Source organism: Cloacibacterium sp. (genome assembly GCF_047601505.1).
Taxonomy (GTDB): domain Bacteria; phylum Bacteroidota; class Bacteroidia; order Flavobacteriales; family Weeksellaceae; genus Cloacibacterium.
Genome location: NZ_JASGJD010000001.1, coordinates 2,132,038 through 2,362,723 on the forward strand (window position 1 = coordinate 2,132,038; position 230,686 = coordinate 2,362,723).

Genomic DNA, 230,686 nt, shown 5'->3' on the forward strand with positions numbered 1-230,686 from the left:
CTGGATTTGTGGTAGAAATTTTCGCCATTTTAAAGAGAAATAAATAATTGAAATCAAAATAATTAACTTTGTCAAAGATTAAAACTTTGACAAAGTTTTTTTTATAACTATAATAAAGCTAAATGCAGATTGCAGAAAGCTGAAACCAATAAAAATATGGATTTAATACAAGCAATTATTATTGCAATAATAGAAGGACTTACAGAATATTTGCCCGTTTCATCTACGGCTCACATGATTTTTACCAGCTCAATTTTTGGTATTCAGGAAGACGAATTTGTAAAAATGTTTCAAGTGTCTATTCAGTTTGGAGCTATTCTAGCGGTGGTATTTCTGTATTGGAAAAAGTTCTTCGATTTTAAAAATTTTAATTTTTACATTAAATTAGCTTTTGCAGTACTTCCTGCATTGGTTTTAGGGAAATTATTTGATGATAAAATAGATGCAATCTTAGGAAATCCTATTCCAATTGCTATAGTTTTGGTTTTGGGCGGAGTTGTTTTATTGTTTATTGATAAGGTTTTTAAAGTTCATACTGTACACAACGAAAAAGAAATTTCTATAAAAAAAGCAATAATGATCGGGTTTTGGCAATGTTTAGCAATGATGCCAGGAACCAGTAGAAGTGCCGCTTCAATTATTGGAGGTATGCAACAAAAACTCACCAGAGAAGCTGCTGCAGAATTTTCTTTCTTTTTGGCTGTTCCTACCATGTTGGCTGTTACTGTTTATTCTATTTTCTTGAAGAAATTCAATTATCAAGGGATTGAACAAAAAGGTTATGAAATGCTAATGCAAGGCGACAATTTGAAATTGTTTTTGTTAGGAAATGTTATAGCGTTTGTAGTTGCTGTAATTGCGATTAAATTCTTTATTGGAGTGATTAAAAAATACGGCTTCAAACCTTGGGGTTGGTACAGAATAATCGTTGGTATAGCGCTTTTGGTATATTTTACTTGGTTTAAATAAATGGAAAAAAGAGTTTTTAGAAATAAGATTATTTATTGGATTTCGATAATTTATTTTTTAACAATATTATATAGTATTTTTAAATATTTAACTCAATTTTTTTTAATAATAGATAAAGAACATATCAGATATTATATTAATGTTTTTAATTTTATTATAATAATTGTAATCTTAATTTTTCTAATAGACAAAAATTCTAAATCTGTATTTTTAATTAATTTTTTAATTGGATTTATAGTGCTTTTAGCGGTTTTTAAAATTTTTAACGCTTATTTTTATTTTGGATTTTTTCAAGAACAAACTAAAGGAGAATTATTTTTAATATTCTTGAATTTGCTTTACCTTTTTTTAGTTAACTTCTTTAAAGTAAATCAGAAAGATATATTAAAATCCGAAGAAATAGACCAAATTGGAAATGAAAATATTGAATCTTAAATAAATGACAGCAGAAGATTTTTTAAACGGACAAATACTATTAGTAGACAAACCTTTGGATTGGACTAGTTTTCAGGCTGTTAATAAGTTAAAATACAAACTGAAAAGAGAATTTAATTTACCTAAAAAATTTAAAATTGGGCATGCCGGTACTTTAGACCCTAGAGCTACAGGTTTGCTGATTGTTTGTACGGGTAAATTCACCAAAAAAATTCCCGAAATTCAAGATGCTCCAAAAGAATATTGGGCAGAAATAAAAATTGGTGTTCAAACAGAATCTTACGACACAGAAAAACCCGAAATTCTACCAAAAGATTTTTCTCACATTACGGAAGATTTTATCATTGAAACTTTAGAAAAATTTGTAGGAGAAATAGAGCAAATACCGCCTGTGTTTTCTGCAATAAAAATTGACGGAGACAGAGCTTATGATTTAGCCAGAAAAGGAATAGATGTAGAAATGAAATCTAGAAAAACTACAATTCATTACCTCAATAATGTGGAAATTAATTTGCCTTTTATTAGTTTTACAGTAGGTTGTAGCAAAGGAACTTATATTAGAAGTTTGGCTCACGATATTGGACAGAGTTTAGAAGTTGGCGCCTATCTTACGCAACTCAGAAGAACAAAAATAGGAGAGTACACTGTAGAAAATGCTCAATCTAATATTTTGGAAAATGAGTTTAGATTTGAAAATATTGAATTATGAAAAAGTTTTATTTTTTATTAATTTTAGTTTCAATATTTGGGTTTTCTCAACAAAATAGAAATCAAAACCAAGGAATTTATTGGAGTACAGATGCTCAATTTGCTTATGGTTTAGGAAAAGCTGTTGCAGATATTATCAACGAAGATAATAATGTAGATTTCAATGCGAATGTAGGTTTAACTTCAGTTGTTGGTTTTCAGCCAATAAACAGAATTGGATTGGGAGCCGGTTTTAGATATAATTATATTTACGATAATATCAATAATTTTTATTTTATATTTCAACCCAAAATTTATTTTGGAGATGTTTCAGATTCTGGATTTTTGTATTTTAATGCAGGTTTTGCCCTTACAAAAAGTGATGTGAGAAATGCAAGATTATATACTTTAGGAATTGGTGATCAAAATTCTATCAACGTAAGAATGAAGTATTATTATTCACTTTTTTTGGAAAATCACAGCATGAGTTTCGGAAACGGACTTAAAAATAATTTGTACATTGGTTTAAACTTTGGGATAACATTTCATTCTAATAAAGTAAGAGAAAAATAATTATTTGTAGCTCATTACTAATTACTTAAAAAATGCAAGAAACACGTATCAATAAATATTTATCAGAAGTAGGTTTTTGTTCTAGAAGAGAAGCAGACAGACTTTTGGAGCAAGGCAGAATTACCATTAATGGCAAAAAACCAGAATTAGGAACCAAAGTTTCTGATGCTGATGAAATCTTTGTTGATGGTAAAAACATCAAAAAAACTGAAGAAAAACACGTTTACATTGCATTTAATAAACCTGTTGGCATTGTTTGTACTACCGATACGAAACGCGAAAAAAACAATATTGTAGATTACATTAATCACCCGAAAAGAATTTTCCCTATTGGAAGATTAGACAAACCGAGCGAAGGACTTATTTTATTGACTTCAGATGGTGATATTGTGAATAAAATTTTGCGCGCAAGAAACAATCACGAAAAAGAATATATTGTAAGAGTTGATAAACCTATTTCTCCAAAATTTTTAGAAAAAATGCGCAACGGAGTACCAATTTTAGATACAGTTACCCGAAAATGCGAAGTAGAACAAATTGATACGCTACAGTTCAGAATTGTTCTTACACAAGGTCTCAACAGACAAATCCGTAGAATGTGCGAATATCTTGGCTATGAAGTAAAGAAACTGAAGCGCATCAGAATTATGAACATAAAACTAGATTTGCCCATTGGAAAATGGAGAGATTTAACAGATGTAGAAATGCAACAACTAGATTTACTCCTCGAAAACTCTAGCAAAACGATTGATTAATTTTTTTCTAAAATTTCTGCCATATAATTTAGTAATTCCTTTTTCATTTTGAAATAAGAACCACTTAAAGCTTCTTTATATTTGTTTAAAGCACCGTCTAAAGCTGTTATTTCATCATTGTTGTACTTATTGTGTTCAAAATACATGTAAACAGCATCAACGTAATCGTTCAAGATTTTTTTATCTTCAATTTGCATATATTTTTCAAAATTTGAGGATAAAAGCTCTTTAATTTTTTCTTTAAAAACTTTTTCTTTTGTGAGTAAAGTATATCTGTTTTTAGAAATAGTTTCAAAATCTAAACGCTGAGACATAAATTCTAAATATGGAACAAAATTTTGAAAAGCATTAAAATATTCATCAAAATCTTTATCTGCTTTGAAGAAGTTTTCTGCCATTTCAGAAAATTTTATTTTTTCTTCTTCAGTTGCTTTTTGGTAGATGGTTTGATAGATTTTATTATCATTTTTTTTAATTTCTTCATCTACAAAAGACATTCTATTTTTTAGAAGTCTTAAAGCTTTAGGAGTTTGACTTCTGGTGTATTTTATCCCGTCATAATCAAAAATTTTAAGTTTGTAATTCCCTTTTTCAATCATTTCTAGAACATTCGAATCATTTTCTAATGCACTTTTCTCGAAAACAAGACTCACTTTTTCGTCGGAAAATAGATTTTCAGAATTTAATAAAGAATTTTCAGAATGGAGTAGTTCTGAATTTTCAAAAAGAGGATTTTTAGAATCATAATAAGAATTGAAAATTTTGTTGAATGTTTTCTCATTAATTAGACCTTTGTATTTCTCTTCAAACTCTTCATCTGTAAGGTAATTTTCGGTGTGAGAAATCATATTGTACTCAAAAAGTTTGTTGGTGAATTTTTCTGCATAGTTTTCAAATTGTTTCACAATGCTTTTTGCGAGTCTATTATCTACATTCTCAGATGGAATATTTAGTTTTTTTATTGCTTCAATTCTTTGTTTTGTAGTAGGATGAGAAGCCCATTGGTTTTCAATTTTAAGTTTAGATTTATTGTATCTATCTAATTCATTTTCATTAATATAAGGTAACTCATTTTTTACATCATGGTTGTTTTCTTTTGCCAGATAATGTAGCAAAATAGTTTGGTTTTGATAGATATTTTTGGTGTCCGAATTAATTTTTTTGTCTAAATAGAAATTTAAAGAATTGCCAAGAGCAGCATCAGAAAGGTCCAGTCTCAATAAAGAAGCAGATTTTACATCAGAACCAACAACATAAGTTGCGATAGCATCTGCATTGAATTCCATTTGTCTGCTCAAAGACATGTGTTTTAAATACAAAAAATCATAAAATTTTGCCAAAATCCATTGAATTCCATTAATAAACCAAACCGAAATTTTTGTAAATATTCCAATAATGATGTGTGTATTTGCAAAACTATCCATAGATTCATTAAAATTTTTATTGTTGTAAAGCATATCATAAATCATTTTATTTGCTTGATTTACGTAGCTTCCAACTTTCATACTTCTTTGCGAAAAGTGACCAAATTCGTGTGCAAGTATTGCTTTCAATTCGCTTACAGTAGTAGTATTGATTAATCCCATTCCTATTGTGAGATTTTTCTTTACGGGTAAAAACATGCTCCAAAATGTAGAATTGTAATTTACAAAAGCGTTTACATCATTAGATAGAAATACTTTTTTGGGTTGCTCTGTTCCAACTTCGTTTACAACTTCATCTATCAATTTGAATAATTCTGGCTCTTTATTTCTATTAATTTCTATAAATGCGCTAGTGTCATTATTTTGAAAACTAAAAATGAATTTTACCAAAAATATTAAGATAAAAGCTGCCATTCCTAATAATCCGCCACAAATAAGAATTACAAGGTAATTGAATTTTAAATTTATTATTATTTGAGTTACCAAATATCCTATTGCGGCGACTAAAGCCAAAGCTAAAGCTATTAGAATAAGATAAATTAAGAAAAATAAAAATATAAATAATATAGAATTTGTTACTTGTTTTTTGTATTCTTTAGAAATTGGAGGTAGAGTTTTCGGCATTGGTTTTAGTATTTTTCGATGAGATATTGATACGCTTTCAAATATTTATTGAGGCGTTTTAAGTCTTTTTCGGTTAAAGGTCTGTTAATTCTTCTCAAATCCATATTATCTCGCAAATCATTTAATTTAACGGCAATAGCAAGAGGAGATTTTTCTGTTCTTTTGATAAATTCGTCGTAATCTTCATTTGGCGGATTTTTGGTAAGACATTCTATAGCAAAAATTTGAGCTTCGGAGAAACCTTGTTTTCTTAGAAAATCATATGAATAATCTGGGCAATCTTCAATCAAATCGTGCAAAACGCCTACAATTTTTTCGTCTAGCGTTTTTCCGTATTCCATCACTCTCATTACGTGTTTTATATAAGGAGCGCCATATTTGTCAACTTGTTTTCTGTGTCCTTTTTCGGCAATTTTTATGGCTTTGTTTAGTAAAAGTTCTTTACTCATTTTTCGGTTTTGCAATTAGAATTTTTTCTAAATTTTCTTTAGGTTTTGCTACTAAAATTTTATACAAATCGGCGTTTCTGCTTTTTGCAATCGGTATATTATAAGGAGCTGGAGATTTTGTAGCACTAAATTTTTTATAATCTAAAACATTTGTTTTTATTGACAAATCTATTGTAGGAAGCTCTATTTTTGGCATCTCCACTTTTGGTATTTCTACATTTGGAAGAGTGAAATTTTTAATTTGAGAAAATCCTAGAAACGGTAATACAAACATTGTAAGAGTAAATAATTTTTTCATGATATTAATTTTTTTAATCTTAGGATTTTTATCAAAAATTTTCTAAGATTTCATGGTTTGTAATTTTATTATGTAAAAATAGTAAATTTTTGTACACAAAATACAGAAACAAAAAAAGACTGATGGCAAAACTTCTTTTCTTTTTCAAGTTAAGATGTTATTGTCATCAGCTCGGATTAGCCGATTCTCTGTTTTGGATAAAAGCATTTTTTGAAACTATTTCAGTTGCATTTTCCAAAAAATTTACCTTTCGGTATTATTTAGAATTTTGCTAAGTTTCGCTTATTTTCCTCACAATTAATGAGTTTCAGCTTATGTTTGTCTTTAATTTTTAGTTTCTATGAAATTACTTTGCGTTTTTCAATTTTTTGAAACTAAATTTTTCAGACTGTTTTTTTTGTCATCACCTAAGTTTAAAGTTTAATTGCTTAAACTAATAAACTTAAGTGTTTGACAGTTTTTGTCTTTGCTTATTGCTTTTTCTTAAATTTTCATTCTAAAAAAAATATAGCTACAATAAGCATTTAGACGGTTTTTGTCATTGCTTTCAGTTTTGATTCTTAGATATTTCATCCTTGAAATTGTCAACTTTCCACTTCTGACGGTTTTTTAGTCTTTCACTAAGCGTAAAATGTAAAATAAGACCATTATAATTCATTTTTTATCTTAATTAAGACTGCTTCTTGTGTCTTCCTCTTATTAGCTTAGAAAAGCCTTTCGATTTTCAAAACATTTGAATATAAGTATCAGACGGTTTTTGTCTTAACCTCTCATTCAAATTTCAGAAAAAACTTTAAATTCTTTCAAAACTTTGAAGTTGATTGTTTTTAGACAATTTTTAAGTCGCTTTTAGAAATATAAAAGATTTTTTGCTTAATAATTTTAGTTTCGGCTTAGCAATTACGCATCCACTTCAAAACAAATTTCAAGTAAAAATTTTATTTTATATCCTTGTTAAGACCTTAATCTTTGGCTCTTTCAACTTTAGACTTCGGGTTTCAACTCAAAAGCTTGACTTGATTGTTGATGTAAAGATAATATTATAAAATCCTGATTTGCAAATAATTCTATTTGTTTTTCTTCACTTGTTTTCAAATAGTTATTCACTTTTTTAAATGAGAAAAACCCTTTTGTTTTAAAGGAAAATTAAAATTACTAACAATTTATTAAATTAAGGTTAATGAGTTATTTTAGTGAAAATTCAATTATTTTTATTCTCCCATTTTTGATGATATATACAATAAAAGTGAAAAATATTTCAATTATTCGAAGTATTTTAAAATATTTATTCCATTCTTTTTATAGGTTCTAGGTTTTTTAATTCGTCTTCCGAAAATAATTTGTAGTCTATTTTGAAAGTTTTTCCTAATGGTGTTTCTAGAGAAAAGCCACCAGGTCCGAAACCATCTACTACATCTAATGTAAAGTGAGAAAATTTCCAATATTCGAATAAATCACGGTCTAGCCAAAATTCAAAACCATCTACCAAACCAATCATCACATCGTTTGTTCTTACGTAGAAGCCTCCTTTTTCGAAACATTGTGGCTGTGTTCCTTCGCAGCATCCGCCAGCTTGGTAAAACATTAGGTCACCATGTTTTTCTTTTAAAGTTTTTATTACTTCCAAAGCTTTTTGAGTTACGTCTATTCTTTTTACCATAATTTTTAATTTTAATAAAGATAAAAAAAGGAATGCTGATGAACAACATTCCTTCGGTTTTTGATAAAAACAAATTTTAGAAAAATCCTAACTTGTTTTTATTGTAAGAAATTAACATATTTTTAGTTTGTCTGTAATGGTCTAGCATCATTTTGTGGTTTTCTCTTCCAATTCCAGATTGTTTGTAGCCTCCAAATGGAGCTCCCGCAGGATATGCGTGGTATTGATTTACCCAAACTCTACCTGCTTGTATTGCTCTTGGAACTCTGTATAATTCGTGAGCATCTCTTGTCCAGACTCCCGCTCCTAAACCATACATGGTATCATTTGCTAATTCTATAGCTTCTTTGGTTGTTTTGAAAGTGGTAACAGCTAATACAGGCCCGAAAATTTCTTCTTGGAAAATTCTCATTTTATTGTGTCCTTTGAAAATAGTTGGCTGAATATAATATCCACCTTCTAAATCTCCACCAAGATGATTAACATCACCACCGCAAAGAACTTCAGCACCTTCTTCTTTTCCTAATTTAATATATGAAAGGATTTTATCTTTCTGAATTTGTGAAGCTTGAGCTCCCATCATTACAGTAGAATCTAAAGGATGTCCAGTTTTAATAGCTTTAGTTCTTTCTACCACTTTTTCTAGAAATTTGTCTGCGATAGATTCGTGAACCAGTAATCTTGAAGGACAAGTACAAATTTCACCTTGGTTAAGCGCAAAAAGTACAGCACCTTCAACAGCTTTGTCTAGAAATTCGTCATCTGCATCCATCACAGAAGGGAAGAAAACGTTTGGAGATTTACCTCCTAATTCTAAAGTTACTGGGATAATATTTTCTGTAGCGTATTGCATAACCATTCTACCTGTTGCTGTAGAACCTGTAAAAGCGGCTTTAGAAACTTTAGGATTGGTAACTAAAGTTCTACCCAATTCTGCTCCGAAACCATTCACAATATTAATAACACCAGCTGGTAATAAATCTTCTATAACTTCCATTAAAACCATAATAGAAATAGGAGTACTTTCTGCAGGTTTCAATACTACGCAGTTACCAGCAGCAAGGGCAGGAGCCAATTTCCAAACAGCCATCAATAGCGGGAAATTCCAAGGGATAATTTGTGCAATCACTCCAATAGGTTCGTGCACAATTATAGAAACGGTATCTTTGTCTAATTCTGAAATAGAACCTTCTTCTGCTCTTATTACGCTTGCAAAATATCTGAAATGATCTACCGCTAAAGGCAAATCCGCAGCCATAGTTTCTCTAATCGCTTTTCCGTTGTCTACGGTTTCTACAGCGGCAAGAAAAGGAAGATTTTCTTCAATTCTATCTGCAATTTTATTGAGGATAATACTACGTTCTGTGGCAGATGTTTCACTCCAAGTTTTAAATGCTTCTGATGCTGCATCTACAGCTGCTTCAATGTCTTGTTTAGCAGAATGTGCTGCTTTAGACATTATTTTACCATCTAACGGAGATAGTACTTCAAAATACTGCCCAGTGGAAGGAGCAGTCCATTTTCCATTAATAAAATTGTCGTATTTTTCTTTTAATACAGGACGGTTGATAATTGTTGACATATAAATAGTTTTTAAATTTTTATGTTGCCAAAGTATTCAGAATATGATAAATGTCATAGTATAATCGTCTAAATTGATAGTAAAATAATATTTGGGTACTATATGTGATGAATAGATAATATAATTCTTGGTTGGTTGAAAAAAAATGATATATTTAGACCATATACCTATTTTATTAAAAAATTACCCAATAAATATATATGAATAATGGTAAAAATTTGCTCTATACTCCTGATTTGACGGCAAATGAGCAACTCGATAGCATCATTGAAAATAAGACTACGTTTACCCTAAATAACTGTGAGTTTTCTCTCTTCGAAACTCATAAGCGAGCTGCTGATGTTAAACTACGGTTTAATGATTTAACTTTTACAGCCATGTTAAGAGGAAAAAAAACAATGAAATTAGAAGATAAAACAGATTATTTTGATTATTTCCCTGGAGAAACGGTTTTGGTTTCGCCGGGAGAGACAATGGTTATTGATTTTCCAGAAGCAGATGAAACTCCTTCGCAATGTATTGCGCTTAGCTTTAGTCCAGATTTTGTAGAAAATTCTCTCAATTATTTCAATACAAAACTTCGCAAAATAGATGATGATAGTTCTTGGCGAATTTCTAATGAACAATTTTATTTGTTCAACAGTTTGCCATTGGCTTCGGCTACTAATAACTTGATGAGAATAGCCATGGAAGATAATATGAATAAAGATATTATGGCAGATTTGGCTTTAAAAGAACTTTTAATACGATTGATGCAGACGCAAGCAAGTAAATTGATAGAAAGTGATTATAAAAAGCTAAAAAACACCAGCAGATTAGCATTTATAATTGATTATATTAAGAATAATCTTCACCAAAAATTAAGCGTAGAACACTTGGCAAGATTGGCATTGGTAAGTAAATCTAATTTTTTCAAACTTTTTAAATACGAAATAGGCATTGCTCCCAACGAATTTATTTTAATCGAAAGAATAAAACGTTCTAAAGAGCTTTTAAAAGAAGACCAAAGCATAAAAGAAGTAGCTTTTGCCACAGGTTTTTCGGATACAAATCATTTTATAAAAACCTTTAAAACTTTTGAAGGAATTACACCCAAAAACTATCAAAGAAGTCTTTTTTCAGACTATAAAATAGTTTCTTAAACCAAAAAAAAACGCTCCAACATTGGAGCGTTTTAGATTTATGATTGAACAAAATTTAGTAAGAATTTTTCTCTACAAAATGTTTCGCAATTTTTTCAGTTAACGCAATTACGTTTGGCTGATTGGTGTATTTTGTAAATCTTCTTAAGCCAGAAAGCATCATACGTTGTTCATCTCCTTCAGCAAAAGAAACAATTCCTTCTTTAGCCGCAGCAATAATTTTTTCTATTGCTTTGTAAAGATTCAGTTGAGCCATTGCAGCTTCTACAGAATCTGGAGCAAAATGTTTTTCAACTCTTAAAATAGCAGATTCTGCCATATAAATTTGATTTAAAATCTCTGAAGCATTAATCAATAAATGTTGTTGCTTCTCAATTTCCATCATATATTTTTGAAGTGCAGCACCAGAAACCATCAAGAAAACTTTCTTAAGATTAGCGATAATTGCTTTTTCTTCGCTCATAAATTCAGAATAATCTGGCGTTTCGAAACTTGGGATGCCCATTAATTCTTTACCAACTGCCATTGCAGGAGACATTAAATCTATTTCTCCTTTGAAGGCTCTCTTAATCAACATTCCTACAGAAAGAAGTCTGTTGATTTCGTTGGTTCCTTCATAAATTCTAGAAATTCTGGCATCTCTCCAAGCTGCTTCCATTGGTGTATCTTCAGAGAAGCCCATTCCTCCAAAAATTTGAATTCCTTCATCTGCTGAATTTTGAGCTGTATCAGAAACAAAAACTTTTAAGATAGAACATTCTACAGCATATTCTTCCACACCTTTTAATTCAGCTTCTTGATGATTCATTCCGCCTTCTACCAAAGCATCAATTTTATTTTGAACATCTTGAGCAGCTCTGTAAGAACCTGCTTCTGAAACGAAAGTAGCCGTAGCCATTTCTGCTAATTTTTTTCTAATTGCCCCAAAAGTTGCAATAGGAGTGTTGAATTGTTTTCTTTCGTTTGAATATTGAACAGAATGATTAAAAATTCTTCTTTGAGCATCTAAACAAGCTGCTGCTAATTTAATTCTACCAACATTCAAAGCATTTAAAGCGATTTTGAAACCATTGTTTCTTTCGCCCAAAAGACATTCAACAGGAACTTTCATATCATTGAAGAAAACCTGGCGAGTAGAAGAGGCTCTAATCCCCAATTTATGTTCTTCTTCCCCGAAAGTAAGGCTATCAGGATTTTCTAATTCACTTCTGTTGACTACGAAACCTGTGATATTTTTATCATCATCAATTTTTGCGAAGAACGTGAAGGTATCAGCAAAACCTGCGTTAGAAATCCACATTTTTTGTCCGTTGATGATGTAGTGTTTTCCGTCTTCCGAAAGTTTGGCTTTGGTTTTTCCAGAATTTGCATCAGAACCAGCATCAGGTTCAGTAAGACAATACGCTCCGAATTTAGTTCCAGCTGCTAAATCTGGTAAATATTTTTGTTTTTGAGCTTCAGTTCCGTACAATAGGATAGGAAGCGTTCCAATACCAGTGTGAGCGCCATAAGCGGTTGCTAACGAACCTGTTGCGCCAGAAAGATAATCACAAGAAATCATGGTAGAAACGAAACCAAGACCTAAACCGCCGTAATTTTCTGGAACTGCAATTCCTAAGAATCCCATTTCCCCAATTTGTTTCATACATTCTTCAGTGAATGCGTAGTCTTTTTTCTCGAAATCTTTCTTTGTTTGGAACTACAACTTTGTCTATAAATTCTTTGGCAGAGTCGCGAAGCATTTTTTGTTCCTCCGAAAAATCTTCCATAGTGAAGATATTCTTAGCTTCTATTTCTTTTATAAGGAATTCTCCTCCTTTTAGTGTGCTCATATTAATTTATTTGTATTTATGTACGATGTACAAAGTACAAAGTACTTTTTGTTAATATTTTTTTTGAAATTTTAAAAGATACATTGTACATAGTACATTGTACTTTTTATGATTTAAAGAAGTTCAATTATACTCGCAGCGCCTTGTCCTGTTCCTACACACATCGAAACCATACCATATTTTACGCCTCTTAATTTCATTTCGTCAAGAAGCTGAACGGTTAGTTTAGTTCCTGTACAACCAAGAGGATGACCAAGAGCGATTGCGCCACCGTTTACATTCAAAATTTCTGGATTTAAATCCAATTCTTTTTTAATCGCAACTGACTGAGAAGCAAATGCTTCGTTCAATTCAATTAAACCAATATCTTGAAGAGAAAGCCCAGCTTGTTTTAACGCTTTTGGAATAGCGTAAATTGGACCGACTCCCATAATTCTTGGTTCAAGACCAACAGCGGAATAAGAAACTAATCTTGCAATAGGTTCTAAATTTAGTTCTTTAACCATTTCTTCTGACATTACTACCACAAAAGCAGCTCCATCAGACATTTGAGACGAATTACCTGCAGTTACAGATCCTCCAGCTGCAAAAACAGGTCTTAGTTTTGCCAAACCTTCAATAGAAGTATCTGCTCTAGGACCTTCATCTACAGAAAAATCAAATTTTTTGGTTTGAACTTTTTGATTTTCGTCTAAGAAATTATATTCTACTGGAATCGGAACGATTTGTTTTGCAAATTTACCTTCAGAAAGTGCTTTCAAAGCTTTTTGATGAGATTCAAAAGCGAATTGATCTTGCTCTTCTCTAGAAATATTATATTGTTTTGCTACCTCTTCAGCAGTGTAGCCCATTCCCCAATAATAATCTGGGTTAGATTTTGCAATATGACTTTCAGGAACTGGTTTGTAGCCTCCCATCGGAATAAAAGACATACTTTCTGCACCTCCTGCAATGATACAATCTGCCATCCCTGCCTGAATTTTTGCAGAAGCTATAGCAATTGCTTCTGAACCTGAAGCACAATATCTGTTTACGGTAACACCAGGAACTTTATCGGTATTCATTCCCATTAAAGAAATGAGACGAGCCACGTTAAGACCTTGTTCGGCTTCTGGCATAGCATTTCCAACGATTAGGTCGTCAACTCTGTTTTTATCTAACTGTGGCAAATCTGCCATCAATTTTTCTATAACTTTTGCAGCCATTACATCTGGACGAGTAAAACGAAGAGAACCTTTCGGAGCTTTTCCTACTGCCGTTCTGTAGCCTGCTACTATATATGCTTGTTTCATAATTTTTTGTATTATGTACAATGTACAATGTACAATGTACTTTTATTAAGATTTGTAATTGTTGATTAATTTTATCAGCATATTTTGAATATGTCTCAGTTCATTGAAAACTAAATCATAATTTTCATTTGAAATGTATTCTAAATTTTTTGCAACAATTAGTTGTGTTTCAAACTCAAAAGAAGAAGCTAAAGCAATAGATAAAAACTGAACAAATTGTTTGTCGGTATCTCTACCAGCGCCTTCTGCTATATTTGAAGATATTGAAACCAAACTTCTTCGAGATTGAGAAGTTAACCCAAAGAGTTCATCTTTTGGGAAAGTTTTTGAAAATTTATAGTAAAGCGTTGTTAAATCAATCGCTTTTTTCCAAACCTCTAACTCTCTAAAATTGTGCATAATTTAAAATTAATTCAAAATACTTTTTACTTTGTACATTTTACTTTGTACAAATTAATTACGAAGCGGTTTACCATTCTGTAACATATACTGAATTCTTTCTAGAGTTTTTCTTTCTCCACACAATTGTAAGAAAGCTTCTCTTTCTAGGTTCAATAAGTATTGTTCTGTAACTTCAGTTGGTTCAGATAAACTACCACCAACCATTACATAAGCCAATTTATCAGCAATTTTCTTATCGTGGTCAGAGATGAAATTACCGGTTACCATTTGGTCGGTTCCTACGTAGAACATTCCCAAAGCACCTTGACCGAGAACTTTTACTTTTTGTTGAACAGGTTGAGTATAACCTTGTTCAGCCATCAATAATGCTACTTTTTTAGCTTCAGCAATTTGTCTGTTTTTGTTAACCACAACAATATCTTTATGTTTCTGAAGAATTCCCATATCAAAAGCTTCGTGAGCAGAAGTAGCCACTTTTGCCATTGCAATATTCATGAAGGCTTCTCTAAGGCGGTTGTTTTTAACATCATCTGCAACCACGTCATTCATGGTTCTAACAGCAAATTCTTTAGAACCACCACCACCAGGAATTACACCAACTCCGAATTCTACCAAACCGATATATGTTTCTGCTGCGGCAACCACTTTATCTGCGTGCATTGTCATTTCGCAACCACCGCCAAGAGTCATTCCGTGAGGAGCAACAACAACAGGAATAGAAGAGTAGCGAACTCTCATCATCGATTTTTGGAAATAAGCAATAGCCATGTTCAAATCGTCCCAATCTTGTTCTATTGCCATCATGAGAATCATTGCTAAATTAGCACCAACAGAGAAATTAGCACCTTGATTTCCAATTACTAAACCTTCGTATTCTTTTTCAGCTAAATCAATAGCTTTGTTGAGTCCGTCAAGAACTTCACCTCCCAAAGAATTCATTTTAGAACGAATTTCAAAATTGATAATACCGTCTCCTAAATATTGAATAGCAGAACCTGAGTTTTTCCAAAGCGTTTTGGTAGGTCTGATGTTATCAAGAATAATGAAATTATTTTGACCAGGAATTTCAGCAAATTCAGAAGCTTGTTGGTTGAAGAATGTTTTTGTTCCATCTTCTTTTACTTGATAGAAAGAATTTCCTTTTTCTGCGAAAGATTTTGCCCAATCAGAAACCGTAAAACCAGCTTCTGAAGCCAATTCAATTCCTTTTTGAACGCCTACAGCATCCCAAATTTCGAAAGGCCCATTTTCCCAACCGAAACCTGCTTTCATGGCGTCGTCTATTTTGTAGATTTCGTCAGAAATTTCAGGGACTTTATGAGAAACGTAAGCGAAAAGTGCTCCAAAAGATTTTCTGTACAATTCGCCAGCTTTGTCTTTACCACCAATTAAAACTTTGAATCTATCAAGAGGTTTATCAATAGATTTGGTTAATTCTAAAGTCGCAAAATTTGCTTTTCCTTGTAGTTCGTATTGTAAAGTATCTAAATTTAACCCTTGAATTTCAGATTTTCCGGCTGCATTTTTCACTTTTTTGTAGAAACCGCCATCTGTTTTAGAGCCTAACCATTTGTTTTCCATCATGGTATTGATATAATCTGGAAGAACAAAAGTGTCTTTAAATTGCTCGCTTTCAGCACCAGAATTATGAACGCCATTTGCAACAAGTACTAAAGTATCTAAACCAACAACATCAGCCGTTCTGAAAGTTGCAGATTTTGGTCTTCCAATTACTGGACCTGTTAATTTATCTACTTCAGTAACGTTTAAACCGATAGATTTAACATTGTGAAGTAAATTCATAATAGAAAAAACTCCAATTCTATTGGCAACAAAAGCAGGTGTATCTTTTGCCAAAACCATGGTTTTACCTAAGAATTTTTCGCCATATTCCATGTAGAATTTTATAATTTCTGGGTCTGTGTCTGGCGTTGGAATAATCTCTAAAAGAGGTAAATATCTTACAGGATTAAAGAAATGTGTCCCTGCGAAATATTTTTTAAAATCGTTGCTTCTACCTTCTGTAAGCAAATGAATAGGAATACCAGAAGTGTTAGAAGATACCAAAGTCCCTGGTTTACGATATTGTTCTATTTTTTCGTAAACAGATTTTTTGATGTCTAATCTTTCTACTACTACTTCGATAATCCAATCTGTATTTTTGATTTTTTGCAAATCGTCGTCAAAATTTCCTACAGAAATTCTGTTTGCGAATTCTTTTTTGTAAAGAAGTGCAGGACTAGATTTTACTAATTTTGCCAAGCTTTCAGTTGCAATTCTGTTGCGTACTGTTTTGTCTTCTTTTGTAAGACCTTTTTTTGTTTCAGTATCTGTAAGTTCAAAAGGAACAATGTCTAAAAGCAAAACTTCAACGCCAATGTTTGCAAAGTGCGCTGCAATGCCGCTTCCCATAATTCCCGAGCCGAGAACTGTAACGTGTTTTATTCGTCTTTTCATTTTAATATATTGAGTTTTATACTATTTTTTTGTATTGATTTCGTTTGCGATTTTCAGTATGTCAGACATTACTTCTTTAAAGATTGCAAATTTTTCTGCATCAATTCTATCCACCACTTTTTGATTGAAATTTACTACAACTTCTTTAGACAAGTTTCTAGATTTCAGTCCTTTATCTGTTAATTTTATAATAACTTCTCTTTTGTCTGTAGTTGTTTTTTCTTTATAGATGTATCCGTTATCTTCCAGAAGTTTAATAATTCTGGTAAGAGAAGTAGGTTCTATAGCCATTTTGGGACCAAGATTTGTACTTCTTGTACCTTCTTTAGGGTCAATTTTTAACAATGTTAATGCTTGTACTGCGGTAGAATTGTATAATGAAGCCTGCTCTGTGTACATTTTAGAGACTGCTAACCAAACAGACTTCAATAATAAATCTACACTTTCTACTTTTCCTTTGTTCTTAGTTTCCATTTTGTAAAAATGTTATGCGTGCATAGCAAATATAAAAAAAATACTATGCGTGCATAATATATTTTCATAAAAAATATTAATTAACTGAATTTCAATTAATTAATTACTAAGCAAAGCATAATATTGAAAATATTGAAGAAGAGTAGAATTCTAGAAAACCCCTTTATTGAAGGTGCTTTTTAATGATTTTGAGAATTTCTTCTAAAGTATGACATTTATCAGTAAAATGGAGATAATTTACCTCCCAAAATTTATCCTGAAAATTGATTTTAATACCGGATAGGTCTTTTTTAAAATTTTTCTGTAAAGCGGAGTAAAGCATCTCTTTTTCTAAAAAAGGAGCATTAATTTCTGGCGAAACAAAATTTTCGTTGATGATGAATAGTCTGGGATTGGTTAATAAATCATTATCTAAAAGAATATCTTCGGCAAGACCTTCTTGAAGTATTCCGTTGTTTACAAACCAAATTTTATCTGCAAATTCTTTGGCTAATCGCCAATCGTGAGAAGAGAAGAGTATAATTTTGTTGTGTTTTTTTGCTAAATCTCTTAATAATTTTAGAATAATTATTTTATTGTCTTCATCTAAGTGAGTGGTTGGTTCGTCTAAAATAATCATAGGAGAATTTTGTGCTAAAGCTCTTCCAATAAAGGCTTTTTGGAGATTTCCGTCTGATAATTTTTGCAGTAAAGTATTTTTGTATTCGTCTAATTTTAGTTGAGAAATAATGTGGTTGACTTCTTGTGTATCTTCTTTTTCTAACTGATAATAATAGGGAAGATGTATGAATTTACCGAGTGAAATTAAATCTTCTGTAGTATAGTTTGCAGGAATTTGAGATTTTGAAAATACAACCGCAATTTGTTCTGCAATTTCTTTATTAGAAAGTTGATTATTTTGTTTTTTATTGATTAAAATTTCACCATTTATAAGAGAAATTTGATTAAGAATGCTTTTGATTAAAGTAGTTTTACCGACACCATTGTTCCCAATCAAAAGGCAAATATCTCCAAAATCCAAAGAAGCATTAACCTCTGAAATGAGAGGTTTCTGATAACCGATTGTTGTATTTTTTATTTCTAAAAACATATTAATTTAACGCAAAGGCACAAATTTTTATTTGTAATGTTTACTTTTTTAAGGTGCAAGAAAATCAAAGATTTTCATTTTTACACCATTGAATTAATGTCATCTTTGATGACTAGCGTCTTAAATTAGATTACTATTATTTCATTAATTAGCGTCTTTTCGTTAAATTATAAATTCTTTTCTTAAATTAACCGCAAAGGCGCAATTCAATTTTTTTATAAGTGTTACATTGTTAAAGGCGCAAGAAAATCAAAGATTTTCATTTTTATAATCCATTAACAACCCTTTTTACTCCATTTTTAAAAATATCTATTCTGAAATTAAGGAGCAATCCTAATTTACAATTTGTCATTTTTAAATAGGTTAAAAGTTGAGCTTTATGAACATCATTAATAAAATCTACAGTTTTTATTTCTAAAATAAGTTTATCTTCAATAATTAAATCAATTCTAAAAGCATTTTCAATTCTTAATTCTTCATAAAGTATTGGAAGTGTTTTTTGTTTTTCTACTTTTAACCCTGCTTTTTTTAATTCATAAAATAAACATTCTTCATATACACTTTCAAATAAACCTGCTCCAAATTTTTTATGAATTTTTAAGCCTAAATCAAAAACAACTTTTGATAATTCATTTTCTGTCATATTTTTAATTAATAGTTTTTTAATAAATAATCATCTTTGATGACTTGCATCTTAAAAACATAAAGTGAATATTACTTATACTGCGCCTTTGCGTTTTATTTTATTTCTTCTTCAAAATCATCATCAGAATTACAGGCACTCCAAATAAACTGGTAATTACATTGATAGGAAATTGTGAAAGTTCTGAAATTACAGAAAAAAACTCCATAATGAAAACTCCCAATATCATATTTAAAATCCATTGTTGCCACAATTTTGCAGGCGAATAAATCATTCTACTGAAATGCGGAACAACAATTCCTATAAATAAAATTGGACCTAAAAATGCCGTAACAGAAGCAGAAAGTAGGGAAGAAGCAATGATTACGAAATATTTCAATTGCTCTAAATTTACACCTAAACTTTTGGCGTATTGATTTCCTAAACTGTTCCCAATTAATGGTTTTATGCTTCTAAAACTTAAAAATAGACCTATTAAGACGATAATGAACAAAACCAAAAGTTGATTTCTCGTCACTTGATTATTGGCTCCAAAACTCCATAAAATATAATTTTTAAGACTTTGATTTTCTGCGTACAATTGCAAAATGGAAACCACTGCTCCCGCCAATGCTGAAACCAAAAATCCGAAAATAATTAAGTAAGACTTATCTTGAAATTTTCTTGAAAAAATAAGTAAAACGCTCATCATTAATATGCTTCCTAAAATGGCAGAAATACTAATGAAACCGTTTTGTAAAAACTCTGGAAGAATAAAGTCTTGCGAAAAAAATATATAAAAAGCTACACACAAGCTCGCCACAGAAGTGATACCTAAAACAGAAGGTCCTGCCAATGGATTCTGAAAATATTCTTGCAAAAGAAAACCAGAAGTGGGCACAGAAATTCCTGCTAAAAACATCGCTAAAACACGATTTATTCTAATTGAAGCAATTTGAGAGTTCTGAGAATTTTGATAAAAAAAATCTTCAAAACCAAGTTTCATAAATCCTATATTCAAATTAATGACCACCGAAATGATTACCAAAATGACTAAGATGAGAAGAATGGTTTTGAAGCTTTTGTTTTCCACAGATTATATTTAAAAACATTACAAATTTAATTTAAAAAAATCGATGAAAAAAATATTAAAAATTAAGCGCATATTTAGTAGATTTAATTAACATTTTTTCTTAAAAATGCATAATAATCTATAAATTACATTGTTTCGGGCTGATTTATTGTTCCTACAGAATAATCGTCATCTAACTTTATGGTTTTATCTTTTTTTTAAAAAAGAATTTAATTTAGCATCCAAATCTTCTTTGCTCAGCATTCCCACCGTTTCTATTTCTTTGTCTCCTTTTTTAATTACTGTAAAAGGTATAGAACCGCCATCCCAAGTTTTGGTAATTTTAGCGAAAAAATCTGGCGAAATAGCAGAAGCATCAAATAAAACGATATTTTTCTTTAATTCGTATTCGTCTGCAAAATCGCTCACAGCGGTGTTCCAGTCGTCTTTTGCATCTACACTTACGAAGGTAAATTTCACAGGTTTTCCTTTTAATTGTTGCATTTTTTTAACAAAATGAGGAATTTCCTTCATACAAGGTCCGCACCAGGTTGCAAAAAAATTGGTAACATATACTGTGTCGTTTTTTTTAGGAGCAATTAAATTGGTGACTTCTGTAGTGTTTGCTACTTTCATGTCTGCAACCAAAGTTTCAGTGGTTTGTTTTGTAGTGGTGCTGTCTATTTTTTTGACAGTTGAATCTTCTTGAGCAAGATGCTCCGCTGTTTCATTTTTTTTACAGGAAAAAATTGCTGCTAATATAAGTGTGGAAAAGAATAGTTTTTTCATAAATTTGAAATGTTTATTTTTGTTTAATAAATGATGTTTATAAAAGTTGAAAGTATTTGTAAAAAGGCAAATTTATAGAATTTCGATTTTTAAAAATGATATAAAAGTTACATTTTAACTTATTTTTTTATTTTGAGAAGAATTAGATACATATTTAGATTTACTTTTTTAATCTTAGAAACAGTGATTTTGCTAATGATATTGGCAAATTTCTGGGTATATTCTGTTACCGAAGGAAAAACGTATTCTAGAATTTCTAAAATCCCGCCAAGAGAAGTTGCTCTGGTATTGGGAACTTCTCCTAAAATGAAATCTGGTGTTGCAAATCCGTATTTTACTTATAGAATGGATGCTACAGCATTGTTGTATCATCATGGTAAAATAAAAAAAATTATTGTAAGTGGCGAAAAAAGCAAAGGTTATGACGAACCAGAAGCCATGAAAAAATTTTTAATCTATCAAGGTGGGATTCCCGAAGATATTATCATAAAAGACCCAAAAGGTTTTAAAACAAGAGAAAGTATCTTGAGATGTAAAAACGAATTCAAACAAAAAAATGTAATTATTGTTTCGCAAGGATTTCACAATCTTAGAGCACTTTTTTTTGCCAGAAATATCGGGATGAATGCTTTAGGTTTTGATGCTCATGATGTTACCAAAAACGAAAGTTATTACCGCAATCATACCAGAGAATTTTTTGCAAGAGTACAAGCCGTAATTTATTATATTTTCGGAATTTCAAACGATTAATTCTATTCAAAAAAATTACTTAAATTTACAAAAGACAAATGTCTAATAGAAGAATTTCTATAACTTTGTAAAAAATAAAATTTAATGCTTGTAATAGGTATAGCAGGTGGCACAGGTTCTGGTAAAACCACCGTTGTTAACAACATTCTTCAGCAACTTAATGCAGAAGGAGTAAACGTTCTTTCTCAGGATAATTATTATCACGACAATCATCATCTTTCGCTTCAGGAAAGAGAAGCGCTTAATTATGACCATCCAAAATCTATAGATTTTGAATTGTTAACAAAACATGTAAAAACTCTTAAAAATGGAGAAAATATAGAGCAACCGTTATATTCTTTCGTTACGCACTCCAGAACGGGAGATTATGTAACTGTAGAGCCCAAAAATGTATTGATAGTAGAAGGAATTTTGGTGCTTACCAATCCAGAACTTTTAAAAGAATTTGATTTGAAAGTTTTTGTTCATGCAGATTCAGACGAAAGATTAATTAGAAGAATTAAAAGAGATACACAAGAAAGAGGAAGAGATTTACACGAAGTTCTTCACCGCTATCAAACTACCTTGAAGCCAATGCATCAAGAATTTATAGAGCCTTCTAAAAATGAAGCAGACCTTATTGTACCTAATATGAGAAGAAATTCTGTAGCGATAGATTTCTTGTCAACCGTAATTAATAATTCTCTTAAAAAATCTCATTAATGCAAGATTTGATTAAAGAAATAAAGAAAAAAAGTCCAACACTTCAATTCATTAGAAAATTCTTTTTGAACAAGTATTTTATTACTGTTTTTCTATTTTTGATTTGGATGATTTTCTTTGATCAGACTTCTTGGCTGGTGGTAAAAGAATTGAATAGAGACATTGCCAATTATGAAAAAGAATTAGACTACTATAAATCTGAATACGAAAAAAATGATGCTTTCTATAAAAAGCTAATGAATAATAAATCTGAAAGAGAAAAATTCGCGAGAGAAAACTATTTTATGAAAAAGAAAAATGAAGAAATCTTCATTGTTGTGGTAGATAGTTCTGCGGTTAAAAAGCCAAACGAAAAGTAAGAAGTAGAGGTAAAAGGCACAGATTACTAAACTAAATACTAAATACCAATATAAAATGTTCGCTCAAATTACCCTTCAAGATTGGGAAAACCTAGTCAAAAAACAGCTTAAAACAGATGATATTTATACCATTTTAAGCAAAGAAAATTTAGAAGGAATTTCTGTAAAACCTTATTACGAAAAGTCTTCAGAAAATTTAAAAAATCTACCAAAAGTAGAAGAATCTACTCATTTGGTTGCCAAATATCAAGAAGGATTAGAAGAAGATGCTTATGCATTTTTGCTTGATAAAAATGTAGAAAACCTTTCGGAGAAAACAATTTTTATCAACAATAGAGAATTAGCAGAGCAAATAAAAACAGACGAAAGCAATCGTTATTTTTCTTTGATTGATGTTTTTGAAAAAAATCAAATTAACCAGAAATTAGGAAAAGAACTTTTATCTAAAGGTTTTGAAAAAAACATTTGTGTTGATGCAAGTTTGTATCAAAATGCAGGAGCTTCCATTTCTCAGCAATTGGCTTTTGCTTTGGACAAAGCTAAAGATTTAGCCGAAATTTTCGGGTCAGAGATTTTATCAAAATTGGTTTTCAAATTTGCTATTGGAAGCAATTATTTTTTTGAAATTGCAAAAATTAGAGCTTTTAAACTGCTTTTTAATGAACTTTCAAAAGAATTTAGTTTAGACGAAATTCCTTATATTTTTGCAGAAACTTCACTTAGAAATAAAGCCAAAAACGACGAAGAAAATAATCTTATTCGTTCTACTTTAGAAATTGCAGCTGCCATGATTGCAGGTTCTGATGCTGTTTTTGCGAATGATTTTAAAATAGAAAACTCTACTGAACTTTCGGCAGAAATTTCATTTAAGCAACAAGTAGTTTTGGCCTACGAAAGTATTATTAATGTTTTTGATGATGCTGCCAACGGAAGTTATTACGTAGAAGATATTACTTATCAATTTGCAAAAAAAGCGTGGGAATTATTTTTAGAAATTGAAAATTCTGGAGGTTTTTTAGAAAATTTGAATTCAGGTAGAATATCAGAACTAATTTACAATCAAGCAATTGCGGAACAAAATTGGGTAGAAGAAGGTAAAATTAAATTAATTGGCGTAAATCTTTACCCAAAATTAGAAAAAACAAAATCTGTAGAACAACTTTATAATCCTCTGGAAATAAAACCAGTGAGATGGGCAGAAATGTTTGAGTAAAGGCGGAAGTCAAAAGCCGGAGGTCAGAAGTTTTGTGAAGTTATTATTTATACTTTTTGATTTTGATTTTCAATATTTGCCATAAAGTTTGTCATTCCGTAGGAATCTAAACAAGACTTATTGAATGCAAAATTGAGATTGCTAAGGAATGATAAATTTGCTTTTAAAATTTTTTGAAATTGAGAATAAATAAAGAAATACAACAATACATCAATGCAAATCTAAACACAGATTTGCATTCTTTGTTATTGAAAAAATCTCCTTTTCCAGATGTTTCTATGCAAGAATTGGTGCAACAAATTAAAGGCAGAAAAGTTGCTGAGAAAAAATTCCCTTTTTTGAATAATGATGACATTATTTTCCCACCAAATCTAAATTTAGAACAGGCTTCTTCACAAGATACAGCCGAGTATAAAGCTCAGTTTTTCCAAGGTGAAAAATTCATTGATTTAACTTGCGGTTTTGGAATTGACGCTTTTTTTCTTTCTCAAAATTTTTCAGAAATTACTTTGATAGAGCAGAATTCAGAACTTTTAGAAATTGTAAAACACAATTGGGAAGTTTTAGGGAAAGAAGCCAATTTCATCAATCAAAAATTAGAATATTTTCTTGAAAATAATACCGAAAGATTCAATTTAATTTACCTCGATCCTGCGAGAAGAGATAATCACAACAGAAAAGTCTTTCTTTTGGAAGATTTATCGCCAAATCTCATTGAAATTCAAGAACAATTGAGTGAAATTTCAGATGAAATTTTAATAAAACTTTCTCCTTTAATAGATTTGCAACATTTGGTTTCTTCGCTGCAAAATATTTCTAAGATTTGGATTATTGCAATAAAAAATGAAGTGAAAGAAGTTTTAGTTCATGTCAAAAAATCGGAAATAGAAGTAGAAATTTCTTGTGTAAATCTTCAATCTAAAGAAAGTGAATTTAACTTTAAATTAAATGATGAAAAGAATTGTAAATCAGAATTTTATGAGCCAAAAAAATATATTTACATTCCGAATAATTCGGTATTGAAATCTGGTGCATTTAATTTGATTTCAGAAAAATTTCAATTGAAAAAATTGCATCCCAATTCTCATCTTTATACTTCAGAGAATTTAATAAATGAATTTCCTGGGAGAATTTTTGAAGCTACGGAAATTAATCCTAAAGAAATAAAAAAAGGAGAAAAATACAATATTATCACTAAAAATTACCCTTTGAAACCAGAAGAAATTAAGAAAAAATACAAAATAAAAGATGGCGGAGAAAACTATCTAATTTTTTCTCAATCTCAAAGAAACAAACATATTCTCAAAGCAAAATTATTATAAAATCTTAGAAATGAGATATTTTTATAAAAATTGATAAAAAACTTTGTTACAATTTGTAATATTTCATATTTTTGAAAAAATTTAAAAAACGAAAAAATTTATATATGAAAAAAATAGTTTTTGCTATTGCAGCAGTGTCATTATTAGTTTCTTGTGAACTTCCGGCAGGTGGTAACAAAGGTGCATTGAAAAAAACTGACGATGTAGTAAGATACGATGACGAAAACGCTGAAGCGCCAACTTATAAAGAAAAAACAGATACTACTACTGCTAAAACAGTTACTCCAGTAGCCGCAAAAGTAGATAGTACTGCTCATAAATAATACAAAATCAACCAAATAATATAAATGTCTTGCAGTAGCGAGACATTTTTTATATTCACTAAAATTTATAGAAATGTCTGATACCCAAAATTACATTCAACAAAACAAAGAAAGATTTTTAGAAGAACTTAAAGATTTACTAAGAATAGCTTCTATTTCTGCCGACCCAGCTTATAAAAATGATGTACTAAATTGTGCAGATGCTGTAGCAAAGCACCTTAAAAATGCAGGTGCAGACAATGTAGAAATCTGCGAAACCAAAGGTTATCCTGTTGTTTTTGGAGAAAAAATTGTAGATAAAAATTTACCAACAGTTCTCGTTTATGGTCATTATGATGTTCAGCCAGCAGATCCTTTAGAATTGTGGGAAAGTGGACCATTTGAACCAGTGGTAAAAACTACAGAACTACATCCTGATGGTGCAATCTTCGCAAGAGGAAGTGCAGACGATAAAGGTCAGTTTTTTATGCACGTAAAAGCTTTTGAAGCCATGATGAAAACCAATTCTTTGCCTTGTAATATTAAATTCATTATTGAAGGAGAAGAAGAAGTTGGCTCTGTAAGTTTGGCAGGTTTTTTAGAAGAAAACAAAGAAAAATTAGCTTGCGATGTTATTTTAATTTCGGATACTCATATTTATTCTAACGAACAACCAACCGTAACAACTGGTTTGCGTGGTTTGAGTTATCTGGAAGTTGAAGTAGAAGGTCCGAACAGAGATTTACATTCTGGTTTATACGGAGGTGCGGTTCCTAATCCTATCAATATTTTAGCGGAAATGATTGCTAAACTTCACGATAAAGACGGGAAAATTACCATTGACGGATTTTATGATAATGTAGAAATTGTTTCAGCGGAAGATAGAGCTGAAATGAATAAATTAAAAGACAATCCAGAAGAATTTAAAAAATCTATCGGCTTGAATGGAGTAGAAGGCGAAACGGGTTATACTACTTTAGAAAGAACTTCGATAAGACCAACGTTAGATTGCAACGGAATTTGGGGCGGATACATTGGTGAAGGCGCAAAAACGGTAATCCCAAGTAAAGCTTCGGCTAAAATTTCTATGAGACTGGTGCCTTATCAAACAGATGAAGAAATTACAGAAAAATTTACTAAATATTTTGAAAAAATAGCTCCAGCTTCTGTTAAAGTAAAAGTTACGCCTCATCACGGTGGTATGCCTTACGTTTTGCCGAGCGATACTAAAGAATTTTTGGCAGCGAAAAAAGCGATGGAAAAAGCTTTTGGCAAAGAAGTTTTACCATATAGAAGTGGTGGTAGCATCCCAATTACATCTTTATTTGAGAAAATATTAGGAGCAAAATCTGTTTTGATGGGATTTGGATTAGATTCTGACGCTATACATTCTCCAAATGAACATTACGGTCTTTTCAATTTTTATAAAGGCATAGAAAGTATTCCTTATTTCTTTGAATATTATGTACAATAAAATTGAAATTATTTTAAAAGATATAAAGTCCTAGTTTTTATTAGGACTTTTTTTGTGTTTTGATTTCACTTTTTTAAAAAAATGAATTTAGATAAAAATTTTAGTGAATTATTTGTAATTAATTTTAAGATAAAACGAGTCCGAAAAACCTAATTTTTATCATGTCAGTATTAAAAAAGTCTTTATTAATGGACTTTATTTGTATATTTATGCATTGAATATAAATTGTTTTTTAATATTATGCATGCATAGTATTTTTTTATTTATATTAGCAACCAACAGATAAAAATCTCAATACTTATGAAAATATTAGTTTGTATTAGTAGTGTACCAGATACTACTTCTAAAATTAACTTTACTGCAGATAAATCTGCTTTTGACAAAAACGGAATTCAATGGGTTATAAATCCTTTAGATGAATTTGCGCTTACAAAAGCTGTTAAATTACAAGAATCTCAAGGTGCTACTGTAACCATTGTAACCGTAGGAGATGCAGCCGCTGAAGCTGTAATGAGAAAAGCATTGGCAATTGGCGCAAACGATGCTGTTAGAATTAATGCAGAACCAAAAGATAGCTTAACGGTAGCAAAAGAAATTGCAAAAGTAGCTCAAGAAGGTGGTTATGACTTAATCCTTTGTGGAAAAGAATCTTTAGATTATAATGGAGGTGCTGTTCCTGGTATGGTAGCTCAATTATTGAATCAACCTTTTGTTAATGCTTCTGTAGGATTAGAAATTAATGGTTCTGATGCTACTGTTGTAAGAGAAATAGAAGGTGGAAAAGAAACGGTTTCTGTAAAACTTCCTGCTGTAATTGCCGGACAAAAAGGTTTGGTAGAAGAAAAAGACCTTATCATCCCGAACATGAGAGGAATTATGACTGCCAGAACAAAACCTCTTACTGTGAAAGAACCTACGGAAACAGACGTAAAAGTAAAAGCTGTTTCTTTTGATAGTGTGCCAGCAAGAGCGCAAGTAAAATTGGTTTCTGCGGATAATCTAGACGAATTGGTAAGACTACTTCACGAAGAAGCAAAAGTTATTTAATCTAAAATTTAAAACTTAAAATCTCGAAATTATGTCAATTTTTGTATATACAGAAAATATAAACGGTAATTATAAGAAAGCAGCTTTCGAAGCGGTTTCTTATGCTAAAGCTATTGCTGATAAATCTGGAACAGACGTTGTAGCAGTAAGCATTAATCCTGCTGATAGTGCAGATTCTTTATATAAATATGGAGCTTCTAAAGTAATTTCTCTTAAAAGTGAAGCACTTAAAAATTTCAACGCAAAAGCGTATGCAGAAGCTTTGTCTTCGGTGGTAGAAGGAGTTGTGGTTTTGCCACATTCTACAGAAGCTAGTTCTGTTGCGCCAATGTTGGCTGTTGTAAAAAATGCAGCTTTAATTACGAATGCTGTTGCAGCTCCAGAAAGCGTATCACCATTACAAGTGAAGAGAAAAGCATTCTCTGGAAAAGCATTTATGATTGCCGAAGCTACTGGAGAAAACGTAATTATTACTGTTGCTCAAAATTCTTTTGGAGTAAAAGAAAATCCTGTCTCTGGAACCGAAGAAACCAAAGAAGTTTCTGTTTCTGCAGATGGAATTACCGTTGTAAATCAAGAAAAAGCTTCGGGGAAATTAGATTTGAAAGAAGCTGAAATTGTAGTTTCTGCGGGTAGAGGAATGAAAGGCCCAGAAAACTGGGGAATGATTGAAGATTTAGCCAATACACTTGGTGCAGCTACAGCTTGTTCTAAACCAGTTTCGGATATTGGATGGAGACCTCACAGCGAACACGTGGGGCAAACAGGTAAAGCTATTGCTCCAAATTTATATGTAGCAGTTGGTATTTCTGGTGCAATTCAGCATTTGGCTGGTGTTAATTCTTCTAAAACCATTGTTGTAATTAATAATGATGCGGAAGCGCCATTCTTCAAATCTGCAGATTATGGAGTAGTAGGAGATGCTTTCCAAATAATTCCTGCTTTAACAGAAAAGATTAAAGCATTGAAAGGACATTAGTAAATTGTTTTAAATAATTAAAAATCTGGGAACATTTTTCTCAGATTTTTTTGTTTTAAGCAGAATATTTCAAAAATTAGTTGAATTTTTCTTTTCAGAAAGTATTCATACGGAAAAATTCTTGTGAAATAAATCAATTTTAATTAAGAAAATTTCAAATTTCAAATTTCAAATATTAAATTTGATTTATATTTGTAGTCATGGATTATAAAAAATTAATCATACGCGGAATTTCTTACAGTCAGACTCAATCTGGAGCTTACGCACTGTTATTAGAACATGAAGAAACATCGGTTAAATTGCCTGTAGTAATAGGAAATTTTGAAGCACAATCTATTTCTCTTGGTTTAGAAAAAGATTTGAAACCTCCAAGACCTCTCACTCACGATTTATTTTCAAAATTTGTAACTTCTACTCATTATACTTTAGAATCTGTAATTATTTATCAGATAATTGATGGCGTTTTCTTTTCGAATATCAATTTTAAACATACAGAAAATGGCGAAGAATTAATTCTTGATGCCAGAACTTCTGATGCGGTGGCAATGGCAGTAAGATTTGATGCGCCCATTTATACAACCGAACAAGTACTAAATGAAGCTGGAATTTTATTAGAAATTGAAAATAATAATGAAACCTCTTCAACTTCTGAAGAAAATTATAGCACTGAAGAAACTTCAGATTTAAAAAAAATGACCTCCGAAGATTTGCAATCTCTTCTAAACGATGCTGTGAAAGACGAAGATTACGATTTGGCAATGGAAATTCAAGAAGAATTGAAACGTAGAAATAAAAAAATAGACTAATTTTTTTGGAATTTAGTCAAAATCAAAAAATCAAATATGAATATTAAATTAAGATTGACTGCGCTAAGCTTTTTCCAGTTTTTTGTTTGGGGAGCTTGGCTTATTACCATTGCTAATTATTGGTTCGGAACTAAACATTGGGATGGAACAAAATTTGGGGCAGTTTTTAGCACTATGGGTATTGCTTCTGTTTTTATGCCCACACTTGTAGGAATTATTGCAGATAGATGGATTAATGCAGAAAAAATTTATGGTATTTTGCATATTCTTTATGCCGCTGTACTTTTTTATTTGCCACAAGTAACAACTCCAGAAACATTTTTTGCAGTAATGTTGTTAGCAATGATTTTTTATATGCCAACTATAGCATTAGCAAATTCAATTTCATATACTTTACTCAAAGACCATCATTATGATGTAGTGAAAGATTTTCCGCCAATTAGAGTTTGGGGAACTGTAGGATTTATCGTTGCAATGTGGATTACTAATTTATCTGGTAATAAAGCTTCTGAATATCAATTTTATATCGCTGGAGCTGCTGCTGTAGTTTTAGGTTTATATTCTTTTGCTTTACCAGCTTGTAAGCCGCAGAAATTAATTTCGAAAGATGCTTCGTTGGTTGAAGTTTTAGGTTTAAATGCTTTTAAACTCTTTGGAAACTATAAAATGGCTCTTTTCTTCATTTTTTCGATGTTTTTGGGTGGAGCTTTACAGTTAACAAATGCTTATGGAGATGTTTTTTTAAGCGAATTTGAAAATTTTCCAAAATATGCAGATTCTTTCGTTGTTAAATATTCTACCATTATTATGTCTATTTCTCAGGTTTCTGAAACATTGTTCATATTGGCAATTCCTTTCTTTTTGAAAAAATACGGAATTAAACAAGTGATGTTAATGAGTATGTTTGCTTGGGTTTTAAGGTTTGGATTATTTAGTTTTGGTAATCCTACTTCTGGACTTTGGATGATTATTCTTTCATGTATAATCTATGGTATGGCATTCGATTTCTTTAATATTTCTGGTTCTCTTTTTGTAGAAACAAACACCAATTCTAAAATTAGATCATCAGCTCAAGGTTTATTTATGATGATGACGAACGGTTTTGGCGCAATTATCGGAAGTGTAACTGCAGGTTGGGCAATTGATAAATTTTTTACTCATAAATTTTCGACTACAGAAGGCTTAGCAGGATTTTTAGATACAACTACTAATAATTCTAAATTCTTAGAGTTTGTTTCAAAACAAGGAGCAACTATTGTTAATGGTAGTCTTTCACAAGAAATTGCAATGAAAGATTGGCCACAAATATGGTTAGCGTTTTCGGCTTATGCTTTAGTTATAGCAATCTTTTTTGCATTAATGTTTAAGCACAAGCACAATCCAAAAGCTATTGGAGAAGTTGGTCATTAATTCACAAAAATTATTATACAAAACACACTTTTTTCGAGTGTGTTTTTTTTGTATTTTGGCACAAGAATAATCAATTATTTTATAAAAATGATAACCGTTTGGTTATAAGTAAATAAAAATATTACCTATGAAAGAAGTATATATCGTTTCGGCTGTTAGAACACCTATCGGTAGTTTTTTGGGAAGTTTATCTTCAGTTCCTGCTCCCAAATTAGGTGCAACAGCAATAAAAGGAGCGTTAGAAAAAATTAATTTAGACCCAAAACTCGTTCAGGAAGTTTATATGGGAAATGTTTTGCAAGCAGGAGAAGGGCAAGCGCCAGCTCGTCAGGCAGCACTTTTTGCAGGATTGTCTAACGAAACATCTTCTACCACTGTAAATAAAGTCTGTGCTTCTGGAATGAAAGCAGTAATGCTAGCCGCACAATCTATAAAAGCGGGAGACCAAGAAATTATTGTAGCAGGTGGAATGGAAAATATGAGCGCTGTTCCGCATTATTATAATGCTAGAAATGCTGTGAAACTTGGAGATGTAAAAATGCAAGACGGAATGCTTGTTGATGGACTTACAGATGTTTATAACAAAGTTCACATGGGAGTTTGCGCGGAAAAATGTGCCGCAGAATATCAATTTTCAAGAGAAGACCAAGATCAATTTGCAATTCAATCTTATAAAAGAAGTGCGGAAGCTTGGGCTAATGGTAAATTTAAAGATGAAATTGTACCTGTTGAAATTCCTCAAAGAAAAGGAGAACCAATAATTTTTTCGGAAGACGAAGAATATAAAAATGTAAATTTTGATAGAATTTCTACATTACCAACAGTTTTTCAAAAAGAAAATGGAACAGTAACTGCCGCTAATGCTTCTACTCTTAATGATGGAGCATCGGCTTTGGTTCTTATGTCTAAAGAAAAAATGGAAGAGTTAGGCTTAAAACCTTTGGCGAAAATTGTTTCTTATGCAGATGCTGCTCATGAGCCAGAATGGTTTACTACAGCGCCAGCAAAAGCTTTACCAATTGCGCTTAAAAAAGCAAATTTAGATATTTCAGAAATTGATTTTTTTGAATTTAACGAAGCATTCTCAGTAGTTGGTTTAGCAAATAATAAAATTTTAGGTTTAGACGATTCTAAAGTAAATGTAAATGGTGGAGCAGTTTCTATTGGGCATCCACTGGGAAGTTCTGGCTCTAGAATTATTGTTACACTTATCAATGTATTAAAACAAAATAATGCTAAATATGGCGCAGCTGCAATTTGTAACGGAGGAGGCGGTGCAAGTGCAATTGTGATTGAAAATTTATAATTTTTTGTTTAGAGTTTCAAGTTTCAAGTTTCAAGTTTTTTTAATTTGATTTTTAAGTTGTATTATTGTCAAAAAATTAAGACTAATGGCAACAATAAAAAAATTTGAAGATTTAGAAATTTGGCAAAATGCTAGAAGTCTTTGTAAAGAAATATTCATTTTATCTAAAAAAAATAATTTTGAAAATGATTATAAATTTAAGAACCAAATATTTTCTTCTTCAGGATCTGTGATGGATAATATTGCAGAAGGATTTGAAAGAGATGGAAATAACGAATTCAAACAGTTTTTATCAATTGCTAAAGGTTCTTGTGGTGAGACGAGATCTCAATTATACAGAGCAGCAGATTTTGAATATATTTCAAAAGAAGAATCTGCCTTGTTAATTGATGAATATTCAAAACTAGGCGGTAAATTAAAAAATTTCATAAGCTATTTACAAAATTCAGATTTAAAAGGAAATAAGTTTAAATAATATTTTAAAACATGGAACATGAAACCCGAAACTTGAAAAATTCAATAAAAAACAACCCTAAAATAATGAAAGCTTGGGCTTTCTACGATTGGGCAAACTCTGTTTATTCTTTGGTAATTACTTCTACCATTTTTCCTATTTATTATTCAATTATTACTACAGCTTACGAAAAAAATGAATTTGTGGCTGAAACAGGTAAATGGATTAAAGTTCCGGTAAGAAATGTAATTAATCTGTTTGGGAAAGAATTTCAACCAGATGCAATTTATGGATATTCACTTACTATTTCATTTTTAATAGTGGTTTTATTATCGCCAATTTTATCTTCGCTAGCAGATACCATTGGGAACAAAAAATCTTTTTTACAGTTTTTCTGTTATTTGGGAGCTACTTCATGTATGGGATTGGCAATGTTTGTTAGCATGAATACTGTATTTTTAGGATTGTTATTTAGTATTACAGCAAGTGTTGGCTTCTGGGGAAGTTTAGTTTTTTATAACTCGTTTTTGCCAGATATTGCAACGCCAGATAAGCAAGATACACTTTCTGCAAAAGGATATGTTTACGGTTATATTGGTTCTGTAATTTTGGTGCTTATTTGTTTGGCGCTCATTATGTTTGTGGCTCAAACTCCGAAAGAAGCTTTAATTTTAACCAGAGTGAGCTTTTTATTAACGGGAGCTTGGTGGTTTGGATTTTCTCAATATACTTTTAAGCATTTACCAAAATTTGGTGAAGTTAAAGACCAATTACCAAAAGATTTAGTACTTTTAAATCTTAAAAATATTTTCAAAAGTCATAAATGTAATGGTGGTTTTTTTGAGGTTTTGAAAGACAATGTTATTTTTTATAAAGAGATTACGAAAGAAAGTTTTAGAGAGTTATTTAAGATTGGAAATGAATTGTTTAGGACAGATAATTTAAAGTATTTTTTAATTAGTTTTTTCTTTTACAGTGTTGGAATGCAAACTATTTTTTTAATGGCAACTTTATTTGGAAAAAGCGAAATTAATTTACCTCAAGACAAATTAATTATGACACTTCTTCTCATTCAAATTGAAGCCATAATAGGAGCAATTTTCTTTTCTAAATTATCTAAAAAAATTGGTAACAAAAACGTTATAAGTATCACAATTGTTCTTTGGATATTTGCGTGTCTTTCTGCGTATTTCTTAAAAAGCGAAAACCCGAATGTAGAGTATCAATTTTATGGAGTTGCATCTGTAATTGGGCTTGTAATGGGAGGAATACAATCTATGTCTCGTTCTACATACAGTAAATTATTGCCAAATAATTCTATGGACAACACCACTTATTTTAGTTTTTATGATGTTTTAGAAAAGCTTGCAATCATCTTAGGAACCTTCATTTTTGCAGTACTAATAGATAATTATAGTGCAATTAGAGAATTCTTTTTAAATGATTTTTCCGTAAAATTACCTACAACTTCTGGGATGAGATTTGCCTCACTTTCAATGGCAATTTTCTTTGCTCTAGGCTTAATTTTCATTAGATTTTTGAAAGAAAAAAAGATAGAATCTAAACAAGATCATTAGAATTTTTTTTCAAATTTATATAAGAGAGTTTTGTTTTGCGAGACTCTTTTTTTTATAATGAATTCATGTATTCATAAAGTTTTTCAAAGAATAATTCCGTATTTTTGTAAGTCTTGAATTTTTCACTTTGTCAAAGTTATAAATCTTTGACAAAGTTTATTTTAATTAATGAAAATGAGTACAGAAAAAGAATACATCGAAATATACGGAGCCAGAGAACACAACTTGAAAAACATAAGTGTTAAAATTCCTAGAAATGAATTGGTTACGATTACTGGTTTGTCTGGTTCGGGGAAATCTTCTCTTGCTTTTGATACTATTTTTGCAGAAGGACAAAGACGTTATATCGAAACATTTTCGGCGTATGCTCGTCAGTTTTTAGGTGGTTTAGAACGTCCCGATGTTGATAAAATTGAAGGACTTTCTCCTGTAATTGCTATCGAACAAAAAACCACCAACAAAAATCCTCGTTCTACCGTTGGTACCGTTACAGAATTATATGATTTTCTTCGTTTACTTTTTGCCAGAGTTTCAGATGCTTATTCCTTAGAAACTGGCGAAAAAATGGTAAGTTATACCGAAGAACAAATTCTGGAAACCATTAAAGAAAATTATATTGGTGAGAAAGTTTTGCTTTTAGCTCCTATTATTCGTTCTAGAAAAGGACATTATCACGAACTTTTTGTACAATTATCAAAAAAAGGTTATTCGCAAGCCAGAATTGATGGAGAATTACAAGATATTGAATACGATTTAAAACTCGACCGTTATAAAACTCACGATATAGAAGTAGTTATAGACCGTTGGATTATCGGCGAGAATGCTACCGAAAATAGAATGGCAAAATCTCTTAAAACAGCTTTGCAAATGGGAGATGGAGTAGTGATGGTGCAGAAATTAGGAGATAAAAATTATCAATATTTCTCTAAAAATTTAATGGATGCGGAAACAGGAAATGCTTTGCCAATTCCAGAGCCAAATACTTTTTCCTTCAATTCACCGAAAGGAAGTTGTCCTCTTTGTAAAGGATTGGGAACTATTAAGAAAATTAATGAAGAATATTTAGTAGATAATCCTAATTTTTCTATTAATCAAGGTGCTTTGTTGCCGTTAGAAACTTTAAAAGGAAATAAATGGTTGCTAACTCAGATTAAAAATATTTTAGAAATTTTTGGTTTGGGATTATCAACGCCTTTTAACGAAATTCCTCGAGAAGCTATTGATTATCTGTATTATGGCTGTCAAAAAGAATTTACCGCAGATTTAAAATATGCTGGAATTTCAAAGAAAATAAAAATCAATTTTGAAGGATTGGTTCCTTATTTAAGTCAGATTATCGAAGATAAAGAAAACTACGATGCAGTAGTTCTTGAAAGGCAATTTACCACAGAGGAAACTTGTCCAGAATGTAATGGAGCAAGACTTCAAAAAAGCAGTTTGGCTTTTAAAATTGATGGTAAAAATATTGCTGAAATCAATGCTTTAAGTTTGTTGGATTTAAAAGATTGGATTAAAGAAGTTAAAGAAAAATTCAGCGAAAAAAATAAAATCATTGCCAACGAAATTTTGAAAGAAATAGAAACCAGATTGCAGTTTCTATTGGATGTTGGTTTAGATTATTTGAGTTTGAGCAGAAGCTCTAAAACGCTTTCTGGTGGAGAGTCTCAGCGAATTCGTCTTGCAACTCAAATTGGTTCTCAATTGGTAAATGTGTTGTATATTTTAGACGAACCTTCTATTGGTTTGCACCAAAGAGACAACGAAAGATTGATTGCGTCTCTCAAAAATCTTCGAGATATTGGCAATTCTGTTCTCGTGGTAGAACATGATAAAGATATGATTTTAGACGCAGATTATGTTCTAGATATTGGCCCAAAAGCTGGGAAATTTGGTGGTGAAATTCTTTGGCAAGGCAAACCAAAAGATTTGGTAAAAGCCAATACCATTACCGCAGATTACATTACAGGAAAACGAAAAATTGAAATTCCGAAAGAAAGAAGAAAAGGAAATGGCAAATTTCTAAAACTGAAAGGCGCTACAGGTAATAATCTTAAAAATGTAAACCTTGAAATTCCGCTTGGAAAATTGGTAGTTGTTACAGGAATTTCAGGAAGCGGAAAATCTTCTCTAATTAACGGAACACTTTATCCTATTCTCAATAGACATTTTTACAGAGCTGTACAAGAACCTTTGCCGTACAAAAAATTTGAAGGAATAGAAAATATCGACAAAATTGTAGATGTGGACCAAGCTCCAATTGGCAGAACGCCACGTTCTAATCCTGCTACTTATACCGGAATGTTTACCGATATTAGAAATCTTTTTGCAGAATTGCCAGAATCAAAAATCCGTGGTTACAAAGCCGGAAGATTCTCTTTCAATGTAAAAGGTGGAAGATGTGAAACTTGTCAGGGTGGTGGTTTAAAAGTGATTGAGATGAACTTTTTACCAGATGTTTACGTGCATTGCGAAACCTGCAACGGAAAACGATTTAACCGTGAAACTTTGGAAGTTCGCTACAAAGGAAAATCTATTTCTGATGTTCTGGAAATGACGATTGATGAAGCCGTAGATTTCTTCCAACCGATTCCTAAAATTTATGCAAAAGTAAAAACGCTGCAAGATGTTGGTTTAGGTTATATTACATTGGGGCAACAATCTACCACTTTAAGCGGTGGTGAAGCGCAACGTATAAAATTGGCAACCGAATTGGCTAAAAGACAAACCGGAAACACGCTTTATATCTTAGACGAACCAACTACAGGTTTGCATTTTGAAGATGTAAAAATCTTAATGGATGCCATTAATCAGTTGGTAGAATTGGGCAATTCTTTTATCATTATTGAGCACAATTTAGATGTCATAAAATTGGCAGACCACATTATAGACGTAGGTTTAGAAGGCGGAAAACACGGTGGCGAAATCATTGCAACAGGAACTCCCGAAGAATTGATAAAAAATAAAAAATCTTTAACAGCGAAGTTTTTAAAGAAGGAAATGGAATAATAGCTCAATTTTTTTTTCATAAAAGTATCTATACATGAAATATTTTCCAATACATATAATTATAAAAGACTGTTCATTTTTGTTTATTTATTTTTTTATTATGAAATATAATTTAACAAATGAAACATTCTTGCCATCTATGATTAGTAATTTTCCTAGTGCTACAAAAGTTTCATTTTTTAATATGATTTTAGGAAGTCTTTTATATAGTTTACCCGCATTATTATTAAGTCTTATTATTTATTTTCCTATTTTTTGGGTTTTTAATAAAGTTATCAAAAATCAAATTATAAGATTAATTGTTACAGGTTTTGTATTAACTTTAACCACTCCTTTACTATATATTTTTTATAATGGATATGAACAAAAGTTGAATCATTTCTATAACGCTGAAATAATTTCCTGGTTAATTACCTTTTGTTTTTCTATGTATTTTTATTATACTGTAAATTTTATTAAAAATTAGCTCATGCCACATCTTTTTTCCTACGGAACATTACAATTAGAACAAGTGCAAATAGAAACTTTTGGCAGATTGCTGAAAGGTGAAAAAGACATTTTAGAAGGTTATAAATTAACTATGATAGAAATTACAGATGCTGAAGTTTTAAGGAAAAGCAATCAGCAATTTCATCCGATAATTAGTTTTTCTGGTGATAAAAATGATAAAGTAGAAGGCGTACTTTTTGAAGTTACAGAAGACGAAATTCTACAAGCAGACCGTTACGAAGTAGATGATTATAAAAGAGTAGAAGTAACTTTCAAATCTGGAAAAAAAGGATATATCTATATTGGAAAATAGAAAAGTCGGGAATAATTTTCCCGACTTTTTTAGTGATGTATTTTATCAAACTGAACTCTTTGATTGCTGTTCAGAACTTTTCTAACTTGTTGTTTATACTGAGTTTCAGATAATCCTTTTTTCTGACTTTTCATTTTTGGAAATTTTGAAATTCTTCTTTGGTGAAGTTCACTAATTTTATTTTTTTGTGAGTTTGTAAGTTGCATTCCTTTAAAATCATTCCAATAATTGTCTTCATTTTTATCTTTCTGAGAAACCGAATTTTTTTCGTACTGTTGTTCAGATTGATGTTTTTGAGGATATTTTTCCTGCGCTTCAACATTCAAAGAAAATAATGATACTAAGCTTAAAGCTAAAAATAATTTTTTCATTTTTTTAATTTTTATGGGTTAATTATATTTTATATGTTTCAATATTAGTACCATAAAAACGCCAAAATAAGTTTAATAGATGAATTACTAAATTATATAGACGAATTGAGTTTTTCTATATATTTACAATTAATTTTCACTAAATTTAATTTTTCATTTTAATATATGAATCCCTTTTTAGATATTACTTTACGTTCGCTTGCGGTCTATTTTTTTATGATTTTAGGCTTAAAACTTTTTGGAAAAAACCAATTGTCTCAATTAAATGCCGGAGATATCATATTGCTTTTATTGATTTCGAATGCTGTTCAGAATGCAATGGTAGGTCAAAATACTTCTTTACAAGGTGGTTTGTTGGCTGCTTTAGTTTTGTTTTTAGCAAATTTTGGATTGAAAAAATTGATGTTTAAAAATCCTAAAATCAAAGATTTTGTAGAATCAGAACCTGTTATTTTGATAAAAGATGGCGCAATAGACGAAATAGCACTTAAAAAGTCTGAAATTACTTTTGATGAATTAGAAGAAACGGTAAGAGAACACGGTGTGGAGAAGTCTGATGATGTGAAATTAGCGGTTTTAGAAGTTGATGGTAATATTAGTGTAATTTCCTTTGATACCAATAAACAAACGCATTTTACAAGACATAAAAAAAAGAAAAATTTCAGAAGAAAACTTTAAATGTATGAGTTACGAATTAAGAGATATGCAACCAGAAGATGGCGTTGCAGTTTTAAAAATTTTTGAAGAAGGAATTGCTGGAGGAAACGCAACGTTCGATAAAGAAATTCCTACTTGGGAATATTGGGACAAAAATCATTTTAAGGTTTGTAGATTTGTTGCCGAAGACGAAAATAATAATGTGGTAGCTTGGGCAGCGTTGAAACCAATTAGCAATAGAGATTGTTTCAGTGGAGTAGCAGAAGTAAGCATTTACCTTGCTAATTCTGCGCAAGGAAAAGGTTTGGGGAAAGTTTTGCTTCAAAAATTAATCATCGAAAGTGAAGAAAAAGGTTTTTGGATGCTACAATCTGGTATTTTTCCAGAAAATATTGCAAGTATAAAAATTCATGAAAAATTAGGATTTAGAACCGTTGGTTATCGAGAAAAAATAGGGCAAATGAACGGCGTTTGGAGAGATATTATCTTGATGGAAAGAAGAAGCAAAACGGTATAAATTTTTCTAAAAAATCGGTTAAATTAAATATTCGTATTTTTGCAAAAAATTTAAGTTATGCCTTTAAAAGCCGTATTGTTTGACATGGATGGAGTAATTGTAGATACGGAACCACTTCACCGAAAAGCATATTTCAACACTTTCAAAGATTTAAACATTGCTGTTTCAGAAGAATTTTATACTTCTCTTACAGGTACATCTACCAAAAAATCTACTCAGATGATTAAAGATGAGTTTAATTTAGATGTTTTGCCAGAAGAAATTGCTGCTTCTAAAAGAAAATATTTCAAACATTATTTTGATACAGACCCAGAATTTGATTTGCTTCCTGGTGTTAGAGAATTAATCGTTCATTATTTTGAAAACGGAATTAAATTGGTTTTGGCTTCATCTGCAAGTATGAACACTATTAATTGGGTTTTCGAAAAATTTGATTTGGAAAAATATTTCATGGGAAAAATTAGCGGTGCTGATTTGGAAGAGTCTAAACCAAACCCCGAAATTTTTATTAAAGCTTCTCAAATTGCCGATGAATCCAGAGAAAGTTGTATGGTAATAGAAGATTCTACCAACGGAATTATTGCTTCTCATAGAGCTAATATTTTCTGTGCAGCTTATAAAAGTGAGCATTCTAAATTGCAGAAATACGATTTAGCGAATATTGTGGTGAGTGATTTTTCTGATTTAGAAATTTCAAAAATTCAACAATATTTTATATAATTTTCATTTTAATTAAGAATAATTTTTTTTGGCAAACCTTTTGAATGGTTAAGTTTATTAATCAAGAAAAAAGTGTAAAATGAAAAATTTATTCAAAATATTAGGAATTGTAGGTTTAGGAATTGTTGTAGTTTCTTGTAATTCTGGCGCGAGTATATATGCAAGCACAGGAAGGGTTTACAGACCGACAAGAGTTGTGGTGGTAGAACAAAATAATCTTCCGCCAGGGCAAGCAAAGAAAATATATGGTGATAAATCTGCTAAATATTACGCTCCAGGTCATAATAAATATAAAAAACATAGACACTAAATAAAAAAAAGCCTCACAATGAGGCTTTTTCTATTTCTGTACGTTTCTATTAAGGTAATTAGAATAATCTGGTGCTTCCACTTGGTAATTAGTTCCCATAAATGGTGACGAAATTATAAAATCTGCGGTAGAAGAATCACATGCCATTACAGTATTCCAAACTACGCAAAGTCTAAGAAAAGCTTTCACATCGCTGTCATGTGGTTGCGCTTCCATAGGATCCCAGAAGAAAATAACTATGTCTATTTCGCCTTCTGCAATCATTGCTCCTAGTTGTTGGTCGCCACCCAGAGGTCCGCTCATTACTCTTTTTACTTCAACACCAAGGTGATTTTCTATTAATTTACCAGTAGTTCCGGTTGCAATTAACTTATGTTGAGAGAGTATATCTTTATGTTTTTTTACCCAAGTTATGAGTTCATCTTTTTTGTGGTCGTGTGCAACTAAAGCAATAGTTTTTGTAGTTTCTAATGTTTTTCCTTTCATAAATAAGTTTTAATCAAAAATAATAAAAAAGCAGAACTAATAAATAGCTCTGCCGTATGATTTTTGTTTGAAAACAAAAGATTAGTTCTTATTGAAATATTCTGCTACACCAGCTCTGTCTGCGTGCATTGCAGTTTTTCCTTCTTGCCAGTTTGCAGGACAAACTTCTCCGTATTTTTGTACGTGTGTGTAAGCATCTATTAATCTTAAATATTCATCTACATTTCTACCTAGAGGCATATCGTTAACACTTTCGTGGAATATTTTACCTTCTTCGTCAACTAAATATGTAGCTCTATAAGTTACATTAGAACCTGTGAAAACTTCATTTCCTTCTTCATCATATTCAAATTCTTGGTCTACAATTCCTAAGATATTAGCCAATTGTCTGTGTGTATCAGCTAAAATAGGATAAGTAACCCCTTCAATACCTCCTTGTTTTTTTGGAGTATTTAACCATGCAAAATGAACTTCGTTAGTATCACAAGATGCTCCAATTACAATAGTATTTCTCTTTTTAAATTCTTCTAATGCTGCTTGAAAAGCGTGCAATTCTGTAGGACAAACAAATGTGAAATCTTTTGGATACCAAAACAAAAGTACTTTTGCTTGTTTGTTTACTGCTTCATCTAAAATGTTAATTCTAAGGTTTTCTCCACTCTTAGAAATCGCGTCCACTGTTACGCTAGGGAATTTTTTTCCAACCAATGCCATATTTCTTTCTTTAAAATTTAACCACTGCAAAATTACAAAATTTAAGATTTTTGCTTTGTTTAATATGATTTATTCTATCTATTGCCGCAAAAAAAGAATCTTTGGAAAGCTCCAAAGATTCTATGTTTATCTTATAAATTTCAAATTAAATTATTGAAATTTTTCTAATAATTCTTTTATTCTTCTCATCGCTTCTCTCAATTCTTCTTCAGATGCAGCATAAGAGAATCTGATACAGTTTTTGTCTCCAAAACTTACACCTCCTACAGAAGCTACGTGTGCTTTTTCTAATAAAAACATAGAGAAATCATCAGAATCTTTAATTTCTACACCATCTAAAGTTTTTCCTAAGTAATAAGAAATATCTGGGAAGAAATAGAAAGCAGCTTTTGGTAAATTTACTTTAAATCCTAGTATTTCTTTTAGTAATTCATATACTAAATTTCTTCTTTTTTCGAAACTTTCTACCATATAATGATAATCTTTCGGGTCGGTTTCTAATCCTACGATAGAAGCTCTTTGTGCCACAGTATTTGCACCACTGGTAACTTGACCTTGCAATTTGTCACAAGCTGCAGCTAACCATTCTGGGCAAGCTGAGTAGCCAATTCTCCAACCTGTCATTGCAAATGCTTTAGACATTCCGTTAATTACAGCAGTTTGATTGAATACTTGCGGGAATTCTGCAATAGAAACGTGCTCTCCATCATAATTAATAAATTCGTAGATTTCATCAGAAATAATAACAACATCTGGATATTTCGCCATCACATTTGCTATTTTTTCTAATTCTTCTCTTGTATAATAACTTCCAGAAGGATTACAAGGCGAACTGTACAATACAGCTTTTGTTTTTGGAGTAATAGCAGCTTCTAATTGTTCAGCTGTCATTTTAAACTCAGTATCAATATTCGTTTCGATAAAAACAGAAACACCTCCATTTATTTTTACCATTTCATCATAAGAAACCCAATATGGAGCTGGTAAAATTACTTCGTCACCTTCGTTAACTAATGCGGCCAAAACATTAAAAATATTTTGTTTAGCTCCATTTGCTACACAGATTTGCGTTGGTTTATAGTCTAAATTGTTATCTCTTTTTAGTTTGCTAACAATTGCTTTTCTAAGTTCTAAAAAACCAGGAACAGGAGAGTAGTGGCTATAATTTTCGTTAATAGCATCAAACGCGGCCTTCTTAATATTATCTGGCACGTCAAAATCTGGTTCTCCTAATGTAAGAGAAATTACATCTATTCCTGCTGCTTTCATGTCTCTCGCTTTGTTGCTCATTACAAAAGTCTGAGAGTAGCTCAATCTGTTTAATCTGTCCGAAACTTTACTCATAATCATTATTTAATTGCTACAAATATAGACTATTTAACTAAATTTTCTAAAGAAAACAGATTAAAAATCCTTAATTTTGCAGAAATTTTGTAAAATGTCAGTTCAAATAGTAAATAAATACTTTCCAAATTTATCAGAAGAACAAAAAACTCAGTTTCAGCAACTTGAAACCTTATATAAAGAATGGAACGAAAAAATAAATGTAATTTCTAGAAAAGATATCGACGAATTCTACGAAAGACACGTTCTTCATTCTCTTGGTATTGCAAAAATTATGGAATTTGCAGAGGGTACAAAAGTATTAGATATTGGTACTGGTGGCGGTTTTCCGGGGATTCCTTTGGCGATTTTATTTCCAAATGTAGAATTTACTTTGGTAGATTCTATTGGTAAAAAAATTACTGTAGTAAAAGGAGTTTCAGAAAGTCTAGGTCTTAAAAATGTAAAAGCTTACCACGAAAGAGCCGAAAAAATTAAAGATAAATTTCATTTTGTAGTGAGCAGAGCAGTTACTCAAATGCCTGTTTTCTTAAGATGGCTGAAAGGAAAATTCGAAAAAGAACAATTTAATCCAAAACATAATGGCGTTCTTTATTTAAAAGGTGGAGATTTGGGCGAAGAATTGGCAGGAATAAAATGTGAGATTTTTGAACTTAAAAATCATTTTGAAGAAGAATTTTTTGACACTAAAAAAGTTGTATATTTATCAAAAGGAAATTTTAATAGTTAAAAGTCTTGAGACAAAAATTTTTACAGAAAGTAATATCAAATATACTCGAAAAATCTTCGGATTTATCGAGTTTTTCTTTTATTCTTCCAGGGAAAAGACCTGTAGTTTTTATCAAAGAAATTCTTAAAGAAAGAAATTATAATGGCATTTTACCTGAGTTTTTTACCATTGATGAGTACATAAAAATTATTGCTGATAAACAAGAAATAAAAGGAATTGCACTTTGGTTAATTGCATTTCAAACCTATTCTGAAATATATTCCGACGAAGATTTGTTTGGCTTTTTAAAATGGTTCCCAACGGTACAAAAAGATTGGGACGACATGAAAAAATTCCATGGAAACGACAGAGAAATCCTAGAATGGATGTTGGCTGAAGAACGCATCAAAAACTGGGGAGAAAACTTAGGAGACGAAGACGGAGCAAGAAGGAAAAACCTAAATTTTTGGCGAAAAATGAATGTTTTCTTTCCTAAATTGGAAGAAAATTTAAATCAACAAAGTTTTGCTACAGCAGGAATGCTACACCAAATTGCTGAAAAAAATCTAGAAAATTTTTGCAAAAATTCTAAAAATAGATTCGAGTTTATTGGGTTTAACGCCTTTACGCCTGTAGAAGAAAAATTGGTGAGAACACTTTTGCAGTGGGACAAAGCTGATGTTTTTTTTCAGGGAGACGAGTATTATTACAAAGACGAAAGGCAAGAAGCGGGTAAATTTCTTAGAGAGTACAAAACTTGGAAAGAATTTAACGAATCTAGAAGTTTCAACTGGATTGAAAACGAGTTTTCTGAGTCTAAAAGCATAAAAGTGTATGAAGTTTCGGGAAATATAGCTCAAACTAAAGTTTTACCTGAAATTTTAAAGGAAATTAAACTTAAAAGCCAACAAACTGACGCGATTAATTGCGTCTCTACAAAAGATACTGCCATTGTTTTATTAGACGAAAATCTTTTGCCAGCAACGTTAGATTCGCTTTCTTCTACAGATAAGTTGAATATTACAATGGGATTCCCCTTGAAAAATTTGGCTTTTTCTAATGCCATGAAGAAACTTTTTAATCTTCAAAAACAATTAGAAAAAAATGCTTCTTCATATTATTACAATGATGTTTTACCAATTTTAGAAGAATTACCCAAAAATAAAGAAGATGAAATATTAATTAAAATTTTTATTTCTACATTGGAAGAAAGAAACATGGTTTATCTTTCTAAGAAACAAATTGACGAACTTTTGGGCGGAATTTCTTTTTATAATTTGTTCAAAAAGCAGAATGCTAAAGATTTATTAGATACTTTAATTGAATTTTGTAAAGAATTAAAATACAGAGAAATAGATGATGTGCAATTTGAAAATATTTCTCACTTCGAGAAGAGTTTTGTCATCATCAAAAATCAATTAGAACCTTATCAATACGAGGTAAAAATAGAGACTTTAGAAGTTCTTATCAATCAGCTTATCAACTCTGAAAGTATAGATTTTGTAGGAGAACCTTTAGAAGGTTTACAATTGATGGGACTTTTAGAAACCCGACTTTTGAACTTCAAAAATGTTATTTTGCTTTCGGCAAATGAAGGAAAATTGCCTCTCGGAAATTCACAAAACACTTATCTTCCTTTTGATGTAAGAAAACAGTTCAATTTGCATACTTTTCTAGAAAATGATGGAATTTATGCCTATCATTTTTACAGATTTTTACAAAATTCAGAGAATATCTACTTGCTTTACAATGCTTTAGGTTCAGGAGTGAATACGGGCGAAAAAACCAGATTTATCACTCAAATTGAGATGGAATCTCAGCATAAAATTGAGCATATTATCATCGAAAATACTTCTGAACCCATCAATCAGGAACCGATGTCTATTGCAAAAACCGAAAGTGTTGTAGAAAAATTACAAGAATGGAAACAGCGGGTTTCGGCTTCTCATTTGGTAACATATCTTTATAATCCGATTGATTTTTACTTAGAAAAAGTTTTATCAGCCAAAGAAACTTCAGAAATTGAAGAGGAACTTTCGCAGAGAAATTACGGAACTTTAGTGCATTATGCTTTAGAATATTTGTATGAGAAAATTATTGGTAAAAAATTAATTATCAATGATTTAGAAAATTTACTTCAACAAATAGACGAATCTTTAAATTATGCAATTGAAAAGTTAAAACATCAACCAGAATTCTATGAAAAAGGAATGAATTTTGTGCACAAGCAAATTGCAAAAAGAGTAGTAGAGTCTATTTTGAGATATGATTTGGATTTGTTAAAATCTGGAAATTCTTTAGAAATCATTGGTTTAGAAAAGAAAATTGAGGACATTAAATTCTATCTTAATGAAGAAAAAAAAGATTTTATTACTTTTTATGGTTTTATAGATAGAGTAGATTTGCTTAACGGTAATCTTAGGATTATTGATTATAAAACGGCAAAGGCAAAAGATTTAAGAATTAGTGTAAAAGACGACAAAAAAGAGAATCTTTTCTTTAATGACAAATATAAACAAGCGCTCCAATTGTGTATTTATCAATATTGTGTAGAAAATATGCAAGAATTTAAAAACTTCGACATAGAAACTGGAATTTGGAGTTTTGCTGAAGTAAAAAACGGAGTACAAAATGTTGAAATAAAAGACGGAAATCTAGACGATGCACTTCAATCTATCCGAAATTTAATCTTAGAAATTCTCAATCCTGAAATTCCTTTTACAGAGAAAGTTCACGAAAAATTTAATTAAAACTTTGTCAAAGATTTTTAAACTTTGACAAAGTAATTATTGTTTAACCAAACGCATTAATCCCAGTAATATCCATTCCTGTGATAAGAAGATGCACATCGTGAGTTCCTTCGTAAGTGATTACAGATTCTAGGTTTGCAGCGTGTCTCATCATTGGGAAATCTCCTACAATGCCCATTCCGCCAAGGATTTGCCTAGATTCTCTGGCAATGTCAATCGCCATTTTTACGTTATTTCTTTTCGCCATAGAAATTTGAGCAGGTGTAGCTTTGTGTTCATTTTTCAGAACGCCTAATTTCCATGAAAGGAGTTGAGCTTTGGTAATTTCTGTTAAAAATTCTGTTAATTTTTTCTGTTGTAATTGAAAACTTGCAATAGGTTTACCAAACTGAATTCTTTCTTTAGAATACTGAACAGCAGTACAATAGCAATCTATAGCTGCACCAATTACACCCCAAGAAATTCCATATCTAGCTGAATTAAGGCAGGAGAGTGGCCCTTTTAATCCTTCTACATTTGGTAAAAGATTTTCTTTAGGAATTTTCACGTTATTAAATACCAATTCACCGGTTTTGGAAGCTCTCAGGCTCCATTTATTAATAGTTTCGGGAGTTGTAAAACCTTCAAAACTGCGTTCTACAATCATTCCTCTTACTTTTCCGTCTTCGCCTTTTGCCCAAACTACAGCAATATCACAAAGTGGAGCATTGGTAATCCACATTTTAGCACCATTCAGCAAAAGATAATCTCCCATGTCTTTGTAATTAGTTTCCATTGAGGCAGGATTAGAACCATGATTAGGCTCTGTAAGACCAAACGCACCAATCATCTCCCCAGAAGCTAATTTTGGTAAAAATTTATGTTTTTGTTCTTCCGAACCATATTCAAAAATAGGGAACATTACTAAAGAACTCTGTACAGATGCGGCAGAACGAACAGCAGAATCTCCACGTTCTAATTCTTGCATAATTAAGCCATAAGAAATTTGATCTAAACCAGCTCCGCCATATTCTACAGGAATATAAGGACCGAGAGCACCAATTGCTCCCAATTCTTTCATCAAATTAGGAATATCTTTATGATGTTGAGCAGCTTCATCAATTTGAGGCATTATAAAACTTTGAACCCAATCTCTAACAGATTGACGGATAAGTTTGTGCTCGTCTGAAAGCAAATCATCTATTCCAAAATAATCTGGAATGCTTTGTAATGGATAATAAGACATATTGAATTATTTGTTTTAAAAATAAGGCGAATATAATTGTCTTGCAAATTTTTATAGAATATTGATAGTTGTCTTAGATTCAATTAATTAGTTGAGTGTAAATTCAAAATTTAAATTTTTTTGGATGTAGTTTTGATACAGAGAAGATACTTTGATTTGAGTAAATATTGTATTGTAAACGATTAATCAATGCAAATGAAAGTGTCATCAATAAAACACTATTTAACATAATATAAATTATGGGATATTATTTATGAAGATTTAATATACTCTAGAATTTTTTATTAATTATCCCGAATGCTAATTCATTGTTTCGTTTCTAAAAAAACTAATGAACAAAAAAAATCTACAGTTTGAGATTTCCTCAATTGTAGATTTTATAGAAATTAAAAAATATAGCCAATTCTCAGCGATTATAATTTTACCAGAATATTGATAAGAAAAATCATCACAATATCAAGTAATTTTTCTTTTGGTAGTAATTTAACTAATTTGAATCTTCAATTTCTTTTTAGAAAATTATAATTACATCATTTTTATATTTCTCTTTTATCAATTTAACATAATATAAAGAGTGAAAATATTTTTAAATTGTTTTAGATTATCCAAAAATTGTATTAGTATATTTTTGCATCTGTTCTAAAGTTCCAATACTAATTCTAGTCCATTTTCCTTTTTCTTCGTAGGTTTTACCGCCAAGAATTTTAGCCTCTTTCAATTTTTTAAAATAATCTCCTTTATAATTATCTAAAGAAAAATAGATGAAATTTGAATTCGAAGGAATTACTTTAATCCCATTTTTTTCAAATTCACTAATTGTATGTTCTTTTGCTAACTTATTGTTATTCTTAACTTTACTAATAAAATCTACATCATCTAAAGCTACAATTCCACCAGCTAAAGTAACAATACTAATCTCTCCTCCACTCCAACTTTGTAACTTTTCTAGGTTTTTAAGCAAATCTGGATGCGCCATAGCATAGCCTAATCTTGCGCCAGCAAAACCGTAAAGTTTTGAAAACGTTCTGGTTACGATGATATTTTTATATTGATTAACTAAATTAGAAAAAGAAGGTTGATTGGTAAATTCAATATAAGCTTCGTCAATCAAAACAACTACATTTTCCGGAATTTTACTAATGAAACTTTCTACTTCTGTCCTTGATAAAAGATCGCCTGTAGGATTGTTAGGATTGCAGAGATATACCAATTTGGTATCAGATTTTATGGCTTTTAGCATTCCTTCTAAGTCTATTTTTTTGTTATCTTGTAAAGGAATAATAGTTTTTGACATCCCAAGAAACTCGGCAATTGGCGCAAAAATAGTAAACGAAGGCTCTGGAAAAACCATGTGTCCTTTATTTATAGATACATATTTTGCAATTAATTCTAAAAGAAAAGATGAGCCTGCAGAAACTAAGATATTTTCTTTGGACAACTGATTTTTTTCTGCTAATTTACTTTTCAGAACATCAGCATATTTAAAATCATATTTAGAAGCATCTACCATACTTTTTTGCATTGCTTCTATTGCTTTTGGTGAAACCCCGAAAGGATTTTCGTTGAAACAAAGTCTGATGGCTTCTCCATCATTATTCAGTTCTTTGTAGTTTGGCGTTTGTTTTGCCAAAATTTCTAAAGGAGAAAAAGCCAATGCAGCTCCTCCTAAGAAGGCTGTTTTCAGCCAATCTCTTCTGTTAATTCCCATATCAAAATCAAATTTTTTATAAATTTAATGAAATATTTACTAAATATTAAATTCAATGAAGAAAATTAAAGTTTAATTAATATTTATTGGATTTATTATAAAAAAAAGACGCTTTTTAGCGCCTTTTTAATTATTTTTTCAAACATTTTTCTAAAAATTGGTCTTGTTCCCAAAGTAAATGTAAAATATTTTCCTTGGCTACATAACCATGAGCTTCTTTAGGAAGAATTACCATTCTGGCTGGTGCTCCTAAGTTTTTCAAGGCTTGGAAATAACGTTCTGTTTGTAAAGTAAACGTTCCTGGATTATTATCTGCTTCACCATGAACTAAAAGAATTGGTTTTTTCATTTTGTTGGCATTCATAAATGGCGACATTTCGCTATATACATTCGGAACATCCCAATAATTTCTTTGCTCACTTTGGAAGCCAAAAGGAGTTAGTGTTCTGTTATAAGCTCCACTTCTAGCAATTCCACAGGCAAAATCGTTAGAATGAGTTAACAGGTTTGCCGTCATAAATGCACCATAAGAATGACCTCCAACTGCAACTTTAGTTCTATCAATATATCCTAATTTATCTACAGCATCTATTGCAGCTCTACCATTTGCCACCAATTGCGGTATAAAAGTATCATTCGGTTCTGTAGTTCCTTCACCAATTATAGGGAAACTAGCATCATCTAAAACCGCATAACCTTTGGTAACCCAATAAATAAACGAGCCATAGCTTGGGAAGGTAAATTCATTAGGATTGGCAGTGTTTTGTCCGGCAGTTGCTTTGTCTTTAAATTCTTCAGGATAAGCCCAAACTAAAAGTGGTAATTTTTGTTTTTTCTTAAAATCGTAATTTGCTGGTAAATAAAGCGTTCCTTTTAGCTCTACTCCATCGTTTCTTTTGTATTTTATAACTTCTTTATAAACATTTGCAATGCTCGCAAAAGGGTTTGCAAATTGAGTTACTGCTTCTACTTTATTCGATTTAATATTTCTTAAATAATAATTAGGATATTGATTTTTAGACTGCTGAGTTACCAAAACCATTCCTTTTACTGGATCTACAATATCTATAATATCTTCTTTAATATTAGGAGTTTTAGAGGTGTAAACTCTTTTCTTTTGTAAAGATTTAAAATCAAATTCGTCTATAAATGGAAACTGACCATCTTTGGTAAAACCATCTCCTATTAAATGAGCTTTTCCGCTTTTTATTGTAATTACATATTGTCCGAATTCATTTTTATCTGTCTGAAAATTTCCTGGGTCGTTGTAAACATCTTGAAAATTTCTATCTGAAATTTCTTTATTTTCTCCCGTTTTTGGATTTAAAATATAGGTTTTTTGAGAACGAGTATCGTACCAAGAATCCATTACCACAGCATTTTCGTCATTCCCGAATTGTATGCCCGCAAATCTTTGTTTGGTTTTCATAAGAGAAGTAGGTGCATCAGAAAAAGGAGCATCCCAAGAAAAAACTTCGTCTCTATAATCTGCTTTTTTGCTTTGGTCTCCTCCATCTAAAGCTTCTACAAAATACAAACTTGCAGGTTTATCTGCTCTCCAAGACATATTTCTTTTTCCTGTTCTGGTAGAAGAAAATCCTTTTGGCATAATTTCGTTTAGCGGAACTTCGTTTACGGTTTTTACAAGATTTCCTTTTGTATCGAAAATTTCTGTTGTCATTGGAAATCTTTGTAAAGGAACAATATAAGAAAAAGGTCTTTTAATGGTTGTAATCATTAAATAATTACCATCTGGCGAAAATTGCAATCCTGCATAGATGTCAGCAGATTTAAAAGGAGTTTCAGTTCCGTTAAGGCTCACTTTTGCCAATTCAGCTTTAGTAAGAGTTTCAAAATTAGCTTCGTCCATTGGATTTTTTAATAAATCTTGATACGTTCTGTTTTGAGAAACTTTTCCATCAGCATTAGAAACGATAGGACCTGTAGGAAGATTTTTCTTTTCATTTAACAAAGCTGGTCTATCTGCTGGAAGCTTTCTAATTAGTAAATCTTGAGAATTTCTAAACCAAACATAAGGCGAACCTAAATTGGCATTAAGATTATCTGAAGTTATTTTTTTTGCTGTTCTGGTTTCTACATCTAAAATCCAGAGTTCTAAACCTTTTTCTGTAGTATTGGTAAACGCTATTTTTTTCTCATCTGGAGACCAAGAAATGTTAGAAATTTTAGGATTGCTAGGCAAACCAATTACTTGGGTTTCTTGTTTCTCGTTAAATTTTCTAATTTTTAAATTATTAATATAAGTAGTAGTGCTAGAAATATTGGTGATAGGATTAACACGTAAACCTGCCAATTTCATTTCTTCTTGGTTAAGGTCGTCTAAAGATTTATAAGTAGGTCTGTATGAAAAAAGAAGCCAATCTTTTTTACTATTCATAGATACAGCAGGCGTTCTGGTATAATCTGCTAACTGCAAAATTTCGGCAGAAGGCTTTTGATAAGTTAAATTTTCTTGCGAAAACCCAAAAACAGATAATGCAAGAAATAAAACAGAAATTTTAATAGATCTCATATAATAAATTTTAGATTTAAAGTTGATTTTTTACTTTTTAGTTTTGAATTTACAAATTAGTGGTTTTATTTTTTTGAAAGTTACAATTTTTATAGAATTTTATTTCAATTTCTATAATTTAACCTTTGTTTTAAAAAATGAAATAAAAAAATATCGGACAATATTAAAAAATGTTCGATATTTATTTTTACGAAAAAGAACAAAAAAAAGACGCCAAAAAGCGTCTTGTATTTATTTTCTGTTAATCATTCTGTCAATAGAAATACTTCCTGGTCCTGCTACAAAAATAAGGATGTAGTGAAATAGATATAGAAGAGCCATTTCTTGCTTCGCAAAAGCATCGTTTCCATGTACAATAAATACTGCAACCAACATGGTAACAATAAGCGGAATAACGGTAAATCTGGTGAAAAGCCCCATTAAAACAAAAAGTGAACAAAGAACTTCTGCCAAAACAGCCAATATAAGAGAGGTTTTTACTCCTATACCAAAGAAACTCATAAATTCTATTTTGCCAGAAAGCAACATCATTAATTTTGGAAAACCATGAGTAAGCATACCAATTCCTACAAAAATACGAAGAGCAAGCAAAGCCCAATCTAACAGTGTTTTGTTATAACCTGTTGAATTAAAATTATTCATTCTCAAATTTTAGACTCTCAAAAATAAAAAATATATTTTAAATTTTGAGTATATAAAACTGCATTTTATCAATTTGAGATTATAATTTTTTGATTATGAATAAAAAAACTCAACATTTCGTTGAGTTTTAATCTATCTATAACCAAAATTTTTGAGGTCTCTTTCATTTTTTCGCCAATCTTTTTTCACTTTCACAAAAAGATTGATGTGTATTTTCTTATCGAAGAATTTTTCTAAATCTATTCTGGCCTCAGTTCCTACTTTTTTTATGGCTTCACCTTTATGTCCAATTAAGATTCCTTTTTGGGTATCTCTTTCTACGTAAATAATAGAATCTATAAAAATAATGCCTTCTTTTTCTTTGAAAAGTTCTGTTACTACTTCTACAGAATAAGGAATTTCTTTGTCATAATTCAATAAGATTTTTTCTCTAATGGTTTCGTTTACAAAGAAACGTTCAGACTTATCTGTAAACTGTTCTTTGTCGTAATAAGGAGGATTTTCGGGCAAAAGTGATTTTAATTTAGGTAAAATTAATTCGGTGTTAAAACCTTCTAATGCCGAAATTGGTAAAATCTCTGCTTTTTCTATTTTTTTGTGCCAATACTCTACTTTTTCTACCAAAACTTCTTGGTTAGAAACATCCATTTTATTGAGCAATAGCAGCACCGGAACCGGGATTTTATTGAGTTTATCTACCAAAAATTCATTAGGTTCTTCTTTGTCTGTAACATCTACAATAAATAGAAAAATGTCTGCATCTTGCAAAGAATCCTTTACAAAATCCATCATTTTTTCTTGTAATTCGTATTTAGGTTCTAGAACACCTGGCGTGTCAGAAAATACAATTTGTACCTCTTCTTCGTTATAAATCCCGAAAATTCTGTGGCGAGTAGTTTGTGCTTTTTGGGTAACAATTGCAAGCTTCTCTCCCATCAATTGATTAAGAAGAGTAGATTTTCCTGCATTTGGTTTTCCTACTATATTTACAAATCCTGCTTTGTGCATTATATAAAATTCAAAAAAGTTAAAATTTAAAAATCAAAATATAAAATGAGTATTATTGATTTTTTGCAAAGGTACGGAAAATAGCTTTGTGAACAGAGATTTATTATTTTTGAAATTAATAAACAATTTTATAGTAATTTGCAAATTGAAATTTTTATAAAAAATTGATTATTATAATTTTAACACGATAAACATTTTTAATATGAAAAATAAATTATTCAAGTTGCCTCATACAATTTTTATTTTAGCAATATTATCTTTTCTTAGTTTTACTTTTTCTAAAAAAATATCGGTAGATGGAGCTTGGACTATTGTAGAAGTACAAACCATTAAATCTGACGGTAGTTCTTCAAAAGTTTTCCCAATAGAAAGTCATGCTTTTTTTATGAATAAAAATTATAGCTTTTGTTGGACAACTCAAGTTTCAAAATCTAGAAATTGGGCAATGACGGACAGTTTGAAATTAGCAAGATTTAATCAATCTATTGTGAATAGCGGAACTTACGAATTGAAAGATTCTATCCTTACTACTAAAGCTAAATTTGCAATGAATCCTATGTTTACCAATGGAATAGCAACTTTCAAATGTTCTATGAAAGGAGATACTTTAATTCTGAAAGGAATGGGTGTAATGTCTTCGGATAATATTTCTCATCCTGCTTACAAAAATGGTTCTTATTTTGTGAGTAAATTGGTAAGATCTAAAAACTAATGTTGATAATGAAAAAATTTTAGAATTAGAAGAAGTTTTTAACAAAAGAGTTAATAAAATTGGTTTTTAAAATATAAAACTACTTCCTTACGACAGGCAAAATTTCATTTCTATTTAAAGCAAATTTTTTGATGTCTGCATCACTGAATTTTTGAGAATAAAAATTAGCTTCTGCATCAAAACCAACAGATTTTAATCTATCAAAATAATCCATTCCGTACCAACGAACATGGTCGTACTGTCCGAAATGTTTTTGTCTTTCTTTTGGGTCTGTAATTGTGAAATCTTCGTACGTTTTTTCGAGAGAATTTTTCATGGGAACTTGTAAAATTCCCCAACCTCCTTTTTTCATTACTCTGTAAAGTTCGCTCATTGCTTTCCTATCGTCTTCAATGTGTTCTAAAACGTGGTTGCAAATTACTACATCAAAAGTTTCATCTCCGAAAGGCAAGTCCAAAATATCTGCTTTTACATCTACAATTGGCGAAAACAAATCTGCAGAAGTATAATCTAGATTTTTCATTTTCTTGAATTTTCTCAAGAATTCTTGCTCTGGAGCAATATGGAGAACTTTATAATTTTTAGTAAAAAAATCGGTTTCGTTTTGTAGAAACAACCACATTTGACGGTGACGTTCTAAACTGAGAGTTCCTGGCGAAAGTGCGTTTTCGCGTTGTTTTCCGTAGCCGTAGGGTAGAAATTTTCGGTAAGATTTTCCGTCTATTGGGTCTGTAAAATTATTTCCTTTAAAGAATTGATAAATAAGTGGGCGAAGAAAAATGCTTAGATTGATAAGCATTGGTCTTGGTATTTTGTTGAGTAAAAATGAGGCGAGTTTCTTCATTGAATTTAAACTTCAAATTTAAAAATTTATTTTTCAATTCTTGAAATAAATTTTGCTTAAAAATCAAATAATATATTCCTAAAAAAAACGGGCAAAAGCCCGCTTATATCTATGTTTATGATTTTAAAATTTTTAAAAATCCATTGTAAAAGGATCTTCTTCATTACTTTTAATTCCTAAAGCTTCGTAGATGTATTTAAAAGTAGAAAGCAAGACTGGTTTTCCGTTGATAATGGTAACATCGTGCTCGAAATGCGCCGAAGGTTTATTGTCTAGCGTAGTTACAGTCCAGCCATCATTATGAAATTTTACTTTCTCTGTGCCTAAATTTATCATAGGTTCTATAGCCAAAACAATACCGTCTTTAAGTACTTTTCCGCTTCCTTTTCTACCATAATTAGGAACTTGAGGGTCTTCGTGCATATTTTTACCAACGCCATGTCCTACCAATTCTCTTACCACTCCGTAGCCTTCTTTTTCGCAATAATTTTGGATAGCAAAAGAGATATCTCCTACTCTTTTTCCTCTAACGCATTGTTCTATGCCTTTGTAAAGAGATTCTTTGGTGATTTTTAATAATTTTTTGGTTTCTGGAGCTACTTCGCCCACTTCAAAAGAGTAAGCGTGGTCTCCATAATAGCCGTTCATAAAAACGCCACAATCTACAGATAAAATGTCGCCTTCTTTAAGCGGTTTTTCATTCGGAATACCGTGTACAACTTCTTCGTTAGGAGAAATGCAAAGAGAATTAGGGAAACCATACATTCCTAAAAAACCAGGATAACCGCCGTGGTCTCTAATATAGTCGTGAGCTAATTTGTCTAAATAAAGCGTGGTAACTCCGGGTTTTATTTCCTTTGCCAACATTCCTAATGTTTTGGAAACCAATTGTGCACTTTCGCGCATAATGCGGAGTTCTTCTATTGTTTTTAAAATAATCATTTTAAATGTAAAAATTTATCAATGAACAATTTAAAAATTGTTACATGATTAGATTTATAATTAAGTAAATTGAAAGGTTACCAAAACAAACCTTTCTTTTTTGTTTTTTTGAGTTTAGAATAGGCTTGTACTTCACCATTGGTAATGCCAAATTCTATTTTCTGTTTTATAATTTCATACACTTCTCCCCAACCTGGGAAACCGCCAAGATTTCTATCATCTACAAATAAATCTACATCTAATTTTCTTGATTGAGATGCTGGGTCAAAATCTTCTCCTTCGTAGCTTGCATTAATTGCATAAAATTCTAATCCGTTTTTTCTGCAAAATTCTACAGCTTCTTCTAGAGATTTACCACTTCTGTAGGTCCATAAAATAAGTCTATACCCTTCAGATTGCAATTTTTTTAGAGTTTCAAAAGCGAAAGTTTTAGGCTTTCCAATTGCTGGATATGCATCCTCTACAATGGTTCCATCAAAATCTATAGCCAATTTTTTGTTAATAAGCATTTGGTTGATTAATTAATTGTGCAAATATACAAAATAAAAAAAAGCGACTGTATATCTACAGTCACTTCATATACAAATAGAATGGGAGGATAAAAAAATTAAATCCATTTATTTTTATATGCCAAATTCATGATTTGACTTCTAGAATTCAAATGAAGTTTTTTATAAATATTATTAACATGAGTTCTAACGGTGTTTGGGCTAATGAAGAGTTTTTCTGCAATTTCTTGATGGTTGTACCCTTTTACAACTTCTTTTAAAATTTCCATTTCTCTGTCGCTTAATTGGCTTTCGGTTGGATTGTTTTGAACCGGCACAACAGGTTTTGGAGCTTCTCTTAGCAATTCCATGGCTCTTCTAGCAATTGCAGGGCTCATAGGAATTCCATCAAACTCTACAACATTAGAGATGGCTTCTACAATATTTATCGCTTTGTCTTCTTTTAATAGATAACCACTTGCACCAGCTTTAATGGCTTCAAAAATTTTATCATCATCAGCATAAATGGTAAGTACAATGTGTTTTATTTCGGGATATTTAATAGATGCCGAAGAAATGGTAGCTATACCGTCTAAAACAGGCATTTCTATATCCATTAGTACTACTTGAGGCAAATCTGCTTTCGGGATATATTTTAATTTGTCAAAAAATTCTTCACCGTTACTCGCTTCGAATACTAAATGAATATCTTGATATGGCAATAATTTTTCTTTTATTGTTTTCCTATTTATTTGATTGTCATCTACTATTGCTACTTTAATCATATTTAGTTTTTTATTTTATAAAAATACTTTTAGTAAAACTAAGGTTCAATACATCAAATTACGTATTTTAAATTTCGTATAATTCTATAATTGTACCTGTATTGTCCGAATATATATTGAATTTGAAACCTACTTCTAATGCTCTTTCTTTCATGTTTTGAAGACCATATCCAAATTTCAATTCTTCTTTTTTAAATCCTTTTCCATTGTCTTTTATAAAGATGATTATCTTGTCTTTAGAGATTACATTAATTTCAACTTTAGTTGCACTAGCGTGTTTGTGTATATTTTGTAACGCTTCTTGCATTATTCTATACAAACTGCTACTTGTAGTTGGGTCTAATTTTCTATTGTTTTCTGCATTTTCTTCAAAAATAATTTTGATATTATCTGTCTGGAAGAATTTCTGCGCATAGGTTTTAAAATTATCATACAGTGCAATAATTGTAGTTTCTTTGTTTGCCAAAATAAAAATGGTTTGTCTTAAAAGTGCCAAAATATGCTCTGCATCTAGTCTTACATCGTTACAATTTTCGTCTGTTATATTATTAGCGTCAGTTTTTAGTAAATCTATTTTAGAAATTAAACGAGTAACATAAGCACCAATATTATCATGTAAATCTCTACTAATTCTGCGTCTTTCGTTTTCTACCTGATGTTTCACTCTAAGCAAGTTGAGTCTTTTTACATATTTCTTTTTGTTTTGTTCGTTTACATAATTGTAGATTAATATACTTGCAAGAATGCCAGTAAGCATAATAAACCACCATCTAATATAAAAAGGCCCTATTACTTTAAATTTTATAGGATTTTTCAAATAACCTTCATATCCATCTTCATTAATCACTTTAATTGATAAGGTATAATTACCTCGTTCTAAAGGAGAAAACTTGAGTGATCTTGGCTGATTAAAAGGTCTCCAACTATCTTTATTTATTTTATAATATAATTTTGATTGGGTAAGAATCTCTTTATCTACCGATTTGAAAATGAAATAGATATCTTTATCACTATCAGTAAAAACAATTTTGTCTTTTAAATTTAAATTTTCATTATTAGCGATTATCTTTTCTAAAACAACAGGATTTGTATGTTTATTAGGGATTACTTTATTTAATTTAATGATAGAAAACTTATTTTTTGTCACCAAAAACAATTGATTTTCTTTAACCGAATATTGTCCTTGTATTATTCGGTCTTTGTTGTCGTCTATCAATCTTAGAGAGCCTAGCGGTTTTACAGTATATCCCGATTTTTTATAGATATTTTTATCTGTAAGTATCCAAATTTGTTTTTTGTTGTCTCTAAATATACTTTTTATTGCATCGTCGTGAAAATCTTTTTTAGAAGTAAATTTTTGTATTGTTTTGTTTTTGTAATAAGTTGTTAATCCTTTTTTAGTGCCAATATAAATGGTGTCATTATCAGAAAAAGCACATGTTACAAAATTGCTTTCTAAGCCATTGTTTTTATTAAGATGTGCCATAGGTTGGAATTTTTTATCTAAAATAATTGCTCCATAATCATAAGAAGTTGCAGCATAACCAGATGTTATATTGAAAAGGTTTTCGATATTATTGAAGTAAATATTTTCAAAATTTTCTGTTTTACCATTTTCTAGTACAAAAATACCCTCGCCATAGGTCGAAAAAATTACTTTTTTGCCTTCTTTATATATTTTAGAAATACCTGTAGTGATAGGGAAAGTTTTAATAAGAACTGGTTTGGGAGTTAATTTGTAAAAATGTAATCCTTCAAAACTACCAACTAACAGTTCATCACCATAAACATTAAAGCTTAGAATGTCTTTTCTTAAAAAATATTTATTTTCAATTCTATTTTTGTTTATCACATAAAGTGAACCATCAGAAATCACATATTTTTTTTCGTTAGAACATATGATATCTCTTACATTGATGTTTTTGTTAAGAAAAGAGATTTTAGAATTGTTTTTCTTTAAAATAGAAATTCCTCCACCCAAAGTGGTAACATAAACGTCTCCATTATTTTTCTTGATGATATCACTTATGAAATTACTAGCAAGTCCATTTTCTTCAGTAAGTGTATCTACTATTTTGTTGTTTTCTTTCCTTATAATGCCAAGTGGATTTTGCTCTAAAGTGAAATTTTCAAACTCAATTTTCTCAGGATTTTCAAAAATTGATAAGTCGGAGATTATTTTACCGTTAGTAAGACTCAATAATTTTTCTTTACCATTATTGATGATTTTTAAGGGAAGTAATTTTTTGATATTGTTTCTATCAAAAGCGTAAAAAGAACTTTGGTGTCCTGTTGAAGAAATAACATGAACAATTATTAAATTTTTATCTTTTGTCGCTTTTTTTATTTTCAAACTATTCCAAGTACCAATTTCGTTATATTTTTTTAGAAGAGTTTTTGTATTGGTGTTGAAGTAATAAAGACCTTTGTCTAAAATATATACTAAGAGCCCATTTTTTTCATCAGAAACCAAACTGCTTATATAATTGCCCGGCATTCCGTTATCTATATCAAGAGTTAACCATTTTCCATCTTGATAAGTTACTAAACCTTTGTCTGTACCAAACCAAATGACATGATTATGGTCTTCTGCAGCATTGAAAATATAGTTACTGGGCAAATCTTCATTTTCTGATATGTTATCGAAATAGGAAGCTTTTTGAGAATAATAACTATTTGAAATTAGGAAACAAAAAATGCTGACTAGAAATTTAAGTCTGCTTTTATGATTGATAATATGTAAAAAAATAGCCAACATAACAATCGTTAGTTGGCTAAAGTTAAATATTTTTTTGATATAAAAATCTAAAACTTCAATATTTATAAGAAATACTGAAATTAAATTAATTTCTAAGATACTAATACATTTCCGGTCATGATTTCTGGAATTTCTACTCCCATTACTTTTAAAATAGAAGGAGCTACATCACCAAGTTTACCAGGTGTAAGATTCCAAGTATGTTCTTTGTCCATCACCACTAGCGGAACTAAATTAGTAGAGTGTTGTGTATTAGGAGTTCCGTCTGCGTTTATCATTACATCAGAGTTACCGTGGTCTGCTAAGATGAAAACGGCATAACCATGTTCATAAGCTGTAGTAGCTACCGCTTCAATACATTTATCTACTGCTTCACAAGCTTTTACAGCTGCTTCAAAAACACCTGTGTGTCCTACCATATCTGCATTTGCAAAATTTAAACAAATAAAATCTGCAGATTCTTTTTCTAATTCTGGTACAATTGCATCTCTAATATCAAAAGCAGACATTTCTGGTTTTAAATCGTAAGTTGGAACGTCTTTCGGGCTAGGGCAAAGCAATCTTCTCTCTCCTACAAATTCTTTTTCTCTACCACCAGAGAAGAAGAACGTAACGTGAGGATATTTTTCTGTTTCAGCAATTCTGATTTGAGTTTTGCCTGCGCCTTCTAATACTTCTCCCATTGTTTGAGATAAAACTTCTTTATCAAAAATTACTTTTACATTTTGGAAAGTTTCGTCATAATTAGTAAGTGTAACATAGTACAAATCTAATTTGTGCATATCAAAATCTGGGAAATCTTTTTGAGAAAGTACTTCTGTAATCTCTCTACCTCTATCTGTACGGAAATTAAAACAAAATACAACATCTCCGTTTTCTATTTTCGAAACAGGAAGATGGTTGTTTTCTGAAATAATAATAGGTTTTAAAAATTCGTCTGTAACACCACTTTCGTAAGATTTTTCAATAGCTTCAATTGGAGATTTAGTAATTTCTCCTACTCCATTTACCATTGCATCATAAGCTAGTTTTACTCTTTCCCATCTTTTATCTCTGTCCATTGCAAAATATCTTCCTACAATAGAAGCTAATTTACCAGTTGTAGATTTCATGTGATTTAATAAATCTTCCATAAAACCTTTACCAGACATTGGGTCGCAGTCTCTACCATCTGTAAAAGCGTGTACAAAAACGTTTTCGTCCAAGCCATATTCTTTAGCTGCAGTTAAAAGACCTTTTAAGTGGTTGATATGTGAGTGTACACCTCCATTAGAAACTAATCCAATAAAATGTACTTTTTTGTTGTTTTCTTTAGCATATTCGAATGCTGCTACGATACCTTTTTCGTTACCTAAGCTGCCATTTTCTACTGCCATATTTAGTTTTACCAAATTTTGATAAACTACTCTACCAGCACCCAAGTTCATGTGTCCTACTTCAGAGTTTCCCATTTGCCCAGCTGGTAAGCCTACTGCTAAGCCAGAAGCTTCTAATGTGGTATTAGGAAAGTTTTTAAGACAAGAGTCCATAAAAGGTGTATTCGCTTTATAAATAGCAGAAATATTATTGTTTGTACCCAAACCCCATCCGTCTAGAATTGCTAGAATTGCCTTTTTAGCCATTTTTGTTCATTTTTTATTACTGCAAATTTACAAAATTTATATGCTAAACATTTTTAAATGAATGAGATTTTTGTCATAATTAACAAAACATTATTCTTTAGTACTTCAACTATTTGATTTAAATTTTCTCTTTCGTGTAGGTTTATTATTTATTTCCTATGATACACAGATGATATGAATCTTATATTAACTTAACTACTCTTTAGTATACTATAACTATATATTAACTATAGTTTAGAATAAAGTAATACTATCTTTTCATTAACCTCTAAGCATCCTCATTGTACAAGGGCTATTAATGTAAATTAAGATTAAGGTAAAGGTTTGTTTGTTAATTGGATAGATAGGTTACAAAATGAAAAAATTCAAAAAATGTTTGATAGTGTAATTCTATAGGGTAAAAGTGAAGTTTCATGAATTGAAAATGGACTTTTACATGTTAAAAATACCTGATGGTGTACAAAATAATGAATGATAAAAATTTAATTGATATTTTTGCAAACTTTAATTTTTAAATTAAATTTGAACTAAATATTTAATCAAATAACATGATTCCAAAAAAAAATACAATAAATTTCATTAAATTTAATTATTCTAAATTTGTGCTAAATTGATTCAATTCAGGATAGTATTGAGGTGTAATTTTGTTAATATATATAAATAACGGTATATTTGTAAAAAACTAAGGGTAAAAACTAATGTCGACTTTTTTTCTAAAAAAAATAAAAATATTCTTTATTGTTTGTGATTATCTGAGCATCAGTCTTATATGTTATTATCTAGGCTATAAATATTTTCATTTTGATGTGATGCCATTCAAAAACCTGCATTATCTATATACGATTTTTATGATTAATGGTTTGTGGTTTTTAATTTCAAAATATAGTAATTTATATGGAAGTTTTTTTAATGAAGATTCGATAATTCATTTTAGAAACCTTTCTAAAGCTTATTTACTTTTCATAATTTCAGTAGGTGTTTTTTATAAAAGTCTTCCTATTAACAGTGTTAATTATTTTAAATTTTTAATATTCTTTTCTATAAGTTTATACTTGTACTTATTCTTAATAAGACTTGTTCTTTTTGGTATTAGGAAAAAATTCAGGAGTAAGTTTTTGAATCCTGTTAATACTATTTTAATTGGGAAAAATAATTTCACCAATTTTATATTATCAAATTCTCATATTACTGAAAGTATGGGGATAAAAGGTTATTATAATTTTGATGAAAAAGAGAATGAGAATTTTTACATAGGAAATCTCGATTTGCTTTTTGATGATTTAAAATTTAAGAAAATTGATAATATTGTATTGTGTGATGATAGTTTACATCATGATTTATATGAAGAGATTATGCGTATTGCCAATAAAAAAATGATTAGGACTTACTTAATACCAGATTTTAAACATTTTTCTTATAACGTAGATTCTTTAGATTTGAGACATGGCATTCCTATTATTAAATCTATGCCAGAACCACTTGAAAACTATGAAAACCAATTAATTAAAAGAACCTTTGATGTTGTTTTTTCTAGTTTAGTGATTATTTTCTTATTATCTTGGCTTATACCCCTATTAGGTATATTGATAAAATTAGACAGTAAAGGGCCTATTTTCTTTGCTCAGAAGAGATCTGGTTTGAAAAATGAACATTTTTATTGTTTAAAGTTTAGAAGCATGAAGGTGAACAAATTGGCGAATCAAAAAATGGCCACTAAAAATGATGATAGAATAACGAAACTTGGTTTATTTCTAAGAAAAACAAGTATTGATGAACTTCCGCAATTTTTAAATGTTTTTGTAGGTAATATGTCTATTGTAGGGCCAAGACCTCACATGGTATCTCAAACCAAAAAATATTCAAAAATATTAGACCAGTATATGGTAAGACACCTTATAAAGCCAGGTATTACCGGTTGGGCGCAAGTAATGGGTGCGAGAGGAGAAATCTATAAAGACGAGGATATGAATAAGAGAATTAAGAAAGATATATGGTACATTCAAAATTGGTCTTTGTTTTTAGATTTTAAAATCATATTTTTGACCGTTTTTAATGTAATAAAAGGAGATAAACAAGCATATTAAGATTATGGGCAGAAACAAAAATTTACAAGAAGCAGAAAATTTAGAATGGATAGATGATTCTGATTCTTTTGATTTTGTGAAATTATATTTAACTATAAAGAGACTACTTCCTTGGATAGTTCTATGTGGTATTATTGGTTTAGCAGGATCTTTTCTTTTTTTAAAATTTACTAAGCCAGTGTATCAAGTAAAAGCAAAATTGCTTATTAAAGAGAATGACTCTAAAATGGGAGGCATGGGAAAAGGTACAGATATGCTTCAAAGTTTAGGGATAATGTCTGGAGCTAATTCAGTAGATAATGAATTAGAAATTATTACTACCTATTCTGTTTTGGATAAAGTAGTGAAAGATCTTCAATTAAATATTAGCTATACTAAAAAAGATATTTTTGGAAAAACAACTGAAGCATCTATTGATATGCCATGGGAAACCGTAGTACTTAATTATAATGAAGAAGGATTTTTAAAAAATCATGAATATATTTTTGTAGCTTCAAATAAAGCACCCCAAATTATTATAGATGGAGAAACAACACTTATAGGATGGAACCAAGCGGTAAAATTACCTCTAGGTACATTTATATTTCGTCCTAAAGTTGATAGAGTTATAGGAAATAATGAATGGGAAATGATGGTTGAAAAACCTACAATAACAACTGAAAATTACACCAAAGACATTGCCGTTGAAATCCCAAATAAGAAAGCAAGTATTATTAATCTTGCCATGGAGTCTTCAAACCCTAAAATGGGAAGAAAAATCATTAATAAAGTTATAGATACTTATATTTCAGATAACTTAAAAGATAATAATAGCATTAATGATAGCACCATGATGTTTATTAATGATCGATTGGTAGAAGTGACTAAAGAATTAAATGATGTAGAAAAAGCGGTACAAAATTTTAAACAAAGAAATAATGTTACCGATATTGTAGAGCAGACAAAAGTATTGCTAGAAGCGACTAAAGAAAACAATAAAGATTTAATACAGTCTGAAATACAATTAAATGTAGTAAGTTCGTTAGAAAATTATCTTAAAAATAACAAAACACATATAATCCCCTCTAATCTTCTTACAGCAGACCCATCACTGGCTGTTTTGGTAAATCAATATAATGCATTAATTGTTCAGAAGCAAAAGCTTTCTAAAAATGCAACATCAGAAAACCCAACCGTAATAAGTGTTAATAGTCAGATTAACTCTGTAAAAGAAGAATTATTGAGTAGTATTCAAAGTGCTAAAAATTCTTATTCTATTGTTGCTAATCAATTAAGAGGGCAGTCTAACGAAAATATAGGTATGATTAAAAAAATACCTGAACAAGAAAGACAGTTTCTTGATATTAGCAGACAACAAGCTATAAAACAAGAACTCTATTTGTTTTTGCTAAAGAAAAGAGAAGAAACCGCTATAGGAAGGTCTTCTACTCTATCTAATATTAGAGTGGTAGATTATGCAAGAATTGTAGATACTCCTATTAGCCCTAAGAAGAATATGATTCGATTGGTAGGATTGCTTATTGGTATTATTATTCCTATTGCAGTATATTATATTAGAAAGATTTTCAATATTAAGATTGAAACAAGAAATGATATTACTGAAAGAACTACCATCCCCATTATTGGTGAAATAAGTCATCAAGACGAACCAAGTAATTTTGAAGTAAAAGATAACCCTAGAAGTCCGCTTGCTGAACAATTTAGAATCTTAAGAACTAACCTTCATTTCTATCAGCAAAAAGAAAGTGCATTTACCGTTATGCTAACTTCTTCTATGCCTGGAGAAGGTAAAACATTTATTTCTTTAAACTTGGCTTCTACATTAGCTGCTAATATAGGTTCTAAAATATTGATTATTGGTTTAGATTTAAGAAAACCACAAATGGCAAAAGAGCTAGGGATGCAAAGAAAGAAAGGGTTTTCGGAATGTGTTATTGGGGACGCAACATTAGATGAAGTAATTTATCCTGTTGAAGGATTTAAAAATCTTTGGGCATTGCCTAGTGGAAGTATCCCTCCAAATCCGTCAGAATTGTTGATGACAAAAGAGACAGAGGAGTTGTTTGCCGAAGTGAAGAAAAGATTTGATTATGTAATTGTTGATTGCCCTCCAATTATTGTAACAGATTCTAGTATTATTGGCAAATATGTAGATTTAACCTTATATGTATCTAGAATTGGACATACCGAAAAGAAACAAATTGAAGTAGCCAATAATTTGTATCTTGAAGAGAAAATGCCAAAAATGAATTTGGTGGTTAATGATTTTAACCCAGAAAAATATGACCATTATAATAGTAATTACTACAATCAGTATGGTTATTATGAAAATGCAGAAGAGAGAAAACCTCTTTGGAAAAGGTGGTTTAAATTATAAAATAAATCCAAAAAGAGATGGATAAAAAAACTAAAATTTACATAGCAGGACACAAAGGAATGGTGGGAGCTGCTATTTGGAGACAACTAGAGAAAGCAGGCTATACCCATTTAATTGGTAAAACCAGTAAAGAATTAGACTTAAGAAATCAAGATTCGGTACATCGTTTTTTTGAAGTAGAAAAACCAGAAGTGGTAATAGACGCCGCTGCAAGAGTTGGAGGAATTTTAGCCAATAATACCTATCCATATCAATTTTTAATGGATAACATGACGATTCAAAATAATCTTATTGATGCTGCATTGAATCATGAAGTAGAGAAATTTATTTTTCTAGGTTCTTCTTGTATTTATCCAAAATTAGCACCACAGCCTCTAAAAGAAGAATATCTATTAACAGGAACTTTAGAACCAACCAACGAATGGTATGCTGTTGCTAAAATTACAGGTATTAAAGCTTGTGAAGCGATAAGAAAGCAATATGGTAAAGACTATGTAAGCCTAATGCCTACCAATTTATACGGGACTCACGATAATTTTGATTTAAATACTTCCCATGTTTTACCAGCAATGATTCGTAAGTTTCATGAAGCTAAAGAAAATGGTAATGTATCCGTAACTCTTTGGGGAAGTGGTACTCCTTTGAGGGAGTTTCTTTTTGTAGATGATATGGCGAATTCTGTAGTTTTTGCTTTGGAAAATGTTTTGCCAGAACATCTTTATAATGTAGGAACAGGAGAAGATTTAACCATTAAAGAATTGGCTTTAATGATTCAAAAAGTTATAGGACATACAGGAGAACTCATTTGGGATTCTTCAAAACCAGATGGTACCCCAAGAAAATTGATGGATATTTCAAAAATGCATTCTTTGGGCTGGAAACATAAAGTAGAATTAGAGGAAGGCATCCAAAAAACTTATCAATGGTTTTTAGAAAATATTCATCATTTTAAAGAGGTAAAAATGGGGTAAAATGATAGGGTTGATTTTTTTTACACCCCGTCATTCCGATAAATCGGAATGACACCCCTCTTTCAAGAGGGGAATTTTGGAGATTAGAAAAAATTACATAAGTTTTACGCCTTAGCGGACTTAAAAACATTAAATAAGGAAAAAAAACTTAGCGAGCTTTTCGTGAAAAAAATAGAAATTAAAAACAAAAACGATGAAAGTTGCATTAATAACGGGAATTACAGGACAAGATGGTTCATATTTAGCTGAATTATTATTAGAAAAAGGATATATGGTACATGGTATTAAAAGAAGATCTTCTTCTTTCAATACTCAAAGAATTGACCATCTTTATATAGACCAGCACGAAAATCATGTAAATTTTAAATTGCACTATGGCGATTTAACAGATTCTACTAACTTAATTAGAATTATTCAAGAAATTCAGCCAGACGAAATTTACAATCTTGGTGCGATGTCTCATGTAAAAGTTTCTTTTGATTCTCCGGAATATGTTGCCAATGTAGATGGTATTGGAACCTTGAGAATTTTGGAAGCTGTAAGAATTTTAGGATTAGAGAAAAAGACAAGAATATACCAAGCATCCACTTCAGAATTGTATGGAGGATTAGAAGAAAACAAAAATGCTGAAGGTTTTTATGATGAAAACTCTCCCTTCTACCCTCGTTCGCCTTATGGTGTAGCAAAAATTTATGGTTTCTGGATAACAAAAAATTACAGAGAAGCTTACAATATGTATGCTTGTAACGGAATTTTATTTAATCACGAATCGCCAAGAAGAGGAGAAACATTCGTAACCCGAAAAATTACCATGGCTACAGCAGCTATAGCATTAGGAAAACAAGATTGTTTATATCTTGGAAATCTAAATGCACAAAGAGACTGGGGACATGCTAAGGATTATGTGGAAGCTATGTGGAGAATTCTACAACAAGATGTAGCCGAAGATTATGTAATCGCAACAGGTGTTACCACTTATATTCGTGATTTTGTAAAAATGTCTTTTGCCGAAGTAGGTATTGAATTATCTTTTGAAGGAGAAGCCGAAAACGAAGTGGCAAAAGTTGTAGCATGCAACAATCCTCGATATCAATTAGAACTCGGAAAAGTAGTTGTAAGAATAGACCCTAAATATTACCGTCCTACAGAAGTAGATTTATTAATTGGAGACCCTACCAAATCTAAAACACAATTAGGTTGGGAACCAAAATATGATGTAGCTGCTCTTTGCTCTGAAATGGTACAATCTGATTTGGAGTTTGTAAAGAGAAATTATAATGGACAATTAGAAAATATTATTGGATAAAAATTGAATATTCTCTTTTTGTTTTATGAAATAAATAAATTAAAAATATTTTTTAGTTATTTTTCTTTCATATGTAAATTTTAAAAACAATAATTTCAATTGAATCCTAAAAACATATTTTCTAAGATTAAAAATCATCAACATTTTGACAAAATATTAAAATGGGTTAAATTATTTAGTATAACAGGTTTTGTTCAAATTTTGATACAAGTAATTGGTTTTATTGCTGGTATTTTAATTATCAGGTTATTGTCTGTTGAAGAATATGCATTATATACATTAGCAAATACAATGTTGGGTACAATGACTGTATTAGCAAATGGTGGATTATCTACTGGTGTAATGGCATTAGGAGGAAAAAATTGGGATAACCGGGAGAAATTAAGTAAAATTATAAGTACAGGTATGATTTTACGAAAAAAATTTGGAATTTTAAGTTTATTAATTTCGTTACCGATTCTTATTTACTTATTAAGAGAACACCAAGTAAGTTGGTTTATTTCTTTATTAATTTCAGCATCAATAATTCCTGCATTTTATGCATCTTTATCAGATTCATTATTGGAGACTATTCCTAAACTTAAACAAGATATAATCCCACTTCAAAAAAACCAACTTCAAGTAGCTATATTTAGAGCTTTTCTTAATGCTATATTACTCTTTATTTTTCCTATTACATCAATTGCATTAATTGCAAATGGACTACCAAGAATTTATGGTAATATAAAACTTAAAAAACTTATTTCCAAACATGTTGATATTATTAAAAAAATATCACCAGAAGTAGAAAAGGAATTAACTATAATTGTAAAAAGAGTTATCCCAGGTGCATTTTATTTTGCTTTTTCATCACAAATAACAGTTTGGATTATATCACTTTATGGTAAGACTTCTTCAATTGCTGAAATAGGAGCATTAAGTAGATTTGGTATGTTATTCACATTTATAACAAGTTTAACTTCACTTTTAATAATACCACGTTTTGCAAGGTTAAATAACAATAAGCAAATTTTATTAAAAAAAACTATACAAGTTTTATTTTTATATTTAATACTTGGATTGTTTATTATCTTTTTAACGATTATTTTTAGTGATCAATTATTGTGGATTTTAGGAAACAATTATAAAAATTTAAATAATGAATTGTTATTAAGCATAATAGCAAGTATAATAAATCTTTTTATTGGTTTATTTGCATCTTTTACTTATTCAAAAGGTTGGATTGTAAACCCTATTTTAGAAATTAGTATAAGTATTTTAAGTATTTTTTTAGGTATTTTTCTTTTCGAGATAAATACCTTAAAAGGTGTTTTATTATTTACTATTTTTATTAATATTATAAAAGCAATTTTGTTTTTTAATTACTTATTAATAAAAATATTTCAAATTAAAAATTAAATTTTAGATGAACATTAAAATTATTTTCTCAGAACTCAGAATATATATATGTAATCATATCATATCACATATCCCAAGCCATACCATTAGGCTTCTTTTTTACAAAAAAATAATGAAATTTGAAATAGGTAAAGGAAGCACTATATTTATGAATTGTAAAATGGATTGTGCTAAAAATTTAAAATTGGGTGAAAATTCTATTATTAATTCAAATTGTAGATTAGACCCTAGAGGAAAATTAAAAATTGGAAATAATGTATCAGTTTCAGAAGAAGTTATTTTTTTAACAGCAGACCATAATGAAGATTTAATTGGTGTAAAAGGAAGAAATAAAGAAATTATTGTTGAAGATTATGTTTGGATCGGTACAAGAGCCATGATATTACCAGGTGTTCATATTGGAAAAGGTGCAGTAATTGCAGCTGGTTCAGTTGTATCAAGAGATGTAGAAGAAAGAGCGATTGTAGCTGGTGTTCCTGCAAAACAAATTAATACAAGACCCGAACTTTACAATTATAGTGCCTCATATAAAAGATTATTTCAATGAGTATATTTGCTAGAATTATTTTTAACGTAAGAATTAAGAAATTTAAATTTTTTAATTCAATTTTTCGTACCTATTATTTTAAAATCATAGGTATGCAGATTGGTAATAATACTTTTTTGCCAAAAATAATAGTCACATGGCCTCATCAAGTATCAATAGGAAGTAATTGTGTATTAGAAGATTTAATTTTTTTTAAATTTGATGGAATTTATGGAAAAGGCTCTTCAATAAAAATAGATAACAATGTATTTATAGGAAGGGGATGTGAATTTAATTCTAATTGTAATATCACAATAAGAGAATTTTCTAATATAGCATCAGGATGTAAATTTATAGACCATGATCATGGTATAAAAATAAATGAAAGAATAGGAGTACAAGAGTCCAATAAAGCAGCAATTTTAATTGAAGAAGATGTTTGGTTAGGTGTAAATGTAGTTGTTTTAAAAGGTGTAAATATAGGTAAAGGTGCTGTTGTTGGTGCTGGATCAGTTGTCACAAAAAATATACCTTCAAATGAAATATGGGCTGGTGTTCCTGCAAAAAAAATAGGTATTAGAAAATAACTTATGAAAAATATTATACATGTTTCTGAGATTGATATATCTCAAAATGGTGGAATGGCAAGAGTTGAATATTATTTAAAAAAGAGTTTTGAACAACTTGGTTATAATTTTATTCACATAGGTCCAAAAGAAGTTGGAGAGATTAAACATAAAGGATTATTTCCTTATTTAGCTTATATGCATTTTAAAAAATTAAATGTAAAACCGTATTTATTTATAGTGCATGAACCTGCAGCTGGTCAATTTATTAATAAAGGAGTCCCATGTTTTGTTGAAAGTCATGGTATAGAAAGAAGAATATGGAATATAAATAAAAAAAATGAAAGTTTTAAAACTAAAATGTTATTTCCAATTTGGAGACTTTATAATTGTGATAGAGGAATTAAAAATTCAAAAAAAATTTTAGTTTTAAACTCTACAGATAAAAAATATGTAATAGATTTTTATAAAAGAAATGAAAATGATATTTTTATTTATAAAAATGGAGTATTTTCTATTGATGAAAGTATAGAAACTTCTAAAAATGATGATTTTTTCACAATATTATTTAATGGTTCTTGGATAGAAAGGAAAGGAATTTATACTTTGATAAAAGCAGCTGATAAAATATATAATGCAGGCATTTTTGATGTTCAATATTTATTAATTGGAACAGGAAAAACTGAAGAAGAAGTAATTAATTATTGGCCATATCATTTAAAATCTTTTTTAAAAATCATTCCAAAATTTGAAAGCAACCAAGAAATAGATTTATTAAAACAATCAAATATATTTATTTTGCCCAGTATAAGTGAAGGCCAACCTTTAAGTTTGTTACAAGCAATGGCAGTAGGTAAATGTTGTATTACAACTAATGCAGATGGCCAAAAAGATATTATTACAAATGGACAAAATGGTTATTTATTTAATGTTGGAAACTACGATGAACTCTCAGAGTTAATAATTAAATGTTATAGTAATAGAAATTTATGTAATAAAATTGGGGAAAAAGCAAAAGAAAGTGTAACTAATCGTACATGGGAAAAAACATCATTAGAATTAGTAAAATATATTATAGACAACATTTAAAATTAGTTTCATGAAATTTGTATTTATATGTGGTTCTTTGGAAACTGGTAAAGATGGAGTTGGTGACTATAGTAGACGCTTGGCAGGTGAATTGATCAGAAAAGGACATCAAGCTTCAATTATTGCAATCAATGATCGAAACATCAATGTTTTTGTAAAAGAAATGCAAATGGATGAAGGGACAGCTGTAAATACCATAAGAATACCCTCAGACCTCACATGGAAAGAAAAAATAAAACATACACAAGAATGGGTTAACAATGAAAAACCCAATTGGGTTAGTTTGCAGTATGTACCACATTCTTTTGATTTAAAAGGTTTACCATTTGCTTTTATTTATGCTGTTTCTAAATTAAAAGGTAATTTTAATTGGCACATTATGTTTCATGAATTATGGGTTCAAGAAAAGAATCTTAAGAGATTTATTTTAAGAAAAAATCAACAAGCTATAATATTATTGATAAACAAATTAATTAATATAAAATTAAAACATACACATTTGCCTATATATCAAAAAAGATTAAAAAAATTAAATATCATATCATACCCTCTTCCATTATTTTCTAATATTGAATGTGTGGATGATAATTTCATACCAAATGACAAATATTTTACGATAGGATTTTTTAGTCAAATCGAAGAAAAAATTGAAATTATCAATACAATTAACAAAATACAAAATATTATTAAAGAAAAAATAAAAATTTTATTAATTGGTGGAAATCCAAGTAAAATGTCTAGTTTTAAAAATTATATTTTAAAAAACTTTAAAAATATAGAAATTGAAACTACAAGTTTTCTTTTAAACAAAGATATTTCTAAATATATTAAATTATGTAATATTGCAATAACACCCGTTGAAAAACATTTACTTGGAAAGAGCGGAACAGTTGCTGCATTTTTAACTCATAACGTACCTATAATTGCTCCGATTGAACAAAAAAAATACAATACTATAAATGGTTTTTTTAATGAAAAAATCAATGATATGATAATTGATATTTATAAAATAAGTTTAAATAATAAAAATAATAATAATTATTCAATATTGCTTAGTTCAGTTTGTGAAAAATTTATAAATGATTTAAATGAATAAAAAAATAGTCATATCCCATCCCAATGGTAATCCCAATCTTAGAGGAGTCTTAAAAGGGTTTGATAAATTAAATTCTTTGGAAAGTTTTCATACGACCGTAGCAACTTTTCCTGAGAATACTTATGATTTTCTTTCTCGTTTACCCGGATTAAAAGAATTTCAAAAAAGAGCTTATGATCAAAATATATCTACAAAAACGATATGTTATCCTTACCGAGAATTAGGAAGAATGATTGCTCAAAAATTAAATATACATTCTTTATTAAAACATGAAAAAGGATTGTTTTGCATAGATCAAGTATATCAAAGTATAGACAAACATGTTGCTCAATATTTAAAAAACAATCATACTGTTGATGCAATATACGCCTATGAAGATGGGGCATTACATTCATTTCAACAAGCAAAAAAACAAAATATAAAATGTTTGTATGATCTTCCAATCGGATATTGGAGAACTATGCACAAGTTATTGAAAGAAGAAAAAGATAAACTTCCTGAATGGGCCATTACCTTAGGAGGTTTTAATGATTCATTTGAAAAATTAGAACGAAAAGATGAAGAACTTCGTTTGGCCGATCAAATTTTTGTAGCAAGTTCTTTTACAAAAAAGACTTTAGAAGATTTTCCTCAAAAACTAGAGAATATACATGTAATTCCCTATGGTTTTTCAACACCTAATGAAAGCAGGGTTTACGAGACTTATAAAAATAGAAAAATTAAATTGCTTTTTGTTGGCGGTTTATCTCAAAGAAAAGGTATTGCCTATTTGTTTGAAGCAGTAAAAGGACTTGAGAATTATATTGAATTAACCATTGTAGGAAAAGGTAAAATTGATGAGTGTGCAATTCTTAAAAAGGAATTATCAAAGCATCATTATATTCCATCACTACCCCATGATGAAATTTTAAAATTAATGTCACATCAAGATGTCTTTGTTTTCCCTTCTCTATTTGAAGGCTTTGGATTGGTAATAACAGAAGCCATGTCACAAGGTACCCCCGTTATAACCACTGATAGAACTTGTGGAAAGGATATCATTCAAAATAATGAAAATGGTTGGATTATCAATGCAGGAGAAGCTGTATCTCTAAGAAAAAAAATCATTGAAATTATAGACCAACCCGAAATTTTAGAATATGTAGGAAAAAATGCAATGAAAACTTCAGCCAATAGACCATGGGTAAATTATAGTAATGAATTAGCCCTAGAAGTACAAAAATACATATCTCAATAAAAAAATGAACTTGAGCAATACCCAAACCTATAAAAAAGCGATTTGGCTTTATGTTATTCTTTTAATTTTTGAAGGAGCATTAAGAAAGTGGATTTTACCTTTTTTAGATACCCCATTGTTATTAGTAAGAGAACCTATTGTTTTATGGCTTTTTTGGGAAGGATTAAAAAGAGGATGGTTAAAAAATTGGTTATCCATCTCTATCATGTCCATTTCTACCTTATCTTTTTTATTATCACTCCCTGCTTTACATCAAACAATCCCAACAGCAATGTTTGGTTGGAGAATTTATTTTGTTCATATCCCATTTATTTTTATTGCAGCAAAAATATTGCAAAGAGATGATGTTTTAAAAATTGGTAGATTTTTACTATATCTTCTTATTCCAATGACTCTATTGATGGTTCTACAATTTTACTCACCACAATCTGCATGGGTTAATCGAGGTGTTGGGAATAATATTGAAGGTGCTGGATTTGATGGGTTAATGGGTTTTTTTAGACCACCTGGTACCTTTTCATTTACCTCAGGTTTAATTTTGTATTTGCAAATCTCGGGTAGTTTTTTATTCTATTTTTTAATCAATAACAAAAACTTAATAAAAAATTTACAAATAAAACCTATTTTACTATATACTATGTTAGGATGTTATGCTATAACCATTCCTACATCTATCTCTAGAACCCATTTATTTCAAACATTGATACTAATTTTGTTTTTGTTTATAGGAGTTATTTTTTCTCAAAATAAAAAAATAATTAAGCAATTTAGTGCGTTTTTACCCATTTCCTTAATATTGTTGATTGGTTTATTAGTAAGTGGTTTAGCTAATGAAAGTATTGAAGTCTTAACAACTCGATTTGAAAATGCATCAGATGCTGAAGGAGGGTTAAAGGGAACACTTGGAGAAAGGTATTTTGGAAGTTTTATAAGGGCCTTTTCTGATCCTGACATTCCATTATTTGGTAATGGTTTAGGACTAGGCACTAACATTGGGGCAAAGCTTGCAGGTGGAACAGATGGTATGTTTTCATTTTTTAATGGTGAAGAAGAATGGGTAAGAATAACTAATGAATCTGGAATTATTCTCGGGGTTTTTATTATTTTGTATAGATTGCTTGTAGCCATTAAGTTTAGTTTTGCGGGATTTAGAAAATTAATCTATCAACATGATCTATTACCATGGATGTTAATCCCTGCTTTTGCTTTAAATTTTATTAATGGCTCTTTGGGTATCCCAACGAATTTAGGTTTCATTGTCTTAGCTGCATTTCTTTATTTGGCATCATTAAAAAAATAAATATTTTCATGAAGATAAACTACTTTCATAGAAATAAAGCATTGGGTTTTTCGATACAAAAAGTATTTCGTATTGTTATCGATGAACTCAAAAAAAAGAATGAAATTACAGAATTTTATACACCAACTTTAAATTCTATGCCCTGGGATATTTTAAAAAATTCATTCTATGTTTTTAAAAATAAGAAAAAAGGAGAAATTCATCATATTACAGGACACATTCATGATAGTATTCTTGGCCTTATCGGTTGCAAATCTGTACTAACCATACACGATTTGGTATTTCTTGATCATGTGAAAAACCCTATAAAAAAATTCTATAAATGGCTATTTTGGCTTTACTTACCTATTAAAATTGCAAAAAAAGTTACCTGTATATCAGAACATACAAAAAAAAATATTCTTAAATATTTACCTACAGACAAACTTACAGTTATATATAATGCCGTAGATCCTAAATATCAGTTTAGCCCCAAAGAATTTAATGTAGAAAAACCTGTAATTCTTCATATTGGTACCGGTTGGAATAAAAATTTAGAAAGAACAATTGAAGCATTGCATGGCATTAATTGTCATTTAAGAATCGTTGGAAAAATAAAACAAGAAATGATTGATAAATTGCTTTTCTATAATATTGACTACTCACAAACTGAAGGGATAAATGATGAAGAAATAATAAAAGAATACTGTAATTGTGATATTATTAATTTCCCATCAGAATATGAAGGTTTTGGTATGCCCATCATAGAAGGGCAAGCAATAGGAAGAATTGTTTTAACATCAAATATAGACCCAATGACTGAAGTTGGTTTAGATACAGTATATTATGTAAACCCTTTTGATATTAACTCTATGCATGAAGGGTATTTGAGTATAATTTCACAACCAGAATTAAGAGAAAAATTAATTAAAAAAGGGTTAGAAAATATAAAACGATTCGGTGTTGATAAAATTGCTCAAGATTATATAAACCTCTATCAATCTATCTTATAAAAAAATGAAAATATTACATATAATACCAAGCCTTAATCCCAAATTAGGAGGTGTATGCAAAGCTGTAAGAGATATTATTTATGGCTTAGAAAAAGGTAATTCTAATTTTACTAATGAGGTTTTATGTCTAGACAATCCAAATGAAAAGTATATAAAAAATGAACAATTTAAGATACACGCATTAGGGGATTCTAAAACATCATGGAGTTATTCTAAAACCTTATTGAAATGGCTTTATAATTTCTCTGGTAATTATGATCAAATTATAATACATGGTTTATGGCAATATCAATCTTATGCTGTTTATAAAGCTTGGCAAAAATATCAATTCAAATATTATGTTATGCCTCATGGTATGCTTGATCCCTATTTTCAGAAAGCACCAGAAAGAAAATTTAAAGCAATCAGGAATATTTTTTTTTGGAAATATTTAGAAAAAAAACTCATCAATAATTCTTATGCAATCTTGTTCACTTGTAATTTAGAAAAAGAATTGGCAAGAACAACTTTTAATGGCTATAATGCCAAAAAAGAATTTGTTATAGGTTTAGGTGTTGCTCCTCCTCCTCAATATAACCAACAATCTATTATAAATTTTAATAATAAATTTAAAATAGATGATAAATATTTATTATTTCTAAGCAGAATTGATCATAAAAAAGGTATTGATATTTTATTAAAAGCATATCAAATGAATATAGATAAAATTCCTTATAAATTAATAGTTGCAGGACCATTGGATTCTTTATATGCTCAAAATTTAATAAAAACTTATCAATCAGAAAATATTATTTTTACTGGCATGCTACAAGGTGATGAAAAATGGGCAGCAATTTATGGAGCTAATTTATTTATTTTACCTAGTCACCAAGAAAATTTTGGAATCGCAATTGTAGAAGCTATGGCGTGTGGAAAACCAGTAGCTATTACAAGACAGGTAAACATATACGATGTAATTGAAAATTGTAATGCTGGATTTGTTTTTGATGACACATATGAGTCTATTTGTGAAGTCTTAAAAAAAATTAGTGATACATCTTTAGAGGATATGAATAAAAAAGGTAATAGTGCAAAAGATGCTTATTTAAAAAACTATTTACCAGAAATATTTGTTGAAAATTTAATTAAATACCTAGATCCTAATGATTGAAACACGTTTAGAAAATTTTGACTCATCAGTTTTTGATAAGGAAGCTAGTAAAATTAAAATTTTAACTTGGTTTTTTGTTAATGCTTTAATTGTAAAAGCATCATGGAATCCATTTATGAAGATTAAAATATTTTTTTTAAGATTATTTGGTGCTAAAATTGGAAAAAGTTTAATCATTAAAAATAATGTTAATATTAAATTTCCATGGAAATTAAAAATTGGTGATAATGTATGGTTGGGGGAAAACTCTTGGATTGATAATTTAGACCATGTAACAATAGGCAATAATGTTTGTATTTCGCAAGGAGCTTTGTTACTTACAGGAAATCATGATTATACACTACCTACGTTTGATTATAGAAATGCGCCAATTATTTTAGAAGATGGAGTTTGGATTGGTGCAAAAGCAATCGTCTGTCCTGGAGTCACATGTAAAACACATTCAATTCTTTGTGTAGGAAGTATTGCTTCAAAAAATTTGGAAGCATTCAAAATTTATCAAGGCAATCCAGCGATTAATCTAAGAGATAGAAAGTTAATAAAATAAGATGAAAATATCAATAATAACAATTGTATACAATAATTCAGAATGTATAGAGGATTGTATTAATTCTGTTTTGAAACAAGTGTATCCCAATGTAGAATATATAATTATAGATGGTGGATCTAAAGATAATACAGTGGAAATTATTAATAAATATAAAGATAAAATTTCTTATTTTATATCAGAAAAAGACAATGGTCTATATGATGCGTTGAATAAAGGTATTAAAGCAGCGACGGGAGATATAATAGGAATACTTCATTCAGATGATCTATTTTTTTATGATGATACTTTATCAAATATTGTTTCAGTTTTTGAAAAAAGTAACGCCGACTTAGTTTACGCAAAAGGACAATATGTAGATAGAACCAATATAAATCTTGTAAAACGTATATATCCTTCAAAGCCATTTAAAAAAATATATTTATATTTTGGATGGATTCCGTTACATACTACAATTTATGTTAAGAAAGAAATTTTTGATAATTATGGGAAATACCAAACTAATTATAAAATAGCCAGTGATTATGAAATATCTTTAAGATGGTTTTTTAATGATAAAATTAAAAAAATATTTTTAAATAATTGGGTAGTGAAAATGAGACTTGGAGGAAAAAGCACAACAATTTCTTTACAAAAATTAAAATCTAATGAAGATTTAAAAATAATTTCAAAATACAATCTTTTAGGATATTTTACGTTATTTTGTAAAATTGCAAGAAAGATTCCTCAATACCTTATACCTAAAATTTTCAGAATAAATTCTTAAATTTACAAACTAATAAAACAATCTTTTAAAATAAAAACAAAAATTTTTCAAATGAAAAATCTTATTTCAAAAACACTTTTTCTTTTTATTACTTTAATATTTATTCATTCTTGCAAGCCCAAAGCAGAGCTTAATTATATGAAAAATATAGACGAGCTTACTACAGAAGCTTCGATAGCCAATGCACATGCTTCATCTACCATACAACCAGGAGACCAATTGGGAATTTTAATTTCTGCTGATGATATGGATGTTGTTGCACCATTTAATCAAAATGCAATGCCCACAGAATCTAGTGTTAATACAGTGCCCAGTAGCAATATTCAAATGAGAGGAAGTTCTTCTAGTATGCCTGTTTATACAGTAAAAGCAGACGGAACGATAGATTTTCCTATTCTAGGTAGTTTAGACACCAAAGAAAAAACCGTTGAGCAGTTTTCAAACTACTTAAAGCAAAGAATGACGAAATATGTTATAAAACCTGTAGTAGTAAATGTAAATACTCTTAATTATAAAATTACCGTATTGGGACAAGTAAACAGACCTGGTACTTATACCATCAACGATGGTAATGCAACTTTGTTATCTGCGTTAGGTTTGGCGGGAGACCTCACCAATTATGGCATTAGAGATAATGTATTGGTGGTAAGAAACGAAAACGGACAAATTACTAAAACAAGAATAGATCTTACAAAAGCCGACTATCTCAATTTTCAGATGAAACAGAACGATGTAATCTATGTAAGTGGTAACGAAACTGTATCTAAAACCTCTAGATTAGACCCTAATGCCGGAATTTATATTTCTGTAGCGTCTATTGTTGTTACGATTTTGGCTTTGGTATTTAAAAAATAATTTCTTTTATGGATTTAAGAGACCAATTAAAAAATCTTTTCCCAGAGCATGAGGAACAAGATTTTGAAATGCCAGAAGAACAATTCGAGCAAAAGAATCCCTTAATTTGTAAATACGAAAAAAAAGGCAGAAATGGGAAACCTGTAACTCTAGTTGAAGGTTTTGAAGGAAACGATGAAGAACTGAAAAAAATCTCAAAAAAAATAAAAACCACCTTAGGAATTGGGGGTTCTGAGAAAGATGGAATAATTATTATACAAGGAGATAACCGAGATAAAATAATGCAAATTCTAAAAAATTTGGGCTACAAAACCAAAAGAGTTGGCGGATAAATTAACTCTAACTCTTTGAATTCAAAATATATAAAAAGCGAAAATTTATTTTTTCGCTTTTTCTTTTTTGTTGAAATTTATTCATTCAAAAAAAATTTCTTGTTTAGATAAAAACTTCTTAAATTTACTACCCTTTTTATAAAAATTATATATTATGCTAAATAAACTTGCAGCTTCTGAATTGGTACTTAATCCAGATGGAAGCGTTTATCATTTAAATTTAAAACCAGAAGATATCGCAGAAAAAATTCTTTTGGTGGGTGACCCAGATAGAGTACCGAAAGTATCTCAATATTTTGATAAAGTAGAGATAAAAAAGAATAAAAGAGAATTCTATACTCATACCGGTACTCTTCGCGGTGAAAGAATTACGGTAATGTCAACTGGTATTGGCACAGAAAATATTGATATTGTAATGAATGAGCTAGATGCTTTGGTAAATATCGATTTAGAAAAAAAAGAATTCAAAACAGAACATTCTGCACTACAATTGTTCCGTTTAGGAACTTGCGGAAGTGTAAATCCTGATGTGGAAGTGGATAATATGCTGGTTTCTGAAAATGTGGTAGGATTAGATGGTCTTTTGCATTTTTATGTAGATTATGAATTTGAGAATGAATTTTCTAAAAACTTTTTAGAAAAATTCCCTTACGAAAAAATAAAACCACTCCTCTATTTTGCAGATTGGACAGAATCTCAGTACGATTATTTCAAAGATGCTAAATATGTAGGAAATACGGCTACTTTCCCAGGATTTTATGCTCCACAAGGAAGACAGCTTCGTCTAAAATCTACAGACGACCAATTTTTAGAGGTTTTGAATGATTTGGGAGTTACCAACTTCGAAATGGAAACTTCTGCCATTTATGGGCTATCAAAATTGTTAGGACACAAAGCTATTACTATTAATAATGTAATTGCAAACAGAAGACGTGGCGAATTTGCTGCAGACCATCATCAATCTGAAAAAATGATGATTGAATGGGTTTTGGAAAGAGTAATAAAATAGGCTCTTAGTAGAAAAAGATTTCTCTTTATAAACAAAAAGGTGCTAGTAAAAATACTAACACCTTTTTTCATTTAGTTTAAATTAAAATGAGAAAACTTATTTGGAAAAATAAAACCAGTTAAAAATCTAACTGGCTTTGTTTTTTATCATTTGTGTTTTCCCTTTGTTTTGATGGTGCAAATATCATGATTTTTGATGTTTAAGCAAAAAAAACAAATACTCATTACCTACTCATATTTTCATCTTACTGCAAAAAAGTAGCTTACTCTATACTAAATAATGTTGAAAAATACATTAGTATCTGTTGTATTTGGAATGTTTAACTTAGAGCGTAGTCTATATTTTTTATTTTGAACGGTTCTAACAGATATAAAAGTATAATTTGCAATTTCCTTTGAAGAGAAATTGAGCTTAAGTAAAGCACAAAATTCTAATTCTGACTTTGTAAGTTTAGGAGAAATTTCTAATAACTTTTGTTCGAAGTCTGGGTATAAATCTAAAAAACGTGGATAGAATTTTTCACTATTTTCTTTTGCCAAATTCATTACTTCGTGTAACAAATCGCTTACTTTAGTTTCCAGATTTTCTAATTGTTTTTCTTTGTCTATAAGTTCTTTTTCAATTTCTTCTTTTTCCAATTGTTTTCTGCGGAAATTTCGCTGAAAATTGAGAAATAAAATGACAGATAAACTGGTTAGTATTGCGAAACTTATAATTAAATATGTTTTTTTTCTATTGTCATCAATTACATCTTGAGATTCTTTTTTAACTTCGTTTACAAGAGTATTTACCCCATTTAGTTTTTCTTCGTTTTCTTTTTGTAAATTTTCTAAATAGAGTAATTTGTATTTGCTATAACCGGTTTTATCACCTGTTTTTTTATAAGAATCTTGCATGAGTTCATAAATTGCGGTCATGTAAAAACCATCTTGAACTACATTATTAATATTTTCGGCTTTTTTTAAATATTCTATTGCTTTTTGGTGCTCTCCTTTTTTGTTATAAACTTCTCCAAGCCCTACATAATTGGAAACATTATAGTTTTTAATTTCAATAGTATCTTGTAAAGCGAGAGATTTGTTAAAATAATATGCCGCAGAATCTAAATTTAGGTCTAGATATTTTAAGCCAATATTGCCATAACCTTTTACAATTTGCTTTTTCCTCTCTTTAGGATTTTCTATTTTTTCGTATTCTGGAAGTGTTTTTTTTATATAATAAATTGCCTGATGCCTATTTTCTATATTGGAATATAAATCTGATAAAAACTGAAAATTATTGGCTTTAATCAAATTTTTATTTTCAAAATTATTTTTTTCAATATATTTTTTTGATTGAAGCAATTTATTTTCGGATTCGCTATAAGCTCCCAGAAAGTTTAGTGTAATCCCTACTCTATTCATCGCAATAGCTGTAAGCCTTATGTCTTTAGTTTTAGAAGCTTTTTTTTCTAGCTGTCTTGCATATTTATACGCTTTATCGTATTGAGCTTGTGTAAAGTAATAGAATGCTTTATTATTAAGTACTTCAAGTTTTGCTTTAATATTATTTTCTTTGTTGGCTTGTTTTTCTAAAGGTAAAAGTTCTTTATAACCTTTATCCATATCACTTTTCATAAGAGTTTGGTTGTCTCTAATTTTTTGAACCAATATATTTTCCTTTTGTCCAAAAACAAACGAATAAAATAATACCATCAATAAAAAATATCTCCTCATTAAATCCCGATTTTCATAGTCAAAGTAGCGTTTTCGGTTGCAAATTAGTAATATAAAACTAAATAAAAGAGTTTTTGCCCTATAATTTATCTATTAAATTCATTTTGTAAAGCAATCATTTACATGGTCATTCACCATTCCTGTTGCTTGCATGTGAGCATAAACCACAGTAGAACCCATGAACTTGAATCCTCTTTTCTTTAAATCTTTAGCTAATTTATCAGAAATTTCTGTGGTAGCCGGAACTTCTTTTAGAGTATTCGGTTGATTTATAATAGGTTTACCGTCAACAAAAGCCCAAATGTAATTAGAAAAACTTCCAAATTCTTTTTGTACTTCCATAAATTTTTGAGCATTGGTAATGGTGGCTAAAATCTTGAGTTTGTTTCTCACAATTCCGCTGTTTTGCATTAATTCTTCAATCTTATCATCAGAATATTTAGCTATTTTTTTATAATTAAAGTTATCGAAAGCTTTCTTAAAATTTTCTCTTTTTCTAAGAATTGTAATCCAGCTTAATCCTGCTTGGAAACTTTCTAAGATTAAAAACTCAAAAATTGTATCGTCATCATATACGGGTTTCCCCCATTCTTCATCATGATATTTTTGGTAAAGTTCGTCGTTTCCGCACCATGTGCATCTTATTTTATCCATATTATCTATTACTTTAATTATTTATTTTAATTAACTGATTTTTAAATATTTAAACTTTAATAAAACTTTATGAAATGCTTAACATTTTCTTTGCAATTCAAGGTTTAATTTTGTATTAGTTAAAAGTACAATATTTTTAACCAATGATTATTACCTTCCTAATAATAGTTATTCATAAAATCAAATTTTGTTTAGAAGAACCGAGAAATCGGTTCTTTTTTTATGCGATAAGCAATAATTATTTTAAATTTGCCAAAAATAAATTATTATGTACGGATTACTTAAAGGTAAAAAAGGAATTATTTTCGGTGCACTAAACGATCAATCTATCGCTTGGAAAGTAGCAGAACGTTGCCACGAAGAAGGTGCTGAATTTATCCTTTCTAACGCTCCTATCGCTATGAGAATGGGCGAAATAAATGCTTTAGCAGAAAAAACAGGTTCTGAAGTTATTGCTGCAGACGCTACTTCTATGGAAGATTTAGGAAATCTTTTTGATGCTGCTATTGCAAAATTCGGAAAAATTGATTTTATCTTACATTCTATCGGGATGTCTGTAAACGTAAGAAAAGGAAAACATTACACAGATATTAATTATGATTGGTTAGAAAAAGGTTGGGATGTATCTGCCGTTTCTTTCCACAAAGTAATGAAAACAGCTTGGGAAAAAGATTGTATGAATGAATGGGGTTCTATCCTTGCACTTACATATATCGCTGCACAGCGTACTTTCCCGGATTATAACGATATGGGAGATAACAAATCTTACCTAGAATCTATCGCAAGATCTTTCGGTTATTATTGGGGAGAGAAAAAAGTAAGAGTAAATACAATTTCTCAATCTCCTACCGTAACTACTGCTGGTTCTGGAGTAAAAGGTTTTGGTGGTTTTATGGGCTTTGCAGAAGATATGTCTCCTCTAGGAAACGCTTCGGCTTTGGATTGCGCCAACTATTGTATTGCTATGTTCTCAGATTTAACAAAGAAAGTTACCATGCAGAATTTATTTAACGATGGTGGTTTCAGCAATACCGGAGTTTCTCAAAAAGTGGTAGATAAATATAATGGAGAATAATTTTCCTCAAAATATATAAACCAAAAACCATTCAAGAAAATTGAATGGTTTTTTTATGTTTTTATTTGACGCTAGGAATTACGATAAGGCTTTCGTTTCCTGAGCTGTTTACCGCTTGTACTGCAAAGAAATAATTATCTTTAGAATAAGGCAGTTTTATAGCATTTTCTTGGGTGAAAAATTTTTTTTGCCAAGTAGAAGAATCTGTTTCTCTCATTAAGACATAATAACCAGCAACGCTGCCATTTTTTGGTTTTTCCCAATGAATTGTGGTGAAATTGGTTAATTCTTTTACCTCCATCTTTACATTTTCGGGTTTTGATGGCGCTTTAGCTAAATTTGCTAAAACCGAAACGTTAACTCCGACATTTTTCTTGAAATATTCAAAATCCATAAATTCTGGTAAATCTCCAAACTGCTTGCCATTTTCTTTTCGGATGTCTTGATGTTGGTGGTCGTAATTTTCATTAAATTCGGTTAATCTAACCGCCGCAAAACCTTGATTTACAAACGAAGTGTGGTCGCCACCTCGTAGAAATCTATCATTTCTATAGATTAATTTCACTTCTAAATTATCTACATATCGTTCTCCTATTTCTTTAATATATCTTGCCAATTGTCTGGCTTCGCCATCATTTTCTAAACCTAAATTTCTAATGCTTTGTGCCTTTTTGTCTAATTCAAATTGCGGTAAACCTTCGGAAAAAACTCTTAATTGATTGGCATTGATTAAATTGGTTTCACTGGTTAAATTATTCCCAATCATATCATTATTCAGCAAAGCTTCTAACTGCCAATTTTCCGTTTTTGCTTTTTCGGCAAGCATTTTTGCACCTAGTAAACTTTGTTCTTCTCCCGAAAATGCTACAAAAACAATTGTTGCAGGAAATTTTGACTTACTTAAAATTCTGGCAGATTCTATTACTGCACCTACTCCGCTTCCGTCATCATTAGCTCCAGGTGCGAAATCTTTAGCATTCATAACATCCGAAACTCTGGAATCAAGATGTCCGCCAATCATAAAAATTCTTTTATCATTAGGGTCTGTGCCTTTTAAAATAGCAATTGCATTTCCTAAATCTGTTGGATGACTGATTCTTTTTCCGTCTGGTTGAATGGTTTGATTTTGAAGAAAAACTTCCATTCTTCCATCTGCATTTTTAGCATAATTTCTAAATTTTGAAAGCACCCAATTTCTGGCAGCTCCAACTCCTTTTTTAGCATCTGTAGTAGAACTCATGGTATGACGAGTGCCAAAACTTATCAATTTATTGATGTGAGATTTTAATGAATCAGAACTTATTTCAGAAACATAATTTGCAATTTCGGCGTCTCTAGAAACGGTTTGTTGCGCAAAGAAACTCGCTGGAATTAGTAATAAGGTGAATAGTAATTTTTTCATATCAAATTTTATGTTGGTGATTTTTATTTCAATTTCAATATTTCATTACAAAAATTTTCGACTACGGCGTTGTAGGTAGCCCAAGAAGTGATGATTCTGATGGCAGATTTCTCATCATTTATTTTCTTCCAAATGTAGAAATCAAAATGTTCTGAAAGTTTCTCAATTTTAGAATTTTCAAGAATTGGAAAAATTTGATTGGTATCTGTTTCTGCAAGAAATTCGGCCTCTATTTCTTTGAAAGCTTCTTTTATTTTCATGGCTTGTGTATTGGCATGTTTAGCCAAATCCCAGTATAAATCATCTTTTAATAACTCTTGAAACTGAATTCCCAGCAATCTTCCTTTTGCTAACATTGCTCCTTTTTGCTTGAGATGAAACCCAAATTCTTCTTGCAAAACTTTATTATTAATTACGATGGCTTCACCTAATAAAGCACCGTTTTTGGTTCCGCCGAGATAATACACATCAGTTAATTTTGCAATATCTTCCCAAGTGATATTATTACTTTGTGCAGTGAGCGCGTGTCCTAATCTGGCTCCGTCCATAAAAAGGTAAAGATTTTTTTCTTTACAAAATTGAGATAATTCTTCTAGCTCCTTTTTGGTGTAAATTGTTCCAACTTCTGTAGAATTGGAGATATAAACCAACTTTTGCTTCACCTGATGCGGAATATTGGTATGAACATCTAAAATGCTTTGAATATCTTTTGGTCTTAACTTTCCGTCTAACGTTTCTACACCATGAACTTTGTGTCCTGTTGCTTCTATTGCGCCTGTTTCGTTGGTGAAAATGTGACCAGTATGCGCAGAAATTACACTTTCGTGAGGCTTTAGAATACTCGAAATTATGATTAAATTGGCTTGAGTTCCGCCATTTACAAAATGAACTTTAGAATCTGGCGAATTAGATTTTTCTTTGATAATATTTGCTGCGTTTTCAGAGTAAATATCTAATCCATAACCGTTTTGTTGGTCTAAATTATATTTTGATAAAGCTTCTAAAATTTTGGGGTGACAACCTTCGGAATAATCATTTTTAAAAGAAAATTTCATTTTTTACGTTTCAATAAAGATTTATAAAATTAGTACTAAACAAAGGTAGAAATTATTAATTAAAAAAAATATTATAGAATTTTTAAATCAATTGTAACCTTTTAATATAAAAAATCGTATAATAATATAGAACTCTAGATAGAGAGTTAGAATAGAATATGAGACAGCTTAAAATAACAAAACAAGTTACCAATAGAGAAACTGCTTCTCTAGACAAGTACTTACAAGAAATTGGTAAAGTAGAACTCATCACCGCAGATGAAGAAGTAGATTTAGCTCAAAGAATCCGAAACGGAGACAGAGCAGCTCTAGAAAAATTAATTAAAGCCAATCTGCGTTTCGTGGTTTCAGTTTCTAAACAATACCAAAATCAAGGTTTATCTCTTCCGGATTTAATTAATGAAGGAAACTTAGGACTCATGAAAGCTGCTAAAAGGTATGATGAAACCAGAGGTTTCAAATTTATTTCGTACGCAGTTTGGTGGATTAGACAATCTATTTTGCAAGCTTTGGCAGAACAATCTAGAATTGTAAGATTACCGTTGAACAAAATTGGTTCTATCAACAAAATTAACAAAGCTTATGCTCACTTAGAACAAGAAAACGAAAGACCACCTTCACCAGAAGAATTGGCAGAAGTTCTAGACATGAGCGAAGAAGACATTAAAGAATCTATGAAAAACTCTGGTCGTCATTTATCAATGGATGCACCATTAGTTGAAGGAGAAGATTCTAACTTGTACGACGTATTACGTTCTGGAGAATCACCAAGTCCAGATAAAGATTTAATGCTAGAATCTCTTCAAATTGAGATTGAAAGAGCATTGCAAACGCTTACTCCAAGAGAAGCAGATTTGGTAAGATTATATTTCGGATTAAACGGAAAACATCCTATGACTCTTGAAGAAATCGGCGAAACATTTGATTTAACAAGAGAAAGAGTAAGACAAATTAAAGAAAAAGCAATTAAGAGATTGAAACACAACTCTAGAAGCAAAATCTTGAAATCTTACCTTGGTAAATAATTCTGCTGTGGGCAATTCTGCTATCAGCAAAAAAGCAAAAAGATAGCGAAAGCTATCTTTTTTTTGTTTATATAAACTAAAGAAATTGAGATAAATAATATTGTAAAAAGTAAAAATTTTAAATGAAAACAAAACTTATTGCACCATCTGTTTTAGCTGCAGATTTTGGTAATTTACAGCGCGATATAGAAATGGTGAACAATTCTTCAGCAGATTGGTTTCACGTAGATGTAATGGATGGCAGATTTGTTCCGAATATTTCTTTCGGATTCCCGGTGATGAATGCCATTCAAAAACACGCCAAAAAATTCATCGATGTACATTTGATGATTGTAGAACCAGAAAAATATGTAGAAGAATTCATCAATTATGGCGCAGATTTGGTTTCGGTGCATTATGAAGCGTGTACACATCTTCACAGAACCGTTAATTTTATTCAAGATAAAGGAGCAAAAGCTGGCGTTGTACTTAATCCTTCTACTCCAGTTTGGGTTTTAGAAGACATCATTGCAGAAGTAGATTTGGTACTTCTAATGAGTGTAAATCCTGGTTTTGGTGGACAAAAATTTATAGAAAACACTTACAAAAAAATCAGAGAAACCAAAGAGTTAATTCTTGAAAATAATTCTACCGCTTTAATTGAAATTGATGGAGGTGTAAATACAGATAATGCAGCAAAACTTTTTGAAGCTGGTGCAGATGTTTTGGTTGCTGGGAATGCCGTTTTCGCCAGTGAAAATCCTGAAAGAACAATAGAACTTTTGAAAGTTTAAAAAAAATATAGATATTGGAAACTAATAAATCTTTTTTTGAAAGAATAATAGATGTAATTTCTTGGCTAAAAATAGTTGCTTCACCTACTCTTTTTGGCATTGCTGTAGGGTTTTTCTTAAAAATCTATTTTAAAAATGATTTAGGAGATTTTCTTTTTGGATTTTTTATTGTTTTCGGAATTATATTTGGGATATACTTAGCAAATAGAATGTCAAAAAAATATGGCGCTACAAATTTTATTTCAAAAGTAGATGCTTCACCTGATATTGACGAGTTTATCAAAGATAAAAAGTAAAAGTTCGAGAAATCTCTCGAACTTTTTTGTTATTATTTAGGAAAAATAATTAAAAAATCTCTCTTCCAGAAAAATGAAATTGAGCTTCAATAAGAGCATTTTCGTTAGAATCTGAACCATGTACAGCATTTTCTCCAACACTTCTCGCATATTTTTTTCTGATAGTGCCTTCTTCCGCATCAGCAGGATTGGTAGCACCAATTAATTTTCTAAAATCTTCTACTGCATTATCTTTTTCTAAAACAGCTGCTACAATTGGCCCTGAAGACATGAAATTTACCAATTCTCCATAAAAAGGTCTTTCGGCATGAACTTCATAAAATTTCTTAGCATCAGCTTCTGTAAGTTGAGTTAATTTAAGTGCTTTGAACTTAAAACCCGCATCAGCAATCATTTTTAAGATTGCTCCAATGTGCCCATCAGCTACAGCATCTGGCTTAATCATCGTAAATGTAATGTTACTTATCATTTTTTTTAATATTTTTTTGCAAATGTATAATATTTTTTTGTACTTTTGCAAAGGAAACTTATTCAACGAGACGCCATTTTCTTTTTTGGCACGTTATTTGCAATATCAATAACGATTCTCATGTTTAATTTGAGTTTTCATGGTTATTAGTTTTTACCTCCAATGCAAATTGGAGGTTTTTTTATTTCAATAAATAATGTTAGATTTGCCTTCATAATCTTCTAACTTATGAATTCTCTTACAGAAGAAAATTATCTTAAAGCAATTTTTCACTTAATAGATGATGAACAAAATGTCACTATAAATGAATTGAGTAAATTTCTTGGCATAAAAATGCCATCTGTGAATAGCATGATTAAAAAGTTTTCTCAAAAAAACTGGGTTATTTACGAGTCTTATAAACCAATTAAAATTACAGATAAAGGAAGAATTGAGGCTGCAAGAGTAGTAAGAAAACATAGGCTTACAGAGATGTTTTTGGTTGACAAGATGGGCTTTGGCTGGGAAAATGTACACGAAATTGCAGAGCAACTAGAGCATATACAATCTGAGATTTTTTTTGATAAAATGGATGAGATTCTCAATTATCCTAAAATTGACCCTCATGGTGAACCAATTCCTGATAAAGATGGAAATATCATTAATCAAGATTTTAGTAAATTAAGTGAATGTATCATTGGTGACAAAGTTACCTTACGCTCCGTTACCATTTCTACAGACGATTTTTTAAATTATCTCAACCAACGCGAGTTATCTTTAGGAATTGAAATAGAAATATTATCTATTGAGAAATTTGATTCTTCTTTCACTATTTTATTCAATAACAAAAAAGAATCTTTGAGCAAAATGGTTTGTGAGAAATTATTGGTTACTAAAAAATAAAAGCCCCGAAATCTCAGGGCTTTTATACAATTTTATTTTTTAAAATTATTTTCCAGCAGCATTAAGAGCAGCTTCTACCGCTTTCAATTCTTGGAATTTTGCATCGTTGTGAGAAGTTAAATAAAGCCCTTTTAACAAGCTTACCACTTCAATGTTTTTAGGTTCAAGAGCATACCATTTTTCGGCAAAAGGAAGAGCTTTAGCAAATCTTTCTCTTCTTTCGCTCAATAATCTATTGTACAATTCTGTTTTTTTAGCTTTTCTAGCAGTTTCAATAGCATCAATAGCTTTATCATCAGCGCTAATATAAACATTAAAAATTATCCCTTGTAAAGCTTCTTTATAAGCTGGGTCTATCTCTAAAGATTTTTTGAAATAACCTTCTGCTTCTGCTAATTTTGAAGGATCTTTACTTGAAAGAACTCCTAAATTATACCAACTTACTTTATCGTTAGGATCTTTTGCTACTTGTTCTTTTAAGTTATTTAAGAATTGGTCCATTTTACCAGATTTATAGTAAGTTGTTCCTTTTAATTCTGAAAGTTTAGAACTTTTTGGGAATTTAGCCAAACCTTTATCAATTAAAGAAAGCGCTTCGTCGTATTTTTTTGCATCTACATAAAGAGAAGCAGCAGTTTCATACAATTCTTGTTCTACACTTGGGGTGTTTTCCATTTTGAAATCTGTATAATCTGCAGTAGCACCCATTTTTTTGTAAAGCTCAAAAGAGTTTTTGTCTAAGTTTTCTACTTGTCCAGTTTTTTTATTTTTAGCTTTATACTCAGTTTTTACACCTGTGTAGCCTTCGTTAATTAGTTCTGAGAATAATTTTGAAGATTCATCAGATACATTTCCTTGAGCATACGCTAACGCTGAGTAATATTTGTATAATTTATCATCACTACCTGCAGCTTTCAACAGGTTATAAATTTCTAAGAAGCCTTTTCCAGCTTGTGCATAGCTTTTAGCATTGTAAGCTTTCATGGTTTCATCATTAATTTTGTTAATGATAGAATTTACTTCATTGCCAATTTTTGGAGTGGTAGTAGGCACATAAGTTTCTTCTTTAAGACCAGTTACACCAGAAGCATCAGCAGCAGCTTTTCCTACAAAATAAACTTTTTGTTTTTCAGCATTTTTACCTGTGTAGATTTTTTCTTTTCCTAGTTCGCTTATTTTTGCTAAAACTTCAGCTCCTTCAGATGTTTTACCTGCTTTAACAAGAGCAATTCCTTTTGTGTAATAATACTGTTCTAAAAGTGCAGGTTCTAACAAATAAGTCTTACCTCCTAAACTAGCTTCTGCAGCAGAAATTTGAGCATTAGCAGTAGTTAAATCTCCTGATTCAATAGCCTTAAAAGCAGAGGCAACCTCTTTCTTCTGTGCAAATGAAAAACTGAAAGCAAGTACTGCTACACTTAAAATTATTTTTTTCATAACGCTAAAATTGATTTAAAAAAAAGGACAAGCCACGACTTGTCCTTTTGTTAATATAATTATTATTCTTCTTTGTCGTTTTCTAAAGAGTTTTCTTTAGAATCTGTTTCTTCTGGATTTACAGATGGTGTTGCTTGAGATTCGCTCTCTGCGCCTTCTGTTTCCAAAGTTTCTTCAGATTCTTCTTCTACATCTTTATCCATTGTTACCTTGGCAACAGCTGCAATTTCATCATTGTTTTTAAGATTAATTAATCTAACACCTTGAGTATTTCTGCCCATAATTCTTAGTTCATCTAATCCCATTCTGATGGCAACTCCAGATTTATTAATAATCATTAATCCATCTTCGTCTGTTACAGATTGTATTGCAATAAGGTCTCCTGTTTTATAGGTAATGTTAAGTGTAATAACTCCTTTTCCGCCTCTATTGGTAATTCTGTAATCTTCTACAGCGGTTCTTTTTCCGTAACCTCTTTCAGAAACTACCAATACAGAATCTTTTTCCAAGTCATTCACAACAATCATACCAATTACTTCATCTCCTTCAGAAAGGTCTATACCACGAACTCCAATTGAAGTTCTACCTACAGATCTCACTTTTTCTTCTGGGAAACGGATACATTTACCACCTCTTGTTGCAATCATAATTTCTGAAGAACCTGTAGTAAGTTTTGCTTCTAACAATTGGTCGTCTTCTCTAATTTCGATAGCATTAATACCATTAACTCTTGGTCTAGAATACTGTTCTAAAGAAGTTTTCTTAATGATACCATTTTTAGTAACCATCACAAGATACATAGAATTAACGTAATCTGCATCTTTCAGGTCGTTGGTTCTAATGTAAGCTCTAATTTTATCGTCTGGTTCTATGTTAATTAAATTCTGAATTGCTCTACCTTTTGCGGTTTTAGAACCTTCAGGAATTTCGAAAACTCTCAACCAGAAACATTTACCTTTTTCTGTAAAGAACATCATGTATTGGTGGTTGGTAGCCGAAACGATGTATTCTAAGAAATCTGCATCTCTTGTTGTAGCCGCTTTGTTACCAACTCCTCCTCTACTTTGAACTTTATATTCAGATAGAAGCGTTCTCTTGATATAACCAGCATGAGAAATTGTAAGAACTACTTTTTCGTCTGGAATTAAATCTTCAATAGACATTTCTCCACCAGAGTAATCTATTTCCGAACGTCTTTCGTCTCCGTATTTTTCTTTAATTTCAAGAAGTTCGTCTTTAATGATTTGAAATCTTCTTGGTTCGTTTGCCAAAATATCTTCCAAATCTTTGATGAGAGCCATAATTTCTTCGTATTCTGCACGAATTTTATCAAGCTCCATACCTGTAAGACGAGCTAGTCTTAAATCTAGAATAGCTTGTGCCTGAATTTCAGAAAGTTCAAATTCTGCAATTAATCCTTCTTTTGCTTCTTGAGGATTTGCAGAGTGACGAATGATGGCAATAGCTTTATCTAAAGATTCTTGAGAGCCAATTACCTTCATAAAACCTTCAAGGATGTGGGCTCTTTCTTTAGCTTTTCTTAGTTCGTACTGCGTTCTTCTTACAATTACTTCGTGTCTGTGGTCAACAAAATGATGAATAATATCCTTCAAATTTAATTGCTCTGGTCTTCCTTTTACCAATGCAATATTGTTAACAGAGAAAGAAGTTTGTAGAGAAGTATATTTATATAATAAGTTAAGAACTACATTCGGGATGGCATCATTTTTCAGTTCATAAACTACTCTAAGTCCATTTCTGTCCGATTCATCACGAATTTCATAAATTCCAGGAATTTTATCATCTTTCACCAATTCAGCAGTTCTGGCAATCATCTCTGCTTTGTTTACTTGGTAAGGAATTTCGGTTACAATAATAGCGTTTCTATTGTGTACTTCTTCGAAGTTTACTTTAGCTCTAAGTATAATTCTGCCTCTACCTGTGTGGAAAGCGTCTCTTACACCGTCATAGCCATAGATAATACCACCGGTTGGAAAATCTGGAGCAATAATATGCTTCATTAATTCATCAATAGTAATTTCTCTATTATCTATATAGGCACAGATTGCATCTATAGATTCTGTTAAATTGTGAGGTGCCATATTGGTAGCCATCCCTACAGCGATACCCGAAGTACCATTTACCAATAAATTTGGAATTTTAGTAGGAAGAACTTTAGGCTCGGTAAGAGAGTCGTCGAAGTTGTTTTGAAAATCTACCGTTTCTTTGTCTAAATCTGAAAGAATTTCGTCTGAGATTTTTTTCAATCTAGCTTCGGTATAACGCATTGCTGCAGGTGGGTCTCCATCCATAGAACCGAAGTTACCTTGTCCGTCAACTTGTGGATAACGTAAACTCCAAGGCTGCGCCATTCTTACCATTGCATCATAAACAGAAGAATCTCCATGTGGGTGGTATTTACCCAAAACATCCCCTACAATTCTCGCAGATTTTAAATATTTTCTGTTTGAAAAAACACCTAAACCATACATACCATAAAATACCCTTCTATGTACAGGTTTTAAGCCGTCTCTTACATCTGGTAACGCTCTGGAAACAATTACCGACATAGAATAATCTATGTAAGACGTTTTCATTTCATCAACAATGTTGATAGGAATCAGTCTTTCTCCTTCTTTATGCATATTTTATTTTTTAATTAAATGAAAATCAATCTATTAATTATTTTGATTGATTTCTTAATTTTTATTTCTTAAAGAACGCACGAATATACGAAAATTACACGAAAATGCCTAAAATTTTTACAGATTTATTATCCACAAACATGATATATTTCAATTGTAGAACAATAAATTAAATTCAAGTTAATTTTTAATGAAAAGTAGAATTAAGCTAAAGGATTTCTTTCGATTTTATTTTTTGAAAACAAAGTAAACCGCTAAAATTAAACAGAAAAATGCAGCCAAATGATTCCATTTTAAAGATTCTGTTTTGAAAAAAATAATTGTAAAAACCGTAAAAACCAATAATGTAATCACTTCCTAAATTACTTTTAATTGAAACAAAGAAAAAGGTCCGCCATTTTCTTTAAATCCCATTCTATTAGCAGGAACTTGGAAAATATATTCGAACAAGGCAAATCCCCAACTTATTAAAATTACAGACCAAAGCGCCGTTTTCTTCAACCAGCCCCACTCTTGGAATTTAAGATGACCATACCAAGCAATCGTCATAAAAACATTAGAAATTACCAATAACATGATGGTGAAAAAGCCTTTTGTCATTTTTTAAGTATTTTTGCGAAATAATTTTCAAAATTAAGAAAAAAATGAGCGTTTTAAGTATAACCTTTCACACTGTAGAAAGTGAATTAAGTAATTGGGAGCAATATGTTGATACAGAATTAATAAAGTTGGTTGAAAATCTTTATGATGTAGAAAAATACATTCTTTCTGAAGTAGAAACCGAAATGCTTACAGAAGGCAAAAATACCAATCTGCTTTTGGTTTTCGAGAACGATGCCAAAAGGCAAGAATTTACAGAAACCGAACTTTTAAATATTTCCGAAAAAATCGGAAAACAATTCGGAGAAACAGTAATGATTTTTATAACGCAACTGAATACAAAAAAATCCAGATTCTAAAATCTGGATTTTTTTATGAGAGAGAATTTTTATTTTCGACTGGATAAAATCCTTAAAATATACCAAAATAAAAGCATAATAGATGCAAATAACTGCAATGAAGCCCCAACATATTGATTAGGCGTGTAAACATCATTTAATTTTTGAGTTTGATAAACAATACTCGCAGAAGCTAAGCCTACCATTGCAAAAGAGAACCATAAACCTAAATTAAAGCCAAAAATAGCTCCTACAACAATTACTCCCAGAGCAAGAAAACCTCCAATAACGATTATATTTTTTAAAAAAGAAAAATCTTTATTACCAAAAAAAGCAAGAGCTGATAAACTCAAAAACAAAACACCAGTCATTAGCCCAGCTTGTTTAATTGTTTCAATTCCGTTTGCATATATTGCGGCTATATAAATTAAAGGCAAGAAAATAACAGCTTCTAGTACAATGTAAAATAAAAGCCCTAAATATTGAACGTTTTTACTCTGAGAAAGAGTCCATTTATTAGCTAAAATTGACCCCAGCCAAAATAAACCTAAGATAAATAACCACGAAAGTCTGTTAGAAACCATCATAATTATATAATCTTCGGGAATATTAAATAATAATAAATACTCAAGTCCGGCAAATGCTAAAATAGCTAAGCCAACATGCAGATAAGTTTTTTTGTAAAATTCTGCTCTTTCAATCTCAGAAGATTGAGAAACTAATGTGTTTTCGAATTCCATAGTTAAATGTTTTTTAATTATTTTAAAGGTTAAAGTTATATCTTTTTTTTAAATCACAAAACTCTAAAAAAGTTCTACAGACCAAGCAATCTGTTTTTTGGAATTATTTTCCAGAATTTGGATGCCTTCTTTTTCTTCTATTTTACCCGAAGCATTTGCGTTATCTGCAATGCCTAACCAAGGTTCTATGCAAATAAATGGAGCATCTTTTTTTGTCCAGATTCCCAAATATGGAAAATCTGAAAAGCTTACTTTCATTACAGATTCATTGTTTTTTGCTAAGGTTAAAGACTTTGTTGCAAAATTTTTGAAAACTAACGCATCTTCTTCGTAAAGTTCATATTGTAATGGCAAAACATTTCCGTTTAGTTTTAAAATTTCAGTTTTTCCAGAAAATAAATCTTGTTCTAACTTGTACGTTTCTAAATCTTTTTCATCATCAAAAATCAAAGAAAAATCTTCAAAATTCCCATCAATATTAAATGCAGGATGTGCGCCGATAGAATAATACATCTTTTCGGAAGAACGATTTATAATTTCGTATTTTACCATTAATTTATTGCCTTCTAAAATGTAAGAAAGTTGCAATTCGAAGTGAAAAGGATATACTTTAAGCGTTTCTTCATTGCTTTTTAACGAAAAAACTACAGCGTTTTCACTATTTTCAATAACTTCAAATTCAAAATCTCTCGCAAAACCGTGTCTTGAAAGTTTGTAAACCTTTCCTTCGTGAAAATATTCGCCATTTTTTAAAGCGCCCACAATCGGGAAAAGTATAGGTGATGTTTTGTTCCAGAATTCGGAATTAATTTCCCAAATATAATTTTTACCATCTTTTTGAAGCGAACTTAATTCTGCTCCTTTTGATTTAATAACTGCTTTTATGGCTTGGTTTTGAATTGTAATTTCCATTAATTATTATTTTTTTAAACTTCTGACTTTTAACTTTTCTAAATTACTTCTAAAAATCTCATCGTATCCACATTATCTGCATACGTGTTGAGATTAGGATTTTGAGCTTCTCCGAAATAAATAGAATCCGAAATTTCTAACTCTGGCTTCGCTACAACACATTGAATATCTGTTTCGTTTTCATTTAAAAACAATTTTACATCTTCAATATTTTCGTATCTGCTAAAATTCAAAACCGAAAGTGGGGAAAATAGTACATCGTCTTCTTTTAACATTACAAAATTATTGTCCCAGAATTTTTCTTGATTCAAAAGGTAAATTGCTCTGTTGTAATCGTAATTGTTAGCATATTTGTGATGATTAACCACATCTTTAAATTCAATGAAATTTTCAAAAAGTTTACTCAATTCAAAATCTTTCGGAATAAAAAGTCGGGTAACATTTCTACAACCCAATCCAAAATATCTAAAAATATCTTCTGCTAACAGCTTTATTTCATCATCGGTTTCGTTGCCTTTTAGCACCGCAACAGAAGTTCTATTTTTTCTGATAATGGATAACGTGTCCTTAAAGTAATACTCTAAGTAACGAGCTGTATTATTGCTTCCAGTAGCAATTACTGCTTCGTAATCTGATAATTTCTCTACAAATTGATATTCTAAATTCCACTCAGAAAATTCTCCCCATTTGTTTAACAAAAAAGGTAAAATTAATCTGTCTTTAGAAGATAATTTTATAATTGGAATATGATTGCTCAAAATAACGCACATTACATCATGAAAGCCAACCAAAGGAATATTTCCTGCTAAAATAAGACCTACTTTTTTTGAAAAATGAGAAACCTGATATTCGGAAAGCCAATTTTTAATATTTTCTATTTTTAGAATATCTGCCCAATTTTTGAAACAAAATCTTTGATTTTCTATTGTAAACCAAGGGTTTTCTACCTCACTCTTTTTCATAAGAGCAAATAATTCTGCTTCTTCTAATGAATATTCTTCTTCTGAATTTTGTAAAAACTGTTGAAGAAATTCGCCCAACTTACTAAGTCCTTGTATTTTAAAATCTTGCTTCATTTCTGAATTTTTATTGTTTTATCTTTTATTTTTTATTAAAAATACCTAAAAAAAGATAAGTTTTACCACCGAAATCTTTTCTCAGTAAAATGAAAATTACTAATTTTGTGCAAATTTAAAAAAAAACGTAGCAATGGCTATTATAATAACAGACGAATGTATCAATTGCGGTGCTTGCGAACCAGAATGTCCAAATAACGCAATCTATGAAGGAGCTGTAGATTGGAAAGCTTCCGAAGGAACCGTATTAAAAGGTACAGTTACTCTAAAATCAGGTTTAACTATTGATGCTAATGCAGCTCAACAACCTGTAAGTGATGATGTTTATTACATTGTACCCGATAAGTGTACCGAATGTAAAGGCTTCCACGAAGAGCCTCAATGTGCTGCAGTATGTCCTGTAGATTGTTGTGTACCAGACGATGACCACGTAGAAACGGATACGGAATTATTAAGTAAAAAAGCATTTTTACACGGAGAATAAACCCAAAAATCCTGTTCTAAGAGCGGGATTTTTAATTATAAATCACAATTATAGAATTTAGAAAATATGAAGAAACACAATTTCAGTGCTGGACCAAGCATTTTACCACAAGAAGTTTTCGAAAAAGCATCTCAGGCAGTATTAGATTTCAACGGAATGGGATTATCCATTTTAGAAATCTCGCACAGAAGCAAAGAATTTGTTGCGGTAATGGAAGAAGCAAGAGCTTTGGTAAAGAAACTGATGAAATTAGGTGATGATTACGAAGTACTTTTCTTGCAAGGAGGTGCTAGTTTACAATTTGTAATGGCTCCTAATAATTTAATGAAAGAAGGCGGAAAAGCAGCATATTTGGATTCTGGAAGTTGGGCTGCAGCTGCCATAAAAGAAGGAAAAAAATTCGGGACGGTAGATGTAGTAGGTTCTTCTAAAGAAGAAAAATATTCTTTCATTCCAAAAGATTATACAGTAGGTGCTGAATACGATTTTTTCCACTGCACTTCTAATAATACCATTTATGGCACGCAAATGAAAGAATTTCCTAAAACGGAAGTTCCTATTGTTTGCGACATGAGTTCTGATATTTTCTCCAGAGTAATAGATTTTTCTCAATTTGGGATTATTTACGCAGGAGCTCAAAAAAATATGGGACCTTCTGGCGCTACTCTAGTTGTAATAAAAAAAGATATTTTAGGAAAAACAGGAAGAAACATCCCTTCATATTTAGATTATTCTCTTCACATTGCTAAAGAATCTATGTTTAATACACCACCAGTTTTTGCAGTGTATTGTTCTTTGCTTACTCTTCAATGGATTGAAAACAATGGAGGAATTGAAGCTGCCGAAGAAAGAAATAACGCCAAAGCAAAACTTCTTTATGATGAAATAGACCACAATCCTAATTTTGAATGTTTCTCTGTTCCAGAAGATAGAAGCACTATGAATGTTTCTTTCTACTTGACAGACGAATCTAAAAAAGAACAATTTGATGCCACTTGGAAAGCAGCAGGAATTAGTGGCTTAAACGGACACAGAAGTCTAGGAGGTTACAGAGCAAGTATTTACAACGCAATGCCAATAGAAAGCGTTCAGGTACTTGTAGATGTAATGAAATCAATATAATAAAATTGGGATATTAGGTAAAAAAAATCTAATATCCCAATTAAAATAAATACTAAAAACCAAGTTGCCTCAAAAAAGCATGAAAATATTAGCAAATGACGGAATTTCAACTTCGGGCGAGAATCTTTTAAAAGAAGCTGGACTAGAAATTTTGGACAATAGAGTTTCCCAAGAACATCTTATCAATTTTATCAATGAAAACAATGTGGACGTTTTATTGGTAAAAAATGCTACTGCAATTAATAATGAAATTATCGATTCTTGTAAAAGCCTTAAAATTATAGGAAAAGCAGGCATTACAATGGATAATATAGCCGTAGATCATGCTATAGAAAAAGGATTGTTTGTAATTTCGACGCCCAATTCTTATTCTAAAGCAATTTCTGAGATGGCATTTGCACATTTTCTAACCTTAGCAAGACACCTTCACGATTCTAACAGATTAATGCCTCTAGAAGGAGATTCTAAATTTAATTTGTTAAAAAAATCATATCAAAATGCTACCGAACTTCATGGTAAAACTCTTGGTGTGATTGGGATGGACAATAATGCTCTGGAAGTTATTAAAACGGGTATTTCTTTAGGAATGAATCTATTAGCTTATAGCAAAAATCCTAAAACCGAAAATGTAACTTTAGAGTTTTTTGATGGTCAAAAACTTGTTTTTGAAATAAAATCTGTTAAATTTGGAGAAATTTTAGAAAATTCAGACTTTATAAGTGTAATCTGTAATGAAGAAAATAGCTACATTTTAGATTCTGAACAATTCGAAATGATGAAAGATGGTGCTTATCTTGTAAATTTTGCAAAAGGCGCTGTAAACGAAGTATCTCTGGTAGAATATCTAGAAAACAAAAAAATAGCAGGCGCTGCTTTGGATGTTTTCGAATTAGAGCCAAAGCCAGACATACAGGTTCTTATGAATCCTTCGTTGTCATTATCTCCTAATGTAGCATCTGTAACTACAGACGCTCAGGAAAAAACAGGTAAAGAATTAGCAGAACAAATTATTAAAATAAGTAGAGAATATTATGCCCACATTTAAACCATTTAGAGGAGTAAGACCTCATAATGATTTTGTTGATGTTTTTCCTACACATCCTATTGAGAATTTTTCTCAGGAAGAAATTAACAAAAAAGCAGCAGAAGACTCGTCTTACATTCAAATGTTAAAACCATATCTGTGCAGCAAATCTAAAGACGTAGATCGTAACTTACGAAAAGTAAGAACCAATTACGAAGAAATGTTAGCAGAAAACAAGTTAGTACAAGATTCTTCTAGCTATTACCTTTACGAGCAAATCTTACCCAACAAAACCATTTTTAGAGGATTATTAGGATTAATCAGTATTGATGATTTCAGAGATGGCAAAATTAAAAGACACGAAGCCGCTCTTAAAAACAAATACGAAAAATTTACCCATTATCTGGAAAAAGTACATCTTCATGCAGAACCGCTTCTTCTTACCTATCAGTCTAGCCCAAAGGTAGAATTGCTGATGAACCACGAAGAAAAAAACGTTCCTATTATCAATTATACCGATGAGCGAGGTATAAGACATAAAGTGTGGAGAATAGACAACAGATTAAAACTTCAACAATTTAAAGAAGTTCTAGACCAGATTGAAACTTTCTATTTAGCAGACGGAAATCACAGAATAGATTCTTCTTCTCAATATGCTCAAAAATTAAAAGAAAAAAACAAAAGACATAATGGTAACGAACCTTATAACTTTGTTTTAAGCTATTTGGTTTCTAATCAATCTATCAAAATACACGATTATAACAGAGTTGTAAAAGGATTGAACGGACTTTCTAAAGAAGAATTTTTAGCTAAAATTTCGGAAAATTTCCTTATTCACGAAAAAGGAGAAAAACCATACTATCCTTCGCAGAAATACCACATTTCTATGTATATGGATGGTACCTTCTACTCTCTTCACGTAAAACATGACCTTCGTAATTTAGATAAAGGTTTAGATAGTGTAGATCATCATTTGTTATTCAAATACATCCTTAGTCCAATATTAGGCATCGAAAATGACAATGAAGAAAATGAAAGACTAAATTTTGTAAAAGGAAGTTCAGACATTGAAGGAATTGCTAAGCTTAAAGAAAAAGTAGATTCAGAAGAATTTACTGTAGGATTCGTGTTACACCCAGTTGGTTTTAACGATATTGTAAAATTAACCAGCGAAAACCTTCAAATGCCACCAAAATGTACTTATATTGAACCCAAATTAGTAACAGCATTACTAATGTACGATATGGATTAAAATTTCTTTGGGAAAAGTTTTAAATTTTATTTAATTTAGTACTCCCAAAAGAAAATTTGATATGAAGAAACTATTTTACGTACTTCCGCTCTTTTTGGGCGGAATTTTTTATGCCCAAAATTTTAAAGCAGATTCAACTCAATTCAAAAAAATTTCCAACGAAATTTTAGTAAAAGGAAAAGGTTATGATGATTTGAGAGAACTTACCAAAAACATTGGTAACAGACTTTGCGGAAGTGCTAATTACGAAAAAGCCACACAATGGGCAATGCAAAAACTAAAAGATGCTGGAGCAGATAAAGTTTGGTTTCAACCAGTAATGGTAAAGGTTTGGACAAGAGGTGCAGAATCTTTAAAAATAAAAACTGGCAACGGAAAGTGGGAAAATGTAAAAATGCTTTCTCTTGGCAACTCCGAAGGCACTAAAGGTAAAGATTTAAAAGGAGAAATTTTGGTAGTGAAAACTTTAGAAGAATTCTTAAAAATGCCAGACGAATTGGTAAAAAACAAAATAGTATTTTTTAATTATCCTTTTAATCAAGAGTTTTTAACAACTGGGCAAGCTTATGGAGACGCTGGCAAATACAGAAGAGTTACCGCTTCTGAAGTTGCTAAAAAAGGAGGAAAAGCAGTTATTATCCGTTCTTTGACTTCAAATTTTGATGATGTTCCGCATACAGGTTCTTTAAAATATGATGACGGAATTGCAAAAATTCCTGCCATTGCCATTGGTGCAGAAACTGCCAATAAATTAGAAAATTCATTACTAAAAAAACAACATATTGAAGCTATTTTGAATTCTAATTGCGGAATGAACGGCGAAAAACTTACCAATTCTGTGATTGGAGAAATTACAGGCAATAAAGATAAAAGTGTAATTGTAGTGAGCGGACATTTAGATTCTTGGGATGTAGGCGAAGGCGCACATGATGATGGCGCTGGCATTGTTCAAAGCATTGAAGTTCTTAGAACTTTCAAAAATTTGAATATAAAAAACAATCACACCATAAGAGTTGTGTGCTATGCAAACGAAGAGAATGGATTGAGCGGAGGAAAAACATATATGGAAAATGTGAAAAAATCTGGCGAGCCTCATATTTTCGCATTAGAAAGTGACAGTGGAGGCTTCACACCAAGAAGTTTTTCTTTGGGAATGAGTGATGAGAAAGCAAAATCTATGAAATCTTGGGAAAAACTCTTCAATCCATACGGAATTTTTGAATTTGCAGGAAATTATGGAGGGGCAGACATAACGCCGCTAAGAGAACTAAATGTTCCTGTTTCTGAATACGTTACAGATTCTCAAAGATATTTTGACATCCATCATACTCCTGAAGATACTTTCGAAAAAGTAAACAGACGAGAATTGCTTCTAGGAGCTACGGTAATGACACAATTAATTTATATGATTGACCAGAATTGGTAAAGTTTATGATTAATAGATTTGCAAAGCTTTCAATACTAATTAATTTAATTTTTGAAATTATCATTTTAAAAATTAATTATAATATTGCAGAAAAATACTTATCATCAGATAGTAAAACTCAAGCACTTGGTTTATTTAAAATACAATATTTTTACCAATATTATCTATTTATTTTTGTAATTATAGCAATTATTTTTTCAATTCTATCAAAAAGAAAAAACGAGAATCAACGTTTAATTTATATATCAATTATTTTTTCAATTATTTCAATTATTTTGATTTTTTCAAGAATTTGGAGATTGATGATACTTTAATATGAAAAAACCTCCATTTTATAAGAGTTTACTCTATTCCTTCAAAGGCTTTTTTTGGATGTTAAAATCCGAAAGAAACTTTCAGTTGGAGGTTTTGGCATTGATTGTAAATTTATTTTTAATCGTTTATTTTGAGCTTAACTCTACAGATGCCGCTCTTATTATTTTGGTTTGTTTTTTAGTTTTAATAACTGAAGCTCTTAATACCGCAGTTGAAAAAATCTGCGATTTTGTAGAACCCAATTTCAATAAAAAGATAGGTTTAATAAAAGATATTGCAGCAGGAGCAGTAATTTTGGCTACTTTTCTTTCTATTATTGTAGGAATATTAGTTTATAGCAAATATTTTTTTAATTGAATTTTTAATTTTTTTCACTTTCGAAAATGCAATCTCCAATAAAACTATATCAACAAGCTTTTACAGGTTTGCCAAAAAATATTTGGTTGCTTTCCTTTGTAATGCTTATCAACCGAAGCGGAACAATGGTGCTTGCATTTCTTACCTTATATTGCACTCAATATCTTCATCAAACGCCTAAGTTAGCAGGTTTAGCAATTGCAGTTTATGGTTTAGGTTCAATTTTAGGAGCCTATTTTGGAGGGAGATTAAGTGATAAATTTGGTTATCATTTTGTACAAGTTTCGGCTTTAATTGGTGGTGGCTTTTTCTTTATTTTAGCACCTTTTGCTCAGAATTTTCATGTTTTTTTAATTATTATTTTTCTTTTGGCGGCAGTAAATGAGAGTTTCAGACCAGCTAATACTGCGGCTATTGCAGCAAATTCTACACCTGAAATAAGAACCAGAAGTTTTGCATTGCTTAGATTAGCCATGAATTTTGGATGGAGCATTGGAACTTTTTTGGGAGGAATTTTATCTCATTACGACTACAAATATTTGTTTTTTGCAGATGGTTGTACCAGTATTTTTGCGGGATTAATTATGTTAACCTTGAAATTTAAAACTGCCGAAATTCATAAAAATCATTTAGAAGAAGCCAAACTAGATGTTTCGCCTCTTAAAAATAAACCTTTTATCTATTTTATTTTAGGAACACTACTCTACACTTTTTGTTTCTTTCAATTGTTTACCAATATCCCTTTGTTTTATAAAGTTGGTTTGAATTTAGACGAACAAATTATTGGTATTGTGATGTCTTTAAACGGAGTTCTTATTGTAATGATAGAAATGGTTTTGGTAAATGCAATAGACCATAAATACAGTAAAAAAATCATTATTGTTTCTGGTACTTTGTTGATGGTTTTCTTTTATTTGATAAACAGTGGAATGAATTTTCTGCATGCATTTTTTATAGCTTTCGGAGGAATGCTTATCATCACATTTGGCGAAATCCTTTCTTTACCATTTATGAATTCTTATTACTTAAAATTTGCAGGAAAAGTTAACACCGGGAAATATGCTTCCATTTACATGATGACTTGGAGTATTGGTCAGATTTTAGCAGGTTATATCGGCGGAATGATTATCAATTCTTATGGGTTTCCACCACTTTGGATGGTTTGTTCTGCCCTTTCTTTACTCTGTGTTTTTATTTATTTTAAAGTGATAAAATAATCTAAAAATATTGCATAATTTTGATGAATAATATTATTTAAATGAATTACAAGTTATTACTATGTCTTTTTGTTGTGCTTCTAATTTGTTGTAACAAAAAGGAAACAAAATTTATAGGTATTTGGAATGTTAAAACTAAAATTCCATATTCAGCGAAATTGACACTCAATAAAAATCTTACTTTTTCTTATAAAGGAGGTGCTTGTTTATCAAGTTTTCACTCTAATGGTGTTTGGAAAATAGTAAATGATACTCTAATTCTAAAAAGCAAATTACCTACCGAATGTTTTCACACTTCAAAATTCGGATATATATGTTATGAAATTAAAGATTCCCTAAAAATTAGAAATCAAACAACAATACCAAATTGTAAACCTAAAAATGTTGGATATAATTTTATTAATTTTCAAGATGATAAATTTATATTAAAAAATGATTCTTTAGTTTATTTGATTGATAAAGATGATAATTGTGCAGATGATAATAATAAATTTTTAATCTCTAGAAATTAAAAAAACGCTCCAGAATTTCTGTAGCGTTTATTTATGGTTATTAAATTAAAAATTTATTTTTCAGGATTTAAAATTTCAGGCTTTTCAGTTTTTACCTCTTTTGTCTCAACTGTTTTTTTCTGCAATTGCTCTAATAATTGAAGACCAAGAAGTCCACTAATTCCGCCGTTTGCTGCATCACCATTTCCTCCAATTAAAACATCTGGCATAATTTTTACATTTTGAGAAGCGATGTTTTCCATAATTTTTAATTGAGTAAAATTGCTACCACCCATTGCTTCTACAGAAAGTTTGTATGCTTCGGCATTAGATTTACCAATTGCCAAAATTTTCTCTGCTTCGGCATTACCTGTTAACGAAATTTGTTCTGCATTAGCTTTTGCCAAAAGTTCAATTTTTTCAGATTCTGCTTTTGCAAGAAGTCTTGTTTTTTCGGCTTCACCAGTTGCTAAAAGTTTTAATCTGTCTCCTTCAGCATTTGCTTGTAATCTTACAGAATTAGCATCACCAGTCGCTTTTTTCACACTTGCATCGGCAATTCTTTCGGCAATTACTACCCCTTGGTCTGCCTTTACAATCTCTTTTTGCATATCTGCAATTGCTGTTTCTTTTTCGAGACTTTGACGGGTTTCTTGCGCTAATTTTTCGGTTTCGTAAGTTATTTTTTGCTCTTCTGCCAGTTTTCTATCCGTTAAAGTTTTCATTAAACTTTCAGGAGGAACAATGTCTCCAATTAAAGTATCAACCCCGAAAACATTATATTGGTCTAAAACATTGCCAATATGTTCTCTAGCAGATTGTTGGCGTTCTTTTCTGGTTCCAAGGAAAGCAATTACATCTGAATCTTGAGCAGAATTACGGAAGTAGTTTCCAATGGTAGGTTCTAAAACCTGACTCACCAAATTCACCATATTTCCGAATCTTGCAATTACTTTTGGAGCTTCGTTAGTTGGGATGTGAATAATCTGAGAAACATCTAAATTGAAAGGGAAACCATCTTTACTTCTTACCGTAATTGTAGATAAGTTTTTATCTAATTGATGAGATTCGCTTCTTGCAGTTGCCCAGTTTAAAACCAAGTTGGTTGTTGGCACCAATTCTACTTTCATAATGTAAGGATTTACGGGATATTTACCTGGACCCAGAGGTTCTGCCCAAACTCCTTTGTAACCTTTTTCTACAATATTTCCGTGTTTAAATTCAGAACCGCTTAAATCTTTTCCTTCATCGCCTACATAAGAAATAACGACACCAACGTGTCCAATAGGGATTTCCGTCATGTGTACCATTTCAATTTTTGCAAACCAAGGATTTAAGAAATAAGAACCCGCCAAAATTACTTGTTCTTGCAAACCTTTATAACCTTCAGAATTCAAAAAGCCGTCAATATCTTGAAATTTATTGTGTCCTTCGATAATTTTACCAGCGATTTGTCCTTCTGCTAAAGGTTTTCCTTCTAAAGTTGTAACCACGCCTACTGCATTATCTGGTATTACCGTCATGTCAGTAAGTTCTATCTCAAAAAGCAAAGTATTAATTCTGTAAGAGCCAGGTGTAATAATGGCCGTTTGTCTACCTTTTCTACCTCCGTTGTTTAAAAAAGCAACAGCATCCTGAAAAGAATCGCATTCTACTTTTCTGGCTAAAATTCTACCAGTTTCTAATTCTGCTCCATCTTTTGCTAAGAGCAAACCAATTTTACCTGTAGGAATTACTGTAAAAGGCTGAAAATTAATAGAATATTGCCAAATCCATTTCCCGAAATAAACTCCTGGAGCTAGTGTTTGTCCTTGGAAACCAGCTTCACCATTGATGGCGATAATTCTACCTTCGGGAAGTGTTTGTTTCCCGAATAATACAAACTTTTTGGTTACTAAACCAATTTTGTCTTCAGGAACAATTACGAGCCCAAAGAAAACTCTCAAAACGAACTTGTAAAATACAAGACATAGGAAGATAACTCCTGCTGGAATCATCCAAGACTGAAATTCAATCATAGTTTTATTTATTAAAATTATTGTTAAATTTTGGATACGAAAAATAATCCTAACCGTAGAAAAATCTAATAAAGTTAGACAAAAAACAAATGCATGTTAAAATGATTTTTAACAGTAAAATTAGAATTTTGGAGGAGAGGTATTGAAGATAGTGAAACTAAATTCAGAGACTTCTTTAAGATAAAATTTTGTAAAATGAATTTTCATTGTCATCAGTTAAATGTAGCAATTGCACTACACTACATTATACGTATAAGGTTACAATTTGGTTACGTTTTTTTTAATTATTTATATAAATCATTGATAATCAACATTAAATTTTAAAGTTATTTGGGAAAGTTTTTTCGGCTTCTTGATAGCCAAGTGAAAAAAGTTCGTCCATTTTTGTTTTTTTGCTTTCGAACATACCATAATTTGAAAGTTCTTTTGGAGAAATAAACCAATCGCAATCTCTAAATTTATAATTCTCTACACTATGGCTTAATAATTCATAAGCTCTTGTAGCGACAGATTTTATTGAATTTAATTGATTTTTTTCAACATCTTGAAGCGGTGAAACAAATACTCCTATTAATTTATTGCACTTATCTCTAACTAAATTCGAAGGGAAATTATTGAGAATTCCGCCATCACTTAGCAACATTTCATCTTTTTTGAATGGACTTGCCAAACCTGGTACAGAGCAAGAAGCAATAATAGCGTCTAGAAGATAATCGTCTCCACTAAAAACAAAAGTATCACCTTGAATTAAATCTGTTGCACTAATTAAAAGTTCTATTCTTAAATCTTTAATTTTGATTTCTCCAATAATAGGTTTTAAATAAGTTCTAAAAATATCAGAATTGATGAATCCGGGTTTGCTAAAAGTAAAATGTTTCCAATTGAAAAAATAAACCGACTTAAAAAAGTCTAGGATTTCTTCTGGAGTTCTCCCAAAAGCATATAAACCACCAACAATAGCTCCGGCGCTTGTTCCCGCAATAATTTCGGGGAATATATTATTTTCTTCTAAAAATTTAATAGCACCTGCTTCTGCAATGCCTTTTGTACCACCTCCAGATAGAACCAAGCCAATTTTATTTTCCATCAATTTATTAGTTTTGATTTGTAAAATTAAAAAAACCACAGAAAAATCTGTGGTTAATTATTATTTATTGCATATTATATTAAATATGGATAACTTCACCGTAAGCAGCAGCTACAGCTTCCATCACTGCTTCAGACAAAGTTGGGTGTGGGTGTACAGTTTTTAAAATTTCATGCCCAGTAGTTTCTAGTTTTCTAGCAGCTACAGCTTCAGCAATCATTTCGGTAACCCCTACTCCAATCATGTGGCAACCAAGCCATTCGCCGTATTTAGCATCGAAAATAACTTTTACAAAACCATCTACATCACCGTTAGCTGTTGCTTTACCCGATGCAGAGAATGGGAATTTACCTACTTTGATTTCGTAACCTTTTTCTTTAGCTTGTTTTTCGGTAAGACCTACAGATGCAATTTCTGGTAAACAGTAAGTACAACCTGGGATATTGCCATAATCAATAGGTTCTACGTGTAAACCTTTAATTTTTTCAACACAAGTAATACCTTCAGCAGAAGCAACGTGAGCCAAAGCTTGAGTCGGAATAATATCTCCAATTGCATAATAACCAGGAACAGAAGTTTGGTACCATTCGTTTACCAAAACTCTACCTCTATCTGTTTGGATGCCTACTTCTTCTAAACCAATATTTTCTACATTAGCAGCAATACCTACAGCAGAAAGTACGATATCTGCTTCTAAAGTAACATTACCGTTAGCTGTTTTTACATTTGCTTTTACGCCTTCGCCAGAAGTATCTAAAGATTCTACAGAAGCATTTGTCATTACTTCGATACCTGCTTTTTTAAGAGATTTTTCTAAATGTTTAGAAACTTCTTCATCTTCTACAGGAACAATATTTGGCATAAATTCTACTACAGTAACTTTAGTTCCCATAGTTGCATAGAAATAAGCAAATTCAACTCCAATAGCACCAGAACCTACAACAATCATAGATTTTGGTTGAGTTGGCAAAGTAAGCGCTTGTCTGTAACCAATTACTTTTACCTCATCTTGAGGAAGATTTGGCAATTCTCTAGAACGAGCACCTGTAGCAATAATGATATTATTAGCAGAATATTCGGTAGTTTTACCGTCTTTTTCTACAGCAATTTTTTTACCTTTAAGAACTTTAGCATTACCAAAGATTACATCAATTTTGTTCTTTTTCATTAAGAATTCGATTCCTTTGCTCATTTTATTAGCAACGCCTCTACTTCTTGCTACTACATTAGGAAATTCAAAACTTGCTTCCACTTTATTTAAACCAAAATCTTCAGCATGATTGATATATTTAAAAACCTGAGCAGACTTAAGTAAAGCTTTTGTAGGAATACAACCCCAGTTCAAACAGATACCTCCTAAATTTTCTCTTTCTACAATAGCGGTTTTGAACCCTAATTGTGAAGCTCTGATAGCAGTAACGTAACCACCAGGACCACTTCCTATAACAATAATATCGTAATTCATTTTTATAAAAAATTTTTATGCGAATTTACGCATTTTTTCGCATATCTTATACTTTACATAGCTATTAAAATAGGTTTTTTGATTTTTAAAGCAACACACTCCAAATTATAACGTCCTTTTTTAGTTTTCATTAATAACATCATTAGCGAATATATATTTTATCAATATATAAGCATATTTAGATATTATTCATTGATTTATATTGTTTTAAGAGCGATTTTTGAATATTTTTAATGTATTTCAATTCAATTTCAATCATGTTAATAATTTCTTAAAATATAAGTGTTTAAATTATTGAAAAATTAACATATATTTGTTTTTGGAAACTTAAACACAAAGACAGACTACTATGATGAAGAAATATTTATTAATAAACAGAAAAAAATTCAAAATTGCGAAAAATAGTATAGATTTTGTTAATTGGATGAGGAAATGTGATTTTCAACGCTGGGAAACCAACCATGAATTTATGGATGCTTATGCTTATAGAAAACTTATATTCGAAAAAATTAAACTAAGAACAGAAAATGAAGATGTTTTTATAAAAGATTTACAAACTTTCAACATTTTAAAGATTGAAATTGAAAAACCAATTGTAATGATTATTAAAAATTTATTTCCATCAAAAAGCATATAAAAAAACTGACCATTTTGGTCAGTTTTTCTAGTCATTAATTTTCACCTCATTATCTTTGTTTAGTTTCCCGTTCCGGAAATATTATAATTTTTAGAATTGTTTTTGAGATATGTTTCTTCTTGAGAGTTCAAACCTTTAGTTGTAATCACCACAACGCCTTTTTTTGCTAAATTCCCGTAAAGTTTTTTTGCGTTTTCTCCTTCTACAATATTTAAAGATGTAATTTTTCTTTTGTTATAATTTTTTAAAAATTTAGTGTCGGCAACATAACCATCAATAATATAAAGTAGCTCTGTTGAATGTTTTTGACTAATTTTAAAATCATCATCATTAATTGCTACAAAATCTGAAAAAGCAGGAGCTTCGGCTGTTGCAGAAAATTCTTCTGAAGTTTTTTTGTTATTAAAAGCGATTTTAGAAACTTCGGCTGTTTTGTATTTTTTAGTTTCAATAATTCCTATTGAATCATCATTAGAATTGTTTTGTGCTATTGTAGGAGAAGGGGCAGATTTTGCAAGCATCATTACTTTATCATTATTTGCAGAATTTTCATCTTCTCGCTTCGAATCAATTTCTAAAATTTGTTTCTCCTTTTCGGGAGATGAATTAGCGATTACCGTTTGTGGAAATTTATGTTCAACTTGAGTAAAATTGTTATTATTTGAATTTTCTTTTACTAAATTTTGCTCAATATTTTGTTTAATACTTTGGTTTATTCTTGCAATTTTAACACTATCAAAATTATTATTATGATGAGGATTTTCACCTAAAGTTGAATTTGAATTAACCGTATTTATATTATTGTAATTCAATAAATAATTAATACCAAAAAATAATACTACTGATGCTGCAATAGTATAAGGCAACCATAATGGAATTACTTTTTTTGATGATTTTTTTTCGGTTTTATCTAAGCGGTTTTCTATTTTATCCCAAACTTTTTCAAAACCTGGGAAACTTGTATTTTCTTCAGCTTTTTTACTTTCTGAACTGAAAAATTGGTCTATATTTTTTTCAAAATTTTCCATGATTAAAAATTCGGTTTACACATTTTGAGTTTGTAATAGTTCTTGTAGTTTTTTTCTGGCAAAATTCACCTGAGATTTTGAAGTTCCTTCGGAAATAGAAAGCATTTCGGCAATTTCTCTGTGAGGATAACCTTCTATTGCAAAGAGATTAAAAATTGTTCTGCAACCTTCTGGCAAATAATTGAGTAATGTTAAAATATCTTTTTCGAAAGTAAATTCAGCATTTTCATCAGCTAAATGTTTTTCTACAAATGTTTCATCATCAATAGAAATTAACATTTCTTTCTTTTTCCTTAAAGTCTGAAGACATTGATTTACTGCAATTTTTTTTGCCCAACCTTCAAAAACATCTGGATTTTGTAATTGCTCTACTTTGGTAAAAATGATAAAAAAAGTATCTGCCAATGCTTCTTCCGCTTCTTCTTCATTTTTTAAATATCTTTTACAAATTACGTAGAGTTTCCCTGCCAACTGCTCATAAACCTTCCGCTGTACAATTCGGTCTTTTTCTTTAAGTTTTATGAGAAGTTCGTTATTCATATTAAAGCTTTAAATGTATAGATGTAAGAATTTATAATATGGTTGGAAAAGTTTTTAAATTTTCATTAAAAATACAAAAAAACCTTGCTAATGTGCCATTAACAAGGTTTTAAATTTTATAAAAATTAGATTAGTGAACTTCCTGAACTTTAATATTCGGGCAGTTTTTGTCTAACCAAGCTTTGTCGAAATCTGAAATTTCTTTTCTTTCTCCTTTATAAATATAATACTCTTTCGGAGTTGAATTCTCTCCTACTGTTGGCATTTTATTCATAATTTTCTCTTCCGGGCAATCCTGAATTTTGCCATTTTGAGCAGTACAAGAAGCTAATAAAACAAATGCAAAAACCTTAAGAAATCTCATTATAATTAAAATTTAGGAAATTTAAGAGGATTTGTTTCATGGAAAAGCATATATATTTTTTCTACCACATCATCTACAGAAGGTTTAGAAAAGTAATCTCCATCGCTTGCATAAGCTGGTCTGTGATTTTTTGCAGCAATTGAAATAGGCGTAGAATCTAAATATTTAAAAGCGCCTTGTTTTTCTACAATTTGTTGAAGCATAAAAGCAGTTGTACCGCCTTCTACATCTTCGTCTATTACTACTAATCTGTTTGTTTTCTTAACACTTTCTAGTATTTCATTATCAATATCAAAAGGAATTAACGATTGAATATCTATAATTTCTGCAGAAATACCAAGTTTTTCTAATTCTTCGGCAGCTTCGGTAACGATTCTCCAAGTTGAACCATAAGTTACCAAAGTAACATCTTTACCATCTTTAGTTACTTCAATTTTACCAATAGGAACTGTAAATTCACCAATATTATCTGGTTGTTTTTCTTTTAATCTATAACCATTTAAAGTTTCAACAACAATTGCCGGTTCATCACTTTGAAATAAAGTATTGTAAAAACCAGCAGCTTTAGTTAAATTTCTTGGAACTAAAACATTAATTCCTTTTACAAGATTAATAATTCCTGCCATTGGAGAACCCGAATGCCAAATTCCTTCTAATCTATGACCACGAGTTCTAACAATTAAAGGAGCTTTTTGTCCACCTTTTGTTCTGTAATGAACTGTAGCCAAATCATCACTTAAACCTTGCAAACAATATAAAATATAATCTAAATATTGAATTTCTGCAATTGGACGAAGACCACGCATTGCTAAGCCAATTCCTTGTCCTAAAATAGTAGCTTCTCTAATCCCTGTATCTGAAATTCTAACATCGCCATACTTAGCTTGTAGTCCTTCAAGACCTTGATTTACGTCTCCTATTTTACCTGCATCTTCACCAAAAACCAAAGCATCTGGATATTTTTCGAAAATTTTGTCAAAATTATTTCTGATAACTACTCTACCATCTACCATTTCAGATTGGTCTGAATAAACAGGTCTTACTTCTTTAATGTTAGAAGTTCTCCAGTTAGATTCAGAATATAAATGTGAAGAATAGTTGTTTTCTTCTTTTTCTGCTACATTTTCATAGATTTCTTTCAGTTTTTTTCTGTCGTTCGAATCTATATTTCTTGTCCAAAGCAAAGTTTTTCTTATTAAATGGAAGACATCTTTTTTTCCTAAAGAAATCACTCTTTTAAATTTGGCGATTTCGTTTTTAATTTCTGGAATCTCAACAGCTAAAGCTTCTATATATGGTAAAGCTTGATCTCGAATATCATCAATACTATTTCTATAGTCTTCCCAAGAACGTTTTTGACCGTCTTTTACTGTTTTTTTAGCTACTTTGTCTATTTCGTCTAATTCTTCCCAAGTTGCTAAAGTGTGAGTTTCTCCATCAATATCTATTGAATAATTAGAAATCCATTGTTTGAATTTTAAAAGACCATCATGTTCTGTTTCCCATTGTAATCTTTCTTCAGATTTGTATCTTTCGTGAGAACCAGATGTTGAGTGACCTTGTGGCTGAGTAACTTCTTCCACGTGTAATACAACAGGTACAGATTCTACTCTGGCAAAATGCTCTGCTCTGGCATAAGCTTCTAAAAGTGCAGGATAATCCCAAGCTTTCACTTTTATAATTTCGCAACCTTCTTTTTTCCCTTCTTTTCTTTGAAAACCTGATAACATTTCTACCATGTCTTCTTTAGCTCTTTGGTTGTATGTAGGAACAGAAATTCCATAACCGTCATCCCAAATAGAAAGAATCATTGGAACTTGCATAGCACAAGCCGCATTAAGCGTTTCCCAAAAATGACCTTCTGCTGTAGAAGCATCTCCTATTGTACCGAAAGCTATTTCATTACCATTATTGCTAAATTTTTCAGCACCTGGGAAATTGATTGATTTATAAACTTTTGAAGCGTGAGCCAAACCTAATAATCTAGGCATTTGACCAGCAGTAGGAGAAATATCCGAAGAAATATTTTTAATTTTTGTTAAATCTTTCCAAGTGCCGTCTTCATTTAAGCTTCTGGTTGCAAAATGCCCATTCATTTGTCTTCCTGCGGAAGCCGGTTCTCTTTCTACAGAAGTGTCTGCATATAATTGTGCAAAAAAACTTTCAATGGTTAAGGCACCAACTGCCATAGAAAAAGTTTGGTCTCTATAATATCCACTTCTGAAATCTCCATTTTTAAAAATTTTAGACATTGCAATTTGTGGTAACTCTTTACCATCTCCCACAATACCAAATTTTGCTTTACCAGTTAAAACTTCTCTTCTTGCTAAATAAGACATTTCTCTAGAGATTCTTCCTAGTTTATAATCGTCTAGAATTTGTTTTTTAAAATCTAAAAAGGTAACATTTTGGGTTTCAATGTAAGTTGTTTGCATAATAGATTAGCATTTTTACAAATATAAGAAATTTATGGAATTGATAAAATTATTTATTTTTTTTGAAAATTCTGTAAAAATAAAAAAGGTACAGTGAATTAACTAACACTGTACCAACACTTAATTAAATATGAATGTATGAATGTGGATTCTTTCTTTAATTAAAAATCCCTTCCGTTACCTATAGAAAGGTAACGAAAGAGAAAAACACAAATGATAACTATATTTCTACTTTTAATTAACGCCTAATTTCTTGGAGGTGGAGTCTTATCAATTTCTAATTCCTGAAAAGAACTAATTGTAACATCCGCTTCTTTAGCAACAATAGTTGAATCTGATATTATTTTACTTGTTTTACTTGTTGCTTCTTTTAAAACTGATAAAGATTTTAAATCTTCTGAATCCATCATTTCTTCTTGTTGTCTACAAGACAAAACCATTAATGATGAAAATGCTATTAATGCAAAAATTATTTTTTTCATATTATTATATTTTATTTATTTCTTAAATTTATAACGTCAAAAACAATTTTAATTTTTGTTGTTATTTGATATTGCAAAGCTATAGTGCTGAGCATTTTATTCCAAAAAAATAAACCGTTGTTTTACAAAAAATTACCGTTATTTCATAAAAAATATATGGTTTTTTAAAAAAAATAACAGTAATATTGTAAAAAAAAGCAAACATCTACATCAGGAAACCTTTATTTTTCCTTTATTAATAGAACATGAGACCAATTTTTAAAATTTTCTTCATTACTTTAATATTGCTGTTGAATATTGAAAAAATATTTGCACAAAACAGTTCAGAATTGAATTATTCTTATGAAGAAATTGAAAAAAAAATTGACGAATCTCACAATTCTGAAAAAGAAATGTGGAAATGGATAAATCTATATATTAAAAAATCAAAACTTAATAAGAATGATGAAACTCTTTTATACGCATATAGAGTTGCTAGTAATTCTTGTAATTATCCTAAAAATTTCATTTATGCTGATAGTACTTTGACTGTTGCAAAAAAATCAAATGATAATAAATTACTTAGTTATGCATTTATAAACAGAGGAAGTTTGTATATGAGTGTAGAAAAGTATAAAAAATCTTTAGACGATATCCTCATAGCAAACAGACTATCAGAGAAATCTGGTGATCAATATACCTTTAATAAAACAAAATATCTTATTGCACAAAATAAAATTTATCTTGGATTATATGAAGATGCTAACATTGAATTAAAATCATGTTTAGAATTTTTTGAAAAAAAGCTAAGTCTTGGTGATGAATTAGGGAAAAGTTATTCTATGTATTATTTATACTCTATGATGAGCTATCTTGATACCAACACAAAAATTGGAAAACAAAATGAAAATAAAGCCCTAATAGATGAAGTTTTAAAATATATCAAAAATAATAAGCTAGAGCAATATACTCCTTATTTTATATCTATACAAGGAACCGATGCTTTTTACAGAAAAGATTATAAAACAGCAATAGAAAAACTCACAAGGTCATTAACATCATATAATGACCAATGGCCCCACAATACAGATATCTATTACCTAGGTTTATCTTTTTGGCATACGGGTAGGAAAAAAGTTGCTATAAAGTATTTAGAAGAAATTGATAATGAGTACAATAAAACAAAAAAATTAAATCCTAATTTTAGAACGGCTTATGAAATTTTAATAAAATATAATGATTCTATTGGCAATACTACAAAACAATTAGAATATATTAATAAACTAATGGCTCTAGATAAGTCTTATGAAAAAAACTACAAATATTTATATACTAGAATCAATAAAGAATATGATAATCAAAAGCTTATAGATGAGAAAAATAAGATTGAAAAGTCTCTTAAAACTCAAAAAATCACCAATATCTTTTTATTCTTTGTTAGTATAGCCATTATTGGACTTATCGTACTAAGATACAAGAAATTACAAAAAACATATAAAGCAAGATTTGAAGAGATATTAGCTCAAAATCAGACCAAAAAAGTTGAACATAAAATTGATGAAGAGAAGGTTATTGCTATAAAAACAACGGATAAAAAAGCAGATGAAGAGATTTTAGAAAACAATGAAATCTCAGCAGAACAAACTTTCGATTACAATTTTTACAACAAAATACCTGGTTTAAATCCAATTTTTGTAGAAAATATTCTCAATCAACTCGAAGAATTCGAGAATGACAATAAATTCTTAGATACTCAAATTTCTCAAAGACTTTTAAGTGAAAATCTTAGTACTAATGCAACTTATTTATCAAAAATAATCAACATTTACAAAGGCAAGACATTCAATATTTACATTAATGATTTAAGATTAGATTATATTATAGAATTCCTTAAGAATGATGTGAAATATCTAAATATGGATGTAAAAGAGCTTGCCAGATTATCTGGATTTAATAATACCGAAAACTTTTCGGATAATTTCCAGAGAAAATTCAAAATTAAACCTTCTTACTTTATTAAAATGATGAAGGAAAATCTTAATTCTAATCCATAAAAAAACTCCAGTAACTCGTACTGAAGCATTTTTAAGACTTACTTTTTTTGAAGAATAGATAATTTTTAATGGTTATTTTTTACCTCTCTATTTGATTACAAAAATATCTAATCATGTTATACATTCCTATTTTCAGAACGGGGAATTTATGAGAATCAACCGGTATTTTGTAAAAAATCATGTTTTTAAATGAAAATTTCGTTTTAAATTTGTGGTAAATCAAACTAAAACCGAAAATGTTTTACAAAAATATAATTATCAACACTTTATATATTTACCTTCTTTTCATTCCTTTTAATTTAAACTTAAAAGCTCAAAATGTAGATTATGAGAAATTAAGTTTAGATGAATTAGACAATGGTGAATTTAGTTTTAATGACAAAAAAACTGGAGAAAATTTTTGTAAAATTTATATAAAAAAAGCTAAAAAAGAAAATAACATAGAGGCTCTTTTTCGAGCTTATAAAACTGCAGCTTATTACGTCTCACAATCTGAAAGTTTTAAATATATAGATAGTACAATTATTATAGCAAAAAAAATCAATAAACCTATATTTCTAGCTAATGCTTTTCTTGCAAGTTCAAATATAAAAGACATTAATTATAGTAGTTCCATAGGAATTAAAGACTTATTATTGGCTTATAAATATTCTCAAAAAACAGATGATAATTATCTAAAGAACAAAATTTTATATAATTTAGCATCACAAGACATTTATATTGGCAATTATATTGAAGCAAAAGAAAAATTATTAATTTCTAAAAAATATTTTGAAGAAAACTTTAATAGAAAAAAAACAGGAAAAGATTATCCGATGATGTTTTTTTATTCTACAGTGTTATTAATTGATGTTAATAATTCTTTAGGAAAACAATCAGAAAATTCTGATTTGTATCAAGATGCATATAAAAAAATTAAACTAAATAAAAATTTTCAAGTATATAAACCCTATTTTTTTTATTGTGAAGGAGTTGGTGCTTACAAAAATAGAAATTGTCATCTTGCAATTATTAAACTGAATGAAGCCTTAAAAAACAACAACGATTCATTTAATCATTTTGCGGAAGTTTATTATCTCGGTCTTACTTATTGGAAACTCAATCAAAAAGAAAAAGCAATTAATTATTTTTTAAAGCTTGATAAAGATTACTATAAAGAAAAGCGACAAGACCCGAAATTTAGACCAGCTTATGAACTTTTGATTCAGTATTATAAAGAGAAAGGAAATACGGAAAAACAATTAAAATACATTAATAAACTTTTGTTTCTAGACCATTCTTACGAGAAAAATTACAAATACCTTTTTGCAAAAATTAATAAAGAATATACTTCGGAGAAACTGATCCAAGAAAAAAAAGATATTGAAAACTCTCTGAATTTTCATAAAATATTTATAATTTTCATTATTATTCTTAGTTTTTCTATTGTTATTTTCATTTTTTACAGATATACTAAAATTCAAAAAAAATATAAACAAAGATTTAGAAAAATTTTAGTTGAGAAAAAGCAAAATAAACCTATAGAAAAAAATGTTTTTAAAGAAAACACTCAAACAAATCCAGCTCAAAATACCTTATTGTATAGCAAAATAGCAGGATTAAGCGCTTCTACAATAGCTTCTATACTCAATAAACTAGAGGTTTTTGAAAGTGAAAATCAATTTCTAAATCCAAAAATAACACAAAAAACACTAAGCGAAGAACTAAAAACTAATCCTTCCTATCTTTCTAAAATCATCAATGTTTATAAAGAAAAAAAATTCACTCAATATATCAATGATTTGAGGTTAGATTACATTCTTGAAAGACTAAAAACAGATGAAGATTTGCTACAAATTGATGTAAAAGAAATTGCAAACGAAGCTGGTTTTTCGAGTGCTGAGAGTTTTTCGGATAATTTCCAGAGAAAATTCCAAATTAAACCTTCTTACTTTATAAAAATGATGAAGGAAAATCTTAATTCTAATCCATAAAAAAAACTCCAGTAACTCGTACTGAAGCATTTTTAAGACTTACTTTTTTTGAAGAATAGATAATTTTTAATGGTTATTTTTTTACCTCTCTATTTGATTACAAAAGTATCTAATCATGTTATACATTCCTATTTTCAGAACGGGGAATTTATGAGAATCGACCGGTATTTTGTAAAAAATCATGTTTTTATATGAAAATTTCGTTATAAATTTGTGGTAAATCAAACTAAAACCGAAAATGTTTTACAAAAATATAATTATCAACACTTTATATATTTTCCTTTTTTTTATTTCTTTTAATTTAAGTTTAAAAGCTCAAAATGTAGATTATGAGAAATTAAGTTTAAATGAACTTGAAGAAAGTTTTGCCCAGATTCATGACAATCCTACTGGTGAAAAAGTATGCAATATATTTATTAGAAAAGCAAAAAAAGAAAATAATATTGAAGCACTGTTTAGAGCTTATAAACTTGCTGCTTTTTTTACTAAAAATCCTAAAAATATTAAATATGCAGATAGTACTTTAACTATAGCTAAAAAAATTAACAAACCTTATTTTCTTACGAATGCTTTTTTATGCAGTAGTAATATAAAAGACATAAATACTAATTCATCTGAAGGATTTAAAGATTTATTATTAGCATACAAGTACTCTCAAAAAACAGATGATAACTATCTAAAGAACAAAATTCTTTATAGTTTAGCATCACAAGAAGTTTATATTGGCAATTATATTGAAGCAAAAGAAAAATTATTAATTTCTAAAAATTATTTTTCTAAAAATTTTGACAAAAAGGAAGTTGGAAAAGATTATCCAATGATGTATTTTTATTCTGCGGTGTTATTAATTATTACTAATAATTCTTTAGAAAAACAATCTGAAAATTCTGATTTGTATCAAGATGCCTATAAAAAAATTAAACTAAATAAAAACTTTCAAGTATATAAACCCTATTATTTATCTTGTGAAGGAGTTGATGCTTACAAAAATAAAAATTATCAACTTGCCATTTCTAAATTAAACGAAGCCATTAATAACTACAACGACCAATTTAAACATTTTGCGGAAATTTATTATTTAGGTCTTACTTATTGGAAACTCAATCAAAAAGAAAAAGCAATAAATTATTTTTTTAAACTCGATAAAGATTACTACAAAGATAAAAATCAAGATCCTCAATACAGACCAGCTTATGAACTATTGATTCAGTATTATAAAGAAAAAGGAAATACGGAAAAACAATTAGAATACATTAATAAACTTTTGTTTCTAGACCGTTCTTACGAGAAAAATTACAAATACCTTTTTGCGAAAATTAACAAAGAATATACATCTGAGAAACTAATCCAAGAAAAAAATGACATTGAAAACTCTCTAAATTCCCATAAAATATTCATAATTTTCATTATTATTCTTAGTTTTTCTATTGTTAGTTTCGTTTTTTACCGATATACTAAAATTCAAAAAGAATATAAACAAAGATTTAGAGAAATTTTAGTTGAGAAAAATCAAAATAAAACTATTGAAAAAAATGTTTTTAAAGAAAACACTCAAACAAATCCAGCCCAAAATACCTTATTGTACAGCAAAATATCTGGATTAAGCGCTTCTACAATAGATTCTATACTCAATAAACTAGAGGTTTTTGAAAGTGAAAATCAATTTCTAAATCCAAAAATAACACAAAAAACACTAAGCGAAGAACTAAAAACTAATCCTTCCTATCTTTCTAAAATCATCAACGTATATAAAGAGAAAAATTTCACTCAATATATTAATGATTTGAGGTTAGATTACATTCTGGAAAGATTGAAAACAGATGAAGATTTACTACAAATTGATGTAAAAGAAATTGCAAACGAAGCTGGATTTTCGAGCGCTGAGAGTTTTTCGGATAATTTCCAAAGAAAATTCCAAATTAAACCGTCTTACTTTATTAAAATGATGAAGGAAAATCTTAAAACTTCCTCTCAATCACATAATCCAACATCAGATTTAGAGAATGTTTAGCCTCAGAATCTGGAAATTCAGCAAGAATATCTTTTGCTTTTTGTTGAAAATCTTTCATCACACCAATTGCATAATCTAAACCGCCAGATTTTTTCACAAATTCTATAAGTTCTTTTACTCGTTTTTGATCGTTGTTGTATCTTTTAATGGTGTTAAAAAAGTATTTTCTATCAATTTCTTTTGCTGTTTTTAAAGTATAAATCAACGGCAAAGTCATTTTTTGTTCTTTAATATCAATACCAACCGGTTTTCCGATTATATTTTTAGAAAGATAATCGAACAAATCGTCTTTTATTTGAAATGCAATTCCTGTATAAGTACCAAAATCTTGCATTTTTTTCGCTAATTTTTCGTCAGCTCCATTAGATAAAACTCCTATTTCGCAACAAGCAGCAATTAAAGTAGCGGTTTTCTGACGAATAATTTCGTAGTAAACATCTTCTGTAATATCTAATTTTCTTGCTTTCTCTAATTGTAAAAGTTCACCTTCAGACATTTCTCTGATGGTTCTTGCAATTACAGAAAGTAAGTCGTAATCTTGATGGTCTGTAGAAAGTAAAACAGATTTAGAAAGTAAATAATCTCCAACTAAAACAGCAATTTTATTCTTCCACAATGCATTGATTGAAAAAAAGTTTCGTCTTTTAAAACTTTCGTCCACTACATCGTCATGTACTAAAGTAGCTGTATGAATCAACTCAATCATAGAGGCTCCTCTATACGTTTTTTCATTAACCTCTCCTATTAATTTTGAAGTTAAAAAAACAAACATAGGACGCATTTGTTTTCCTTTTGTAGTTACGATAAAACGAGTAACCTTATCTAGCAAAGGAACTTTACTCTGCATAGATTCGTAAAACTTTTGTTCAAAAAGTTTCATCTCCTCGTTAATAGGCTTCTTAATTTCTTCTACGATGTTTGACACGCTCTAAATATGAATAAAAATGTTGTTAGATTAAAAATCTCACAAATATAATTATTTAAAATTACTCTCACCTTATCCTATGTTAGCAATAGAAAAATTATTTCAATTTTTCAAAAGGAATAAAGTATAAATTTTGTTTGGCAATAAAAATAAATTTGGCAAAGCTTTCGTTTGAAATGTAAATTCCATCATTATTTACGGCAATTCCTTCAACTTGTCCAACTGTAAAAGCCGAACCCAATTTATATTTTTTTGTAGGTTGATTAAAGAAAAGTTCTTCAGAATTTTTCTCAAAAATCATTAAAAATACTTTTGCTTTTTTGGTGTAACCTACTACGTAAAGCTTTCCATCAAAATAAGAAGCATCTGTAGCTACAAAACCTATATGAAATGTTTCTATCTTTTTAATTGATTGATTTTCAGTATAATCAACATCTAAAGTATAATGTGAAATATCTTTTGAAGCCCATTCTTTGGTAAAAATATGAATTTTACCATCCAGAAAAATCATAGATTCTGCATCGAAATTATGATTTAAATAAACTGGTGAAAAATCTTTTTGGTCAGAATAATTGAATTTTACCGCACTATCTTCCGGCGAAACCCTTTCAGAGTTCAAAACTCTGAAAGGGTTGGTTTTATAAATTACCAAATCTTTTCTTTTTCCGCCATTATTACCAAAATCGCCAATGTAAAGATGTTCGCCATCGTTCGTAATAGCTTCCCAATCTTTATTTAGAAAATTAGTTTGAATTTTTTTTAGAATTTTACCTGAATTTTTATCAATTTCGAAAATCTCGTTGGTATTTCCGCTATCATTGAAGGTGTAGAGTTTGTCTTTAAGAAAAGTAAGTCCGGAAGTTTCCTTCAAAGAATCTGAAAGTACGGCAATTTTATATTTTCTAAGAGGTAATTTTTCTGTTTTTTGAGAAAAAGAAAAAAGAGAAGTTAATAAAGAAAGAAAAATGAATAAATTTTTCATAAAGTCTCTATTCACCAGAATTTTTATTTGCCAATTGTCCACAGGCAGCATCAATATCTCCACCTCTACTTCTTCTCATCAAAGCAGTAATTCCTGCTTTTTCTAATTCGCGAACATATTTTTCTTCTGCTTCAACACTTCTATGGTCGAATTTTCCTTCACCAATCGGGTTGTATTGAATTAAATTCACTTTACAAGGAACTTGTTTACAATATTTAATTAGCGCTTTAATATCTTCATCACCATCGTTAATTCCTTTCCAAACGCAATATTCAAAAGTAATTCTATTGCCAGTTTTTTCGTACCAATATTGCATTGCATCCATAATTTCGGTTAAAGGAAATTTGGTAGAAAAAGGCATTATTTCGTTTCTTTTATGCTCAATTGCCGAATGAAGAGAAAGTGCTAATTTCACTTTAAGATTTTCATCAGCCAACATTTTCATCATTTTAGGAATACCAGAAGTAGAAACGGTAATTCTTCGTGGAGACATTCCCAAACCATCTTCTTCTGTAATTTTTTTGATAGCATCTACTACGTTTTTATAGTTCATCATAGGCTCTCCCATTCCCATAAAAACGATGTTAGACAAAGGTCTGGCAAAATATAATTTGCTTTGTTTATCAATAAGAGCAACTTGGTCTACAATTTCGGCAACTTCCAGATTTCTCATTCTTTTGAGTTTGGCAGTAGCACAAAATTCGCAGTTCAAACTACAACCAACCTGCGAAGAAACACAAGCTGTAGTTCTAGATTCTGTAGGGATAAGAACAGATTCTACCAACAATCCATCATGAAGTTTCACACCATTTTTGATAGTTCCATCTGTTGATTTTTGTAATAAATCTACAGAAATAGGATTAATGGTAAATTCTTTAGAAATTTTTTCTCTCAAATCTTTAGAAAGATTAGTCATTTCATCAATAGAATGTAGATTTTTACTCCACAACCAATCGTAAACTTGTTTCGCACGGAAAGGCTTTTCGCCAAGAGTAACGAAATATTCTTTGAGTTGTTCTAAAGTTAATGTTCTGATGTCTTTCATTAATTGTTAGATGATGGATGCTTGATGATGGAAGAAAAATTGGGTATTGAATTAAAAACTTCTAACACCCAACTTCCAGCTTCCAGCTTTATAGAATTAGCATTGCGTCTCCGTAAGAATAGAATTTGTATTCGTTTTTTACAGCTTCTTCGTAAGCGTGCATTACGAAATCTCTACCTGCAAAAGCAGCAATCATCATAATAAGAGTAGATTTTGGTGTGTGGAAATTTGTAATCATTGCATTAGCAACTCCAAAATCGTAAGGTGGATAGATAAATTTATTAGTCCATCCTTGGTACTCTGAAATTTTCTTATTAGAAGAAACCGAAGTTTCTAGTGCTCTCATTGTAGTAGTTCCTACAGCACAAATTCTTCTATTTTCTTCAGCTGCTTTATTGATGATATCAGCAGTTTTCAAGTCAATAATTGCTTCTTCGCACTCCATTTTATGCTTAGAAAGGTCTTCAACTTCAATAGGATTAAAGGTTCCTAAACCAACGTGAAGGGTAACTTCGGCAAAGTTAATTCCTTTAATTTCTAATCTTTTCATCAAATGTTTTGAGAAGTGTAAACCTGCAGTTGGTGCAGCTACAGCGCCTTCTACTTTTGCATAGATGGTTTGGTAACGTTCTGCATCTTCTGGTTCTACGTCTCTTTTGATGTATTTTGGAAGTGGAGTTTCGCCTAAATCATTTAATTTTTGACGGAATTCTTCGTAGCTGCCATCAAATAAAAATCTAAGCGTTCTGCCTCTAGAAGTAGTATTATCAATAACTTCAGCAACTAAAGATTCGTCTTCTGTAAAGAAAAGTTTGTTACCAATTCTTATTTTTCTAGCAGGGTCTACAAGTACGTCCCAAACTCTGGTTTCTCTATCAAGTTCTCTTAGAAGGAAAACTTCAATTTTAGCACCAGTTTTTTCTTTGTTACCATACAATCTTGCAGGAAAAACCTTGGTATTATTGAAGATAAATAAATCGTCTTCGTTAAAATAATCAATCACATCTTTGAAAAGCTTGTGCTCAATAGTTTGCGTTTTACGGTCTAAAACCATTAATCTAGCTTCGTCTCTGTGTTCTGATGGATGTTCTGCCAAAAGGTGATCTGGCAAGTGAAAGTTAAAATCGGATGTTTTCATTTAATAAAATTTACGGATTTTATTGTTAGTAAAATTGCGGTTGCAAATATACGATATGAAAACAGGGGTTGTCAAGTGTTTTGCGAAAGTTTTTTAAGAAATGAAGAATTAGAGCCATTAAATTACAGATAATCAATGATTATTTTCCAAGAAAAAAGCTTTTCTTCATATTTCATACTTGCATTTGCAGGACTTGTAGAAGGCAGAACAAAAATAGGCAAATAAAAATCTTTTCCTAAAATTTTCTGCAAATTTTTATAAGATTTTTGTCCGTTACAGAAAATAGCTTTCACATTGGGAAAATCTTGGAGTAAATCTTCTATTTTATTGGCTTCTTCATTTCGAATTTCAGAATCTAAACTTCCTTTTCTCTCGCAAGTATCTATTACGTCCCAAAGTGCAATATGATGTTTCTGTAAAATTTTAATTCTTTCTTGATAGTTTAAAGAAAATTCTTCATCAAAAATTTCACAAATTATTTTCCAAAATTTGTTTTGAGGATGAGCATAATATTGTTGCATTTCTAGTGATTTAATCCCAGGTATAGAACCTAAAATCAAAATTTTAGACTCACTATTGATGATGGGTAGAAATGAAGAAATTTTTTGCATTTTCAAATTTATTCAATTTTATTTTTTACGGAAATATTAAGTTTCGAAATAATCCTTTAATTTATTTTGAAATTTAAAAATAAAAATAGATTTTTGTAGAAATAAACTACTTTTTCATGAGTAAATATTCTGTTTTTACTAATTTTTTCACAATCACCCCCTCTAAAAGAAGTTGGCACATCCCATTTTTAGCAGGTCTTGCCGTAGGAATACCTTTGATTGTTGGTTACTTTCTTGGAGATATAAAACCCGCATTAGTTGGGAGTTTGGCAGGGCTCACTATTTTATACACTCCGAATAATAAAAATAGAATAGAAACCATGACGGAGATGTTTGTGCTATCTTTCGGGATGATTTTCTCTTACATTTTGGGAATAATTCTCAGTTTCAACGATTTTTGGGGTTCTATTGGATTTGGCATATTTTCTATAATAGCTTATTATATTGTTAAGTATTATTCCCTTCGTCCACCAGGAAGTTTTTTCTTTATTATGATAGCTTCTATGGCGATTGCACTTCCCCATCCAATAGAAAAAATACCTTTTCAGATTGGGATTTTCACGCTAGGCACTTTTAATGTTTGTTTCTTAGTATTGCTTTATACTTTTTTTATCAGAAGAAAAGATATTTCTAAAGAGATAAAAATTTCGACAACCATTAATCATTATACCAATTTCAAGGAAGCATTAATTATTGGCATTGCTATGGCTTTGTCTATTGCTACTGGTAAATTTTTCAAACTAGAATATCCTTATTGGATTCCTATTTCTTGTCTTGCCGTTTTACAAGGTGTTAATGTAGGACATATTTGGCAAAGAGGAATTCATAGAGTTTTAGGAACATTAATAGGATTAGGTATTGCTTGGGTAGTTTTTAGTTACGTTACAACTCCATTAGGAATTTGTATTAGCATAATTATTTTGCAAATAATAGTAGAATTGCTCATTACTCGTCATTATGGTTTGGCGGTAATTTTCCTTACACCAATGGGAATTTTATTAGCAGAAACAGGAAGTCCTATTTCACTAGAACCCACACAATTAATTATAATGAGATTAACGGAAATCATTATTGGAAGCTTATTAGGAGCCGTTTGTGGATGGTTTTTATACAACGAAAAAGTACATCAAAAAACCATAAAACATCTTAATAAGTCTAGAAAAATTTTGAAAATAAACAGATAGAATTAAAAAAGCGATAAATGATTAGTTTATCGCTTTTTTACATTTATATGTATCGTTTTATTACAAAGTCTCCTTCAACCATTCGAAGAATTCTCTTTGCCAAACCAAACCGTTCTGAGGATGCAAAACCCAGTGATTTTCGTTCGGGAAATAAAGGAATTTGGATTTCAAACCTTTTAATTTGGCTGCTTGAAAAGCTTCCTGACCTTGTTCGTAAGGTACACGGAAATCTATTCCACCTTGAATTACCATAATTGGCTTATTCCATTTATCTACAAAATTACTTGGATTGAATTCGGTATAAGCTTTTGGCTGAGGATTTTGCCAATAATTACCACCTAAATCCCAATTGGCAAACCATAATTCTTCGGTGGTTCCGTACCAAGATTTCATGTCAAATAAACCATCATGAGCGATAAATGTTTTGAATCTATTCTCGTGAATTCCAGCTAACATAAAAACGCTGTAACCACCATAACTAGCTCCTACAGCTCCCATTCTGTCTCCATCTACATAAGGTAAAGTTTTAGCAAAATCTGCTGCAGCAAGATAATCTCTCATCGGTTGTCCTCCCCAATCTTTAGAAATATCTTCGTTCCATTTTGTTCCCCAACCTGGCATTCCTCGTCTGTTTGGAGCTACTACAATGTAACCATTCGCTGCCATAAGAGCAAAATTCCAACGAGTAGAGAAAAATTGCGTCAATGCAGATTGTGGACCACCTTGACAGTATAAAAGTGTTGGATATTTTTTATTTGGGTCGAAATTTGGCGGATAATGAAACCATACTCCCATTTCTTTTCCATCGGTAGTTTTCACCATTTTTAATTCTGATTTCCCAGGAGTAATATTGGCATAATTTTCTTTATTTACCGCGGTTACTTGAAGCATCATTCCGTCTTTCAGATTCAATTTGAATAAATCTGCACTATGATTAATATCCGTTCTGGTAACGTAGGCAAAATCATTTTCTAAAGCTATAATTTCGTTTACATCAAAAGCTCCATCTGAAATTTGTTTTACTTTAGCATCTTTAGGATTTAACGAGAAAAACTGCTTGGTTCCTCTTTTGGCTGTAGTAAAATAAATCATTTTAGAATCTTTGCTCCAAGTAATATCTCCAGCAACGCTTTCGTCCCAATCTTTGGTAAGATTAGTTTTCTTTTTAGATGCCCAATCCATAATAACAACATCATTTTTATCTGCTTCATAGCCATCTCTAGCCATAGATTGCCAAAGAAGAGATTTTCCGTCTGGCGAAAACTTAGGATTTACATCATAACCCATCATTCCTTCTGTTAGATTTTCTGTTTTACCAGAAGCTAAATCGAATGCGTAAATATCTGTATTAGTACTTGTTGCATATTCTTTTCCAGATTTTTTCTTGCAAACATATAGCAGTTTAGAAGAATCTGGACTCCAAATAAAATCTTCGCTTCCTCCGCTTGGTTTTTGTGGCGAATCAAATTTTTGTCCTAGTAATACATCTTGAGCTTTAGCCACATCTTCTGAAACATTTGCTACAAAAACGTGATTGTATTTCCCTTCGTTCCAAGCGTCCCAATGTCTGTGATTGAGGTCTGTATAAATTTGCGCAGTAGAATTGGGAACATCAGCATATTTATCTTTTCCTAATAATTTTTCTACTTGAACTGCTTTACTGAAAGCTACTTTTTTACCATCAGGAGAAATCACAATATTGTCTGCATCGCCAATGGTATAAAATTCTGACCAAGACAAACCGTTGTCTTTAGAAATATAAATTTTATCTCCTTCAGAGGCATAAACTCCATTTTTATCCCATTGGAAAATAGATTTTTTACCCAATAAATCCATTTTAAGGATTTGATTTTTCTCAAAATTGAGATAAAAATTTTGTCTGTTGGTTTTCTCTGTTTTAAGGTCAACTTTTCCCACAGAATATAAAATTCCTGCGTGCGATGGTTCTACAGCAGTAACCGAAAATTTATTGAGTGTCCAAAGAATTTCTGGCGTCATTACTTGTTGTGCTTTCATAAGGAAAGGCGCTGCTAGAGCGATAATTGTATGTTTTAATTTCATTTTTAAAGAATGATTTATGAAGGAGTAAATTTATTGATAATTTTCTTTTCCACTTGTCTAAAGCGAAGAAAATTTGTTCATAATCTTTTCAATAGTATTGATATTTCTGCTTGTGAATTTATCTTTTAGTGATTTTTTGCCCAAAATTTTACCAAAATTACTGTCTAAAGTATTTCCTTTTGGGATTTTCCAATAGAAGTTTTGATTTACAATTTTTACTTCTTCGTTCTCTTGATGATTTACTTTTTTGAATTCTTCTAGCAAAATATTTTCGTCTCCATTTTCACAGATAAAGCTATAAATGTGCAAATTTTCTGCTTTTTGAAATGGAGAATTTTCAAAAATGTCCTTTACATGAGCATCTGTTTTTAAAAACAAAAACGCTTCATAATCAAAATGTTCTGAAAGTGCTTTTTCTAATATTTTTCTTAATTCTATAGGATTTTCTTCACTTTCGAATAAAATATTTCCTGTAGCTAAAACGCTGGAAACTTTTATTAATCCTTGCTTTTTAAAAACTTCTACTACATCTGCCATTTTCATAGCAGTTCCTTTTACGTTTACACCACGAAGAAAAGCACAATATTTCATAAACTTAGATTTAGGTTAAGGTTAAGACTGAGGATTTATTTCTTTTCGTAGAGGTTATAATCTGTACCCGAAGGTTTTAGTTTGTAGATTTTTTCAAGAATTTTATTGTCAGATTTTAGATAATTTTTAATCCTGAATTCTTTCAAAAGTTTGTAATTTTTTTGATAGAAAACAGAATCTTTTCCTTTGAATAAATCTTTTGGAGCCAAAAGATACTTTGGTTTCCTATGTTCTGCGGTGTTTCGCCAATAATTTGGCTTGTCTTTTTTAATTTCTTTCTGAATTTCTTTATCTACCAAACCCACTTCATCTATCGCTTTTAAGCCGGAAAAATAAGGAATATAACCCGCAGGTTCTAACAAAATATATTGATTTTTGTCTTTTTCGTAGTCTTTTAAGAACAAGCCAATGCTTCTTCTGTAATTCCATTCTCCGTTTCCTGTTGCGATAGAATGTATCGTTTGAAATGCCATCATTGGTAAAATATAGAAGATTATCAACAACGAAATCCACAGCATTTTCTGCGTTTTTTGCTCTAAAACAAATACCAAGACTACCGAAAAAAGCAATATCTGAGGAACCCAATAATACCAATCGAAATAACTTCTTTGAGAGATGAAAACCAATTGCTTAGCCCAACCAAAAAGGAAAATTATCCACAAAAAATAGTTTCTTTCTTTAGATTTTGAGACCAAATAAATGAAACAAACCATCTCAAAAATGAGTAATAAAATGGTAAAAGGATTAAAATCTCCCGGAAGTTTCAGCATTCCCCAATAGTTGCCATAATTCACTAGAAAATATTTCCATTGAAGACTAAAATTCATATTTTTGGCATAAGTAGCACTTTTGGCAACAATGGTATTATTCACCAATTCGCCGAAATAAAACCAATTGAAACTTACCACAGAAATAATTCCTAAAACGCCTCCCAAAACAAAAAACCAATTGATTTTTCTGTTATAAAAAACATCTACCAAACCAACAATTCCTAAGAAAATAACGGTATCAATTCTGGTAAAAAGTATTAAAATAGGAAAAATTATTTGAGCCCAAATTTTCTTTTCTTTCAATCCAAAATATAAAAAAGCCATTTCGAGAAAGAAGAGAATTCCGTATTCCATACCAAGAATTGAAATTTTAATAGAAGGTGGCAAAATTCCAAACAAAAAAATGAAAATTGCCTGATGAACAGGATTTTTAAGAATTAATTTAGACAAAAAATAACTCCCAAACGTAAATAATATAGAATTGAAAATGAGCAAAGGATAAATGAAATGTTCTTTGCCAAAAATCAAATTAAAAAAATAAGAAACAAAAACGTACAAATGCGTGGTAGAAGCCGAAATTTTGGTAGCTCCATTAAAACCAATTACACCATAATCTAAAAGGTTTTGGGCAACTCTCCACGTGATAAAAGCATCTTCCTGAATGTGATGCGTTAATAAAAAAAAGAGTTTTACCAAAATGGTAATTACTACAAAATATAAAGGTAATTTTCTATATTTTTCGGTGATTTCGGGCATTGTGTTTTTGTTATAATCTATGCAAATATAGTTTATAAATTTTATAGAATTAAAGATAAAAAAAACAAAAAACCGAGCTTAGGACTCGGTTTTAAAATTTATTTTGTAGCTTCAATAAGCTGCCTTTGTATCTCGGCTTGTTTTTCGTTAGAATAGGTAGAATCATAAGGTTTCATCACTTCGAAAAGATAAGAATAGAAAGGGGTTACTTTTCTTACATTTTCTATTTCATCCTGCGCTTTTTCTTTGCCCATTTCTTTTAAATCTCCTATAAATGTATTGAAACGCTTATCAATAGGAGTAATCGATTTTACTAAATAATCATACGCTTTGTCTTCTTTTCCTATTTTTTTGTAAGCGTTAGAAACAGAACTTACTACAATAGAATAGAGAATTGGCTGAGCTCCCATTTGTTTTTTTACATACTGTTGCTCGTAAGTAGAAAGTGAAAGATAATAATCATATTCTTGGAAAATATCTTTTTTCAATTGTTCTGCCAATTGTAAACCTTTTTTCTCTTGTCCTGCAACAATATATCCGTAAACCATTGAACTTAACGAACGAGGATCGTTGTATTTAGAAGACGGAATTTCTTTGCTTGCTAAATCTAAAATTTCTAAAGCTTTTGCTTTTTTACCTTCAAGAATTAATGCTTCTGCAGCTCTACTAGCCGAACTTCTGTAACTTACAATGTTAGAAGTACAAGTTTCGTCAAAATGAACTTTTAAATCTTTAAAATTACCCCATCTGTAATTTTTCACCACATTATAAAGATTATCTGCATCTACTCTACCCATTTCACCGTCTTCTGTTTCATCAGTTTTAATAGGAACTAATCTGTAACTGAAACCATCAAACTGAAGATAATTATTAAGGAAAAAGATATTTTGGTCTTCATAAATACCACCTGTAGAGAAGTTAATAGGTCTTTTCCAATCGAAATTGGCAAGAATATCCATTAACATATAATCTGCTTTAAACATATTACCTCTTTTATAATCTATTGTGATATAATCTACCGCTTTAGCTGCATCTTTAGCTGGGATAATTCCAGATTTAACCGCATTTGCTTTATTTACAGGTAATACAAATTTAGAAACTGGTAAGAAATTAAATCTATAATATTTATCTTCTCCAAAAAGAAGTTTTAAAACTTCATCTTTTTCAGGAGATTTTTTCTTTAAGAAATTCACAGCATCTTTAATGTTCATAGAATCTTGAGTCATATATTTCTTATAAGGCTCAAAAACACTTTCCGGAACGCCAGCTTCAACATTATTTTGAATAAAATATTTCCAATTTTCTGGAGACATTACTACAACTTGGTCGCTAGAGCCATCTCTATAATCTTCGTGACTAAGAATAGAAGGAATTGGCATTGCATTGTAAGTTCTGCGCTTTGCTTGGTCTATATTCCAAGGTGTTCCTAATAATGTAAAATTAACCACTTTTACATCATCTCTAAATCTTTCTGTCTCTTGAATTGCCCAAACTGGATAAGTGTCATTATCTCCGTAAACGAAAAGTATATCATTTTTGGGTAAAGATTTCAACATAGAGTAAGAATAATCATAAGCGGTATATCTATCACTTCTATCGTGTACATTATAATTTTGGAAGCCCATCATAAAAGGAATTCCTAATAAAACCACTCCTACAACCCACGTTACTGCTTTTGACTTTAATTTTTCTTGTAAAAACCAAAGAATTGCAGCAGCCCCAAAACCAATCCATATAGCAAAAGCATAGAAACTGCCTACCATTGCATAATCTCTTTCTCTTGGTTCAAAAGGTTTTACACTGGTGTAAAATATAATACCAAAACTGGTAAGTACAAATAATGAAAGAATTGCCCAAAATCTACCAAAATCTTTATTATATTGGAAAAATGCTCCCAAAAGACCTAACAATAAAGGTAAAAAGAAGAAATAAACAGTACTTTCGTTATAAAACTTAGCAGGCATATCTTTTTGGTTGCCCCATTGGAAATTATCAACCGCAGGAATACCAGAAATCCAATTTCCGTTGGTGTTTTCCATGTGACCTTCTAAATCGTTTTGTCTTCCAACAAAATTCCACATTAGGTATCTTACGAAATAATAACCTATTTGAAAAGTTACAAAATAGTCTAAATTTTGAGATAAAGTAGGTTTGTGAACTTTTATAAGGTCGTATTCTTTAGCTTGTTTATAATCGTCTAGCGTAATACTTCCGTCTTCAAATTTTTTTCTTAATTCATCAAAAACTTGTTTAGCTTGAGGATTATCTGCAACGTTTTCATTATCATAGTTTAATTCAAAATCCGGAGCTCCATACATCGAAATATAATTGCGCATCACATCATTATCTTCGTTGAACATTCTTGGCATAAAACCAACATGGGCTTTAGAATAAACATAATTGAAACGCTCACCTACGATTTCATATTTTTTAGTTTTTTCATTTTTCTCATAAACATCGCCTGTCTTTTGAGTTTTGAAACTACCATCATCATTCTTTTGAATTCCATCATTTACAAGATAAGCTGTATAATTTTGCCCATAAATGGTAGGCCAATCTCCGTATTGCTCTCTGTTGTAATAATCTAACATTCCAATTGCATTATCTGGGTCGTTAAGGTTCATTGGAGGATTCGCATTGGCTCTAATAGGGATTACCAACCAACAAGAGAAACCGATAATCATATAAACTACAGAAAGAGCAATGGTTTGAAATAATTTACTTCCAGATTTTCTGGCGTATTTCAAAGCAAAATACATCAGTAAAAACAAAATGATAAATGCTACAATAGTACCTGAATGGAAAGGTAAACCGATTCCGTTTACAAAGAAAATTTCGCACTTACCAAACAGAGACATGATAATTGGGAATATCAATTTGAAAACAATGATTAAAATAATTAAAGTTACTCCATTAGCAATAAGGAAACTTTTCCAAGAAAAATCGTAATTTCTAGCATAATATATAAGACAAACCGCTGGAATTGCTAACATCACCATCATGTGAACCCCTACAGAAAGTCCCGTCATGAAGAATATTAGAATAAGCCAACGTTCGTTATCTTTTTCATGATATTCGTTTTCCCATTTGGTAATTAACCAAACCAAAAGTGCTATAAACATAGATGCCATAGCATAAACTTCTCCTTCAACAGCAGAAAACCAAAATGTATCCGAAAAAGTAAAACTTAAAGCACCTATTACACCAGAAAATAAAATTGCAATTTCTTCGGTAAAACTTACTTCTTCAAAATCTTTATTGAGAAGTCTTCTTACCAAATGCGTAATCGTCCAGAATAAAAATAAAATAGTAAAAGCACTGAATAATGCAGACATTGCATTAATAATTACAGAATATTTTGTAGGATCACCAAATCCCAAAATTGCTGCAACAGCACCTACTAATTGAAATAAAGCAGCTCCCGGAGCGTGCGTTACCTCTAATTTAACAGCAGAAGAAATATATTCTCCGCAGTCCCAAAAACTGAAATTTGGTTCAATAGTTGAGAGATAAGTGAAAAAAGCAATAACAAATACCACCCAACCCAGTACAGTATTCCATTTTTTGAAAGTCCAATTCTTCATAATTACATTAAAAAATTACAATTCTGCGAAATTAAGTTTTTATTTTCAAATAATAGTTTTTTGTCTTTTAATTAAGAAATTTTTAATACAAATAAAAAAAAATTAAAATTTAAACACCTGTTTGGCAATGTTATTGTGAAAAAATTCATTCAAAAACAATGATAAAAGTCATTTTTAACATCAACACACAGAATTTATTAATTAAAATTTATCAAAATATATGATTTTTTTGTACTTTTGCAAATAGTTTTTATTAGAGATAAAAGAAGAAAATGAAGAACGTTTTTGATAACATTCTCGGATTAATTGGAAATACACCTTTGGTGAGACTTAATAAAGTTACCAAAGATATTCCAGCTAAAGTGTATGCTAAAATAGAATCTTACAATCCGGGACATTCTACTAAAGATAGAATAGCGCTTCACATCATAGAAGCTGCCGAAAGAAAAGGACTTCTAAAACCAGGATCTACAATCGTAGAAACAACATCTGGAAATACAGGATTTTCTATTGCAATGGTAAGCATTATAAAAGGCTATAAATGTATATTATCTGTAAGTGATAAAACAAAACCTGAAAAAATTGCTTATCTTAAAGCTTTAGGAGCTACTGTATATGTATGCCCAGCTTCTGTTCCTGCAGACGACCCTAGGTCTTACTACGAAGTAGCAAAAAGAATTGCTGCAGAAACACCTAATTCTATCTACATTAATCAATATTTCAATGAGTTGAATATTGATGCACATTACACTACAACTGGTCCCGAAATCTGGGAACAAACAGAAGGGAAAATTACACATATTTTCGCTTGTACAGGAACCGGAGGAACTCTTTCTGGCTCGGCAAAATTCTTAAAAGAACAAAATCCGAATATTAAAGTTATTGGTGTAGATGCTGATGGCTCAATCCTAAAAACTTACCACGAAACTGGCAAAATAAACAAATCTGAAATCCATTCATATCAAATTGAAGGTTTGGGCAAAAACTTAATACCTGGTGCTCTTTTGTTTGACAGAATAGATCAGTTTGTAAGAGTTAACGACGAAATGAGTGCTTATTGCACCAGAGAAATCGCAATTAAAGAAGCTATAATGGGAGGTTACACCACCGGAGCTGTTTTGCAAGCCCTAAGACAATATGCTAACGCTAATCCTTTTAAAGAAGATGATTTAGTTGTGCTTATTTTCCCAGACCATGGTTCTCGTTACATTACTAAAGTATATAGCGATAAATGGATGGAAGAGCAAGGCTTCATCAATAATTGCTTTCACAACTACGAAGAAGTTTTCAAAACTGAAATCATAAAATAAATATAGATAAATGCCTTCATTGGCATTTATTTTTTGATAAACACTAAATTAAAAAAAATTCTTAATGGATATTTTTGATAGAATTAAACAAAATCCTGGTCCACTAGGTCAATTTGCTGATTATGGTGAAGGATATTTTATTTTCCCAAGATTAGACGGTCCTATTGGCCCGAGAATGAAATTCCAAGGGAAAGACGTTATTTTTTGGAGTGCAAATGATTATTTAGGACTTTGCAACCATCCTGAAGTTTTAGAAGCAGATGCTAAAGCAGCCGCAGAATATGGCATGTTCTACCCGATGGGCGCAAGAGCAATGTCTGGCGAAACAGATAACCACTTAAAACTAGAAAAAGAATTAGCAGAATTTGTAAATAAAGAATCGGCATACCTTCTAAATTTTGGTTACCAAGGTATGGTTTCTACCATTGATGCACTGGTTTCTAGACATGATGTAATTGTGTACGACTCTAATTCTCATGCTTGTATTGTAGATGGTGTACGTTTACACATGGGAAAAAGCTTCATGTTCCGTCATAATGATATAGAAAGTTTCGAAAAAAACATTAAAAGAGCAACCAAAGTAGCACAAGAAAACGGCGGTGGTATCTTAGTAATTACAGAAGGGGTTTTCGGGATGACTGGTCAACAAGGGAAACTTAAAGAAATTACTGAATTTAAAAAACAATATAATTTCCGTTTATTAGTAGATGATGCGCATGGTTTCGGTACACTTGGTAAAACAGGTGCTGGAGCTGGCGAAGAACAAGGTTGTCAAGATTTAATAGATGTATATTTCTCAACCTTTGCAAAATCTATGGCAGGTTTTGGAGCTTTTGTAGCAGGTGATAAAGAAATAGTAAGATATTTAAAATTCAATCTTCGTTCTCAGATATTTGCAAAATCTCTTACTATGCCAATGGTAGTAGGTGGTTTAAAAAGATTAGAACTTTTAAGAACCAGACCAGAAATTAAAGCAAAACTTTGGGAAAATGTAGAAAAACTACAAAGTGGATTACTAAAAAGAGGTTTCAATCTAGGAAACTCTAATACTTGCGTTACACCTGTTTTTATGCAAGGAACACCTGTAGAAGCTACTCTTTTGGTTAAAGATTTAAGAGAGAATTTTGGCATATTTACTTCTGTTGTAGTATATCCTGTAATCCCAAAAGGAAGTATCTTGTTAAGATTAATTCCAACAGCTTCTCACACAGATGCAGAAATTAATGAAACTCTTGCCGCTTTTGAAGCGATACATGATAAGCTTGTAAATGGTATTTATAAAGAACAAGCAGAGAAATTATTAGAAGAACAAGGCTTGGAGTTCAAGCCATTGTAAAATCTATAAAAAAACCTTTGAAAACCACTATACCAAGCGGTTTTTTCATTTAAAAACAGCTTAAAAATATTAAATTCATAATTCCAAATTTTTAACATACTTTAACACAAAAACAGCGTTTTTCTTAAAAAAGGCGTTATAATCTGTTAAAAATTAGGGTTTTAGTATATTGTTGGGGTAAATTTGCAGCATAAAATTTCAAACATACAATTATGAAGAACCCAATCAGTTACGTAAGAATTGTAATTTTGAGTTTGGTATTAAGTTTTGTTTCATTACCCACTTATGCACAGAAACACAACTACATAGAAAATAACAAAACTCTAGCAGAAAACCTTTCTACAAAGTATGGAATACCAAGTTCCATTATTTTAGCGATTGCGTTTGTTGAATCCGGAGGTGGAACCAGCAAAAATTCTAAAAAATTAAATAATCATTTTGGCATTGTAGGAAAAAACAACACAGGGTCTAAGTACAAACAATTTAGCTCTTCCGAAGAAAGTTATGAAGCTTTCTGCAAACTTATTGCAAAAAAGAACTATTACAATTCTTTAAAAGGAACAAATGATTTTTCAACTTGGGTAAAAGCAATAGCATCTGCTGGCTATTCTACACAGCCCCAAGAATGGATGAGAAGAATAAATCTTATCATCAACAAATACCAACTTAAAGACTAATTAATTTTAGCAAAAAATTTTCAAAATTACATACTAAAAGCTCCAAGAATTTGGAGCTTTTTTTTGTGAAAAAATTATATTGTGCAGAATTTTAAATCTCAGTATCTTAGCATCCAAAAATCTCTCAAAAAAACTTATGAATAACAACCGAAATTGGCGAGTGGTGAGTCTTATCTCCATAAGCTTCTTTATATATCTTATCTTTTCTATTTTAAGTTTTGCTTTTGATATAAAATGGGAACCTTTTGAGAAAGTAAATTTAATTACAGATGTATTTGATAAAGAAAAAAAATCTCAATTAGCTCAAAATAATAACACCGATATAAATTCTCCTAACCAAAACGGAACTTCTCAAAATTTAGTTCAAGACTTTGAATTATATAAAAAACCTCAGTTCATTACCAATTTTTACAAAGGAGATAGCGTAAATGCTTTGGCAAAATTTGCAGAAAAATTACATCAACTAAAATCAACCAAAAAAGGAAAAATTAGAATTGCCTATTTTGGCGATAGTATGATTGAAGGCGATCTTCTTACCCAAACGCTCAGAAAATTGCTTCAAAAAGAATTTGGAGGTTATGGTGTAGGTTTTCTTCCCATTCACAGTAAAGTTGCAGGTTTTAGACAAACTGCATCTGTACAATCTTCAGGTTGGGAAACCATAAATTTTATGGATAAAGGCGCTAAAAACATGTACATTTCTGGTTTTAGCTTCTCTGGCTTCGGAAACGGCACTTTCACCGATAAAACCATCACTGCGCCACCTTCACTAGAAAAATTTTTAATTTATGGTAAAAACAATGGCGGAAGCATCGATTTTGATGGAAATTCAATTCCTTTAGAAGGCAATGAATTGGTAAATGCTCAATTGTTATCTAAAAACAATGCTACAACTTTTAAACTGAAAAGCAATTCTGGAAACATTCCTTTCTACGGAGTAAGTTTCGAATCTGAAAACGGCATTATCCTAGACAACTTCTCTTTCAGAGGAATTACAGGTGTAGAATTCAGAAAAATAGACGAAGATTTCTTAAAAGCAGTACAAAAAGCAAATCATTATGATTTAATTGTTATGCAATATGGTGTGAATTTATTATTTAGACCAAATGATACTGATTATTCTTATTACACCAAAAATATGACGCCGGTTTTAGAAAAATTTATCACTTCTTTTCCTAATACAGATATTCTTTTGGTAAGCAGTGCAGACCGAGCTTTTCGATATAACGGAGAATACCAAACTGCAAAAGGATTACCCAATTTGCTAGAAACACAGGCAAGATTAGCTTATGACCATCATTTGGCATTTTTCAATCTTTTTCAAACAATGGGTGGAGAAAATTCTATTGTAAATTGGGCAAACCAAAAACCTGCTCTTGCCAATAAAGATTATGTACATCCTAATGCCAAAGGTGCTGATATTTTAGCCGAAAAACTTTTCCATGCTATAATGAACGACTATCACAACTATAAACCTAAAACAGAAACTGCCGAATGAAACCATTAGAAGACCTTTTTTCAACTTTTGATTGGAGCGCTTTCTTTCAACAGTTTTTGTATGATAGCAAAAATCCTTTGTTGTTCAACAATGGCTTTTTTGTGTATTTTTTCACGTTTTTTATTGTTTTATTTTTTTTGCTGAGACATCATCATGCTGCTAGAAGATACGTTTTTACCTTTTTTTCTTTGTATTTTTTCTACAAAGCAAGCGGTTGGTTTGTAGGTTTGGTTATTGTTTCAGCATTGGTAAATTATTTACTTTCAAATTCAATTTATAAAACCAAAGCAAAATCTGGAAAAACTTGGATTTTGGTTTTGAGTATAATTTTCAACCTAGCACTACTCTTTTACTACAAATACACCAATTTTTTCATTACGTTATCAAATGAAATTTTCAGTACAGAATTTCATCCTTTAAATATTATTCTTCCGATTGGAATTTCGTTTTTCACTTTCGAAAACTTGAGTTATACCATAGATGTTTATCGTGGAGATTTTAAACCAGCCAATAAATTCACAGATTACTTACTATTTCTATCGTTTTTTCCAAAATTAATGATGGGACCAATTGTAAGAGCGCACGATTTTGTTCCTCAAATCAACAAACCTTACATTTTATCCGAAAGAGATTTTGCGATGGGTTTTTATTTGATTATTTCAGGTTTAATTAAAAAACTGGTGATATCAGATTACATTACACTAAATTTAGTCAATTACATTTTTGATACGCCATCGCTTCACACAGGTCTCGAAAATTTATTTGCTGTTTACGGTTATGCAATGGTAATTTATTGTGATTTTAGTGGTTACAGTGATATTGCGATTGGCATTGCTCTTTGGTTAGGTTTTAAAATTCCTGCCAATTTTATGTCGCCTTATCAAAGTAAAAACATTACAGAATTCTGGCGAAGATGGCACATTTCTCTTTCGTCTTGGTTGAAGGATTACTTGTACATTCCACTGGGTGGAAACAGAAAATTTTCCATTGCTTCCTTTATTTTCGTAATAGGATTTTTGGCAGGAGCGTTTTTAATGTCTATAAATCTATTCAAACTAAGTTATTTATATGCTGCTATCATTTCCTTAGTTTTGTTGCTTATATTCTTGCTTCCAGCTATTATTACGAGAAATTCTAAAGGAATTGCGGCAAATTTCAACTTGTTAACCACAATGCTTTTGGGAGGTTTTTGGCACGGTGCCAGTTGGAACTTCATTATTTGGGGCGCCATCCACGGAATTGGATTAGGAATTCACAAAATTTGGATGCTTCTTACAGGTAAAGCTTTTTCAGGTTTTAACAACAATAAAATTTACAGAATTTTAATGGGAATTATCACTTTCCATTTTGTTTGTTTTGGCTGGATTTTCTTTAGAGCCGAAGATTTCGATGCAGCCATAACGATGATTAATCAAATTTTCTTCAATTTTGATGCGCAAGTTTTCTGGCCATTCTACGAAAACTACAAAGAAGTTCTTTGGATGATTGCTTTGGCAATGGCAATTCACCTTATTCCAGATGATGCAGCCGAGAAATTTATTGCAAAAACCAAAACTATTCCTTTAATTGTTTATATTCTAATTTTATTTGCTTTTTTGATTTTGTATGGATATTTCAAATCTGCAGAGCAAGTTTTGCCCATCTATTTACAATTCTAAAATACAAAAAGCACTGAGAAAATCGGTGCTTTTTTGGTATATTTTCTTTAAAAATTTTCTGATATAGCTGTCCAAATTTTTTCTGCCTGAAATTCATAACCAGGTCTCAAAAAGTGAACTCCGTCTGTATTGGCTTCTTTTTTATTCAATGATTTTTTGAAATAACCACTTCCGCCAGTTGCTTCATAAAGATTGAAAAAAGCAACATTATTTAGTTGTGCAATTTCTTTAATCCAACTTACTATTTCTTTAATTTTTTGTGATTTTAAACGATTATCTGTCGGCGAGATTAACAAAATTGGAAGATTAGCATTCTTTTCTTTGAATTTTGAAACCAAATCTGATATATTTTTTTGAAAGTCTTCTTTCGTTATAGAACTCAAAAATTCGTTAGTTCCTAAAGAAACCATTACCAAATCTGGTTGTATAGAATTTAATTGCTCCATTTGAAGCGAATATTTTAAAAAATCGCCGTAAGTAGCTCCATTTACGCCAACTGTATTGAAAACTACTCCTTTTTTTACATTTTTCAGAAATTGAAAACCATAGAAAACATTACCAGAATTGGCATTAGTTTTCATTAAAAAGGTATTCTGAGGTTCAGAAAAATTAACTACAGTTCTGTTCCCAGAAAATTGATTATCTGCTATTTTTTCAATTGATTTTTCAAAATCAGGATTATAATCAAAAGAAACTTTTTCTACATTATATAGATTTCCCGCAACAGGATTTTTGATGCCAACTCCGTTCAATTGAACTAATTTTGTAGTGGTTGTATAAAATTTTGAAGCCAATTCTGGAAAGGTTTCGCCTTCATTAGCCGTATAATTTTGTCTTTCGAATTTTTTATTGACAAAACCAGAAAGTGATAGATTTTCTCTGAACAACTGAAACTTTTCGCCATTCATTTTTTCATCATTGAAAATTATTACTTTATCAAAAGTTTCTTCAGGATTTTTGAATTTAATCTCTAAAAAACTATCTTCTTGATTCCCAATTATAAACCCCGAAGCTCCCATTTGGGGAAAAACATCTTGCTCGTAAACCAATCTGAAATTCTCCCAAACTTGGTTGGTTGCAGAAGTAAAATCATCCGGACCATTAGAATTGGCAACAGAATAAGGAAAAACCAATCCTCTGCCTGCGTTCCCATATTTTTCTTGAAATTTATTTCTTAGAAAAGCGGTAATCCAATCTGCTTGAATGTGAGAATCTCCTAAAAAAAGAATTTGAGTGATTTTTTCTTGATTAAGTTTCTCTACAAAAGGCTTCAAAACTTCTTTATTTTCAATACTTTGAGATTTAAAACTTGTAAAAGACACTATAACAATGCCTGTTAAAAAGGCTTTCCAATTCATTTTCATTTTGTGAATTTATAAAAAATATTTGTAAGACATTAAGAGGCTGTTTAAATTTTACCGAAAAATAATTTTTAATCTTTAGAATTTGTCTTTGCTGAATTTTTATGTCCTTTTGAGCGTCTTTTTCACTTCCCTTTTTTGATTTAGCCCGCTAAATCTTCAAACATGATGCAAAAAATTCATCTCAAAATTCCTATAAAAATTTTAAGCAATAAAATTTAAACAGGCTCTAATAAATATTACCTTTGTAAAAATTATTCATTTGAAAGATATTCTTCTCATTACACCTCCTTTTACTCAGCTCAATACGCCCTATCCTGCCACAGCGTATCTGAAAGGTTTTTTCAATACCAAAAATATTCCAAATCATCAAATGGATTTGGGAATTGAAGTTATTTTAGAACTTTTCTCAAAAGAAGGAATGGAGAAAATTTTTCAAGTTTCAAGTTCAAAGTTTCAAAATTTAAGAACTGAAATTTCGGATAATTCGCAAAGAATTTTTGCTCTAAAAGAAGAATATATTAAAACCATTGATGACGTAATTGCTTTTCTTCAAAACAAAAAACCTACGTTGGCAAGACAGATTTGCAGCATGAATTTTTTGCCAGAAGCTTCCAGATTTTCGCAATTAGACGACATGGAATACGCTTTTGGAAATATGGGTTTACAAGACAAGGCAAAACACTTGGCAACCTTGTATTTAGAAGATTTGTCAGATTTTATAGTAGAAAATATTGATGAAAATTTTGGTTTTAGCAGATATGCCGAAAGATTGGGAAGAAGTGCTAATTCTTTTGATGAGTTATATGAAAAACTCCATTCTGAAAAGACATTTATTGATGAAATTACTTTAGAATTATTGGAGAAAAAAATTAAAGAAATTCAACCAAAATTAATAGGATTATCGGTTCCATTTCCTGGTAACTTGTATTCAGCTTTTAAGTGCGCTCAATTCATCAAGAAAAATTTCCCTGAGATTAAAACCTTTATGGGAGGAGGTTTCCCAAACACCGAATTAAGAGATTTGAAAGAAAAAAGAGTTTTTGAATTCTTTGATTTTATTACATTAGACGATGGAGAATTGCCTTTAGAACTGCTTTATGAAAAAATCTGCCATTCTGAACAAAGCGAAAAATCTCCACTAAAAAGAACTTTTTTGCTCGAAAATGGAGAAGTAATTTATAAAAATAATTCTGAAAAACAAGATTATAAACAATCTGAATTAGGAACACCAGATTATACCGATTTGCCTTTAGACAGATATATTTCCGTAATAGAAATCGCCAATCCCATGCACAGTTTATGGAGCGACGGACGCTGGAATAAACTCACAATGGCGCATGGTTGCTATTGGGGAAAATGTACTTTTTGTGATATTTCTTTAGATTATATCAAAATTTATGAACCTGTTGCTGCTAAAATTTTAGTTGATAGAATTGAAGAACTCATCGAAAAAACAGGCGAAAATGGTTTTCATTTTGTAGATGAAGCAGCACCACCAGCTTTGATGAGAGAGGTTGCATTAGAAATTATTCGTAGAAAATTGGTAGTTACTTGGTGGACGAACATCAGATTTGAGAAAAGTTTTACCAGAGATTTGTGTTTTTTATTGAAACTTTCGGGTTGTGTAGCCGTTTCAGGAGGTTTAGAAGTAGCTTCAGACAGATTGCTAAAACTCATCAACAAAGGCGTAACTGTAGAACAAGTAGCTAAAGTTTGCAGGAATTTTACAGAAGCCGGAATTATGGTACATTCTTATTTAATGCACGGTTATCCTACTCAAACCGAACAAGAAACCGTAGATTCTCTGGAAATGGTGAGACAAATGTTCGAAATGGGAATTTTGCAGAGTGGTTTTTGGCATCAATTTGCAATGACGGCGCATTCGCCAGTTGGTTTGAATCCTGAGGAATTTGGTGTAGTACCTAACCTTAAAGACATCACTTTTGCAAATAATGATATTGAATTTAAAGATAAAACCGGAATTGACCACAGTAAATTCAGTTTTGGACTAAAAAAATCTTTGTTTAATTATATGCACGGGATTTGTTTTGAAAATCCTTTGCAAGAATGGTTTGAATTTAAAATTCCGAGAACAAAAATCCATCCAGATTACATACACGATTGTCTTTTGGAGGAAGAAAATTTCAATACCAAGCCAAATGCTAAAATCGTCTGGGCAGGCACAAAACCATTGACCAACTTTTTCACTAAAACTAAAAAAGGAAATTCTTGGGAAATGGCAACTCTTACTTTCCACGAAAAAACCAATTCTTTTAGTATAAACTTAGAAAAAGAAAAAGCAAATTGGTTACTAGAAACCATTGATAAAATTACTTTAAATAACCAAAATAAAATATTGAATTTTAATGAATTAAAATCAAAATTTGAATTAGACTTTGATGATTTTGAATTATTTTGGTATTCGAAACCGATACAAACTCTTAAAGATAATGGAGTGATACTTTCTCTCTAAAATAAGACTTAAACAAAAATCATAAAAACAAAAACTCGAGCCAATTGACTCGAGTTTTCTAATTTATTGTGAAGAATTTTTAATCGCAAAGGATAATTCCTTTTTCATTGTTAAATTCTACTACACCACTGTTTATTTGGTAAGAAAAAACACTATTCTTTTCATTTTCTTTGGTAAAGAATTTTGCAAAATTTTCGTTTGCAATTTCTTTGGTATATAACCTTACTCTACCATTAACTAAAGAAGAAACAATAGCGGCGTGATTTTTCATAATATGGAAATCACCGTTTTTACCGGGAAGAAGAACAGATTCTACTTCGCCTTCAAAAACTACAAATTCCGGAGTTAATATTTTAATATTCATTATTTTCAAATTATAGATTATAGATTTTAAATTTTAAATTATTGCAATTCAATCTAAAATCTAAAATTTAACATTTAAAATTATATTAAGCATTTTCAGCAAGCAATTTTTGTCCTGCTTCAATAGCTTCTTCAATGGTACCTTTCAAGTTGAAAGCAGCTTCTGGTAAGTGGTCTAATTCACCATCAATAATCATGTTGAAACCTTTGATAGTGTCTTTAATATCAACCAAAGCACCTTTAAGACCTGTAAACTGTTCTGCTACGTGGAATGGCTGAGATAAGAATCTCTGAACTTTTCTAGCTCTATAAACAACAAGTTTATCTTCTTCTGAAAGTTCTTCCATACCAAGAATTGCAATAATATCTTGTAACGCTTTATATCTTTGAAGGATTTCTTTTACTCTTTGTGCACAGTCATAATGCTCATTTCCTAAAATTTCAGGAGTAAGGATTCTAGAAGTTGAATCTAATGGATCTACCGCTGGATAAATACCTAAAGAAGCAATTTTTCTAGAAAGTACTGTAGTAGCATCTAAGTGGGCAAATGTAGTTGCAGGAGCAGGGTCTGTTAAGTCATCCGCAGGTACATAAACCGCTTGTACAGATGTAATAGAACCATTTTTAGTAGAAGTAATTCTCTCTTGCATAGCACCCATTTCAGAAGCTAAAGTTGGTTGATAACCTACCGCAGAAGGCATACGCCCTAGAAGTGCAGAAACCTCAGAACCAGCTTGTGTAAAACGGAAAATATTATCTACGAAGAAAAGTACATCTCTTCCTTGTCCTTCACCATCACCATCTCTATAATATTCTGCAAGTGTAAGACCAGAAAGTGCTACTCTAGCTCTTGCACCTGGAGGTTCGTTCATTTGTCCGAAAACGAAAGCAGCTTTAGATTCTTTAATAAGTTTAGTATCTACTTTAGAAAGATCCCAACCACCGTTTTCCATAGAATGCATAAAATCATCACCATATTTAATGATACCAGATTCTAGCATTTCTCTTAAAAGGTCATTTCCTTCTCTTGTTCTTTCGCCTACACCAGCGAAAACAGATAAACCACCGTGACCTTTTGCAATATTATTAATTAATTCTTGAATTAATACAGTTTTACCAACACCAGCACCACCGAATAAACCAATTTTACCACCTTTTGCATAAGGCTCAATAAGGTCGATTACTTTAATACCAGTAAAAAGAACTTCGGCTGAAGTAGATAATTGATCAAATCTAGGAGCTTCTCTGTGAATTGGCAATCCGTTAGTATGTTCGATACTTTTAAGACCATCAATAGCGTCACCTACAACGTTAAAAAGTCTTCCGTTTACTTCTTCGCCAATTGGCATTGTAATTTGTCTTCCGTATCCTGTTACTTCTTGTCCTCTTTGTAAACCATCAGTAGCATCCATTGCGATACATCTAACCATATCTTCACCAATGTGCTGTTCTACTTCCAATACTAGAGACTCTCCGTTTGCTTTTTTTATCTCAAGGGCATCATAGATTTTTGGTAATTCTTCTACTTCCTGAAAAACAACGTCGATAACTGGACCGATAATTTGTGAAATTTTTCCTTTAATTTGGTTTGCCATTGCTTTATTTTTTCTTGCGTGCAAATATAATCAATCTTTATAATTTATTTACTATAAATCAATATTTTTTTTCATCTTTGCACTCACAAAATCAATGCAGTTTTGAAAATCGTAAGAGAATTTGAAAATTATACAGAAAACTCACCTAAAGTATTGTCTTTAGGAATGTTTGACGGAGTTCATCTAGGGCACCTTTCTATTATTAATTTACTAAAAAAAACGGCTCAAGAGAAACAGTTTGAAACTGCACTACTCACTTTTTGGCCACATCCAAGAAAAGTTTTTAATCCTAATGATGATATTAAACTTTTAAATACTTTAGACGAAAAATTAGACTTATTAGAAAAAGCTCATCTAGACGTTGTTTTCTTAAAATCTTTCGATGAAAACTTTAGAAATCTTACTGGTGAAGAATTTGTAAGACAAATTTTAATTGAAAAACTGAACGTAAAACACATTATTATTGGTCACGACCATGTTTTCGGGAAAAATAAATCTGGAAATTTCGAACTTTTACAAAAACTATCAAAAGAATTAAATTTTGAGGTAGAACAATTAAAAGCCGTGAAAGATGGAGATTCTAATATCAGTTCTACCAAAATTAGAAATTGCCTTAGTGACGGAAACATTATTGGCGCCAATAAAATGCTTGGCTACCACTACTCTGTTTCGGGGAAAATAATTGACGGCAAAAAATTAGGAAGAACCATTGGTTATCCTACTGCAAATATTGAAGTTGATGAGCTAAAGCTTCTCCCTAAAAAAGGTGCTTATATTGTAAAAGTTTACGTAAAAAACAAATTCTACAAAGGCATGCTAAGCATTGGCACAAACCCAACCGTAAATGGCGAAAAACTAACGGTGGAAGTCTATATTTTGGATTTTAATGAAGATATTTACAGCGAAGAAATCACTGTGAAATTTAGAGATTTCTTGCACGAAGAAATTAAATTTGAATCTTTAGAAAAACTCATCGAAAGACTAGACGAAGACAAAAAATTGACAGAAAATTTTGAGTTTTAATTCTTCAAAATTTCTTCTTTCACTCTTCTTGTCAAACTTTTAAAAACCAAATCATAAGAATGGTCTATTAATTCTAATACAAAATCTGGCTTCAATCCATCTACAGAAATGGTGTTCCAGTGCGTTTTGTTCATGTGATATGCGCCTGTAATTTGGTGATATTGCTCTCTTAAATCTTCACTCCATTCTGGGTCTGCTTTTGCTGAAAATTTTAAAGGCTGACTTTCTAAATCCATTAACAAGAACATTTTATCACCTACTTTAAAAACCAAAGTAGTTTCATTAAAAGGAAAACCTTCTGTAACTCCTTTTTTTGCTAAACAATATTCGCGGATTTCTTCTGCTAACATAATTGATAAAAGGTATTTGAAATTCACTCAAATTTAGTAATTTTAAAGATATTTAACATCAATTATCACTCATTAATTATTAATTATTAATTATTAATTATTAACAATGAAAGCTCTCGTAATAGGCGCAACTGGTGCTACAGGAAAAGATTTACTTCAAAAATTAATTGAAGACTCTTATTTCACAGAAATTAATGTTTTTCTAAGGAGAAATTTGGAAATTAATAATGCTAAAGTCTTTCAACATATTGTTGATTTTGAAAATCCAGAAGATTGGAAAAATCTTGTAAAAGGAGATGTTGCTTTTTCTTGTCTAGGAACCACTTTGAAGGCTGCAGGAAACAAAGAAGCACAGCGAAAAGTAGATTACGATTATCAATTCAATTTTGCTAAAGTCGCCAAAAAAAATAATGTAGAAGATTTTATTTTGGTTTCTGCTTATGGAGCAAATCCGAATTCTAAAATTTTCTATTCTAAAATGAAAGGCGAACTAGAAGAAGCTGTAAAAAACTTGCATTTTAATAAATTAATCATCTTTAAACCCGGAATGCTAGACCGAAAAAACACCAATAGAACTGGTGAAGTTTTTGGCATTAAATTGATAAATCTCTTGAATAAATTAGGAATTTTTAAGCACCAAAAACCTTTACCAACTCATATTTTGGCACAAGCAATGATTAATGCTTCTAAAATAAAATCTAATGGTTTTTCTGAAATTAAATTAGCTTGCATTTTTAGTTTTGCAGAGAAAAAAAAGGATTAGGAGAATTAAGCACTATTCCTAACACCTAAATCCTAATCCCTTTATACTATTTAAAATACTTCGTGATAGAATCTGAAGTTGGTTTTGTGGTACTGATAAAAGTGTCTATAATTTCACCTTTTTCATTCAATAGAAATTTGGTAAAATTCCAAAGAATAGTTGTGTTTTTTACACCATTTAGCTTTTTATCAGTTAAGAATTCGAAAATTGGAGCAATATCCTTTCCTTTCACCGAAACTTTAGCTGCCATAGGAAAAGTTACACCATAATTTTTTTGGCAAAAAGCACCAATTTCTTGGTTTGTACCAGGTTCTTGTCCACCAAAATTATTGGCCGGAAAACCTACAATTACCAATTTGTCTTTATACGTTTCGTATAATTTTTCTAAATCTTCATATTGAGGCGTAAAACCACATTGTGAAGCAGTATTAACAATCAAAATTTTCTTGCCTTTAAACTTAGAAAAATCTATATTAGAGCCATCTAAAGCTTCTACTTTAAAAGAATGAATAGACTTAGGTGTTTGTGCTTTTGAACCCAATAAACCGAATAATGAAAACATAATAATGAACAAATATTTAAAAGATTTCATAAAAATTATTTTTATCAAATGTAAGATTTATAAACACAAAAAAAAGCGCTTTAAAACGCTTTTAGATATTTTCTATAATTGTTTTGATGCTATAAGTTAGATAATGGTTGTAAGAGTTTTACAACTTCCAACACCAGTCATCAAACATCTATCATTTTAAAATTTAAAAGTATTAGCAGGAAAAGCTTTGTTGGTGTCTATCCTATTAAGAATCATCACATAATCTCCTTCTTTTTTTGGTGTAGAAGCTTCTATTCGGAATGGCATTATTAAACCATTTACTTTTTTAAATTCCGAATAAATCAAAGTTTCGTCTTTTTTAACCTCCTTCAATAAGAAGAAATTTTGAACATCAAAAAAATAAACCGTTCTGTTCACATTTTTAATAAGCTCTACTTTGAAACATTCTCTCTCGCCTACTTTTTCTTTTCCTAAAACTTGTGCCGAAAATCCTTTGTTTTCAAAATCTATAAAATCGGTATCGAAGCTTTCTGCAACATAATCTTTCTGAATCTGCAATTTATTTACCACATAATTCATAGAATAACCATTTTTGCCATCGTATCCTTCTACTACATTTTCTTTTTTCCCCACAGTAATCACCGTTTTAGTAAGATTGGGTCTTTGTTGGTAAATTTTAAGAGGATATTCTTCGCTTACACCCAAAATTACTTTCCCTTGTAAAAGGATTGAATTTAAGAGTTTCCAATTGATTAAACCGCCTGTAATTTCGATGTTTTTATCAATTATTTGTTTGGCATTTTGTGCGGAAAACAGTGTTGTAACTAGGAGTGTTGCTATTAAAAGTAGTTTTCTCATTAATTTTATTTCTGAATTTTCAAATATAGGATTTTCAAATTAATTTTCTTGCTTTTTCTAAATCTTCAGGAACATCAATGCCAACTCCCACAAAATCTGTTTCTATCATTTTGATTTTCATTCCGTGTTCCAAATAACGAATTGCTTCTATTTTTTCTGAAATTTCAAGCGGAGTCATTTCTAAATTCGCAAATTTCACCAAAGCTTCTTTTCTGAAAGCATAAACACCAATATGTTTATAATACAAATGTTCTACGGAAGTTTCGCGAGGAAAAGGAATCACAGAACGGCTGAAATACATGGCAAAATTCTGCAAATCTGTGATTACTTTTACATTATTTGGATTTTCTATTTCTTCTAGATTTGTCAATCTAATTTTAAGAGAAGCTAAAGAAATTTCTTTATTTATATCTGCTTTAAAAACTTCAATCAATTGTTTTAAAGGCTCAGTTTTCAGGAAAGGTTCATCACCTTGAACATTAATCACAATATCACAATCAATATTTTGCACAGCTTCTGCTATTCTGTCGCTTCCCGTTTCATGTTCGCCCGTCATTACAGCTTTTCCTCCATTATTAGTAATTTCATCAAACATAATTTCAGAATCTGTTGCCACAAAAACTTCATCAAAAAGTTCTGTTTCTACTACATTTTGGTATGTAGTAGCAATTACAGTTTTGTCTCCCAAAATTTGCATTAATTTCCCTGGAAATCTACTTGCAGCATAACGAGCTGGTATTACAGCGATAATTTTCATTAGTAAAATGTTATGAATTATATGTTTTTAATGACAATTATATTCGAAATTCTCGCTGATTTTGCAGATTAAAATCCATAAAATTTGAAAAATCAGCGAGAGATAAATTTATTTTAATTTAGCTAAAGCAGTTTCCAATTTAGGGAACATTTTTTGTAAATCTTCCACAGAACAAGCGCCTACTGAAGCTCTAAACCAAGGCATTTCTCTAGAATTTCCAAAAGCTGAAAATGGCACTAAAGCTACACCTGCTTTTTCAATTAAGTAAAAAACTAAATCTGTAGAATCTTTCAAAACTTTTCCTTCTTCGGTGGTTTTTCCAATATAATTTAAGTTTATTGTAAGATACAAAGCTCCCATTGGTTTGATGCTATCTACAGCAAAATTTTTAGCTTTCATCTCTTGAATTCCAGCGTGTAAAACTTCTAAACTGTGAGCAATTCTTCCTTTATATTCATCCACAAAAGTATCTACAGCTTCTGTATTGTCTAAAAATTCGGCTACAGCTTGTTGTTCTGGTTTTGGCGCCCAAGCTCCAACATGTGTAAGCAAAGCTTTCATTTTACTCATTACATATTCTGGACCAAATCCCCAACCTACTCTTACACCAGTTGCCGCGAAACATTTTGAAGTTCCGTCGATATAAATCGTGTAATCTTTCATTTCTGGGAATAGAGTTACTGGATTAAAATGCTCAGAATCTCCAAAAGTAAGCATTGCATAAATTTGGTCGTACATTAAATAAAGAGGTTTTTCTCCTTCTCCTCTTTTTTTATTTTCGGCAATAATTGCTTCGCAAATATCAGAAAGTTGTTCTTTGGTAAACATGGTTCCCGTTGGATTGAGCGGAGAACAAAGCGCCACCAAAACAGCACCTTCTAAATGAGGAATAATATCTGCTGCAGTTGGCAAAAAGTTATTTTCTGGTGAAACTTCCACTTCTACCGCATTAGCAGAGGTAAGATAAGCGTAGTGATTGTTATTCCAAGATGGAACGGCATAAACTACTTTATCTCCTTCGTCAACTATGGTTTTGAAAGTTGCATAAATTAAAGGTCTAGAACCACATGCAACCAAAATATCTTCTGGAGAATATTCTAAATTCCAACGAGATTTTAAATCTTTAGCAATAGATTTTCTAAGAGAAAGTAAGCCATTTGCTGGTGGATAATTGGTTAAATCTTCAGCATAAGCTTTTTGTACATTTTCCTTTAGAAGTGCAGGAATTGGATATATTTTTGAGTTTAAATCGCCAATTGTAAGATTAGCAATTTCAGCACCTTTTGCTTTTAATTCGTTTACTTGATTACCGATTTTGATAATTTCTGAACCAATAAGGTTTTGAGCGAGTTTTGATACCACTTTTTATAGATTTAGATTAATTCATTTTAGAAGTTTCAAATTTAAAGAATATAAAACAAAAGTCTTCAATAATATCCATAAAAAAACTCGCTGATTAAGCAGATTTTGCAGAATAAAACATCTACTAAACCTACTAAATCAACGAGTGATTAAATTTATTTTAAACTTTTAGAGTTTCAAATCTTGTTTTACAATATCGAATTTCTTTTCTAATCTTGCTACTTCTGCTTTATAATCGCTTTCGTTAGCTACAGAACCTTTTACAGAGAAATAGAACTTAATTTTCGGTTCAGTTCCAGAAGGTCTGATACAAATTTTAGTTCCGTCTTCTGTATAGTATATCAAAACATTAGATCTTGGAATATCATTCATTGCTTTTTTCTCTCCGGAAAGTACATTAAGACAAGTTTGTTCCTGGAAATCTTTAACTTCGGTAACTAAAGAACCTGCTAAAGATTTAGGCGGATTATTTCTGAAATCTACCATCATTTGTGTAATTTCTTGGGCACCTGTTCTTCCTTTTCTTACAACATTCACTAGCGCTTCCTGATAAACACCTACTTTTTTGTAAATATCTATCATATATTGATACATGGTTTTACCGTTTGCTTTGCACCAAGCTGCAATTTCGCAAGCTAGTAAAATAGAACCACAGCTGTCTTTATCTCTAACGAAATCTCCAGTCATAAATCCGAAAGATTCTTCACCTCCACAAATGAATTTTTCTTTGCCTTCAAAATCATGAATCATCTTACCAATCCATTTGAAACCTGTTAATCCTACTTTGCAGTCTACACCGTATTGTTCTGCCAAATCAAAGAAGACATCTGAAGTAACAATAGTAGAGCCAATAAATTCTTTGCCTGTAATTTTTCCCAGATTTTTCCATTGATTCAATACATAATCTGTAAGAATCATATTGGTTTGATTACCGTTCAACAATTGAATTTCACCATCAAGATTTCTTACGGCAATTCCTAATCTGTCTCCATCAGGATCACAACCGACAACAATACCTCCATTTACAACATTTGCCAAATCTACAGCCATTTGAAGCGCTTTTGGTTCTTCTGGATTTGGAGATTCTACTGTTGGGAAATTACCACTAGGAATCATTTGTTCTTTTACCAAGTCTATTTTTTTGAAGCCGGCTTTTTCTAAAGCTTTTGGGATAGTGGTATAAGTAGTTCCGTGAATAGATGTGAAAACAATATTCAAATTATCGTATCCTATTTTATTTTTTTGATATAGAGATTCTGCAATACACCTATCAATATACACATCATCCTGTTCTGCACCAACCCATTCTATTAAATCATCATTTCCGTTGAATTTTACATCTTCAAATTTTGTAGCATAAACTTCTTTAATGATATTTTCGTCGTTTGGAGGTACAATTTGAGCGCCATCATTCCAATATACTTTGTAACCATTATATTCTGGCGGATTGTGAGAAGCCGTCAATACAATTCCTGCATTACATTTTTTATCACGAACCGTAAAAGAAAGTTCTGGAGTTGGTCTGTGTTCTTTAAAAAGAAGCACTTTAATACCGTTTGCGGTAAGAACATCTGCTACAATTTTCCCGAATTCTTTAGAATTATTTCTTACGTCATACGCAATTGCAACTTTAATTTCCTGATTTGGAAATTGCAGAATTAAATAATTTGCAAGACCTTGAGTAGCTTGTCCTAAAGTATATTTATTTAATCTATTAGTTCCAACGCCCATTACTCCACGCATACCACCAGTTCCGAATTCTAATTCTCTATAAAAACTGTCTTCTAATTCTGGTGAATTGGTATCTATCCAATTTTGAACTGTAGCTTTAGTTTCAGTATCAAAAGTATCTGATAACCAAAGTTTTGCTTTTTCCAAAGTTGTCATATATTTTTATTTTTTTGTTTTGATATTATCTAAATTTTCTGTTTTCTACAGAAGCTTTATCTTTTTTTGTTAATTTATTAAGCGGTTCTCCGTAGAAAATGAGTTTTGATGTATTTTCTAAATTTCCCTTCATTTCATTATCAATATTTAATCCTGCTGAAGCATTATTTTTAGCTGAAATTTCTAAATTTTCTATTTCAAAATACGGAGCCATAATGCTTGTAGAATCCGATTGTTTCAAATTCAAAAATTTACTTTTTCCTAATAAATTTGCGTTTGCATTATTCGACATTTCTACAATTGTTTTATGAGAAGTTATAGCTCCCATAAACTTAGTATTGTCTTTCAAATATAGTGAAAATTGAGGAGAATTAATCTTTCCTGAGACATTCATTTCTACATGATTTGCCATAGAAATTTCAGAAAGTTCGTTTTTACCAAAAATGGTAATGCTGTAGAAATCTACATTTTTTGCATCTCTGTTTTCTTTTATTTCTAGAGTTCCGTTATCTACTTCTACATCAAGGTTTTTGTAAATATTAGGATAGGTTTCTACACTTACTAAATTTTGATTTCCTTTCACAAAAAACACTTTGAAATTGCCTTTCAAATCTAGTTTGGTAAAATTTTCTACCGAAACATCTTTCACTTCTATTTCACCTTTTGGTGAGATTTTGGAGCAAGAAATGAATCCTAAAAATAGAAAAATATATAAAAAATTAAATAATTTGTTCATCTGAAAATATAATTAAAGAAATAAAAACAATAACAATTAATACAGCAATTATTAATGGCTTCCTAATTTGTTTTTTAGGAAAATCTTCTTCGTTTGGAATATATTTCGGAAATAAAAAATATGATAAAATGCCACCACCAATAAATCCACATAAATAAGCAAGTGAACTTTTAGGATTTTCAGGAATTGACATTACAAAATAAGTAAGCAAAGTCAAAATAATTGAAATTACAAGTACAATATTGGCTTCTTTATATTTTTTTAAATTTCTTAAATTTATATACAATAGAATTCCTCCAAATAAAGAACTCATAAAAACTGAAAATCCAAGAATTGCTTTACTTGAATAAATTTTTGGTAAATTATTTTCCATAATCAATATTAAAGAATTTCTTCAACGTGATAATTTTTATGTCCTCTACTTTGTCTAATCACCAATTCGCCTAGAAATCCTGCTACAAAAAGCAAAGTTCCCATCAACATCATGGTTAATGCAATATAAAACCAAGGATTTTCTGCAATTAAATTCCCGTAAATATGATAATAATAAACATCTACCAATTTAGAAACCCCCAACCAAAATGCAGACAAAAACCCGAAAATAAACATTAATGTTCCTACTGCTCCGAAAAAGTGCATTGGTCTTCCACCAAATTTACTGATAAACCAAAGAGTAATTAAATCTAGAAAACCACGGATAAATCTTTCTGTCCCAAATTTTGAAGTTCCGTAAGGTCTTGCTTGGTGTTGTACTGCTTTTTCGGTAATTTTTTTGAAACCTGCATTAGCTGCCAAAACAGGAATCCAACGGTGTAAATCTCCGTAAACATCTACAGATTTTACCACTTGTTTTCTGTAAGCTTTCAAACCACAATTAAAATCGTGCAACTGAACTCCAGAAAGATTTCTAGCCGCAGAATTGAATAATTTTGAAGGAAGATTTTTCGTCATTACATTGTCGAAACGTTTTTTCTTCCAACCAGAAACAAGGTCGTATTTTTCGTCGATTATTTTATTGTATAATCCAGGAATTTCTTCGGGAAAGTCTTGTAAATCTGCATCCATGGTAATCACTACATCGCCATTTACTTTCTCAAAAGCTGCGTGCAATGCCTGAGACTTACCATAATTTCTAGAAAATTTAATCCCGTGAACATTGGGATTTTCTTGAGACAATTTATCAATAATTTGCCAAGAAGTATCTGTACTGCCATCATCTACAAACCAAATTTCGTAGGATAATTTATTTTCTTGGCATACATTATCAATTCTTGTATAGAGTTCTTGTAAAGATTCTTCTTCGTTTAACAAAGGAACTACAACGGATAGATTCATTAAAATTTATTTTATTTTTTTTGAAAATTTATATCGCAAAAACGAGCAACAAAATTAAGAAATATAAACTTGTAAAAAGACTTTTTGCAATGGTAAATATACTGATAATTTTCACGATTATTTCAGTAAGAAATTGATAATTTTTGTCATGTCATGATTTTCAAAATTTTAGAAATAATGAAAATATGAATCAAAAACTACCCACAAAAATTCTTCAAATTAAAATTATTGAATTGACTTACTTCTAAAGAAACTTCCAAAAAAAGTAGAAAGAATGGTATAAAAAACCAAAATCGCAGCAAAATAATACGCAAAATATCTAAAAGTAAACATATCTATTTTTTTTACCATTTCTGGCGAAAAACTCGTCATGCTTTTTTGGTAATCTTTATCCAAATCTTGTTTTTCTTTTTCAGTCTTCATCACAGACCTTTGCTTAGTATAAATTTCTGTAGCTTCTTTTTTGTTTCTCTCTATAAATTGGTAATTCAAAGTAGCTTTTGCATCAGCATCACCATAATTTAAGAAACCAAAAATGCTGAAAATAGACAAAAATCCTCCAACAAACATTGGTTTGAACGCGCTACCAAAAGCATCTTTAAAACCTAATTCTCTTTTTTGCTTTTTTAGTGAATTTACAGACAAATACGCACCCAAAGTATAGATAGCTGGAAGCACAAAAGCGTTTAAAATAAGGCTTGTGTTAAAATAATTGGCATTGTACGCAAAAAAATATGCTCCAAAAAAAACTAACATTGTTACGATAAACAACACAAAACCAAGAGCATAAACATTTTTAATCATTTTTCTAATTTTATTTTTTTAAATTTTTTAAGATTTGAATTTTGAATTTTAAATTAATTCAGTACTTTTGCACCGGCAAGTCCTAAACAACCAGCTCCTGAGAATCCTCCAGGGTGGGAACGCAGCAAAGGTAATTGGTCGTAGCGGTGTGATTTAGGTAGCTTGCCATTTTTTTATGCCTATACGGTAAATTCTTCGCCAACTTTTGGCAAAATCAATTCAATATTTTTTTCGTTAAACAACGCTTCTGCATCATCATGATTAATGGCAATTGGAGGAAATGTATCAAAATGACATCCTATTACTTTCTTACACTTTAACAATTCTGAAGCCGCAAAAGCAGCTTTTCTTGCACACATAGTATAATGACCACCAATTGGCAACACAGACAAACTAATTTCGCCAAATAATTGAGGAAAAAGCGCCATATCTGCCATTACGCCAGTATCTCCTGCAAAATAAATATTTTTATCTTGAAATCTGAAAACATAACCAGCTGGTTGTCCGCCATACGTTCCATCTGGAAAACTAGAAGTGTGATGCGCTGGAACCATAGAAATTTTCAAATCATCAAATTTTGCAGAACCTCCAAAATTAATATCAATTGAGTTTGCATGATTAAAATAATCACAGATTTCTGGTTGACCAATTACAGTTGCATCTGGATGATTTTCTAGCACTTCTTTCACATCTGCAATGTGGTCTCCGTGTGCATGAGTTATTAAAACATAGTCTATTTTTTGAGCTTTAACATCAAATCCAGATTGTTCTTTTTGGAAGTTGTAAAAAGGGTCTGAAAGTATATTTTTGCCTTTATAAGTAAACAAAAAACAGTTTTGCCCAAGAAATTTTATTTTCATAAATTTTTATTTTAAATTTTTATATAATTCTTTAAATTTCAATTAGTTTCTAATGCTTAATCTTGCTTTAACTTAGCTTTTAAATGGTTTTAAAAAATTAGAAACTTTACAAAAATACTTAATTTAATTTTCACGGTTGTAAAATTCTATTTTTATTGAGGTTATTTTTCTGTTAAGAGTTAAAAAGTGTTACTTTTCATCATAGAAAACAATCAAGATTGATTGCTGATAAATGGCAAATTATCCTATTTTTTAATAGCTACATCAACCGAAAAGCAGAGATTGTTATTTTATATAAAATTTTGAAAAAATAGTAGCATTATAAGTCTTTTAATCTTACTAATTTTACAAAAAAATATTATGAACGAGATCGGAGAAAGACCGTGGGGAAAGTACTATGTACTATTTGATGAACCCAATTTTAAATTGAAAAGAATAGAAGTTTTGCCTGGGCAAAGATTATCTTATCAATATCACCACCATCGCCAAGAAGCTTGGACAATTATACAAGGAACTGCCAAAATAACTTTGGACGATGTAGATAAAATTTACAATTATGGTGAAACTGCTTTAATCCCATTAACTGCAAAACATCGTGTAGAAAACGTAGGAGAAGATACTTTAATCTTTATAGAAGTTCAAACCGGAACTTATTTTGGAGAAGACGATATTGTAAGAATAGAAGACGATTATTCTAGAAGTTAAAAAAAAAGGCTGTCGAAAATGACAGCCTTTTTTATTAGTTTTTACCTTTATTGTAGAACCTAAGATATTCTCTGGTTTTTAGTCCAGATTCTTTTAAATCTTCGTCTTTCCAATTTCCTTCTGAACTGGCAGATTTTTTCAGCATAGAACATGTTTCATCTTTATCTGAAATAGACCAAACAATCCAGCTTAGACCTTTCTGTTCCATCCAATCTATGTATTCTTGCCAAGCTTTATAATCCATTTTACCATCTCCCGAAGCTTCCATCCCTGCACTTTCTGAAACAAAAATTGGTAAACCGCTTTTCAGAGCTTCATCTGTTCTATCTCTAAGCCATTTTTCGTGAGTTGCAGCATAAAAATGCATCGTGTACATTAGGTTTTTATCAATAGTAATAGGGTCTTTTGCAGGCAAGTGCACATCTTGATCCCAAGAAGGCGAACCTATCAAAATAATATTATCTGGGTCGTTTTTTCTAATCACTTTAATAATTTCTTCTGAGTAAGATTTTATTTCTGCCCAAGTTTCGTAATCTGGTTCGTTGAAAACTTCGTAAATTACATTAGGATACTTGCCATATTTCTTAGAAGTTTCGTCAAAGAATTCTTTAGCCTCTTCTAATCTGATATTATGACTGTGCCAATCTACAATTACATAAATATTATTCTTAATGGCGGCATCTATTACAGTGTAAATTTTTTCTTTTGCAAAATTTTTATCATTTACGTAATTCCCATATTCGCCCAATTCTACTCCTAAAGCAGCACGAACAACATTTGCATTAAAGTCTTTTTTGAGCCAAGAAACTGCAGATTGATTGTAAAATCTAGGCCACATACTATGCCAACCCAAACTTACCCCTCTCAACATTACATGCTTTTGGTTTTTATCTACCAATTGAGTTCCTTTTACCGAAAGTTGACCGTGAGTTGCAACAAAAGAAGTTCCGCAAGAGGTAAGTAAAGCTAACGAAATGATATACAATAAATTCCTCATTATTTAATTTTAGTAAGTTTAACTGCAATTACGTCGTGAGAAGCCAATTCTTTATCAAAAATTTTGTTGGTTTTACCTAAATCTTTATGCTCCCAAAGGTCTCTAATTGAATAATTGTGATTATTTAAATTCAAAGTCAAATTAAAATCTTTGTCTTCAATAATATGTTTTTTCCAATCGAATTTCACTTTTTGTGATTTATCTGTTCTGTTTAAAAAAACTACAGCCCAATTGTCATCAGAAAGAGGTTTTACCCAAACTTCTACTCCATTTTCAGATTGATATTTAAACCCTTGAATTCCTAATTTATCTTGGTTGATAGCAATCATTTCTTTGTTGGTAAGAATTTTTAAAGTTTCGGGTTTTACAATTCTCAAATCATTACCTGCAAAAAGCGGAGAAGCCATCAAAGACCAAAGTGTAAAGTGAGATTTGTCTTCGGTATTCGTCATTCCGTTTCCTACTTCCATCATATCAAAATCATTCCAATGGTCTGGTCCAGAAACTTTACGAATGTCTTTTCTCATTTCAAGAATTTTAAGAACACCCCAAGAAGACCAGTTTCCTTCTTCGTGTTTGTATTCGCAATCGAAACAAGGATAGATGTCTCCAGAAATTCTCCAAAGATTGCCAACTGGTGTTGCCCAATTCCAAGGCTGATTGTCTCCCCATTCACAAATTGAAAAGACAATGGGTTTACCTGCAGCTTTCAAAGCTTTGCTCATGGTAGTATAAGCTTCTGTAGCATTAATACCTGCTGTATTGCACCAATCGTATTTTAAAAAATCTATTCCTAAATTTGCATAAAATCTTGCATCTTGATATTCGTAACCTCTTGTACCAGGATAACCAGCACACGTTTGAGTACCTGCACAATTATAAAGACCAAATTTTAAACCTTTGGAGTGCACATAATCAATAAGAGCTTTCATTCCGCTTGGGAATTTAACTGGGTCTGGAATTAAATCGCCATTTTTATCTCTATGGTCTTTCACCATCCATCCATCATCTAGAACAATGTATTCGTAGCCGGCATCTTTCATACCAGACGAAACCATCATATCTGCTGTTTTTTTTACTAAATCTTCGTTGATGTTCACTTCAAAAGTATTCCAAGAATTCCATCCCATTGGCGGAGTTAAGGCTACGTTTTCGAATTTTTGAGCACTTAGTAAAGAAACTGCTGCAATTGCTGCAATGCTTAATAATTTTTTCATAACAATTTTTTTTAAAAAAAGAACCCTACAATGAGGGTTCTAGTTGAATAATTAATCCTAATAATTATTTCTGAAAAACACTTTTTATTTTTAATAGTAATAACATAAATTGTTCATATTGTAATTTAATATTTTATATTTTTATTTTTTACTTTTTACTTTAAACAAAATACGAACTATATGTTATAAATTTAATCTGTTGTGTAAGTAATATTATCGAAATAATAATTATGCTTATTTCCTGTAAATTCTTTGAATGCTAAATTCTGTAAAACAGCAGGGTTATTCAGTTGACTCCAAGTAAATTTAACTTCTTTCCAATCTTTAGAAGTTTTAAACTGTCTAACCTCAGAATCGCTCCAATCATTATTAAAAATTAATTCTAATTTACCATCATCATCAGACCTAACCGCAAATTTAATTCCTGTATATTTTTTTACAGCATCCTCTTCCCATACCCAATTAGTACTAATACTTCCCCATCCATCTATTTCTTTTTTAATGAAAACACTACCTTGAAAAGCAGCAGATGCATCATTAACAAAAGTATGATTTTGAGCAGAATCAATATTCCAAGGTGAGTAAAACTTATCATCAAACAAGGCTGTTCCTATTGCTGTTCCCCAAGTATTACTTCCAGAAAGTGTTGTTACTGTTATCTTTTTTCCTTGCGAACCTTGAGGTAGTTTAATCTTTATCTCTGTTAAACTTTCAGATATAACCTCTGCTTCCACATCCCCCACTTTAACAACAGAATTTAAAAAATAATTACCCGTGATAGTTACTTCTTCTCCATCAGCAGCATTAATAGGATTAAAACTTTTAAAGACAGGTGCTGGAGGAGCTACAGTAAAGTCATATTCTATAGTACCAAATTTTGTAACAAGCTTAAGTTTATTGTTAACATTAGCATAAGGTGTTTTCTCATTAATTGTAACAATAATTGTATTGTCTGTAACCAAATTTGGATTGAAATAAGACTCATAATCATTAAAATAAACATGTTTCAAAGTAGCAAATCCTGTTCCTTTTATAATATACACATTATTAGCATATCCTACTGTAACAGAAGATAGATCAGTTGGTTTACCACTTTCATCTACCGAAGCTGCAACAAGATCAATTGTAGGCGCAGAAGTAGAAATCTTCTCATCATCATCATTTCTACAAGCAGTCCACACAACAGTAACAGCAAGTAAAAAGATGAAATATTTAAAAGTTTTATTTATGAAATTTTTCATTTTTTTTAAATTTTTAGAATTGATATTGAACTGGTGCATCTAAAAGTTTAGGGTTTTTAGCTACGTCGTTTGCAGGATAAGGTAAGGTGAAATCTTTTTCAGCAGGCGTATAATATTCTGCTCCCCACATATTACCTCTATTTTGTGCAGCCATTATTGCAATAGCTTTGGTACGAGAAATTCTTCCCAAATCAAACCAATAATCACCTTCGAAAGCTAATTCTTTTCTTCTTTCGGTAAATAAATCATCGAAAGTAAATGAAGAAACATCACTAAGTCCTGCTCTATTTCTTACAGCATTGAAAGATTTAAGAGCAGCAGCATCAGACGTTGATGCTCCACCTGCAAGGATTGCTTCTGCATGAATTAATAAAACTTCTGAGAATCTCATAATGTAAGTATTATTATCCATCATTGCCCAAGCATCAATAGGTCCAGAATTATTTCCATTTTCGATACCTACACAATATTTTTTAATTGCAGCTCCAGAGCCTTGGCCTCCAATCTGGTCTGCTGTTGGTACTGTAAATCCAACTTGGAAGGTTTTCCCATTTTTGATTTTCATATCAGGATATACATTACCTGGGAACATAATTGTTTCATTTCTTCTAGCATCTCCTAAAGAATATAGATTTAAAATATCTTGAGAAGGGCCAAAAACACCACCATAAGTTGCATTAGATGTAGAAATTGTTCCGTTACTGATACCAAACTGTGTATTACAATTGTTACCAGAACCATAATTAGCATCTGTTTTCCATTGTAACGCAAATACAGATTCTTCATTATTATTATTAGCATACTTAAATAAATCTCCAAAAGACTTACTTTGAATAGAATATTGAGAAGTACCACCTAATAACTTAAATTCTCCACTATTAATAACTTCTTCAGACAATTGTCTTGCTTTTGTATAATCTTTTAAATAAAGATACACCTTTGCCAACATAGCTTTAGCAGAACCTTTAGATACTTTTGCATTGTCAGCATAACTAGCACCTCTAACTTTGCTATTCAAAAGACTAATTGCTTGTGTATAATCTCTTGTTACTAATTCATATACATCTTCTACTCTATTTGTATTAAGTTGAGGACTGTTTATATGATCATAATTATTTACAATAATTGGAACAGGCCCCCATAATCTAACTAAGTAGAAATACGCAGTAGCTCTCATAAAATAAGCCTCTCCCAAAGCATTGTTTATCACTGTTTGACTAACTGAAGGATCAGCCATTTTCTGAAGATTATTGATAAGATAATTAGCTTGTGCTACATTAGCCCAAAGAGATTGCCATCCTGCAAACATCTCTGCATCAGATGAAGTCATAGAAAAACTTCTCATAGCATTTACATCAGATGAATTGGTATACATATTACCAGAACCAACTTCTGAAATTGCATAGAAAAATTTATTATTAAATTGAAACCAAGTCTTATAGTACATCCCATCGGTTGCTACTCTTACTTGTTCATCATTTTTATAATAATTATTTGCACTAATAGAATCTTCTGAAGGTCTATCTGTAAAATCATTACTACAAGATGCCATAGCTCCAAGAGCGAAAATAGCAATAGTAATTTTTCTTAAATTATATATTTTTAAAGATTTCATGTCTATTATATTAAAAGTCTAGGTTAACGCCAAAAATAAATGTTCTAGGAGAAGGATATCTACCATTATCTATACCAGTAAGAAGAACGTTTTGATTAAACGAACCAATTTCTGGGTCGTACCCTGAATAATTAGTCAAAGTATAAAGATTTTGAGCAGTAAAATAAATTCTAAATTTAGATAAATTCATTTTTGATGCAAAATCTGAAGGTAATGTGTACCCTAATGTCAAATTCTGAATTCTAGCATAATCTCCTTTCTCAACATATCTATCAGAAATCATAATATTTGGATGCGAAATACTATTGATAATTCTCGGTTGACTTGCATTAGGATTGGTAGGAGACCAATAATCTAAAGCTTCTACTAATTGATTTTGATACATCATAGCATTTTGAGTACCATTTCTTTTAGTTAAATTCATCACATCATTTCCTACAGAGCCTTGTATGAAAATTGATAAATCCCAACTTTTATATCTAAATGTATTTGTAAAACCAAATGTAAAATCTGGGTGAGGATTACCAATAATAGCTTTGTCTAAATCATCAATTTTTCCATCTCCATTTACATCTGCATATTTCACATCTCCTAGCACTGGTGCTTTACCATACACAGAAGGAGCATTTGTAAGGTCAGCAGCTGTTCTATACAAACCTTCATATTTCAAGCCCCAGAATGTACCAATAGGATTACCAATTGTCGTATTTGTAGCAATCATTGGTTGGTATCCATTGATATTTACAGATTCTGTAATATTAGACATTCCATTTACAAGACTAAGTAACTCATTTTTATATCTTGTAAAAACAAAATTTGTACTCCAATTAAAATTTTCAGCTTTTGTTTCATAACCTAGGGTAATCTCGAAACCTCTGTTCACCATACTACCCAAATTAGAATAAGGAGATTCTATACCACCATACTGAGAAAATCCTCCTGTTAAATAATCTGGCAATGGTAATTTAAACAAGAAATCTGATGATGTTTTTTTATACCAATCAAAAGTTACATTTAATCTATTGAATAATGATAAATCTACACCTAAGTTAGTTTGCTTCATAGTTTCCCATTTCAAATCAGGATTACTAAGATAAGCTGGTAGATTATAGATATTAAGCTGTGAAGAGTATAAATTATTAGAAATTTGTTGATTCCCTGTCTCTCCGTAGCCAGCACGGAATTTCAGATTACTAACAATATTAGAAGGAATCCAATCCATAAAACTTTCTTTAGTAACTCTCCAAGAACCAGAAATACCAGGGAAATATCCTACCTGATTTTTTCCTTTATTACCTTGAGGATCAAATTTAGACGATTGGTCTCTTCTTATTGAAGCTGTAATGCTATATCTGCCATCAAAATCATAGATTAAACGAGAAAAATATGACAATAAAGATGCACTACCTTTGTAACTTGTTGTTTCTGTAGTATCTGCCATACTAAGAGAATATACATCATTCGATTTAAAGCCATGCCCTTCTCCTGTAATTCCTTTCCAATGACTATCTAACGCCTCTTGTCCTAATAAAATGGTAAATTTATGATTACCAAATGATTTATCATAGGTAAGTAAGTTTTTAATATTGGTAGAATACCAATCATTATTTCTTAACCAAAGGTCAGCTGTGTCATTAGACTGAGAGCCTCTATTGAATTGTGGCCAAAATTCTGTATTTTCTGCAAATTCGGTATTTGCAGACATTTCTATTCTATATTTTAAACCTTTTAATAAATCTGCTTCTGCATAAATATTTCCTAAGAAATTTTTTCTAATTAATTTATTTAATTTTGTTAAAGCTTCTGCTGCAGGATTAAAATAATTAGTATTCTGTCCAGCTGGAGGAGATGCAAAAGTTCCATCTATATTATAAACTGGTAAATCTGGAGCTTGCAATAACGTATTAGAAATTAAACCAGTGTAGCTTTCATTTACTGTGAAATTCTGATTAGAAATACCACCTGTAAGGTTAGCGCCAATTCTTAACCAAGGTTTTACTTTAGCATTAAGATTTAACCTTAGGGTATATCTTTTTAACCCTGTATTAATAATTGTACCCTGTTGGTCCAAATATCCTAAAGACAAATAATAATTAGCATCTTCTTTACCTCCACCAAAAGAAACTTGGTGATTTTGAGCTACCGCTGTTCTATAAATAGTTCTTTGCCAATCTGTACCTTTTCCTAATAACTCAGGATGTGCAAATTCCGCTCTTAGTTGAGTCCCAAAAACAGGAGCCATAGCATTTTGCAAAGCAGCATACTGTTGCAAATTAAGCACATCTAAATATTTGTAATTTTGAGAAACAGACGTGTAGCCTTCATAGCTAATTTTACCTATCCCTTTTTTTCCAGATTTTGTTGTAATAATAATTACACCATTTGCACCTCTAGAACCATATATTGCAGTTGCAGATGCATCTTTCAATACATCTATAGACTCAATATCGTTTGGGTTTAAAAAAGAAATAGGAGAAACAGCAACACTACCAGAACCACCTGTAGATGAAAAATCTCCACCAGCAATTGGTCTACCAGATGTAGATTTACCAGTTGCATCACCAGAAATTGGAACTCCATCAATAATATATAAAGGTTCGTTAGTCCCATTCAAAGAAGTAGTACCTCTAACCCTTATTGAAACCGCTGCTCCAGGTTGCCCATTATTATTAGCAACACTAACACCAGCTAGTTTACCTTGAATCATTTGGTCTACAGAGACCTGTTTAATGTCTTGAATGTCCTTTGTCTTAATTGAAGACACAGAAGAATTCAAATCACTTTTTTTCTGTGTACCATAGCCAATCATCACTACTTCCTCTATTTGTTTTGTTTTTAGAGTATCTCGTGAAGATTTTTGCTGTGCATCTACACCTGTAATTGCCCCAAGAAGAAACAAAGCGGCGATACTAGTCTTACCACTACTGCTTGGATTTAGATAATAAAGAAAACTCTTCATAATATAAATTGGTTGTTAATTTGATTATTTTCCTTCAAAATTGATAATTATAACATTGTCAAATTATCAATGGTTTTTCATTTATTTTAACAAAACAAATTTATAACTGAATGTGAAGGATTTGTTAATATTATTTTATCAATTGTTACTATTATTTTCGCTGATGATATTTTTCATGTTCAAAAAAGACATTTTCATCAATAAAAAAGACAAAATAATATCAATATTAATTAAAGTATTCTTTTAATACCATTAAACTCTTCCCGGTAAGTACTTGGCGTTACGCCTTTTATACTCTTAAATATCCTATTGAAATTTGCTATATTATTAAAGCCACATTTAAAAGCCACCTCAGAAACACTTAAATCTTTTTCCACTAAACTTCGTGCTGCATAACCAATTCTAACATCATTCAAATAATTAACAAATGTTTTATTGGTTCTCTTTTTTATAAATCTATTAAAAGAAACAGGACTCATAAGAGCTACCTTAGAAACTTCTTCTAATGTAATTTTATTTGCAAAATTCTTTTGTATATAATCATACACAATCTTCATTTTGTCATCATCCTCAAATTTATCATAATCTACTGTAAACGTGGATAATATCCTTTGATTTCGAGACGTAGCCATATCATGCAGAATAGATAAAATCTCCAAAAAATAATCCATTCCATCCAATCTAGACAAGTTACAGATACGTTTGGATAGAAATTCCGCGGTAGAATACGAAAACAAAACACCGTGAGACGACCTATTAAACATATCTCTTATTGGTCTCATAATTCTCCTAGAAAGCAAATTATCATCAAAAAGTTTTTCATCAAATTGAATTGTAATCTCGTGAATATCTTTCTCTTTACATTTATAAGTCTCCCAAGCGTGATACAAATTTGGCCCTACCAAAACCAATTCAAATTCTTCTATTTCTTCTATATGATCCCCAACAATTCTACGTACACCTTTACCATTTTGAATAAAGTTTACTTCAAATTCTGGATGAAAATGTATAGGAAAGTCAAATTTTTCCTTCACTCTATCAAACACCAAAAAGCTATCATTGCTTGTTAGAGGTGGTATTTCTCTGAAAAAATTCTTTTCATTTTTCATAACATTAATTTTAATTGCAATTATATAATATTATATTGATAAAATAGTATTACTTACATAAAAAAAACATAAAGTAAATTTGTCTTAGCAAAAGTAGCAATTGTTAACATTGAGTTAACATAATAAATATCATATTTTTTTAAATATTTTTAAACTTTTTTAACTTTGATTAAAAATTTTTAAATTGAATTAATTACCCCCAATTATCACTATGATTACCTATTTGAAGAATACATTACAAATAACTCTAGTTGCGTCTTTTATTTCATGTTATGCCCAACACGCTGACACGAAAAACAATCTTCTTTCAGACACAAAAGCAACAAAAGAAACCGTAAACTTATATCAGAACCTTAACAAATCTATAGATAAAGGATATTTTTTTGGTCATCAAGATGATTTAGCTTACGGTGTAAAATGGAAATATGAAGAAGGAAGAAGCGATATTAAAGATGTTACAGGAGACTACCCTGCAGTCTATGGTTGGGATTTAGGCGGCTTAGAATACCAAAAACCAAATAATATTGACGGAGTTCCTTTTAAAAATATAAAAAAATGGATTAAAGAAACATATGACAAAGGTGGAATCTCTACAATAAGTTGGCATATCGATAATCCTTTAACCTTAAAAAACTCTTGGGACACCACACCTGGTTCTTTTGCATCTATTCTTCCGAATGGCACAAAATACGACTTGTACAAATCTTGGTTAGATAATGCCGCAAACTTTTTAAGTACATTAAAAGGTTCAGACGGAAAAAGCATTCCTATTTTATATAGACCATTCCACGAATTAACAGGAAACTGGTTTTGGTGGTGCAAAAACAATGCTTCACCGGAAGAATTCAAGCAAATTTGGAAATTTACCATCAATTATCTTAGAAAAACTAAAAAATTACACAACTTAATTATTGTTTACAATACCGCAGATTTTAAATCTAAAGAAGAATTTTTAGAATATTATCCAGGTGATGACATGGTGGATATGATAAGTTTTGACAAATACCAATATACAGACCCTACTAAAGACAATTCTTTCGTTACTGATGTGCAAAAACAACTGCAAATAATGAACGAAGTTTCAGTAGAACACAATAAACCGATGGCAATTGCAGAAACAGGTTACGAACAAGTTCCTTATGCTAATTGGTGGACAAAAACTTTAACAGAAGCCATTGGAAATTACAAAATATCCTACGTTCTATTATGGAGAAACCACGGCTGGCTAGAAAATGAAAAGAAAATGCATTACTACGCTCCATATAAAGGACAAGTTAGCGAAAAAGATTTTGTAGAATTTTACAATAAAGAAAATACGTTCTTTCAAAAAGATGCAACCAAACTAAATCTATATAAATAATGGCTGAAAAAATAAAATTAAAGGAAAAAATTGCATACGGATTCGGAGATGCCGCATCATCTATGTTTTGGAAAATTTTCGGGATGTATTCCTTATTTTTCTACACAGATGTTTTTGGGATTACCGCAGCAGCAGCAGGTACCATGTTTTTGGTAGCAAGACTTTGGGACTCATTTTTTGATGTTTTCGTAGGAATTGCTGCAGACCGTACCAAATCAAAATGGGGAAAATATCGTCCTTATCTTCTTTGGTTCGCAATTCCTTTTGCAGTAATGGGCGTTTTCACCTTCTACGCGCCAGATTTTGGCAGCACAGGAAAATTGGTGTACGCATACATTACCTACTCTTTAATGATGATTGTTTATTCATTAATTAATGTGCCTTATGCTTCATTATTAGGAGCTATGTCTGCAGACCCAGAAGAAAGAAATCAACTTTCTTCTTACAGAATGTCTTTCGCATTTATTGGTAGTTTTGTTACTTTCATGCTATTGCAACCTTTAATTGACTTCTTCTCTAAAACATTTGATAGCGAAAATGTATCACAAGCTACAAAAGCTGTAGAAACATCAGTAAGCACTTCTGTAACAGGTTGGGTAATGGGTGTTGGCGTTATAGGAATTATCTGCGTGATATTATTCTTGCTTTGTTTTTCTTGGACTAAAGAAAGAGTTCAGCAAATTGAAACTGAAGAAAATGTTTCTGTAAAAACAGACCTTAAAAATCTTTTCAGAAATGCACCTTGGTGGATTTTGGTAGGAACAGGTTTAGCAGCATTACTTTTCAATGCAGTGAGAGACAGTGTAGCGATTTACTATTTCAGAGATTTTGTAAAATTAAATTATAAAATGGCTGGCACAGGCTGGGATATTACAACTATTTATTTCTTAGTGGGGCAAGCAGCTAATTTAATTGGTGTAATGGCAGCTCCTTCTATCTCTGCTAAATATGGCAAGAAAAAAACCTATATGATTTCCATCGTTATTGCCGGAATTCTGAGCGTTATTTTCTATTTCATTCCAAATAATATTGTATTGATATTAATCTTACAATTCTTAATCTCAGTATTTGCAGGATATGTTTTACCATTGCTTTGGTCTATGTTCGCAGATATTGTAGATCACCAGGAATTATTAACAGGAAGACGTGCAACTGGTCTTATCTTCTCATCATCTTCTATGTCTCAAAAATTAGGATGGGCATTAGGAGCAGCACTTAGCGGATGGATTTTGGCTTGGTTCCATTACGTTCCGGATGCCGCATCACAAAGTGCAGACACCATTTTCGGAGAAAGAATTATGATAAGTCTTTTACCTGCAATCTGTTGTCTATTAGCTTTAATTGGAATGATGTTCTACCCTCTTTCTGATAAAAAAGTAAAAGAAATTTCCGAAGAATTAAACTTAAAAAGAAAAAATAATATTTAAAATAATACACATCAAAAAGTTATGAACCTAATGAATGCAACTGACATTTTTTTGAAAAGAAAAAATGAACTTGAGGAAGAATATAAATCTTTAGTTCAAACCCCAAATTCACCGATCAAAGAATTTAATAACGGCATATATACAAGATATCAAAATCCGGTTGTAACCGCAAAACACATTCCTTTAGATTGGAAATTCGATTTCAATCCAGAAACCAATCCTTACTTCTTAGAAAGAAATGGTTTCAACGCAGCTTTTAACGCTGGTGCTATGAAATTTAATGGCAAATACATTCTTTGTGTAAGAGTAGAAGGAAACGATAGAAAATCTTTCTTTGCTATTGCTGAAAGTGACAACGGAATAGACAATTTTGAATTCTGGGAAAAACCATGCGTTATTCCTCAGATTGAAGGAAATCCAGACACCAATGCTTACGACATGAGATTGGTACACCACGAAGACGGATGGATTTATGGTATTTTCTGCACCGAAAGAAAAGACCCTAATGCTCCTGCTGGCGATACCAGCTCTGCTATTGCAAATGCCGGAATTGTAAGAACTAAAGACTTGGTAAATTTCGAAAGATTACCAGATTTAATCTCCACTTCTGGTCAACAAAGAAATGTAGTACTTCACCCAGAATTTGTAGATGGAAAATATGCTTTATACACAAGACCTCAAGATGGTTTTATTGATGTAGGAAGCGGTGGCGGAATTGGACTTGGTTTCGTAGAAGACATGACGAATCCTGTTGTTAAAGAAGAAAAAATTATATTCGGAAAACAATATCACACCATTTACGAATTAAAAAACGGATTAGGACCTGCGCCAATTAAAACCTCAAAAGGATGGTTGCATTTAGCTCATGGTGTTAGAAATACCGCTGCAGGTTTACGATATACTTTGTATATGTTTATGACAGATTTAGAAGATTTTTCAAAAGTAACTCACGTTCCTGCCGGGCATTTTATGGCTCCAGAAAACGAAGAAAGAGTTGGAGATGTTTCTAATGTTTTGTTCTCAAATGGTTGGATTGCAGATGAAGATGGTAAAGTGTACATCTATTACGCTTCTTCAGATACCAGAATGCACGTTGCAGTATCAGACGTAGAACGTTTGGTAGATTATGTTATCAACTCACCAGAAGATGAATTTACAACAGCTGCTTCTGTTCAAAAAATTGTTACTCTAGTAGACCATAATAAAAAGTTTTTATAATCTTATTTCTTTTTTATCTTAGAAAAACCTCACAAAGCAATGAGTGAGGTTTTTATTTAAAAAATAATATTATGGAAAACAAAAAAATAACTCTTAAAAATAAAGCCAAAACTGAACTTATTAATATCTTAAATTATTGGCTCGAAAATACCATTGACGAAAAAAATGGTGGTTTTGTAGGCGAAATTAATTTCGAAGATATTAAAAATGAAGATTCAGAAAAAGGCTCGGTTCTCAATGCAAGAATTCTGTGGTCTTTTTCCGCAGCTTACGCTATAGAACCAAATCCCGAGTATCTTAAAACTGCAAAAAGAGCTTTTCAATACATCAAAGATTATTTCTACGACAAAGAATTTGGCGGTATCTATTGGAGTCTTAACGCAGATGGAACGCCAAAAGATACCAAAAATCAAATCTATGCAATAGCTTTTGTAATCTACGGATTGGCAGAATTTTATAAAATTTTCAAAAACGAAGACGCGCTGGAAATTGCTCAAGACTTATTCTACAAAATAGAATTACACAGCAGAGATTTCGAAAAAAGAGGCTATTTAGAAGCTTTTACAAAAGATTGGCAAGAAATAGAAGACCTTCGTTTGAGCGAAAAAGATGCCAACGAAAAGAAAACCATGAATACACATCTTCACATTGTGGAAGCGTATGCCAATTTGTATTCAATCTGGCCTAGTCAAAAGTTGAAAGATGCTATAAAAGAGATTTTAGAAGTTACGGAAACTTATTTTATTGATAAAGAATCTTGGCATTTAAAACTATTTTTCAATGAAAATTGGGTAGAAAAAGAAGATGTAATTTCTTATGGACATGATATTGAAGCGGCTTGGTTGTTGCTTTGGTGTGCAGAAACCATTGAAGATGAAGTTTTAATTAAAAACTACCAAAAATATGCAGTTGCTTTTGCAGAAGCTACCAAAGAAGGTTTAGATGCAGATGGCGGCTTGTGGTACGAATACGAACCTAAAGAACAAAAACTAATTGCCGAAAAACATTGGTGGCCTCAAGCAGAACTTTGGATAGGTATGGTAAATGCTTGGCAAATCTCTCAAAAAGAAGAATATCTAGATATTGTAGAAAAAAACTTCAGTTTTGTAGAAAAATACATCATAGATCACAAAAATGGAGAATGGATTTGGGGAATTCATCAAGATTATTCTCCTATCTTGAAGGATAAAGCGGGATTTTGGAAATGCCCTTATCATAATTCCAGAGCTTGTATAGAACTTTTAAAACGTCTTTAATTATGAAAAAAATATTTTTTTTAGCTGCAATTTTAAGTGTAACACAAATTTTTGCACAGAAAAATTTAATCAGAAACGGTGGCTTCGAACTCGATGCAGATTCTTGGAGAGGAGAAAATGTTCTCAATATTAATCCTTACACCAAAAGAACTGGCGAAAAAGGAGGAAGCATCTACGAATATACTTCTCCACAATGGAAAGGTATAGACCAAGAATTCAATATTCCTAAAAATACACCTGCAATAGAAGTTTCGGCTTGGGTAAAAGCGGATGCTATTGAAAAAGGTAAAAACAACTGGAACAAAGCGGTTATTATCTTAGAAATGAATGGTAAAACCGAAAATATTGCCGAATTGGAAGGAACTACAAATTGGCAATTGGTAAAAAAAATAATTCCTACCGAAAACAATCGTTCTGGGAGATTAATGCTTGCCCTTTCCGAGTGTACAGGTTCTTTTTTCTTTGATGATATTAAAATCACTCCTATTTCTAAGGAAGATTATGATAAAATAATAGACGAAGACATTAAGAAAAAGGAAGCAATTTCTCTTCAGAATATTCAAAATCAAAACCCAACTGCTCCAGCCGAAATTTTTGCTAATGGAAATTTTGAAAACGGAACTTCTTCTTGGCGCGGTGCTGTAAATCTTTCTAACACTGTAAAAAAAGAAGGAAATAATGCTTTGATTCTTTCCTCTACAAGCAAAGATTGGGTTGGTGTAGACCAATTATTTAGCGTTCCTGCTGATGCAAAATCGGTAACCATTTCGGGTTGGCTAAAATCTGACAATATTGTTCAAGGCGAAAACGTTTGGAATAACGGTTTGCTAAATGTAGAATTTAGCAGCGATGGAAAAACAAAAACTGCCAACGACGAAAGTATTGCCTTTGTAACAGGAACTAAAGATTGGCAAGAATATTCTAAAACTTTTAATTTATCAAAAGATACTCAAAAACTAAGAATTATGATTGCTCTTGGTTTTGCAACTGGTACTTTATACGCAGATGATATAAAAGTAACTTTCAACAAATAAAATGAAAAAAGCGCTGCATTTTTTTTCTCTCGTTTTGTTAGTTATCGTTTTGTCTTGTAAAACCGATGAAACCGAAGAGGCAATTGTAACACCTACTCCACCAGTTATTACAGACGTAGTAACTCCTCAAAATGTAAAAACTTTTATGGTGGATAAAAATGCTACAACAGAAACTGCAGCGCTTTTTTATAATTTAAGAAATTCTGGAAAAACTAAAATTATTATCGGTCAACAAGACGCCTTTAATTCTTTTTACGAAACTTCTGGTTTTTCGGATATTAAAAAATCAACGGGAAACGACCCCGCAATTCTAGGTTCAGACTTTATGTTCATTACAGATAAAGAAAATCCTAGTAACAATTGGTTTGTACAGCAAGAAAACAAAATTATACAAGACACCAAAGACGCTTATAATAAAGGAATTATCAACACTTTTTGTTGGCATCTAAGAGAACCATATAACGAGAACAGTTTCTACGCATCAGACATGACGGATTCTCAGAAATCTGATGCTTTTAAAAGTCTTTTGCCTGGTGGTAAATTTAACGATTGGTATAAGAAAAAATTAGATAAAGTGGCTTCTATTGTTTCCAATCTGAAAGATAACAACGGAAAGCTAATTCCAATTATTTTTCGTCCTTTCCATGAATTTGATGGAAATTGGTTTTGGTGGGGAGCTAATTATTGCACCGCAGAAGAATATATCTCAGTTTACAGATTTACAGTAAATTACCTTAGAGACACCAAAAATGTTCATAATATTTTGTACGCTTTTTCGCCAGATAATTCTTACACCACTTCTAGTTCATATCTAAGCAGATACCCGGGAGACGATTATGTGGATATTTTAGGAATGGATAACTATGAAGATTTTGACAATAAAGGAACTTCTGGAGCTTCTCTAGCGAATTCAAAATTAAAATTAATTTCAGATTTGGCTATTTCTAAAAACAAAATTGCTGCACTTACAGAAACAGGTTATAGAGTAACTTCTACTACACCTGCCATTAACAATTGGTTTTCTACGTATCTTTACGATGCAATTACCAATAATAATCTTCAAATTGCTTATGTAATGTTTTGGAACAACACCAGCACTGGATATTACGTTCCTACACCCGGAAATTCTAATGTTGCAGATTTTCAAAATTTTACTCTAAAATCAAAGATTATTCTTCAAAACAATATATCAAAAATGTATTCTTTTCCTTAAATTTAAAATATGAAAAAGATCCTATTATTTTTATTCTCAACTTTTATTTTGTCGAATTTTTCGGCTCAAAATTTTATTAAAGTTAACAACAATCACTTTACCAAAAACGGAAAACCTTACTATTTTATAGGAACTAACTATTGGTACGGAGGAATGCTTGCCTCAAAAAACGGAAATAGAGAAAGGCTAAAAAAAGAATTAGACGAATTAAAATCTCTTGGAATTACCAATCTTAGAGTAATGGCAACTGCCGAAGGTGGAGACCAAGATTACACCGTAATTCCTGCTACACAACCTACACAAGGAAAATACAACCAAGATTTATTAGAAGGACTAGATTTCTTCTTAAACGAACTCAAAAAAAGAGATATGGATGCTATTCTTTACCTTACCAACAACTGGGAATGGAGCGGCGGAATGGCAAAATATTTGGAATGGAATGGCTATGGAAAAGTTCCAAACCCGAACTTAAAACCGAATACTTGGCCTCAATTTATGAGTTATACAGCACAATTTCACCAATGTGAACCTTGTAAAAATGCATTCTTAGAACATATCAAATTTATGTTGAACAGGAAAAATTCTGTAAACGGAATTCCTTATAAACAAGACAAAACCATTATGGCTTGGGAAGTTGCCAACGAACCTAGAATTTGGAATGTAGAAAACGAAAAAGCATTTACCAATTGGCTAAACGAAGTAGCTTCTACTATTAAAAGCATTGACAAAAACCACCTTTTAACAACTGGTTCCGAAGGAAAAGCAGGTTCTAATGATGATATTGCAGCTTTCGAGAGAACGCACAACAATCCAAATATCGATTATCTAACCATGCATATTTGGCCCAAAAATTGGGGCTGGTATAATATCAACGATGAGAAAAATTCAACCGAAGTTGCCATCAAAAAAACAAATGAGTACATTGATGAACATATAGAAGTTGCTCAAAATCTTAAAAAACCATTGGTTTTAGAAGAATTCGGGTTTCCTCGTGAGAAAGAAAGTTTAGACAAAAAAACTTCTGTAGAAAACAGAGACTATTATTACGAATTTGTTTTCGAGAAAATGAAAACTTCTATAAAAGCTGGTTTACCTTTCACTGCGCTTAATTTTTGGGGATACGGAGGTCTAGGAAAAAACAATCCTGAAAACGGAAAATGGAATCTAGGAGACGATTATACCACAGACCCACCACAAGAACCGCAAGGATTAAATTCAGTATTTTCTACCGATAAAACCACTTTAGATTTAATTAAAAAGTACAATAATCAATTAAAAAGTTTAAAATGAAACCAATAAAACTTATCCTTCTTTTTTTATTTGTAAGTGTTTTCAGTTTTTCTCAGGAAAAAGTTAAATTTTTATATTCAGGAAGAGTTGATGTTGCGAATACAGAATATCCAAAACTTTCGGGACCAGCTTCTTCGGTTGAATTCAACTTTTCTGGAAAAAAAGTGAGTATCAATCTAAAAAACATTCCATTTCAAGGATATTATAATTACGTTTCCGTAGAATTAGATGGAGAATATATCGGAAGATACAAAGTGGATAATAATGAATTTAAAGCCTTCACTTTCGAGGTTAAAAATAAATCTAAAAAAATTCATACAATCAAAATTTTCAAAGCTACTGAAGCTGCAATGGGAGAAGTAGCAGTAGATACTGCAGGTATTGAAGCGATTCCTTTTCAGCCAATTGCTAAAAAGAAAATAGAATTTATTGGAGATTCTATCACTTGTGGTTTCGGAAATGACGAAACAGGTTTACCTTGTGGACAAGGACAATGGTTTGATCAGCACAACGGTTATCTAGCTTACGGGCCCGTAGTTTCCAGAATGTTAGGAGCAGATTTTCTATTGAGTTCGGTTTCAGGTTATGGCATGTATCGCAACTGGAATTCAGAAAAATGGGAAGAAGACATTTTACCAGATGTTTATGATTATTTGTATTTAAGAAGAAGTCAACCAGAACAATTTGGAAACGATTATCAACCAGATTTGGTAAGCATTTGTTTAGGAACAAACGATTTATCTGACGGTGATGGAAAAAAACTACGTTTGCCTTTTAACAAATACAAATACATTGGAAATTATATAGAATTAATTCAAAAAATTTATAAAAAATATCCAAATACAAGAATTGCTTTGCTCAATAGCCCAATGGTAAATGGTGATAGAAACAAAATTTTTGTAGAATGCCTAAAAGAAGTAAAAGCATTTTTCAACAATGATACAAAACACAAACCAATAGAAATTTTCGAATTTCCAGAGATGAAACCTGCGGGTTGTGGCTACCATCCAAGTATAGAAGACGACAAAAAAATGGCAGATTTGCTCTTCCCTTTTTATAAAAATTTACTTAATAATTAAAATAGAACAATGAAATCAATTATTAATATCTTATCGCTTTTCATCACGAGTTTTGCGATGGCAAACATACATCTTCCGGCTATTTTTGCAGACGGAATGGTATTGCAAAGAAATGCTGAAGTTACCATTTGGGGCAATGCAGACCCAAGAGAAGAAATTACACTAAAAGCAGATTTTTTAGACAAAGAATATAAAGTAAAAGCTGCTAATGATGCTACTTTTAAAATTACTTTCAAAACACCAAAAGAAGGAGGTCCTTATACTATTTCTCTAAAAAGTTATAACGAAGTAAGCTTAAAAAATGTAATGCTAGGCGAAGTTTGGCTAATGTCTGGACAATCTAATATGGAAATGAGCGCAGCTTGGGGAATTAAAGATGGTGATGCCGAAATGGCAAAAGCCAATTATCCAAACATCAGATTTTTTACCGCTAGAAAATCTTCGGCAGAATTTCCACAGAAAGATATTATCGGAAATTGGGCAACTTGTACACCAGAAATGGCTAAATATTTCAGTGCTGTTGGTTATTTTTTCGCACAAAGATTACAAAATGAATTAGGAAATGTTCCTGTCGGAATTATCTGTTCTGCTTGGGGCGGAAGTGCCGCAGAACTTTGGACTCCAAAATCTGCTTTCGAGGAAAATCCTTTTCTTTTAGAAAATTTCAAAAAATTACAATCTAGCGAAAACGAATATTATCCTACCAGAATTTCTGCAGCTTACAACGCTATGATTGCTCCAATCAACGAATATAAAATTGCAGGAGCAGCTTGGTACCAAGGCGAAACCAATACCGGAAATGCAAATTCTTATGAACCGCTTTTAACCTCAATGATAAATTCTTGGAGAAAAGCAAAAGGCTACGAATTTCCTTTTTATATCATTCAATTGGCTTCTTATAAAGGTTGGGGAGATTCTACCGCTCAGATTAAAAATATCCAGAGAAAAGTTTCTCAAAGTGTTCCTAAATCTGGTTTAGTAGTAATTTCAGACTATTCTATGATTGATGACATTCATCCAAAAGATAAAAAACCGGTTGGTGTTAGATTGGCAAATTTAGCTTTAACCGATGTTTACAAAAAAAATACTTTAGGCAACTTCCCGACTTGGAAATCAACTGAATTTAAAGGAAACAAAGCCGTTTTAACATTAGAATTTGCAGATGGTTTGCATTTTAAAAACAAAACATCAGACCAATTTGAAATTGCCGGAGCAGATAAAAAATATGTAAAAGCAAAAGCTGAAATAAAAGGAAACCAAATTATTGTAGAAGCAAAAGAAGTGAAAACACCCGTTTTTGTAAGATACAATTGGAGCAACGAAGCATTCCCAGATTTGTTCAACAAAGCCAATTTGCCAGCTTCTGTTTACAGCAACGAAAAATAATCTGTTCAAAATTTTAAAATCATGAAAATTACCCAATTTTTTACCATAACAATAATGAGTGTAATGACCGTCTCGACCATAAATGCCCAACAAAAACTAAACCCAGAAATTGAAAAGAAAATAGATGTATTGATGTCTAAAATGACTTTGGAAGAAAAAGTAGGACAAATGAATCAATACAATGGTTTTTGGGATGTTACAGGGCCAGCACCAGTTGGCGGAACATCAGAACAAAAATACGAAAACATCAAAAAAGGATTGGTAGGCTCTATGCTTACCGTGAGAGGTGTAAAAGAAGTAAAAGCTGTACAAAAAATTGCGGTAGAACAAACCAGACTAGGAATTCCTTTAATTATTGGATTTGATGTAATACACGGTTATAAAACTTTAAGCCCTATTCCACTTGCTGAAGCTGCAAGCTGGGATTTAAAAGCCATCGAAAAATCTGCAGAAACCGCTGCTTCAGAAGCTGCCGCATCTGGAATTAACTGGACTTTCGGGCCTATGATGGATGTTTCTAAAGATGCAAGATGGGGACGTGTGATGGAAGGTGCCGGAGAAGATTCTTATCTCGGTAGTAAAGTAGCTGTTGCCAGAGTAAAAGGTTTTCAAGGAGATAATACTTTTAAATCTCCTCTAAGAATTGCTGCTACAGCCAAACATTTTGCAGCTTACGGTTTTGTAGAAAGTGCTCTAGAATACAATGCTTCAGAAGTTAGCAACAATACACTTTTTAATCAGGTTTTACCACCTTTTAAAGCAGCTGTAGATACTGGTCTTAAAACGGTAATGACTTCGTTTAACACCATCAACGGAATTCCTGCTTCAGGAGATAAATATTTATTGAGAGATGTTCTAAAAAACAAATGGGGATTCAATGGATTTGTAATTTCAGACTGGGCTTCGATAAGAGAAATGATTCCTTGGGGATTTTCAAAAGACGAAAAAGCAGCTGCAATTTCTGCCGTAGAAGCTGGAACTGATATGGATATGGAAGGTGGAATTTACGTTCCGTATTTAATAGATTTAGTAAAACAAGGAAAAGTAAAACAAGAATTTGTAGATGATGCCGTAAGAAGAATTCTTAGAGTAAAATATGAACTTGGATTGTTTGATAATCCTTATCGTTTCTTAGACGAAAAACGCGAAAAAGAAGTTATTGGTAGCAAAGCCAATAGAGAAGCGGTTTTGGATATGGCAAAAAAATCTATTGTTCTTCTTAAAAATGACACCAATCTTTTACCTCTTAAAAAATCCGGACAAAAAATTGTGCTTTTAGGTTATTTGGCAGAAAGTAAAAATTCACCATTAGGAAGCTGGAGAATCGCTGCAGATAGCAACACTGCGGTTTCGGTTTTAGAAGGAATGCAACAATACAAAGGCAATTCTTTAAATTATGTAAAAGGTTTAGAATTAACAACAGTAGAACCAACTTTCCTTACAGAAGTGCAATACAACACTACAGACAAAAGTGGTTTTGAAGCGGCAAAAAATGCTGCAAAAGATGCAGATGTAGTAGTAATGGTTTTGGGCGAACACGGTTTTTCTACAGGCGAAGCAAGAAGTAGAACCAACCTAGATTTACCAGGGCTTCAACAAGAATTTTTAGAAGAAATTTATAAAGTAAATCCAAATATTGTTTTGGTATTAAATAACGGTCGTCCTTTAACGATTTCTTGGGCAGCAGAAAAAATCCCAACGATTGTAGAAGCTTGGCAATTGGGTACAGAAACAGGAAATGCAGTAGCACAAGTACTTTACGGAGATTACAACCCAAGTGGTAAATTACCTATGAGTTTCCCTAGAAATATTGGTCAGGTTCCTATTTCTTACAATCATTACAGCACTGGTAGATTCACCAATAAAGATAATAATGTATTCTGGAGTCATTATTCGGATGTAGAAAAAACGCCACTTTATCCTTTCGGATATGGTTTAAGTTATACCACTTTTGAATATTCAAATCTTAAAATCAATAAAAAAACATTCTCAAAAGGCGGAAAAGTAGAAGTTTCTGTAGATTTGAAAAACACAGGAAAAGTTACAGGAAAAGAAGTAGCACAATTGTATATTCACGACGAATTCGCTTCTGTAGCAAAACCAGTAAAAGAATTGAAAGGCTTTGAAATGGTAGAACTAAAAGCTGGAGAAACCAAAACCATAACTTTCACTTTAACAGATGCAGAACTTGGTTTTTATAACAATCAAAATGAATTTGTAGTAGAACCAGGAAGTTTCAAAGTAATGGTTGGCGGAAATTCTGATGCTACACTATCAGACAAATTTGAAGTGAATTAATTAAAAAATACACATAAAATCATTAAAAGTCAGGCTTTGTAAAGTCTGACTTTTTTAATGATTTTACTAAAGCTTATCATTAACCAATAACAAAATTCATCTAGACATTTTTTATAAAACCTAATGACATATTTAATTATTTATAAAAATTTTTCATCAAAAAAATAAAATAAACTGAGAATTGAATAAAATTTATTATTTTAGTCTATTATTTATTACAACGAACTAAAACTAATGGCATGTGTAAAATTTTCGTAGTAGATGATGACCCTTTTTTCGGCGAAATGCTTAGATACCATCTTCAGCTCAACCCTGATTATGAAGTACAGCTATTTACAACTGCCAAAGAATGTTTATCAAAACTTTATCTTAATCCTGATATTATCTGCATAGACTTCGGTTTGCCAGATATACAAGGAGACCAACTTTTTAAGCAAATTAAAAACATCAATCCTAATCTCCCTATTATTGTAATTAGTGGACAAGAAAATATAGAAGTTGCCATTAATTTTTTAAAACAAGGCGCTAAAGATTATATTGTTAAAAACGAACATACTAAAGAATTGCTTTGGAGTTCTATCGTTAGAATTAGAGAAAATATTTCTTTAAAACAAGAAGTAGAGGTTCTAAAAGAAGAATTAGAAAAAAAATATACTTTTGAGAAAACCATTATCGGACAAAGTGATGCAATAAAAAATATATTTTCTAAAATTAATAAAGCTCTAAAATCTAGCATCAATGTTTCTATTACCGGCGAAACAGGAACTGGTAAAGAAGTAGTAGCGAAAGCTATACATTATAATTCTACCAGAAAAAACAAACCTTTTGTGGCTGTAAATATGGCTGCAATACCTAAAGATTTGGTAGAAAGCGAATTTTTCGGGCACGAAAAAGGTGCTTTTACAGGAGCTACAGATAAATCTATTGGTAAATTCGAACAAGCAAACGGAGGTACTATTTTTTTAGACGAAATAGCAGAATTAGACCTCAATTTACAAAGTAAACTGCTAAGAGCTTTACAAGAAAGAGAAATTACAAGAGTTGGCGGAAAACAAAAAATAAAATTAGATGTTAGAATAATTATTGCGACTCACAAAAATCTTGCAACCGAAGTAAAAAATGGAAACTTCAGAGAAGATTTATATTATAGAATTGTGGGACTTCCTATAGAATTGCCACCACTTAGAGACCGAGAACAAGACACTTTAATACTTGCAAAACATTTTATAGAATTATTCTCAAAAGAAAACAAAGTAAAACCACTGAGTTTATCTCCAGAAGCAAGAAAAAAACTCTTAAAATACGCTTTCCCTGGAAACGTTAGAGAATTGAAATCTGTTATAGACCTAGCCTGCGTAATGGCAGATCATACCGAAATAACAGAGGAAGACATTAATTTTTATAGCCTCGAAAAAGAAACTGAAGTATTTCACAATGAACAAAAAACGTTAAAAGAATATACAACAGAAATTATTCTTCACTTTTTGAAGAAAAACAATAACGATGTTATAAAAACAGCTAAAGCTTTAGACATAGGAAAATCTACGATTTACAACCTTATTTCGAGTACAGAATTGAAAAAAAACAAATAACTTCAAGAAAATGAAAGTTGCAAAATTACTTTTTGAAAACGGAAAATGGCTTGCTGAAAATAATGATGAAAATTTAGATTACAATAATGCCCAATTAGTATTAGGATTCGGAAAAAGAAATATTATTGATAATGATGATTTTTTTTCCTTGATTAAAGAAAAATTTCCCAATGCAGAAATTGCACTTTCGTCTTCTGCGGGTGAGATTTTTTCTAACGATGTTTATGATAATACAGTAGCTATAACTGCTGTAAGTTTCTCTTCTTCTACTATCAAAACATCACAAATAGATATTGATTATTTTTCTAACAGTTTTGAAGCAGGCAAGCAATTAATAGAAAACCTTCCCAAAGAAAATTTAAAATGGGTTTTTGTTTTATCAGACGGAAGCGCTGTAAATGGAAGTCAGTTAGTACAAGGGATGAACGAAAACAGACCAGAAGATGTTTTAATTTCTGGCGGATTGGCAGGAGATGGAGATAAATTTGAAAAAACAGTAGTTGGTCTCAATCAAAAACCAGCTCCACATAAAATATTAGCAATAGGTTTCTATGGAGAAAAATTAACTTTATCTCATTCTTCATTCGGTGGATGGGACACTTTTGGCTTAGAAAGAACCGTTACCAAATCTGAAAATAATGTTCTTTTTGAAATTGATAACAAAAATGCATTAGACCTTTACAAAAAATACTTAGGAAAATACGCCGAAGAATTACCAAGCTCTGCACTACTCTTTCCATTATCTCTAAAACTTACAGATGATGACGAACCTATTGTGAGAACTATTTTGTCTGTTGACGAGAAAAAAAACGTAATGATTTTTGCAGGAGATTTACCAGAAGGCAGCAAAGTAAGATTTATGAAAGCCAATATGGACAGATTAATAGATGCAGCTCACGACGCAGCCACAGAATGCCTTAATATGAGTAAACAAGAACCGAAATTAGGAATTATTGTCAGTTGCGTAGGAAGAAAACTCGTTCTAGGAGACCGCATTCCGGAAGAGGTAGAAATGGTAAGTAATCTTTTTAAAGAAAATACAAAACTTACAGGTTTCTATTCTTACGGAGAAATTTCGCCTCTAAAACCTTTCGAAAATTGTGCATTGCACAATCAAACCATCACCATTACAACTGTTAATGAAACTGAATAATTATGGAAGACACATTTCATAAACTCTTAAATAGACAGATAAATAAATATCTTTCAGAAGATTGCAAAAAAAATTCGCAATTTCAAAATTTCATCCAGGCAATTGATAATTCTTACAAAGCTTTTGAAAGAGATAAGGAATTGATGAATCATGCTTTTTATGAAAGTGAGCAAGAGTATAATCAAATCAATAAAAAACTAAAAGAAGAATACGAATTAAAAGAACAATCTATTGAAAATCTTTACAAAAGCCTCCAAGTTTTAGAAGAAGATTTTGAAGATTCAAGCATACATGAAAAAGAAGACGATTTGTTATTTGTTTCCAATTATTTAAACAAACAATTAGAAAAAACAAAAAAAGCGGAAAAAGAACTCACTACAACACTCAAATTACTAAAAACCCTTTTAGCAAACTTACAAACAGGTATTCTTTTTGAAGACGAAGACCGCAAAATACTCTTCACCAATCAGTTATTTTGTGATATGTTTAGAGTTCCTATATCGCCAGACGAAATGATTGGAATAGACTGTTCTAGTTCGGCAGAACAATCTAAACATCTATTTGTAGAACCCGAAAAATTTGCTTCTAGAATTAATGAATTACTAGAAAAAAAGGAAATTATAAATAATGAATTATTAGAAACAATAGACGGAAGATTTCTAGAACGTAATTATATACCCATTTTTATTAATGAAACGTACAAAGGACAACTTTGGAAATACAATGATGTAACCCAAAGAATAAAAACTCAATCGTTATTAGTACAAAGTGAAGAGCGCAACAGACTCATTATGAATTCTGCTTTAAATGCTATTATCATTATTAATTCTGAAGGAGACATCACTTTTTGGAACAATCAGGCAGAAATAATTTTTGGATGGAAAAAAGATGAAGTTCTTAATAAAAGTTTATCCGAAATAATTATTCCTGATAGACATATAGAAGGTCATAAAAAAGGAATGACTAATTTTCTAAAAACAGGAGAAGGTTCTGTTCTCAATAAGCAGATAGAACTTCCTGCAATGCACAAAAACGGTCACGAATTTCCAGTAGAAATTTCAATTATACCTATTCAACAAAATAATGAACTTATTTTCTGTTCATTTATTCAAGACATTTCGGAGCGTAAAAAAGCAGAAAATTATATAAAAAGACAAGAAGAAAAATACCGAAACATTATCGCCAATATGAACCTTGGGCTTATAGAAGTAGATAACAACGAGGTCATTCAATTTGCAAACCAAAGTTTTTGCGACGTTTCTGGCTTTGAACTAGAAGAATTGGTAGGTAAAAATCCTGCAAAATTATTCTTGTATGGTGTTGATAATGTAGAATTTTTAAAAGAACAAATTGCATTAAGAAAAAAAGGAATTTCTAGCGTTTATCAACTTCCTATTAAAAACAAAAGAGGAGAAATTAGATGGTGGGCAATAAGTGGAGCACCTAATTATGACGACCAAGGCAACTTGCTTGGCTCAATAGGAATTCACTTAGATATTTCGGACCAAAAAAAGCTAGAGGAAGATTTAAAATTAGAAAAAGCCAAAGCTTTGGAAGCTTCTAAAGCCAAAGAAGTTTTCTTAGCAAATATGAGCCACGAAATAAGAACGCCACTCAATGCTATTATTGGTTTTTTAAGAGAACTTAAAAGAATTAGTCTCAATTCTACCCAAACGCAGTTTGTAGAAAACAGTTACAATGCTTCGCAACATTTACTTTCTATTATCAATAATATATTAGATATTTCTAAAATTGAATCTGGAGAAATGACTCTTGAAAACAAAAATTTCTCGCTTAAAGAAAGTATTAATAATGTTATCACCATTCTTCAACCAAAAGCTCAACAAAAAAAATTAAAACTTTTTGCCACGTTTAAAGAAGACCTCTATCCTACTCTAAAAGGAGATTCTCTTAAAACCGAGCAAATATTGTATAATATTATTGGTAATTCTTTAAAATTTACAGACCAAGGCGAAATAAAGGTAGAATGCAAAGTGCTAGAAAACCTACCAAATCTACAAAAAATTAGCATCAGCATTATTGATACGGGCATTGGTATGAGCGAAGAATATGTAAATAATATTTTTAAAAAATTTACTCAAGAAGACAGTTCTGTTTCTAGAAAATACGGCGGAACAGGTCTAGGAATGGTAATTACCAAAGAATTAGTCTCTCTAATGAAAGGCAGCATAGATGTAAAAAGCGAGAAAAATGTTGGCACAAAAATCACCATTACTTTATCTATTCCAAAAGGAAATGAAATATTTCAAGAAAAAACGCTTCAAGACAATCAACCAATTTCTATTGATGGAGTAAATGTACTATTGGTAGAAGACAACGAATTGAATCAACTTGTTGCCGAAAATTCTTTAAATCACTACAATTGTATTGTTACAAAAGCCGATAATGGCAGAATTGCTTTGGATATTTTAAAAAAAAACGAATTTGATATTATTTTGATGGACATTCAAATGCCAGAACTAGATGGTATTGAAACTACAAAAATCCTAAGAAAAGAATTCAATCTAAAAACTCCAATTATTGCACTTACAGCCAATGCTTTCAAAACGGAAATAGACAATTGTATCGCAGCAGGAATGATAGATTATATCACCAAACCTTTCATCGAAGAAAATTTGGTAAATATGATTCATAAACATACAAAAGACCGAAAAACTACTAAAACTGACAAAAAAGAAAAACTTTACAATCTTGAGAATATCAGAACTTTAAGCAGAGGAGACGAACAATTTATCAAAAAAATGCTTACTATATTTATTAATCAGGTTGAAGAAACTATTCCAATAGTAGAAGAAGCTTTTGCCGAAAATAATTATGCTGAAATTGCAAGATTAATTCATAAAATAAAACCAAGTATTGAAGGTGTTGGCATATTTTCCATAAGGGAAGAAGTAAAATTATTAGAAATTAGCGCCAAAGAACAAAATACAGAAATTGGTGAACTTTATCTTCTCTTTCAGAATATAAAAAACACACTTTTTGAAGCTATTATTCAGCTAAAAGAAGAATTAATTTAATATAAAACAGAATCCATATTAAAGATTAAATTCCAAAATTTGGAAAATACCAAAAACTAAAACAAAGTAAAACAACTGAAAATCAATTAATTATAAAAACGGCACAGAATTAGAGATATTGTTTTCAAAATAAAACATGATGGAAACAAATCAAAATTTTAAATTTTTTATTGTAGACGACGACAGGTTCTGTGCAAGTGTTTATGAACAATATCTCAGAAACAGCGGATACGAAGACATTACTTACTTCGAAAACGGAGAAAGTTGTTTAGACGAACTTTATCAAAAACCAGACATTATCTTTCTAGACCATAATATGGAAGATTTAACAGGTTTTGAAGTGCTAAAAAAAATAAAACGTTACGACCCAAATATTTACGTTATTATGGTATCTGGACAAGAAAATATAGATACTGCCGTAAATGCTCTAAAGTATGGCGCTTTTGATTACCTGGTAAAAGACGCTCACGTTTGTGATAAAATGTCTGAAACAATAGATAAAATATTGAGAATTAAAGAAGAAATGACTCAAAATAATTTTAAAAACTTCAAGAGATTATTTTCATTTGTATTTTAAAAAATGACCATGACCAAAAAACTAATCATATCATCATTATTAACACTCCTACTCTTTTCTTGTAAAACAAACAATGTTTTAGAACAAGAAAATGCAACTCAGGATTTGGAAAATTTCAAATACGACCCAAATTACGAATATCGCATAAGAAAAGACGACAAAATTACACTTTCTGTTTGGGGACAAGATGATTTGAGCGTTGGCTCGGTTTACGGAATTTATAATTCTAACGAAGTTTATGGCAAATGGCTTTTGGTAGACATCAACGGAAATATCGAAATTCCAAAATTAGGTACAACCAATGTAATTGGGAAAACAGTGCCTGAACTTAAAGAAGAAATTAAAATAAAACTAAAAAAATGGTTGGTAAACCCAATTATTGACCTAAAAGTACTCAATAAAGAAATTGCAATTCTAGGAGAAGTAAGAAATCCCGCTGTAATACAAGTTGACAAAGATTTCAATACTTTATTAGAACTTATTTCAAAAGCTGGCGGTTTAGAAATGTATGCAAATATTAAAGCCGTTAAAATACTAAGACAAGAAGGTGATAACGTGCGAGTTACCAATATAGATTTAACTAAAATGAAAGACGTACCAAACCAAAACATCATGTTACACTCTGGCGATTATGTTATTATTCCTTCTAAAAAAAGTAAAGATTTTGATAAAAGAATTTCCACCGTTATTCCATTTGCAACAGTAGCTTCGGCAGCTGCAATATTAATGGGACAACTATAAACCAATAAAAATGAACAACGAAAACGTACGATTTCTGAAACCATTATTAAGAGGATTACCCATCATAATTCTCGTAATGATACTATCTGTTTTAGTTGCAAAAAAATATCTAAACTACGTTACACCAATGTACGAAAGTACTGCAAAATTAAAATTAGCAGATACACAAGAAGGTGTTCCTAGTGCTAATCTTTTCAAAGATTTTGATGTTTTTGCTTCTGCCAACAAAATAAGTACTGAAATTGAAGTTCTGAAATCTACATCGTTATTAGAAAAAACACTAGAAAAATTACCTTTTTCTACAGAAATATACAGAAAAGGAAAAGTGCGCTCAGTAGAATTGTTTAACGACTCTCCTATTAATGTAGAAGGCACTTTTAATGATAAAAAAAATTATGATAAAAAATTTATTTTAACTGTTATATCAAAACAAAATTACACAATTACAACCTCAGATTCTCAAAAAGAATTAAAAGGTAAATTTGGAATTCCTCTTTCCATAAACGGAGGAAAACTACTTATTACACACAATGATAACTATATTTTTTCTAAACCAAATGTTAAAATTATTGACCAGTATGAATTTGAATTCCTAAGCAGAGAAAAACTTTTGGAAAAGGTCAGTAAAAATCTTGATATTGTTTCTGTTGACAAGGATGTTCCTGTCATCAGAATCAATTTCAAGAGTAATGTTCCAGAAAAAGCAGGTCTTTTGGTAAACACTCTTGCAGAAACCTATATCGAAGATTATATCGAAAATAAATACCGTGCAGCCAATACAACAGTAGATTTTCTGAAAGACGAAATCGGACAAGCTAATCATAAACTTTCTGATGCCGAAAATAAAATTGAAAACTATAGAAACAAAGAAAATATCATCAATATTCCGCAGGAAACTGAGACTGATTTAAGAAAAATTTCTCAATTGAAGATTCAGAAAAGTAATCTTAAAATGAATCTTGATGCAATAAAAAATCTAAACAGTTATATTGCAGAAGGAAAAGACAATTATCTTGATTTAGCGACGAATTTTGAAGCTTTCAACGACCTTCTTTCTACCGAAATGGTAAAAAATATGAAGCAACTTCAAGCTGAAAAGAAAGAACTTTTGCTTACCTACACTCCAGAACATGAAAAGGTAAAAATCATTGATTCAAAATTAAAAAATCTTACTGATTATCAAACCGAAAGTATAAGAAATACGCAAAGAAATTTACAGATAAAATATAATGATATAGACCACGATATTCAGGTAGCAGAACAAGCTTTTATCGGACTTCCCGAAAAAGAAAAGCTTCTTAATATTATGAATCGTGAATTTAATCTATATGAGAAAAATTACAATTTTCTGAATGAAAAAAGAATAGATGCTGAAATCGCAAAATCGGCAAAAATTTCTTTTCATAAAATCATAACGAAAGGCGAACTTCCAACGAAACCAGTTTCTCCAATGCGTTCCATTATCATTATCGTAGCTGCAATTATGAGTATGATTGGCTCTATAATTTTGATTTATGCAGTGCATTTTGCCAAAGCAAAAGTAAATGATGTTTACACCATTGAAAAAAATAGTGCAATTCCTGTTGCTTTTACGACGCCTTTTATCAAAAATAAAGAAAAAATAATGCATCACTTTCTTGAAAATGTTCTCGAAATGGAACTTAAAGGCATCATTCAAAAAAAAAATATTATCTGCATCACGTCTTATGATAAAGCAAAACAACATCGTTTTCATTCCAAAAATATTATCAAAGCATTACAAGCTCAGTCAAGAAAAATTTTATTAATAGATGTTGCAGGAACTGTAGAAAATACAATTGCTAACCAATATATCAATCTTTCTGCTGAAGAAAATCTGAAACTTACATCTAATGAAGTTCACTCGATAATCAAAGAAAAAATAGCAGAAAATGATATTTGTATTATCAATAATCAGGCGATAAAACAAGGCAAATTGCCTCTACTTTTTCTGAAATTAGCTGATCAAAATCTTTTTTTGTTAGACAGTAGAAAAACGGCTGCCAAAAGCATTATGAACGTTGAACTTCTGAAAGACGAATATCAATTGACGAATCTTTGGTTTGTCTTGAATAAAGAAGGTTATAACCCAAGTTTGATTACCACTATAAAAGTTTTAGTAAATAAATTCAGATCGTGAAAAAGCTTACAGAAATACTACGCAAACCGTCTTCTCTGGTTTTTATAGACCAGCTGATTTTCAGCGGGAGCAATTTTCTATTGACTTTTTTGTTGGCTAGAAAATTGAGTATTACAGATTTTGGAATTTTTTCATCCGTACTTTTGGTTACGTATCTTTTGGTCGGTATTTTAAATGCGTTAATCGTTCAACCTTTTCAAATTTCTGTAGCAAAAGGATTTAGCAAAAAATCATTGGGATTTGTTTTTCAATCATCATTGGTTTTGATTTTTATTTTCGTTTTGTTGATGTTTGTTATAAAATTTGTTCCGAATTCTACAATAGATTTTTTAAAAACTAATTTATCAGCAATTATCATCTTTGTTTCAGCTTATTTATTTCAGGATTTTCTTCGAAAAATAGTATTGGCTATTGATTTTGTGAAACTTGTTGTTGTAATTGACAGTATTTTCCTTTTGATTTTTCCATTAATTGGTTTTAATGAAAATCTTACTTTAGGAAAAAGTTTATGGATTATAGGTGTTGTCAACATCCTTGCTTCACTTCCGGGAATTTTCTTCTGTTTGCGAAACGCTGAATTTAGTTTAAAAAATAAAGAACTTCTACAGTATCATTTTAAAGAAGGAAAATGGCTTTTTAGTGCTTCAATTGTGCAGTGGTTTTCGAGCAACTTTTTTACGCTTGTTGCCGGAATTTACTTAGGAATTAATGCTTTGGGAGCGTTACGTTTGGTGCAATCTTTCTTCGGTGTTATTAATGTGATTCTGCAAACTGTTGAAAATTATTATCTTCCTAAAACGGCTCAATTGTATTATCAAAACAAGAAACAGGAAAATAAAACTTTGTTCTTCAATTTATCAAAAGGAATGATGGTTTTAGGCGTTTTAATCACTGCATTTTTTATCTTTTCTGAACCTTTAATTGTTTTGTTGGGAGGCGAAAAATATCAACATTATGGATTTGTAATTAAATTGGTTTCCGTATTATATTTCGTGATCTTGTACAGTTATCCAACCAGAATTTCCATCCGAGTTTTAGAACAAAACAAAGCGTTTTTTATTGGTTACTGTATTTCGTTTGTTTTCTCTGTTTTTAGTTTCCATTTTTTGTTGCAATATGGTGCACTTTATGGTGCAGTGGCAGGTTTAGTAATCAATCAAATTCTAATGATTGCCTACTGGAAATTTCTTCTTAATAAAAAACAAATTTCGGTATGGGCGTAATTCATTTAATTTTAGGGAAAGCAAATCCCGAAAAAATGAACGGCGTAAACAAAGTTGTTTACAATATTGCGACGAAGCAAGCCGAAAATAATTTTCCAGTGGAAGTTTGGGGAATTTCTGAAAATACAGACGTTAATTATCCTGAAAGATTATTTACGACAAAAATTTTTAAAAGTAACAGCAATCCATTTTCGATTCCTGAAGATTTAAAAAAAGAAATCCTCAAAACCAATTCGTCAACAGTTTTTCATCTTCACGGAGGATGGATTCCTGTATTTTCTTCACTAGGGAAATTTCTACACAAAAATAAGCGCAAATATGTAATCACTCCTCACGGAGCCTACAACACTGTTGCAATGGAGAAAAGTAAGTTTAGAAAGAAAGTTTATTTTAATCTTTTTGAGAAAAATTTTATTAAAAATGCCTCAAAAATTCATTGTATTGGTGAAAGCGAAGTTGATGGATTACAAACCGTTTTTCCCAATACTAAAAATGTTTTAATCCCTTATGGTTTTGAAAATTTGAAAGAGGATTTTCAAATTAATTCAGATAAGAAAGAAATCATTTTTGGTTTTGTCGGAAGACTCGATATTCACACAAAAGGACTTGATCTTTTGGTTGAAAGTTTTGCTACATTTAATAAAACTTATCCCAATTCCAAATTTTGGATTATTGGAGATAGTAACGAAAAATATGAACTTCAAAAACTTATTGAGATTCATAAAATTGCCGATAAAATTGAACTTTTGGGAAGTAAATTCGGAGAAGAAAAAAATAATTTAATAAAAAAAATGGATGTTTTTGTGCATCCGTCAAGAAACGAAGGTTTGCCGGTTTCTGTAATTGAAGCGGCTAATTTTGCAAAACCTTGCATCGTAACAAAAAACACAAATATTGGTTATCTTATTGAGGAATACAATGCGGGAATCAATATTCCGTTTCCTGATTCTAAACTTTTAGAACAGGCTTTTATTGATTTTTATGATATCTGGAACGATCAAAATCAATATGAAAAAATCTGTCGAAACGCTATAAAAATGGTTGAAGAAGCCTTCGATTGGAATAAAATTCTTCAACGAATGAATACCGAACTTTACACTGAATGAAATGGAAACATTATCACTTCAACATCAAAAATTTCTAAAGAAACTCAACAATCAGATGTTTATTATCTTGTTGTTGATGGTGGCGTGTTTTTTTACTTGGAGTGAAAATGTTGCGATTACGAGAGCCATAAAAGTAGTCGGAAGAATGGGCGTGATGATTTCTTCAATACTTGTTTATCAAAAGATCATTAACTACGGTAGCGTAAATTCTTTGGTGTATAAAAATATTTTTTCGCCTATTTTATATATGGGTTACCTCACTTTAGGATTTATTTCTTTTTCTTGGAGTACGAATCCGGGTTTCAGTGCTTTGCAATGGTTTATGACGTTCCAAAGTTTTGTTTTTGCCTATTTTTTTGTGAAAAGTTTAAAGATTTTAGATGTTTATTTTGAAGGACATACCATTCGATTGTATCATCTTTTAGGAAACACCGTTTTTGTTCTTCAACTTGTCTTTGTAATCGGAATGTGGGTAAATCCCGATGTTTTTTTCAGACTTACAGATGGTGGCGAAGAAGCAAGATTGGGTGGAACCATGATGAATCCCAACGAACTCGGAATGTTGGCTGGAGTAGGTTGTGCGTGTCTTATTTTCGATTTGTACAGATTCCAAAATAAAATCTGGACGATTGTAAAAATTCTTGTCATCATGTACGCTCTTTACATGACTGGTTCTAGATCTTCGTTAATTGGCGTTTTGCTGATTATATTTTTCCATATTAATCAAACCAAACAAAAGACTTTAAAGTTTGCGATAATCGCTGTTGTTGCAGCTGTTGCGCCATTTGCGGTTTATACTGTAATTTTAAAAGGAGGAGATCAAGAAAGGCTGGAAGAAGTAATGAGTCTTACAGGAAGACTTCCTTTTTGGCAGGCTTTAATTACCGAAGGATTACCTAGAGAACCTCTTTTCGGCTTCGGTTTTATGAGGATTGATTACAAAGAATTCTTCCAAAGTGCCCATACTTACCCAGGAAAAATGACGCATAATACCTTTATGCAAGTTTTGATGAATCTTGGTTTTGTAGGTTTCACTATTGTTATGTTTCAGGTGTTTTTTACGGTAAAATCAATTTTATCGGAACAAAAAGAACTCAAATTAATGCTTATCGGAATTCTAATTCCAATAGTCATTAATTCTTTCACAGAATTCGGAATTTTCGGGGAGAGCAATTACGGAATTCTTTTTTATCAAATTATCATTTTTTCAGTTGCTTTCAGAAATAATGACCACCTTACGAGGCTTCAAAAGATAGTTCTAAGAAAGAAAAGACCAGAATTATTAAAAGAATAAATTCCAAAAAACAAAATATTTCCATAATTTGGAAAAAATAGAAATACACAAAAACACATAAGTAACTTATTTTCAGCTAATTAAATTTATGGCAAGCTATTTACATATTAGATTGTATAAAATATTGTTATGAAAAGTATTTTTAAGAACTTAGGTTACGAATTATTCACTTCTCAAGAAAAGGGAACAGAAAAAGTGAAAATTTCTTACATCTCAAATCCAGATGGAAGCATCAGATGGTTTTGGAATGAAAGTTCTAAAAATCCTTTGTTTTTAAAATTTTATAATATTTCGACTGTTAAGGCAAAGATTTTTTCAATTTTTATAAAATTGGTTTTTGCTTTCAGATTGCAAAAAATTGTATTTAGAAAAAAGACATTTTATTATAGAAAAAACACAGAAAATTCTATTGATTTACAGAAAGATTGGGCAATTTTTACAGGAACTGTTGGTCCAAATAATAAATCTTTGTTATTCGCCAACGAATATTTTTACAAAATAGCCAATACAGAATCTGCAAAAAAACTTATCAATTCAGAATTTAAAAGTTTAGAAATAGTAAAATCTAATGATTCTATTACAACTCCATCAGCATCGATGGTGAATGAAAATATGATAAAATTATTAGACATTTCAGAAGGTGGAATAAGAGACAACAACTTTGGCGTTCTTCATTCTAATGCTTTGAAAACATTATCAGAAAAAACACAATCTATTATAAAGGTATCAGATTGGGATTATTTTCAGAAATTGAAAAAAGAATTTCTTGAAATCAATGACGAAAGAATCCCAAAAAATCTGGTCAAAAAAACAAAAGTGATTCTAAGACAAATTGATGAAAACCAAGCCGTAGAGCTTAACTTCTCTCACGGTGACTTTACTTCCTGGAATTGTTACAAACACAAACACAAATTAGCAATTTATGACTGGGAATTATCTTCGATGGAAAGGCCAAAAGCATTTGACTTTTTTCATTTTATCATCCAAAATGGAATTCTTATTCAGAGAAAATCTTGGAAAGATATTTATGAAGAAATTAAAGAGAAAAACACAATGGCCTTTCAATTCGAGGAAAATGAATTAAACAATTACTTAAAATTTTACCTTTTAATTAATACACTTTCTTATCTTAAAATATATGCAGAGCAAAAAGTATGGCATACGCAAATCCACTGGTTATTAGAAACTTGGACAGATGCTTTAAACCTATTTCTAACTGAAAATTATACTGAAAGAGAGCTTCTCATAATGGACATTTTTGATTTGTTGTATCCTACAAACTATGCAGCATTAAAATTTCATAACGAAGAACCAGAAAAATTAATACAAAATTCTGATATTGATATTATTACAACCAAAAAAAACGAAAAATCAATATTATTATTTTTAAATAGATACAGTCTTACAAAAAGCATCTCGGTAATTAAAAAGTCTTTTATGCAATCTGTAAGAATTGTTACCAAACAAAACGAGATTTTAAACTTAGACCTTATTCATCAATTAAAATGGAAATATCTTCAAATAATGAATGTAGATGAAGTCTTAGAAAATAAAACTCAAAACGAATTTGGGGTAAAAAAAGTTTCGGAAAAAGATACCGCAAGGTTTATTCAGCTTTTTTATGTATTAAATGAAACCGAAATACCAGAAATTTATAAAAATTTGGTTTACAATAATTTAGAATTACATTCTGAAAACAAAAAAACAATAACAAAAACGCTTAAAATGAAAAATAACAACCAAGGATTCAATTTTTTTAAAAATATATTGAATTATATAAAAGATTCTTTCGCGGCAAAAGGCTTTATTATTACATTCAGCGGAGTTGACGGGGCAGGAAAATCTACAGTAATCTCAGAAGTTTCAGAATTAATAGAGAAAAGATACAGAAGACCTGTAAAAGTTTTAAGACACAGACCTTCCCTACTTCCCATTTTAAGTGTTTGGACAAAAGGAAAAGAAAAAGCACAACAAGATGTGATAAATTCTTTGCCAAGACAAGGCAGCAACAAAAGTTCCTTATCATCATTTTTAAGATTTGCTTACTATTACACAGATTATATTTTCGGGCAATTTGTCATCTATTTAAAATATGTCTTGAGAGGAAAAATAGTTTTGTACGACAGATATTATTTTGACTTTATTGCAGATGGAAAAAGGAGCAACATTCAGCTTCCAAAAGCATTTACAAAAACAGGATACCATCTTCTGATGAAGCCTAAATTTAATTTCTTTCTTTACGCAACGCCAGAAAAAATCCTTAGCAGAAAAAAAGAACTTTCGTACCAATCTATTTGCAATTTAACGAAAGAATACAGTCAATTGTTTTCTAAATTGGGAAATCAAAATCAAAAATCAAAATACCTTTCCATAGAAAACAACGATTTAGATACAACTTTAGGCACTATAATGAACACCATAATAGCCACAAAATGAAAACCATTGTAGAAAAAATCATACAACTAAGAAACCCTAATTTTATAATTGATAATTCTTTAAACTCCAGAGCTATACTTCAGCTCATCTGGGTTCAATTCTGGAGTTTTTTTAGAGGTTTAAAAGTGATTTTTCTCTTTAAAAATCCAAAAGGAATGCTATTAGGAAAACGAGTAAGTTTTTTTAATATTTCTAAAATGAAATGGGGCAAATTCTTAAGATTAGGAAACGATGTGTATGTTTCTGCAATAGCAAAACAAGGAATTGAGTTCGGAGACAACGTTTCTATTGGAGCTTTCAGCAGAATTATTGTTTCTACTTCTTTTAATAATATTGGAGAGAAAATTAAAATAGGAAACAATGTTGGAATTGGAGAGTTTGCTTATCTCGGTGGTTCCGGCGGTTTGGAAATTGGCGATGAATGTATTGTTGGGCAATATCTAAGCTGTCACCCAGAAAATCATAATTACGAAGATTTAGAAACTTCTATCAGACATCAAGGTGTCAACAGAAAAGGAATTAAAATAGGAAAAAACTGTTGGATTGGAAGTAAAGTTACCATTCTCGACGGTGTAGAAATTGGCGATGGATGTATTTTGGCAGCTGGAAGCGTTATCACAAAATCTTTTCCTGATAACAGCATTATCGGAGGCGTTCCTGCAAAACTTTTAAAAACTAGAACTCATGAATACCAATCAGACAATACTCGCAACGTGCTATGCCGTGAATCCGTATAAAGGTTCTGAAGATGCAATGGGATGGAACTTTGTGTATCAAATAGCCAGATTCCGAAAAGTAATCGCCATTACGAGAGAAAACAACCGTATTCATATCGAAAAATATATGGAAGAAAATCCAGATTCTGTTTACGAAAATATTCAGTTTCTTTATTTTGACCTTCCGTATTGGATGCGTTTTTGGAAAAAAGGAAATCGTGGTGCAATGCTGTATTTTTATCTTTGGCAAAAAGGAATTATTTCTTTTATAGAAAAACAAAATTTACATTTTGATATTGTTCATAATGTAAATTTCCATAATGATTGGACGCCGAGTTTTCTTTGGAAACTCAAAAAGCCGATGGTTTGGGGCCCTGTTGGTCATCACCCATTGATTCCAGAACAATATTTGAAAGATTATTCTAAAAAATACTTGATTAAAGATCGTCTAACTTGGCTGGTGAAAAACTTCTTCTGGAAATTTTCGCCTTCATTAAAGAAAACAGCTGAAAATTCAACTCATATTTGGTGTATGAACAGCGGTGTTCCGGAAAAACTGAATATTGATAAAAATAAATATTCTCTTTATCCTTCAGTTGCTTCAGAAGATTTTTATCAAAAAGACGAAGTTCCGCAGAAATCAGATTTTACAGTCATCAGTGTTGGGAGATTTGTTCCGTTAAAAGGTTTTGATTTAACGATAAGATCGTTTGCAAATTTTCTCAACCAACTTTCTGAAAACGATAAGGGAAAATGCAAATTGATTCTTGTAGGAGCAGGTGAACAGAAAATGTTCTATAAAGATTTAATTAAACAAAATAAAATCGAAAATTTCACCGAAATTGTAGAATGGATCGATAGAAAGGACTTAATGAAAATCTACGAAAAGTCATCTGTATTTCTTTTTCCATCGCACGAAGGCGCAGGAATGGTTGTTCCGGAAGCTTTATCTTTCGGTTTGCCTGTTGTTTGTCTTGAAAATGAAGGTCCGGGAGAATTCATCAATCATACGTGTGGTTTTAAAATTCCTCAACAAGGATATAATGAAACAGTGAAAGGCTTGAGTAATGCTCTACATAGATTATTTGCAGAGAAAAATCTTCAAAAAGAAATGAGCGCAGGAGCAAGACAGCGTTTTACAGAAAGATTTTCTTGGGAAAAAAGAGGAGAACATCTTAATTCAATTTACAATAAGATTTAAAATGAAAAGAATAGTTGCTGTTCATTTATTAAACGATTACAGCGGAAGTCCGAAAGTTCTGATGCAGCTATTGAAAGCGTGGACAAAGAACGGAATTGAAACACATCTTTTTACTTCTGGAGGAAGAAAAGGCTTTCTTTCGGATATTCCTTTGGTGCAAAATCATTCGTTTTGGTATCAATTTTCGGATAATTCGTTGATGAGGATCGTTAATTTTTTTCTCAGTCAGTTTTTTTTGATGATGAAGCTTTTGCTTTTTCTCAAAAAAGATGATTTGGTTTACATTAATACCGTTTTGCCTTTTGGTGCTGCAATTGCCGGAAAGCTGAAAGGCTGCAAAATTATTTATCACATTCACGAAACGTCTGTAAAACCTAAAGTTTTTAAAAATTTTCTTTTCGGAATTGCAAAAAAAGCAGCTCACAAAATTATTTTTGTTTCAGAATTTTTGATGAAGCAGGAATCTTTAATTAAAAACCAGGTTTTGTTATATAATGTTTTGGAAAGCGATTTTGTAGAGAAAGCAGAACAGTTCCAAAATAATGAAAAAACGAGCAAGATTGTTTTGATGATTTGTTCGCTTAAAGTGTATAAAGGTGTTGATGAGTTTTTTATTCTGGCTCAAAAAAATCCGCAATATATTTTCAAACTTGTGGTGAATGCTTCTGAAAAAGATATTCAGGATTATTTTAAAGGAAAAGAATTGCCAAAAAATCTGAAAATTTATCCTACACAAACCGATACACATCCATTTTACCGTGAAGCAAGTATTATTCTTAACCTTTCGCATACAGATCTCTGGGTAGAAACCTTCGGTCTTACGATTTTGGAAGGAATGAGATATGCTCTTCCTGCAATCGTTCCACCAGTTGGAGGTGTGACCGAATTGGTTAAAAATAATGAAAACGGATTTTTAATTAATTCTAAAAATACAGACGAATTATCCGCAAAACTGAATTTCATCTTAAGCAATCCTTCAGTTTATCAATCTTATAGCAAAGATTCTTACCAAAAAAGTTTAAACTTTTCCGAAGAATATTTTGATAAAAAAACTATAGAGATTGTTTCCAATTTATAATTAAAATTCCATAATTTGGAAATTGGCACGCTTTAACCAAATATACAAAGTATTGATTTACAATTAATTAAATATCCAATTTAAGTTTGGAATACCAATAGCATTATTGTTTTCAAATCATTAATTATGAAAACAAAAGTTGCAATAATAGGAACAGTTGGCTTACCCGCAAAATATGGAGGTTTCGAAACTTTAACCGCTCACTTGGTAGAAGAACTTTCTGATACTTACGATTTTACAGTGTATTGTTCATTAAAAAAATACAGCAAAGAAGAACAAATTGACAATTGGAAAGGTGCAAAATTGAAATATTTGCCGTTAGATGCCAACGGAATCCAAAGTATTCCTTACGATACATTATCAATTTTTCACGCATTATTTACAAGTGATGTTTTGTTGGTTTTGGGAGTTGCAGGTGCATGGATTTTACCTTTCGTGAAGTTATTTACCAATAAAAAAATAATAGTTTCGATCGACGGAATAGAATGGAAAAGAGACAAGTGGTCTTTAGCAGCAAAATTATATTTGTGGTGGGCAGAAAAATTAGCTATGAGATTTTCTCATATCGACATTTCGGATAACGAATCGATACAAGATTATACATCTGTACGCTACAAAACCATAAGTAGAGTAATAGAATACGGAGCAGATCATACGAAAGTGAATCTAAATCCTACTCAGGAAAATCTGGAAAAATATCCTTTTTTAGCTGAAGAATACGCTGTAAAAGTTTGCAGAATAGAACCTGAAAATCATGTTCATACCATCTTGAAAGTATTCAGTGAACTTCTGGATAAAAAACTGGTTTTGGTGGGCAACTGGAACAACAGTCAATACGGAAAAGACTTAAAAGAGCAATATTCAAAATTTGAAAACATTCATCTTTTAGACCCAATTTACAATCAGGAAATTATTGATTTGATTAGAGGAAATGCTTCCCTTTACATACACGGACATTCTGCGGGAGGAACCAATCCTTCTTTGGTAGAAGCGATGTTTTTAGGTTTGCCAATTATCAGCAACGGAGTTTCTTATAACAGAACGACAACAGAACATAAAGCTTTTTATTTTTCGAATGAGAATGAACTTAAAAATGTAATTAAAAATTTAACCAAAGAAAATCTTCAGAATTGTGCTTTACAGATGAAAAAAATCGCAGAAAGAAGATACACTTGGAAAAAAATTGCAAAAAAATACAGCAACCTTATTGAAGAAACTTTCAATGCTAAAAATAAAACCAAAGTCTATCCTTTGATTTCTGAATTTGACAAAAATATTTTGGAAAAATACAATGTAGGACATTTGAAAAACGTGAAACTGTTCAATGAATCTAAAATAACCAACTAAAAACCTAATACAATGAAAAATTTTATAGAATTATCCATATTCGGAATACTGGCTTTCACTTTATCAATGTGCATTATTCCGTTAATGAGAGTTATTGCGCAGAAAGTAAAGCTTGTAGATGTTCCTAATGCGAGAAAAGTACATCAAACGGCAATTCCATTAATTGGAGGTTTGGTAATTGGAGCAATTGTTTTTTTATTAATGGGAATTTCGGGAGATAAAAGTTGGAAAGAAATTCTCCCAGTTATCGTAACTTCTTACATTATGCTTTTAGTAGGAGCTTTGGACGATAAAACGGATATTAAAGCAAAATATAAATTAGCAATACAACTATCTGTAAGTGTGATTATTGCAACATCGGGAATCAGAATTACTTCTTTGTACGGACTATTTGGAATTTACGAAGTCAATGTTTATTTCCAATATTTTCTAACCATTTTGGTAATTGCAACAGCAGTAAACGCCTTTAATTTGATTGATGGAATCGATGGATTAGCTGGAAGTGTTGCAGGAATTGGTTTTGTCTTATTTTTTATCATTATGTTAATAGAAGGAAATTTTGGTTTAGCAAAAATAGGTTTACTTTTTATTGGAAGTATTATCGCCTTCTTAAAATACAATATGTCGCAGAAAAATAAGATTTTTTTAGGAAATTCAGGAGCACTTTTTCTAGGATATTTATTAATTTGTCTAGGAATTTACATCACAAAATTCGACAATAAAATAGATAGTTTTCCGTATGGTATTTTCTTTATTTTGTTTGTATTCACTATTCCGGTTATTGATTCTGTAAGAGTTTATGCAGATAGAATATTAAGAGGAAAATCGCCTTTCAAAGCAGATAAAACACATATCCATCATCATCTTTTGCAATTGGGATTATCACACAAAAAAATTACTTTTACGTTTGTTTTAATTAATGTTCTAACCTTTATAATTCAATATTTATTTTTTGAAAACTACTCTATTTACACTTCTCTTATTTCGTTTTTAGCATTTATTTCAATTTTTAAAATCATTAAAATGATGAATCTTTTTATAACATGGAAACAAAATATTAAAGAAATGGAGAACAAGCAACTTTAAATGGATTAAATGATTATATAAACACAAAAAACACAAATGATAAGAGATAAGAATCTATATCTTGCAAAAGACGAATATGATTCTTATCTCTACTTTTTATAAAATTTTATTTCAATTCAATTACAAATTCTTCTTTCGGAATTCTTACTTTTTTCATGGGAGCAATCCAATCATTTTGAGAATCTGCATAACCAACATACATTAAAGAAACGCTTTTCAAGCCGTATTTGCTCAATTCTAAAACATCATCTACAACACTATTGTCAAAACCTTCAGCAGGCGTTGTATCTACTTTTAATTCTGCCGCTTGTGCCAATGCCAAACCAAGAGCAATGTAAGTTTGTCTTGCAGTATGTGCAAAATTGGCTTCTGCTGGTTGATTAAGATAAATAGATTTCAATTTATCAGTATAAGAACCAAATCTTCCTCTTGGCAAACCTCTTTCGTCTGTTGTGAAATCATAAACTTTATCTATTCTTTCTTCGGTATAAGTATCCCAAGCTGCAAAAACGATAACGTGAGAACAATCTCTCATACATTCTGGATTTAAAGCTCCTTCTACCAATCTCTCTTTTAAATCCTGATTTTCAACTACTAATACTTTGAAAGGTTGCAAACCCGAAGAAGTTGGAGCTAATCTTGCTGCTTCTACAATTTTATCAATCTTATCCTGACTAACTTTCTTAGTAGAATCATAAGCTTTAACAGCGTGTCTCCAATTTAAATCTTCTATTAATGACATATTCTTTTTTTTAATTTAATTATTATAACTAATTTGTTTTGTTTAATTTAAAAGGTTTTAATTCAATTTTACTTTAAATGATTGAATTGAAGTTTTATGTAAAATATTAATCGTTAGAAACAGTAAGTTTCACTTCAATATTTCCTCTTGTAGCATTAGAATAAGGACAAACTTGATGTGCTTTTTCGATAAGAGATTGTGCTTCTTCAATAGAAACACCTGGGATGTTAGCATGTAACTCTACTTCTAAACCGAAACCTCCGTTTTCAATTTGCCCTATTCCTACTTTTGCAGTAACAGTAGTTTCGCCAGTTTCTATTTTTGATAATTTTATAACTCTGTTCAAAGCGCTATCAAAACAAGCAGAATATCCTGCTGCAAAAAGCATTTCTGGGTTTGCAAAATCATCATTAGCACCACCCAAAGCTTTTGGATGTCTTACTTCTAAATCTAATACTCCGTTATCACTTTTTACGTGTCCTTCTCTTCCTCCTTTGGCTGTAGCGCCAATTGTGTACAATGTTTTCATAATATTTTTATTTTATGTTTAATAATAAATTTTCTATAATTCTTTTTAATTCTATAAGTTCTTCTTTACTTACTTTCATAGAAGAAGAAAGTTTCTGAGGAACAGAAGCTGCTTTTTCTTTCAGTTTAAGACCTTCTTCTGTAAGTGTAATATTCACAATACGTTCATCTTCAGAACTTCTACGTCTGCTGATGATATTTTTTTGCTCTAATCTTTTCAACAATGGAGTTAAAGTTCCGCTGTCTAAATTTAAATGCTCTCCTATTTGAGAAACAGTAAGATGGTCTTGTTCCCATAATACCAAAAGAACCAAATATTGAGGATACGTAAGGTCTAGCTCTTCTAAAAAAGGTCTATATCTGCTTACAATTTCTTTTGCAAGAGAATAAATAGGAAAACAAACCTGATTTGCTAATTTTAATTGTTCGCTCATAACTTTTATTTGACGAGGCAAAATTAGCATAAAATTAAATTGCACACAATATAATTTTGCAATACTTATTATTGAGCAAATAAATAAAAGACGAAAAAATATATAAAATACTGATTTTCAGTAATTAAAATAAATAATAAAAACAGTAATTTTATTTACAATGAAAAAGCATTAAATTTGAAAATATTTTTAAGACACAAAATTTCCAGAGATTTGTACAATCAATACACTAAATTTTTATGTTTTCAAGAAAATTAACATTAGTAGTATTTATATTAATTCAAACAATTGTTTTCGGCAAACCAAAAGATTCTTTAGAAATTGAGCTTAACAAGGCTATTCTAAATAAAGAATTCTATGAAACGAAGAAAAATAAAACCATTGAAAATCTTAAGAAAAAACTTATACTTTCTAATCTTGAAGAACAGTTTGCGATAAATAAACTTCTATACACCGAATACAAAAAGTATAAAATAGATTCTGCAATTATTTTTATTGAAAGAAATATAAAAATAGCAGAAAAACTTAATAATGAGCAATTAAAGAAATCTAGCATTATAAAACTTTCAAATTTGTATTCGTCTTCTGGAAAATATCTAGAATCTTATCAAATTCTAAGTAAAATAAATTCTAAAACACTTAATAAAGAGAATTTATCAGATTATTACGAAGCGTTCAGTCAGTTTTATGAACATTACAATACCAATAACGAAAACAAGACTTACAAAAATAATATTGAAGTTTATAGAGACTCACTTTTAGCAACTCTACCAAAAAATTCAATAAAATATAAAATTAATTTAGCTCAACATTTTATTTACTATAAAAAGATAAAAGATGCTAAAAATCTACTTCTATCTTTAATTGAAACATCAAAAAATAGAGACCAAAACTATGCAATGTTCACTTATTTGATGGGAGACATTAGTAAAATTGAGAAAAATACAGAAAAAGAAAAAGATTATTACAGATTAGCCGCTATTTCTGATATTGAAAATTGCAACAAAGATAATGCAGCTGTACAGAATTTAGCAATGATTGAATTCGAGCAAAAAAATATTGACAATGCTTACTTGTATGCACAATCTGCAATTGCTGATGCTGTAGTTTGTAACGTAAAATTCAGGACGCTAAGTATCTCAAAATTTTATTCGATTATCAATACGTCTTATCTCCAAAAAGAAGCCAAAAGCAAATCACAACTCATTAATTACTTGACACTTATCAGCATAATTTCTATATTTTTAGCATTCACGTTATTCTATTTATACAAACAAATTAAAAAAATATCCAGAATTAAAAAAAGTCTATCTAAAAGTTCGGATGAATTAGAAAAATTGAATGAACAAATTCAAAAATCTAACATCGCTCTCAACGAAAAAAACAATAAATTAATAGAATCCAACCGAATTAAAGAAGAATACATCACCCAATTTTTTGATATTTGCTCTACTTATATAACTAAAATTGAAGACTTTAGAAAAACGTTAAATAAACAAGCTCAAAATAAAAACTACGAAGCACTTTCTAAAGAATTGAAATCTTCGGACTTTATTGACAAAGAACTTGAAAGTTTGTACCATACTTTTGATGTAATTTTCATCAACCTCTATCCTACTTTTATTGATGAATTTAATAGCCTACTAATTCCTGAAGAAAAAATAATTCTAAAACCAAACGAAATTCTCAACACAGAACTTAGAATTTTTGCACTTATAAGACTTGGCATTACAGATAGTACCAAAATTGCTGCCTTTCTAAGATATTCTGTAAGTACAATCTATAATTACAGAACAAAAACTCGAAACAAATCTGCTGTTTCTAGAGACGAGTTCGAGATTATGGTTTCTAAAATTGAAATCAATAATTCTAACTACCCAAATTAATTTCTTTTTTGGTAATATTTTTCGTGATTTTGAAATATCTCAATTCATCAAAATTCAAAAATAAATCATTTATTTCTTTATAAACCCACTACTTTTTCGGGCACACAACAAACAACCAATCATCTAATTTACAATTAATTAAACTAAAAAAAGCACTACTTTTTAACTACAGCACATTTTTTTTCTATCAAAACAAGATAGATTTACGGTATTAACATTCAATTAATATTTCAATACCTAAAAAATGAAAAAAGCAGTAATTTTATTAGCTGTATTTACTACATTCTATTGTGTAAAAGCCCAAACTAATGAGGACAAAAAAATGGATTCTTTCATTACAGAACTCATGAAAAAAATGACAATTGAAGAAAAAATTGGTCAATTAAATTTTCCAGGTGGTGGCGATGTTGTAACCGGACAAGCCAAAAACAGCAATATAGCAGATAAAGTAAGAAAAGGAAACGTAGGCGCAATTCTAAATTTAAAAGGAGTTGGTAAGATAAAAGAAATTCAAAAAGTTGCTGTAGAAGAAAGCCGATTAAAAATTCCATTATTTTTTGGTTTAGACGTTATTCATGGCTACGAAACGGGATTCCCTATTCCACTAGGTCTTGCAGCAACCTGGAACATAAAAGGCATTGAACAATCTGCCAGAATTGCAGCAACAGAAGTAAGCGCAGACGGAATAAACCTTACTTTTAGTCCAATGGTTGATATAACAAGAGATGCAAGATGGGGACGAGTATCTGAAGGAAGTGGCGAAGACCCTTTTTTAGGTGGAGAAATTGCAAAAGCTTTAGTAAGAGGTTATCAAGGTGATAATACGTTTAAAAAAAATACAGAAATCATCGCAACTGTAAAACATTTTGCACTTTATGGCGCTAGTGAATCTGGTTTAGACTACAATACCGTAGATATGAGCCATCAAAGAATGTTTAACGAGTATATGTATCCTTACAAAGCAGCAGTTGATGCAGGTGTTGGCAGTGTAATGGCATCTTTTAACGATGTAGATGGTGTACCAGCAACAGCTAACAAATGGCTTCTAACAGATGTACTCAGAAAAAAATGGGGCTTCAAAGGATTTACAATGAGTGATTACACCGGAGTAATGGAAATGGTAAATCACGGAATTGGTAATTTACAAACCGTTTCTGCTAGAGCTTTGAAAGCTGGTTTAGATTTAGATATGATTGGCGAAAGCTATTTAGCAACATTAAAAAAATCTTTTGACGAAGGAAAAATTACAGAAGCAGATATTGATAAATCTTGCAGATATATTCTTGAAGCAAAATATAAATTAGGCTTATTTACCAATCCTTACAAATATATTGATACCAAAAGACCAGCTAAAGAAATTTACACTAAAGAAAACAGAGATTTTGCAAGAAAAATTGCATCAGAAAGCTTTGTATTACTAAAAAATGAAAATATTCTTCCTCTAAAAAAACAAGGTACAATAGCTGTTGTAGGTCCATTAGCCAATACCAGATCTAATATGCCGGGCACTTGGAGTGTATCTGTAGATCTTACAAAACCTGCAACTTTGGTAGAAGGAATTCAATCTGTAGCTGGTAAAAATGTAAAAGTTTTGTACGCTAAAGGAAGTCACCTAACAGCTGATGCAGAATTAGAAAAAAGAGTAACAATGTTCGAGAGAGGTTTAGGCAGAGAAAATGAAAAAAGAACAGATGAACAAATGATACAAGAAGCCTTAGATGTTGCTTCAAAATCAGATGTAATTGTTGCTGCATTGGGAGAATCTTCAGAATACAGTGGCGAATCTAGTAGTAGAACAGACCTCAATATTCCAGATGTTCAACAAAAACTTTTAGCAGAATTATTAAAAACAGGAAAACCAGTTGTTTTATTAGTATTCGACGGAAGACCATTGTCTCTATCTTGGGAGAAAAAGAATGTACCAGCCATCTTAAACGTTTGGTTCGGAGGAAGCGAAGCTGCTCCTGCAATTGCAGATGTATTATTTGGAGACGTTAATCCAAGTGGAAAATTGCCAATGACGTTTCCTCAAAACGTTGGTCAAGTTCCTATTTATTATAACCACAAAAACACAGGAAGACCTTTACCAGAAGGACATTGGTTCGAAAAATTCAGAACAAATTATATTGATGTAAGTAACGAACCTCTTTACCCTTTCGGTTACGGATTAAGCTACACTAATTTTGAATATGGAGATATTACATTAAGCAAAAATTCTATTCAAGAAAACGAAAGTTTAACTGCTAGCATTAATGTTACAAATAAAGGCTCACGCGAAGGACAAGAAGTAGTACAATTATACCTAAGAGATGTTGAAGGAAGTATAACAAGACCTGTAAAAGAACTAAAAGGCTTTGAAAAAATAACCTTAAAACCTGGTGAAACAAAAACTGTAACATTCAAAATTACGCCAGAATTATTAAAATTTTATAATTCAGATTTAGACTTTGTTGCAGAACCCGGAGATTTCGATATTATGATTGGTACCAATAGCCAAGAAGTAAAAAAATCTAGCTTTAGCTTAAAATAATATCATGAAAATCCATAAGTATTTCTGATACACTTTTCATTATTTTTCCCATTATCCTAATTATTGGAGCATGTGGAGAAATAAAGCATAGCTTAGTTGCTAAGCCATGCAAATTTTTAGGAGATATCTCCTATCTTAATTGGTTCATTTCCCAATTGTCTATGTTTTCTATGCATGGATTACTAAAAAACAATTGGGAATTTTTGAATCTTTCCCAATCGGAATGCTAATTCTAATATTATCAATAGGCTTATCTTATTTTATTCTTAAATTATATGATGAACCCGTAAGAAATTGGTTAACAAACAAATACATTAAAAATCCTAAAAAAAACAAAAACACTTTATAATTTTTTTTAAGACTCTTTTCATAATTAAGCATTTAATGCTATTTATTTTAACCAAAGCATCTTTGTCCGTCAAAGGTGCTTTTTTGTGATTATTTATTAATTTTAATCATTCTTGAATTCATATTTTATAATTTTACCTCAAATTAAAAGCTAAAATTTATGTTTTTAAATATAACCGAAAATTTTATCAAAGAAACCAACGCCGAAATAAAAAAGCACGAAAAAAACAGCTTAATTATAAACGAAGGAAGCACTTCTTTGTATTTCTATTATTTGCTAGAAGGCGAACTATCGGTTTACAACTTAACGCCAGAAGGAAAAGAGTTTCTTCAACATAAGGTTAGAGAAAATAACTTTTTTGGCGAACCTGCCGTTTTGCTAGAAAAACCGTTTCCTGGAACAGTAGAAGTAACTTCAGAATTTGCAAAAATCCTTCGTATAAAAAGAGAAAAATTTTTACAATATCTTAAAAATAATCCTGATTGGTCTTTAGAATTTACCAAATCAATAGCCGAAAAATCTATTATCAAAAGTAATTCGCTCAAAAATATTGTTTTTTTAAATCCCGAAGACCGAATTATAAAGCAATTAAACGATTATAAAGAAGGAAAAGACGAAAAAATAATTATAGAACTTACCAGAAAAGAACTTTCTAATATGACAGGACTAAGAATTGAAACCATTATTAGAACCATAAAAAAAATGGAAAAAGATGGCAAACTTCAAATTGTAAACGGAAAAGTTTTTTATTAAATTTAACCAATTATCGTTAAATTTCATTTCATAAAAACATAATTTTCAACACTTTAAATAAAAACAAAAAATATTAATTACCGCTTATGACTTGAATCATAAACTGGTAATAAGTTTTGTGATGATATTTGCTAAGTAATTTGAATTTATCATTTAAGATAAAAATTTCAACACTTAAAAAATATAAAATGGAGATTGCAGAAAATCAAATAATTGGAGAATTAGTAGCTCAAAACTACAAAACAGCAAGTATTTTTAAAAAATTCAAAATAGATTTTTGTTGTAACGGAAATAGAACCATTTCCGAAGCTTGCGACAGAAAAAATTTAGACCCAAATGTTTTAATTAAAGAGTTAAAAGATACTACAAAAATTACAGAACAAAACATCGATTTTAATTCTTGGGAGCTAGATTTATTAGCAGATTACATCGAAAAAACGCATCACAGATATGTAATTTCTAAAATTGAAGAGATAAAACCTTATCTTAACAAAGTAGTAAAAGTACACGGAGACCACAACCCAGAATTAAAGGAAATAGAAGTTTTATTTAATCAATCTGCACAAGAATTAACTCATCATCTACAAAAAGAAGAAATGATACTTTTCCCTTTTATAAGAAATATGGTGAGTGCAAAAATAGAGAACAAACCTTTGTTAACACCACATTTCGGAACAGTAGAAAATCCTATTTCGATGATGAAAAACGAACACCAAAACGAAGGAGAAAGATTCGAGAAAATTTCTGAACTTTCTAGTAATTATACTCCACCAACTCACGCTTGCAACACGTACAAAGTTACTTTTGCACTTTTAAAAGAATTTGAAGATAACTTACATCAACACATTCATTTAGAAAATAATATTTTATTTCCAAAAGCTATAAAATTAGAAACTGAATTTCATTAAAAACCCTGAAAAAGGTCTCAACAAAAGAGACCTTTTTCTATTTTTATCAACAAAATTTTTTTGTTTAAAAATTTAAAATCCAGCCCCGAAAGGTCTTTTATTTTTGATATTTACTACAGTTTTATTGATGGTTGGCATTAGAATCACCAGTATAATTGTGACGATAATTAATAAACAAATCCATTGATAATAATTCTGAGCATATTCTATAAACAATTCTTTTTGTACAACTTTTCTCAAACTAGAATTTGCCAAAATTTCAGATTTCCCAGCTAATATTCCTTGATTTTCAAAATGAATTTTCATTTGATTTAAATAATTTTGATAATGAACATTAACTGAATTAAAATTCTGGGTTAATTGCTGTTGATGTTCCGCAATAGAATGAATTTGAGTATAACTGATAAAACTCAAACTTGTTGCAAAAAATACATAACGCATCATTACTCCAAAAGTAGCAGATGAAGCAGATAATCTGGCTGGAACTGCTGAAATGTAAAACTCAATTATAGGATTCATTAGAAGACCTTGCCCAATGCCTTGTATCACAAGTAAAATAATAAAATCTTCGACAGAAGCGTTGAGGGAAAATCTAAAACTCATTAATCCGTAATACAAAAACATGGTAATAAATCCTCCAATCCATATAAGTCTAATGTTGATTTTTTTAATTAGCATATAAGTAGACGCTACACATCCTATCAAAATCCCTAATACATTGAACAAAAGCAATTCATTAGTTTCTAAAACGGGACTTTCTAATATTTCAAAATAATAAGTAAGAGTGAGATTAAACCCTCCTCTAATAAAATAAAGAATAATTAAAAGCAAAATTCCAAATCTGAAATTAGCAGATTTAAAAATGGAAAGATTGATATAAGGATTTTCCAAATTAAGTAATCGAAACAATTCTAAAACCAAAAAAATAACGAAAATTACAGTTGCCCAAATTATATGTGGATGATCGTACCAACCAAGTTCTTGTCCATAAATGAGAACATATCCTACACTAATCATCACAACGGACAAGAGTACAAAATCTGTCCATCCCATTTTTGACAATCTGATTAATTTAAATGGAACCAATGGCTTATTTCTCAAAATAAAAGTAAGCATAATAGGACCTGGCAAAAAACTAAAAATAACAAATCTGTAGAAACTATTAACATCCTGATTTTCGAAAGAATAAGCTCCTAACAAGCCGCAAAGTACCACCGCCGAAAGAATCATCCCATAGAAAAAGCCATAACCAATTTCTCTGGCGTTTGGAGTTTTCAATTTTCTAAATAATATATCCAAACAAATATTATTGATACCCGTATTGAAAATAGCATTGAAAAAACGCATCACCAATAAAAATTCTAAACTTTTTGCTTGATACGCACCATAAAGTGCCAAAGCTTGTAATAAAACAGAAATCCACAAATATGTAACTGGTGGTAATCTGGAAAAAAAATTTGAACCCAAAGGCGTATATCCAACTACTACAGCATAAAAAACCAACATCCCAAACTGTACATCATTAGCCGAAATACCATAATATCCCATAGATTGAGGTATGCCTACTGTTGCAGCAGAAAATACCATAATTGTAGGAAATAAAGTTGTAATTACCGCAACATATTTAAACCACTCTGGCACACCTATTTTAAAATAATGATGTTCTTGTGGCATTTTACTTAGATTTCTTAATATGTGTAATTACATTCATGCCGGCGAAAATTTTTTCTAAATTTTGATTATTTTTAAAACGAATTTTCACAGGAATACGCTGAGCTGTTTTCACAAAATTACCAGTAGAATTATCTGGAGGCATCACAGAAAACCGAGAACCTGTAGCCGCCGAAAAAGATTCTACTACTCCTTTAAAAGTTGTTTCTGGTATTGCATCTATTTCAATATCTACCTCATTTCCAATGTTCAAATCACTCATTTGAGTTTCTTTATAATTGGCAATAATCCATTTCCCAGAATGTAAATCTACAATATAAGCTATTGTTTGCCCTAGCTGAATTAATTGCCCAACTTGCAGATTTCTTCTTCCCATTTTACCATCATAAGGTGCCGTAATTACAGTATAAGACATGGTAAGATTTTGCTGATTGGTAATTGCATTTCTGCGTTCTATTTCTGAATTTATTGCAGATTTTTGAGATTTCACCGCATTTACTTTACCTTCAGAAGCAGATACATTCTTAACAACTGAAGCATATTCTGCTTTAGCAACCGTAAGATTAGTTAATTTGTTTTCCAACTGTTGTTTAGTAGCAGATTCCATATCATACAAATCTTTGTAACGGTTGTATTCGCTTTGAGCCAATTCAAGTTTTGCTTTAGCTGCCTGAATTTTCGTTTGATTTACGGCAACATCTTGTTGCGCATTTGCAATCTGTTCATCTAATATTTCAACCTGAGCAACGCCATTATTAGCATTCGCTTTAGCTGCATCTAATTGCACTTTATAATCGCTATTATCAATTATCACCAAAGTATCACCTTTGTGAACCAATTGATTTTCTTCAAATTTAATTTCTCTTATATAGCCCGTAACTCTACTGTTGATAGGATTAATATACATTTCTACCTGTGCATCATTGGTGGTTTCATATTTTAGATGTTGTCTCCAGATAGAAATACCCCAAATTCCTAATATTATAATTGTTATTACACTTATCGTACCCGAAATCCATTTAATCCAAAGGTCTTTTTTTCTAATTTTATTTTTCATTTTATAATTTTCCACTAAGTTTTAATAACTGATATTTTAACAATTCGGCGTTAGTTTTTGCTGTAGCATAATCAAAATTTGCTTGTAATAATTCGTTTTCAGCAGTAAGAAAATCCGTAAGAAGAACCAATTGTGCGAAGTAAGAATTTTTCATTATTCTATAAGTTTCATTGGCTAAATCAATATTTTTCTCGGCAATTTCAATTTTTTCTAAAGACTCTTTATATCGAATCTGCAATCTGCTCAATTCCTCATAATATTTCTGCTGAAAATCTTCTGTTTTTAATTGATTAGATGAAATTTCTATTTCTGCTTGCTGTCTTTTCTTTTTGTTGGTATATAAATTAGAAATAGGGAAAGTTACTTTTACACCAGCCATTCCTAAACCATACCATGCAATTTCGTAAGGATAAAATAAAATTTGAGGATAGCTATAGCCATAATGAGCAAAAAGGTTAATTTTAGGATAAACATTACTTTTTACTTTTTGAAGTTCTAATTGGCTTTTCGAAGTTTCATCTTGTAAAATTTTATAATCGTGAACTTGTTCTACCGAATTGTTTTCATCTATGTAAACCTTAAAATCTAACTCGGGCATAATTTTTCTGTTTTCCGCAGCACCGGTAATCCTGTTAATTGCATTTGTACTAATGGCAATATTATTTTCGGTTACTTTTAAGATTTCATTTTGTTGACTGAGGCTAAGCTCGGCTCTCAAAACATCACTTTTAAGTATTACTCCTTTTTCGAACAAATTTTTAATGTCTTTCAGATGAGTTTCTCTTTCTTTAATATCTTTTTTTAGAAAATTTTCATACTCTACATTTCTATAAATATCAAGATAATAAGCTATAATTTGATAATGAACATCTGTAGCCTCTCTAAGTATTTTTTCGTGGGCTATATTCTCATTTAATTTGTTTTGCTGAATAGAATTTTTAAGTTTTCCTCCATTATAAAGATTAAAATCAGCATTTAATTCTGCCGAATAAGAATGATGAACAACAGCGTTATACTGTGGAGAATTAAACAATCCGTTTGTAAAAACAGGCATATTACTAATCTGCGAATATTCTAAATCAACTCCAATTTCTGGCAACCGTTCTTCTTTCAAAATATCTGTTCTTACACGAGATTTATCAAGATTGGTTTTCACTATTTTAAGCTGCATATTATTTTGATCTGCCTCACGCCAAAGTTCTTTCAAAGTGCTGAATTGAGGTTGATTTTGAGCAATTAAAACATGGGAAAACAATAGGTTGAAAAGCATAAAAAATGTTCCTATTTTTCTTTTCATATATATTTCTTTATTTCAATCTGCAAAATTATTGCATTGTCCATTCAAATATTTTATATAATTTGCCATTGTTTTGCTAGAACCAGACAATGAAAGAATTGACAAGTTTAGAAGATTTTGTAAAAGTTGACGACGAAAAAGATAGTATTTTTCTTTTGTCATCTAATAATCCCATGAAATTACCTTTGCACAAACATGAAAAAGCGCAATTGTGTTACGCAGAAGGAGGTGCTACATTTTTAGTTTTAGAAGACAATACATACTTGCTTCCTTCTAGGCATTATTCTTGGATTCCTGCAGGTGTAGAACATCAAATTTGGCATAAAACACATACCGATACTATCTTTACATGTTATATACCAACTTCAATTTTACCAGAAAACGATTTTTACAAAAAAACAGGCATATATCCCGTAACTCCCGTTATTTTTGAAATGTCTCACTATGCAATGCAATGGAACGGAAACCTCTTTCCCAATGATTTCAGGTTCAAATTCATTAGCACATTAGTAGACCTTTTAGAAGATATGAAACAAAAAAATCTTCCTTTTGCATTACCTACTACAACCAACGAAAATATGCAGAAAATTCTGCTTTTCATACAAACTAATCTGCAAGAAAAAATTACTTTAGAAACATTAGGAAAAAAATTTGGTGTAAGCGAACGTACTTTATCTCGAAATTTCCAAACACATTTGCGTATTTCATTTTTCCAATATCTTAAGTTGGCACGCATAATACGCTCTATAGAAATGATGATGAATAAAGATATGTCTATTAGCGAAATTGCTTTTGCAACAGGCTATGATAGCATTTCTGCATTTAGCAATGCTTTTTTTACAATAGTTGGAAAAAGACCTTCGGAGTTTAAATTATTTTTTAATTATGATGCCTCGGAAATATAAAAAACCGTTTTTTCATTAATTAAATTCTAAATTATTAATCAAAATTAATCTTGAAAAAACGTTTATCAATGTTTTAAGAATGTGAAACGGACAAAATCGTAGGTGAAACAAAAAATTCGAATTAAATTTCCTCTAACCATTTAAGAAATTTAGGACTTTTTTCTTTGCTTACTAAAACTTCTTTTTCAAAAGGAAAATCAAATAAAATTTTGAGCTTGCGATTATTGTAATTATTAATTTCTTTTACTGAATTTCGGTTAACTAAAAACTGCCTGTTTACTCTAAAGAATCCTGCTCCTGCTTTCTTTTCCATTTCTTCTAATTTATATGGAATTGTGTATAATCTTTCGTTATCTGTATAGATATATGTAAGCTCATCTTCTTTGAAAATGAGTGCTATTTTATCAAAAGAAATTGGTAAAATCTGATTTCTATACTTAAGCATAAATATATTATTCTCTCTTTTTCTATAACTTTCCAGAGCATCCAAACTTGCTTTATACTCATGATGTAGTTTTTTTTGAAAAGATTGTTTCAAATTTTCGAGCTTTTCGAGTGATTTTTGAAGTACATTTTCGTTAAAAGGTTTTAAAATATATTCTACTCCATTTGCTCGAAATGCTTGCAAAGCATATTCATTATACGCAGTGCAAAAAATAATTGGAATATTGAGTTTTAATCGTTCAAAAATCTCAAAACTAAGCCCATCTTCTAACTCAATATCACTGAATATCAAATCAACATCCTCATTTTTAGATAAATAAACTAAAGAATCTTCTACAGAAGAAAGTACTGCAACAATTTCAATGGTAGCATCTATCTTCTGTAAGGTTTGGCTAAGATCTTTAGCCATTAGTTTTTCGTCTTCAATGATAACAATTTTCATTCTATTTTTTTGAGCTTTAGATTCACAATAAAGAAATTTCCATCATCAAGAATTTCTAAATCTTCTCCACACCACATATAATAGCGCTCGGAAATATTCATTAAACCAGTTCCTACAGAATAATCTGCATATTTCTTTTTACTAATGTTATTAGAAATTTTTAAAAATCCATTTTTAATTTCTATTATAATTAGCAAAGGATTTTTTTGTGAAAAATAATTGTGTTTAATGGCGTTTTCAGCCAATGGTTGCAACGATAATGCGGGTAATACAATTCTTGTAAGATCTATTTCATCGTTAATAATTTCCCATTGTAAAGCATTATCAAAACGCATCTTTTGCATTTTAAGATAGTTTTCTAAAAGATTAATTTCCTCATCTACTGTTGCTGTTACAGAATGTGTTTCTGTGATTGTTGTTCTGAGAAAATCAGCTAGATATACCAAATATTCCTCTCCTAATTCTGGATTATCTTTATATAAAATCTTAATCGTATGAAGTGAATTAAATAAAAAATGAGGATGCATTTGTTGTTTTAAAAGTAGATTGACGGCTTCTGCACTTTTTATTTTCAACATTGCATTTTCAAGTTTGATTTTGTTTCGGTCTGTTTGAACAAAAATAAAATTCTGAAACAAAATAATAAGTGTTGTAAATATCAAGCTCTCAATAATAAAGGTGGAAATCATCTTCTTATCGAGTAATAGGTCAATTTTAAAATCAGTAATTGGTAGGGTAAATAAAAAGACAAATAAAAACAAGAAAATTCCAGAAAAATATGCCAAAGAATAAGCAAAAAGCTTATATTTTATACTACCTTCTGTAAATCGTATTGATGAAAACTTTAAAATTATATAAATAATGTAACTGTTAACCATCATAAAAACAAAGGTAATGAAGGTAGACAGAAAATGGGTTTTAAAATCCGTTCCTGAAAAAAGCACCAAAAAAACAAAAACCAACAAAGAAACTATAGCACTAAGAACAAAGCTAACAGCTCTTATCTCTGCCAAATTGCTTTTATCTGTAATTATTTTTTTATATTTCCTTAGCATTTTGTAATAATTTATAATTGTAAATTTAGTTTATTTAAATTGCTTTCTATCTTAAACTATTGCTTACTTTTCTTAAAAGGATTAAATGAAACACCTACATTAAAATAAAATGAAGGTTTTGGTTTTGTATCAAAAATATAATCACTGAACTCGGCATCCTTTTCCATCAATCTTGATGAAGGAGAATAGCATACACCTGTTTTTGCCGATAGAATAAATGAATTACCTAATGTCTGCTCGTATAAAAATCCCGAATTAATATCCATTTGGCTAAATGTATAAGCCTTATCATTATTATATACATAAAATAAAGTTCCTCCCAGCTCTGTTCCAAAAGATAATCTTCCTTGGTCTGAAACTTCTTTTCTTATATAAACCCATTTGGGAATAATTGCATCAAAAATCCACCCATTATTGAATTGATGTTCATAAGAAAAAGTCATAAATGCAGGTACTATTGCATTTGGATCAACTAAACCTATAATTCCTACTGTCATTTTTGTTTCGGGAGTTGCTTTTAAGACCATTGTAGCCGTCAAAAAACCTCTTAATCTACCAAAATCCTTATCACTAGCATCTACAGTTGCTGTACCAGAATAAATCATCGTTTTTCCAAAAAGTTTAGAATAATAACCTAAACTAGCTGAGCCTGAAAAATAATGAAAATCTTCTTTTTGTCTCGTTAAATTTTTATTATCGCTGAAAATATCAGAAGCGTCAGCCGTTGTGTTTATATAGCGATAATTGAGAATGGTAGAAAAAGACCATTTTTTTTTCTTAATAATATTGACATTAGAAGAAACACTTATTTGAGACACATTCTTAACTTTTCCTTCAGGCAGTGGTGTCTCTTTGTAGTTAGAAGAATAATTGTATGGTGACAATTGATTATATTCTATATTAAGTAGGCGGGTTTTGGGGAATCGTTCCGCAGCTTCTTTTTTGATTATCTTTGAGGTATTAGGCTTTAAAGTAACCTTTTTTATAGAATCTTTCTGTTGAGAATTAAAAACAGTTATTGTAAAACAAAACGATATTAATGAAACTTTTTTTAAGATATTTTTATTAACCACCTCAAAGATTATTTTATAACAACAAATGTATGTCGGAGACCTTATAAAAAATTAAAAAATAAAAGTGAAGCGGACAAAAAACGACTTGAAATTTTTTATTAAATAATTTATTTCAACTTCAACACCACTTTTCCTTTTGCTCTACCACTTTCTACATATTCCAAAGCTTTATTGGTGTCTTCTAAAGGAAATACTTTATCTATAACCGGTTTTATTATTCCAGATTCTATTAATTTTGTAATTTCTGCAAGTTGTTTTCCGTTTGCCTTCATAAAAAGAAATGTAAAATGAACCTCTTTCTTTTTTGCTTTTTTCTTAATTCCAAAGCTTAGAAATCTTGTTATCATTTTCACCAACCCATTGGCATTAATATCTTCTGCAAATTTAGGTGTTGGAGGTCCAGAAATTGAAATTACTTTGCCTCCTTTTTTTAAAATATTTAAAGATTTTTCCAGTGTTTTATTATCTTGATTGTTCAAAACCACATCATAATCTTGAAGAATTTGCTCAAAATTTTGAGTTTTATAATCAATTAATATATCAGCACCTAACTCTTTTAAAAAATCAAAATTTTTTGCACTTGCAGTAGTTGCAACCGTTGCGCCAAGATGCTTTGCCAATTGAATTGCAATAGTTCCAACACCTCCAGAGCCAGCTTGAATAAATACTTTTTGTCCATTTTTTAGGTTAGCTATTTCTACCAAAGCCTGCCAAGCTGTCAATGCAACCAAAGGAACAGAAGCTGCTTCCTCCATCGATATATTTTTTGGTTTTGGTGCTAAATCTTCTTCTCTAACTGCAATATATTCTGCAAAAGTTCCTATATGAAAATCGGCTGGTCTAGAATAAACTTCGTCTCCTATTTTATATTTTTTTACATTTTTCCCAACTTCTTTTACAATTCCTGAAAGGTCATGACCTAAAATAAGTGGCATTTTGTAAGGAAGAATTAATTTAAATTCTCCTGTTTTTATTTTGGAATCCAGAAGGTTTAAACCTGAAGCATGAATTTCAACCAAAACTTCGTTGTCTTTTATTTTTGGTACAGAAACGTCTGCCAACTGTAAACCTTGTTTTGTGTATTTATTGATTAAAAATGCTTTCATCATTATTTTAATTTTGTATATTCTTTTTTTGCATTGATTAAATTATAAGCCTTTTTTGGAAAAAAACGATTAAGAATATAAATTGCTTTGCTATCGCCTACTCTAATGGTTTCAGTATTATTTTTAAGACCTTCAATTAATCCATTTACCAATTGCGTGGTACTAATTTTTTTATCCTGTCTGTCTGCTACCATCTCTGTATCAACCAATGGTGGTAACAATTCAAAAACTTTCACAGAAGCATTTATTGACTGCAAATGCGACCTCAATGTCTTTGTATAAAATGCTAAAGCAGATTTTGAAGCAGAATAAGTCGCTTCCAATACCGATGGAACTATACTGAGAATGGATGTTGTATTAATAATTGCTGATTCTTTGCGAGATTTCAACATTTCTATAAAAAGGTTATTCATACGAATGACGCCAAAATAATTGACCTCCATCTCATAAACTGCTCCTTCCAGATGTTTTTTGTTAGCAATTCCCAAATTCAACGGAGGAACGCCAACTCCGGCATTATTATACAAAATATCAATTCCACCTAAAGCATTTACTTTTTCGAAAAGCGCAATAGCATCTTCTTCTTTTGAAGCATCAGATTGAATGACAATTATTTCAGGAAACTGCTTTTTTACGGTCTCTAGTTTCATTTGATTTCTTCCGGTAATAATAACTTTATTCCCTAAAGCTAGAAACTGTTTTGCAGCTTCCAATCCGATTCCGGAAGCTCCTCCTGTAATTAGAATTGTTTTATTTTTTAAATTCATAATGGTGAAAATTAAAAACAAATGTAAACCAATCATTAACTATGTTAAATTACAGAAAATGATTGGTTTATATTGAATTATTTTTTTTTAAGCCTGAGTTAATTTTAACATTGCCTCACCAATAGCATTGGCATAGATTTTTGAATCTCCTACAGGAATATCAAATTGATTATTTTCTAACCCGATGAATAATTCGTCTGCCACTTCACTTGGCGGAATTCCCGCTGCTCCACCAATTTCTGCAGAGAAATCTGTGTTTACCAAAGGAGGATATACTTCGTAGATTTGAAGGCTTTTCTGTTCTTCATAAGTTTGCCTCAAGGCTGTTGTATAGCTATGTAAAGCTGCTTTAGTTGCTCCATAAGTTGGTAAAAATTTATGACTTCCATACACTGCAATAGAGGATATATTAACTACAGCTGATTCTTCTTTTACCAACAAATGTGGAATCATAAGCTCTGTAAAGTGAATAATTGCAAAATAATTGGTATTCATCTCAATCTGAGCTTTTTCGTGAGCGTTGGTTGTTTCGCTTAATAGATAGGCAAAAGCTGAACCAGCATTGTTTACGATAATATTGACGTCGGAATAATTGGTTTTCAGCTCTTCAGCGATGCGGATTCTATCTGCTTCAACAGATAAATCTCCCTGAATTCCGACAGCATCTGTAAGTTCTGACAATGCTTTTTGAAGGCGCTCTTCGTTTCTTCCGTTAATGATAATTTTATTTCCTGCTTGGTTTAATTTTTTAGCTATTGCTAATCCTATTCCAGCGCTTCCACCACTAATGAATATGGTATTTCCTGTTGTTTTCATTTCAATTCTTTTTATTAATATTAATGATATTTTATTTATATATTTTTCTACTATTTACTTAAGAATGGATAATCTATATATCCTTTTTCTCCAGGTGTATAAAAAGTTTTTTTGTCAGGTGCATTAAGAGGAGCGTCTGTTTTGAAACGTTCTACCAAATCTGGATTAGCGATAAAAGGAACGCCAAATGATACCAAGTCCGCATCACCATCTTCTAAAACTTTGGTAGCAGTTTCTTTATTGAAAGCACGGTTGATAATGATACTTCCATTATAAATTTTACGGAAATGTTTTGCAACTTCTGGAATTGCATTTTCGTTATTAGTAACATCTGTGAAAGGTTCAATTAAATGAATATAAGCTAAATCATAATCATTCAATCTATTAATAATATAATTATAGGTTGAGATAGTTTCATCATCCACAGAAATCCCCATAATTCCATTTAAAGAAGGATTGAAACGTACGCCAACTTTTTTAATGTCGATAACTTGCTTTATTTCATCTAGAATTTCGAAAAGGATTCTTGCTCTATTTTCTGGCGAACCTCCATACTCATCGCTTCTATAATTTGAATTTTTGCTAAAAAACTGCTGTAGCAAATATCCGTTTGCGCCATGAAGTTCTATCCCATCAAAACCAGCATCGAAGGCATTGATTGCTCCATTTTTAAAATCCTGAACTGTTCTTTTGATATCTTCAATCGTCATTGGCTGCGGTGCAACAGTAGTTTTAAATCCCTCTTGTGTAAAAGCTTGTTGTTGAGGATTAAAATCTGATGGTGCTAATGGCAATTTATCATTGTGCAAGTCTGGATGAGAGTATGCTCCTGTATGCCAAAGTTGAGCAAATATTTTTCCATTTTTATCATGGACTGCTTTGGTTACGATTTTCCAACCTTCAATCTGAGACTTTGTATAAATTGATGGAACATTAATAAATCCTATTCCCTCTTCACTAATAAAAGTCCCTTCACTAATGATTAGACCTGCAGAAGCGCGTTGTGCATAGTAAGTTGCTGTAAGTTCTGTTGCAACATTTCCCTCATTTGCAGACCGAGCTCTGGTCATTGGAGCCATTACAATTCTATTGTTTAATTTTTGATCATTTAGCTCATAGCTTTCGAATAATTTGTTTCTCATAATTTTTTATTTTTAATTGATTTTAAAGTATTATTTATTTTAAAATATACCTTTTAGTATATTTTAAGTTGAAAAAATTACTTTAGATACAGTTCTAATTCGTTTTTAAGACTTTTAATTAATTCTGTCATTGGTTTAGAAGTCTCCAGTGTTCTACAAAGAATAATTCCTCCTTCAACAGCTGCCATTAGTTTAAAAGCAAAAATAATTGGATTAAGTTTTTCTGAAAATTCATTATTATCTATCCCATCTTGTAAAATTTTTGCTAACCCTTCTTGTCCAGCTCTCAAAGTTGCAGCAACTTTCTTTTTAATAATAGGAAAATTATCATCAGCCTCTACTGCAGTATTAAAAATTGGACAACCTCCAGCAATAAATGTATCAATAGGATTTTTATAAAAATCAAGATAAAGAAAAAGCTTCTCTTTAGCTGTTTTCCCCTGAGAAACAACAATCATCATTTTGGCTGTCATTTTATTTAAAGAATAATCAATAACCTGCTCAGACAAATCATCTTTACCATTAAAATGACCATAAAGACAACCTTTTGTAAGTTTAGTTGCTTCCAAAACATCATCTATACTCACACCTGATATTCCTTTTTCGTTATAAAGAGGAACAGCTGTTTCTAATATAAAGTTTTTTGTTTTTTCTGCTTTAGTTAACATTACTTTTTTTTGACTCTGCAAATATACTAAAAAGTTTATTTAACAAACAAATAAAATATACCAAAAAGTATATTTTATAAAAAAAATATAATCGCGCTTGAATATATTCAGTTTTTCTGATTGCTAAAATATTTTCAGCTAGCTTTAACGTTTATATATTTTCTTAAGTAGTACATTTATATAAAAATATCAATAAACGAAAATAAAATTTACATAAACAATTGTAAAACAAAAGAAAGAAAAAGAAACCAAAGAAAAGTTTATTTATTTGCCGATACAGAAAGTTTCTCTCTACTGTTTATGGAATGTTACAAATATTTAGTATACAATTTGTAAAAATTCATTATCTCGTCGTAAGAATTTCATAGGATTCTCTGTTAGGTTTTAAATATATAAAATCATAAACAACTTCTTCCCAATCATTATTTTTAACTTTTAAATAAAAATCTTTAAACTCAAATTTCAAAGGAGTCTTATCTTCATCTACATCATTTAAAATTAGTTTCTCAAAATTTTCTTCATTACCAAAAATATCCTTTATTGTATTTATATGAATTTTTCCAACATTATCATCCATTCCTCTCTCAATAATAGATTTCAGAAAAAATTCAATATTATTTTCATTGGATAATAGATTAATGATTTTTTCTTTTGCTTCATCATAAACAGTAAAAACTTTAAATCTTTCCTCATAACTAAGTTTTTTACAGAATTTAAATAAAGTCCAAAAACTGTTATCTAAAACATTAGTTTCATCTAAATATTTCAATAGATATGATTTTAAAATATTGTTTATTTCCTCCATATCTAAAATAAATTCCAATTCTTCTCTGTATAAATTTGAATTTATTGCATAAAGAATTTGCGTTTCATATACATAAGGATATATAGCATTGTTAAAAATATTTTTAATAAATTCTTTTAACTTATCTTCAGATTCATATAAACTGATGATTTTGGTTTCTCCTTTAGGATATTGGATTATATATCTTAATCTTTGAAAATCAAAACCAATTTTTTGATTTTGATTAATTTGGGAATTGGTATTTGCTAATTGAAATATAGATTTTACTGTATTTTCGAATTCGACGGAATTCTTATAGTTAATACTACTTAATAAACGAAATTTTAAATCTTTCTCTCTTCCTTCATTGATCCATTCGTAAATAGTTTGTTCTCTTTCTTTCTCATTAGAATTTAATACAGCATCAAATTCTTTTTCTGATATATTTCCTTTGAATACTATTTGAGAAAAATATCTCTCAAATTTATATGAGTAAGAAATTGATAGCTTTTCATCTTTATTTTTATTTGATATTGAGAATGTAATTCCACTCTTATCATAAATTCCAAAGAGATTCAACAATAATAATTTTATCTTCTTATTCTCAATTTCTATTATATTATTTTTATTACAATATTTTTCTAATATTTCTCCTATAACTGTGTCTTCAAATTCTGTTTTTTTCTGAGAATCAACAATTGAGACATTCCTTTCTTCTCTATATTCTTCAAAAAAACTCTTTTCTTCTAATTCTCTAAAGTATAGTTTGTTTGACCTTTCTCTCAATATACTCTCTTTTTGAGAATATAATATTTTATATATATAGGGATATTTTAATTTTAATAGTTCAATGTAAAATAAGTCCGTAAAATTTATTTCCTCAAAAAAACCATCAAAATTTATAAATATAGAATTAATCAATTTCTTAATTTGTCTGATATTAGTAACCCAATTATTAAAATTATTTGATACATATCCTTCTTCATCAAAAATATCAGAGTTATCCATTCCCGTATCCAAAGCATAATCAACTCTATCCTTATAATTTTCTCCAATTTTTTTAATCAATTTTATTCTAAAAATTTCTTTAAGAATATTTCTATCAAAGTACGGAAGAGTTAATTCAGTATTTATAATTTTATCTAAATAATTAATGGAAGAATACTCATTCAAACCATTTATACTGCTAACAACATATTCTCTATCATAAGCCATAATAAAATATGTTTTTTTAAAATTTGCAGTATTCCTAATCAATTTTAATAATTGAAAGATTTCTTCATTATCTAACCTATCAATATCATCAACAAAAACAACTATTTTTTTATTCAACAGTTCTATTTTGTTGTTAATACTTTTAAATAAAGTTTCTAATGATTTTTCTCTATAAAAAATATTCTTAATCATTTTCAAAACAGAATTATCTGTTGCATTAACTAACTCATCTGAATATTGATATACCTCATTTGAAATATCATTATCTATGAGAGATTCAGATAGAGAATTAAAGAAATCTTTTATTAAAACTTTTTTATCGAATCCCATCCACGGATTAAAATCTACTATTATTTTATTAGAATCATTTTTTAATTCGTTCTTTAACATTTCTAAAATAGTGGATTTACCATTACCCCATTCACTATTTATTCCAATGGTGTAAGATGTTTCAAAACTATTTTTATCTATTATACTTTTGATTTTTTCAACAGTTTTAGAAAACAAACCATCCAATTCATCATCTTTACTATTCTTAACAGGTGAATCTTCTTCCAACTTATTTTCATCCTGAGATTTTCCTCTAAAAAAATATTTTAAATAAGTTCCCATGTATACTAAAACACTCGGAAAAATCACATCAAAATATACTATATCAGAAAATAATTCAAAACTTAAAAATTCGTAGTGATTATTTATAAACCTTTGGTAGTAATAAAATCCACCAATTAACAATAAAAGAAGTGTTGTCCTTTTATTTGGAATTAATTTTATTGTTATTAAAGTGGTAATTATCAAAAATCCTACAATTAAAGAATCTAATAAATATGTAGATTTCACTTCACTTATTTTAGATTTCTCAATTATAAAATCAATCGATGATTCCAAAAAAGGTGTTAATATTATTATCGAAATAATACTTAATAAAATAAAAAAAATGTGCTTAACTGATATGTGTTTTAACATTTGTATTATATCAAATTTTCTTCTAAATATTCTAAAACTTCATAAGTTATTCTTCTAACCTCTATATATTCATCGCTACCTTTTTCAGCAAAAGGAAGTTCTTCACATCTTTTATAGAATTCTTTTAATTCATTCTTTTGTTCAGTGTTTTTCACCAAAGGGATTATATTTCTCAATAACGTTGATAATTTGTTATGTAGATGATTACTCATCAAATCATCAGCAGATTTCAATTCTTTGTAATAATCTTCAATTTTCATACTAATTATTTCCAACAAATTTAACAAAAAAAGTCCTCTTAACACAGAGGACTTATTAACAACTATCGAAGAATCAATAGATTCTACAATTTTATTTTTTTTAATGAATACAAACTCATATTTATATTTAAAATTGATTTTTGAAGATGTTCTACATTTGAAATCATTAGTTTTTCATATTTTCTTTCTCCCATTCTAATATTGATTCAGGATAATCCTGATCTTCTCCAAACTTAAATATTCTTTCTTCAACTCTATATCCGATATACAATTTATCTTTATCAAAATCTATTACAATATCAAAATTTGTTCTATCACAGTTATGAGCTTCACAACCCCACGATTCTAAAATATTATTTTCAACTGCCCACGTTTTTACCATATAGTTATATTTTTCATTTCCTATTAAATTTACCAAACGTTTCTTTAAAATCACGTTTTTCAAAAAATGAACTTCACCAGGATATTTACCATCGTATTTCTTTAATACATCAAGTGAGCTAACTTCTGTTTTGGTATTTTTCTCATTTTCCAAAGTTTTATTTTTAACATTTCCATTTGGTTTACTCTCCCATTTCATCAAACTGAAAACAATCATACCTTTTTGTAAATTCGGTTGTGTTTTGAAAATATTTACTTGTAAATCTTTTTCATCTGATACAGAAGTAAAGATACCTAAGTAATCATTTGTTTTTGATTCATCAATTTTATAATTAGAATCGTTTCCAATATCATTTACTATGAACTGTCCTCTCATCAAAGTATCATTCCAACTAAAATATTTCAACTGATTCCCATTAAATATTGTAGTAACCACAAAAATATAAGTAGAATTTTTCTTTATATAAGTACTATTTCCCAACTTATCTTTTGATTTAAACTGATAACCAGAATCCTTAATTTTAAATTCTACTTCTTGTTTTGTTAAGTTAAAGAAATTTTCAATATTAGAAAAATTTCCAAATTCCTGAGAAAAAAGAAAACAAACTTTTAAAATCAAAAGTGTAGAGAATATTTTTATTTTCATAATTTAAAGTGTTTTGCTACTTAATTTTTTGAAAAATTATCTGTTCATTGAGCTTTAAATCTCCGTTCTCTAAGGCAGTTAATACTCGAGTTACACCATTTTTTTCTTCATATTCTATTCTATCAGGATATTGTGTGCATTTTAATTTAGAAATTCCTGCTACTGAATTATTTATAGTGATTTCACTTCCATTGATTTCACAATTAACCTCAACAAAAAATAGTTTTGTTTGGTATTTACCATCGTGGTAATGATTTCCTTTGGAATTACAACTTAGTATTGTAAGAGTTACAACCAATAAAAAAAGTAGTTTCTTCATCTCTAATTAATCTATTGGTTCAAATTATTATCTCCCGAAATCAATACATATCGAAGTTTTCCTAATGTTGGAACTTTCGTTACTAAATCTCCATCAACAACAGTGAAAATCATCTTACCATTTTCAACATCAACCCTATCATTGTATTGTTTACAGTTCAAAATTCTGTCTGTGTATTTTATCTTATTTCCGTTGATAATCAAATCAGTTTTTGAATTAACACTTACTCCAAACATCTGAATGTTCATAGAATACGAACCATCGTGTTGATGGTTTTCTGAGTTACAACTAAGAATAGTAACTCCTACCACTGCTAAGTATAAAATTTTTCTCATAGTTAAATTATTTAAGTTTTCAATTTTATAAATCTTTTCTCAACAATCCTTACGGAAAACCTTATTCTATATGTGTGTAAAAACAAAAAAAGGCTTGAGACGTTAAACTCTACCTGTCTTTGAGGGAGTCGAAACCCTTATCCACAAAGTAAAGCAACGCTCAAGCCATAGACTTGAACATTTGCTAAACTTTTCCCTGTGGATATTGTAAATTTCGACTTTTTCAAAGACAGAAATCAGTTCGCTAATGTTGAGTATTTTAAATATTATTTATTCGATATTTTTCTTTTTTATTTGTTAGTGTAAAGATATTATTTTGTTCACTATTTTCCAACTCTCAATGAGATATTATTCTGTTTTGTAAATTGATTCCAAAGTTGTAATCATTCCCAAGATATACATTTCTTTATCTCTTTCGGTTTTCAGTTGATTCAACACATTCTTATATTTTTGTGAAAATGTGGAATCCAGTTTTGAAGAAAATTTTTCAAAAATAGAAATCTCTGATGAAATTCTTTTTTGTTCAATTTTCTCCGATTTTTTAATATGGTCAAATCTATATCCATATTTTCCAAAAATATCCTTTTTTTCTAAATAACCGTTTTCTATTGCTAATTCGATTTCGTTTCCATCAAAATCTTCATCACTAAAATGAATTATACAATAGTCGATTACTGTTTGTTTATCCATTCCGTAACCACAACAATTTTTACCCAATAAGTAGATGTAATTATTTCTATTCCTATTGTGAAATTTTGTTACCTTATTTGTAAAATCTATCGCAAATTGAATTTCATTTAAGAATTTAGTTTCAAAAATCTTTTCGTGTGATTCTTCATTTGAAAAATTTTCTCCTAAAGTTCCAAATTCAAGAATTTCTGAACTTTCATTATGATAAATATTAGGGTCATAAGAATAAAAACACAAACGATTGACTTCACAAGTGGTTTCATCAAATTTTACGTTCAAAATAGATTCATAATATTTCAACAACTTTTTGTAAAGTTCGGTGTGTTTTTCAGAATCTTTATTATCAGTTACCACAATAATTTTCATCCCATTTCCTGATGGAGATCGAAAAACTGCTCTAACAAATGGATTCTTTATTGTTTTATTAAAAAGCTCCTGATATTCTTCCTCACTTTTAATACCATCAATATCTAATACCATCCAACCATTGTAAATTTGCAAATGTTCCGATTTTCTACCACTATTTGAGTATTTACCTCCAATAATGAACGCAGGAAGATGACTTTTCCAATTCTTATAATAAAAAGTTTTACCATTTTTTTGAAGTTCTTTTCTTAATTTACCGATTTTTCCTTTAATTCTATACCCTGTTCTGATTTTTTCGATAATTTCTTTTTCAGAAACTTCTATACTACTTGAAGTAAAAGAATTTTTGTATTC

The 230,686-nt window shown here is 30.5% G+C and carries 202 protein-coding genes, 1 other RNA gene and 2 pseudogenes (2 of these 205 running past the window's edge); 108 read left to right on the plus strand and 97 right to left on the minus strand.

Features of this window, described 5'->3' with window-relative positions:
• The 5 genes from QM746_RS09785 to rluF all read left to right on the plus strand — a co-directional run.
• Positions 1-47, plus strand: partial view of a DUF3098 domain-containing protein gene (locus QM746_RS09785; RefSeq protein ID WP_414984050.1) — the end only. Its footprint begins 232 nt before the window's first position; the window shows 47 of its 279 coding nt (coding positions 233-279); the start codon falls outside the window, past its left edge; the stop codon is at positions 45-47.
• Positions 48-156: 109 nt separating this feature from the next.
• Positions 157-969, plus strand: a complete 813-nt coding sequence (locus QM746_RS09790) for an undecaprenyl-diphosphate phosphatase (protein ID WP_414984051.1) — start codon at positions 157-159, stop codon at positions 967-969.
• A gap of 439 nt (positions 970-1,408) precedes the next feature.
• Positions 1,409-2,113, plus strand: coding sequence for a tRNA pseudouridine(55) synthase TruB (truB, locus tag QM746_RS09795; protein ID WP_414984052.1), 705 nt, complete (start codon positions 1,409-1,411; stop codon positions 2,111-2,113).
• Positions 2,110-2,664, plus strand: a complete 555-nt coding sequence (locus QM746_RS09800) for a hypothetical protein (RefSeq protein WP_414984053.1) — start codon at positions 2,110-2,112, stop codon at positions 2,662-2,664. Before truB ends, QM746_RS09800 begins: the two co-directional genes overlap by 4 nt.
• Before the next feature lie 32 nt (positions 2,665-2,696).
• Positions 2,697-3,419 (plus strand): 23S rRNA pseudouridine(2604) synthase RluF, encoded by a 723-nt coding sequence (rluF, locus tag QM746_RS09805; protein ID WP_414984054.1) that lies wholly within the window; start codon positions 2,697-2,699, stop codon positions 3,417-3,419.
• Here the strand turns inward: rluF and QM746_RS09810 are convergent.
• From QM746_RS09810 to QM746_RS09830, 5 genes are all read right to left on the minus strand, one after another.
• Positions 3,416-5,467 (minus strand): M48 family metalloprotease, encoded by a 2,052-nt coding sequence (locus tag QM746_RS09810; protein WP_414984055.1) that lies wholly within the window; start codon positions 5,465-5,467, stop codon positions 3,416-3,418. The genes rluF and QM746_RS09810 overlap by 4 nt on opposite strands.
• Before the next feature lie 5 nt (positions 5,468-5,472).
• On the minus strand, positions 5,473-5,916 hold the full coding sequence (locus QM746_RS09815; RefSeq protein WP_414984056.1) for a phosphohydrolase: 444 nt from the start codon (positions 5,914-5,916) through the stop codon (positions 5,473-5,475).
• Positions 5,909-6,214 carry a hypothetical protein gene (locus tag QM746_RS09820; protein WP_414984057.1) on the minus strand — a complete coding sequence of 102 codons (306 nt, stop codon included), beginning with the start codon at positions 6,212-6,214 and terminating at the stop codon, positions 5,909-5,911. Before QM746_RS09820 ends, QM746_RS09815 begins: the two co-directional genes overlap by 8 nt.
• Positions 6,215-7,499: 1,285 nt before the next feature.
• Positions 7,500-7,874: a DUF779 domain-containing protein gene (locus tag QM746_RS09825; protein ID WP_414984058.1), complete on the minus strand. Its 375-nt coding sequence runs from the start codon at positions 7,872-7,874 to the stop codon at positions 7,500-7,502.
• Between the two features lie 76 nt (positions 7,875-7,950).
• Positions 7,951-9,456: an aldehyde dehydrogenase family protein gene (locus tag QM746_RS09830; protein WP_414984059.1), complete on the minus strand. Its 1,506-nt coding sequence runs from the start codon at positions 9,454-9,456 to the stop codon at positions 7,951-7,953.
• Positions 9,457-9,656: 200 nt separating this feature from the next.
• On the opposite strand from QM746_RS09830, the gene QM746_RS09835 reads away from it, so the two are divergent.
• A complete protein-coding gene (locus QM746_RS09835) occupies positions 9,657-10,598 on the plus strand; it encodes a helix-turn-helix domain-containing protein (RefSeq protein ID WP_414984060.1) in 942 nt (313 codons plus the stop codon).
• Between the two features lie 55 nt (positions 10,599-10,653).
• On the opposite strand, the pseudogene QM746_RS09840 reads toward QM746_RS09835, so the two are convergent.
• The 9 genes and pseudogenes from QM746_RS09840 to QM746_RS09880 form a co-directional block, all read right to left on the minus strand.
• Positions 10,654-12,430 (minus strand): annotated as a pseudogene (locus tag QM746_RS09840) (acyl-CoA dehydrogenase family protein).
• Between the two features lie 113 nt (positions 12,431-12,543).
• Entirely contained in the window at positions 12,544-13,722 is a 1,179-nt protein-coding gene (locus tag QM746_RS09845) for a thiolase family protein (protein ID WP_414984061.1), read from the minus strand.
• Between the two features lie 45 nt (positions 13,723-13,767).
• The gene (locus QM746_RS09850) at positions 13,768-14,121 is read right to left on the minus strand and encodes a four helix bundle protein (RefSeq protein ID WP_414984062.1); all 354 of its coding nucleotides are present in this window, start codon (positions 14,119-14,121) and stop codon (positions 13,768-13,770) included.
• Between the two features lie 54 nt (positions 14,122-14,175).
• Positions 14,176-16,581, minus strand: a complete 2,406-nt coding sequence (locus QM746_RS09855) for a 3-hydroxyacyl-CoA dehydrogenase/enoyl-CoA hydratase family protein (RefSeq protein WP_414984063.1) — start codon at positions 16,579-16,581, stop codon at positions 14,176-14,178.
• Positions 16,582-16,602: 21 nt separating this feature from the next.
• Positions 16,603-17,055, minus strand: a complete 453-nt coding sequence (locus QM746_RS09860; protein WP_414984064.1) for a MarR family winged helix-turn-helix transcriptional regulator — start codon at positions 17,053-17,055, stop codon at positions 16,603-16,605.
• 163 nt (positions 17,056-17,218) lie between these two features.
• Entirely contained in the window at positions 17,219-18,145 is a 927-nt protein-coding gene (locus tag QM746_RS09865; protein WP_414984065.1) for an ABC transporter ATP-binding protein, read from the minus strand.
• 265 nt (positions 18,146-18,410) lie between these two features.
• Positions 18,411-18,788: a GxxExxY protein gene (locus QM746_RS09870; RefSeq protein ID WP_414984066.1), complete on the minus strand. Its 378-nt coding sequence runs from the start codon at positions 18,786-18,788 to the stop codon at positions 18,411-18,413.
• Positions 18,789-18,888: 100 nt separating this feature from the next.
• The gene (locus QM746_RS09875; RefSeq protein ID WP_414984067.1) at positions 18,889-19,860 is read right to left on the minus strand and encodes a FecCD family ABC transporter permease; all 972 of its coding nucleotides are present in this window, start codon (positions 19,858-19,860) and stop codon (positions 18,889-18,891) included.
• 186 nt (positions 19,861-20,046) lie between these two features.
• On the minus strand, positions 20,047-20,628 hold the full coding sequence (locus QM746_RS09880) for a TlpA family protein disulfide reductase (protein ID WP_414984068.1): 582 nt from the start codon (positions 20,626-20,628) through the stop codon (positions 20,047-20,049).
• Between the two features lie 195 nt (positions 20,629-20,823).
• Between QM746_RS09880 and QM746_RS09885 the strand changes: the two genes are divergently transcribed.
• The 17 genes from QM746_RS09885 to QM746_RS09965 all read left to right on the plus strand — a co-directional run bounded on the left by QM746_RS09885 (position 20,824) and on the right by QM746_RS09965 (position 38,137).
• Positions 20,824-21,378, plus strand: a complete 555-nt coding sequence (locus QM746_RS09885; protein WP_374364526.1) for a vancomycin high temperature exclusion protein — start codon at positions 20,824-20,826, stop codon at positions 21,376-21,378.
• A gap of 84 nt (positions 21,379-21,462) precedes the next feature.
• Positions 21,463-22,080 carry a uridine kinase gene (gene udk / locus QM746_RS09890; RefSeq protein WP_414984069.1) on the plus strand — a complete coding sequence of 206 codons (618 nt, stop codon included), beginning with the start codon at positions 21,463-21,465 and terminating at the stop codon, positions 22,078-22,080.
• On the plus strand, positions 22,080-22,439 hold the full coding sequence (locus tag QM746_RS09895; RefSeq protein WP_374364522.1) for an FtsB family cell division protein: 360 nt from the start codon (positions 22,080-22,082) through the stop codon (positions 22,437-22,439). The genes udk and QM746_RS09895 overlap by 1 nt, the downstream gene beginning before the upstream one ends.
• A 55-nt stretch (positions 22,440-22,494) precedes the next feature.
• Positions 22,495-23,652, plus strand: coding sequence for a methylmalonyl-CoA mutase family protein (locus QM746_RS09900; RefSeq protein WP_414984070.1), 1,158 nt, complete (start codon positions 22,495-22,497; stop codon positions 23,650-23,652).
• A 179-nt stretch (positions 23,653-23,831) separates the two neighbouring features.
• Positions 23,832-24,974: a THUMP-like domain-containing protein gene (locus tag QM746_RS09905; protein WP_414984071.1), complete on the plus strand. Its 1,143-nt coding sequence runs from the start codon at positions 23,832-23,834 to the stop codon at positions 24,972-24,974.
• Positions 24,975-25,078: 104 nt separating this feature from the next.
• Entirely contained in the window at positions 25,079-25,297 is a 219-nt protein-coding gene (locus QM746_RS09910) for a hypothetical protein (protein WP_414984072.1), read from the plus strand.
• A gap of 73 nt (positions 25,298-25,370) precedes the next feature.
• Complete coding sequence (locus QM746_RS09915) at positions 25,371-26,750, plus strand: dipeptidase (RefSeq protein WP_414984073.1); 1,380 nt, start codon at positions 25,371-25,373, stop codon at positions 26,748-26,750.
• 300 nt (positions 26,751-27,050) lie between these two features.
• Entirely contained in the window at positions 27,051-27,797 is a 747-nt protein-coding gene (locus QM746_RS09920) for an electron transfer flavoprotein subunit beta/FixA family protein (RefSeq protein ID WP_414984074.1), read from the plus strand.
• 31 nt (positions 27,798-27,828) lie between these two features.
• Positions 27,829-28,776 carry an electron transfer flavoprotein subunit alpha/FixB family protein gene (locus tag QM746_RS09925; RefSeq protein ID WP_414984075.1) on the plus strand — a complete coding sequence of 316 codons (948 nt, stop codon included), beginning with the start codon at positions 27,829-27,831 and terminating at the stop codon, positions 28,774-28,776.
• A gap of 200 nt (positions 28,777-28,976) precedes the next feature.
• Positions 28,977-29,582, plus strand: coding sequence for a bifunctional nuclease family protein (locus QM746_RS09930; protein ID WP_374364508.1), 606 nt, complete (start codon positions 28,977-28,979; stop codon positions 29,580-29,582).
• A 36-nt stretch (positions 29,583-29,618) separates the two neighbouring features.
• On the plus strand, positions 29,619-30,992 hold the full coding sequence (locus QM746_RS09935; protein ID WP_414984076.1) for a nucleoside permease: 1,374 nt from the start codon (positions 29,619-29,621) through the stop codon (positions 30,990-30,992).
• Positions 30,993-31,119: 127 nt separating this feature from the next.
• Positions 31,120-32,298, plus strand: a complete 1,179-nt coding sequence (locus tag QM746_RS09940) for an acetyl-CoA C-acyltransferase (protein ID WP_414984077.1) — start codon at positions 31,120-31,122, stop codon at positions 32,296-32,298.
• Between the two features lie 85 nt (positions 32,299-32,383).
• A complete protein-coding gene (locus QM746_RS09945) occupies positions 32,384-32,773 on the plus strand; it encodes a four helix bundle protein (RefSeq protein ID WP_414984078.1) in 390 nt (129 codons plus the stop codon).
• An 11-nt stretch (positions 32,774-32,784) separates the two neighbouring features.
• Positions 32,785-34,329: an MFS transporter gene (locus QM746_RS09950; protein ID WP_414984079.1), complete on the plus strand. Its 1,545-nt coding sequence runs from the start codon at positions 32,785-32,787 to the stop codon at positions 34,327-34,329.
• Between the two features lie 174 nt (positions 34,330-34,503).
• On the plus strand, positions 34,504-37,335 hold the full coding sequence (uvrA, locus tag QM746_RS09955; RefSeq protein ID WP_414984080.1) for an excinuclease ABC subunit UvrA: 2,832 nt from the start codon (positions 34,504-34,506) through the stop codon (positions 37,333-37,335).
• A gap of 100 nt (positions 37,336-37,435) precedes the next feature.
• On the plus strand, positions 37,436-37,801 hold the full coding sequence (locus QM746_RS09960; protein WP_414984081.1) for a hypothetical protein: 366 nt from the start codon (positions 37,436-37,438) through the stop codon (positions 37,799-37,801).
• Positions 37,802-37,804: 3 nt separating this feature from the next.
• On the plus strand, positions 37,805-38,137 hold the full coding sequence (locus QM746_RS09965; protein WP_414984082.1) for a gamma-glutamylcyclotransferase family protein: 333 nt from the start codon (positions 37,805-37,807) through the stop codon (positions 38,135-38,137).
• A 29-nt stretch (positions 38,138-38,166) separates the two neighbouring features.
• Here QM746_RS09965 and QM746_RS09970 read toward each other — a convergent pair whose 3' ends face one another.
• Positions 38,167-38,508: a hypothetical protein gene (locus QM746_RS09970; RefSeq protein WP_414984083.1), complete on the minus strand. Its 342-nt coding sequence runs from the start codon at positions 38,506-38,508 to the stop codon at positions 38,167-38,169.
• A gap of 165 nt (positions 38,509-38,673) precedes the next feature.
• Here QM746_RS09970 and QM746_RS09975 point away from each other — a divergent pair, with 165 nt between their 5' ends.
• The 4 genes from QM746_RS09975 (at position 38,674) to QM746_RS09990 (ending at position 40,712) form a co-directional block, all read left to right on the plus strand.
• Positions 38,674-39,186 (plus strand): DUF421 domain-containing protein, encoded by a 513-nt coding sequence (locus QM746_RS09975; RefSeq protein WP_374364491.1) that lies wholly within the window; start codon positions 38,674-38,676, stop codon positions 39,184-39,186.
• A 4-nt stretch (positions 39,187-39,190) separates the two neighbouring features.
• Positions 39,191-39,682 (plus strand): GNAT family N-acetyltransferase, encoded by a 492-nt coding sequence (locus QM746_RS09980; RefSeq protein ID WP_414984084.1) that lies wholly within the window; start codon positions 39,191-39,193, stop codon positions 39,680-39,682.
• A 57-nt stretch (positions 39,683-39,739) separates the two neighbouring features.
• Complete coding sequence (locus tag QM746_RS09985; RefSeq protein WP_414984085.1) at positions 39,740-40,402, plus strand: HAD family hydrolase; 663 nt, start codon at positions 39,740-39,742, stop codon at positions 40,400-40,402.
• Between the two features lie 79 nt (positions 40,403-40,481).
• Positions 40,482-40,712: a quinol oxidase subunit 4 gene (locus QM746_RS09990; protein ID WP_414984086.1), complete on the plus strand. Its 231-nt coding sequence runs from the start codon at positions 40,482-40,484 to the stop codon at positions 40,710-40,712.
• A 30-nt stretch (positions 40,713-40,742) separates the two neighbouring features.
• Here QM746_RS09990 and QM746_RS09995 read toward each other — a convergent pair whose 3' ends face one another.
• The 3 genes from QM746_RS09995 to QM746_RS10005 all read right to left on the minus strand — a co-directional run bounded on the left by QM746_RS09995 (position 40,743) and on the right by QM746_RS10005 (position 43,256).
• Positions 40,743-41,198: a methylglyoxal synthase gene (locus QM746_RS09995; RefSeq protein ID WP_414984087.1), complete on the minus strand. Its 456-nt coding sequence runs from the start codon at positions 41,196-41,198 to the stop codon at positions 40,743-40,745.
• Between the two features lie 81 nt (positions 41,199-41,279).
• The gene (locus QM746_RS10000; RefSeq protein ID WP_414984088.1) at positions 41,280-41,912 is read right to left on the minus strand and encodes a peroxiredoxin; all 633 of its coding nucleotides are present in this window, start codon (positions 41,910-41,912) and stop codon (positions 41,280-41,282) included.
• A gap of 150 nt (positions 41,913-42,062) precedes the next feature.
• Entirely contained in the window at positions 42,063-43,256 is a 1,194-nt protein-coding gene (locus QM746_RS10005) for a pyridoxal phosphate-dependent aminotransferase (RefSeq protein ID WP_414984089.1), read from the minus strand.
• A 94-nt stretch (positions 43,257-43,350) separates the two neighbouring features.
• Between QM746_RS10005 and rsmG the strand changes: the two genes are divergently transcribed.
• Positions 43,351-43,986, plus strand: coding sequence for a 16S rRNA (guanine(527)-N(7))-methyltransferase RsmG (rsmG, locus tag QM746_RS10010; RefSeq protein WP_374364355.1), 636 nt, complete (start codon positions 43,351-43,353; stop codon positions 43,984-43,986).
• A 5-nt stretch (positions 43,987-43,991) separates the two neighbouring features.
• Positions 43,992-46,715, plus strand: coding sequence for a PD-(D/E)XK nuclease family protein (locus QM746_RS10015; RefSeq protein ID WP_414984090.1), 2,724 nt, complete (start codon positions 43,992-43,994; stop codon positions 46,713-46,715).
• 43 nt (positions 46,716-46,758) lie between these two features.
• Here the strand turns inward: QM746_RS10015 and QM746_RS10020 are convergent, their stop codons facing one another.
• The 5 genes from QM746_RS10020 to era all read right to left on the minus strand — a co-directional run bounded on the left by QM746_RS10020 (position 46,759) and on the right by era (position 53,831).
• Positions 46,759-47,940 (minus strand): acyl-CoA dehydrogenase family protein, encoded by a 1,182-nt coding sequence (locus QM746_RS10020; protein ID WP_414984091.1) that lies wholly within the window; start codon positions 47,938-47,940, stop codon positions 46,759-46,761.
• Between the two features lie 601 nt (positions 47,941-48,541).
• The gene (locus QM746_RS10025; RefSeq protein ID WP_414984092.1) at positions 48,542-49,648 is read right to left on the minus strand and encodes a pyridoxal phosphate-dependent aminotransferase; all 1,107 of its coding nucleotides are present in this window, start codon (positions 49,646-49,648) and stop codon (positions 48,542-48,544) included.
• Positions 49,649-49,778: 130 nt separating this feature from the next.
• Positions 49,779-52,181 (minus strand): prolyl oligopeptidase family serine peptidase, encoded by a 2,403-nt coding sequence (locus QM746_RS10030; protein WP_414984093.1) that lies wholly within the window; start codon positions 52,179-52,181, stop codon positions 49,779-49,781.
• 231 nt (positions 52,182-52,412) lie between these two features.
• Complete coding sequence (locus QM746_RS10035; protein WP_414984094.1) at positions 52,413-52,823, minus strand: DoxX family protein; 411 nt, start codon at positions 52,821-52,823, stop codon at positions 52,413-52,415.
• Positions 52,824-52,955: 132 nt separating this feature from the next.
• The gene (era, locus tag QM746_RS10040) at positions 52,956-53,831 is read right to left on the minus strand and encodes a GTPase Era (RefSeq protein WP_414984095.1); all 876 of its coding nucleotides are present in this window, start codon (positions 53,829-53,831) and stop codon (positions 52,956-52,958) included.
• A gap of 202 nt (positions 53,832-54,033) precedes the next feature.
• On the opposite strand from era, the gene QM746_RS10045 reads away from it, so the two are divergent.
• Positions 54,034-54,543: a hypothetical protein gene (locus tag QM746_RS10045; RefSeq protein ID WP_414984096.1), complete on the plus strand. Its 510-nt coding sequence runs from the start codon at positions 54,034-54,036 to the stop codon at positions 54,541-54,543.
• A gap of 79 nt (positions 54,544-54,622) precedes the next feature.
• Here QM746_RS10045 and QM746_RS10050 read toward each other — a convergent pair whose 3' ends face one another.
• The 6 genes from QM746_RS10050 to gpmI form a co-directional block, all read right to left on the minus strand.
• Positions 54,623-55,387, minus strand: a complete 765-nt coding sequence (locus QM746_RS10050) for a class I SAM-dependent methyltransferase (RefSeq protein ID WP_414984097.1) — start codon at positions 55,385-55,387, stop codon at positions 54,623-54,625.
• A gap of 132 nt (positions 55,388-55,519) precedes the next feature.
• Positions 55,520-56,329, minus strand: a complete 810-nt coding sequence (gene map / locus QM746_RS10055; RefSeq protein WP_414984098.1) for a type I methionyl aminopeptidase — start codon at positions 56,327-56,329, stop codon at positions 55,520-55,522.
• 77 nt (positions 56,330-56,406) lie between these two features.
• Positions 56,407-56,838: a BT0820 family HAD-type phosphatase gene (locus tag QM746_RS10060; RefSeq protein ID WP_414984099.1), complete on the minus strand. Its 432-nt coding sequence runs from the start codon at positions 56,836-56,838 to the stop codon at positions 56,407-56,409.
• A gap of 98 nt (positions 56,839-56,936) precedes the next feature.
• Positions 56,937-57,602 carry a LuxR C-terminal-related transcriptional regulator gene (locus tag QM746_RS10065; RefSeq protein WP_414984100.1) on the minus strand — a complete coding sequence of 222 codons (666 nt, stop codon included), beginning with the start codon at positions 57,600-57,602 and terminating at the stop codon, positions 56,937-56,939.
• A 67-nt stretch (positions 57,603-57,669) separates the two neighbouring features.
• Positions 57,670-60,222 (minus strand): ATP-binding protein, encoded by a 2,553-nt coding sequence (locus QM746_RS10070; protein ID WP_414984101.1) that lies wholly within the window; start codon positions 60,220-60,222, stop codon positions 57,670-57,672.
• Positions 60,223-60,452: 230 nt separating this feature from the next.
• On the minus strand, positions 60,453-61,982 hold the full coding sequence (gene gpmI / locus QM746_RS10075; RefSeq protein ID WP_414984102.1) for a 2,3-bisphosphoglycerate-independent phosphoglycerate mutase: 1,530 nt from the start codon (positions 61,980-61,982) through the stop codon (positions 60,453-60,455).
• Positions 61,983-62,680: 698 nt separating this feature from the next.
• Between gpmI and QM746_RS10080 the strand changes: the two genes are divergently transcribed.
• The 18 genes from QM746_RS10080 to QM746_RS10165 all read left to right on the plus strand — a co-directional run bounded on the left by QM746_RS10080 (position 62,681) and on the right by QM746_RS10165 (position 81,583).
• Positions 62,681-64,066, plus strand: a complete 1,386-nt coding sequence (locus tag QM746_RS10080; protein WP_414984103.1) for an exopolysaccharide biosynthesis polyprenyl glycosylphosphotransferase — start codon at positions 62,681-62,683, stop codon at positions 64,064-64,066.
• A gap of 4 nt (positions 64,067-64,070) precedes the next feature.
• On the plus strand, positions 64,071-66,443 hold the full coding sequence (locus QM746_RS10085; RefSeq protein ID WP_414984104.1) for a GumC family protein: 2,373 nt from the start codon (positions 64,071-64,073) through the stop codon (positions 66,441-66,443).
• A gap of 17 nt (positions 66,444-66,460) precedes the next feature.
• The gene (locus QM746_RS10090; protein WP_414984105.1) at positions 66,461-67,414 is read left to right on the plus strand and encodes a GDP-L-fucose synthase family protein; all 954 of its coding nucleotides are present in this window, start codon (positions 66,461-66,463) and stop codon (positions 67,412-67,414) included.
• A 193-nt stretch (positions 67,415-67,607) separates the two neighbouring features.
• The gene (gene gmd / locus QM746_RS10095; protein WP_414984106.1) at positions 67,608-68,720 is read left to right on the plus strand and encodes a GDP-mannose 4,6-dehydratase; all 1,113 of its coding nucleotides are present in this window, start codon (positions 67,608-67,610) and stop codon (positions 68,718-68,720) included.
• A gap of 99 nt (positions 68,721-68,819) precedes the next feature.
• Positions 68,820-70,118 (plus strand): polysaccharide biosynthesis protein, encoded by a 1,299-nt coding sequence (locus QM746_RS10100; protein WP_414984107.1) that lies wholly within the window; start codon positions 68,820-68,822, stop codon positions 70,116-70,118.
• Between the two features lie 112 nt (positions 70,119-70,230).
• Positions 70,231-70,665, plus strand: coding sequence for an acyltransferase (locus QM746_RS10105; RefSeq protein WP_414984108.1), 435 nt, complete (start codon positions 70,231-70,233; stop codon positions 70,663-70,665).
• On the plus strand, positions 70,662-71,231 hold the full coding sequence (locus QM746_RS10110; RefSeq protein ID WP_414984109.1) for an acyltransferase: 570 nt from the start codon (positions 70,662-70,664) through the stop codon (positions 71,229-71,231). Before QM746_RS10105 ends, QM746_RS10110 begins: the two co-directional genes overlap by 4 nt.
• 3 nt (positions 71,232-71,234) lie before the next feature.
• Positions 71,235-72,299 carry a glycosyltransferase family 4 protein gene (locus tag QM746_RS10115; protein ID WP_414984110.1) on the plus strand — a complete coding sequence of 355 codons (1,065 nt, stop codon included), beginning with the start codon at positions 71,235-71,237 and terminating at the stop codon, positions 72,297-72,299.
• A 10-nt stretch (positions 72,300-72,309) separates the two neighbouring features.
• Entirely contained in the window at positions 72,310-73,395 is a 1,086-nt protein-coding gene (locus tag QM746_RS10120) for a hypothetical protein (protein ID WP_414984111.1), read from the plus strand.
• Entirely contained in the window at positions 73,388-74,632 is a 1,245-nt protein-coding gene (locus QM746_RS10125) for a glycosyltransferase family 4 protein (RefSeq protein ID WP_414984112.1), read from the plus strand. The genes QM746_RS10120 and QM746_RS10125 overlap by 8 nt, the downstream gene beginning before the upstream one ends.
• A 10-nt stretch (positions 74,633-74,642) precedes the next feature.
• Positions 74,643-75,932 (plus strand): hypothetical protein, encoded by a 1,290-nt coding sequence (locus QM746_RS10130; protein ID WP_414984113.1) that lies wholly within the window; start codon positions 74,643-74,645, stop codon positions 75,930-75,932.
• A gap of 8 nt (positions 75,933-75,940) precedes the next feature.
• A complete protein-coding gene (locus tag QM746_RS10135; protein WP_414984114.1) occupies positions 75,941-76,924 on the plus strand; it encodes a glycosyltransferase family 4 protein in 984 nt (327 codons plus the stop codon).
• A gap of 4 nt (positions 76,925-76,928) precedes the next feature.
• A complete protein-coding gene (locus tag QM746_RS10140) occupies positions 76,929-78,074 on the plus strand; it encodes a glycosyltransferase (protein WP_414984115.1) in 1,146 nt (381 codons plus the stop codon).
• Positions 78,067-78,621: a WcaF family extracellular polysaccharide biosynthesis acetyltransferase gene (locus QM746_RS10145; protein ID WP_414984116.1), complete on the plus strand. Its 555-nt coding sequence runs from the start codon at positions 78,067-78,069 to the stop codon at positions 78,619-78,621. Before QM746_RS10140 ends, QM746_RS10145 begins: the two co-directional genes overlap by 8 nt.
• A 1-nt stretch (position 78,622) precedes the next feature.
• Complete coding sequence (locus QM746_RS10150; protein WP_414984117.1) at positions 78,623-79,387, plus strand: glycosyltransferase family 2 protein; 765 nt, start codon at positions 78,623-78,625, stop codon at positions 79,385-79,387.
• A 51-nt stretch (positions 79,388-79,438) separates the two neighbouring features.
• Positions 79,439-80,242: a polysaccharide biosynthesis/export family protein gene (locus QM746_RS10155; RefSeq protein ID WP_414984118.1), complete on the plus strand. Its 804-nt coding sequence runs from the start codon at positions 79,439-79,441 to the stop codon at positions 80,240-80,242.
• A gap of 8 nt (positions 80,243-80,250) precedes the next feature.
• Complete coding sequence (locus QM746_RS10160; protein ID WP_414984119.1) at positions 80,251-80,574, plus strand: translation initiation factor; 324 nt, start codon at positions 80,251-80,253, stop codon at positions 80,572-80,574.
• 154 nt (positions 80,575-80,728) lie between these two features.
• A complete protein-coding gene (locus tag QM746_RS10165; RefSeq protein WP_414984120.1) occupies positions 80,729-81,583 on the plus strand; it encodes a nucleoside phosphorylase in 855 nt (284 codons plus the stop codon).
• 272 nt (positions 81,584-81,855) lie between these two features.
• Here QM746_RS10165 and QM746_RS10170 read toward each other — a convergent pair whose 3' ends face one another.
• Together QM746_RS10170 and QM746_RS10175 are read right to left on the minus strand one after the other, a co-directional pair.
• On the minus strand, positions 81,856-83,298 hold the full coding sequence (locus tag QM746_RS10170; protein WP_414984121.1) for a LuxR C-terminal-related transcriptional regulator: 1,443 nt from the start codon (positions 83,296-83,298) through the stop codon (positions 81,856-81,858).
• 99 nt (positions 83,299-83,397) lie between these two features.
• Complete coding sequence (locus QM746_RS10175) at positions 83,398-83,952, minus strand: DNA-3-methyladenine glycosylase I (RefSeq protein ID WP_414984122.1); 555 nt, start codon at positions 83,950-83,952, stop codon at positions 83,398-83,400.
• Positions 83,953-84,217: 265 nt separating this feature from the next.
• On the opposite strand from QM746_RS10175, the gene QM746_RS10180 reads away from it, so the two are divergent.
• Entirely contained in the window at positions 84,218-85,027 is an 810-nt protein-coding gene (locus tag QM746_RS10180; RefSeq protein WP_374364456.1) for an enoyl-ACP reductase, read from the plus strand.
• 61 nt (positions 85,028-85,088) lie between these two features.
• Here QM746_RS10180 and QM746_RS10185 read toward each other — a convergent pair whose 3' ends face one another.
• Entirely contained in the window at positions 85,089-86,429 is a 1,341-nt protein-coding gene (locus QM746_RS10185; RefSeq protein WP_414984123.1) for a M28 family metallopeptidase, read from the minus strand.
• Between the two features lie 23 nt (positions 86,430-86,452).
• A complete protein-coding gene (locus QM746_RS10190) occupies positions 86,453-87,484 on the minus strand; it encodes a threonine aldolase family protein (protein ID WP_414984124.1) in 1,032 nt (343 codons plus the stop codon).
• A 158-nt stretch (positions 87,485-87,642) separates the two neighbouring features.
• Between QM746_RS10190 and QM746_RS10195 the strand changes: the two genes are divergently transcribed.
• The 3 genes from QM746_RS10195 to QM746_RS10205 all read left to right on the plus strand — a co-directional run bounded on the left by QM746_RS10195 (position 87,643) and on the right by QM746_RS10205 (position 89,578).
• Complete coding sequence (locus QM746_RS10195; protein ID WP_374364448.1) at positions 87,643-88,509, plus strand: RNA polymerase sigma factor RpoD/SigA; 867 nt, start codon at positions 87,643-87,645, stop codon at positions 88,507-88,509.
• 122 nt (positions 88,510-88,631) lie between these two features.
• Positions 88,632-89,282, plus strand: a complete 651-nt coding sequence (gene rpe, locus QM746_RS10200) for a ribulose-phosphate 3-epimerase (protein WP_414984125.1) — start codon at positions 88,632-88,634, stop codon at positions 89,280-89,282.
• Positions 89,283-89,296: 14 nt separating this feature from the next.
• Positions 89,297-89,578 (plus strand): hypothetical protein, encoded by a 282-nt coding sequence (locus QM746_RS10205; RefSeq protein ID WP_414984126.1) that lies wholly within the window; start codon positions 89,297-89,299, stop codon positions 89,576-89,578.
• A 49-nt stretch (positions 89,579-89,627) separates the two neighbouring features.
• Here the strand turns inward: QM746_RS10205 and QM746_RS10210 are convergent, their stop codons facing one another.
• Positions 89,628-90,047, minus strand: coding sequence for a nucleoside-diphosphate kinase (locus tag QM746_RS10210; protein ID WP_414984127.1), 420 nt, complete (start codon positions 90,045-90,047; stop codon positions 89,628-89,630).
• Positions 90,048-90,275: 228 nt separating this feature from the next.
• On the opposite strand from QM746_RS10210, the gene QM746_RS10215 reads away from it, so the two are divergent.
• Complete coding sequence (locus QM746_RS10215; RefSeq protein WP_414984128.1) at positions 90,276-90,929, plus strand: metal-dependent transcriptional regulator; 654 nt, start codon at positions 90,276-90,278, stop codon at positions 90,927-90,929.
• 45 nt (positions 90,930-90,974) lie between these two features.
• On the opposite strand, the gene QM746_RS10220 is transcribed toward QM746_RS10215, so the two are convergent.
• The 3 genes and pseudogenes from QM746_RS10220 to QM746_RS10230 form a co-directional block, all read right to left on the minus strand.
• Positions 90,975-92,366, minus strand: coding sequence for a tetratricopeptide repeat protein (locus tag QM746_RS10220; protein ID WP_414984129.1), 1,392 nt, complete (start codon positions 92,364-92,366; stop codon positions 90,975-90,977).
• Between the two features lie 62 nt (positions 92,367-92,428).
• Positions 92,429-95,011 (minus strand): DNA gyrase subunit A, encoded by a 2,583-nt coding sequence (gene gyrA, locus QM746_RS10225; protein WP_414984130.1) that lies wholly within the window; start codon positions 95,009-95,011, stop codon positions 92,429-92,431.
• A 228-nt stretch (positions 95,012-95,239) separates the two neighbouring features.
• Positions 95,240-95,611, minus strand: a pseudogene (locus tag QM746_RS10230) (DMT family protein).
• 44 nt (positions 95,612-95,655) lie between these two features.
• On the opposite strand from QM746_RS10230, the gene QM746_RS10235 reads away from it, so the two are divergent.
• Complete coding sequence (locus QM746_RS10235) at positions 95,656-95,970, plus strand: DUF4286 family protein (RefSeq protein ID WP_414984131.1); 315 nt, start codon at positions 95,656-95,658, stop codon at positions 95,968-95,970.
• A gap of 29 nt (positions 95,971-95,999) precedes the next feature.
• On the opposite strand, the gene QM746_RS10240 is transcribed toward QM746_RS10235, so the two are convergent.
• From QM746_RS10240 to QM746_RS10250, 3 genes are all read right to left on the minus strand, one after another.
• Complete coding sequence (locus tag QM746_RS10240) at positions 96,000-96,689, minus strand: Bax inhibitor-1 family protein (protein ID WP_414984132.1); 690 nt, start codon at positions 96,687-96,689, stop codon at positions 96,000-96,002.
• Positions 96,690-96,752: 63 nt separating this feature from the next.
• Complete coding sequence (locus QM746_RS10245) at positions 96,753-97,601, minus strand: aldose 1-epimerase family protein (protein WP_414984133.1); 849 nt, start codon at positions 97,599-97,601, stop codon at positions 96,753-96,755.
• 38 nt (positions 97,602-97,639) lie between these two features.
• Positions 97,640-98,677 (minus strand): acyl-CoA reductase, encoded by a 1,038-nt coding sequence (locus QM746_RS10250; protein WP_414984134.1) that lies wholly within the window; start codon positions 98,675-98,677, stop codon positions 97,640-97,642.
• Between the two features lie 133 nt (positions 98,678-98,810).
• Between QM746_RS10250 and QM746_RS10255 the strand changes: the two genes are divergently transcribed.
• The 8 genes from QM746_RS10255 (at position 98,811) to QM746_RS10290 (ending at position 106,386) form a co-directional block, all read left to right on the plus strand.
• Positions 98,811-99,161: a 4Fe-4S dicluster domain-containing protein gene (locus tag QM746_RS10255; protein WP_374364428.1), complete on the plus strand. Its 351-nt coding sequence runs from the start codon at positions 98,811-98,813 to the stop codon at positions 99,159-99,161.
• 66 nt (positions 99,162-99,227) lie between these two features.
• A complete protein-coding gene (gene serC / locus QM746_RS10260; RefSeq protein WP_414984135.1) occupies positions 99,228-100,283 on the plus strand; it encodes a 3-phosphoserine/phosphohydroxythreonine transaminase in 1,056 nt (351 codons plus the stop codon).
• Positions 100,284-100,362: 79 nt separating this feature from the next.
• Positions 100,363-101,328: an NAD(P)-dependent oxidoreductase gene (locus QM746_RS10265; RefSeq protein ID WP_414984136.1), complete on the plus strand. Its 966-nt coding sequence runs from the start codon at positions 100,363-100,365 to the stop codon at positions 101,326-101,328.
• Positions 101,315-102,559: a DUF1015 domain-containing protein gene (locus tag QM746_RS10270; RefSeq protein WP_414984137.1), complete on the plus strand. Its 1,245-nt coding sequence runs from the start codon at positions 101,315-101,317 to the stop codon at positions 102,557-102,559. The genes QM746_RS10265 and QM746_RS10270 overlap by 14 nt, the downstream gene beginning before the upstream one ends.
• Positions 102,560-102,620: 61 nt before the next feature.
• Positions 102,621-103,985, plus strand: coding sequence for a M20/M25/M40 family metallo-hydrolase (locus QM746_RS10275; RefSeq protein WP_414984138.1), 1,365 nt, complete (start codon positions 102,621-102,623; stop codon positions 103,983-103,985).
• Between the two features lie 315 nt (positions 103,986-104,300).
• A complete protein-coding gene (locus QM746_RS10280; RefSeq protein ID WP_414984139.1) occupies positions 104,301-104,657 on the plus strand; it encodes a diacylglycerol kinase in 357 nt (118 codons plus the stop codon).
• 26 nt (positions 104,658-104,683) lie between these two features.
• Positions 104,684-105,874 carry an MFS transporter gene (locus QM746_RS10285; RefSeq protein ID WP_414984140.1) on the plus strand — a complete coding sequence of 397 codons (1,191 nt, stop codon included), beginning with the start codon at positions 104,684-104,686 and terminating at the stop codon, positions 105,872-105,874.
• 158 nt (positions 105,875-106,032) lie between these two features.
• Positions 106,033-106,386: a hypothetical protein gene (locus QM746_RS10290; protein ID WP_414984141.1), complete on the plus strand. Its 354-nt coding sequence runs from the start codon at positions 106,033-106,035 to the stop codon at positions 106,384-106,386.
• Positions 106,387-106,439: 53 nt separating this feature from the next.
• On the opposite strand, the gene QM746_RS10295 is transcribed toward QM746_RS10290, so the two are convergent.
• The 3 genes from QM746_RS10295 to lpdA form a co-directional block, all read right to left on the minus strand.
• Entirely contained in the window at positions 106,440-108,383 is a 1,944-nt protein-coding gene (locus QM746_RS10295; RefSeq protein ID WP_414984142.1) for an SPFH domain-containing protein, read from the minus strand.
• Positions 108,384-108,696: 313 nt separating this feature from the next.
• Complete coding sequence (locus QM746_RS10300; RefSeq protein WP_414984143.1) at positions 108,697-109,470, minus strand: patatin-like phospholipase family protein; 774 nt, start codon at positions 109,468-109,470, stop codon at positions 108,697-108,699.
• 79 nt (positions 109,471-109,549) lie between these two features.
• Positions 109,550-110,935 (minus strand): dihydrolipoyl dehydrogenase, encoded by a 1,386-nt coding sequence (lpdA, locus tag QM746_RS10305; RefSeq protein ID WP_414984144.1) that lies wholly within the window; start codon positions 110,933-110,935, stop codon positions 109,550-109,552.
• A gap of 349 nt (positions 110,936-111,284) precedes the next feature.
• On the opposite strand from lpdA, the gene QM746_RS10310 reads away from it, so the two are divergent.
• Positions 111,285-111,572, plus strand: coding sequence for a hypothetical protein (locus tag QM746_RS10310; RefSeq protein WP_414984145.1), 288 nt, complete (start codon positions 111,285-111,287; stop codon positions 111,570-111,572).
• A gap of 59 nt (positions 111,573-111,631) precedes the next feature.
• On the opposite strand, the gene QM746_RS10315 is transcribed toward QM746_RS10310, so the two are convergent.
• The 5 genes from QM746_RS10315 to QM746_RS10335 all read right to left on the minus strand — a co-directional run bounded on the left by QM746_RS10315 (position 111,632) and on the right by QM746_RS10335 (position 116,421).
• On the minus strand, positions 111,632-112,600 hold the full coding sequence (locus QM746_RS10315; protein WP_414984146.1) for a hypothetical protein: 969 nt from the start codon (positions 112,598-112,600) through the stop codon (positions 111,632-111,634).
• Between the two features lie 15 nt (positions 112,601-112,615).
• Complete coding sequence (locus QM746_RS10320) at positions 112,616-113,140, minus strand: RNA polymerase sigma factor (RefSeq protein ID WP_414984147.1); 525 nt, start codon at positions 113,138-113,140, stop codon at positions 112,616-112,618.
• Between the two features lie 130 nt (positions 113,141-113,270).
• Positions 113,271-113,504, minus strand: coding sequence for a hypothetical protein (locus QM746_RS10325; RefSeq protein WP_414984148.1), 234 nt, complete (start codon positions 113,502-113,504; stop codon positions 113,271-113,273).
• Positions 113,505-113,509: 5 nt separating this feature from the next.
• Positions 113,510-115,939 carry a thiamine pyrophosphate-dependent enzyme gene (locus QM746_RS10330; protein WP_414984149.1) on the minus strand — a complete coding sequence of 810 codons (2,430 nt, stop codon included), beginning with the start codon at positions 115,937-115,939 and terminating at the stop codon, positions 113,510-113,512.
• A gap of 245 nt (positions 115,940-116,184) precedes the next feature.
• Positions 116,185-116,421, minus strand: a complete 237-nt coding sequence (locus QM746_RS10335) for a hypothetical protein (protein WP_414984150.1) — start codon at positions 116,419-116,421, stop codon at positions 116,185-116,187.
• 245 nt (positions 116,422-116,666) lie between these two features.
• Between QM746_RS10335 and QM746_RS10340 the strand changes: the two genes are divergently transcribed.
• The 3 genes from QM746_RS10340 to QM746_RS10350 all read left to right on the plus strand — a co-directional run bounded on the left by QM746_RS10340 (position 116,667) and on the right by QM746_RS10350 (position 122,438).
• A complete protein-coding gene (locus tag QM746_RS10340) occupies positions 116,667-118,454 on the plus strand; it encodes a helix-turn-helix domain-containing protein (protein ID WP_414984151.1) in 1,788 nt (595 codons plus the stop codon).
• A gap of 236 nt (positions 118,455-118,690) precedes the next feature.
• Complete coding sequence (locus QM746_RS10345) at positions 118,691-120,427, plus strand: helix-turn-helix domain-containing protein (protein ID WP_414984152.1); 1,737 nt, start codon at positions 118,691-118,693, stop codon at positions 120,425-120,427.
• A 238-nt stretch (positions 120,428-120,665) separates the two neighbouring features.
• On the plus strand, positions 120,666-122,438 hold the full coding sequence (locus QM746_RS10350) for a helix-turn-helix domain-containing protein (protein ID WP_414984153.1): 1,773 nt from the start codon (positions 120,666-120,668) through the stop codon (positions 122,436-122,438).
• Here the strand turns inward: QM746_RS10350 and QM746_RS10355 are convergent.
• The 5 genes from QM746_RS10355 to QM746_RS10375 form a co-directional block, all read right to left on the minus strand.
• Entirely contained in the window at positions 122,386-123,363 is a 978-nt protein-coding gene (locus QM746_RS10355) for a polyprenyl synthetase family protein (RefSeq protein WP_374361573.1), read from the minus strand. The two genes, QM746_RS10350 and QM746_RS10355, sit on opposite strands and share 53 nt — an antisense overlap.
• A gap of 97 nt (positions 123,364-123,460) precedes the next feature.
• Positions 123,461-124,345, minus strand: a complete 885-nt coding sequence (locus tag QM746_RS10360) for a hypothetical protein (RefSeq protein ID WP_414984154.1) — start codon at positions 124,343-124,345, stop codon at positions 123,461-123,463.
• 7 nt (positions 124,346-124,352) lie between these two features.
• Positions 124,353-125,390: a 23S rRNA (adenine(2503)-C(2))-methyltransferase RlmN gene (gene rlmN / locus QM746_RS10365; RefSeq protein ID WP_414984155.1), complete on the minus strand. Its 1,038-nt coding sequence runs from the start codon at positions 125,388-125,390 to the stop codon at positions 124,353-124,355.
• Positions 125,391-125,478: 88 nt separating this feature from the next.
• The gene (gene queA / locus QM746_RS10370) at positions 125,479-126,528 is read right to left on the minus strand and encodes a tRNA preQ1(34) S-adenosylmethionine ribosyltransferase-isomerase QueA (RefSeq protein ID WP_414984156.1); all 1,050 of its coding nucleotides are present in this window, start codon (positions 126,526-126,528) and stop codon (positions 125,479-125,481) included.
• A gap of 122 nt (positions 126,529-126,650) precedes the next feature.
• Positions 126,651-127,139 (minus strand): DNA-deoxyinosine glycosylase, encoded by a 489-nt coding sequence (locus QM746_RS10375; protein WP_414984157.1) that lies wholly within the window; start codon positions 127,137-127,139, stop codon positions 126,651-126,653.
• A gap of 116 nt (positions 127,140-127,255) precedes the next feature.
• Between QM746_RS10375 and QM746_RS10380 the strand changes: the two genes are divergently transcribed.
• Positions 127,256-128,323 (plus strand): FUSC family protein, encoded by a 1,068-nt coding sequence (locus tag QM746_RS10380; RefSeq protein WP_414984158.1) that lies wholly within the window; start codon positions 127,256-127,258, stop codon positions 128,321-128,323.
• Positions 128,324-128,383: 60 nt separating this feature from the next.
• Here the strand turns inward: QM746_RS10380 and QM746_RS10385 are convergent, their stop codons facing one another.
• From QM746_RS10385 to QM746_RS10400, 4 genes are all read right to left on the minus strand, one after another.
• Positions 128,384-130,384, minus strand: a complete 2,001-nt coding sequence (locus tag QM746_RS10385; RefSeq protein WP_414984159.1) for a prolyl oligopeptidase family serine peptidase — start codon at positions 130,382-130,384, stop codon at positions 128,384-128,386.
• Between the two features lie 57 nt (positions 130,385-130,441).
• Positions 130,442-130,975, minus strand: a complete 534-nt coding sequence (locus tag QM746_RS10390; RefSeq protein ID WP_414984160.1) for a DUF1697 domain-containing protein — start codon at positions 130,973-130,975, stop codon at positions 130,442-130,444.
• 35 nt (positions 130,976-131,010) lie between these two features.
• Positions 131,011-132,501, minus strand: a complete 1,491-nt coding sequence (locus QM746_RS10395; RefSeq protein ID WP_414984161.1) for a hypothetical protein — start codon at positions 132,499-132,501, stop codon at positions 131,011-131,013.
• Positions 132,502-132,599: 98 nt separating this feature from the next.
• Positions 132,600-136,085 (minus strand): protein O-mannosyl-transferase family, encoded by a 3,486-nt coding sequence (locus QM746_RS10400; RefSeq protein ID WP_414984162.1) that lies wholly within the window; start codon positions 136,083-136,085, stop codon positions 132,600-132,602.
• Positions 136,086-136,357: 272 nt separating this feature from the next.
• Here QM746_RS10400 and QM746_RS10405 point away from each other — a divergent pair, with 272 nt between their 5' ends.
• From QM746_RS10405 to QM746_RS10425, 5 genes are all read left to right on the plus strand, one after another.
• The gene (locus tag QM746_RS10405) at positions 136,358-137,395 is read left to right on the plus strand and encodes a PLP-dependent cysteine synthase family protein (RefSeq protein WP_414984163.1); all 1,038 of its coding nucleotides are present in this window, start codon (positions 136,358-136,360) and stop codon (positions 137,393-137,395) included.
• A 64-nt stretch (positions 137,396-137,459) separates the two neighbouring features.
• Positions 137,460-138,731, plus strand: coding sequence for an aminotransferase class I/II-fold pyridoxal phosphate-dependent enzyme (locus QM746_RS10410; RefSeq protein WP_374364755.1), 1,272 nt, complete (start codon positions 137,460-137,462; stop codon positions 138,729-138,731).
• Between the two features lie 212 nt (positions 138,732-138,943).
• On the plus strand, positions 138,944-139,408 hold the full coding sequence (locus QM746_RS10415) for a glucosaminidase domain-containing protein (RefSeq protein WP_414984164.1): 465 nt from the start codon (positions 138,944-138,946) through the stop codon (positions 139,406-139,408).
• A gap of 136 nt (positions 139,409-139,544) precedes the next feature.
• Positions 139,545-140,906 (plus strand): hypothetical protein, encoded by a 1,362-nt coding sequence (locus QM746_RS10420; protein ID WP_414984165.1) that lies wholly within the window; start codon positions 139,545-139,547, stop codon positions 140,904-140,906.
• The gene (locus tag QM746_RS10425; RefSeq protein ID WP_414984166.1) at positions 140,903-142,564 is read left to right on the plus strand and encodes an MBOAT family O-acyltransferase; all 1,662 of its coding nucleotides are present in this window, start codon (positions 140,903-140,905) and stop codon (positions 142,562-142,564) included. Before QM746_RS10420 ends, QM746_RS10425 begins: the two co-directional genes overlap by 4 nt.
• Before the next feature lie 47 nt (positions 142,565-142,611).
• Here QM746_RS10425 and QM746_RS10430 read toward each other — a convergent pair whose 3' ends face one another.
• The gene (locus tag QM746_RS10430) at positions 142,612-143,928 is read right to left on the minus strand and encodes a GDSL-type esterase/lipase family protein (protein ID WP_414984167.1); all 1,317 of its coding nucleotides are present in this window, start codon (positions 143,926-143,928) and stop codon (positions 142,612-142,614) included.
• 259 nt (positions 143,929-144,187) lie between these two features.
• Here QM746_RS10430 and QM746_RS10435 point away from each other — a divergent pair, with 259 nt between their 5' ends.
• Entirely contained in the window at positions 144,188-146,401 is a 2,214-nt protein-coding gene (locus QM746_RS10435; protein ID WP_414984168.1) for a B12-binding domain-containing radical SAM protein, read from the plus strand.
• 79 nt (positions 146,402-146,480) lie between these two features.
• Here the strand turns inward: QM746_RS10435 and QM746_RS10440 are convergent, their stop codons facing one another.
• Together QM746_RS10440 and atpD are read right to left on the minus strand one after the other, a co-directional pair.
• Complete coding sequence (locus tag QM746_RS10440) at positions 146,481-146,765, minus strand: FoF1 ATP synthase subunit delta/epsilon (protein ID WP_374364182.1); 285 nt, start codon at positions 146,763-146,765, stop codon at positions 146,481-146,483.
• Between the two features lie 85 nt (positions 146,766-146,850).
• A complete protein-coding gene (gene atpD, locus QM746_RS10445) occupies positions 146,851-148,359 on the minus strand; it encodes a F0F1 ATP synthase subunit beta (protein WP_414984169.1) in 1,509 nt (502 codons plus the stop codon).
• A gap of 102 nt (positions 148,360-148,461) precedes the next feature.
• On the opposite strand from atpD, the gene QM746_RS10450 reads away from it, so the two are divergent.
• Positions 148,462-149,382, plus strand: a complete 921-nt coding sequence (locus QM746_RS10450) for a bifunctional riboflavin kinase/FAD synthetase (protein ID WP_414984170.1) — start codon at positions 148,462-148,464, stop codon at positions 149,380-149,382.
• Here QM746_RS10450 and QM746_RS10455 read toward each other — a convergent pair.
• Positions 149,379-149,732 carry an MmcQ/YjbR family DNA-binding protein gene (locus QM746_RS10455; protein WP_374364186.1) on the minus strand — a complete coding sequence of 118 codons (354 nt, stop codon included), beginning with the start codon at positions 149,730-149,732 and terminating at the stop codon, positions 149,379-149,381. The two genes, QM746_RS10450 and QM746_RS10455, sit on opposite strands and share 4 nt — an antisense overlap.
• A 106-nt stretch (positions 149,733-149,838) precedes the next feature.
• Between QM746_RS10455 and QM746_RS10460 the strand changes: the two genes are divergently transcribed.
• Positions 149,839-150,495: an NAD(P)H-binding protein gene (locus tag QM746_RS10460; protein WP_414984171.1), complete on the plus strand. Its 657-nt coding sequence runs from the start codon at positions 149,839-149,841 to the stop codon at positions 150,493-150,495.
• 46 nt (positions 150,496-150,541) lie between these two features.
• Here QM746_RS10460 and QM746_RS10465 read toward each other — a convergent pair whose 3' ends face one another.
• The 9 genes from QM746_RS10465 to QM746_RS10505 all read right to left on the minus strand — a co-directional run bounded on the left by QM746_RS10465 (position 150,542) and on the right by QM746_RS10505 (position 158,787).
• Positions 150,542-151,057: a glutathione peroxidase gene (locus QM746_RS10465; protein ID WP_414985142.1), complete on the minus strand. Its 516-nt coding sequence runs from the start codon at positions 151,055-151,057 to the stop codon at positions 150,542-150,544.
• A gap of 186 nt (positions 151,058-151,243) precedes the next feature.
• The gene (locus QM746_RS10470) at positions 151,244-151,906 is read right to left on the minus strand and encodes a histidine kinase (RefSeq protein ID WP_414984172.1); all 663 of its coding nucleotides are present in this window, start codon (positions 151,904-151,906) and stop codon (positions 151,244-151,246) included.
• A gap of 34 nt (positions 151,907-151,940) precedes the next feature.
• A complete protein-coding gene (gene kdsB / locus QM746_RS10475) occupies positions 151,941-152,663 on the minus strand; it encodes a 3-deoxy-manno-octulosonate cytidylyltransferase (RefSeq protein WP_414984173.1) in 723 nt (240 codons plus the stop codon).
• 108 nt (positions 152,664-152,771) lie between these two features.
• On the minus strand, positions 152,772-154,025 hold the full coding sequence (locus tag QM746_RS10480) for a pyridoxal phosphate-dependent aminotransferase (protein ID WP_414984174.1): 1,254 nt from the start codon (positions 154,023-154,025) through the stop codon (positions 152,772-152,774).
• Positions 154,026-154,193: 168 nt separating this feature from the next.
• Complete coding sequence (locus QM746_RS10485; RefSeq protein ID WP_414984175.1) at positions 154,194-155,912, minus strand: phospho-sugar mutase; 1,719 nt, start codon at positions 155,910-155,912, stop codon at positions 154,194-154,196.
• Positions 155,913-155,937: 25 nt separating this feature from the next.
• Positions 155,938-156,648, minus strand: coding sequence for a GIN domain-containing protein (locus QM746_RS10490; protein ID WP_414984176.1), 711 nt, complete (start codon positions 156,646-156,648; stop codon positions 155,938-155,940).
• Positions 156,632-157,021: a rhomboid family intramembrane serine protease gene (locus tag QM746_RS10495; protein ID WP_414984177.1), complete on the minus strand. Its 390-nt coding sequence runs from the start codon at positions 157,019-157,021 to the stop codon at positions 156,632-156,634. The genes QM746_RS10490 and QM746_RS10495 overlap by 17 nt, the downstream gene beginning before the upstream one ends.
• 8 nt (positions 157,022-157,029) lie before the next feature.
• Positions 157,030-157,983 carry a glycosyltransferase family 2 protein gene (locus QM746_RS10500; RefSeq protein ID WP_414984178.1) on the minus strand — a complete coding sequence of 318 codons (954 nt, stop codon included), beginning with the start codon at positions 157,981-157,983 and terminating at the stop codon, positions 157,030-157,032.
• A 225-nt stretch (positions 157,984-158,208) separates the two neighbouring features.
• The gene (locus QM746_RS10505) at positions 158,209-158,787 is read right to left on the minus strand and encodes a DUF4199 family protein (RefSeq protein ID WP_414984179.1); all 579 of its coding nucleotides are present in this window, start codon (positions 158,785-158,787) and stop codon (positions 158,209-158,211) included.
• Positions 158,788-158,860: 73 nt separating this feature from the next.
• Between QM746_RS10505 and ffs the strand changes: the two genes are divergently transcribed.
• Positions 158,861-158,958, plus strand: an RNA gene (gene ffs / locus QM746_RS10510) — signal recognition particle sRNA small type.
• Between the two features lie 8 nt (positions 158,959-158,966).
• On the opposite strand, the gene QM746_RS10515 is transcribed toward ffs, so the two are convergent.
• Positions 158,967-159,647, minus strand: coding sequence for a metal-dependent hydrolase (locus QM746_RS10515; protein ID WP_414984180.1), 681 nt, complete (start codon positions 159,645-159,647; stop codon positions 158,967-158,969).
• Positions 159,648-160,007: 360 nt separating this feature from the next.
• Here QM746_RS10515 and QM746_RS10520 point away from each other — a divergent pair, with 360 nt between their 5' ends.
• The gene (locus QM746_RS10520) at positions 160,008-160,352 is read left to right on the plus strand and encodes a phosphomannose isomerase type II C-terminal cupin domain (protein WP_374364154.1); all 345 of its coding nucleotides are present in this window, start codon (positions 160,008-160,010) and stop codon (positions 160,350-160,352) included.
• A 34-nt stretch (positions 160,353-160,386) separates the two neighbouring features.
• Here the strand turns inward: QM746_RS10520 and QM746_RS10525 are convergent, their stop codons facing one another.
• From QM746_RS10525 to QM746_RS10550, 6 genes are all read right to left on the minus strand, one after another.
• Complete coding sequence (locus tag QM746_RS10525; protein ID WP_414984181.1) at positions 160,387-161,349, minus strand: glycoside hydrolase family 5 protein; 963 nt, start codon at positions 161,347-161,349, stop codon at positions 160,387-160,389.
• Complete coding sequence (locus tag QM746_RS10530; protein ID WP_414984182.1) at positions 161,349-162,566, minus strand: glycoside hydrolase family 27 protein; 1,218 nt, start codon at positions 162,564-162,566, stop codon at positions 161,349-161,351. The genes QM746_RS10525 and QM746_RS10530 overlap by 1 nt, the downstream gene beginning before the upstream one ends.
• Before the next feature lie 191 nt (positions 162,567-162,757).
• Complete coding sequence (locus tag QM746_RS10535; RefSeq protein WP_414984183.1) at positions 162,758-163,807, minus strand: IPT/TIG domain-containing protein; 1,050 nt, start codon at positions 163,805-163,807, stop codon at positions 162,758-162,760.
• A 13-nt stretch (positions 163,808-163,820) separates the two neighbouring features.
• On the minus strand, positions 163,821-165,422 hold the full coding sequence (locus QM746_RS10540; RefSeq protein ID WP_414984184.1) for a RagB/SusD family nutrient uptake outer membrane protein: 1,602 nt from the start codon (positions 165,420-165,422) through the stop codon (positions 163,821-163,823).
• Positions 165,423-165,432: 10 nt separating this feature from the next.
• A complete protein-coding gene (locus tag QM746_RS10545) occupies positions 165,433-168,381 on the minus strand; it encodes a SusC/RagA family TonB-linked outer membrane protein (RefSeq protein WP_414984185.1) in 2,949 nt (982 codons plus the stop codon).
• Positions 168,382-168,611: 230 nt separating this feature from the next.
• Positions 168,612-169,490: a helix-turn-helix domain-containing protein gene (locus QM746_RS10550; RefSeq protein ID WP_414984186.1), complete on the minus strand. Its 879-nt coding sequence runs from the start codon at positions 169,488-169,490 to the stop codon at positions 168,612-168,614.
• 211 nt (positions 169,491-169,701) lie between these two features.
• Between QM746_RS10550 and QM746_RS10555 the strand changes: the two genes are divergently transcribed.
• The 25 genes from QM746_RS10555 (at position 169,702) to QM746_RS10675 (ending at position 203,797) form a co-directional block, all read left to right on the plus strand.
• The gene (locus QM746_RS10555; protein ID WP_414984187.1) at positions 169,702-170,850 is read left to right on the plus strand and encodes a glycoside hydrolase family 26 protein; all 1,149 of its coding nucleotides are present in this window, start codon (positions 169,702-169,704) and stop codon (positions 170,848-170,850) included.
• On the plus strand, positions 170,850-172,277 hold the full coding sequence (locus QM746_RS10560) for an MFS transporter (RefSeq protein ID WP_414984188.1): 1,428 nt from the start codon (positions 170,850-170,852) through the stop codon (positions 172,275-172,277). The genes QM746_RS10555 and QM746_RS10560 overlap by 1 nt, the downstream gene beginning before the upstream one ends.
• 30 nt (positions 172,278-172,307) lie before the next feature.
• Positions 172,308-173,495: a glycosidase gene (locus QM746_RS10565; RefSeq protein WP_414984189.1), complete on the plus strand. Its 1,188-nt coding sequence runs from the start codon at positions 172,308-172,310 to the stop codon at positions 173,493-173,495.
• A gap of 71 nt (positions 173,496-173,566) precedes the next feature.
• Complete coding sequence (locus QM746_RS10570; RefSeq protein WP_414984190.1) at positions 173,567-174,751, plus strand: AGE family epimerase/isomerase; 1,185 nt, start codon at positions 173,567-173,569, stop codon at positions 174,749-174,751.
• Positions 174,752-174,753: 2 nt separating this feature from the next.
• The gene (locus QM746_RS10575) at positions 174,754-175,785 is read left to right on the plus strand and encodes a carbohydrate binding domain-containing protein (RefSeq protein WP_414984191.1); all 1,032 of its coding nucleotides are present in this window, start codon (positions 174,754-174,756) and stop codon (positions 175,783-175,785) included.
• 1 nt (position 175,786) lies between these two features.
• A complete protein-coding gene (locus tag QM746_RS10580) occupies positions 175,787-176,998 on the plus strand; it encodes a glycoside hydrolase family 26 protein (RefSeq protein ID WP_414984192.1) in 1,212 nt (403 codons plus the stop codon).
• A 9-nt stretch (positions 176,999-177,007) separates the two neighbouring features.
• The gene (locus QM746_RS10585; RefSeq protein ID WP_414984193.1) at positions 177,008-178,288 is read left to right on the plus strand and encodes a glycoside hydrolase 5 family protein; all 1,281 of its coding nucleotides are present in this window, start codon (positions 177,008-177,010) and stop codon (positions 178,286-178,288) included.
• Positions 178,285-179,367: a GDSL-type esterase/lipase family protein gene (locus QM746_RS10590; RefSeq protein WP_414984194.1), complete on the plus strand. Its 1,083-nt coding sequence runs from the start codon at positions 178,285-178,287 to the stop codon at positions 179,365-179,367. The genes QM746_RS10585 and QM746_RS10590 overlap by 4 nt, the downstream gene beginning before the upstream one ends.
• Positions 179,368-179,376: 9 nt before the next feature.
• Positions 179,377-180,753 carry a sialate O-acetylesterase gene (locus QM746_RS10595; protein WP_414984195.1) on the plus strand — a complete coding sequence of 459 codons (1,377 nt, stop codon included), beginning with the start codon at positions 179,377-179,379 and terminating at the stop codon, positions 180,751-180,753.
• A gap of 21 nt (positions 180,754-180,774) precedes the next feature.
• Positions 180,775-183,051: a beta-glucosidase BglX gene (gene bglX, locus QM746_RS10600; protein WP_414984196.1), complete on the plus strand. Its 2,277-nt coding sequence runs from the start codon at positions 180,775-180,777 to the stop codon at positions 183,049-183,051.
• A gap of 239 nt (positions 183,052-183,290) precedes the next feature.
• Entirely contained in the window at positions 183,291-184,643 is a 1,353-nt protein-coding gene (locus QM746_RS10605) for a sigma-54-dependent transcriptional regulator (RefSeq protein WP_414984197.1), read from the plus strand.
• Positions 184,644-184,653: 10 nt separating this feature from the next.
• Complete coding sequence (locus QM746_RS10610) at positions 184,654-185,796, plus strand: FIST signal transduction protein (RefSeq protein ID WP_414984198.1); 1,143 nt, start codon at positions 184,654-184,656, stop codon at positions 185,794-185,796.
• A 2-nt stretch (positions 185,797-185,798) separates the two neighbouring features.
• On the plus strand, positions 185,799-188,834 hold the full coding sequence (locus tag QM746_RS10615; protein WP_414984199.1) for a PAS domain S-box protein: 3,036 nt from the start codon (positions 185,799-185,801) through the stop codon (positions 188,832-188,834).
• Between the two features lie 139 nt (positions 188,835-188,973).
• Positions 188,974-189,411, plus strand: coding sequence for a response regulator (locus tag QM746_RS10620; RefSeq protein ID WP_414984200.1), 438 nt, complete (start codon positions 188,974-188,976; stop codon positions 189,409-189,411).
• Positions 189,412-189,420: 9 nt separating this feature from the next.
• Positions 189,421-190,152: a polysaccharide biosynthesis/export family protein gene (locus tag QM746_RS10625; RefSeq protein ID WP_414984201.1), complete on the plus strand. Its 732-nt coding sequence runs from the start codon at positions 189,421-189,423 to the stop codon at positions 190,150-190,152.
• Between the two features lie 10 nt (positions 190,153-190,162).
• Complete coding sequence (locus QM746_RS10630; RefSeq protein WP_414984202.1) at positions 190,163-192,310, plus strand: GumC family protein; 2,148 nt, start codon at positions 190,163-190,165, stop codon at positions 192,308-192,310.
• The gene (locus QM746_RS10635; protein ID WP_414984203.1) at positions 192,307-193,533 is read left to right on the plus strand and encodes a lipopolysaccharide biosynthesis protein; all 1,227 of its coding nucleotides are present in this window, start codon (positions 192,307-192,309) and stop codon (positions 193,531-193,533) included. Before QM746_RS10630 ends, QM746_RS10635 begins: the two co-directional genes overlap by 4 nt.
• Positions 193,524-194,639 (plus strand): glycosyltransferase family 4 protein, encoded by a 1,116-nt coding sequence (locus QM746_RS10640; RefSeq protein ID WP_414984204.1) that lies wholly within the window; start codon positions 193,524-193,526, stop codon positions 194,637-194,639. Before QM746_RS10635 ends, QM746_RS10640 begins: the two co-directional genes overlap by 10 nt.
• A gap of 1 nt (position 194,640) precedes the next feature.
• Positions 194,641-195,933 carry an O-antigen ligase family protein gene (locus QM746_RS10645; protein WP_414984205.1) on the plus strand — a complete coding sequence of 431 codons (1,293 nt, stop codon included), beginning with the start codon at positions 194,641-194,643 and terminating at the stop codon, positions 195,931-195,933.
• Positions 195,934-196,062: 129 nt separating this feature from the next.
• Positions 196,063-198,369, plus strand: a complete 2,307-nt coding sequence (locus QM746_RS10650; protein ID WP_414984206.1) for a hypothetical protein — start codon at positions 196,063-196,065, stop codon at positions 198,367-198,369.
• Positions 198,366-199,106 carry an acyltransferase gene (locus QM746_RS10655; protein ID WP_414984207.1) on the plus strand — a complete coding sequence of 247 codons (741 nt, stop codon included), beginning with the start codon at positions 198,366-198,368 and terminating at the stop codon, positions 199,104-199,106. The genes QM746_RS10650 and QM746_RS10655 overlap by 4 nt, the downstream gene beginning before the upstream one ends.
• Positions 199,054-200,286 carry a glycosyltransferase family 4 protein gene (locus QM746_RS10660; protein WP_414984208.1) on the plus strand — a complete coding sequence of 411 codons (1,233 nt, stop codon included), beginning with the start codon at positions 199,054-199,056 and terminating at the stop codon, positions 200,284-200,286. Before QM746_RS10655 ends, QM746_RS10660 begins: the two co-directional genes overlap by 53 nt.
• A 1-nt stretch (position 200,287) precedes the next feature.
• Entirely contained in the window at positions 200,288-201,364 is a 1,077-nt protein-coding gene (locus QM746_RS10665) for a glycosyltransferase family 4 protein (RefSeq protein WP_414984209.1), read from the plus strand.
• Between the two features lie 126 nt (positions 201,365-201,490).
• Positions 201,491-202,711, plus strand: a complete 1,221-nt coding sequence (locus QM746_RS10670) for a DUF1972 domain-containing protein (RefSeq protein ID WP_414984210.1) — start codon at positions 201,491-201,493, stop codon at positions 202,709-202,711.
• Between the two features lie 12 nt (positions 202,712-202,723).
• Positions 202,724-203,797: a glycosyltransferase family 4 protein gene (locus QM746_RS10675; RefSeq protein ID WP_414984211.1), complete on the plus strand. Its 1,074-nt coding sequence runs from the start codon at positions 202,724-202,726 to the stop codon at positions 203,795-203,797.
• A 106-nt stretch (positions 203,798-203,903) separates the two neighbouring features.
• On the opposite strand, the gene QM746_RS10680 is transcribed toward QM746_RS10675, so the two are convergent.
• The 3 genes from QM746_RS10680 to QM746_RS10690 form a co-directional block, all read right to left on the minus strand.
• On the minus strand, positions 203,904-204,539 hold the full coding sequence (locus tag QM746_RS10680) for a nitroreductase family protein (RefSeq protein ID WP_414984212.1): 636 nt from the start codon (positions 204,537-204,539) through the stop codon (positions 203,904-203,906).
• 106 nt (positions 204,540-204,645) lie between these two features.
• Complete coding sequence (locus tag QM746_RS10685) at positions 204,646-205,068, minus strand: organic hydroperoxide resistance protein (protein WP_414984213.1); 423 nt, start codon at positions 205,066-205,068, stop codon at positions 204,646-204,648.
• A 7-nt stretch (positions 205,069-205,075) separates the two neighbouring features.
• A complete protein-coding gene (locus tag QM746_RS10690; protein ID WP_414984214.1) occupies positions 205,076-205,501 on the minus strand; it encodes a MarR family winged helix-turn-helix transcriptional regulator in 426 nt (141 codons plus the stop codon).
• Between the two features lie 239 nt (positions 205,502-205,740).
• Between QM746_RS10690 and QM746_RS10695 the strand changes: the two genes are divergently transcribed.
• The 4 genes from QM746_RS10695 to ric all read left to right on the plus strand — a co-directional run bounded on the left by QM746_RS10695 (position 205,741) and on the right by ric (position 211,927).
• Complete coding sequence (locus tag QM746_RS10695; protein WP_414984215.1) at positions 205,741-207,387, plus strand: DUF6377 domain-containing protein; 1,647 nt, start codon at positions 205,741-205,743, stop codon at positions 207,385-207,387.
• Between the two features lie 244 nt (positions 207,388-207,631).
• Positions 207,632-209,917 (plus strand): beta-glucosidase BglX, encoded by a 2,286-nt coding sequence (gene bglX, locus QM746_RS10700; RefSeq protein ID WP_414984216.1) that lies wholly within the window; start codon positions 207,632-207,634, stop codon positions 209,915-209,917.
• A 508-nt stretch (positions 209,918-210,425) separates the two neighbouring features.
• Positions 210,426-211,019 (plus strand): Crp/Fnr family transcriptional regulator, encoded by a 594-nt coding sequence (locus QM746_RS10705; RefSeq protein WP_414984217.1) that lies wholly within the window; start codon positions 210,426-210,428, stop codon positions 211,017-211,019.
• Positions 211,020-211,207: 188 nt separating this feature from the next.
• On the plus strand, positions 211,208-211,927 hold the full coding sequence (gene ric / locus QM746_RS10710) for an iron-sulfur cluster repair di-iron protein (protein ID WP_374364142.1): 720 nt from the start codon (positions 211,208-211,210) through the stop codon (positions 211,925-211,927).
• 72 nt (positions 211,928-211,999) lie between these two features.
• Here ric and QM746_RS10715 read toward each other — a convergent pair whose 3' ends face one another.
• Genes QM746_RS10715 through QM746_RS10725 form a run of 3 tightly spaced genes read right to left on the minus strand, consistent with a single transcriptional unit; the run spans position 212,000 to position 215,952 of the window.
• On the minus strand, positions 212,000-213,601 hold the full coding sequence (locus QM746_RS10715; RefSeq protein ID WP_414984218.1) for an MFS transporter: 1,602 nt from the start codon (positions 213,599-213,601) through the stop codon (positions 212,000-212,002).
• A 1-nt stretch (position 213,602) separates the two neighbouring features.
• Positions 213,603-214,655 (minus strand): HlyD family secretion protein, encoded by a 1,053-nt coding sequence (locus QM746_RS10720; RefSeq protein ID WP_414984219.1) that lies wholly within the window; start codon positions 214,653-214,655, stop codon positions 213,603-213,605.
• A 1-nt stretch (position 214,656) separates the two neighbouring features.
• Entirely contained in the window at positions 214,657-215,952 is a 1,296-nt protein-coding gene (locus tag QM746_RS10725; protein ID WP_414984220.1) for a TolC family protein, read from the minus strand.
• Between the two features lie 89 nt (positions 215,953-216,041).
• Here QM746_RS10725 and QM746_RS10730 point away from each other — a divergent pair, with 89 nt between their 5' ends.
• Entirely contained in the window at positions 216,042-216,857 is an 816-nt protein-coding gene (locus QM746_RS10730; protein ID WP_414984221.1) for an AraC family transcriptional regulator, read from the plus strand.
• Between the two features lie 121 nt (positions 216,858-216,978).
• On the opposite strand, the gene QM746_RS10735 is transcribed toward QM746_RS10730, so the two are convergent.
• Complete coding sequence (locus QM746_RS10735) at positions 216,979-217,743, minus strand: LytR/AlgR family response regulator transcription factor (RefSeq protein WP_414984222.1); 765 nt, start codon at positions 217,741-217,743, stop codon at positions 216,979-216,981.
• Positions 217,740-218,321: a sensor histidine kinase gene (locus tag QM746_RS10740; RefSeq protein ID WP_414984223.1), complete on the minus strand. Its 582-nt coding sequence runs from the start codon at positions 218,319-218,321 to the stop codon at positions 217,740-217,742. The genes QM746_RS10735 and QM746_RS10740 overlap by 4 nt, the downstream gene beginning before the upstream one ends.
• Positions 218,322-218,637: 316 nt before the next feature.
• On the opposite strand from QM746_RS10740, the gene QM746_RS10745 reads away from it, so the two are divergent.
• Complete coding sequence (locus tag QM746_RS10745) at positions 218,638-218,805, plus strand: hypothetical protein (RefSeq protein ID WP_414984224.1); 168 nt, start codon at positions 218,638-218,640, stop codon at positions 218,803-218,805.
• 49 nt (positions 218,806-218,854) lie between these two features.
• Here the strand turns inward: QM746_RS10745 and QM746_RS10750 are convergent, their stop codons facing one another.
• From QM746_RS10750 to QM746_RS10805, 12 genes are all read right to left on the minus strand, one after another.
• Complete coding sequence (locus QM746_RS10750) at positions 218,855-219,871, minus strand: DUF6268 family outer membrane beta-barrel protein (RefSeq protein ID WP_414984225.1); 1,017 nt, start codon at positions 219,869-219,871, stop codon at positions 218,855-218,857.
• A 107-nt stretch (positions 219,872-219,978) separates the two neighbouring features.
• Entirely contained in the window at positions 219,979-220,977 is a 999-nt protein-coding gene (locus tag QM746_RS10755) for an NADP-dependent oxidoreductase (protein ID WP_414985143.1), read from the minus strand.
• A gap of 2 nt (positions 220,978-220,979) precedes the next feature.
• On the minus strand, positions 220,980-221,744 hold the full coding sequence (locus QM746_RS10760) for an SDR family oxidoreductase (RefSeq protein ID WP_414984226.1): 765 nt from the start codon (positions 221,742-221,744) through the stop codon (positions 220,980-220,982).
• Between the two features lie 87 nt (positions 221,745-221,831).
• Positions 221,832-222,560: an SDR family oxidoreductase gene (locus QM746_RS10765; protein ID WP_414984227.1), complete on the minus strand. Its 729-nt coding sequence runs from the start codon at positions 222,558-222,560 to the stop codon at positions 221,832-221,834.
• 50 nt (positions 222,561-222,610) lie between these two features.
• A complete protein-coding gene (locus QM746_RS10770) occupies positions 222,611-223,702 on the minus strand; it encodes an alkene reductase (RefSeq protein ID WP_414984228.1) in 1,092 nt (363 codons plus the stop codon).
• Between the two features lie 77 nt (positions 223,703-223,779).
• Positions 223,780-224,370: a TetR/AcrR family transcriptional regulator gene (locus QM746_RS10775; RefSeq protein ID WP_414984229.1), complete on the minus strand. Its 591-nt coding sequence runs from the start codon at positions 224,368-224,370 to the stop codon at positions 223,780-223,782.
• 343 nt (positions 224,371-224,713) lie between these two features.
• Complete coding sequence (locus tag QM746_RS10780) at positions 224,714-227,335, minus strand: P-loop NTPase fold protein (RefSeq protein ID WP_414984230.1); 2,622 nt, start codon at positions 227,333-227,335, stop codon at positions 224,714-224,716.
• 5 nt (positions 227,336-227,340) lie between these two features.
• The gene (locus tag QM746_RS10785) at positions 227,341-227,595 is read right to left on the minus strand and encodes a hypothetical protein (RefSeq protein ID WP_414984231.1); all 255 of its coding nucleotides are present in this window, start codon (positions 227,593-227,595) and stop codon (positions 227,341-227,343) included.
• 166 nt (positions 227,596-227,761) lie between these two features.
• Positions 227,762-228,622: a hypothetical protein gene (locus QM746_RS10790; RefSeq protein WP_414984232.1), complete on the minus strand. Its 861-nt coding sequence runs from the start codon at positions 228,620-228,622 to the stop codon at positions 227,762-227,764.
• A gap of 16 nt (positions 228,623-228,638) precedes the next feature.
• The gene (locus tag QM746_RS10795; RefSeq protein WP_414984233.1) at positions 228,639-228,941 is read right to left on the minus strand and encodes a hypothetical protein; all 303 of its coding nucleotides are present in this window, start codon (positions 228,939-228,941) and stop codon (positions 228,639-228,641) included.
• Between the two features lie 11 nt (positions 228,942-228,952).
• Complete coding sequence (locus QM746_RS10800; protein ID WP_414984234.1) at positions 228,953-229,276, minus strand: hypothetical protein; 324 nt, start codon at positions 229,274-229,276, stop codon at positions 228,953-228,955.
• Positions 229,277-229,624: 348 nt separating this feature from the next.
• On the minus strand, positions 229,625-230,686 hold the 3' portion of the coding sequence (locus QM746_RS10805) for a BT4734/BF3469 family protein (protein WP_414984235.1). Its footprint extends 21 nt past the window's final position; 1,062 of the gene's 1,083 nt are visible here — the last part of the coding sequence; its start codon lies beyond the right edge, outside the window; it ends in the stop codon at positions 229,625-229,627.

Coding starts and splice junctions, on each gene's coding strand:
- QM746_RS09790 (WP_414984051.1), top strand. CDS start 157: ATGGATTTAATACAAGCAATTATTATTGCAATAATAGAAGGACTTACA.
- truB (WP_414984052.1), top strand. CDS start 1,409: ATGACAGCAGAAGATTTTTTAAACGGACAAATACTATTAGTAGACAAA.
- QM746_RS09800 (WP_414984053.1), top strand. CDS start 2,110: ATGAAAAAGTTTTATTTTTTATTAATTTTAGTTTCAATATTTGGGTTT.
- rluF (WP_414984054.1), top strand. CDS start 2,697: ATGCAAGAAACACGTATCAATAAATATTTATCAGAAGTAGGTTTTTGT.
- QM746_RS09810 (WP_414984055.1), bottom strand. CDS start 5,467: ATGCCGAAAACTCTACCTCCAATTTCTAAAGAATACAAAAAACAAGTA.
- QM746_RS09815 (WP_414984056.1), bottom strand. CDS start 5,916: ATGAGTAAAGAACTTTTACTAAACAAAGCCATAAAAATTGCCGAAAAA.
- QM746_RS09820 (WP_414984057.1), bottom strand. CDS start 6,214: ATGAAAAAATTATTTACTCTTACAATGTTTGTATTACCGTTTCTAGGA.
- QM746_RS09825 (WP_414984058.1), bottom strand. CDS start 7,874: ATGGTAAAAAGAATAGACGTAACTCAAAAAGCTTTGGAAGTAATAAAA.
- QM746_RS09830 (WP_414984059.1), bottom strand. CDS start 9,456: ATGTCAACAATTATCAACCGTCCTGTATTAAAAGAAAAATACGACAAT.
- QM746_RS09835 (WP_414984060.1), top strand. CDS start 9,657: ATGAATAATGGTAAAAATTTGCTCTATACTCCTGATTTGACGGCAAAT.
- QM746_RS09845 (WP_414984061.1), bottom strand. CDS start 13,722: ATGAAACAAGCATATATAGTAGCAGGCTACAGAACGGCAGTAGGAAAA.
- QM746_RS09850 (WP_414984062.1), bottom strand. CDS start 14,121: ATGCACAATTTTAGAGAGTTAGAGGTTTGGAAAAAAGCGATTGATTTA.
- QM746_RS09855 (WP_414984063.1), bottom strand. CDS start 16,581: ATGAAAAGACGAATAAAACACGTTACAGTTCTCGGCTCGGGAATTATG.
- QM746_RS09860 (WP_414984064.1), bottom strand. CDS start 17,055: ATGGAAACTAAGAACAAAGGAAAAGTAGAAAGTGTAGATTTATTATTG.
- QM746_RS09865 (WP_414984065.1), bottom strand. CDS start 18,145: ATGTTTTTAGAAATAAAAAATACAACAATCGGTTATCAGAAACCTCTC.
- QM746_RS09870 (WP_414984066.1), bottom strand. CDS start 18,788: ATGACAGAAAATGAATTATCAAAAGTTGTTTTTGATTTAGGCTTAAAA.
- QM746_RS09880 (WP_414984068.1), bottom strand. CDS start 20,628: ATGAAAAAACTATTCTTTTCCACACTTATATTAGCAGCAATTTTTTCC.
- QM746_RS09885 (WP_374364526.1), top strand. CDS start 20,824: ATGATATTGGCAAATTTCTGGGTATATTCTGTTACCGAAGGAAAAACG.
- udk (WP_414984069.1), top strand. CDS start 21,463: ATGCTTGTAATAGGTATAGCAGGTGGCACAGGTTCTGGTAAAACCACC.
- QM746_RS09895 (WP_374364522.1), top strand. CDS start 22,080: ATGCAAGATTTGATTAAAGAAATAAAGAAAAAAAGTCCAACACTTCAA.
- QM746_RS09900 (WP_414984070.1), top strand. CDS start 22,495: ATGTTCGCTCAAATTACCCTTCAAGATTGGGAAAACCTAGTCAAAAAA.
- QM746_RS09910 (WP_414984072.1), top strand. CDS start 25,079: ATGAAAAAAATAGTTTTTGCTATTGCAGCAGTGTCATTATTAGTTTCT.
- QM746_RS09915 (WP_414984073.1), top strand. CDS start 25,371: ATGTCTGATACCCAAAATTACATTCAACAAAACAAAGAAAGATTTTTA.
- QM746_RS09920 (WP_414984074.1), top strand. CDS start 27,051: ATGAAAATATTAGTTTGTATTAGTAGTGTACCAGATACTACTTCTAAA.
- QM746_RS09925 (WP_414984075.1), top strand. CDS start 27,829: ATGTCAATTTTTGTATATACAGAAAATATAAACGGTAATTATAAGAAA.
- QM746_RS09930 (WP_374364508.1), top strand. CDS start 28,977: ATGGATTATAAAAAATTAATCATACGCGGAATTTCTTACAGTCAGACT.
- QM746_RS09935 (WP_414984076.1), top strand. CDS start 29,619: ATGAATATTAAATTAAGATTGACTGCGCTAAGCTTTTTCCAGTTTTTT.
- QM746_RS09940 (WP_414984077.1), top strand. CDS start 31,120: ATGAAAGAAGTATATATCGTTTCGGCTGTTAGAACACCTATCGGTAGT.
- QM746_RS09945 (WP_414984078.1), top strand. CDS start 32,384: ATGGCAACAATAAAAAAATTTGAAGATTTAGAAATTTGGCAAAATGCT.
- QM746_RS09950 (WP_414984079.1), top strand. CDS start 32,785: ATGGAACATGAAACCCGAAACTTGAAAAATTCAATAAAAAACAACCCT.
- uvrA (WP_414984080.1), top strand. CDS start 34,504: ATGAGTACAGAAAAAGAATACATCGAAATATACGGAGCCAGAGAACAC.
- QM746_RS09960 (WP_414984081.1), top strand. CDS start 37,436: ATGAAATATAATTTAACAAATGAAACATTCTTGCCATCTATGATTAGT.
- QM746_RS09965 (WP_414984082.1), top strand. CDS start 37,805: ATGCCACATCTTTTTTCCTACGGAACATTACAATTAGAACAAGTGCAA.
- QM746_RS09970 (WP_414984083.1), bottom strand. CDS start 38,508: ATGAAAAAATTATTTTTAGCTTTAAGCTTAGTATCATTATTTTCTTTG.
- QM746_RS09975 (WP_374364491.1), top strand. CDS start 38,674: ATGAATCCCTTTTTAGATATTACTTTACGTTCGCTTGCGGTCTATTTT.
- QM746_RS09980 (WP_414984084.1), top strand. CDS start 39,191: ATGAGTTACGAATTAAGAGATATGCAACCAGAAGATGGCGTTGCAGTT.
- QM746_RS09985 (WP_414984085.1), top strand. CDS start 39,740: ATGCCTTTAAAAGCCGTATTGTTTGACATGGATGGAGTAATTGTAGAT.
- QM746_RS09990 (WP_414984086.1), top strand. CDS start 40,482: ATGAAAAATTTATTCAAAATATTAGGAATTGTAGGTTTAGGAATTGTT.
- QM746_RS09995 (WP_414984087.1), bottom strand. CDS start 41,198: ATGAAAGGAAAAACATTAGAAACTACAAAAACTATTGCTTTAGTTGCA.
- QM746_RS10000 (WP_414984088.1), bottom strand. CDS start 41,912: ATGGCATTGGTTGGAAAAAAATTCCCTAGCGTAACAGTGGACGCGATT.
- QM746_RS10005 (WP_414984089.1), bottom strand. CDS start 43,256: ATGAGTAAAGTTTCGGACAGATTAAACAGATTGAGCTACTCTCAGACT.
- rsmG (WP_374364355.1), top strand. CDS start 43,351: ATGTCAGTTCAAATAGTAAATAAATACTTTCCAAATTTATCAGAAGAA.
- QM746_RS10020 (WP_414984091.1), bottom strand. CDS start 47,940: ATGTCTTATTATCCATTACAAAGCATTCCAGATTATTTTGGAATAGAT.
- QM746_RS10025 (WP_414984092.1), bottom strand. CDS start 49,648: ATGGGAATTAACAGAAGAGATTGGCTGAAAACAGCCTTCTTAGGAGGA.
- QM746_RS10030 (WP_414984093.1), bottom strand. CDS start 52,181: ATGAGATCTATTAAAATTTCTGTTTTATTTCTTGCATTATCTGTTTTT.
- QM746_RS10035 (WP_414984094.1), bottom strand. CDS start 52,823: ATGAATAATTTTAATTCAACAGGTTATAACAAAACACTGTTAGATTGG.
- era (WP_414984095.1), bottom strand. CDS start 53,831: ATGCACAAAGCAGGATTTGTAAATATAGTAGGAAAACCAAATGCAGGA.
- QM746_RS10045 (WP_414984096.1), top strand. CDS start 54,034: ATGAAAAATAAATTATTCAAGTTGCCTCATACAATTTTTATTTTAGCA.
- QM746_RS10050 (WP_414984097.1), bottom strand. CDS start 55,387: ATGAAGAAACTCGCCTCATTTTTACTCAACAAAATACCAAGACCAATG.
- map (WP_414984098.1), bottom strand. CDS start 56,329: ATGATTATTTTAAAAACAATAGAAGAACTCCGCATTATGCGCGAAAGT.
- QM746_RS10060 (WP_414984099.1), bottom strand. CDS start 56,838: ATGCTTATTAACAAAAAATTGGCTATAGATTTTGATGGAACCATTGTA.
- QM746_RS10065 (WP_414984100.1), bottom strand. CDS start 57,602: ATGATTAAAGTAGCAATAGTAGATGACAATCAAATAAATAGGAAAACA.
- gpmI (WP_414984102.1), bottom strand. CDS start 61,982: ATGGCTAAAAAGGCAATTCTAGCAATTCTAGACGGATGGGGTTTGGGT.
- QM746_RS10080 (WP_414984103.1), top strand. CDS start 62,681: ATGTCGACTTTTTTTCTAAAAAAAATAAAAATATTCTTTATTGTTTGT.
- QM746_RS10085 (WP_414984104.1), top strand. CDS start 64,071: ATGGGCAGAAACAAAAATTTACAAGAAGCAGAAAATTTAGAATGGATA.
- QM746_RS10090 (WP_414984105.1), top strand. CDS start 66,461: ATGGATAAAAAAACTAAAATTTACATAGCAGGACACAAAGGAATGGTG.
- gmd (WP_414984106.1), top strand. CDS start 67,608: ATGAAAGTTGCATTAATAACGGGAATTACAGGACAAGATGGTTCATAT.
- QM746_RS10105 (WP_414984108.1), top strand. CDS start 70,231: ATGAAATTTGAAATAGGTAAAGGAAGCACTATATTTATGAATTGTAAA.
- QM746_RS10110 (WP_414984109.1), top strand. CDS start 70,662: ATGAGTATATTTGCTAGAATTATTTTTAACGTAAGAATTAAGAAATTT.
- QM746_RS10115 (WP_414984110.1), top strand. CDS start 71,235: ATGAAAAATATTATACATGTTTCTGAGATTGATATATCTCAAAATGGT.
- QM746_RS10120 (WP_414984111.1), top strand. CDS start 72,310: ATGAAATTTGTATTTATATGTGGTTCTTTGGAAACTGGTAAAGATGGA.
- QM746_RS10125 (WP_414984112.1), top strand. CDS start 73,388: ATGAATAAAAAAATAGTCATATCCCATCCCAATGGTAATCCCAATCTT.
- QM746_RS10135 (WP_414984114.1), top strand. CDS start 75,941: ATGAAGATAAACTACTTTCATAGAAATAAAGCATTGGGTTTTTCGATA.
- QM746_RS10140 (WP_414984115.1), top strand. CDS start 76,929: ATGAAAATATTACATATAATACCAAGCCTTAATCCCAAATTAGGAGGT.
- QM746_RS10145 (WP_414984116.1), top strand. CDS start 78,067: ATGATTGAAACACGTTTAGAAAATTTTGACTCATCAGTTTTTGATAAG.
- QM746_RS10150 (WP_414984117.1), top strand. CDS start 78,623: ATGAAAATATCAATAATAACAATTGTATACAATAATTCAGAATGTATA.
- QM746_RS10155 (WP_414984118.1), top strand. CDS start 79,439: ATGAAAAATCTTATTTCAAAAACACTTTTTCTTTTTATTACTTTAATA.
- QM746_RS10160 (WP_414984119.1), top strand. CDS start 80,251: ATGGATTTAAGAGACCAATTAAAAAATCTTTTCCCAGAGCATGAGGAA.
- QM746_RS10165 (WP_414984120.1), top strand. CDS start 80,729: ATGCTAAATAAACTTGCAGCTTCTGAATTGGTACTTAATCCAGATGGA.
- QM746_RS10170 (WP_414984121.1), bottom strand. CDS start 83,298: ATGAGGAGATATTTTTTATTGATGGTATTATTTTATTCGTTTGTTTTT.
- QM746_RS10175 (WP_414984122.1), bottom strand. CDS start 83,952: ATGGATAAAATAAGATGCACATGGTGCGGAAACGACGAACTTTACCAA.
- QM746_RS10185 (WP_414984123.1), bottom strand. CDS start 86,429: ATGAAAAAATTACTATTCACCTTATTACTAATTCCAGCGAGTTTCTTT.
- QM746_RS10190 (WP_414984124.1), bottom strand. CDS start 87,484: ATGAAATTTTCTTTTAAAAATGATTATTCCGAAGGTTGTCACCCCAAA.
- QM746_RS10195 (WP_374364448.1), top strand. CDS start 87,643: ATGAGACAGCTTAAAATAACAAAACAAGTTACCAATAGAGAAACTGCT.
- rpe (WP_414984125.1), top strand. CDS start 88,632: ATGAAAACAAAACTTATTGCACCATCTGTTTTAGCTGCAGATTTTGGT.
- QM746_RS10210 (WP_414984127.1), bottom strand. CDS start 90,047: ATGATAAGTAACATTACATTTACGATGATTAAGCCAGATGCTGTAGCT.
- QM746_RS10215 (WP_414984128.1), top strand. CDS start 90,276: ATGAATTCTCTTACAGAAGAAAATTATCTTAAAGCAATTTTTCACTTA.
- QM746_RS10220 (WP_414984129.1), bottom strand. CDS start 92,366: ATGAAAAAAATAATTTTAAGTGTAGCAGTACTTGCTTTCAGTTTTTCA.
- gyrA (WP_414984130.1), bottom strand. CDS start 95,011: ATGCATAAAGAAGGAGAAAGACTGATTCCTATCAACATTGTTGATGAA.
- QM746_RS10235 (WP_414984131.1), top strand. CDS start 95,656: ATGAGCGTTTTAAGTATAACCTTTCACACTGTAGAAAGTGAATTAAGT.
- QM746_RS10240 (WP_414984132.1), bottom strand. CDS start 96,689: ATGGAATTCGAAAACACATTAGTTTCTCAATCTTCTGAGATTGAAAGA.
- QM746_RS10245 (WP_414984133.1), bottom strand. CDS start 97,601: ATGGAAATTACAATTCAAAACCAAGCCATAAAAGCAGTTATTAAATCA.
- QM746_RS10250 (WP_414984134.1), bottom strand. CDS start 98,677: ATGAAGCAAGATTTTAAAATACAAGGACTTAGTAAGTTGGGCGAATTT.
- QM746_RS10255 (WP_374364428.1), top strand. CDS start 98,811: ATGGCTATTATAATAACAGACGAATGTATCAATTGCGGTGCTTGCGAA.
- serC (WP_414984135.1), top strand. CDS start 99,228: ATGAAGAAACACAATTTCAGTGCTGGACCAAGCATTTTACCACAAGAA.
- QM746_RS10265 (WP_414984136.1), top strand. CDS start 100,363: ATGAAAATATTAGCAAATGACGGAATTTCAACTTCGGGCGAGAATCTT.
- QM746_RS10270 (WP_414984137.1), top strand. CDS start 101,315: ATGCCCACATTTAAACCATTTAGAGGAGTAAGACCTCATAATGATTTT.
- QM746_RS10275 (WP_414984138.1), top strand. CDS start 102,621: ATGAAGAAACTATTTTACGTACTTCCGCTCTTTTTGGGCGGAATTTTT.
- QM746_RS10280 (WP_414984139.1), top strand. CDS start 104,301: ATGAAAAAACCTCCATTTTATAAGAGTTTACTCTATTCCTTCAAAGGC.
- QM746_RS10285 (WP_414984140.1), top strand. CDS start 104,684: ATGCAATCTCCAATAAAACTATATCAACAAGCTTTTACAGGTTTGCCA.
- QM746_RS10295 (WP_414984142.1), bottom strand. CDS start 108,383: ATGATTGAATTTCAGTCTTGGATGATTCCAGCAGGAGTTATCTTCCTA.
- QM746_RS10300 (WP_414984143.1), bottom strand. CDS start 109,470: ATGGAAAATAAAATTGGCTTGGTTCTATCTGGAGGTGGTACAAAAGGC.
- lpdA (WP_414984144.1), bottom strand. CDS start 110,935: ATGAATTACGATATTATTGTTATAGGAAGTGGTCCTGGTGGTTACGTT.
- QM746_RS10310 (WP_414984145.1), top strand. CDS start 111,285: ATGATGAAGAAATATTTATTAATAAACAGAAAAAAATTCAAAATTGCG.
- QM746_RS10315 (WP_414984146.1), bottom strand. CDS start 112,600: ATGGAAAATTTTGAAAAAAATATAGACCAATTTTTCAGTTCAGAAAGT.
- QM746_RS10320 (WP_414984147.1), bottom strand. CDS start 113,140: ATGAATAACGAACTTCTCATAAAACTTAAAGAAAAAGACCGAATTGTA.
- QM746_RS10325 (WP_414984148.1), bottom strand. CDS start 113,504: ATGAGATTTCTTAAGGTTTTTGCATTTGTTTTATTAGCTTCTTGTACT.
- QM746_RS10330 (WP_414984149.1), bottom strand. CDS start 115,939: ATGCAAACAACTTACATTGAAACCCAAAATGTTACCTTTTTAGATTTT.
- QM746_RS10335 (WP_414984150.1), bottom strand. CDS start 116,421: ATGAAAAAAATAATTTTTGCATTAATAGCATTTTCATCATTAATGGTT.
- QM746_RS10340 (WP_414984151.1), top strand. CDS start 116,667: ATGAGACCAATTTTTAAAATTTTCTTCATTACTTTAATATTGCTGTTG.
- QM746_RS10345 (WP_414984152.1), top strand. CDS start 118,691: ATGTTTTACAAAAATATAATTATCAACACTTTATATATTTACCTTCTT.
- QM746_RS10350 (WP_414984153.1), top strand. CDS start 120,666: ATGTTTTACAAAAATATAATTATCAACACTTTATATATTTTCCTTTTT.
- QM746_RS10360 (WP_414984154.1), bottom strand. CDS start 124,345: ATGAAAAATTTATTCATTTTTCTTTCTTTATTAACTTCTCTTTTTTCT.
- rlmN (WP_414984155.1), bottom strand. CDS start 125,390: ATGAAAGACATCAGAACATTAACTTTAGAACAACTCAAAGAATATTTC.
- queA (WP_414984156.1), bottom strand. CDS start 126,528: ATGAAAACATCCGATTTTAACTTTCACTTGCCAGATCACCTTTTGGCA.
- QM746_RS10375 (WP_414984157.1), bottom strand. CDS start 127,139: ATGCAAAAAATTTCTTCATTTCTACCCATCATCAATAGTGAGTCTAAA.
- QM746_RS10380 (WP_414984158.1), top strand. CDS start 127,256: ATGAGTAAATATTCTGTTTTTACTAATTTTTTCACAATCACCCCCTCT.
- QM746_RS10385 (WP_414984159.1), bottom strand. CDS start 130,384: ATGAAATTAAAACATACAATTATCGCTCTAGCAGCGCCTTTCCTTATG.
- QM746_RS10390 (WP_414984160.1), bottom strand. CDS start 130,975: ATGAAATATTGTGCTTTTCTTCGTGGTGTAAACGTAAAAGGAACTGCT.
- QM746_RS10395 (WP_414984161.1), bottom strand. CDS start 132,501: ATGCCCGAAATCACCGAAAAATATAGAAAATTACCTTTATATTTTGTA.
- QM746_RS10400 (WP_414984162.1), bottom strand. CDS start 136,085: ATGAAGAATTGGACTTTCAAAAAATGGAATACTGTACTGGGTTGGGTG.
- QM746_RS10405 (WP_414984163.1), top strand. CDS start 136,358: ATGAAGAACGTTTTTGATAACATTCTCGGATTAATTGGAAATACACCT.
- QM746_RS10410 (WP_374364755.1), top strand. CDS start 137,460: ATGGATATTTTTGATAGAATTAAACAAAATCCTGGTCCACTAGGTCAA.
- QM746_RS10415 (WP_414984164.1), top strand. CDS start 138,944: ATGAAGAACCCAATCAGTTACGTAAGAATTGTAATTTTGAGTTTGGTA.
- QM746_RS10420 (WP_414984165.1), top strand. CDS start 139,545: ATGAATAACAACCGAAATTGGCGAGTGGTGAGTCTTATCTCCATAAGC.
- QM746_RS10425 (WP_414984166.1), top strand. CDS start 140,903: ATGAAACCATTAGAAGACCTTTTTTCAACTTTTGATTGGAGCGCTTTC.
- QM746_RS10430 (WP_414984167.1), bottom strand. CDS start 143,928: ATGAAAATGAATTGGAAAGCCTTTTTAACAGGCATTGTTATAGTGTCT.
- QM746_RS10440 (WP_374364182.1), bottom strand. CDS start 146,765: ATGAATATTAAAATATTAACTCCGGAATTTGTAGTTTTTGAAGGCGAA.
- atpD (WP_414984169.1), bottom strand. CDS start 148,359: ATGGCAAACCAAATTAAAGGAAAAATTTCACAAATTATCGGTCCAGTT.
- QM746_RS10455 (WP_374364186.1), bottom strand. CDS start 149,732: ATGTTAGCAGAAGAAATCCGCGAATATTGTTTAGCAAAAAAAGGAGTT.
- QM746_RS10460 (WP_414984171.1), top strand. CDS start 149,839: ATGAAAGCTCTCGTAATAGGCGCAACTGGTGCTACAGGAAAAGATTTA.
- QM746_RS10465 (WP_414985142.1), bottom strand. CDS start 151,057: ATGTTTTCATTATTCGGTTTATTGGGTTCAAAAGCACAAACACCTAAG.
- QM746_RS10470 (WP_414984172.1), bottom strand. CDS start 151,906: ATGAGAAAACTACTTTTAATAGCAACACTCCTAGTTACAACACTGTTT.
- kdsB (WP_414984173.1), bottom strand. CDS start 152,663: ATGAAAATTATCGCTGTAATACCAGCTCGTTATGCTGCAAGTAGATTT.
- QM746_RS10485 (WP_414984175.1), bottom strand. CDS start 155,912: ATGACAACTTTGGAAAAAGCAAAACTTTGGTTATCAGATACTTTTGAT.
- QM746_RS10490 (WP_414984176.1), bottom strand. CDS start 156,648: ATGAACAAATTATTTAATTTTTTATATATTTTTCTATTTTTAGGATTC.
- QM746_RS10495 (WP_414984177.1), bottom strand. CDS start 157,021: ATGGAAAATAATTTACCAAAAATTTATTCAAGTAAAGCAATTCTTGGA.
- QM746_RS10500 (WP_414984178.1), bottom strand. CDS start 157,983: ATGAATCTATCCGTTGTAGTTCCTTTGTTAAACGAAGAAGAATCTTTA.
- QM746_RS10505 (WP_414984179.1), bottom strand. CDS start 158,787: ATGATTAAAAATGTTTATGCTCTTGGTTTTGTGTTGTTTATCGTAACA.
- QM746_RS10515 (WP_414984180.1), bottom strand. CDS start 159,647: ATGAAAATAAAATTTCTTGGGCAAAACTGTTTTTTGTTTACTTATAAA.
- QM746_RS10520 (WP_374364154.1), top strand. CDS start 160,008: ATGAACGAGATCGGAGAAAGACCGTGGGGAAAGTACTATGTACTATTT.
- QM746_RS10525 (WP_414984181.1), bottom strand. CDS start 161,349: ATGAGGAATTTATTGTATATCATTTCGTTAGCTTTACTTACCTCTTGC.
- QM746_RS10530 (WP_414984182.1), bottom strand. CDS start 162,566: ATGAAAAAATTATTAAGCATTGCAGCAATTGCAGCAGTTTCTTTACTA.
- QM746_RS10535 (WP_414984183.1), bottom strand. CDS start 163,807: ATGAAAAATTTCATAAATAAAACTTTTAAATATTTCATCTTTTTACTT.
- QM746_RS10540 (WP_414984184.1), bottom strand. CDS start 165,422: ATGAAATCTTTAAAAATATATAATTTAAGAAAAATTACTATTGCTATT.
- QM746_RS10545 (WP_414984185.1), bottom strand. CDS start 168,381: ATGAAGAGTTTTCTTTATTATCTAAATCCAAGCAGTAGTGGTAAGACT.
- QM746_RS10550 (WP_414984186.1), bottom strand. CDS start 169,490: ATGAAAAATGAAAAGAATTTTTTCAGAGAAATACCACCTCTAACAAGC.
- QM746_RS10555 (WP_414984187.1), top strand. CDS start 169,702: ATGATTACCTATTTGAAGAATACATTACAAATAACTCTAGTTGCGTCT.
- QM746_RS10560 (WP_414984188.1), top strand. CDS start 170,850: ATGGCTGAAAAAATAAAATTAAAGGAAAAAATTGCATACGGATTCGGA.
- QM746_RS10565 (WP_414984189.1), top strand. CDS start 172,308: ATGAATGCAACTGACATTTTTTTGAAAAGAAAAAATGAACTTGAGGAA.
- QM746_RS10570 (WP_414984190.1), top strand. CDS start 173,567: ATGGAAAACAAAAAAATAACTCTTAAAAATAAAGCCAAAACTGAACTT.
- QM746_RS10575 (WP_414984191.1), top strand. CDS start 174,754: ATGAAAAAAATATTTTTTTTAGCTGCAATTTTAAGTGTAACACAAATT.
- QM746_RS10580 (WP_414984192.1), top strand. CDS start 175,787: ATGAAAAAAGCGCTGCATTTTTTTTCTCTCGTTTTGTTAGTTATCGTT.
- QM746_RS10585 (WP_414984193.1), top strand. CDS start 177,008: ATGAAAAAGATCCTATTATTTTTATTCTCAACTTTTATTTTGTCGAAT.
- QM746_RS10590 (WP_414984194.1), top strand. CDS start 178,285: ATGAAACCAATAAAACTTATCCTTCTTTTTTTATTTGTAAGTGTTTTC.
- QM746_RS10595 (WP_414984195.1), top strand. CDS start 179,377: ATGAAATCAATTATTAATATCTTATCGCTTTTCATCACGAGTTTTGCG.
- bglX (WP_414984196.1), top strand. CDS start 180,775: ATGAAAATTACCCAATTTTTTACCATAACAATAATGAGTGTAATGACC.
- QM746_RS10605 (WP_414984197.1), top strand. CDS start 183,291: ATGTGTAAAATTTTCGTAGTAGATGATGACCCTTTTTTCGGCGAAATG.
- QM746_RS10610 (WP_414984198.1), top strand. CDS start 184,654: ATGAAAGTTGCAAAATTACTTTTTGAAAACGGAAAATGGCTTGCTGAA.
- QM746_RS10615 (WP_414984199.1), top strand. CDS start 185,799: ATGGAAGACACATTTCATAAACTCTTAAATAGACAGATAAATAAATAT.
- QM746_RS10620 (WP_414984200.1), top strand. CDS start 188,974: ATGGAAACAAATCAAAATTTTAAATTTTTTATTGTAGACGACGACAGG.
- QM746_RS10625 (WP_414984201.1), top strand. CDS start 189,421: ATGACCAAAAAACTAATCATATCATCATTATTAACACTCCTACTCTTT.
- QM746_RS10630 (WP_414984202.1), top strand. CDS start 190,163: ATGAACAACGAAAACGTACGATTTCTGAAACCATTATTAAGAGGATTA.
- QM746_RS10640 (WP_414984204.1), top strand. CDS start 193,524: ATGGGCGTAATTCATTTAATTTTAGGGAAAGCAAATCCCGAAAAAATG.
- QM746_RS10645 (WP_414984205.1), top strand. CDS start 194,641: ATGGAAACATTATCACTTCAACATCAAAAATTTCTAAAGAAACTCAAC.
- QM746_RS10650 (WP_414984206.1), top strand. CDS start 196,063: ATGAAAAGTATTTTTAAGAACTTAGGTTACGAATTATTCACTTCTCAA.
- QM746_RS10655 (WP_414984207.1), top strand. CDS start 198,366: ATGAAAACCATTGTAGAAAAAATCATACAACTAAGAAACCCTAATTTT.
- QM746_RS10660 (WP_414984208.1), top strand. CDS start 199,054: ATGAATACCAATCAGACAATACTCGCAACGTGCTATGCCGTGAATCCG.
- QM746_RS10665 (WP_414984209.1), top strand. CDS start 200,288: ATGAAAAGAATAGTTGCTGTTCATTTATTAAACGATTACAGCGGAAGT.
- QM746_RS10670 (WP_414984210.1), top strand. CDS start 201,491: ATGAAAACAAAAGTTGCAATAATAGGAACAGTTGGCTTACCCGCAAAA.
- QM746_RS10675 (WP_414984211.1), top strand. CDS start 202,724: ATGAAAAATTTTATAGAATTATCCATATTCGGAATACTGGCTTTCACT.
- QM746_RS10680 (WP_414984212.1), bottom strand. CDS start 204,539: ATGTCATTAATAGAAGATTTAAATTGGAGACACGCTGTTAAAGCTTAT.
- QM746_RS10685 (WP_414984213.1), bottom strand. CDS start 205,068: ATGAAAACATTGTACACAATTGGCGCTACAGCCAAAGGAGGAAGAGAA.
- QM746_RS10690 (WP_414984214.1), bottom strand. CDS start 205,501: ATGAGCGAACAATTAAAATTAGCAAATCAGGTTTGTTTTCCTATTTAT.
- QM746_RS10695 (WP_414984215.1), top strand. CDS start 205,741: ATGTTTTCAAGAAAATTAACATTAGTAGTATTTATATTAATTCAAACA.
- bglX (WP_414984216.1), top strand. CDS start 207,632: ATGAAAAAAGCAGTAATTTTATTAGCTGTATTTACTACATTCTATTGT.
- QM746_RS10705 (WP_414984217.1), top strand. CDS start 210,426: ATGTTTTTAAATATAACCGAAAATTTTATCAAAGAAACCAACGCCGAA.
- ric (WP_374364142.1), top strand. CDS start 211,208: ATGGAGATTGCAGAAAATCAAATAATTGGAGAATTAGTAGCTCAAAAC.
- QM746_RS10715 (WP_414984218.1), bottom strand. CDS start 213,601: ATGCCACAAGAACATCATTATTTTAAAATAGGTGTGCCAGAGTGGTTT.
- QM746_RS10720 (WP_414984219.1), bottom strand. CDS start 214,655: ATGAAAAATAAAATTAGAAAAAAAGACCTTTGGATTAAATGGATTTCG.
- QM746_RS10725 (WP_414984220.1), bottom strand. CDS start 215,952: ATGAAAAGAAAAATAGGAACATTTTTTATGCTTTTCAACCTATTGTTT.
- QM746_RS10730 (WP_414984221.1), top strand. CDS start 216,042: ATGAAAGAATTGACAAGTTTAGAAGATTTTGTAAAAGTTGACGACGAA.
- QM746_RS10735 (WP_414984222.1), bottom strand. CDS start 217,743: ATGAAAATTGTTATCATTGAAGACGAAAAACTAATGGCTAAAGATCTT.
- QM746_RS10740 (WP_414984223.1), bottom strand. CDS start 218,321: ATGTTGAAAATAAAAAGTGCAGAAGCCGTCAATCTACTTTTAAAACAA.
- QM746_RS10745 (WP_414984224.1), top strand. CDS start 218,638: ATGAAGGTAGACAGAAAATGGGTTTTAAAATCCGTTCCTGAAAAAAGC.
- QM746_RS10755 (WP_414985143.1), bottom strand. CDS start 220,977: ATGAAAGCATTTTTAATCAATAAATACACAAAACAAGGTTTACAGTTG.
- QM746_RS10760 (WP_414984226.1), bottom strand. CDS start 221,744: ATGAATTTAAAAAATAAAACAATTCTAATTACAGGAGGAGCTTCCGGA.
- QM746_RS10765 (WP_414984227.1), bottom strand. CDS start 222,560: ATGAAAACAACAGGAAATACCATATTCATTAGTGGTGGAAGCGCTGGA.
- QM746_RS10770 (WP_414984228.1), bottom strand. CDS start 223,702: ATGAGAAACAAATTATTCGAAAGCTATGAGCTAAATGATCAAAAATTA.
- QM746_RS10775 (WP_414984229.1), bottom strand. CDS start 224,370: ATGTTAACTAAAGCAGAAAAAACAAAAAACTTTATATTAGAAACAGCT.
- QM746_RS10780 (WP_414984230.1), bottom strand. CDS start 227,335: ATGTTAAAACACATATCAGTTAAGCACATTTTTTTTATTTTATTAAGT.
- QM746_RS10785 (WP_414984231.1), bottom strand. CDS start 227,595: ATGAAAATTGAAGATTATTACAAAGAATTGAAATCTGCTGATGATTTG.
- QM746_RS10790 (WP_414984232.1), bottom strand. CDS start 228,622: ATGAAAATAAAAATATTCTCTACACTTTTGATTTTAAAAGTTTGTTTT.
- QM746_RS10795 (WP_414984233.1), bottom strand. CDS start 228,941: ATGAAGAAACTACTTTTTTTATTGGTTGTAACTCTTACAATACTAAGT.
- QM746_RS10800 (WP_414984234.1), bottom strand. CDS start 229,276: ATGAGAAAAATTTTATACTTAGCAGTGGTAGGAGTTACTATTCTTAGT.